Origin of the sequence: Streptomyces sp. NBC_01445, from assembly GCF_035918235.1 — a bacterium.
Classification (GTDB): domain Bacteria; phylum Actinomycetota; class Actinomycetes; order Streptomycetales; family Streptomycetaceae; genus Streptomyces.
Window position 1 is genome coordinate 1 of the sequence record NZ_CP109486.1, and the last position, 230,686, is coordinate 230,686.

Consider the following 230,686-nt stretch of genomic DNA (forward strand, 5'->3'; position numbering starts at 1 on the left):
GCGCCGCCGCTACGCGGCGGTTCCCGCGCTTCGCGCGGGAAGAACTCCCCGACTTCGTCGGGGAGTTGGCGTCACTCCGTGACGCCATGTCAGCACCGCTTCGCGCTGCTGACGGCTCGGATCGCTCCGCGATCCGGCCTGGCAGGCCCACGCTCCGCGTGGTCCCGCCAAAAGCGGCTGGCTACACAAGCCGATTGGCGGATGTGACGGTGCGTCTGTATGTGGCGCGCAGGCTCTTGACGACCCGTCATGCTTCTGGTCGGAATCGGACAGGGTGAGAATCTCCCAAGCGGCGTGTGTGTCATCATGGCAAGTGGGCTAGATTATGGCCTGGATGCTTACCACCGACCGCCCCTGCTGGCCCTGACTTGACCCCTGCCGAGCATATCTATCACGGGAGACCGTAATGGCAGCAATGAAACTTCTTCCACATCAGGTCGAAGCTGTCGATGGGATTCTGAGGACCCTTCAGACCCCGGCCGATGGCTGTATGCCGGCGCAGGGACTGCGGGCGCAGGTCGTCTCTGCAACTGGGTCGGGCAAGACATTGATGGCGGTGGAGGCAGCTCGCCGTCTGAAAGCGCGGCGGGTGTTGGTATTGGTGCCGACGCTGGATCTGCTGATGCAGACGGCCGCCGCGTGGCGGGCCGGCGGCCGTGGTGGGGGCATGGTGGGGGTGTGCTCGCTCAGTGCCGCGGACAGTCAGGGTGTGCCGTGCACGACCAGCGCGGAGGAGTTGCGGTTGTGGCTGCGGGGCCTGGAGCAGGTCACCGTGTTTGCTACCTACGCCTCGCTGGGGCTGCGGACGCTGCAGCGGGCGCACGGAGCCGGGGTTGGGGTCTGGGACCTGGTCGTGGTCGACGAGGCGCATCGGACGAGTGGTGATGCTGGTAAGCCGTGGGCGGCGGTGCATGACCAGCAGCAGATTCCGGCGCATCGTCGGTTGTATATGACGGCGACGCCGCGGGTGTGGGAGGCCGGTGGTGAGGTGCCGCGCATGGTTGCTTCCATGGATCGGGACAGCGAGCTCTTCGGGCCGGTGGCGTATGAGTTGAAGCTGTCCGAGGCGATCCGGCGCGGGATCGTGGCGCCCTATCAGGTCGTCTGTGTGGATATCCGCGACGAGGACGTCCATCGGGCGCTGCAGGGCGAGCCGTTGGGTTCTGATCATGTGCGGGGTGCGCGGTTGGCGGCTTTGCAGACTGGGCTGCTGACGGCGGCTGTGGAGGAGAAGTTGCGCAGGATTCTGACGTTCCACAGTCGGGTTGCGGAGGCGGAGGCGATGGCGGCCGGGGTGCCGGCCGTTGCTGGGCAGTTGCACGCTGATGACCCTGAGCGGTTCCCAGCGCCGGGGCGTGTGTGGGCGCAGTGGCTGTATGGCGAGCATCCTCCCTCCCACCGGCAGGCCGTGTTGCAGGAGTTCGCCTCGGATTTCATCCCGGGCACGGACGGTCGTGAGGTGAAGGCCGCGGTTCAGGTTCTGGGGTCCGTGAAGGTGCTGGGGGAAGGGGTCGATACGGCTCGCTGTGATGCGGTCGCTTTTATGGATGCGCGGGGTTCGATGGTGGACATCGTGCAAATGGTCGGACGTGCTCTGCGTATCCGGCCCGGTGAGGGAAAGCTCGCCACTTTGGTCGTTCCGGTATTTCTCGGTCCAGGCGAAGAAGGCGGGGAAATGCTGGTTTCGAATTCCTATGGCACCCTCAGTAAGGTTCTTGGAGCCTTGCGGGCGCACGACACAGAGACGATCGAGGCGCTCGCTGATCCCCGCGTGCGCAGCGGGAGTTGGGTCCAGGATGAGGATCAGGAGGAAGTCGTCGAAGGCGCCGTTGATGAGCAGGGCGACAGCGGCGCGGATGTTGCTGGTGGCGAGGTTGCCGAGCCGGTGGTCAGTGGGCCGGCTGCGGAGTTGCTGAAGTTCAGTACGCCGCGGGATCCGGCGTTGATCGCGCAGTTCATCCGCCTGCGGATCATCGATCCGGAGAACGCCTACTGGCGGCGCGGCGTCCAGGCCTGCATCCAGTACCTCAAGGAGAGCGGAGCGCAGGTGCTGCAGGCGCCGCAGCGGTACGTGACGCCGGATGACTGGTCGCCTGCGCGGTTTCCGCTGGGGGTGTGGTTGGCGGATCAGCGCAAGTACTACAACGCGGAGCTGCTCGAGGGTGAGCGGGTACGGCAGTTGGACAAGCTGGGCATGGTGTGGAACGCGCACGACAGCGCCTTCGATGAAGGCCTCGCCGTCGCCCGGGCTTGGGCGCAAGAGCACGGGCATCTGCTGGCGCCGGTCAGTGCCGTCGGTGAGGGCGGGTTCCCGGTTGGGGTGTGGCTGAAGAACCAGCGGGCTGCCGCGCGGCAGGCCGTGGAGGCTGCTCTCGCGCACGAACAGGGCCGGCTGGTGCCTGCGGGAGGGTGGGGACTCTCAGAGAGCCGTCCCAGGGCGCGTTGGACGCGATCGACCCGGGCTGGGGCCACGCGTCCGGCGAGTCTGGGGTGCGCACTAGCCCACGCCAGGTGAAACGCGCCGTTCGTGGGTCGGCGGCGGGCGCAGGCGGCGCGGTTCACATCGCCGGATGCCTCCTCGCTGCGACCACCCGACCGAGACTGGCGCCATTCCTCGACAGCCCGATCCAGCAAGTTGCCGATCAGATCACCGAGATACCACCCCTTCTCGTACGCCATACGCCGCAGGTCTTCGCGCTCGGCTTCGGCCAAGGTGATGAACTCCGGGTGGGCGTCCTCTTGCTGGTAGCCGCAGCACAGCACGCGCATACAGCGGCTCGTGGCCGGTTTGATCTCTCGTGACTCCCACGGCGGATAGGGGTAACGCTCCATCCCTTCCGCGCACCGTTGGACTTCTTCATGCTTCTGCCGACGCAACCGCGGACTGTGCTTTCGCCCGTAGTGGTGCTCGAACCACTGGCGCCGCGCGGGATCGCGTATCTCACGCTGTACCTGGGCTACACGGTCGTTGATCCCCTCGACAATCCGGAGTGGAAGGGTATGGCGAGCGAAGCCAGCCTTCGGGTACGCGTGGTGCAACTTCATGTCACGTGCCCACTCAACCGCAGACCTTTTCTGCTTTCAGCTGTTACACCGGTCGCAGGCAGGCACGAGGTTCCACCAGATGTCCCGTCCCGCCCTGCCCGCCAACGGCGCTTCATGCTCAAGGGTCTGTGCCTGCTGCTCGTCGCAGTACACACAGCTGCGCCCGTGCGCCATCAAGACCATGATCCATACCCAGAGGGGCTGATTCCCCCGGTCCTTGCTCAGCAATTCCTGTCCGGCCGCTGTCATCTCCACCCCTCAGCAACTCGCTTCGGCGGCATCGTACGGAGAGCTACTGACAAACAGCCTGGCCGACGGGATAGCTCGCCATGCCAAAGGGCAGAGCGAGGGCTTCCAGGCTTTGGGACCTGTCAGCGCCCAGCTCGGAACCCGACCTCACCGACGTCGTTCTGCACCTGACGCCTCTCGACCCCAGGCGTCCCGCGCGGGATCTGAGGTTCGGGGCTCGGCTGCTCTCCGCAGGGAGTTGGCCTCGTGCTGAGCCTTCGCTGATCTGAACCGCGCGCGCCGATGGCGGGACACGAGAAGCGCCCGCAGTCGCCCACCGAGAAACCGGGGCGCCTTCATCGTTCTCTGGTAAGAATCATGCGTGGATGCAGGTACAGCAGCCGTGGCCGGAGAGGCAATCGGTGGAGGGCTGACGGGACTTACAGCAGTCGCGACAGGCATGTTTGGTCTTCGGACCGCCCGCCTTCAGCTCACCTCACAAGAGTCAGAAGCAGCCCGCCAACGCCGCTTCGAGAGCCTCACCGAGTGACGCGGGCCCCGCTCGCAGGCTTACGCGGAGTTCGTCGCTGCCGGCCAAGATCTGATCGACGCGCTGTACGGGCGCGAGGAGGAGTTCCACCAGCAGTTCGATGACCTTTGGGAGAACATCCGCGAGCGCCGCTCCACAGTAGCCATCGCAGGACCAGATGCCGTGGTGACGGCGGCAGGCGACTTCGCCGACGAGGTCAGGAACTTCAGGAACGAACTCGGTCGCGCACGAATCCAAAGATCTCGTGCGTTCAACGAGAAGTACCGCTTCGAACGTCGGCTGGACGCTTTCACCCGGGCGGCACGCGCAGCGCTGGAATACGAAGGCCACCCACCGGTCGGGCCTGCCTCGGAGGCAGCTCCGCAAGCATGACCAGCGATGAATGCTAAGCGGCCTTCATCGTTTCGCATCACGGGGCCCTGCGCTCGCGCCCGCTGCCAAAGGCTGTTGAATTAGGTTCGGGTGTTCTGAACGAATGCGCTCCGGGCCACTTGATATTCATTCGTCACCCAGGCAAACGGACGTTGCTCGTCATCCGTCACCCATACCGGTTCGTCCTCTTCGAAAGCCGGGGTCCGGCCTGGAAATTGCAGCAAGTCTCCAAGGTCGGCCAGCCGGGATGCTGGGGGTATGAGCCGATCGGGGCCTTCCAGTTCCCAGGCGAGCAACCGCCTTGAGGAGGCGCTCGTACACCTCATCGGCGTGTTCGATCGATTCATCATGTCGCCGCTCGGCTTCTTCCCGCTGTCCCCTGGCTCTCTCCCTGACCGGCTCCTCGTTGCTGGCCTCGTCCTCATAGATCATGTGCAGCCAGGATGCGGCGCTCCAGCTGTGGTCGCAGGAACGCTTCAAGTCGTCGGCACGCGTCAGCACTTCGACGCATGCCTCGTGCTGGCTTGTCCTGCGTGCATGCACGAGTTGTGCCCGTCCCGCGGCCACTGCCGACTGGCGGGCTGCGCGGGCCTGCACGTAAACCGCGGGTACGCCTACGACCGCGAGGGCCGCCGAGATCATGTAGGTGATCATTTGTATGGACACACGGTGATCGTAACGACGGCTGCTCGCCGGGTGAGGGCTGCCGCAGTGCCGTTGTCGTTGAAGACGGGGACCCGCCGCGGCAGGCCTCTGCTCGAGACAGAGCAGGTCGGAGCGCAGCGGATCTCGGTAGACACGGAAATACGCATATGCCTCGTCAGCACCTGTTCTGTCGGGCGATGATGGGCGTGTGCGTGCTTCACGATTGTTGATCACAGGGTTTCGGGGCTGGGAGCGGCTGGATCTGCGCCCCAAGGATCATGTGCTGCTGGCGGGGGTGCCCCGGGCGGGGCGTTCCGACATCATGGCGGCGCTGGCCCGCGTGTTGGATCCGGATGCCGGCCGGGGGGCGGCTCTCACCGATCTGTTCGACAGCACGCGCCGTACCGACGACAGTGGCACCGAGGAGGCTGCGGACACGGAACAAGTGGGGAGCGCGGATCCGGACGTCGGGGACGGCGGATCCGAGTCCGCTTCGGCCGCGGAGCAGGCTCCGGAGGAAGAGCCGGTCGCCGAGTCTCCTGCGCTGCGTTGTGCGGAGGTTGAGGTGACGCTCACCGATTTCGACGCCGATGTGCAGCAGTTGGTCGACGGCTTCTTGGAGCCGCTAGATCCGTCGGGCTGTGCGAGCCAGGACGTGGATGTTCCCGCAGATGCTTCCTGGTGCGTGCGTCTGACGTATCGGCTCACCCATGACAGCGAGGCCGAGTCGCTGGAGTCGCTGGTGTACTTTCCGGCCCGCAGCAGTCCGGCGCGGGGGCAGTTCGCCAGGGTTCCTGCTGCCACGCGCCGGGCTCTGCCGGTGCTCGTACTGGACACCGCGGCGCCGTTGCAGCTGCGTGCCGGTGGGGCGTTCCGGCGCATTCTCGAGGAGCGGGATCCCAAGGCGGCTGCGGCCGCGTTCGACGTGCTGCGCGATGGGGTCGCCGAGGCTGTGGCCCGGTTGTCGGCCGATCCGGCGGTGGTCGAGGCTGTCGATGCGGTGCTGGCAGTCGGCGGAACCGGCGGCCGGTTCGGGGACCGGCCCGTCTCCGCTGCGGAGATGGGCTTCATGGCGGAGGATGGGTCTGTTGCCGCGTTGCTGCGCAGTCTGAGGGCTGCGGCCGACCTCGACGGCAGCGGTCTGCTCCCGTTGACCAGCCATGGCAGCACCGCGGGCGCCGTGTTGTCGGTGGCCGAGGCAATGCTGCTGGCCAATGTGCCGGGCGCGCTCGTCCTCGTCGACGACTTCGGTGACCGGCTCGATGCGGCGACGGCGGAACACCTCGCTGCCGTGCTGCGTGCGCAGTCGGGGCAGTTGTGGCTCTCGACTCGACGTCCCGAGGCGGCGCGTGCCTTCGAACCGACCGAGTTGGTCCGCCTGGTCCGCCATGGCGGCACCCGCACCCATCACCAGCTGACGCTGCCGACCGACCGCAAGATGCTGGTCGCGTTTCGTCAGCTGCACACCCAGCTGCTGGCCGCGCTTAGCTCGCCCACCGTCGCCATCACCGAGGGCCCGCATGACGTTGCGGTGCTGAGCATGGTGGACCGTCGCTTCCCGCCCCAGCAGCTGCCGCTGCCGGCGCACGGCGTGCGCCTGGTGGCGGCGGGAACAGGCATGGACGGAGGCATCGACCAGATCCCCCGGGTTGCCGAGTTGGCCCGGCAGCTGGGGTTTCGTGTCCTGGCGGTCGTGGACCGGGACAAGGAGACCGCCCAGTCCCGCGGGCAGCTCGACAAGATCAGAGCGGCGTGTGATGCGGTGGTGCGGCTGCCTGCGGGGGCGATCGAGCAGGCGATGCTTGAGGGCATCGGCCTGGACGTCATCGCCGAGGCCAGCACCACACTGACCGTCTATGGCATTCCTGACCCGGTGGCTGGACGCCTCGAGGAGCGGGCGGTCATCGACCTGTGCAAGGTGCTCCACAAGCACGGGCTGCACGAGCAGTTCCTGAGCGCCCTGTACGGCGAGACGAAGACGCATCCGCCGGTGATCGCGACGGTCCTGCTGACGCTCGCCGCGCAGGCGAACGCCGCCTACCGCGGCCCGGAACAGGTCGATCTCCTTTCGCTGCCCCGCCCCCAGGCCGTCCCCAGGGATGCACCCAAGGCAGACGAAGCATGATCTACAAGCCGAACGATGCCCAGCGCAGCGTCATCTCCAGCCAGGCCCCGGCGCTGGTGGTGCTGGGAGGGGCCGGCACCGGGAAAACGGTCACCGCCGTGGCAGCGGCCCGTGAGCATCTCCACGCCGCCGACGGGCAGTTGCTCGCCGTCCGGCAGAAGCTCGTGAAGCAGGGGGTACGCAGCAGCATGCCAGCGCGGACGCGGGCACTGTTCCTGTCGTTCTCCCGCACCGCGGTGTCACAGATCATGGATCGGGCGGCGGGCGTGATCGGACGCCTCGGCCCGCGGCTCGAGGTCGCGACGTTCCACGGATTCGCCTGGCGGATCATCACGGGCTTCGGCGCACATCACGGATTTCCTCCGCCACAGACGGTGCTGAGCAGCGCCAACAGTCGCGTTCCCGGCGCCCCGCCGGGCCTGGTCTACGACGACTTGATCCCCTCCGCGAGTGATCTGCTGCGACTGCCCGCCGTCGCGGCTCACTACGCGCAGCGCTACAGCATCGTCATCTGCGACGAGTTCCAGGACACGAGCTCCGCCGAGTGGACCTTCCTCCAGTTGATCGCGCCGTCCGCACGACGGATCTTCCTGGGAGACGTGCATCAGAGCATTTACGGCGGCTTCAAGCCCGGAGTGAGCCCGGCGGCTCGCGTCGACGCCGCCATGGCGCTGCCGGGAGCTTGCAAGATCCAGCTCCCGGCCTCCAGCTACCGCGACCCCAGTGGCGTTCTGCCGGCGGCGGCCGAAGCTGCCCGCGCCCGCTGTTTCGCTGACCCGGCAGTTGCCGAAGCCGCCGGCACGGGCCGCTTGCGTGTGACCCCTGTGCTGCGGGGAACGGGCCACGACGAGGTCCTCGAGCTGGTCCGGCAGGCCCGGCGCGAGAAGGACACCGTCAGCGTCTTCACCCATGGCATCGCAGCCACGACGACACTGTCCGATGCACTGACCGAGGCCCAACTCCCCCACGAACAAATCGGCTTCGGCGAGGCGCACGGTGAAGCACTGGCCGCCCAGCTCAGCCTGATCCAGTTCGCGCTCGGCGATGACAGCGCCCCGGTGCGCAGGACGCTGGCGGTGTTCGTCACCGCGGCCCTGCGCCGGGGCCGACAACTTCCCCCGCTGGCGGGGCAGATGCTGCACTGCACGAACCCGATTCTGGAGCGTCGGCTGATGGGGCTCTTGGACGATCTGCGTGCGGCGAGGGGCGGCCCGGAAGCGGGCCTGGGTCAGCTGGCCGATGTAGTGTCCGGAGCCTATGCCCGCATCGGCGCCTCCCGCGGGCGGGAGGCCTGGCAGCAGGCGGCAGCGCGCACCCGCAGCACGCTGCGTCTGTTCGGCGGTGAGCAGAGCATCGCCGCGGTGACGACGGAACTTCTGCGGCTTCGCGACGACTCCCTGGTGGGCTCCCTGTCTCCGCGCCAGCGCCCGGTCCAGGTGATGAACCTTCATCAGACCAAGGGCCGCGAGGCGGACACGACGATCCTCCTGTTGGGGCCGGACGAGTTCTACGGCTACGAACAGGAGCCGTTCCCCGACGGGTCGCGGCTGCTATATGTCGTGTTGACCCGGGCACGGCGTACCGCGCATCTCGTCGTGCCCGGGCGCCCGCATCCTCTCTGGTCGCCGCTGGTCGCAGCCGTGTCCGCAGCCGCTTCGCAGCCCGCAAGCTAGGGCGCGGCGGCAGGTGCCGTGGCGGCTGTGCTGGCCGCGGCCCGGGCCCCGTCTTGAGCCCTGCCCCCGGGCCCTTCCCCTGTATCCAGTGCGGGGCCGGTGTTGGCCGCTGGCGCCGAGTTCTTGTGCGGTCTGGTCAACACGCCGTCGCTCGGCTCGTCGTCCTGCCGTCTGGTGACGTGTGCGTGGTGCGCGCAGTGCGCGAAGCGTTCCGGCTTGGTGTGCTTTGACGCGTTGTGCTCGGCGTCGTTTGATCCGGTGTCCGGACTGGAGCGGGACGGGGCAACGGCCGTGAGTCTGGATGCTGGTGTGGCTCCGATGGGGGCGCATCGGTCTTCCCCTGTGGGGTGGACGTACGGCTGGGGGCGGTGTGCGCCAGTGGACAGAACGTGAAGGAGTCGTGTTCACTTCGTGACGCCGGAGTGTGCGGCCCCTTGCAGGGCGTCGCGCTGCCACGGCAGCTGCGGGGTCGGCCAGGCCCTGCGGGCTGGCAGGCGGGAAACACCGTGCACGGCAGAGCGCCCTGGTTCTTCCGGGGCGCTTCTTGACTCAAGTGACACGGCGTTTCCTCCTTTCGACGCAGCGCCAGTGCGTCACGTCAGTGAGCACCAGGGGGAAAGATCATGGTTCACGCACCACAGAAGACGGTCGAACTGCCGTGCCGCATGCAGCACTTGAAGCGCGACCGTCGGGGTTACCCGGTGATCGCGACAGTGGAGCGCAGTGCCGCGGGGGTGAACTTCGGGGCGATCAGTGAGCGGCGCAAGCTGGCGCTTGCGACCTTCGACTGGTGCGCCGTGTGCGGCCTGCCGTTCGGGGACGAGCTGCGCTGGCAGGTGATCCTGCAGGACGGGCCGTTGCCGACTGCCGAGATTAGCGGGGAGGCGCCCGTGCACGAGGTGTGCGCGCTGTATGCGGCACAGGTCTGCCCGTTCCTGTTCTCCCCCAGCTCGCGGCTGGGGGACGAGGCCAGGAAGGGAACGGTCCGCACGGAGGTCATGCGATTCGCCGGCTTCCGCGAGACCATCGGCGTGTTCGCGCACGAGTCGGGGCTGCAGCCGGGAGTCTACACACTGCACTACGAGCAGGCGCAGCGAGCGGACGACTTCTCGTATCGCGATGCGGCGGGCGTCCGGGAGCGGTTCGCCAAGGCCCTCGCAGACGAGGAAGAACTGCCGTTGAGCGACGCGGAAGCCGAGCTGGTACGGCTGTTCAACCGCGTGAACGATCACGACGACGGTGACGTGGTGACCGGTGCCGCCCTGGTCGCCGGGGCCGCCTTCGCCAAGGACGTCTTCCGTCTGCAGGGCCTGAAAGCGTTCCAGGGCAAGCAGTACCCCACGGTCGCTGGACTGTTCCTGAAAGGCACGGCACAAGAGATCCGCGGCTTCTCGGACGAGGCGAACGACGAGGCGTTCGGTGCCGTCGGCCCCTGGCTGCTGGAGCACATGGACAACCTTCCGACGCCGCTTTCCCGGTGGCGCACCCGCGGCGCCAGCATGGTGCGCCGCCCGTCCCAGCGCCCCGAAGGCCCCGGGCGCAGCATCGCGAAGAACGCCCCGTGCCCGTGCGGGTCCGGGCGCAAGGCGCGGCGGTGCCACCCGGCAGGCGTTGCGGCCCAGTAGCCGGGAAGTCCTTGCAAGGTTGTTGCGACCGGGCGTAGTTGACCACGGTGCGCGGCTCGTGGCCGGTCACCGGACCGCTCCCGGCTCGCCCGCGGTCACCCGTGCGCTGTAAAGGTCACCGCGGTGTCAACGCGCCCCGGGCCGCTCACAACCGGACGTGGTAGACGTGGGCGTCGTCGTCGGCGGAGGCTCCGAAGTCACGCGCGGCGAGGGCTGGCTCGTGCACGTATGAGGGGGAATATGGGGGCATGGTTTGAGCGCATGGCGGCTATCCCTGGCATCGCCTTTTCCGGGAGCCCGGGGGTCGTGCGTGAGGCGTTGCCGGGGGCGGGAGTTCGTCCGGATGAGTCGTACGGCTCGCCAATGTGGCCGACCTCCGAAGGCAGCACGTCCGCGACACCGGCCAGTCGCCATGTGCCGTTCGAGGCACGCGGCACTGAGCTGATCGCCCGTGTGTGGGAGGCGTTGGAAGTTCCTGGCTCGGCCATGGACTACCACTTCGTTCTGCAGGGTGCGGTGGATCGGCTGTGGAGTGCACGCGGTAGGGAACCGGCGGCACTGGCTGCGCTCGAGGTGTTCGCCTTGCTGGATTTGGAGTTGATGGAGGCTGCCCCGCAGGCGGTGTCCTTCGACGCCCCCGCTGCCCCGAACACATTTGTGCGGGTGTCGTCGGTGCCCCGGTTGATTGGTCTGCTCGAGCGCGAGGGCACCTTCGCGGAGGCGCTTGAGCTGGCGGGGCGGCTGGCCCGTTTCGGGCAGGGCCAGGACGTGGCGGCCCGGCTGAAGGAGAAGGTCCAGGCACTGGCTGCCGAGGCCGCGGCACAGGATGGATCGTCATGAGTGCGGGGCTGGAGCGACTGATCCCGGCTGCCTCCTACTTGGAGGAGGCGTTCTTGCGGTGGGTGCTGACGCCGGCCGTGGACGCATCGGTCGTCTCGCGGGTGCACAGTCAGTATCCGGTCACGGTCGAGGAGCGGAGCTACCGGCTGGACTACCTGATCGCGGGTGAGACGCTGCAGTTGGCCGTCGAGCTGGACGGGTTCGCCTTCCACAGTGACCGGGCCGCGTTCACCTACGACCGGCTGCGGCAGAACGATCTGGCTGCGACCGGCCTGACCGTGCTGCGGTTCTCCTACGATGCGGTGCGCGTGGACACCGCGCGCTGCGTGGCCCAGTTGCAGGCGCTGCTGCGACAGGATCCGCTCCTGGCGCCGCTGGTGAGTGCCGTGCCGCGCGTCGAGGTGCCGGACATGGCCGGCGATCCGATGCGGGCGGCTGATCCGCCCCGCCGATCCGAGCCAATGTCGGGTGGGTCGTATTTTGCCGATGCGCGCACGGGGGTGGACCGGGCACCGTTGCGGTCGTGCCAGGACGAGGCGTTGACTGCGCTCGCGAACTACTACGCCTCCGGCGGCCGGCATGCGGCGACGGTGATGGCGGTCGGGGCCGGCAAGACGGCCCTGGGCGTGGCGGCCGCGTTGTCGTTCAGCAGGAAGCGGGCGTTGGTGGTGACGCCGGGCTCGGTGATCCGCGGCACCTTCGCCAAGGCGCTCGATCCGGGAGTGCCGGGCAATGTGTTGTACGGGCTGGCTGGCGGACCGCTGTTGCCTGGTGTCCGCCCGCCGGCCACGCTCGTCCTGGACGCGGATGACGGGCAGATCAGCCGGGTCAGCCGAGAGCAGCTGCTGGCAGCGGACGTCCTCGTCACGAACTTTCATGCGCTGGGCACCGGCGCGAGTGGCGGGGATCTCCTGGCGAAGCTGGAGCCGGACGACGTCGACTTCATCGTCGTCGATGAGGCGCACATCGCGGCCAGCGCCTCGTATCAGCGGCTGTTCGCGCACTTTGCGGGTGCGCGCACGCTGCTGATGTCGGCGTGCTTTCAGCGCTTGGACGGCAAGCCGATCGACGCCGATGTCGTCTACCGCTATCGGCTGGTGGACTCCGTCGCGGACGGCTCGGCGAAGAACCTGCGGGTGCACCGGTTCGCCCCCGAGGTGGCATCGACGGTGTACGAGGCGGTGTGGCCGGACGGACGGCGCGAGCAGATCGTGGGCCGGGACGCGTTGTTGGCCGCGCTGGGCGATGAGCGGAAAATAGCCCGCATCACCGCTCAGTCCGAGGCCCCGATCCGGCAGGTGATGGCGGTGACGCGGGCGTGTCTTGATGCGCAAGCCAAGCTGTTGGCACCCGTCAAACCCCGGGTGTTGTTCGCGGCGATGGGCCAGGCGCATGCCGAGCAGATCGCGCGGATCGCCGAGGAGTACGGGATTGCCTGCGCCACGCTGCACCACAGCATGCCCGCGTCCACGATCGCCTCCACACGACGTCGGTTCGAGTCCGACGCCGGGGACCTGCAGGGCATCGTGCAGCTGCGGATGCTCGGCCAGGGTTACGACTTTCCGCCGATCACCGTCGTCGTGCCGATCCGCCCCTATGGCAGCTTCGGCGAGTTCTACCAGTTCCTCGGCCGCGGGGTTCGCGTCCTGCGCCACCCGTCAGTGGCCGCCGACCAGCAGTACCTGGACGTGGTCTGCCATGCCGAACTCGGCCTGGAGGAGCACCTGGAGGCCACGTGTTTGGACAACGACATGGACCCCGCTGTGCTCCTGGACGTTCCGCCGATCGACCCCGCCTCCCTGGAAGAGGACCTAGCCAGTCCAGACGGCATGGCACAGGGGGACGGCGGGGGCCCGGGTGGGATGGACGCGTTCGTGCTGTACGAACAAGGACGCGTCGAGCAGCGCGTGGTCCATGAACTGGACCGGGTGGAGGCGCGCAGGGACGAGCGGGAGATGCAGCTGATGGCCCAGCGCTACGCCGTCTATGCGCAGGGCACCGCGTCCCCGGTGCCTTTTGAACAGTTCGTCGAGTACATGCGGAGGCTGACCGGTGGCCAGTAACCCGTCGCGCTGGTGGCAGCAGATGCTGGACAGCAGCCCCGAAGCGGCGCTCGCCCTGGAGCGGGCGGCCGGGATGCAGCAGCGCTTCGCTGAGGTCGATGCGCTGGCAGCCAGGCTGCTGGCCGCAGGGCTGGCCGGAGAACCGATTGCCACCGTCGTCCGCGGCCGGGGGCGCCATGTGCCGGACACCGGCACGGTGACGGCTCTCACCCGAGCCGAAGAAGTCTGCTGCGCCCGCGTATTTGACGTCCAGGAGCAGCAGCGACACGGCGCGTGGTACCTGCCGGAAAGACTGTCGGTGAAGGCGGGGGCGGTCAACCTGCCGCATCTGCTGCGTGAACGCCCGGCCCATGCCCTGACGCTGGCCGCCGATGACACGGCCCGTCTCACCGCGGTGGAGGGCTGGGACACGGTGCTGCTGTGGGCGCTGCTGGTGCCCTTGTTCGAGACGCTGCTCCAGCCGGTGCGGATACGGGCGGCCGGGGAGATCTTCCCGCGTACTGAACAGCAGCGGTCCTGGACGGCCGTGGGGGAGCGTTTCCGGCTGCTGGGTATCGGCAAGGGCCCGCTGGACGCCTTCCGTTTCGGCGGCGGCTGGCACGAATTGGACCGTGCCGGGCAGCAGCGGGCCCGCCTGGATCTGCTGGACACTCTGGCTACCGCTGATCTCGCGCAGTTCGTCGCACATTTCCGGATCCAGCGGTTGCAGGCACTGATGGCTGGATTCGCCAAGAAGGCCAAGACGGGCACCGCCCTGGCCCGCCGGGTACTCACCAAGGAACTCCAGCCCGTCGCCTCAGCGTACTTCGGCGGCGACTGGCTGGCCGTGCTGGACTATCTCCAGGTCCCGCCACACCCGGATGAGGAGATCATCACCGCGCTGCCCGAGCCTCGTCTGTACGTCGGCATGGCCGCCCAGACGGCCGACATGGCGGCCGCGGCGGGAATCGCGGAGGACGAGGCGCATGCGATGCTCGCTGCCTTCCTCGGCGGCAGCACTTCCGTGTCCCCGGTGGAAGAGCGGGCTGCGGCCCTGCGTGACTGGTGGGTGGGGTTCGACCAGGCGCACGCCGTCCAGGCGCGGGGCATGCCGTCGTTGTGGGGGCTGGTCGATCAGGACCTGATGGCGCTGTCCCGCATCGAGAGAGGGTTCACCCCGCAGGCGTACCGGGAGCATCTGCCCGCCGATCTGCGGCAGCGGGTGGAGCGGCTGTGGGAGACAGTGACGCTCCAGCGGCACCCGGGCAGCATCGTCAGCAACCCGCGCCCGCACCAGACCATGGCCGAAGCTCTCGGTCCTGCGGTCGAGTTCTGGCACGGCGTCGGTCTGACCGCCTGGTTCGAGTGCGAAGGCCCCTACTCGCGCACCACGTTGGATCGTGTCGACCGCTACTACAGCAAACCGCTGGCTGCCCTGCGGGCGGCCGGATGCCCCGTCAACACTGAATTCTTCCGTGAGCTGCAGGCGTCCGAACAGTTCCTGGGGCCGGAAAAGGAAATCACCAACAGCGAGAACCGTACGGTCGACACGCCGTACGGTCAGGCGACGTTCACCTCCAGCATGAGTCACGGCACGCGTCGGGAAGGCTTCGAGCGGGTGCGGGACCTCATCACCCGGCACCGGCGTGCCTGGGCCGATCAGTATCTCGCTCCCTTCGTGGAACACCGCTGGCGCTCCGAGTTGGAGGAGGTCGCTCACCAGCACCACCGCGTCGTCGCCGCCAAGGGCCGTCCTCCCACGCTGCCCCAGTTCGCCCGGTTCGCCACCGCGGCAGCCAACCACTGGACGGGCGGCGACCTGGGCGCGCTGTGCACAGCCATCGGCGAGCCGGCGCGGTCCCCACAGCAGCGGCCCACCCGCCTGCTGGCTGAAGACGGCTATGACTTCGCCCGCCGCGTGTACCAGGAGCTCGGGGGCAAGCCTGCCGACCACGACACCTGGGTGAACAACCCGGAGGAAACCCAACGGCAGTGGCAGCTCAGCCGCCTGGCCACCGAGAGCCTGCGCTACCTCCAGCTGCAGGAAGCATTCGGGCGGCCGCCCACCGCCAAGGAGTTCGGCGCCCAACGTCTGACCTGGCCGTGGCCAGGTGAGGAAGCCGAAGGCTGGCCCGTCCTCCAGCACGTTCTCGCCGCGCTCACCTGCCCCGGCCCGTCCCCGGCCGCACCCCGCTCCCCCGCCGCCCCTGCGCCTCCCGCCGGGGAAGGCGGCACGCCGCGCCTGCTGGTGAAGGGAGCCAACGCAGCCCTGCACACCGAGCCGACCACGATTCGCATCGCTGCCGCCGGCGTACCCGTTGACGTGTCCGCTGTCCTCCTGAGCCGCAACGGCAAAGTGCGCAACGACGACGACCTCGTCTTCTACAACCACCCCAGCCACGACGGGGTCCGCGTCGGCGGGGACACCGTCACCGCCGATCTGGGCTCCATCCCTGACGACGTCGCGGCGATCGCCGTCATCGTCAGCATCGACCTCGAGGCACAGCCCACAGCAGTATTCGGCCAGTACACCTTCTGGCAAGCAGGCATCACGCAGCCGTCCGGAGCCCCGCTGTCCTTCGCGCCGGACCCCTTCTCCTCGGGTGAGACCGTCACCATCGTGGTGGAGCTCTATCGCCGTACGACCGGATGGAAGGTTCGCGCAGTCGGACAAGGCTACGACACAGGCCTCGCTGGCCTGGCCACCGACTACGGCATCAACGTCGAAGCCTGACGGCCGGGCAGCCCCGACGAAGTGTCCGCAGCATCCCGCGTGCGGGGAGAACGTGCAGCCGAAGGGCTTCTGCTGAACAGCACTGCTGATTCGCCGCGCCCGTCTCCCCTGTCCCCTTGCCGAGCTCGGTCTGTCTGGGCCCGTTCAGGGGGCGGGCTGGGTGAGGGGCGCAGGGGTTCGATGGCCGTGGGCGTAGCTAAGCAGGTATAGCGCTGCCTGGAGGATGAGTGCGACGCGGTGCTTGGGTGGGCTGTCGATCAATCCGTGGCAGATGTCGTTGCGCAGATTCATCCCGCGGTCGGGATCGGCGAGGAGAAGGTTCAGGGCTCGACTCCAGTCCGCGGGATACCCGGCGTCCGGCATGCTGCGGATGAGGCCGCCCAGTTGCTCGACGGTGCCGGGGGTACGCCCCTGGGACACAGACACGATCGGAACTCGGGGGCGCAGGAGCTGCCGGAGGATCTGCTCGACCTGGGGCAGGGCGACGCACGCTGCCGCGTCGAACTCCCCCAACCAGAAGTACCGGAAGGCGTGGGCCAGGGTCCGTGCCCGCGGCCCGGGCAGGACGGTGTCGTGGGCCAGGGCGCCGATCAGCTCGGCCTCGTCGGGGACGAAGCGTTCTTGAATGCGGTCGAGCTGATCCGCGGCGAGGTGCCCGAGAAAGTCCATCGCGAGGACCTGCAACGCGACGGCATGGTTGTCGTCGGCGTCGACGGGCTGGAAGGTCTGGACAGGCCCCATCGCGTTGATGCGCGTGCGCGGGATTCGCAGCAGACGTTCCAGTAGGTGCGCATCATCGGCGTGCTCGCGCATCGCCGGATGGACGTCGTGGGCGGTTCGCCACAGGGCGTCCCGCAGGTCTACAGCGCCGTCGATGTGTGCTCGCATCCCGGCGGACAGTCCCCGCGGAGGGGTGAGCACCCGACGGAACCGAGACCATTCCAGGGAGCCCGGGTCGGTCTGTTGCAGGGCCAACTCGGCACGTACCCGCAGCTCAGACAGTCCCCAATTCCGTGCTTCGGTCGCGGCCCGGGTCAGCAGCTGATGACGACGGAAACCGACGTTGACGTCGGCATCGGCGGCGTCAAGCAGGGCGCTGACGATCTGGGTTTCAATGTCCGTTCGGCGGGGCCCGGATGCGACCTCCTGCCGCAGCAGCTTGAGAAAGCCGACACGGGCGTGCACATCGCTGGCGTAGCGGCGTGCAGCGCGTTCCGCGAAGTCCGTGATGTCATCCCCCTGATCGCGTAGTTCTTCCAGGAGGCCGTTCACGATCCTCGGCTCGTCCTCGGGGCTGTCCAGGACGCGTTCGACCAGGGCAACCATGTCCTTTGTGACGCGCTGCTTCAGATCCTTCTGGTTGAAGGTCCGGGCGAGGTCTCGGGCCCAGCTCAGGCACTCGGTGGGGCATAGCAGCCCGGGAAACCGCTCGGGGGCGGCGAGCAGAAGCGCTGCCGCGTCCAGGTACCCGACGGCCGCGCTGCGGGCGCGATCATGCTTACGGCCGTGTCCTCGGTCCAACAGCAGATGATGAAGGCGGGCCCGGACCAACGGGGTACTCACGGCATCGGCGAAAACGCTCCAGATCTCCAACTGTTCGGCCGTGAACTCGGCCTGGCTCGTGGAGCGTTCCTTGGAGCCCTGTGCCTTCCCGGTCCACGGTGGCTGGAGTCTCAGGGCAGCGAGCAGTGCATCGCGCTGCTGTGTCCAGGAGTGAGTAGGAGACTTCCCCCGCCGGGGGAGTTTGGAAATACTCCCACCACTGGCATTCCCTTCCCTCAAGAAGGTCGGTCTGCGTCTTCATGCGCCACCATCCCCAGCATCTCCTAAGGCCCCCCACCACCCATCCGCGCATGCGCTGGTACGGAAAGCGGCATCTGCTCATACCCGCCGCACTCGTGCTTGGGCTGATGACGGGCTCGTGCGGAGTGGACAGCGAGCAGGACAAGGCAGCCAAGCTCGAGCCGACGGCATCCGCTGCGGCCACGGCCAGCCCCGCTCCGACCGCAACCGTGACAACCAATGCAATACCCAAGATCATCGACTGGACAGGCAAGACCCTCGATGAGGCCGTCACAGCGCAAAACGCGACAGGCTACGACGTCCATCAGACCGACAAGCATCCTGCGGAGGGCGGGCGCGCGCTACCCGACAGGGTTTCCACCTGGACCGTGTGCGCCACCTCCCCGCAGGCAGGCAAGCCGTTCAAGGACGAACAGCACAAGCTGATCGTGTGGCTGACCGCCCCACACAGCGAATGCCCGGACACGATCAGTAAGGAAGAGAGCAAGGCTCCCGCCCCCCGCCCCAAGCCCACGCCGGAGCCGACCGAGACGAGTAGCAGCGGGGGAAGCTCAAGCGGATCCTCCAGCGGCGGTACGAGTACTCAGCGCGGCGTGCACCCCGGCGCGTTCTGCTCCCCGCCCGGAGCCATGGGCTACACATCCGCCGGGACCCTCATGACCTGCGCCACCACCCCCAACAGCCCCGACCGGGCCCGCTGGCACGCCGCCTGAACGCCACCGCCGGTGAGGTCGCGGGTGTGGTGGCGCCAGTCGTCATGTGGGTCGCGGTAAGGGTGGACAGACCTGCTCGCTGAGACAGGAATCCTCATCACCGTCGCTCGCGCGCCATCCCTCCAACCCCAAGTCGACGACCACGAAAGCCCGTTACCGGCCCGTGGGTAGGCCGCCGTTCGCATCCCGAGTCGACTGGAACCTATTCGGCCGCTGGCACGGCGAACTGACGCCTCGGTTTCGCCTCAGGCTTGAGCCCGACCAGGCGCGGGGCACGCTGTACGTCCGCTCCGACGGACCGGCCGGTCTCGGCAAGCTCTCAGGGAGTCAGGTCCAAGGTCCGGACTGACTGGCCTTCCCACCGCTTCGGCGAAGTTGTCGCGATGATGGCGCCATCCGGCCTGTCCACGGTCGGCTGCGCCGCGTACTGGGCATGAGCGACGCCCCAGGTCTCATGCCGGGCCACCGCAAGGGCTGCAGGCAGATCGAGGTCGAGGACCGTGACACCGGGCAGCGCAGCAATGTGTTCGGCCGTGCCCGGCCTGCTGCGATCGGCTTCGACCAGGACGCACGCCGGCGCGTACAGGAACCAGTCGGGCTCGGCATGCGCACGGTGGATCAGGCGGGAAGCCAGGACGTTGCCCTGGCCTGCGGCGGAGACCGCGGTCTCGTCCAGGACGATGTGCATGGCCTGGCTCACCGGCCGGTCACCTGCGCCAGGCGCCGGTCCAGCTCACCGTCGAGATCCCGCTCCTCGGCGACGGTCGGCGCATAGCCGCTCCACTCCTCGAGGGCGGCCCGTGCCTGTTCGGCGCGCTCGGCCCGCTCCTGCGGCGTCAGCAGCGTCTCGGCCAGGCGCGCCAGGTAGGCCCGCAGCGACAGGCCCTCGCTGGCCGCGATCGCCGCGAGGCGGTCCTTGGCTTCCTCGGGGATACGGACATTGGCATCAGGCATCGTTCCGCTCCTTCCCACACTGCCAGCATACGGGTACGTACCCGTACCCGTATGCTGATCGCCTCCCGCAGTCGCCCTGGAGCGACCCCACCGGTGCGCGGACGGCGCGGCTCAGAAGCAGGTCAGCGTGCGAGTGTGACCTTGACTGGTGCGTTGGGGCAGCGGGTCGCGTTCTCGACGAGAACCTCTTCTTCGGACGGGTCGATGGCGAGCTGCCAGCGGACCTTCATAGCGATCGAGTCGGCGATGTACTCGCACCGGTCGCCTTCGAACGGTGGCATCCACGTGGACGGGTCCTGGTCTGCCTTCGACCGGTTCGTCTTCGCAGAGACCGCAATCAGCGAGCGGTCATCACCGAGATATTGCTGGTGTTCGCGTCGGGGCGTGGCCAGGGGGTCACGTCGACGGCGAGCACGATGCCGCCGCCGGGACCGCGCGGGAGGTCACGCAGCGCGAAGGACCAGTGCGAGGTCGAGGCTGCTCTGAAGAAGGCTGTGCGATATCCCGAGCCTGGCGCCGAAGCGGCCTGAAGACGCAGCCTTGCCTCAGTGCGTGTGGTGATCGGTCCTGATGCGCTTCTAGGAAGGGGACGACGGGTGAATGCCGGCGTGCAGCACTGGGAGGACTGGTTCGCCGCCGGCGACGGGTTCCTACGCCCAGGTGCGGGCGAGATGAGCCTCCTTACCAGGCACCTGCCACCTGCAGCCGGGGCGCGGGCTCTGGATGTGGGGTGCGGGCTGGGCGGATACGCCGCGGAACTGGCCCAAGTCGGGTACACAACCCTCGCCGTGGACTGGGCGGTCTCCTCAGTTGCCGCCGTCCGCGATCGCTACGAGGGTCTGGAGCCGAATCTCGAGGCTCGCCAGGTCGATTTCGAGGATGCCAAGGCCGTCGCTGAGCTGCCTCGGGACAGCTTCGACGTGGTGACGATGCGGTTGGTGTACGCATTCATGAACGACAGGCCGGCCGTCGCCGGGCGGGTGCGCCGTTTGCTCCGGCCCGGCGGGGTGTGGGTGGTGACGACCCCGCTCGCGAATCGCCTCCCGGCCGATCGAGCGCACATCGCCCTGGCCGGCCAGGACATCGGCGGTCTCCTGGCGGGGTGGGACAGCGGTGCCTGGTACGACCTGGAGCCCGGCGGTCTGCGCTGTTTCATCCTTCAGAAATGACCTGGACAAGAGGGTTCCTCGGCCGCCGACGGTCGAGGAACCCTCTCTACTGCAGGCTCGCGTCTTGGCGACTTGGGCCATGCCCGTTAGGTCGCCCGCTGGGGTGGCGCGCTCCGCAATCGCGGGCGTGACCTCCAGCGGGAAGAAGCCCAGGGAGCCGGTAGATCTGCTCCGCGGCGTGAGCCGAAGCCGAGCATCGCTCGCAGGTAACCCCAAACCCTGACCTAGCCCGCCCCGGCGGCGGCGAGGTGGGCGTCCACGGCGACGACGCCGTCGACGCCCTGGCAGAGGCCCACGACCACCGGGCCGAGACGCGGTTCCGGGACGTGACCGCGCAGGGTGACGACCCCGTCCCGGACCTCGACTGCGACGGTGCCCTCGTCCAGGCCGAGGATGCGCCCCAGGACGTCCTGCTCCACCTCGCCGCGGATCTCGGCGTCGGAGCGGATGAAGGCGTCGAGCAGATCGCTACGGCTGACGATGCCGATGAGGAGCCCGTCGTCGCCGACCACCGGCAGCTGCTTGACGTGCCGACTGCGGAGTTCTCGAGCGGCCAGAGGGATCGTCCAGTCGGCGTGGGCGGTGAAGACGGGGCTGCTCATGAGCGCGCCCGCGGTCCGAGCCCGGGCCTTGCCCCAGGCGCCCTCATCGCTCCCGTCCTGCCCCTGCGGATCGGGCATTCCGGTCTCGTGCCGCAGCACATCGGACGCGGACACGACGCCGACGAGAGCGCCGTCGTCGTCGACGACCGGGGCCGCGACGATGTCGTTCGCATCCAGCAGGCCGACGACGTCCTGGACCGAGGTGTCGGGGTGGAGGGTGACGACATCCCCGGTCATCACGTCACCGACGGTGCGGCGGTGCAGCATGGCGTCGGCCTCCTCTGTTTGCGACGGGGCTGCCCCGGTCGGACCACCCGGGCGGACTGCGCGCGGAGCTCCGGCCTCCGAGGCCCTGCCGGATCGTCAACGCGTCTTCTCTACCCATGACAGCACCCCGCCGCTCCAGCGGCCAGTGGCGTTTGACCTGGCGAGGAGAGCAGCGGCCCCCACGGCCAGAGTGCCTCCGAGCGCGCGGTAGGTGCTGGCACATCGACGCCATGTCCGCGTCCGTCTGGAGTTGAGCGTTGCAGTTGGCCGAGCGCGCCAACTAGGGCACTCGGCCACAGCAACGACACAGTGGGACACGCGGGACCCAGGACTCGTGTTGTTCGATTTTTGTTCGATACATTGGTGACAGAACAAGTCATGCGACTTGAATCGGTGCTCGTGTGATCGGAGGTGCAACGTGACGGCCTCCGGGTTCTCTCACCTGCACGTCGCCTCCGGGTACTCGGCCCGGTACGGTGCCTCGCTCCCCCACGACTTGGTCCGCCGGGCCGCCGAGCGCGGCCTCACCACGCTCGCGCTGACCGACCGCGACACAGTCGCCGGGACGGTGCGGTTCGCCAAGGCCGCGGCCGCCGCCGGTGTGCGCCCGATCTTCGGCGTGGACCTCGCCGTTGCTCCCGCCGCTGAGCCCGACCCTGCTGTGGGACGGCGCCGTACGCCGGTGCGTGGCGGTGCGCATGTGGTGGAGGCGCGGTGGCGGGTGACGCTGCTGGCGCAGGACGTGGGCGGGTGGGCCCGGCTGTGCCGGATCGTGTCGGCCGCGCATGCCGCGCCCGTGGACGGGGTGCCGGTGGCGGCCTGGCCGGTGCTTCAGGAGCACCTCGGTGAGGGTCTGGTGGTGTTGCTCGGTCCTGCGTCGGAGCCGGTGGCTGCGCTGATGGCGGGGCGGCAGGATCTGGCTGAGCGGCTGCTCGCGCAGTGGCGGACGATCGCCGGGCCGGGCCTGCGGTTGGAGACGGTCTACCTGGGCCGGTCGGGGACCGGGGCGGGGTCGTTGCGGTTGGCGGCGCGGACCGTGCAACTCGGTGACGACCTCAGCGTGCCGGTGGTCGTCTCGAACTCGGTGCGGTACGCCGATCCCGCCCAGCACCGCCTGGCGGATGTGCTGGATGCTGCCCGTCTGCTGCGTCCGATCGACCGGCGTCACGTCGACAGCGGTGAGGGGTGGCTCAAGAGTGGCGGTGAGATGGCGGCGGTCGCGGCGCGGATCGCCGAGGCCGCGGGCCATGGCCCCGAGCGGGCGGCCGCGCTGCTCGCCGAGACCGAGGCGACGGCGGCCTCCTGCACGTTGAGCGCACAGGATTTGGGGATGGGGCGGCCGCACTTTCCCGAGCCGCACGTGGTGGGCGCCGACCGGGTTCGGGGCGGGGCGATGCGGCTGCTGCGTCAGCGCTGCGAGGCCGGGATGGTTGCCCGCGGTCTGGACTCGGATGTGGCCGCGGTGCGGCAGCTGGACTATGAGCTCGATGTCATCGGCCGGCTCGGTTTCGAGGGCTATTTCCTTGCTGTGGCCCAGGTGGTCGCGGACGTGCGGGCGATGGGTGTCCGGGTCGCCGCGCGCGGCTCGGGCGCCGGGTCCATGGTCAACCACTCTCTGTTCGTGGCGACGGCGAATCCGCTGACTCACCGCCTGCTGTTCGAGCGGTTCCTCTCCGAGCGGCGCACGTCGCTGCCGGACATCGACCTCGATGTGGAGTCCGCGCGACGGCTCGAGGTGTACGACAAGATCATTGAGCGGTTCGGGCTCGATCGGGTTGCGGTCACCGGCATGCCCGAGACCTACCGCGCCCGCCACGCCCTCAGAGATACCGGGCTCGCCCTCGGTATCGCCCCGCAGACCGTCGACATGATCGCCAAAAGCTTTCCGCACATCCGGGCCTGTGACATCCGCTCCGCCCTCGCCGAGCTGCCCGAACTGCGCCAGCTCGCCGCCCGCGCAGATGAGTTCGGACCGTTGTGGGAGCTGGCCGAGGGTCTCGACGCGCTCGTGCGCGGCTATGCCATGCACCCGTGCGGAGTGATCATCTCGAATGTGTCCCTGCTGGACCGGCTGCCGGTGCAACCGACCCCGGGCGGCGACTATCCGATGCTGCAGGCCGACAAGGAGGACGTCGAGGACCTGGGGCTCCTCAAACTCGACGTGCTCGGCGTGCGGATGCAGTCCGCGATGGCACACGCCGTCGACGAGATCCTCCGCACCACCGGCAGACTCCTCGACCTCGACAACCCCGACCACGTCCCCCTCGACGACCAGGCCACGTTCGAGATGATCCGCCGCAGCGACACCCTGGGCTGCTTCCAGATCGAATCCCCCGGCCAGATGGACCTGGTCGGACGTCTGCAGCCGCGACACATGCAGGACGTCATCGCCGACATCAGCCTGTTCCGGCCCGGCCCGGTCAAGGGCGGCATGCCCGCGAAGTTCATCGCCGCCCGGCACGGCGCCGCACCGCACTACCCCCACCCCGACCTTCAGCCGATCCTGAACGACACCTACGGCGTCGTGATCTGGCACGAACAGATCATCGCGATCCTCGCGAAGATGACCGGCTGCGACCGTGCCGCCGGCGACGTCGCCCGCCGCGCCCTCGCCGACCCCGAGCGCCTGCCCGCCGTGGAGCAGTGGTTCAAGAAGGCAGCCACCGAGCGCGACTACTCCGACTCGGTCGTCGACGAAGTCTGGGACGTCATCAAGGAGTTCGGGGCCTACGGGTTCTGCCGGGCCCATGCCGTCGCGTTCGCGGTGCCAGCCGTGCAGTCCGCGTGGCTCAAGGCGCACCATCCAGCCGCTCTGTATGCGGGGCTGCTGGAGCACGATCCGGGCATGTGGCCGATGCGGGTGATCGTCGCCGACGCCCGCCGCCACGGCGTGCCCATCCTGCCGGTCGATGTGAGCCGCTCTCAGGTGGCGCACCGGGTCGAGGCCACGGACCGGGGATGGGGGGTGCGGCTCGCGCTATCCACGGTGAAGGGAATCAGTGACGCGGAGTCGGCCCGGATAGCCGCCCACCAGCCCTACACCTCCCTGCAGGACTTCTGGCAGCGGGCCAGACCCTCTCTGCCGATCGCCGAGCGGCTCATCCAGATCGGCGCCCTCGACGAGGTCAAGGGCGCGCTGACGCGGCGGGACCTGCTGCTCCAGGCCGGCGAGCTGCACCGGCATGCCCGCAACCGGGCCACTGCCGACGGGCAACTCGCGCTCGGTGGCGACCTGGTGAGCGCGGAGCCGAGCGGCCTGAAGGAAATGTCGAGCCGGGAGCGGATGAGCGCCGAGCTGGACGTCTTGTCGATCGACGTCTCCCAGCATCTGATGGAGCACCACTACCGGTTGCTGCGTGAGCTCGGCGCCACTGATGCCGCCCACCTCCAGCGCATGGTCCCCGGGCAGAAGGTCCTTGTCGCGGGCGTGCGCGCCTCTACCCAGACCCCGCCCATCCCTTCGGGGAAACGGATCATCTTCGTGACGCTGGAGGACGGGGCTGGGCTCGTCGACCTCGCTTTCTTCGAGGACACTCACGCCGACTGCGCGCACACGATCTTCCACTCGGGGCTGCTCCTCGTCCGCGGCACCGTGGAGGCCCGTGGCCCGCGCCGCACCGTGGTCGGCGAGATGGCGTGGGACCTCGAAACAGTCGCGGCCGCGCGCCGTGATCACGGCCCGCAGGCCGCCCTCGACCTCCTCGGCCACACCACACCGGCACCGACGCCGGCCCAGTCGGACGCCTCCCCCGCTCCCGCGTCCGCAAGGACTCTCGCCGACGGGACCGCCGGCTCGGAACTGCATCCGTGGGCCGATCTCCAGCCCGCCGGGAGCCGCTCCGCAGACCTGCGCCGCCTGGGCCACCGCTCCCCCGGATCCGCAGGATGAGCACCGTGCCGGCGCCCGAGCCCCTGCGCGAGGCAGAACCGCAACGAGTCCGTCGCGGCCGCCCCCGGCAGGTCCTGCGGGTTCATTTCCATCTCGACCAGTTCCAGGACCCGGACCTGCTGTTCGAGCAACTCCTCCTGCTCGTCGAAGACATCACGCCGGTGCATCAGCCCTACCCTCAAGATCACAGCGTCGATCTGGACATCACTGGCGCGCTGAGGCTGTTCGACCGTTCACCCCACGAACTGGCCCAGCTCTTGCAGCTACGGGCGATCGCGCTGTTCGGCGTGCGTGCCACCGTGGGCGGCGGGCCCTCCCGAATCCGACGGGTTCGCAGAATCCAGAGGGGCGCCTGCGGCGAACCCGCCGGGCTCTCCGTCCTGGGGACCGCAGCGGCCGCAAGTTCCCTGCCTGCACGGTCCCTGGGGGCGCTCGGTGATTGATGTGCACGACTCGGATACGCGCGTGCCTGTGGATCACGGGCTGCGGGACCGGCGGTTGCTTCGTTCGGGGGCAGGCGTCTTCATGACCGGGCCTCATGCACCGGCGCCCGTGGTGGCGGCGTTCGGGCCGCTGGGTTGACTGCACGTCACCACGGCCCGGCGCAGCCAGCGGTGCGCCGGATCGCCTGCCCGCCGGATGTGCCATGCCTGCTGGTAGGCGGGTCGGGGAAGCTCCAGGGGCGGAGTGAACTTCCGCAGTGTCTTGTACCGGCGCATTGGCCCCACCGCCCGGCTGGCAATGGTCAGCAGGAGGTCGGTGCCTGGAAGCAGGTCGGCTGCCGCGCTCCAGTGGGGCAGTGTCACGGCCAGATGCCGCCGTAGTCCGCGTGCCGCCAGCGCTTTCTCGATCTCATCGTTCGCATCGGGTCGCAGGGTTAGCGAGATGTGCGGACGCTCCAGCCACTCCTCGAACGACAGCCCTCCCTTTGCGGGGAGGACCGCCTTGTCCGCCAGGCATACGAATTCCTCCCGGTAGAGGTCCTGGATCTCGATGTCGTCGGGCAGGTGGGGAAAGATTCCCAGCGCGAGATCGAGTTCGCCGTCCTGGAGCTGCGCCAGCATCGCCTCCCGGCTGGCCTGACTGATCGCAAGGTCGAGGCCGGGAGCATGGCGGCGAACATGCCGCACCAGCGGGGGCAGCACGATGTGCGCCGCGTAGTCCGACATCGAGATCCTAAAGCGCCTGCGGGTGCGCGCGGGCTCGAAGTCGGAGGCACTGAGCAGGTCGTTCAAGCTGGTCAGGGCGTCTTCGAGTGGCTGTACCAGCGCCTGGGCGCGTGCCGTGAGGGCCATGCGGCCGCCGTGCCGCACCAGCAGGGGGTCGCCGAAGTATGTCCGCAGCTGCCCCAGGGTGTGGCTGACGGCCGGCTGGCTCTTGTGCAGCCGCACTGCCGCGCGGGTGACGTGCTTCTCGGTCAGCAAGGCGTGCAGCGTCACCAGCTGGTTGACGTCGATCCGCTGGAGTTCATCCATGGGGCGAATAGTAGAGATGCGCAGGAAGTATTTCCATAAACGAGTCTGATGGCGGATGGTCGGAAGTGTCGCGGCGCTAACCCCTTAGGAGAGGCGTCGATGACGGCGGATTCCGGCCGCTCCTGACCGTAAGGGGGCAGGGCGGCGGTTCCCGCGGCCGTCAACCGCTACTCACCTCAGGACTGGAAATGACCAAGGCAGATCTCACGCTCTCCTACATCGACGGACGGCCGTCCACGATCGGCATCGACGCCGTCAACGAGGTGCTGCGCACCGTGGGCGTCCACGCCAGCCAGACTCCCGTTCCCGATCAGGCTCTCCCGATCCTGGAGGTGTCCAAGACCCGGGCGCTTTCGGAGGACGAGCAGGCCGAGCTGATCTCGATGTTCAGCCTGCACCGCAGCGACCTGCTGGCGCACATCCAGCTCGCCGGCCGCACGCCCGAGGCCCCTGACGGCGGCCACCTGAACACGTCCGAGCACGGGGTCGCTCCGTACCCGAAGGTCTACGACATGCAGGCCATGGACGACGACGCCAAGCACTTTGTGCAGGCGCGCTTCGGCCGCCTCCACGTCAACACCACCGACGACGGCGTCGGCATCGACGAGATTATGACCGTGGTGTCCGGCGGCCCGATGACGTGGTTCTACCGGCTCCCCGACGGCGTTGTCGTCAAGCTCTCCGTGCCCGCCGTGGAGACCGGCGACTTGGCCTGGCGCGTCAGCTACCCCGGCAAGCGTCCTCACGGCGCGTTCCTGGACGCCGAGCACGGCCTGATCGTGGCATACGCCCACGGTCCCGAGAAGTTCGTCATGCGCTACGAGGCCCCGAGCGCCGAGGGCGCAGACGCGCTGGGCACCAACCCGTGGATCGACTTCGACGGCGACGCGCCTCGGATGCTGGACGACGTGACCGCGAGCTGACCGCCTACGAGGTGAACAGGCCGGCCATGGCCCTCGCGCCCAGCTGGCCGTTCGCCTCACGCTCCCTCTGGAACCCCAGGCCGCCACCACCGGACAAACCGGGTAGTCCCGCCCCATCCCTCCTCCCCTCCATCCCACTGTCCACCAGCACAGGAAGAGTCATGTCCACCACGACCGGACCGGCCACCACGCACACCCACGCCTCCGTGAACGAACCCACCCGCCGCGTCCCCGTCCTCTGGCTGGCGCTGCTCGCCACTCCGGTCGCCGCCGCCAACAACGCCGCCGTCCTGATCCTCGGCGACATGAGCCGCTCCCTCGGCATCACCAAGGCCACCGCGTCGTGGCTGGTCACCGTGTTCGCGCTGACGCTGGCCGTCGCGACCCCGCTGATCGCGACCTTGGTGCGTCGGCGTGGCACACGCTCTGCGCTGTGGACCAGCGCGGCCTTCGTCGTCGCCGGCACCGCGCTCGTGACCGTCTCGCCGTGGCTGCCGCTCACCCTCGTCGGCCGGGCCGGACAGGCCGCGGGCGGCGCAGGCATGATGGCCATTGCCATGAATCTCGCTGGCACCGCCCGCCGCATGGGCGTCATCAGCGCCGGCTCCGGGATCCTCGGAGGCGTCGGCCCGCTGCTCGGCGAACGCCTCACCAGTGCGGTCTCCTGGCGGGCGGCCCTGAGCATCTTGATCATCACGCTCCTGGCCGTCCCCGCCGTCAGCCGACACACCACCAAGGCGCCCCCCACGGCCGAGGGCCGCTTCGATGCCCGCGGCGCCGTGTTGCTCGCGATCCTGTCCAGCGGCATCGTCCTGCTGCCGTCGAACCCGCTGCCCGCCCTGGCCGTGGCGGCCGTCACCGCCGCCCTCCTGGCCCTGCACATACGGCGCCGCCCGCACGGCTACGTCCCCCAGGCCGCGCTGCGATCCCGGCTCTTCCGCGGCTCGGTGCTGATCGCCGTCGCCCTGTCCGTTCTCTACTTCACGTTGCTGTTCGGGATCCCTCAGCTGATCACCGACCGGGCCGACTGGTCGACCGGATCGGTCGCGGTCGGCCAGATGACCGCCATGATCGCCGGGTCCGTGCTCACCCTCGCCTTCGCCGCCGTCTCCACGCGCCTGGGCCGGAGCACGGTACGAGCACTCCTGCTCGCGGTCGGAGCGCTCGCCGCCGCGGCGGCCGTCTTCGCCCACAGCGCGATCGTCCTGTTCCTCGCGATCGGCCTGGCCGTCTTCACCGCGACCGGCGCCAACGCCACCCAGTCCATGGCCGCCGCCTCCGCCGTCCCCGAACGCCAGCGTCCCACCGCCATCGGCCTGTTCCAACTCGCCTACCTCATGGGCGGAGCCCTCGGTCCGGCCCTGGCAGCCATGCTCATCCTCAGCTGAGTGACCGGCCGCACCACGGACCGGGCGAGTCACCACGTCCATTCGGCCCAGCCCGCCCACCTGCGACAACGCCGCAGATGGGCGTGTCACTGCCCTCACCCAACCGCTGTGTCTGAAGAATCCCGTCGCGGCGTCAAACCGCCCTCACGAAAGGAACCATCGTGTCGTACCCCGACCCTCGCTACCTCAACGACAACGGCGAGATCAGCGCGAAGTACCGACCCTCGGCCGAGGAGCCCGACACCGGCTTCATCGGCGCCACCAACATCAGCTACGTGGCCACCGAGGAGACGACCGGGGGCGAGTACGGCCTGTACAAGGTCGACATGGGACCGAAGACCATGGGCGCCAAAGAGCACTTCCACCGGGCGATCTCGGAGTCGTTCTACGTGCTCTCCGGCGAGGTCCAGTTCTACAACGGCGAACGCTGGATCAAGGGCGGGGAGGGAGACTTCCTCTACGTGCCCGCCGGTGGCCTGCATGCCTTCCAGAACGACTCCGATGAGCCGCTGTCCATGATGATGATCTTCTCGCCGGGTGCGCCGCGCGAGGAGTACTTCGAGAAGGCCGCAGAGTACGCGGAACGCGGCCGCGAAGAAGCCAAGGCCTTCCAGATGCGACACGACACCTACTTCACGGACATGCTTGACGCCTAGACGCACCCCGCCGCGAGGGCCCGCCAGATCACTGGCGGGCCCTCGCGGCGGCCGGGTCCTGGTCGCACAGCAGGGCGAAGTCCACGTCCAGCTTCGTCTCGTACGCCTCGGGCTGGATGCCGAGCTCATGCGTGCTGTACTCGCCGAACTCACGGACCAGGCGGCGGAGAAGCCCGTTGAGCTGGTCGAAGACACCGTCCTTCTGCCAGTCGGCGAAGTATCCGTACACCGTCTCCCATGGTGCGAAGTCGTGCGGCAACTACCGCCAGGGGATGCCGGTGCGGTCGACGTAGAGGACGGCGTCCATCTGACCTTCCCCTCGTAGCGTAGAGGCCGTGACTGCAGGGGAAGTTGGGAGTCGTGGCTGATGTGCAGAGCGGTGAGGGGCGGGGGTGTTGATGGCCCCGGGGGGCGGTGGCGTTGCCGTGGATGTCTTCGAGTCCGGCTCCGGCCGGAGGGTTTCCCGACTGCGCCGTCACGCCATGTCCTGGGTGACGCGGTGTGAGGCGATGTATGCGGCGGCGAGTTCGCGTAGGCGTACGCCGTCGAAGGACGGGCCGTGGCCGGGGTGAACCACACGGACGGGGAGTTCCAGCAGCCGGGTCATGGTGGCTATGTATGCGCATGGGTCGGCGCCGTGGATGTCGTCGAGCAGTCGGTCGTCGTAGACGACGTCGCCGGAGAAGAGCGTCTGTGTCTCCGGCTCATACAGGGCGATGCTGCCGGGGCTGTGGCCGGGCAGGTGGAGCACGGTGAGGTCGCGGTCGCCGAGGCCGATGGTGTCGCTCTCGGCCAGAAGCCGACTTACCCGGGTCGGGCGCAGCCGGTAGCTCCCCGGGTCGTAGTCCTCGTGTGGGAGAGCCGAGATCAGCAGGTGCGGCACGTTCGGGGTGTCGGTTGCCGCCATGCCGAGTTCGTCGAAGAGGGCGGCGGAGGCCAGGGCTCCGGGTGGTGGGGTCTCGACGGCCTCGGCCTGGTGTGCGCGGCAGTCGGCGAACTCGTGGGCGCCGCCCATGTGATCGAGGTGTCCATGGGTGATCACGACGATGGGTTCGTCGGCGAACAGCTGCGGGAACGCCGGGCGCAGTGGTGCCACGCCCAGGCCGGTGTCGATGAGGAGGCTGCGGTCTCGGCCCCGGATGTACCAGGTGTTGGCCTGCAGGAAGGGGTGCACGTGTGGTTCGTGGATCAGGGTGATGGCGTCGTCGATCCGTGTGGTGGTGAACCAGGTCTCGGCGACAGGCAGTTGGGGGGAGGACGCTGGTGTGGCGGGGGTGCCGTGCGGGGGCTGGGGAGTCACGGGCGGGCCGTCTCCCGGTTCTTTCCGAGCAGGCGGTAGACGGCGGCGGCGGTGAGCGGGCCGAGCAGCGCCGACAGGTCGAGACCGCCCAGAGCACTGGTGCCCGGCCCCACGAAGAGCGTGGTGTCGACGAACAGGAGCGCTACGACGGTGCCGGTGACCAGCGCGATGATGCCGGCGGGGCGGTAGCCGCGTCGGTACCAGAACGGGGCGCCCGGCTGCTCCTGGTGCAGTGCGAGGCCGTCGTAGCGGTTGCGTCGCAGGACGATGTCGGTGGCGTAGATGGCCAGCAGCGGGCCCAGGAAGGTGACGGTCAGGGCCAGGATGTTGTTGAGGGACGTCAGGAAACTCGGGGAGAGCAGAGCGTAGGCACACAAGGCGCCGCCGAGGACCGCGTCGATGAGCACGGAGCGGGAGCGGCTCATGCGTACGCCGATGGCCTGCAGGGACAGCCCCGAGGAGTAGGTGGTCATGACGTTGTTGGCGACCGAGCTGACGACGATGACCGCGAGGAAGATGGCGTAGAACCAGCCGGGGACGATGGCGCGCATCGCGTTCTGTGGGTCGCTCATGTCGACCGCGGTCCCGGCGAGGATGCCGATGCCGCCCATCACCACGGAGGGCAGGAAGCCGCCGGCGGCCGTGCTGAGGGCCACCTTCCATTTGCTGACGTCGCGGGGCAGGTAACGGGCGTAGTCGGCGCCGTTCGACCAGGACAGCGGTGCGGAGGCGATGAGGGCGAAGCCGATCAGAGCGGCTGCGAACAGGTCGTGGCCGTGCAGTGCGGTGAAGTGGGCCGGGTGGAGGCTTGCGTGCTGCGTCACGAAGCCCCCCAGGAGCAGTCCGCAGGCGCCGAGGAGCACGCAGAACAGCACGCTGAAGCGGACGATCGTGGCGTGCCCGTACAGGCTGAGGGCGAACGCCGCGACGCCGATCATCACGGTGAGCGCGACCTTGATCCACACGGCGGGATGGAGACCGACCGAGTCGAGGAGCGAGAAGCTGGCCAGGGCGCCGAGGGCGAGGTTGATGCCCTCGTAGGTGACGGCGACCAGCCACTGGAGGGCGGCGCCGAAGATCCGGTTGCCCCGGATCCCGAACACGGCACGGGTGACGACTTGACTCGGTGCGCCCGAGGCGGGACCGCTGACGGCGAGGAACCCGACCAGTCCCCAGAACAGGCTGCCGAGGAACAGCACGGCGAACGCCTGGGCGACGCTCAGGCCCAGGACCGACAGCGAGCCGCCGAGCAGGATGTAGAGGTAGCCGACGTTGGACGACAGCCACACCGGGAACAGCTCGAAGGGGCGCCCGTGGCGCTCATCCTCGGGGACGTGGTCGATGCCGCGGGTCTCGACCTTGCCAAATGCGTCCTGGGGGGCCGATCCATCGACCTGGGCGGATGGCGTGGGTGGTACTTCTGTCCGTGTGTCTCCTGAAGCGGGCATCACGACACCTCCATGTTGAACAGATGCTCAACTGCGTATTGAGCAGGTATTCAACAGGGGGGTGTGAGGGGCGTCAAGACTCACGTCTGCCTGTGTTGGCGGTGGCCGCCGCGTGGTCACGCCTCGACCCGGGCGTTCTGCGTTGAGCGAGCGGTCAATAGACTGTCCGGCATGCCGAAGAAGGTCAGCCGCCGATCCCCCGAGGAGCGCCGCCAAGAGATCATCGAGGCAGCCCTGTCACTGGCCGACACCGTAGGTCTCGACCGGATCACGTCCCGGGACGTGGCCCAAGTACTGGGCGTGACCTCCGGGTTGATCCATCACTACTTCCCCACGGTCGACGACCTGGTCGTCGCCGCCTTCGCCCAGACCACTGCCGCGCACAACGACCGCGACCGCCAAGCCCTGCATGAACTGCCTCCCGCCGAGGCGCTCGCCGCGCTCGTGGGCAGGATGCTGGGCCTGGGGACGGAGCAGGCCCGCATCTGGATGAGCGCCTGGGTCGCCGCCCCGCGCCGACCGGAACTCGCGGCCGAAGTGGACCGGCGCATGCTCGACGGACTCGACGTCCTGACGGAGATCCTCCGGCTCGGCCGGGCAGCGGGCGCCTTCCAGATGGCCGACCCGAAGGCCAGTGCCCTGCGCATCCTCGTCCTCGTCGACGGGGTCCTGGTCCAGACATCCATGCGGGGCGACGCCCCGTACGGCGATGTCCATTCCCTTGTCTGGGACACCGTGGAACGCGAGGTCGGCATGCCCAACGGAAGCCTGCGATCCGCGCCTGCATGACCCGGCAACACCGCCTCGCCCAGCCCCCGCAAGCCGAAGTACAAGGTCACCTTGCAGGATCCGCAGTACGGCGGCGTCTACAGCATCTACGGCACCGCTGCTTACCACCGACAGCTTCACGCGCTTCGCGATCCCCATCATGCTGGGCATCGAGGATGCTCTCGGGGCCGGTCGCATCTCCGTTCTGCTTGCCGACGGGCGCGGTGACGCGATCCGCGAGAGCTACCACCTGCAGACCTTCCTCGAGCGCGGGGTGGACGCGATCATCGTGACGGGCCGTCGCGCGGAGCCTCGGCCGCCGATCGACATCGCGGCCAAGGTTCCGGTCTGTTACGTGCTTGCCCGGTCCCAGAGCCCAGAGGACCTCTCGATCGTCATCAACGACGATCACGGCGCCAGGCTGGCGACCTCGCACCTGCTTGCGCTCGGGCATCGCCGGATCGCTTACATCGCGGGGCCGCAGAAGCATCTGTCCGCGCGGCTGCGCTACGCCGGCATGCGGGACGAGCTTCACGCGGCCGGGCTCGAACCCGTCACGCACTCGGCCATGTGGGGCGAGTGGAACGAGGCCTGGGGTCGTCAGGCCGCCAGCATCCTCGCCAACTCCGGAAAGCCCTTCGACGGGGTTTTTTGCGGCAGCGACCAGGTCGCCCGCGGTGTCGTCGAGCAGCTGCAGGCGCTCGGAATCAAGGTGTCGGAGGAGGCATCCGTCGTCGGCTTCGACAATTGGGACGTCATGGCACTGGCGTCTCGGCCCCAGCTCACCACGATCGATCCGCAGCTGGGTGAGCTGGGACGGGTAGCGGCGGAGTCGATGCTCGCCATGCTGAACGGCGAGCCGCGGCGCGGCGTCATTGCCAACGACTGCGAGCTGGTGGTGCGGGAATCCACGGCAGTGCTACCAAGTTGACCCTGCCGGGGCCTGGCGGCGCATTCCCTTTTTTGTAGGCGCTGGGACGGGAGGTACCCATTTCGGCGGCGACGTGCGCGATCGGGCGGCCGGAACAGACGCGTTCGACCAGGATCCGCCTGCCGTGCAGGGTCGCGGCAACAGGTTTCACGGTGCAACGACGTCGGGCCGGAAACGCCCCGGGTGCGCGGCATATAGATAGGTCATGGCGGTGCGCGGGTGGATCCCGAACAGCCGCACCAAGTGCAGCGGATCGCTGGTATGCCGGGCCTCGTCGAGGATCCGGTCGCGGCGCAGTCGACCGATTTGGTGCCCCAGTCGCCGCAGCGGTTTGCCGATGCCCTCCGTGGACACCGGTGGTTGGGCCGGGTCGAAGGCGGTGTGGGCCGTGACGAGCAAATGCGGATTCGTGCCGACTGGCCAGCGGCGGTTCCGCTCTGCCAGCCACGACGTGACCAGGCGGCCGGTGAGTTCGTCGAGGAAGAGGGTGTGCGGGAGCACGCCTTGGCGGCGCACGAGGAGCGTGCCGGCGGCGCGGTCGAGGTCGTCGAGGAGCAGGCCGCGCTGATCGTGAACGCTCAGGGCGTGGACGGCGGCGAGCACGAAAGTGAGCTGCGTACGCACGGCGGGAATCAGGCGCAGCGCGCCGCGGAGTTTGTCCTCGTCTAGTGGTCTGGGCAGGCTGTGCACGGCTGGTGCCGGAGCGTGTTGGGCCGGGTCGTGGAAGATGAGGCCTTCGCGCTTGAGTGCACGGAACAAGGAACGCAGCGCAACGGCGCGGGACTGGGCCGGTCGGCCGGTGAGTTCCGTGATGGCGCGAGCGATGTGGGCATGGGTGACGGTGCGGAGGTCCTCGATGCCGCTTGAGTACCAGGCTTTGAGGACCGTTACGGCCCGTCGTACGTAGCCGCACACGGTGACCGGCGACAGGGGGTGACTGCGGCGTGCGGCGGTTCCGGTCAGTACGTCGATCCATCGGTGCACGGGCGTACGGAACGGGTCGGGCGCGGTGTCGGCCAGGCGGCGGGCGCGGGCGAGATGGGCATTGCCGTGCCGGTCGGGTGTGAGGTGTCCGATCAGGCGGAGGTATCCGAGAAGCCGGGCACCGGAGTAGTGGTCCTGCCGGGCGAGGAGGCGCACGTCCTCCTCGAGCAGTGGTGCCTCGGCGCCGAGATGGGCCAGCAGGACGCGCAGAGTGCGCCGGGCGGGCTCGATCGTGCTCGACGCCCATCGGCGGGCGCGGGCGTGGGCCGTGAAGTCGTCGAGCAGCTGCTCGGCGGCGAAGGTCAGGGCGGGCAGGCGCCGTTGGTCCAGGCGGGACCAGTCGCGGGCCAGGTGGAACAGCTCCAGCTGCCCGGGGACCGGACCGGGAGCGCAGGTGGAGCGGGCGCGGCGGGAGGCGCGGACCGCCTGGTTCCTCTTGCGCTGCAGGCGACGCGGCCCGTAGAGGTCTCCGACCCGCGAGGTGCGTTGCCGCGGGGCCAGGGGGCCGCCGAGCCACAGCTGGTCGCCGCCGTGAAGTCCTACGGCGTCCAGGTCGTACGCGGTCTCGGCGAGGACCAGCACGCAGCGTCGACAGTAGCCGTCGTGCAGTGCCACCCAGCGGCCGCACCGGTGACAGGTTCCACTCGGATGGCCATGAGCCCAGTTCAGGCACCCAGCGCACCGTTGGGCTCGCTCGTTCGTCCAGGCCAGGCAGTCGCGGCAACTCCCCTGCCTGGGCCCGTACCAGGTCGGGACGATGCGGGCTCGAGGGCGGGCGAGCAGACCGGCACGGTCGAAGGCCTCCTTCAAGGTCGGCGCCATCTGCGGCAGGTCCGCGAGCGCCTCGGGCCGCACCCGCTGCTCATCCGGTGGCCGGGAGGCAGGGGCAAGGCGTGCGCCGTTTCTGGTGTGGAACATCCAGGTCTCGCCGACGCGGCGCTCGCGGGCCATCTCCCGCAGCACTGCGTCCACTTCGCAGAGCCCCGCCAAGGGCCGGTCGCGGATCCGCGAGGCGTGGGCGCGGGTGAAGGTGCGCGGCCAGGGCGGGAACAGACCCAGCTGGCCGGGGACTTCCTCGACACACACGGCGGGGTCATCGGCCGGCGCGGGCGCCGCGGCCGCGCGCAGGGCCCAGGCGGGCGGCTGCTGGCGCACCAGCGGGGTGTCGGTCTGGCGCAGGGGGTCGGCCCGTGGCAGGCGCACCGGGTGAAGGCGCAGCGCGAGTTGCTGAGGACGTCCCGGTGGCAGGCTCTGGCGCGCGAGCTCGGCGGTGAGCCAGGCATCGTCGCCGCCCAGGCGAATCAGAAGGCGACAGCAACGGCATGTGCCGTCGCTGGACACGATCGCCGGCCACCCGCACCGGCGGCACGACGCCTCCCGGTACCGCTCGCCGTGCGTGCCGCCCTTGCGGTAGCGGCGGCGCGCGGTCGCGCACTCCGGGCACAGGCCGCTCAACTCCACAACGCCCCACGTACAGCACAGCTCACAGCTCCCCGCCATGGGCCGCCGAGTCGCGCTCACGGGTCAGTTCGGAGGCAGGCGACGCACGCCGGCCTCACCGGTCTGCTTGGGCACGGGACGCTGCCCGCTGCCCGCACGGGGCTGCTCTCCCACCGCCTGCGGCCTCTCGCCCAGATCGCCGCCGGCCGCCAAGGGCTCAGCTTCCATCAGGTCGGCGACCGTGCACTGCAGCGCCGCACAGATCATGTCAAGGTCGTCGAGCCGCAGGGTGAGCGGCTTGGCCGACCACAGCGCGCACACCTTGCTCAGCGACGGAGTGAAGCCCACCTCCTCGAAGGCCGTCTTCAAGTCACTGGGCCGCCAGATGTCGCGCTTGGCCGCCACCCAGCGCAGATTCCACTTCACGTCAGGTCTCCTCTGTCAGTCGGCGAACCGCGCGCCGGGACGATTCCAAGCAGGTCCGCTCCGGATCCGCCTTCGCGGAGGCCAGATAGCCGATCGTCGTGGTCGGCCACTGGTGCCCGAGCAGCACCTGAACATCCCAAAGAGGCATCCCCGCCTCATAGTTGTGCGTCGCGCACGCGTGGCGCAGCAGATGCGGGAACAGCACCGTCACCGTTCCGGTCAGATGCGCCTGCGACGCCGCGCGCAGCGCCCGCCGGAAGGTGTCGGGGTGCATCTCCGGCGCCACCGCGGGCACCGCCCCCAGCGCGGCCGGCAACCGCTCAGAGGGAAACAACGGAGCGTACGGGTCCAGTGGGTCATCGCAGAACAGGCCGCGCACCTCTTCGACGTACCACCACAGCAGTTCCCGGCCCTCGGCGAACATGAACGCCTCGCGCTCCCTCGGGCCTGACCCTCTCGCGCCCTTGCCCCGTACCAAGAACCGGCCCCACTGGCCGTTGTCCCAGTGCAGATCGCCCATCCGCACCCGGCACAGCTCGCACGCCCGCACCCCGGAGATGTAGGTGATCTTGGCCATCACGTAGTTCCGCACGGCCACCGGGTACTTGCGCGCCGCGGCGAGACTGTGCCGCCAGGCGGCGAAGAACGCCTCCATCTGCTGCCGCGACGGCGGGATGCGCAGCCCGAAGTCACCGCGGTGCCGGGGCCGGTTGAAGGCATCGACCGGCGACTCCACGATCGCCGCGAACCGGCGGCGGATCTCTCCGGCATAGCGCTGCTCGAGGAACGCGAAGTAGTGGTCGATGTTCGTGATCTTCTTGCGGACGGTCTGACGACCGCGTTTGCCCGGACCGGCGAAGTACTGGTCGAGCATGCGTGACGTCAGTTCCCAGGGGAGAACGTCGTAGAAGGTGCAGATCTCGATCACGGGCTGCACCAGCTGGTTCAGCGTGGTCGCCGCCAGTCCCGCCACGTCCCGGGCCCAGCAGTACTCCGCCAGCGAGTCCTGATACAGGTCGCGCTCGGCCTCCCGCGACGACGACGGCACGCTCGGCCGCTGCAGGGTGAGCACGTCCGCGAGCCCCTCGTCCGGGCCCTCGGGAAGGTCTGGCGTATCGCCACCGGAGAGGAGCGTGAAGCGACGGGTTTCGGAATCCCCCACGGACTCGCAATTTAGGGAACTGACTCCTGAAATCTGCGAGTTACTGGCACATCTTCACTCATTCGAGTGGGGCGCGGTCCTACCCCCTTGTGCAGCACGAACTGTCCGAACGCTCCCGATGGGACTTGCGAGGAACCCGTCGCCACTCCAGTTCGCTCATCTCCGCCATGGCGGCAGCCGCCACCCCGTTCGGTCACATCACCGTCATCGCCGATGACGACGCGTCAGTGGCCGCGTTCCTGCGGCTGCGGCCTCTCGCCGCGCTTCCCGGCATCGGACCCGCGACCGCCAAAACCCTGAACCGGTATGGGATCAGCACCATCGGGCAGCTTGCCGACACTCCCGCTGGCCCCCTCATCCGGCTGCTCGGTGCGCACGCCGCCCGCGAGCTGCACGCCCGCGCCCACGGCTTGGACGACAGGCCGGTCCGACGCACGGCCCTGGTCCGGTCCACCAGTACCAGTCACACCTTCGAGGCTGACGAGCTAGATCCGGTCGCCCACCGCCGGGAGCTGCTCGCCCTGGCTGACGAGCTCGGCGCCCGCCTGCGCACAACAGGCGAGGTCTGCCGGGGACTGACACTCACCGTGCGCTACGCCGACCGCACCCACACCACCCGCAGCCGCACCCTGCCCGAACCCACCCACCACACCCCAGCCCTCTCCACCCTCGCCTACGACCTCTACACGAGACTCGGACTCGAGCGGGCACGCGTCCGCCAACTCTCCCTGCGCGCCGACCAGCTCGGCCTTGCAGACGGTGTGCACCACCAACTCCTGTTCGACGACCACGATGACAAGGCCCGCAAGCTGGAGGCAGCCTCCGATGCAGCCCGCGCCCGGTTCGGCCCACACGTCATCCAGCCCGCCGCCACCGCACCGAACGTTCAGGGCGTCACCAGCCGACAGTCAGGCGGGTTTCGGGCCGGGTGACGTGGACACCGGCGGCGAGCCGGGCGTCGGGGGTGGTTGCGGGGTAAGCGGTGACGACGGGCTGCTCGGGCCTCTCCTGGCTCCAGCGGCGAAGGAGGTCGTTGACCTGGCCGAGGAGTTTGCTGCTGTCCGGGCCGTGCGCGATGAGGCCGAGCTCGTTGGCGTTCTCGCCAGCCGGGCGGGCGGTCACGTAGGCGAGGGTTCCGCCGTTGTACAGGCCCGCCCCGGCCCACCGCAGGGCGGGGTCGGCCAGGCCGAGGGTGCGGGCGGAGGAGCCGGTGGACAGCCGGCCGAAGCTAAGGCCGCTGTTCATGGTGGCGAGCCAGAGGTCGAGGTGGGCGGCGGGTTCGTTGTGACGGACCTGGATGCCGGTCCACTGCTCATGGGCGGGGTGAGTGAGGGCCTGGGCGAGGGCGGGCTCGTCGGGAAAGTCGTCGGCATCGAGCTTGAGGATGACGTCGTCGGCGAGGCGGACGTGGCGTTCGCCCATTTCGGCGGCGCCACGCATCGGCACGAATCCGCACACGACAGCGTTGGTGCTGACCATCAGCCCGTCGTCGGTGTGGTCGAAGGCGAGCGAGCGGGTCAGGCCGCTGCCGTGGAGGCGCAGGGGTACGACGATGCGTCCGCCGGGGGCGAGCTGGGTCCACCAGGCGGTGGAGATGTCCCAGGCGCCCGCGGTGACGATGATCCTGTCGAATGCGGTGCCGTTCGGGTCGCCGAGGGCACCGTCGCCGCAGACCACCTCGACCTGGTCGTATCCGGCGGCGGCCAGGCCGGTGCGGGCGCGCTGGGCGAGGTCCTCGTCGAGTTCGATGGTGACCACCGAACCGCTCGGCCCGGCCAGTTCGGCGATCAGGGCTGCGTTGATGCCGGTGGCCGCGCCGATCTCCAGGACGCGGTGGCCGGGGCGGACGTCGAGCTGCTCGAGCATCTTGGCCACGATGTTGGGACTTGACGCGGAGGAGACGGCGGTGCCGTCCTCGGCGCGCTTGGTGACTACCGGCTTGGGCGCGTACGCCGTCTCCAGGTCCACATCGGGCAGGAAGACGTGCCGGGGCACGGTGCGGAAGGCGTCCTTGACCCGGCTGGTGCGGAAGCTGCCGAGGCTGTCGATCTTGGCGATGAGGACCTCGCGCAGTTCCTGCGCATCGCGGGCCGGGGCGTCGGTGGAGTGCATGGTCACTGTCACGACAGTAGTGGGGTCCCGGAGTCAGTTCGGCTGCTTCGCGGGGCCTGGTCGGGTATGAGCTCCCGGTGGAAGATCACGCGGCTGCCAGAGGTCGCCAGGACGTTCTGATGGGCCGCAGAGATGCCGAGCCGGTTGAAGGCGAACAGCAGATGGTCAGTGAGGACAGCCCGCAGTCCCCAGGTGAGCTGTCCGTGGCAGGCAAGGTCAGCGAGGGTGCGTCCGGTGTCCTCGAAGACGGCCGGCCAGTGAGGGGCCAGTGGGAGGGGGCGCTGGAGGACGTCGTCCTGGCGATCTCGAGTTCGACTGGGGGCCTCGCCACCGCCTCAGCGGCTGAACTGATCACGCAGACCGGGCTCGTGGGATGCCTCCCACGAGCCCTGTCACGTCCTGCAGCGCAGGCAGCGCCGGAATGTCCCGGGTGCCCTTGACGCCTCAGTGGAGTACGGCGAGAGCGCGCCTGCGTCCTGCTGCTGCCAGCGGTGAACCCTGGCGTTGGCCGACCCGGTGGGGTGGAACAGACAGCTAAGACGGTGTCCTACGTGGTGAGGCTGGGTAGTGCTCCTCAACATGGGTCAGGGGACGTGGAGTTGGATTGTTCCGGACGGGTTGTGGGAGATCGCCAGGCCGTTGATTCCGGCGGATCGGGTGCGGCCGCAGGGTGGCGGAAGGCAGAACACGCCTGATGAGACGCTGTTCGCCGCGATCATCTACGTACTGGTCAGCGGTTGCGCCTGGCGGGCGTTGCCGCCCTGTTTTGGGGTGTCGAAGTCGACGGTGCACCGGCGGTTCATGATCTGGTCGAGAGCCGGTGTGTGGGGTCGGCTGCACGAGGCAGTTGTGCATCGGCTGGACGATGCCGGCCTCGTCGATGTCTCCCGTGTCGTGCTGGACTCCGCGCACGTGCGGGTAAAAGAGGGGGCGAACACGCAGGTCCGAGCCCCGTGGACCGGGGCAAGCCGGGTTCCAAGATGCACATCCTGTCGGACGCGAACGGACTGCCCCTCATCGTCGGTCTCTCCGCCGCCAACGTCCACGACAGCCTCGCGTTGAAACCCATGGTCGAGGGTCACCAAACGAGACATGACCCCTACCGCGGACGCTACTTCAAGCCACAACGCCTTCACGCCGACAAGGCCTACGACATCCCGCACCTGCGGCGATGGCTCTGGGGCAAGCACATCGGGGTCCGCATTGCCCGCAAGGGTGTCGAGTCCAGCGAACGATTAGGGCGCCGCAGGTGGGTGATCGAGCGGACGATGTCGTGGCTGACGGGCTACCGCAGACTCAGCCCTCGTTACGAGCGCCAACCGGCCAACCACCTGGCCTTTCTCGGCCTCGCCGCAGCCCTCTGCTGCTACAAACGGCTCCTCAAACTCACCATGTAGGACACCGTCTTACTCGCAATCGCCGCACTACTGTCGCCCTCCTGGCTTGGTGCGGATGAGGGGGAGGGGCGATCTGCTCCACTCCGGCCGGCCGTGATACCCGCGCTCACCTGCGGCGGCACATCAAGGCGACCATTGGTCAGTCTAGTGACCAGCGCGAACACCGCGGCAGACAAGCTCGGTTGGGGGGCTGGTCCCCGGCCCTCGACCAGATCCAGTGCCGCCGATCGGTGCGTGAGCAAGTGGAAGCAGTTCCGCGCGGTTGCCGGCAGGTACGACAAACGCGACTACATCTTCCACGGCACCCTGACCGTCGCAACGATCGTCATCTGGCTCCGTGACACCGTCCGGGAGCCATCAGAAACGGCCTAGGCGTCACGCCGCAGTGCCTCGAGGTTCTGCGTGAGCCGGGCGCGCGTCTGTTGCGTGCCGTGGTAGTCCTTGCCGGCCGTGCGCTCATAGATGTGGAGCAGGTCGGCGTTGAGGGTGCGGGCCGCCTCGTAGTCGCCGAGGGCGTGAAGCGTGTGGGCGACGTCGGCCGCCGCGTCGAGCGTGTCCAGGGAGGACGCGCCCGACCTCTGGAGGTGCCAGCGGTGTACGGCCCGGTACATGAAGAGTGCGCTGCTGTGCTCGCCCAGGCCGAAGAGGCTGGATGCGGTGACGTTCATGGCGCGGTTGGTTGTCCAGTTGTCCGAGCCGAGGTGGCGCTCGCACCGCTGCAAGGTCTCGGAGTTCAGCCGGAGGGCCTCTCGGTAGTCGCCGAGAGTGTTGAGGCAGACGCCCAAGTTGCAGAGCGAGTGGAGGGTGTCCGGGTGATCGGCGCCGAGGCTCTGTGACCGCAGCCGGACGATGCGCTCCAGCACGGGCCGGGACTGCTCAGCGCCCTCCCCGTCGTGCCGGCAGGCGGCGAGCCGTTCCAGCGCCACGATCGTGTCCGGGTGCGTCTCCCCGAGGTGCTCCTCCCAGTCGCGTTGCACCAGCTCTGCCAAGGGGATACCGGCTGCCGCCCGGCGGGAGTCGTAGAGATAGTGGAGCACGCCGATGAGCAAGGCACGGAAGCGTGCCGCCTCGCCGCTCGGGTCGCCAGCCTCGCGCGCGTAGCCGAGGAGGGACTGTACGGTCGGCGTGAGCACCCGGTAGGCGTCCCAGTGATGCGGATCATGCGGGTCGGGGACCGGCATCGCCGTGAGCCGGTCCCGGGCCGCCCGGCACACCGCCGCGAGCCCGGCGGCATCCGTGACGGGGGTGTCGCGGAACAGGGCCACGACGTCCGCGTGTGCCTGAGCCACTGCGGCGTCGACGGACTGTGTCATGGCTGCCGCCTTCCTTCGATGAGCCGCTCCAGCCGGACCCCGTCCACGACGTCCGGTGCGCTGCCCTCCGGTGAGGTGCAGGCGAGACCGCGGGCGGCGGCCGAGCACAGGGCGGCGGCCGCGTCGGCGCCGAGGGCGTCGGTCAGCAGCTCCGCGGCGTGTTCCAGTAGACCCGCGGCGAAGCCCCAGTTCGTTGAGGCGATCTCGTAGAACCTGTGCAGCGCGACGGCCGGCGCGCGCTCCAGCAGCACGGGAAACAGGCGGGCGGTGACGACGCCGGGGATCCAGCTCTCGCTTGGAGAGCCAAGGACGCAGCGGTCGGTGGCGTGCAGCAGCTGTACGGGATCCACCAGTTCGCCGAGGCTGGGAGAGGACGCCAGGGCGCTCAGCGCCTCCACGCCGGTCGCGGAGCCGTCGCCGGCGCACGCCGCGGTCTCGGCGGCGAGCTCCTTGATCCCATGCCGCTGGTCCGGCCGGATCTCCGCGGCGTAGGCGAGCAGTTCGGCCGCCGCCGCGAGCTGGGTCTTGTCCAGCAGTTCCCGCAGCCGTCGTACGAACGCCTGGCTGAGGGGGGCTCCGGGGGCGGGGGTGACGAGGTCGACGACCGCGCCGTAGACCGGGTCGTCGATGTGCGTGTCCGCCACGCGGGATACGTGACCGGGGACGGAGCGGGCCAGCCGGTACTCGTGGTAGGCGGCCGCGGCCGCCGCGCTCTGGGCCAGGATGTCGGTCAAGTCCGGGGCCTGCACCGGCTGGAAGGCGCGGATGAACTTCTCTCTGTCCGCCGGGTCGAGGCGTCGCCTGGCGCCGACCGGCGTGAGGTTCCGACGGTGCTTCTCCTCGCACCGGTCGATGGCGGGCTGCCCGTCGATCAGCAGGGTGGCGTGGAGGGAGGACACCCACGCCGCCAGGGTGTGCTGATGAGCGAGGGCCAGATAGGGCAGCCCCGCTATCGCCGTCATGTCCTTCTCCCGGCAGCCCAGCGCGCGCACCGCCAGCTCGAAACGGACCCGGTGGTCGGGGCGCGTGTACACCCACGCCCCCCACTCCTCGTCGCCGGCACCGTTGACGGTCCACCGGTAGCGCGGCAGCTCGCCGAGGGCCCGGTCGATGTCCTGGGAGAACGCGTCCGCCTCGGGGCCGTGGTGCGACACGCGGTCGGGGCCGTGGGCGATCCGGTGGAGGATCCCGTACCCGATCGCTCGTTCCCCGGGATCGTCGAGGGCCCCGACGAGCGTGCCCGCGCGGGCGAGGTCCTGTGGGGCGACGCACTCCGCGAAGCGCCGTACCACGCGGTCCAGGTGGCTGGTCGATTCGACGTCGACGGCGCGCACGATGTCCGCGGGCGTGCGGAAGAAGCGCTTGCGGACGCGCCCGGCCCAGTACTCGCTCAGGTTGAACCGGAGCTGGGCTCCCCCCAGGTTCAGCGCCTGCGAGGCGGCCCCGGGGGCATCGGCTGCGGTCGCGGATGCCCCGGCCGGCACCCGTGCGTACGTGGCGTAGCCGACCCTGCCCCCGCCGAGCGCGTCCGGGTTCTCCGCCTCCCTGAGCACGGCATCGAGGAGCGCGACCGCCTTGGCCATCTCCCCCGCTCGGCATGGATATGGCCGATCCCGGCGAGCACCGAGAGCCGGTCGAGCCCGAAGATCTCGCGCTTCGGGTCCTCGGTGGCGGCTATGGCCTTGTCCCGCCACGACCAGTCCGTGACGATCCACGCCGTCTCCCGCACGCTCCAGGCCATCTGCGCCGCCCGCCCGAGGTCGTGGGCCGCCATGCGGCGGACGGCCTCGGTCAGTTCGGCGTCCCAGCGGAGGCTGTGGATCGCGTCCACGGGCCTGCCCCGCTCGACGACCCGGGTGTGGATGAGACCCGCGGTGTTCATCACCTCGTCCGGATCCACTCGGCCGAGGGCCTCCTTGGCGTCGAAGTCCGCCCATTGCTGGTGGGGCATCCCCGCCAGATACCGGTCGACGCAGTCGCGGGCGCGCTCCGGCTCCCCCCAACGGGTCCAGAGGCGGGCGGCGTCGAGGAGGGGGAGGGCGTCCCCCTGCTCGAACCCGGTGTCGAGGCGCGCCAGCAGGCACCGCGCCGTGGTGCGGTCCACGTCCGCCAGCACGCGGGCCGCCGCGGGCAGTTGCCCGGGAAGCTCCTTGTGCTCACCCGCCGCGAAGACCTCCGCGCGGACCTCGGCGAGCAGCCGCCGCGCGGCCTCCGGCCGGTGTTCGCTCCATGCGGCAGCCAGCCGCGCCAGCGCCGTCAGCCGCACCGGCGGCCGGGCGTCCCGCAGCCCGCGCTCGGCGTCGCGCAGCAGCTCCGGCGCCGCTGCGCCGGCGCCAGCCCGCTCCGCGAGGTCCAGGTGGTCCGCCCAGTGCTCGCCGCTGATCCGGTCAACGAGGGCACGGGCCGCGGCCACGTCCGGTGTCGCGGCCGCGGCCGCGCGGAACACCTCATCCGGCTCCGTATCGGTGCGGAACTGCTGCCGCACGGTGTCCTGCGCGTACTGCCACAGGCGCAGCGCCCGCTCGAGGTCGTGCGGCGCCAGAAGCTTCGCGGCCCGCAGCGTCGCGCTGTGCGCGTCGTACTCGATGTCCCGGTCGGTGCCGCTTCTCGGCATGGTCAGCGCGCATTCGACCAGAAGATGCAGCAGTTCCGCGGTGGACGGCTCGCCGGGGCCGGGCCGTGCGTACCGCAGGATCTCCTCCACGGCCGTGATCCGCTGCTGCGACGGCGTGATCGCCGCGACCCGCTCCAGGGCCTCCCTGAGCCGGCCGGTACGGGCCAGCAGCCCGATCACCCGGGGCGGCAGCGCGTCACTGGACCGCGTGGCCCGCCGGCGGACGACGCCCAGGTAGGTCAGCGTGGATAACCCGGCCACGGAGCCGCGGTCCGCCAGCTGATGGGCGATGCGGTCGACCATGTCCTGGAAGCGGCCGTCGGACCCGAACTCGATCCTGGCGGCCCGTCGCAGTCCGGGGCAGACCACTTGGGCGGCGTCGTCGGACAGCGGTGGCCCGGACTTCAGGAGGTGCGCCACGAGGTGGGCCAGGCCGTAGCGGTCCATCGCCGGCCAGTCCACGTCCGCCCAGGTGGGCGCGGAATCCCGGTAGTGCTGTGTGATTCGCCGGTGCCAGGCGGCGGCGTCGACCCAGCACTCCGGGTGCTTCTCGCGGGTCTCGGGTGCGGTGAGGAATTCACCGATCGAGGTGTGGAAGAAGCCGATGCGGTGCTCGCGCCGGTCCAGCAGCCAGCGCAGGCTGCCCAGCACCTGCCGTACGAGCGCCTCGCGGAGAGGCGTCCCGGACAGGGCCGCGAGCTGCTCCTCCGTCAAGGTTTCCCTCGCCACGGTGAGCACGCCGATGAGCGGCAGCGCCACCGTGTCCCAGTCGTCCGGCGCCCCGGCCCTGCTGCCTGGCCACGAGGCGATGTCCTCGCGGACGAGTTCCAGGAAGAAGCCGTACAGGCCGACCAGGTTCCCGGGTATGTCGCTGAAGGTGAGCAGACGGTCGGCCAGCTCGTCGCTCCCTTCCGCGGCGGCCGCGTTCAGCGCGCGGGCGTACGTTGCCAGATAGAGGAAGTTCCCGGCCGCCCTGCGGACGGCGTGATGCTTGGTGTGGCCCACGAGCCGGCCCCGGGCCCGTTCCATGGCGACGACTGCGGGGTTCTCCAGGACGCGGTCCGCGTACTGGCGCAGATCGTCCCCCACCTGAGCGGATCCGGGGTCGATGACCACCTCGGTGAGGCGCTCCTCCCGGGCCGACCTGAGCAGCCGCAGTCCCGAATGCGGCCGGGACATCAAGACGATCCGGATATTCTCCGGCAGTTCGGGAGAGCGGGCCAGCCAGCGCAGCAGTCCGTCCCTGGGTGCCGCCAGGTCTTCGTCGGCGATCTCGTCCAGGGCGTCGAGCAGGATGACGATCCTGGCCTCGGGGGCCTGCTCGGCCAGCACCTGCGCGGGACCGATCAGCGCGAGGTGGGCGAGATTGTCCGGATCGAGGAGGCGGGGCTCCAACTGCGCCGTCCCGATCTCGATGCCGCTGACGGACCCGCCCACATCGCCGATCCGCTGCTGCACTTCCAGCGTCGCGGTGAGCTGGAACGGCGACACCTGCAAGTCGTCGATCTTGATGCCGACGACGCGCCCCTCGACCTTGACGGACTCGATGTGCTGCTCGATCACCACCGAGAGCCGATCCAGCGCGAAGATCTCCGGGTACACCCGGGCGAGTTGGTGCCCGATGGACAGCAGGAATGCCTGGATGTCCCCGCCGGTGAGCGCGGTGCGGCTGTCCCGCCGGAAGAAATAGCGCAGCCGGTCGGGGCGGGATCGCGCTATTCCGGCGAGCAGGCTGGTCTTGCCCGCGCCGGGCTCGCCGGTCACCAGCACGTACTGGCCGCGCTCCGACGCCAGGGCCCGCTCGATCTCCTCGGCCAGCCACGTGCGCTCGACGTAGTCCGTCCCCGTCCGGTCCCGGACCACGTCCTCGAATGCCTGGCCGGCCCGGCCGTGGTCGGTGGTCACTTCTCGCCTCCGGCGGTACGGATGTCCACCCCGATCACCGTGCCGCTGGGGGCCACCCGGCCGACCCTGGCGGTGCCCTCGAGGCTGCCCACGGCGCGGTCCGTACGCACCGAGACCGCCTCTCCCGCCACCTCGTCGACGCTGATGTCACCCCGGACCACGGCCGTCTCCCCGGCGGTGTCAGCCGTCTCTGCCCGCTTGCGTGGCCGGTCCGGTTCGAGGTCCAACTGCCGGGCATCGGCGTCCGGCAGCCAGATCCAGGCATCCCCTCGGTACTCCTTCTCCTCGACCCATACACGCCGCAACGCCTCCGGGGCGATGGTCGTATGCGCGTCCTGTACGACGTCCCGGAAGACGACCGCCGAGACCGCGACGGCCAGATCCGCGTCCGGCGCCTGGACCAGGGCGGTGCGCAGGGCGGCGCAGTCCAGGATGCGGCCCGTCTCCACCGGGGCCCGGCCGACGAACCCGTTGGCGGCAGGGGAGGCCGGGCCGAAGTGGACGGCGGCGCGGAGCCGGAGCCGGCTCTCCCGCACCCGGTCACGATTGAAGGCGCGCAGCCCCGCGTTCAGGGCGCGCATGAAGGTGTCGACCAGGGCCGGTTCGGAGGCCCCCTTGGGCAGCACGGCGAACACGGAGTCCCCGCCCTCCTGGGTCGCCCATCGTGCGCGCTCCAGCCCGGCGGTGTCGGCCGCCTCCGCTACCAGGCGCGTGATGCCCTCCTGGAGTTGACGCTGGGTCACCGCATCGGCCGCGCCGTACCCTTTCGCGTCGACCGCGAGCAGCAGGCGACGCGCGAACGCGGCCCGGTGATCTGGTGAGTGCGCACGATGTGCCGTCATAACACCTCTCAACTCTCCTGCGTAGCAATGGACTTGCCCCAGAGGGCTGCGTCGTACACGCAGCCCGTGCGGCCGCCGCTGCCACAGTCGTACGCCCTCGTCCCGGCACACACCCTGTAGAAGTAGGGGATCCCGGAAAGCCGTAGAAGGGACTGGTGCCGTCCCGGTCGCCGGCCGCTACTGGACGGGACGCACCGTCGCGGACCGAGGAGACGCCATGACACCTGTCGGGCCGGCAGCCGACCGTAGCCCCGAGCGGGACATGTTCACCGTGCTGCACGCGACCCACCAGCAGGCGGACACCAAAGCCGGCGTGCTGGCGGCGGCGCTGGCCGCGCTGGCCAGCACGGCGGGCGGGTGGAGCCGCCCCGCGGTGCTCCTGTGGGAGCGCGGTGGGGCGGCCGGGCTGCTCGCCGGAGGGCTGCTCGCCGCGTTCGTCTGCGGATTGGCTGGCGGCGCGGTGAGCCTGGCCGCGGCGTTGACCCCGCGCCTGCTGCGGGACCCGGGGGGCAACCGCTACAGCTTCCTCCAGCTGGCCGCCGCTTCCGACGAGCAGCCGGCGGATGCCGCGGATGCCCACGAAGCATCGGCAAGCGGGGAGTTGTCGCGTACGGTGCGGTTCCTCGCCCGGGTTGCCGTGCGCAAGCACCGCTGGCTGCGGGCCGGGGTGGCCTGCACCGCTGTCGTTGGCGTGGCCGCGGGCCTCGGCGCGACGTTGCTGCCGCCCTTGGTCTGACGGCCGTGCCGGCTACGGCTGCCCAGGCGCCAGGTCGGCGAGCAGCCTGAGCTGGGGCACATTCCGGATGGTGGTGGCCCGGTAACCCGTCTCCACCAAGCCCTCCTCGCGCAGGTCGCGCAGCACCTTGTGGATGGTCGTCTCGGCGGCGCCGACCAGGGTGGCCAGCTCCGGCTGCGTCAGCCGGCAGCCGATCACCACGCCGCCGTGTCCGGGCGAGCCGTACGCGGCCGCCAGCTCCACCAGCAGCCGGGCCAGCCGCACTTTCGTCGGGTAGCCATGGAAGTCGAGCCGACGCCGGTTCGCCCAGCGCAGCCGGTCGGCGACGAGGCCGGTCAGGGCAATGGAGATCTGCGGGCGGCGCAATAGCAGTCCGCGCAGTGCGCCACTCGGCAGCACCTGGGCCGTCAGGGGGCCGCAGGCGATGACGGTCGCGGAGCGGGGCGTGCCGGCCAGGGCGGCCATTTCGCCCACTGTGTCCCCGGCGGCCCGGACCGCAAGCAGGGAACTCTCGCCGTTCTCCACCGTCGCCGTGACCTTGGTGAGGCCGGACAGCAGCAGCAGCGCGTGCCGATCCCGCATCCCCTCCCGGAGCAGCACGCCCCCGGCCTCGATGCGCGTCCGGGTGCCCAAGTTCAGCAGCTCTGTCCGTTCCGGCTCCGGCAGCGTCCCCAGCAGGCTGCGCGCCGGCCACCCCTCGGACTCGATCCACTGGCCCATACCTGCCCCCACGGCTCTCAACGAGGTCATGCCCGTGCACGGGACCGATAGCCCCGCGTGGCACAACGTGTTCCTGGCTGCTGACCTTGCCGACTCCAAGGTGATCCGACAGCGGCAGGTCGCCAGCCCGGCGGAGCTTCGTCACGGAATCTACCTCCTTCCCGCCGGGCCGAGCCAAGTCTCATCCACCCGTGCCTGCTCAGGCCAGTGCCAGATTCACTTCCCCTCCTCCTGCAGCTTGAGCAAGTGGTCGAAGTTGCCAGCCCGGCGGACGAGTTCCTCATACGTGCCCGTCTCGCAAACGCGCCCCTGGCTGACGACGATGATCCGGTCGGTGAGGCGGGTGTTGGCCAGACAGTGGGCGATAGACACGGTCGCGCGTCCGACGGCGAGGGCCTTCAGCTGCTGGTAGATCCGGTGCTCGGTGAGGGCAGCGGTCGGCTCGTCCATCACGAGCACGGGAGCCTTCCGATGGAAGGTTCGCGCGACCGCGACGCGCTGCCACTGTCCGCCGGACACACCAGGAGTGGGCCAACGAGGTGTCCAGTCCGTTGGGCGGTCCCCGTTGGGTGCGCGCCAAGAAACTTTACCCAACATCAGCTGCCAGGCACGGAGTTTGACTGTCAGTGGCACGTGATACCCCTGAAGACATAACCCTCAATCTCGCGGGCGGCCTGCGTGTAGCTGCGGCCGGTGCGCTTCATTTCGGCACGGATCGCGTCTTTGCGCTGCTTGTCCTTGGTCATGACGGTCCTTCCACGGCATGCCCACGCCCATGCTGCAGCAGGGTCATCACGATCAGGCAAGGAGCTGCGCGATTCTCAGAACCTTGTCCATGTCCCGAGCGCGTGGGTGCTGTTCGGGCCGGACTGGCAGGCGCTTTCACTGCCGTGGTCGGCACGATAGCGCATCGCCGGGAGGGGGCGTGGTCAGTCTGCGTGGTCGTGCTGTATCCGCTCGCCCGCGTCGATGACTGTCCCGTGTGTCAGGGGTGCGTCTTCTGCTTCAGCCAATAGGCCGGACACGGTGCGCCCGTAGGCGGCGCACACCTTTGCCAGGCACGTCGTCGTTGGGTCGGTCACTGCCCGCTCGATCCGCGACAGCGTCGAGCGGCTCACGCCCGTGCGCCTCTCTAGGTCCTCCAGTGACCAGCCCTGAGCTGTCCGCAGGTCCACGAGTCGGCGCGCCAGGCGGGCTTGCATTCGCTCGATTCTCTCGGACTCCGCCGCGTCAACTCCCATGTCTTGCTTCCCGTTCGGGCTCAGTGCCGGCAGTCTGCTTGGGTCTCCAGGACGAAGGGCCGGTTCCCGCTGAACCTTGGCGACCGGTACGGGTCACCGCCTTCGCCGGCGCACTGACGACGATCTCTAGTGTTCCGAGTCAAGAATTCCGTGTGTATGTGTAGCCTTGTTCTATGGCGCGGATGGGGCGGCCGAAGGCCGAGTTGACTCTGTCGGATGAGGAGCGGGCTGCACTCGAGGGATGGGTGCGGCGTCGTTCCACGCCGCAGGCGTGGGCATTGCGGTGTCGGATCGTCCTGGCTTGTGCCGAAGGCACCTCCAACAAGGATGTGGCTACTCAACTCGGGTCCACACCACAGGCGGTGGGCCGCTGGCGGGCCCGGTTCGTGCAATATCGAATCGCAGGTCTGGGTGACATGCCACGTCCGGGTGGCCCCAGGACGGTGACGGACGACCAGGTCGCCGCGGTCGTCACCAAGACGCTGGAATCCACCCCGAAGAACGCGACGCACTGGTCGACGCGATCGATGGCGAAAGAGATGGGCCTGTCTCAGTCGTCGGTGTCCCGGATCTGGCGGGCGTTCGGCCTGCAGCCACATCGCTCGGAGACCTTCAAACTGTCAACCGATCCGTACTTCGTCGACAAGGTCCACGACGTCGTCGGTCTCTACCTGGACCCGCCCGAACGGGCGTTGGTGTTCTGCGTGGATGAGAAGTCGCAGATCCAGGCCCTGGACCGGTCCCAGCCGGTGCTGCCGATGATGCCCGGTGTTCCCGAGCGGACCACCCACGACTACGTCCGCGCCGGCACCACCACACTGGTCGCGGCTCTGGAGGTCGCCACCGGCAAGGTGATCGGCTCCCTGCACCGCAGGCACCGGGCCGAGGAGTTCAAGAAGTTCCTCGTCAAGCTCGACAAAGAGGTGCCTGGTGACCTGGATGTCCACCTCGTCTGTGACAACTACGCCACCCACAAGACACCCGCCATCAAGAAGTGGTTGCTGGCCCACCCCCGGTTCCACCTGCACTTCACACCAACCGGCTCGTCCTGGCTCAACCTCGTCGAGCGGTGGTTCGCCGAACTGACCAACAAACAGATACGGCGAGGTGTCCACAGATCCGTCCAGGCCCTCGAGAAGGACATCCGCAACTGGATCGCCACCTGGAACACCGACCCGAAGCCCTACGTCTGGACGAAGACCGCAGACGAAATCCTCGAACGCCTCGCCAGCTATCTGAATAGAATTCCTGACTCGGAACACTAGCGCCTGGAGATGTTGTTTCGATCTCGGCCGGCGAGGGACCCGTCCACAGTCGCGATGTGCTGCTCGGGGTCCCACGCGAGGACGACGTGAGAGTGCGTTAGATGGGCTGGGTGGTGATGCGGGCTCCGACCGCGGCCAGCTTGGCGACGGGCTGTTCGTAGCCGCGCTCCAGGTAGCGGGTTCCGGCGATGGTGCTCGTGCCGTCGGCGACGAGTGCGGCGAGGACGTAGCCGAAGCCGGCCCGCAGGTCTGGGATGACGAGGTCGGCGCCGTGCAGGCGTCGGGGGCCGCTGATCTTGGCGGTGTGCTGGAAGTCCCGCCCGTGGAAGCGGCAGGCGACCGCTCCCAGGCACCTGGTGGTGAGCTCCACCGAGGCGCCCATGGCGTTCAACTGCTCGGTGTAGCCGAAGCGGTCTTCGTAGATGGTTTCGTGGACGACGGAGGTGCCGGTGGCCTGGGTGAGCAGGACGGTGAGCGGCTGCTGCCAGTCCGTCATGAATCCGGGGTGGACGCCGGTTTCGACGTCGGTGGCGGTCAGGGGCCGGGCCCTCCAGAATTCCAGGCCGTCCTTGGTTTCGGCGAAGTCGCCGCCGATGTGCCGCAGGGTGTTGAGGTAGGTGACCAGGTGTTCCTGGCGTGCCCCGCGGACCTCGATGCGTCCGTCCGTTGCGATGGCGGCCGCGGCGAAGGAGGCGATCTCGATGCGGTCGGCGATGGTGGTGTGTTCGACGCCGCGTAGTTCGCGGACTCCCTCGACCATGATGGTGCGGTCGGTGTTGATCGTGATGAGGGCGCCCATTTTCTGGAGCATGAGGATCAGGTCCACGATCTCGGGCTCGACGGCCGCGTTGGAGATCACGGTGGTCCCGGAGGCGCGGACTGCCGCCAGGAGGAGGTTCTCGGTGGCGCCGACGGAGGGGAACGGCAGGTCGATGTGGGCGCCGGTGAGCCTGTCGACGTGGACCTTCACCGAGGTGGGGTGTTCCGCGATGTCGGCGCCCATCTGGCGCAGTCCCTCGAGGTGGAAGTCGATGGGGCGTTTGCCGATGGTGCAGCCGCCGGGCAGGGGGACGATCGTTTCGCCGCGACGGTGGAGCAAGGGGCCCATCATGAGGATCGGGATGCGGTTGACGCCGGAGTACATAGCGGACAGCGACGTTTCGCGTACTTCGGGGGTGTGCACGCGGACCGAGTGCTCGCCGAGCCAGGTCACTTGGGTGCCCAGTTCGGCGAGCATGCCGAGGACGAGGTCGACCTCCAGGATGCGGGGGACTCCGTGCAGCACGCACGGCTGGTCGGTCAGCAGGCCGGCCACGATCTGCTTCGTGACGGCGTTCTTCGCGCCCGATGCCGTGACGGAGCCCTCAAGCGGTACGCCACCCGTGATGCGGTAGGTGTGACGGTCGGCTGCCATGGGCTGCTCCAGCGCGCTGGCGATATTCATCTGACGGTATCCCTCACAGTGCTGTTCGGCGCTTATGGCGAAATGCCCGCCGCAAACATCACGCCGGAACCCGCCTCGTGCGATAGGACGATACCGGTGGGACGGTGGTTGCATCGGTCAGGGACAGCCGTTCGGCCTCGCGGTACAACCGGTTCGGGAAGATGACGCCCCCGGTCAGCGCGGCCTGCAGAACGGCGGTGCGGGCGCTCTCCTCCAGGCGCAGCATGAGGTCGGTGGTCTCCTCCAGTTGGCGGCCGACGGTGAATGCTCCGTGCCGGTAGAGGGTGAAGGCGAGCCCGTGGCGCTGCATCTCCTCGGCGCGCGGAGCGATGATTTCCTCCAGCTGGGGCCTGTAGTGCAGCAGGGTGACGGCGGCCACGTCGGGGCGTTGCACCATGCCCTGGGGCAGGTCCAGAGGTACCGGGTCGGCGAGGAAGTCCGCTTTGACGGCGCTGTCGTCGGCTTGGAGGCAGGGGATCTCACCGAAGGCGTCGGCCCGGTTGGTCACCGACGGGATCGGCAGGCCCAGGGAGGCGAAGGCGAGGGCGTAGGGCGCGTGCGTGTGCACGATCGCACCGGCGCGGGGCAGCATCCGGTACAGGTCCAGGTGCATGGGGGTGCCGGAGGCGCCCAGACCACCGGTCTGCTCGACAATCCGGCCGTCCGGGTCCAGCACGATGAAGTCGCGGATCGAGGCGTCCCAGCGGTCGAACGCGAGCCGCGTGCAGGACATGAGGATGTTGCCGTCCGGCAGGCGCACCGATACGGCCCCGCCGGCAGGGTTGAGCACCTCCCACGCCTTGAGGTCTTTCAGGGCAGCCAGGAGGTGCATGCGCTCGGTCTCGTGCTTCACGGGGCGGCTCCTTCGGTTCGAGGGGTGAGGTGGAATCCACCAGTGGGCGGGTGCAGGGTGCTGCCGGGCGGTATCCAGGCCGTGGGCACGGTGATCCCGGCGTGCAGAATCGAGTCGGCGCCCACGACGGTGCCGGGGCTGAGCACGACGTGGACGCCGGCGCGGACGCGGTCACCGACGAGGGCGCCCCACTTCGCCAAGCCGGTACTCATCCGGCCGCCGTCCGGCAGGCCGAATTCCACTGTCCGCGTTGGATGGAGCATGTCGGGGTTGGACAGCAGGCACGAGGCGGTCACCAGGCCGGTCGCGAAGTAGGCGTGCTGTCCGATGACGGAGCAGGAGATCGTCGCCCGGTGGGAGAGCACCGTGCCCGCTCCGATGACGCTGCGGGAGATCTCGCAGCCGTAGCCGATGTGGACACCTCCGGAGATCACGGTGCGGCCCCGCACCGTGGAGTACTCGTGAATCCTGGCTTCTGGACCGATCACCACGTCCGCGGCCACGTTGGCCAAGGGGGAGACGTAGGCGCTGGGGTGGATGCGCGGCTGATCGCCGAGGCTGGCGCACACCAGGTCGTACACCGCACCGGACACATCTCCGATCGCCGCGATCGGCTTGCCGTCGAGGACGTCCGCACCCCAGCCCTTCAAGTGCGGATCGTCCCCCAGGCGCAGCACCTGGCCGAGCAGGGGGCCGTCCTCGTTCATCGTGCCGCCGCCAGGGAACCCGGGAGGGGCTGCTGCCCCATGACCAGGTTCAGGAACTGGGCCGCGCAGCGCCCGGGGGTGTACCAGGCTTCGGCGAGGGCTCGGGCGGCACTTCCCATCGCGGCCAGCTCGTTGCGGTACATCACGGCGTCGGTGAGCGTGGCCACGAGGTCGTGCGGGTCGTGCGGGTCGTAGACCATGCCCGTCAGGCCGTCCACGACGAGCTCCGGGCTTGCCCCTGCGTCGGGAACGATGGACGGGATGCCCGCGCCGGCAGCGTCGATGACACACCGCCCGAATCCCTCCTGCAACGCGGCGGTCGCCAGCGCGTCGTACCCGGCTAAACGGTGTGGCAGGTTGTCGACGTACCCCATGAAGCGCACCGGCGCGCCCAAATCTCCTACCAGGTCTTGGAGTTCCTGGTGCTGGGAACCGGGCTCACCGAAGATGTCCAGCATCACGGCGGTGGACAGGCGTGGATCGGCGACGGCGCGCACCAGGACGTCCAGGCGCTTCCAGGGAACGGTTCGGGCGACCGCCGCAACCAGGAGCTTTCCGGTATTCGGCCGGCTGCGGGCCGGAATCCGAACGGGGACGGTGACGCCGTTAGGGATCGCGCTGACGAACCGCGCGCGTGGAGCGTGCTCGCGCAGGGCGGCGGCGGATGCCTGCGAGATGCCCACCCAGACCGGCACGGCGGACAGCACATCCCAGGCCATCTGTCCAATGCTGCGTTCGACCAGCTCGCCTGTGTGCGGGTCGATCACGCGGAGCGTCTGGTCCTGGCTGACGACGTGGCGCACCACGGGGATGACGCGCGCGTTCGGCGCGATCGTCACGTCGGCGGCGGCGGTGCGGTGGTTGGAGATCACCACGACGGGCTGACCGCCGGGCAGCGACGTCGCGCGGGCGAGGGCCTGCTGGTAGCCGTTCCAGTCGGTGACCTCGTGGACGTGTACGGGACCCGGGTTTTCGGCGGCTCGGCCGCCATGGCGCCACCACACGACCTCTACGTTGGGCACCAGGCGGGCAAGGTGCGTGGCGAGCTCGATGACCGAGTTCTCCGCTCCGCCGCGAGCGGTGGAGAGCCAGGTAATAACGACGTGGGGGACCACAGAGTTCCTCCTGATGGGAGTTGAGCCGCTGGTGGGTGCGGCCTGGCGGTGATCAGCTGTCGGTTCGCATGCTGGGGAAGCGGAGCTACATCAGGACCCGCGCCATCACAGCTCTGCCCTGCCGCATGGTGGCGCGGACGGTTTTGCCGTCGCCGTCGCCATCGCCGTCGCGGTTGACGAACCAGGTGAGCGCAGGGCGCCGGCCTGCCGAACGATCCAAAGGCCCCGCCCCAGTTCGCCACGGGACGCCCAGTGACGCGGAAGCAGACGCCGAGGGGCTGGGCGCTCTTCCCGTCGTCGCGGCCCCGTTGAACGCGTACCCGAATCCACCCGTCAGTTCCGTGCGAGTCTGCGGGGGGACGGTAGGCATCCCGAGGTTGGTCATGGTTCCTCCGTGATCCGTTGAGGCAGTTGTGGAACGGCCCGGCAATGGGGTTCTCGCGCGCCGGGGTTGGGCCCTGCCCGATGGCCGGGGCCGAAGTCATCCGGGCCACCGGGCAGAGATCTATGGGGTGTGCCGCGAGGACGGCACGGCAGGGCCTGCCTCATGGCGGGCTCTCTCCGTCGGGGTCGAAGGCGCCGGGCGTGGCTGCCAGGACGAACTGGACGCTGCCGTCGCAGACGACGAGCGAGTAGGTGATCCCGCGAGCGAGTTGTGCGCGCGCCCGTTGGTGCTCGGCGTGGTCTTGGATCCATGCGCGCACTGGTCGGGCCAGTTGGTCATCGAGCTGGTCGGCAACGTGTCCGGCTCGCCATCCGATCCAGGCCAGGGCCTGCTCAGTTGTCCAGCAGGCCTGTCCGCCCAGCCAGAGCATGCGGCCATCGGAGAGGTGAGCGGCGGCATCGCACCAGAAGGAACCGCGCACCGGCGCTTGGGGAGGTTGCCGGTCATGGATTTTCTGCGGCGGGGTCTGGTCCACGACCATGGTCAGGTCCGCCCGCGGCGCGAGGAGGGCAGGTGCGTGGGGAGCCTGCCGCCGCGTCACAGCGCGCCTGCCGTCTGCTCAGGGAGAGCGACCGCGGCCTCAACTTGGGTCCCGTCGGCGAGCGGTGTGGACTCCCATCGGGTGGCCAGGGCCTCGACGAGGGCCAGGCCTCGTCCGTGCTCCTCCTCGGGGCGCGCTCTTCGTGCGATGGGTGTCCCGGACAGTCCCTGGTCGGTGACGGTCACGATGGCCTCAGTGGCGGTGACGGACACAGTGATCTCGATGGTCCGACTCGCTGTGTGGACCATCGCGTTGGTGACGAGCTCACTGACGATGAGGCGCAGGGCCTCGACGATGTCGTCGTCGATCTGCCACTCCCGCAGAGCATGGACCGTGTGTGCGCGGGCGTGAGCCACGCTGAAACGGGAGCCTCCGGGTAAGGCCAGCCTGCGCTGGAAAGGAGGACAAGGGCCAGCCACAGGGCGGGCAGTGGACAGACCTGGCAGGTTGACCGGCTTGATGTCACGGCGTGGTACTCGCGCGGCGGAGTCGTAGCACGGAGAAGGAGTCGGTTTCATGCGAGGCGCGTCCCTCCCGAGCGTGCCGGGCGCGCGAGGGCGAACCAAGGCGACGCCAGCTTGACCAGTGCGCTGGTGATGGCCTCGCACAAGACGTCGCTGTCGGTGGTGGCCGGCCTCTCGGGGCCGGGGGCGCAGATCCAAGTGCGACCGCCCGTGCGGCGGCGGCAGGCGGCCGTGACGTCCGGTGCAGGGCACCGCATCACGGCGTCCTCGACGCAGTTTGTACCTGGCAGCGCGGGCCAGGTAGCTCCCGTGCCCGCTGCGACGACGATCTCAGCCGTAAAGCGGGCCCGGTTGGCCAGGACCGGCCCCAGCGGCGTTCCGCTCGCTTCAAGAACAGCCAGAGCCGCCACCGCCACGGAGCCACTGACCCGTAACACCTCCGCACCCGTGATGCGGACGGTGCCGCAGCGGCCCAACAGCCAGGCCCGCTTGAGCCACTCCCCCGGTTCGGCGCCCGGCGTCCAGCTCTCAGCCCTCCCGAAGGCGGGCATCACCGCGCGCCCCCAACAGATTGAGGACAGTTGGGGCAGACGCGCACCGCGTAGCCGAGTAATCCACGCAACTTGACGTAAGCGAATCCACCGGGCTGCAGGTTCTTCGAACTCCCGCAGCCTGCACAGGCGTTGCCTCGAATCCATTCCCAGTCCTCGGCCGGCGTGGCCAGGCCGTCGTGCTCGCGGGCGCGAACGTCGCCTGACGTACCTGACCCAGGCCTTTTGATCGGCGGCTCGGTCTTGCAATAGATGCGCACAGCGGCTAGCCGAGTGGGCGGGTCGCTCGCCTGTAGATGCGGGGCGAGTTCTTGCCTCAGGGTGAAGGAGACGTGCTCGACGAATGCGATCCGGGTCCCAAAGAGCGGCTCCGTCCTCACTGGGGCACCCCCGGCACGCCGTACAGTCCGGCGCAGTTCTCACAGGCGTGCAGCTCCGCCTCATCTCGGAGCAGCGGAATCGGGTGCCGGTCGGAGGCCCAGTCCGAGCACAAGGCGCACGAGCGTCCATCACGCTGAGCCGTGCTGAGCTGCAACGCGTGGATGTTCGGCGCATCGACGAGCACTCTCGGGGCGGGGCTCTGCTGGGTAGTGCTGTTCGGTGTGGTCATCGCGGCCTCACACTCGCGGAATCTGGATGGCCCCGGCCCACTTGTCTCAGGGGAGAAACCTGCGGGCGGGACTGCCGCCCTGGGCGGCTGACATTCAGTCAACGCGCAGACGAGACCGAAGAAGACTCCGCACGGTGACTCCAAGACGGAGTCACGCCGCGCCGCTTGGGCATAGCATCGACTCACCGCTACTCGGGGGAGTTGCCAATGCACCAACGGTCACCAGACCCGCGCGCGATCATGGCCGGGCTACTCAGTGATGAGCGGCTGCTCCGCGCCTGTGCAGAACGTGACATGGGCACCGTCTTCCGGCTCCTCAACAACCGGGGCGTCAGCACTCGCCAGATCGCCGGCGACGCCGGTATCACCCAAGGGCGGCTGTACGACTACATGAACGGCAAGAGCCGGGTGGAGAAGCTGACGGTGTTCGAGCAATTCGCCGACGCTTTCCACATCCCCGGTCACCTGCTGGGGCTGGCCCGCCGTGCCTGGGAGCCCGCGCCGACCGCACCGGAGCACCAGCGCGCCGACCATCCGCCGCCGGACGGCGACGATCTCGCCGCCATGGACCACTTCCGCAGTGCCGACCGGCAGACCGGCGGCGGCCGCCTCTACGGGGCCGTGGTGCGACACCTGTCGGACCGCGTAGCGCTTCGGCTCGTCAGCACCGACAGCGGGCCCCAAGTCTTCGCCGCCGCTGCGGCGTTAACCGAAATGGCCGGGTGGATGGCCCACGACTCCGGGCAGGACACCCGTGCCGGCCGCCACTTCGCCCGCGCCCTGCCACTGGCGCGTACCTCGGGTGATCTTCCGCTCGCCGCCCATGTGGCAGCGTCCAGCAGCCACCTTGCCCTTCAGTCCGGCGACCCGGCGGCGGCCGTGCAGTGGGCTCGCACCGGCCTCGACCTCGCCGCGCAGGGCCCCAGGATTCCGGCGCTGACCGCGCGACTTCACACCATGCAGGCCCGCGCTCTGGCCGCAGCCTCGCAGCACACTCCAGCCGCCCGCGCCCTCGAAGCGGCCCGGCGCGACCTAGAGGGAGCCCCCGACGCCGCGCACCCCTGGCTGAGCCCATTCGACGCTGCCGCTCTCGCAAGCGAGTCGGCGCTGATCTTGCGCGACCTCGAGCGACTCGACGAGGCGCTGACACAAGCCGAGCAAGCCGTCGCGCTGCGCGCCCAGGCCGGGCGGGCGCGATCGCTCGCCCTCAGCCAGATCACTGTGGTGGACATCCAGGTACGCCGCGGAGAGCTGGACGCAGCCGTGCACACCGCACATGTGCTGCTGACCACGAGCCCGACCATGGCATCGGTTCGGGTCGTCCAGCAGCTTGACGAGCTCCGTCGTCTGCTGGAGCACCACAAGAGATATCCACCGGTACGGGAATACCTAGTTCGCTTCGACGAAGCACGCAGAGCGAGAATGCTGCTCCTAGCTGATCTCATCGCTCCGCAATCGGGAGGCATCCCGGCATGAGGCCCACCACCCCTACCCCTGCCGATCCTGAAGCGTGGAACGCCTACCTCGCAGAGGGAAACGCCAAGCAGGCCCGCAAGCGCGTGGCCGCCGACGTGCTGTTGAGAGATACAGCCGGACGCGTACTCCTGGTGAACCCGACCTACAAGCCAGGGTGGGACCTGCCCGGAGGGATGGCAGAAGCGAACGAGCCACCCGAGGACGCGGTGGGCCGGGAGCTGATCGAAGAACTCGGGCTAAGAATCACCGTGCACGGGCTGCTGGTGGTCGACTGGGTCGCCCCACACGGGCCTTGGGATGATCAAATCGCGTTCATCTTTAACGGCGGCACGCTCGCCCAAGACCAGACCGACCGGCTGACCCCGCAGGACGACGAGCTCGCCGAAGCGGCGTTCTTCACACCGGACGCCGCCCGCCGCCAGCTCAGCGACCGCATCCGGCCCAGGTTCACAGCGGCCCTAGACGCCATCGCGGACAGGCACGCCCGCTACCTCCGCAACGGCGAACCCATGGCATAGCTCCCTCGCTCATCCACTCCCGAACGCGGTGGCCACAACCGTTTCCCTACACCCCGAACTTCGCCGTCATGCTCCGCCAGCTGACAGGCGCGACTGCCGGGTAACGGTTCCGCCGTCCACAAGGTGATCGTCGCAGAGCAGGCCCGGCGTTCAAGCCCCACCTCGAGACAAGGAAGAGCATCCTCTCTTGGCGCACAAGAGAGGTGTCGGCATCGACGCGAAGTACCCCGTGACGCCCCGACCTGCGAAAACGCCCCCACGGTGCATCAGGGGTGGACTGCCATTGGGCAACCTGGAAAGCAACTTGGAAGGCAACCCGGAACGCAAGCTGAAAAGCAACCTGTAGGGCAACCCGCCACCGAGCACCGCCGCCGCAGTGGTGACGCCGTTCGATGCAGACAAGACTGCGTCGTGAGGGCGTGGATGGCGATGTGGACCGGCATCGGAACGGGCAGCTCGTCCGGCCACCTCGTACACCACCGTCTTGAGCGCCATCTCCTTCAGCGCGGTCTCCAGCAGTGGCGGGGCGTCGCGGGTGGCGTCGAACTCGACGATCAGCAGCCCGCCGCTTGCACGCGGACAACTGTGCCTCTTTACACCGCTACGCGGTGCGTGGGGCCCAACTGCCCGGTGCGCTGCGCCCGGCCAGTACCCGGCGCCATGGCGTACGCCCATCGCATCGGAGCTGTCTGAACTGCCGCCCCGTTACAGGCGCCCGCTTCGGCGAAAGCCGTGCCGCTCAGCGCGTCCTGGGGAGAGCTCGGAGTTCGGCTGTAGGTGCGCAGCAGCGCGCCCCCGAAGCCCGTGCAGCGGGCGTGTGCTCGTACGCACCCGGTGGAACCGGGTCGGCAACGTGTTCCACGGCCGGCACCGTTCCACAGGGGTGGAACGCTGTGAGCTGCGATTTTCCAGCGTGGGTCACTGTTTGGGGCATAGCTGACTGTGCTGCGCAACGCGCGTGACTGCGTCCGTTGCACGGGGTGGAACTGCTCAGGCTGCAGCGGTAATGCGCACTGCGTTCCACCCTCAAGCACGGCTCCAGACAGTGCCCCGTGCGGGCGCCCGTTCCACCTGCTCGGGTGGAGGGGGAACACGCCCCGTCGACCGGCCGCGCTCCACTGCGGTCTCGCTCCCTCAGACCACAGGGCGCGGACGGATGCCTGCCTCACCTCTGAGACCGGATCCCCGGCCTCCCCCGCCCTGTCCGTCTCGCGCTCCCTGACGGCGCATCGCCTGAATCGTGGCACGTTCCCCGCACCCGACCAGGTCGGGCGGCTGCGCGAAGGGAGCGTCGGGTGCCTTGCGGTGCGCGGGTCACCGCGTTTCTGGGTGGGTCACTCTTTGGGCAAGCACCTGACCTGCACATTCGGGTAGTTGGGGTATTCGGCGGGGCATTGGGGCTGAGGAGAGTCCACGACACGCACTTGAAAAGGGGTCGTGTCGTGGGAGCTACGCAGCGGGTTTTCGTGGGACTGGACGTGGAGTGGGCGCTGGTGTGCGCCACCCCGGCGAACGGCGCCCTCGTGCGCGGCTGGATCGAGGAGGCCGGCGTCGCCGCGGCCGGCGACCTGTCGCAGGAGCTGCGCGAGCTCGTCGCCTACCTCGCCGATCGGCGCGACGCCGCGTTCAGCGACCGATGGCTCATCGCTCTGCTCGAGCGCGCCGCAGGCGAGGGACAACAAGCGCAGCTGGCCGCGCGCGTCATCGTGCAGGCGATGGTGCCTGGCATGGTGCGCCTGACGCAGTCGCTGCTCACCCCGCGGCGCGACTTCGACGACGTGGCGCAGGTGGTGGTCGGCTGCCTGTACGTCGTCGCGCGGACCTTCCCGCTGCGCCGCCGTGCGAAGGTCGCCGCGAACGTGATGCTGGAGACGCTGCACCACGCGACCCGGGAGCTTGGCTCGGACGAGGCGCGCGAGGTTCGTCTCGATGTTCTGTGGGACGTTGCGGCCTCCGACGACGATGTCGCCGACCGGGTCGCGCAGGACCTGCTGATCGAGCGGGGCCAGGCCCAACAGGTCGCCGACACGGCGGAATTGGATGGCGCCGAGGGCGAGCTGGTGGCGCTGCTGGCGTGGGGCGTCGATCACGGGTCTTTGCCACTGCAGCAGGCCCGCTCGGTCGTGAGCATGGTCCGCGAAGAAGCCGAGCGCACGGGTGCTGCGACGCCAGCCGCGCGCAAGCGCCGCTCGCGAGCGGTCAGATGGCTTGGGCCGGTGGCGGCCGAGTGGGTGCGCGCCGCGTGATGCGAAGCGTGGAAATTGGTGCGCCCCTGGCGGTCACGTTTTGCGGGGTGCGGCTCCTTGGGGTGTGTACGGCGGCGAAAGGTCTGCCGAACACTCCGACTTGAGGGAGGAGCCGTGGCGATGACGCACACGGCGAAGGCGTCAGCCGAGTGGGCAGATCTGGACCTACTCGCCGCGGCGCGGGGCCGGGTCCAGCGGCTGGTCGCTCTGCTGGAGACGCTGCCGTTCACGGAACAGACCGCTCGGATCGCGCGCGAGTACCTGACCGAGGCAGGCCCGGCGCGCGAGGCGTTCGACCGCTTCGCGCAGCTAGATACGGCCGAGCAGCAGCGGCAGCTGCTTCTGTGGCAGAGGGCGGCATCGTGACGCGCCGCCGAAGGGAGCGTGCCCGGCAGTCCGGCGCCGACGTCGCAGTGGACCAGGAACTGGACGAGCAGAGCGGTTGGTGGACCTCGCCGTCGACCGGGTCGGTCGCGGTGGCAACCAACGTCGTGCGGCGCCTGGTGTGGGCCCTGCTGATCTCCGGCCCGCTGCTGGGCGGCTGGGCAATCGTGTCGCAGCCGGCCGCGGGCGCTCACCCCGCCCCTGCCATGCAGTCCTCCAGCGGCGACACGGCGGGGCCCGGCGGGTTCGCGGAGATGTACGTCGCCGCGTTCCTCCGCGCCGGCGAAGGATCACAGGGCGAACTCGCCGCCTTCTACCCGCGGGCCGAAGACCTGGAACTGGGCGGCAAGCCCGACGCGGTACAGGTCGGCCAGATCGCCGCGGTGCGCATAACGGAGGTCGCTTCGGGACGGTACTGGTCGGTGACGGTCGCCGCCCGAGTCCTGGAGCCCGCGGCCAAGAACACGGCGAACTCCACCGCGAGACAGCAGCCGCTGATCCGCATGCGGTTCTTCCAAGTGCCCGTCGAGGCGGACCGGGACGGCGGCCCGCTGGCCGCGCTCGCGCTGCCCGCCGAGATCTCCGCCCCCACCGGCAGCGCGCCGAAGGCGAAGCTCGCGTACGGCACGCCGCTACCGGCCCAGGCCGCCGACCCGGCCGTGGACACGCTGTCCGCCTTCTTCGCCGCCTACCTGTCCGGCAGAGGGGAGTTGGGGCGCTACGTCTCGCCCGGTACCCACCTCTCACCGGTCAGACCCGCCCCGTACCGGTCGGCAACCGTCACGCAGGTCGCCATCGAGGCCGCTTTCCAGGACAGCGACGGCGACGGACGGATCGGTGCCCCGGCGGGCCGGGAGCGGCTGCGCCTGGCGGTCGACATCAAGGCCGCCCGCCCCGACGGCATCGCGCGGCCGCTGTCATACGCGCTCACCCTGGCCGGCCGCGATGGCCGATGGGAGGTCGCCGCCCTGGACCCGACCCCCAAAGTCACCCTCCCCGACCTGCCCTCAACGTCGACGGCCTCGCCGTCCACCTCCCCTGCTCAGTAAGGAGAAGCCCTCATGTACTCCACTCCGTTGGCCGCGGTCGGCATCATCGACGACTTCACCGGCATGGGAAAAGACCTCAAGACCCTGCTCACTGTGGTCGTCCTCGGCATCATCTACGTGGGCAGTATCGGTGCGACCTGGGCCGCGACCCGCTCCATGCTCAAGGCCTTCGTCGCCGCCGTGGGCGGAGCGATCGTGATGGGTGTCATCGCCTCCCAGACGGTGCTCAGCAACAAGACGGCCGAAGAGCTGAAGAAGGACCACACCGTCGGCCAGGGCGAGGCGGTCGTCCGCGTGATCGCCGCTCCCGAGCCCATCGTGTTCACCGCTTCGACTGCGGGCCGTGTGCATCTGGGTCGGGACGCATGAGCTCCGCAGCCGAGGAGGATCTCGTCGGCCGCTGCTACACCAAGGCCCGCCGCCACCCGAGCATGATCGGCCAGTGGGAGGGACGCCGGCTGTGGGGCGGCCCGTACAGCGTGCCGCAGTTCATCACCATGGGCGTCGTCTTCGCGGTCATGATCGTCGCTCTGGTCGCCGTGCCCAGTCTGTGGTCGACGTTTGGGCTCTTCAACCTCGTCGCCCTGGCCCTGGTCCCTTATCTCGCCTCGTTGCTGGTGCGCCGCCTGCACATCGACGGCCGGCACCCGTTCGCGGCGTTGGCGAGCGCGGCGGGCCTGGTGGCAGGCGGGCAGCGGCCCCGGCTCGGTGGCCGGCAGCTGCGGCGGATCACCACGCAGCCGCTGCAGGGCACCGTCACCCTCACCGCGCAGGCACCAAAGCGGCGCGCGGCCGCATCTGCTGTGCCCTCGGAGATGCACGTCCTCGTACGACGCCCGTCGCGGCGCGCGACCACCACGCCCGTAGGTACCGCCTCCACCGCGCTCGCCCAGCTCGCGACCCACCGCTCAAGCGCTTCGAGGGAGCAGCGATGAACACCCCCGAACTCACCCCTGGGCCAGACAAGGCCGTGCACGTCGTGCGCGACGAGTGCTGGGAACTGATGAACCGGCCCCCGGAATTCACCACCGCCCAGGCCGTCTTCCCCGGTCTGCTCGCGCGCGGCAGGAGCCTGCCGATGCGCCTGCACCTTGCCCTTCTGCAGTCGGGCCGCGTTCTCGGGCAGTCGGCTCCGCAGCGCGAGGAGGGGGAGTAGGCGTGAAGATGCCGATTAGGCACGTGGCCGGGAACGTCGTGTGGAGCGTGCACGGCACGGTGTGGGCGCTGTACCGGGTGCAGGGAGTGGACCAGGTCCACGCCAGCAAGACCGCGAAGCTGCGCCGTCTGAAGGCGCTCGAGGCGCTGGTGAAGAAGCTGGTGGGCGAGTCGATGTGGCTCTCTCTGTGTCCGCAGGTCGACCCGCGCGCGGTGGTGCGGGCGATGACCGAGGACATCGACATGGCGGCCAGCGACGAATACACGCAGGTCGCCCACCGGGTCCTCGACAGGTTGGAGGGCCTGGAGCTGACCGGGCGCACCGACTGGCTCGCCGTCCCGCTGCCCGCAGTCGGTCGCCGTCAGCGCCTGGCGGACATGGCGGGCGCGGCGAAAGGCGAAGTCGCCCTGCAGCTCGGTCTGTTGCCCGCGCCGATCAGCCGGCAGGAAGAAGGACGCCGGCTGGCGCAGGGGGCGCAGATGGCGGCGACGTGGCCGGGCACGGTGGCGGTGCGTCCGGCGAGCGAGGCGGAGATCCTGTGGATCTACGGGCACTCGGCGCGGCGCGGGGTGCTGGAGCCGCTGCTGCCCACCCCCGACGCGCTACGCGGGCTCGTCAACCGCGGCCGCACGGTCGCCGCGCTCGGCCAGGCCGTGCTCACCGAGGGGGCCATCGACGGCGCCCTCGCCGACGAGGGGGAGCGGCGCGGCCCGGGCGTATTCAAGCGCAGGTGGCTGGAGGTCGCCACCGAACACGGCGCCTCCTACCAGTCGTTCTTGACGCTTTCCGAGATGCCGGAGGCATTCCGCTTCCCCGGCTCGGAGTACCTGGCCGCACTGGACACCTTCGGCTTCCCCGTCGACTGGGTGGTGCGCCTGAACGTCACCCCCGGGGCGGTCGCCGAGGCCAAGACCCGTCGCAAGGCCCGCGACCTGGCGGGCCAGCCCGAGGAGTGGGCGCACGATCCGGCCGGGGTGCCAGCCTCGATCGGAAAGGCATCGGACAGCCTGGCGGAGAACCGGGAGCGGCTGACCGCGTCCAAGGGCGAAGTCGACGTGCGGGCCATGGTCGCCTTCTGCGTCTGGGGAGCGGGCCCGCAGGAGGTGGAACAGCGGGCCGGACAGCTCACTGCGGAGTTCGGCGGCGACGACTACACCCTGGACCGGCCGCTCGGCGACCAGGAACACCTCTTCTACGGGATGCTGCCCGGCGCCCGCACCCCGCAGGCCATGGCCTCCTACGCCCAGTACCTACTCGCCCGCGACTTCTGCATGGCCGGACCATGGGCGGCGACCGAACTCGGCGACGAGCGCGGCCCGCTGTACGGGTGGCAACTGACCGGCGGCGGCGCCCGCCCCGTGCTGATGGACTTCACACGCGGCCCAATGAAGCGGACCTCCGCCTCGGCGGCGTTCCTCGGCGAGCTCGGCGGCGGCAAGTCGTACGCGATGAAGTGCGCCGTCTACTGGACACTCGCCGCAGGCCGCAAGAAGGGGGCGCCGGGTAGTCGCGGTCGCACGGTGATCGTGGACCGCACCCCGAAGCAGGAGTGGCTGCGCTTCGCGCGTGCCTGCCCCGGACGCACCGAGCTGATCACCACCGACAGCAGCGCCGCCGTCTGCCTCGACCCCTTTCGGGTGTTCACGCAGCAGCGCGGACAGGCGTCGGTCGACATCTCCGAGGCCCAGCGGCGCTGCGAGTCCTTTCTGCACATGCTGCTGGGCATCCAGTCGATGGACGAGGCAGGCGATGTCCTGTCCGAGGCCGTCGCACACGTCCTGGCAAGCACGAAGCCGAGCATGCGCGCCCTGATGGCGCACCTGACCGAGCGCGGCGTACGCGACGACGACCCGACCTGCCGGTCCTTGGCCCGCAAGCTGAACATGCACGCCCGCCGCGACATCGCGCGTGCAGTCTTCGACGAGAGCCTGCCGGTCATCGACACCGACGCCGACTCCGTGGTGTTCTCCGTCGCTCAGCTGGCACTGCCCAAGAAGTGGGAGCTGGAGCCGGGCCATTTCGAACGGCTCAGCCCGGAGAAGGTGTTCGGGCGTGCGGCCCTGTATCTGATCGCGGCGATCTGCCGGCACATCGCTTTCGACCCGCGCCACGAAGCGGAGTTCTGCCAGGTCGTGTGGGACGAGTGCTGGTGGCTCACCTCCGCGCCCGAAGGCCTGGACCTCCTCCTGGAGCTGGTGCGCGACGGCCGCAAGCACAACGCCGGCGTGCTGGTGGGCAGCCACGACCCCGACGACATCGGCCCCGACACGGAAGTCGGCCGCATCGTGCGCGGCCTGTTCCCCCGCCGGCACCTGTTCCGCCAGACCAACATGGAACTGGCCCGCCGCGGCCTGGACTTCCTCGACCTCGACACAGGCGACCCCGAACTGCTGGAGATGGTCACCACCCGGCTCTCCCCGCTGGACGAGTCCGACGTGGTGCAGGCACAGCGGGCCGGTGAGTGCCTGGTGCGCGACCTGTTCGGTCGGATCGGTGCGATGCGCGTGCAGGTGCCGCTCGACCCGGCGCTGGCCGACGTCATCCACTCCGACCCCGAACAGGCCCGAGCCGAGGAAGGCCCGGGCGGCGAAGGGCTGGTCGCGGACGGAATGGAGGCGGTGACGGCATGACCATTCGGCGGGGACGTTTCCGTGGGTTCACAGGTGTGCGGCGTCATCTGGCGGGCGGGCTACTGCTCGTCATCACAGCGCTGGCCATGATGATGCTGCTCGCGCCCCGGGTCGGCGCCGCCCCCGGGGACCCCACGCCAACGCCGTCCCCGTCGGCGTCGTTCCCGAAGTACGAGCCGGGCCTGGAACCGACCGCCCCCGGGCTGCTGCCTCCCGAGTCCGTCCACCCCACCGCCCCCAAGGACAAAGACAAGACCGGCCGCACAGCGAAGGACGGCAAGAAGAAGGACACCGACAAGCAGCCGTCCGCGAAGGAGAAGAAGGCGGCTGCGCAGGAGAAGCTGCGCCGCGAGATGCGGCAGCGGGTCAAGGAGTACAAGGCCAAGCACGGCGACGGCGGCGTCCTCAACGCGTTCGAGGTCACCGACGAGAAGGGCCTGCCGGTATCGGCGTACCGGATCGTCTCTGCCACCGGTGGCGTCACTGATTTCTCGGGCGAGCTCCAACAACTTGCCACGCAGTTCCTGTTCGAGCTCACCAAGTGGGTCGTGGCGTTCGGCTGCTGGCTGATCTCCTGGGCCCTGTCCTGGGCTTTGGCCTCCCTGTTCCTCAAGCCGGCCATGAAGCTGTCGGACGCCCTGTACAACCAGACGCTCGTCCAGCTCGGCGTGCCGGGCCTGCTGATGGCCTACTCCGGCGTGGTCGCGTTCTGGAACATCACCTTCGGCAGGACCTCCCGCGGCTGGGGCGAGATCGCCGCCTCCACCGTGATCGGCGCGCTCGCCGTGTCTACGCTCGCCGCTCCCCCGCAGCTGCTTCTCGGCCAGCAGGACGGTGCCGTCGGCAAGGCCCGCGATCTCGGCATCGCCATCTACGCGATCACCACCGGCCACGAGGACGCGCTGTCGAGGGCCGGGCAGATCACCGAGCCCAAGGCCCGGGAACTCACCCGCACTGTCACCGACGGGATCGTCGAGGCGTTCGTAGTGCGCCCCGCGTTCCTGCTCTCCTACAACCAGCAGCTCAGCGACAACTGCGTTGATCTGTACAGCGACTCCCGCGTTAAGCAGGCCTTCTTCAACGAACAGGTCGACAAGACCAAGGAGCTCATTCAGAAGAACCCGTCCGGGTTCGGGTGGGTGCCCAACCCTGTCCAGGGCCTCCCGGACGCTCTCACCGACAAGGCGACCGACTACGTCGCCAACGACCTGCTCGGCCTCAACCCCAACAGCGACTTCGAGAAGGCCTGCGTCAAGGACGCGGCCACAGCGAAGAGGACCGGCTGGGACAAGGTCGGCGGGGCGCTGTTCATCCTCATCGCCGCGGTCCTGATGACGGTGCTGCTGCTCATGACCGCGTTCCTCTACCTGTCCACGCAGATGCGTCTGGTCATCGAGGCGGTGCTGGCACGGGTCGCCCTCGCAGCGGGCATCATGCCCGGCCCCGGCCGGGCATGGCTGTGGGAACGGGCCACGAACATCGTGCGCCTGCTCGGACTCCTGGTCGCCTTGGTCACCGGCCTGGCCATCGCCGTCACCCTGGTGACTGCACTGCTGAACGCGCCCTTCGGCGACAACGCCGGGGCGCTGCCCGCCCGGTTCGTCGCGGTCGACGTTTCCGTCATCGCCTGCTTCATGTTCCGCAAGCGCATCACCCAGCGGTCCAAGGCCTGGGCCATGAACGCCCGCACCCGCCTGGCGGGCAGCCCGCTTGGCGGCAGCGCCCCCGCCGCGATGAACCAGGACGCAGGCCGCAAGCGGTCGCTGGCCGCGACGCTGGCCACTACCGCCCTGATGGTCGGCGCGATATCCGCGACCGGCGGGGCAGCCGCCGGCGGCGTGGGCGCTCGCTCTTTGATGTCGTTGGGCGGGCGCGGGGCCACGTCACTGGCCGGACGGCTGGGCACCCGCCTGGCCGTGCGCGGCACTACCGCCATGGCCAAGGGCGCCACCAAGGCCGTCGCCGGAGGTGCGAAAGCCGCGTACGGGGCAGGCAAGTTCGGGCTCAAGTACACCCTCGGCGCGCCCGTCTACCTGCCACAAGCCGCCCGCGCCGCACACACGGCGATCAAGGCCGCCCCGGGCAATATGGTGCGCTCCGCCGCGCAGCTGCGCTCCCGTCTCACCCAGCCCGTGACCCGGCAGCTGCCCGCCGTCCGCGACTTCTCCCAGACGTACTGGAACAACGTCGGCGGCCGCTGGGCCGGCAACAAGATCCGCATGCACCGCGGGCTGCCGCCCCGCCCGCACCCGCGCACCCCGCCCCGCGTCATCAACCGGCCCCTTGTTCCTTCCCCCGCCGTGCGTCACTCCTCGGCCGCCACCACGACGGCGGCCCCTCGGCCGCGGCGAGTGCCCCGGCCTGTGCCGCAGCCAGCCGCGTCCACGCAGCAGCAGGCCCTGCGCCAGCGGCTGTACCGGATGACGACGGACACGGCCCGCACGCACGGCCCCGCGCCCAGTGCGGAGCCTCAGTCTTCTGTGGCCCCCGCCGGGCCCCGGCCCCGGACGCCGCGGCCCGCGCCGGCCCGCCGGAGGACGCCGTGACGAAGAAGGGATGGCTCGCGCTCGGCGCGGCCGCCGCCGTCATGCCGCTGCTGCTCGGTGTCGGCGCCTTCGTGGCCCTCACCGGGGCGGTGGCCGCCGACCAGGACGAACAGAGGCGGCAGGCCGCCTACTTGTCCGGGGGCGTACAGGATGCGCCGGCCTCGGTGAAGGGGATCGGGCCGGTGATGCTGTCCGCGTACGCGAACGCGGCCTCCCGCACCATCAAGCTCCGCCCGAAGTGCAAAGGCATGCGCTGGTCGGTACTGGCCGGATTCGGGCAGGTCGAGTCCCACCACGCCGCGGGCCATCGCGTCGCAGACGACGGGACGATCACCCCGCGCATCATCGGCGCCCGCCTCGACGGCTCCGGCGCCGGCGGCAACACCAGCAAGGTGCCCGACACCGACGGCGGCACATGGGACGACGACACCTCATACGACCGCGCCGTGGGCCCGATGCAGTTCCTGCCCTCCACCTGGAACGGGCCCACCGGCCAGGACGGCAATAGCGACGGCATCAAGGACCCCCACAACGCGTTCGACGCGGCGCTCGGCGCCGCCGTCTACCTGTGCGGCACCGAGCCCAGCGACCTGAGCGACGACGCCCAGCTACGCAAGGCCGCCCTGCGCTACAACCACGCCGGCTGGTACGCGAACGAAGTCCTGCAGTACGTGCACCAGTACGACCAGGCCGGCGACGTCCTCGGCAACACCGGCAGCAACGGCCCCGTGCCCGTCTCCGTGTCCCTGCCCGGCCCCCCGGCCGCCTACCAGGGCGGAGCAACAGCCTGCTCGTACTCTGACCCGACCGGGGGCCGCTGCCTGACCGGCGCAACAGCCCACGGATACCAGGAAATCCTTAACAAGTGGCCGCGCTGGCACGGCGGAATCGGCTGCCAGACACCGCGCGCCGAAGGCGGCGAGCACCCGCTCGGCCGCGCCTGCGACTACACACCGGGCACCCTCGGCACCCGCGCCGTCGGCACCGCGCTCGCCCAGGGCTGGGCTCTGGCCGCATGGCTGCGCAAGAACGCCGGAGCGCTGGACGTGCAGTACGTGATCTGGCAGGGACGGATCTGGAGCATCAACCACCCTGAAGATCAGGGCGGTTGGGGGCGGCCGTACGACCACGGACTGAACAACACGCACACCGTCACCGGCGGGCACTACGACCACGTCCACGTCACCTACAACGACTGAGGCCAGCCCTCCGGGGCCTCCGCGTCGTCGCCTCCCGGGAAGCTGTGTCCGTCGTTTTCGAGTTTCCTGTGTAACGTCCTGCCGTCTCGCACCAATACCTGATGACAGGAAGCACCCGGAGGGGACGGAGGTGCGGGCGGTGGCCGATGCAACTAGCCGCTTCACCGCGATGTACGACGCGTGTCGGCAGCGGGTATGGGCGTACGCGGTCAGCCGGGCAGGCCGGCAGATTGCCGACGAGGTGGTCAGTGAGACGTTCACGATCGCCTGGCGTCGTCTGTCGGATGTGCCGGACCCGGCGCTGCCCTGGCTGCTCGGGGTCGCCCGCAACGTGGTGCGCGACAGCGCTCGCGCCGAGGTGCGACGCGCCTCGCTCGCGGCTGAGCTGCGCTCCTGGACAGAACACGCCGAAGGGGATGTCGCCGACGACGTGACCGACCGGCTTGCGCTGCTACGCGCGCTCACGACGGTGTCCGAGGCCGACCGTGAAGTACTCATGCTGGCCGCCTGGGACGGGCTCAGCCCGGCCGAGGCGGCCAAGGTCGTCGGCTGCACGGCGGCAGCTATGCGGGTCCGCTTGCACCGTGCCCGCGGCCGGCTCAACCGGGCGCTCGATGACAGCCACGCTTCTCCAGCGCCTGGCCCTGCTTCTACGCCGCCTAGTGCCGTGTTCGTACGAGAGGAGGCCTGACGTCATGGCAGACGACATTCTGCAGCGCCTCGCCGCCGCACGCCCCGCACACCTGGCCCCGGACTCGCCCGTGGACGACACCGTCCGGACCATCGAACTCACGGCCGCCATGGCCGCCGCGCCCACGTCATCCGAAACACGGTCCCCGATGGCGCGGCTGCGACGGCGACTGCGACCGGTGTGGGGGCTGGGCCTCGCGGCCGTGGCCACCGTAGCGGCGCTCGTCGTGACAACGACCAACTTGGGTCCTACGCACGAGCCCGCGCAACAGGTCTTCTCCGGCCGGGAGTTGCTGCTGGCCGGCGCGAACGCCCTCGACAGGCAGCCCCAGCTGAAGGGCGACTACTGGTACCAGGTGGAGCACCGCGGATACCTCACACAGATCCCCGGCAAGAACTACGTCATCGACCAGCGGTGGGTCACCCGCACGTGGCTCGCCGCTGACGCCGACAAACGGTGGACCGAGCACACCGACCTGGGCGCACGGCCAGCCACAGAGTCGGACGAGGCCGCCTGGAAGGCAGACGGTTCCCCGCACACCTTCGACCTGACCGACCCCGCCACCAAGGCCCGCGCCGAGCGGGAGAACGCGAAGGAGAGCCACCACACGCCCAGGTCCGTACCGAAAGACATCGTTCACTACAAGGGCCAGGGCGTCATCCAGCGCGACGCGCCAGGCGGCGGGAGTGAAGAGATGCCCTCCGGCGACATCAGCGTCCGCGAACTGCGCGGGCTGTCCACGAACGCGCACACGCTGGCCGACCAGCTACTCGTAATGATCGACGAGGACTACGACGCCCCGCCCAAGGCGCTGCACGAACTCGTCGTCGACACTGCCCGGCAGATCGCGTTCAGCATGCCATCGCCGCCCCGACTGCGCGCAGCGGCCTACCGGCTACTGGCCGACGAGCCAGGCGTGCGCTCCCTGGGCACGGTCGAGGACCACGACGGCCGTACCGGATACGGCATTGCCATGCCTTCGCCGTACGGGGCAGACCCGGGTCCCCTCGAAGTCCACTACGTCTTCGACCGCAGCACCGGCATGCCCCTGGGCAGCGTCACCGTCGCCGCCGCGGCCTTCAAGCAGTGGAAGGCGGGCGACACCATCAACTACACGACCATCGCCATGCGCTGGACTGACCAGGCGCCGCCGTTCGACACAGACACCCATCCGCGCCCTCCCTCCGCAGACCGCTGACGGGCCCGGCCTTTGCGGCATCCGCCGCCGGTCCCGGCAAAACCATCGATCCAACACGAAGGCGAGCTCATGACATCCGATCAGATCACCCTCATGGAAGCCCTGCGCAGCACGGAACGTCCCACCAAGGTCATCCTGTTCGCTGACCTGGCCGGCTCCACGGAGATGAAGAGCAAGGTGGGGGAGGTTGGCTGGCTGCCGACCCTCGGCACGTTCCTCGACATCGCCACCACCGCGACCGCGGAACACGGCGGCACCGTCGTGAAGTACCTCGGCGACGGCATCCTCGCCGTCTTCGACGGCGACCACGCGGCCGAGGCCATCTGCGCGGCCATCCAGATCCAGGAAATGCTCCACAGCGAGAACGCCGACCTAATCGTCGCCGACTGCCTGGCCAGTGTCGGCATTGCCACCGGCAGGGTCGTGGAGTACGAGGCGCCGTCAGGCGGACTCGACTACGTCGGGTCCGTGGTCGACCTTGCGGCCAGACTCTGCGCCTCTGGCAACCCGCAGGCCATCTGGGTCGACAGCGCCACCGTCGCCGCTGCGATCATGACACGGGTCTCCAGCAAGATCGGCCGAGTCCACGGCTTCACCTCGGACGACTATCTCTCCGACGAATGGCGGGTGAAGGTCAAAGGGTTCGCCAAGCCCGTCCGCTATCGCGAGGTCATCTGGCACACCAGTCCGTTCGGCGCCCGCAACGAGACCGTCGACCAGATCAGCGAGCGCCCCGGTGCCACCCCGCTCGGGCAACCGGGCAAGGACGGGCCAGGCAGCATCGCCGCCCAGTCGTCAACGCCCCTCGATGAACTGCGCGAGGGCGTGGTCAGGCGCTGGGACACCACACGAGGGCAGGGTTTCATCACGACCCCCGCCGACGGGGACTACTACATCGACCGCCGGTTCGTGGCGAACGGAGACAATCTCGCGGAGGGCCGCACCGTGCGCTTCGCGCCACACTCCCCCATCACCCCGGACGGCTCCCGTCCCGTCGCCGCCTGCGCCGTCCAGGAGGGCCACCTGGTACACGGCACCGTTCATCGGGTCCTTCCCCACAAGGGATTCGGCTTCGTCGATGTCGTGGACCAACTGGGCAACCGGCAGTCCCTGTTCGTCCATATGGGCCCGCGGGCGTCCGAGTTCCGCACCGGGCACCACGTCATCGTGGAAGCCGTGCGGAACTACAAGGGGATCTCAGGACGCCTCACTGAGGAGGCCGGCCCGGCGGACGACGGAGTCGAACGTGCGGCCTGACCACCCGGCGCGGACCGCGCTCACCGACGTACGGGCGGAACTGGCCCGAACCGACCAGAAGGCAGGCATGCTCTTCGCGCTGGTCTCCGCCGTCACGGCCGCGATCCTCGCGTCCTTCGCCACCCGCCCATCTGGGCTCTTCGCACTGTGGAACGGAATCGAGTGGCTGGCCTGGAGCGGGCTCGCCTGCCTGGCCACCAGCCTCTTCCACCTTCTGCGGTGCATCCGACCAGAGGGCGTGAACAACCCGCACAGCGGCGGCTACTTCGCCTTCTTCGCCCAGTACGCGGGACAGCCGGAGGCCTTGCGCGCCCACCTCGCTACTGCGACACCCGATGCCGACTGTGCTCAGCTCGTCGCACTGTCGATTCTCGCCACCCGGAAATACCAACTCATCGCCCGGTCCATCTCCTATCTGGCAACGGCGCTCCTCCTACTCGCTGCTGCCCTTGTTCTGAACGCCGTGCACTGACCCCGTCTGTTCCTCGGTCGGGTGCGGGTTGGGAAGAACCTTGTCCGTTGCCGTGGTGAACATGGCCCAAGGTCTCGGCGGTAGGAGGCCTCGAACCCGGACGTCCTGGCCAGCCTGAATTCTTCACGACAGTACGGTCACGTTTTACCCCCCGGCACTCCTTGGGGAATCAGACGGGCGGCACACGGCCGCCCGGATCCTGACGGGAGTGCCGGTGAAGTCCACACGGAGTACCCAGTCGCCGCGGGATGCGGCCGTAGTCCTGCTGGTGGAATGGTGCGGCTGGCTGGCCGCAGTCATCTTCGCCCTGGGCTGCGTGCACGGCTGGTGGTGGGGTGGCGATCTGAAGAATCTGCCGCTCATAGGGGATTCCGCGGCACAGGCGGCGGCGGAGCATCGCGGCTGGCCGTGGGTGCCCTTCCTGGTGATGGGGCTCGGCGGCCTGGCCGTACGACGCCTGTGGCGATCGGCAGCACACCGCGTGTTCGCCCTCGCAAAGGCGGAGCGGGAGGGGCTGCGCACGCCTCGGTTTCGCCTATCGCAAAGCAGCTGATGATGGGCGACATCGTCTCCTCCGTATTCTCGTTCGTCGTTCCCGATGACGTGCCGTGGGCGCAACTGCTGTGCGATGTGGCCTGGTGGCTGGGCTGGGTCGGCGGGGTCGGCGCTCTGTTGGCGGGCGCGGGCTCGCTCTTGTGGCGGTGGAGGGCACGCCGGCTGCTTACGGAACGGGCGGTCGTCGAGCTGGTGCCGTCCCAGGGATTTGATCCGTCCGCACCGGACATGACCCCGCACGCGGCGCGTCTGGCCCGCGCCTCGCAGACCACCGAGTGGACGCCGCGACGCGCGCAGGGGATACGGCTACGGCATGGCAGCGACGGGCAGGGGCAGCTGTCGCTGCGAATGGAAGGTCCGGCGACGTCGGCCGCGCTGATGCGGCTGCCTTCCCTGCCGAACGTCCAGGTCCGCAGCCATCAAGGCCGTCGCAGCCGCGACCCGGTAGAGCGCATCGCGTTCGAGGGAGCTTCTCCCCTGCCCCGGCCCGCAGCAGCTCCCAAGCGCGTGTCCCTGGTCAAGGGCAGCGGACAGGCGGCTCCCGCCGAGCCCGCCACCTTGTATGTGGCGCGCGCCGAGCTGGTCCTGGCGCGCCCCGACCACAAGCGTCTCACCCCGGCCGCGCTGGACCCGGACCCGCTGCAGGTCCTCGCGGACGCGTGTGGGCAGATTGATGCCGAGCGCGGGGAGCATGCCGAGCTGGTCGTCGACGTGGTGCCGGTGGCGAGCTGGCGGGTAGCCGCGTGGCGGCGCCGCCTGGTCCGCCGCGCCGAGCAGCGCGGACCGTCCGCATACGGCGAATCGCTCGGCTCGAGCCGACGCGGTGGCGGATCGTCGTTGATGTCGGCGCTGGTCGAAGGGCTCAACGGCGGCAAGCCGCTGTCCTCGACCAGCTCCTCCAAACCTTTGCCGCGGCAGAAGGACCTGGCCGACGGGGTGGGCAAGTTCCTGCCGACCACGGATGCGCGAGTCTTCGCGGTGCAGGTGCTGGTGCGGGTGACCGGGACGCACCCGGCACGGGCGCAGGCCCGCCTGCACCAGGTGATGGCTGTCATGGATGCCTGGTCCGGGGAGAACTGGTGGCGGCCGGTCGGTCCTCGCCGTACGGGGTGGCGGCCGTACAGCAGTATCTGGTGGCGCCGCCGCAGCTTCGATCGCCGCTACGCCACAGGCGAGTTCGCCCCGGCGCGCCGACAGTGGGTCACATCGGAGGAGTTGGCGGCGCTGCTGCGACCGGCGACCGTCCACTGCACGGCGCAGAACGTGGTGCGCACCGGCGGCACCCTCGCCCCGGCGCCGCGCGCACTGCCCACCTGGACCGGGCAGCCCGGCGTGGTGCCGCTGGGCCGGGTCACCGAAGCCGACGGGCGTACTCGGCTCGCGTGCCTGCCGCAGGCCGAGGTGCTGTTCGGTGCGTCGTTCGGCAAGTCCGGGTTCGGCAAGAGCGAGCTGGCGCTGCTGCAGGCCATCACGCTCTCCTACGGCGGGTTCGGATCGTGGTTCCTCGACCCGCACGGCGCGGCGATCAAGCGGGCGCTGCCGTATCTGACGCACCCGGCGGTCATCGGCCGCGTGCAGCTGATCGACCTGAGCGTGAAGAAGCCGCGGGCGATGGTCGCCGCGTGGAATCCGCTGTCGATGGAGGGCCGCGCCGAAGAGGAGATCCAGGACGTCATCGGCGCCGTGGTCGCCGGGCTCGCCGCCGCACAAGGCTGGGGCGACGGCGCACCGCGCGCACGCGCGATCCTCTCGCACACCGTGGAGATCCTCGCCCACCTCGCCCACCGCATGTGCCAGCGCGGGCGCCCGGACCTGCAGCCCACCCTGTTCACCATCCCCCGCCTTTTGACGGACGAAGAGTGGCGCGAGCGCGTGCTCACCCAACTGCCTTTGCCGCTCTCGCAGTTCTGGCGCACCACGTTCCCCAAGTACGAGGGCAGCGCGGTGCCGGTGGTCACCCAGACCATCGAGCAGCTCGCCACCTCCACCTCCCTGCGCGCCTTCCTCGGCCAGCCGCGCTCCACCTACGACGTACGCAAGGCGATGGACGAGCGGCAGATCGTGCTGCTGCGATGTTCCGGGACCGGCAGCGGCGACCAGATCATCACGAGCCTGCTGCTGTTCGACCTGTTCCGTGCCGGGCATTCCCGCGAGGGCACCGACCCGGAGATGGCCACGCTGTTCGCGTTCGCCGACGAGCTCAAGGCGATCGACGGCGCCGCCCGCGGCTACATCGCCGCGATCCTCGAGCAGCTACGCAAGTACGAAGTCCGGCTCATGGCGATGACACAGATGGCGATGCGGCTCTCGGAGGAGACCCGGCTCGCGCTCATGCAGAACCAGAGCCTCCTCACGGCCGCAGCCGCCGACACCGACGAGGCTACATTCCTCGCCAAACGCCTGCCCGGCGCCGACACGATGACGCTGACCGAGCAGCCGAAGTGGCACTACGCCGTACGCGCCACCCTGGGCGGCAGGCCCACGCCCACGTTCCAGGTCGCTGGCGTCCCCGTCCACGAGGTCCTCGCCGACTACCACCACCCCGAGCGCCTGCCCGATCTGGAGAAGGCCATGGACACCACGCTGCGGCGCCGCCCGCTGCGCACCGTCCTGACCGAGCTGGACGGCAGCGACGACGGGCGCAGGCCCTCCCTGGACGACCGGATCCTCGCCGAACTCGGCCGCCGCCCCGCGCCGCGCAAACCGGAAACCCCCGACGACTGCTGGCCCGACGCCAGCTCCAGTGAGGTTGCCTAATGTCTTTGGACACCCCCATCACACCGACCGCCCCGCCGCGCCCCACGGGCCTGTCCCGCCTGGCGCAGGACCTGCTGCCAGCGCTGTATCAGCACCGCCTGATCGCGACCAGTCAGCTGCACCGGCTATTCACCCCCCACGCCCGCCGTCCCGTCTACCTGCGCCAGCAGCTCAAGGAGCTGCGCCGCATCGGGCTCGTCGACGCCACCGCCCGGCGTACTTCGCGTATGGGGAACCCGGAGCTGCTGTGGTACATCACCGCGCGCGGCGCCGAAGCAGTCGCCTACGACCCGACGATCCCGCGGCGCGGCTACCGCATCAGCCCGCAGACCGCGGCCTCCCAGCTGCAGGAGCACACCCTCACAGTGGTCGACACGGGCGTCGCGTTCGCCGGCTGGGCGCGCCGCCTCGGGGATGAGTGCTCGCCGCTGGACTGGGAGCCCGAGATCGCGCACCGTATCCGCAACGGTGAATCGCGCGGTGTTGACGACGCGTTCATGATTCCGGACGCCGTGCTGCGCTACACCCATGCCGCCGAGGACGGGCGCCGGCGGATGCTCAGCTTCTTCATCGAGGTCGACCGCGCCACCATGCAGACCACCCGGCTAGCCGCCAAGCTCTCCGCGTACGCCCGCTACCAGAGCTACGTCCCCGCGGCCGGTGGCCGCGGCCGGCGTTCCACCCGCGAGGCCTGGCGCGACCACTACCCGGCCTTCCCCCGCCTGCTCATCGTGCTGACCGGAGCCTCCGACAGGGTTCTGGCCAACCGGATCCAGGACCTGCGCGCCCTCGCAGCCGCGGACCCGCGCGTCGGCCAGCTCAGCGCCGGAGTCACCACTCTGCAGCTCCTGCAGGACAAGGGACCCTTCGCTCCGGTCATGACCCCACTGTCCGGTGACGCAGCCCCGACTGACGTCTTCCTCGCCCCGACCGGAGGTTCCCGTGCATGATGTACGGCGCGCCCTTCTCCGGCGCGTTCCCTCGCCACCCACACCGGCCCCGTCGCCTCGAGGGCACGCCTGCGCACCCGTAGTGGACACAGTCCCGCTGCCGTCCCCGCTCCTCACCGAGCTGATCGCGCTGCGTGCCCATACCCGCCATCTCGGCTGGCTCAGCGAACGCGAGCACTGCCCCGCGCAGTACCAGCGCCTGGCCCGCAGCGTCCCGCAGGACCTCCTGGACGGATGGCTCGCCCAGACCGACGGCACCGGCCGCCTCGAGGATCTGATTCAGGCGCTGGCGCACACGCACCGTCAGGCCCCGAGCACCCACTGTGGATCACCGATGGCGCAATCCCAACGCCATATGACCACAGGGGAGTTCACGTGAAGAGAAAGCGCCAGTGGGCCGTTCTGGTGACCGCGGCAGCCCTGCTGTCGGGCTGTTCCGGGCCCCAGGACAGGGCCGAGGACTCGAGCCAAGCAGCAGCCGAGAGGCCTTCCACCGACCCCAAGTCCACACCGCCCTCCGCCCCGGACCTGCCGGAGGGCATGGTGCGCCTTGGCTCGTCCTTCCCGTTCAGGGAGGAGGGACAGAGTGACTCCTGGACGGTCAGTGTCAGTGCACTCTCCTCGGCCAAGCCGAGCGTGAAAGCTTCCTCGATCCCCGACGGCTGGCGAGCGCTGACCACCAAGGTCACCTTCACCAATACCGACAGCGGAATCGCGGAGCTGCACGGCTCTCTCGACGTCACCGCCCGCTACGGCCCCCAAGGCCGCACAGCAGCCGCGTTCACCGACACCGGCATCAAGGGCCTCGCGTTCCCCGACATCGAATCTCACCCGATCCGAGTTCGCCCCGGCGGCACGTACACCACCACAGTCGGCTACGCGGTCCCAGCCGATACCGCCGGACAACCCCTGACCTTCACCATCGAGGGCGACGACCCCACCTACTTCGAGGGCGCGATCCCAGGCGCCCCGGCCCGCCCCGTCGACACCTCTCACGTTCAGCCCGACACCACCAAAGAGCTGAAGTTCGGCGACTGGGAGGAGGACTCGCCCTGGCTCCGCATCGGCCAGCCCCGCACCGCCGGCGCCACCGCCCAGGGCAAGCGCTACGCGGTCGACCTGAGCTTCTTCAACAACTTTGACGACACCCTTCTTGGCAACCGCCCGGAGGCCAACCTGAAGGTTTACGCCGGAGCGGAGCTCGCCGAGGGCGACTTCGAGGAGAACCTGTCCAATCTGCCATCGCTCGCCTGGATCGCGCCCCAGCGGATGGCCACCGTGACCGTGCACTTCACCATTCCCGGAAAACAGATTGATGGTCCGGTCAGTATCGAAGTGGTCGATCCGTACGGAGAGGACGTCACCTACACGGGCGACGTGAAGAACTGACCGCGCCACGGGACCGCCCTATACCGAAAGGACCGGTGTGTCCCGTTGGGCGGTATTGACGCGTTCGCAGCTTGTGAACTGCCTTTACTGGCTGCGCTGTTGGGGTGAATATGCGTAACGTGTGCATGTGCACGGCAACCACACCCGTCTCGCGCAGCACGACCACACCATCACCCAGCGCGATACACCACAGGTCACCGGCACAGCGGACGAGGAGAACGGGGAGGCGTGATGACGCCAACGGCAAAGGCCAAAAACAACCTACTTCGCAGTCGAAATCGACTTATCGGCACGGCACTTGTGGGCTGTTCCGTCTTCGCCCTCGCTGCCTGCAGTTCTGATTCGAAATCCGACGGGTCCAAGCCGTCCAGCAAGCCGACCAACGCCGAGAAAGTACAACCTTCAAAATCATCCAACCCGCAAGCAGCCGAGAAGAAGGCGGTGCTGTCCGCCTATCAGCACATGCAGAGTGAACGCCTGAAGGCGTATGGGAAGGCCTCCGAGGAGGGAACCGAGCTCCAGAAGTACGCCACCTTGGACGCCTTGGGGCAGTTCCGGCTGGCGATGCTCGACATGAAGAAGGCGGGCACGGTCGTGAAGGGGACGCTGGGGCACCTGGGCACGACCGCGACGATCCAGACCGGTGCCAAGCCACCCTCGGCCAGCGTCAGTGACTGCGTGGACCTGTCGCAGTGGAAGACGTGGGACACCAAGGCCGACAAAGAGATCCCGATGCCGTCGGCACAGCCGCAGCGCTACCGGGCGACAGCGAAGCTGGAGAAGTGGAAGGACGGGTGGATCGTCACCTCCTACCTCCCGCACGGGAACCAGGAATGCTGAGGCGAGCGGCGGCGGCCACAATAGGCGTGCTGGTGGTCTCCTCGAGTGCGGCGCACGCCGACGGCGGTCCGGCGGTGGGCAACGATCCCGGTTGCCGCGGGGCAGCGCCGGACGTGACTGTGTGTGCGAGTGACCCTGTCCGCGCTCCGGGCAAGTCGGACTCCCAGAGCGCGGCTGCCAAGGGCGGCGGGAAGGGGTCCGCTGCCCCAAAGTGCATCTACACCAAGATGGTTCCACAGCCGCCTGCCGAGAACCTCGCAATGCAGGATGGCAAGAAGCGCGGGGGTAAGGGTGCCGCGTACCAGGTCATGTGCCCGGGTACTGGTCGGATCGGCGTGGTGTGGATCCCGGACGGAAACGCCCCGGGTGCGCCGGCAATCGATCCGGAGGTGGTGGCCCGTCAGGCGGTCGACTCGATGAAGCTCGTCGGTCCGGATATCGACATCAACCCGAAGCCGGGAGGCAAGGGCTTGGTGGGGATGCCCGTGTGGATGGCAGTGGGCCAGTCGCCGAACACGTACGGCCCCAACTCAGCGACGGCGACGGCCGGCGGGGTAACAGTGACCGCGACGGCGAAGGTGAAGTCAATCGTCTGGAACATGGGCGACGGGACGTCGGTGACCTGTAACGGTCCGGGAACGGGGTACCGGAAGTCGTTCGGGATGAAGCAGTCGCCGGACTGCGGCCACGTCTACAAGCAGACCTCCGACTCAGCGGGCGGGAAGTTCAAGGTGTCCGCGACCGCGACCTGGGCGGTCGACTGGCAGGTGGCCGGCGGCGGTGGGGAGACCGGTCACCTGACCGAGGTCCGCAATTCGCAGGTGGGGCTGACGATCACTGAGTCTCAGGCCGTCAACTAACCATTCTTGAAGGGGATTTCGTACGCCATGGACACCACGACGCCTGCGCCGCCGCCGATCGCTCCGCCACGTCAGGCTGACCTGCCGATCTCCGCGGGCGCCAAGAAGTCGTCCAGGGCCCCGCGCAAGCTGATCCAGGCCTTGGTCTGGACGCTGGCCGCTCTGGTCGGTGCCCTGGTGGCGATCTCTCAGGTGAACCGCGCCGGTGACCGGGTCGAGGTCCTGGCCGTGGCGCACGATGTGCAGGCCGGGCAGGTCGTGAAGGCCTCGGACGTGACGACCGCGTCGGTTGCTGAGGATCCCGCGCTCTCTCCGGTGCCGGCCGCCGACCGGAGCCGGATCGTTGGACAGCGGGCCGCGGTCGACCTGCGCCAGGGCTCCCTGCTGACCGCCTCCTCCGTGCAGTCCGGCGGCGGCCTCGGCGATGACCTGCAGGTGGTCGGCGTCGAGGTGAAGAAGGGCACCGCGCCGAGGGACGAACTGCGCCCCGGCGACAAGGTGCTGGCCGTGGTGCTGCCCGAGCAGGGCGCCCAGTCCACGACCGGCACGGGAGCCGCGAAGAACGGCGCGGAGCCAGAGCCGGAGAGCATCGAAGCGACGGTGAAGTCGGTGGGCCGTACGGACGCGACCGGATCGCTGGTGGTGAATCTCGCGGTGCCGACCACGGAAGGGCCGCAGCTGGCGGAGAAGGCCGCGGCCAAGCGGATCGCCCTGGTGCGGCAGCCGCGCGACGGAAAGCAGTGACGGCATGGCTCTGATCGCATTGGTGTCGGCGGCCTCCGACGGTGTGAGTACGTCGGCGACCGCGCTGGCGCTCTCCAGCCGCCAGTCGGTGCTGCTGGCCGAGTTCGACATGGCGGGCAGCAAGCTACGGCACCGGCTGCTGCGCGGCATCCACCTGGGCGGACAGGCCCTGGACGGCAATATCGGCCTGCACAAGCTGGCCGAGGCGTACTGGAGCAGCGCGGCGGCCGGGGTGCAGGATCTGGCGCCGCAGGTGGATCAGCATCTGTGGCCGCTGGACGACACCGGGATGCGGCTCGTGCTGCCGGGCCTGACTGATCCGCGGCAGGCTTCCTCGCTGCAGGAGTTGTGGCCGAGCCTGATCGACGTGCTGCAGATGACCGACCACGAGCACCACTGGGACGTGATCGTGGACGGCGGGCGGCTGGCCTGGGAGAACGGGCGGCTGCACCGGCTGCTGACCCCGTCCCCGGTCCTGCACCAGGCCGACATCGTCCTGCTGGTCGTGAAGCTCGCCGATCCCGCGTCGGTGTTCCTGGCCTCGACGGCGATCGAGGCGCTGCAGGACGAGCTCGGCCAGCACGGCACCGGCGCACGGGCGTTGGGCCTGCTCACACTGTCGTCCGGCTCGCGGCGGGAGTTCGCGCCGCACGAGGTGGAGGCCAAGTTCGAGGCCCCGATCCTCGGCTCGCTGGCCTGGGATGAGCGCGCGGCCGCGTATCTGTCGGCCGGCGGCGCGCCGCCGCGGAATCTGGCCCGCTCAGCGCTGCTGCGCAGCGCGCGCGATGTGCTGGGTCCGCTGCGCGCGTATGCCCAGCAGCGTCGGCTGCACATGGAGATGCGGGCCCAGCAGGGCGTGAGCCCAGCGGTGCTGCACCAGGTACGGCAGCTGGGGATGCGGCGTCGTAGGGAGGCATCGTGACGAACACTCCGACGGGCCCGGACAAGGACGCGGCCCGGACACAGCTGGGTCGTCTGCTCTCCCAGCGCAGCACCCACCCCCCGGAGCACGTCGCGCCTGCAACACCGGATCCCAGGACGGCACAAGCCCACCCGGCCCCCACCGCGCGCCCGGTCGCGCCGGCGCCTGCCCCCATGGTGCCCGTCGCGCCGGTGACCACCAGCTCCTCGGCGGGCGCCGGGGCGATGGGCGTGACCGACTTCGCGCGGACCGCATCGCTGCCCGGCACGCTGCCGGTGCAGCCGGAGGAGATCCAGAAACTGCGGGTGCGGGTCGCCGAGGATCTACGAGCCGTACGGGAGCGGCAGCAGGCCCAGACGCTGGAGGCGGAGGAGGAGCGGGAGCTGGCGGAGCTGTTCGCCCGCCGCCAGATCGCCGCCTGGCATGCCGAGTTCACGCAGAAGAATCCGCCGCTCAGCCAGGAACAACGCAGCATCCTGCACGAGGAGGTCCTCAACCTGACCTTCCGCGCCGGTGCGCTCCAGCGTCTCTTGGACCAGCCCGGTGTGCAGAACATCGACATCGACGGCGACGTCATGTATGTCGACGTCGCCGGCCAGCAGCGCCAGAAGATGGCCTCTCCGTTCGCCAGCCGTGAGCAGACGATCGCCTGGATCAACACCATGGCCGCCCAGTCCGGGCACGGCGAGCGGCAGCTGTCGTATGCGTCGCCCTACGTCGAGTTCCGGCTGCCGGACGATTCACGTGTGGCAGCGAATGTCCTGACCCGGAATGTGTCGGTGTCGATCCGCAAGCATGGCGGCCGCGCGTGGACGCTGGGCAACCTGCTGCAGGAGAAGACGGTCGACCAGCTGCTCGCCTCGTTCCTGTCGGCGGCGGTGCGGGCCCACATGAACATCGTCATCTGCGGCGGGATGACCGCGGGGAAGACCACGCTGATGCGCGCGATGGGCCGTGAGATCCCGGCCTCGGAGCGGCTGATCACGCTGGAGTCCTCGCTGGAACTGTTCCTCGATGACGCCGAAACGCCCTGCCACACCTTGGCGTTCGAGACGCGACAGTCCAACGGCGAGGACGGCGCCGGCGCCATCACCCTCTCCGACCTGATCGAGATCGCACTGCGCTACAACGCCGACCGGATCATGGTCGGTGAGGTCCGCGGCAAGGAGTCCATGGCGATGCTGGAGGCGATGTCGGCCAGCCAGCCCGGCTCGATGTGCACGCTGCACGCCGACTACCCCAAAGACGTCATCACCCGCCTCGTGCTGCGCCTGTCGATGGCCGATCTCAGTGCGGAGACCTCGTACCGCCTCATCGAGGGCGCAGTGCATCTGATGGTGTTCGTGAAGAAGGGCGCAAAGCCCGGCGAGAAGATCGTCTCCCACGTGTGGGAGGTCGACGGGCTCAACGAGGACGGCACCCCGTCCATGACCCAGCTGTTCGCGCCGAGGCCCGGGGACGGGCGGGCGGTGCCGACCGCGTTCCAGATGAGCCCGGAGCGGGCCGAGCAGATCGCCGAGGCCGGGTTCAACCCGCTGCTGCTGGCCCAGTACCCGCACGGCACCTGGGATCCGGTCGAGCAGTCCGGCGAGGCCGAGAGGCGGGCATCGTGATGAACCAGTCGCAGCGGGCCTTGGTGGCCGCGCTCGGTGTCGTCGTGTTCGTGGCCTGCCTCGCCCGGGCCGTGACGGCCCTGCGCCGCCGCACCGAGCCGGAGCGCGGCCCGGTCAAACGACGTGGCGGACCGGGGCTGCTGGACGAGCTCCCGCCGGTGTGGCAGGCCAACTACCGCTTCCTGTTCAGTGCCGCGGTCGTCGCCGGGGTACTGGTATGGGCGATCGCCGGACGTCCTGTGCACGGTCTGGTCGCGTTCGCCGGTGTGGCTGGTCTGCCGTTCCTGCTGTTCCCTGGCGGTTCGGCGCGTACCGAGCTGGAGCAGCTGGAGGCGTTCTCCGACTGGCTGCAGCAGCTGTCCAGCGTGATCGCTGCCGGAAAGCCGCTGGAGGTGGCGATCCCCGGTTCCCTGTCCACGGTGCCGGATCTGCTGCGTGTGCCGGTGACCCGGCTCGCGCAGCGGCTCGCGGACGGGGTGCCGCCCGCGCAGGCCTACCGGTACTTCGCCGACGATCTGGCCTCCAATACCGGCGACGAGATCGCCATGGTGTTCCAGATGCACACCCAGGCCCGCGGCCGCGGGCTGGCGAACGTGATCAAGGAGATGGCGTTCAACAAGTCCGACAAGGCCAAGGCCCTGCGCAAGCTCGACTCTGACCGGGCGCGGACCCGGCGTAAGGCCCGCAACGTCACCGTGCTGACCCTCGCGGTCATCGCGCTCGGGCTGACCAGCGTCTCCTACACCGATTGGTACCGCACCGCGCCGGGCCAACTCGGCCTGATGGTGGTGGGGTTGATGGTCACCGGGTCGCTGGTGTGGATGCGCAAGACCGCCCGGAACAAACCCGAACCGCGGCTGCTGCGCACGGCGGCCGAGCGTGTGGGGGTGGAGCAGTCGTGATCATGTCTGTGCCCGCGATGGTGGGCGGCGCGGTGGCCGTCCTCGGCGCCGGGATGACGGTGCGGGCGCTGATGCCCGCCCGGCCCTCCGTGGACGCACTGCTGAAGACCACCCGCTCCCCCGCCCCGCCCACCCAGGTCGATGCGAGCGCGGGCCGCTTCGAGGCGCTCACCGACAAGATGGGCGACCGGCTCGTCGCCACGCCCACGGTCGCCTCCCGGCTGCCGGCCACCGACCTCAGGCTGCTGGAGATGTCCCCGGCCAAACTCCTGGGCCGGTGCGCGCGGATGGCAGTGCTGGGGATGGTGCTGCCTCAGCTGTTCATGCTGCTGCTCACGGTTGCCGGCAAGCGCCCGCCGCTGCCGGTGCCGGTGCTGCTCGCGCTCGCGGTGGGTGGGTTCTTCGCGTTCAAGTGCCTGGACGATGTGCGCGACGACGGCAAGAAGCTGCGCGAGGAGTACCGGTACACGATCGTCTCCCTGCTGGAACGGCTCATCCTGATTCGCTCGGCGAACGCGTCGGCCGGCGAATCGCTGCTGCGCGCCGCCTCGGTCGGCGACACCACCCCCGCTTTGCAGATCCGCGAGTCCCTCGAGCACGCCCGGCTGACCGGCACGCCCTACTGGAGCGCGCTGGCCCAACTCGGCCAGGCGATCGGCGTGGAGGACCTGGCCCGGCCCGCCCGCGCCATGGCACTCGCCGGCGAGGAGAAGGCCGCCGTCACCCGCACCCTGGAAAACCAGGTCGACCTACTCAACGCCGCCGTCCAAGGCGACCGCGAAACCCGCGCCAACCAGGCCACCGAGCAGATGGACCTGCCGGCGTTGACCGTCGGCTTGTCCCTGGTCGTCTTCTGCGCCCTGCCCGCCTTCATCAAGATCCTCAACCTGTGACCTGGCCCGAAGGAGATACGGATGTCGCTCGCTCTGTACGGCCTGTGGGCCCTGGCCGTCACGCTCGGCTTCGCCCGCGTGGTCGCACTGAACCAGCCCGCGGCGGCGCGCAACCCCCGGGACACCGACCGGCTGCACCTGATCGCGATCGTCGTCGCGCTGAGCGTCGTCACCCTGATCGCTCTACCCGCCCTCATCAAGATCTTGTCCGTCTAGTCGCCGTCCCTGCAGGGGAGTTCGTATGGGATCCACACGTGAGCTGCTCATCCTCTGGACGGCGATCATCACCATCGCCACCGTCCTCACGATCCTTTTCCAGACCGTCCTGCCCTCCCCGTTCTGACCCCTTTCGCCGCGGACACCGCATCCGGCGCGTCCGCTTGTCCTCACCTCCCGGAGGTTGTGATGTCTCGTCGTCTCACCCGTATCACCGCTGTGCTGCGCCGCCGCTACGGCCACGTGCGCGGCCGCCTCTCCGATGCCGGCTACTCGGTCACCGAGTGGGCCTACATCACCGCGGCCGGCGGCGGCATCGCCACGATCCTCTACCTCGCCATCGACAGCACCGCCCGCGCCAAGGCCTTGGAGATCGCAGGCCTGTGACCAGAGCCGCCGGCAAGCGACACCCGGTCCCGGAGTCGAGATGGTCCCGGCTTCGGGAGCGTCTCAACGACCACGGCGACAGCGTCGTCGAGTTCGCGGTGATCTTCCCCGTCGTGCTGATCCTCGTGTTCACCGTCATCGAGGGCGCCCTGTACTTCCATGCCCGCTCGGTGGCAGCGCGCGCAGCTCAGGTCGGCGTGGACGCAGGCCGCTCCTACGACGCGAGCCCGGACGACGGGGCCGCCGCCGCCCGCGACTTCCTGGCCCGCACCGGCAACTCGGTCGAGGGCTCCAAGGTGGCGGTCGACTCCGGCGGCAACCAGATCGCGGTGACCGTCACCGGCACCGTCTCCTCCCTGGTGCCCGGCCTGGAGTTCACCGTGCGCCAGCGTGCCCAAGCCCCCGTGGAGGAATTCCGGTGAAACACGCGTGGGTTCACGCCTCCCGCGCCCTGCCGCTCGGCCGCTGCCGGCGGACAGAACATCTTGTGGCCCGCACGGTCCTGGGCTGGCGTGCTGCCTTCTCGGGTGCGGCCGCGGACCGGGGCAGTGCCGCGCTGGGTGCGGCAATCTTCACTCCGGTGTTCATCGCCCTGCTCGCCCTGGTGATCGCTGCGGGCCGGATCCAGATCGCGCAGGGTGCCGCGGACGCAGCCGCGCGGGATGCTGCACGCACCGCCTCGCTGGCCGACAGCCCCGACACCGCGCAGGGCGAGGCCCGCCAAGCCGCCGCCGAGTCGCTGCGCCGCTCCGGGCTGACCTGCTCCGACATCGCGGTCGCCGTGGAGTCCGACGGGATCGACGCGCCCGTCGGGCAGGCCGCCACGGTCACCGCCACCGTGTCGTGCACCGTGCCGCTAGATGACGTGGCGCTGCCCGCACTGCCCGGCACCAAGACGCTGAAGAGCACCATGACCAGCGTTGTTGATCAGTGGAGGGCCCGGTGACCAAGCCCCTCCCCCGACTGCGTGCCCATGTCCGTCGTGCCGTCAGTACGCTGCGCGAGCGCCGCGATACCGGCGGCGTGGAACTGTTCATGCCGATCATGGCGATCGCCATCTTCGTGATGCTCGGCCTGGTCGTGGACGGCACCGGCGTCCTCAACGGCAACTCCCGCGCCACCTACGCCGCTCAGGAGGCCGCCCGCGCGGCCGGCCAGCAGATCGATCCCGGTCAGGCCATCACCGGCGAGGCGATCGTCGTCGATCCCGACGCCGCCGCCGGCGCGGCCCAGGACTACCTCGACGCCGAGGGCCTGGACGGTGACGTAGTGGTCTCCGGCGATGGCAAGACCATCACGGTGACCGTCAACGACTCCTACGACCCGCTGTTCGCCTCGCTGTTGGGCATCGACACCCTGCCAGTGTCCGGCGAAGCCAAGGCCACCCTGCTCCACCAGCCCGGAGGCTGACCCGCTCATGGCCCACCGCATCGTCCGCTGGCCCCTCGCCCTGCTGCGCCTGATCGCACGCCTGGCCGCACTCGCCGTACTCGCCGCCGGCGTACCCGCGCTCCTCCTCAAGGTTGGCACCCTGCCGCAGAGCGTGCCGTCCCTGAGCGAGGCGCGTGAGGCGTTGATGGCTCCGGATGACGGGAGCCTGCTGTTCACCACGCTCACCCTCGCCGCGTGGATCGCGTGGCTGTGGCTGCTCGTTCCTCTCCTGGTCGAACTGGTCGCGGCCCTCGCGCACCGGGCCACACCCCGGCTTCCGGGCATGGCCACCAGCCAGCGCCTGGCCGTCTTTCTGCTGGGCGGGCTGCTGCTCGCTTCTCCCGCGGCCGCGGCAACCGCCGCCACCCCCGTCGTCGCAGCGACCGCCACCCTCGACCACGCCTCCCCCGCCCCGGCCTCCGTGGACCACACCGAGCGCACGGCGACCGCGGCGACAACGGCCGCTGCCACCAAGGAGCATCACGTCGCAGGCGAGGGTGTGGTGGCGTACGACGTGGCTGAGCAGCGTCTCGGCGACGGGTTGCGCTGGCGTGACATCGCCCGCCTCAACCCCGAGTTGCACATCACCGGGCCCAGCTCCTCGCTGTCGGCGGGCACCACGCTCACACTGCCCGCCGACGCCAGCCCCGCGGCCGCCTCCGCATCGGGCGCGAGTTCCGGCCTGCAAGCTCAGCTGGCGAGCTCCTCGCGCACGGCGAGCGAGGACGCCTCGGAGCAGCGTTCGGAAAGCCATTACATGGTGCGGCCCGGGGACACGCTGTGGGACATCTCCGAGGAGCAGCAGGGCGATCCCACGCTCTACCCGGAGATCGTCGAGGCGAACCCGGACGTCATCAAGAACCCGAACCTGATCCATCCTGGGGATCACCTGGCTATCCCCGACCAGGCGCGGCCCTCCCAGCAGCCCGGCAAGCAGGGCTCCGACGGCCAGGAGAAGGGCCACCAGGGCGAGGACGGCGAGGCGGCGGCATCGCCCTCCGAGTCCCCCCGGGCCAGCGACGGCGAGGCGGGCACCCCAGAACAGGAAGCAACTCCCGCCCCGTCCGCGAGCAGTTCCGCGCAGGAGCAGGAGTCCAACTCCTCGGCCACGAAGGCACCGAGTGAGGACCCGGGCGTCGGTGTGCCCTCCCAGGCCGCGCCGACCGCGGAGCCCTCCGGGGCCGGCACCGAGGAGCCCTCCGCACCCGGCACCTCGGCACCTGCTGGGGCTGCGCCGTCGGCTGACGATCGCCACAGCAGCGCCCAAGACGCCTCGCCGGACGAGGAGTCCGGCCTGACCGTCACGACGATGGCGTTGGGCGCGTCCGCGTTCGTCGCCGCCGGAGTGCTCTTGATGCTGCGGCGCAGGCGGACGGTGCAGCAGCGTCGCCGGCGGGCCGGGCGCCGGATCTCGATGGCGCAGGGACGTGCCGCCGCGACCGAGCGTGCCCTGCGCTGCGTCGATGCCATCGAGGAGGTCGACTTCCTGGATGCGGCCCTGCGCACGCTCGCCCACCACTGCGCCGAGGCGGGGCGTCCGCTGCCCGCTCTCGCCGCCGTCCAGCTGGGCACCGAGGGCGTGCTGCTCCACCTCGCCGACACCGATGATGCCGACGAACTCCCCGCTCCCCTGCCACCGTTCACCGCCGTCGACGACAGCCCGCAGCTTTGGTGGTGCGCCACCGACACCGGGGACCTCGCAGACGCCGAACTCCTCGGCCGGATGGACGCCCCTTATCCGGCACTGGTCGCGCTCGGCGACGACACCCGCGAGGCGCTGCTACTGGTCGACCTGGAACGCTTCGGGGCCGTGCACCTCACCGGCGCCACACGGCTTCAGGTGCTGCGCGCCCTGGGTACATCGCTCGCGGTGTCCCCGCTCAGCTCGGACCTGGAGATCGCTGTCGCGGGCGAGGACAGCGCCCCGGGCCTGTCCCTCATCGACTCGCGCGTGACCCCGTACACGACGCTCGCCGACGCGGCCGACGTCGTCCGCACCCACCACGGCCGCCAGCACACGGCACTGTCCGGCAGCAACAGTACGGACCTGGGAGCCGCGCGGGCCGCGGACACGGTGGACGAGCTGTGGCCGATGGTCGTCCTTGCCGACCTCGACAGCTGCCCCGACCCCGAGGCCGCCGAAGAGCTCGCCGAGGTCCTGCAGCAGGAACCGCGTACCGCGACCGTCATCATCACCAGCGGGCACATGCCCGCCGAGGCCGACGCGGTGTGGGTCCTGGACACCGACGACGAAGTCCATCCCGTGCCCGGTACCGGGCTGCACTGCCGCCTGGTCGCCTTCTCGGACGAGGAATACGCCGACGTCGTCGAGAGCGCGCTGACGTCGAACTCGGAGACCGACCTCGCCCCCGACGAACCGCCTGCGACCTCCGTCCCGCTGGCGAAGGACACCGAGGCGCCCGCCGCCGCTGCAGCTCCGGCTGCCGCCGAGTCGGTACCCGCCGCGCGGGAGTCGGACAGCCTGTTCGCCCGCCTGGCCGACCTCGACGACGACTCCCCAGCCCATCACCTCGAGGGCGCGCCCGCACCGGCCACAGTGCACCACGAGGACGACGCGGCCACGGAGGCCCAACCTTCTGCAGAAGAGGCTGGCCCCGCCATCCCGCGGACGGACGCCACCTCCCCCAGCCGGATCGTGCTGCCTGCCACAACCGCGACCTCTCGGGTCAACGCCCGGCTGCCCGAGCCCGTCAGCCCGCCGGCCCCGGTGCCCCAGGAGCCGGTGCCCACCAGTGCGGCCGACAGCCCACAGCGGCCGGCAGGCGAGGACGCGGCCGACGGGCCCCTGGTCCGAGTGCTCGGCCCCATCGACGTCACCGGCGCCCGCGGGCACATCGAATCCAACCGGCGCACCGTCGCCACGGAACTGGTCTCCTGGCTCGCCCTGCGCACCGACGGTGCCACCCGCCACGAGCTCGACGAGGTCATCGCGCCCGGCGGAGGGCGCGTGGAGAACAACACCAGGAACGGACGTGTCCGCGAGGTACGGCGCTGGCTCGGTGACGAGTACTACCCAAAGCTCAACGAACAGCCCGACCGCAAGCACCGCCTGGTCGGCGTCGCCTGCGACTGGCACCAGTTCCAGGACCTGACCACCCAGGCCGCTCGCGCCGGCGGCGATGAAGGGCGCGCCATGCTGCGGCGCGCGCTCGAGCTCGTACAGGGCCGGCCCTTCACCGGCATTCCGCCGCGCCGCTACGTCTGGGCCGAGGCCCTGACCCAGGACATGATCTCGGCAGTGGTCGACGTGGCCGACGACCTCGCCGCCCGCTGCCTGGCCGCCCGCGACCCTCGGGGCGCACTGTGGGCGTCGGGCCGCGGCCTGGACACCGCACGCGAGCGCGAGGCCCTGTGGCGCCACCGCTTCGAGGCCCTGGCCCAACTCGGCGCACACGACGAACTGGAAGCAGCGATCCAGCAGCTGAACCAGTACCTCCTCGATGCCGACCTGCCCATGGAACGCCAGACCGAGGAGACCATCCGCCGCCTGGACGCAGTCCGCCGCTAACCCTCGAACCACTGTAGGGTCCGCGATCCGGTGAGCACTGTGGGCGCTCGATGCGCAGTAAATGCGCAAATCCAGTTCCTGTGCGCAATGGCTCCGGAGAGTGAAGCCAACTGTCGATCTCTTTCGAGCCTTCCCAGGGCACTCAGCGCGGTCGCTGGTCTCCCGAACGAATCGACCAGCGATCACTAACGTACGGCAGATGAGAGATTCGAAATTGGATCCGGGGACCCCGGACAGTCGCAGTGCCGCGCGGTACCTGTGGTGGCTGATCACCAGTCAGCGCCGCCGGATCGCCGCCGGTGCGCTGCTGGGCAGCACTTGGATGGTCTGTCTGGCTCTGCCGCCGTACCTGCTGTCACGTGCCATCGACGACGGGCTGGAGCGGGGGCAGTGGTCCGTGCTCGTCGGCTGGGTCGCGGCGTTGTTGGGTGTGGGGGTGCTGAACGCGTGGCTGGCCATCATGCGACACCGCACCATGACCAAGGTGCGGATGGATGCGGCCTTCCGTTCTGTGCAGGTGGTGGTCAGGCAGGCGACCAGGCTGGGCGGGGCGCTGCCGCGCCGGGTCACGGCCGGGGAAGTCGTCACGATCGGGTTCGGCGACGTCGCGGTGATCGCGAGCACGCTGACCATTACCGGCCCCGGTGTCGGCGCGGTCCTCGCCTATGTCGTCGTGGCCGCACTGCTGTTGACCGCTTCGCCGTTGCTCGCCGTGGTGGTGCTTCTCGGTGTGCCGCTGCTCGCGGTGCTGGTCGGCCCGCTGCTGGGGCGGCTGCAGGGCGTCGAGGCGACGTACCGGGAACAGCAGGGCGGGCTCGCCGCCCGTTTCACGGACATCGTCGGAGGACTGCGCGTCCTCAACGGCATCGGCGGCAAGGAGGTGTACGCCGAGCGCTACCGGCGCGGTTCGCGGACGCTGCAGGCGAAGGGGTACCGCGTCGGCGCGGTGACCAGCTGGATCCAGGCCCTGAGCGTCGGCCTGCCCACCCTGTTCCTCGGGGCCGTGACCTGGCTGGCGGCCCGGATGGCGGCGCAAGGGACCATCAGCGTCGGCGAGTTGGTCGCGGTCTACGGGTACGCAGCGGTGCTGGTGGTGCCGGTCTCGTTCTTCATCGAGGGCGGCTACGACCTCAGCCGCGGACTCGTCGCCGCCCGCAGAGTCGTACGTTTTCTGGCCATGGAGCCCGATTCCCTCGGCGGGGACGCGGCTTCGGACGGGCCCGGGCTTCCGGCCGCGCTGCGTGATCCTGCATCCGGCGTCGAGGCGACGCCCGGCAGGCTGACCGCATTGGTCAGCGCCCGGCCCGCGGAGTCGGCGACGGTGGTCGACCGTCTCGGCCGTTTCGTCGAATCGGCCGTGACCTGGGGCGAGATACGCCTCGCAGAGATTGACCTGACACAGGTCCGCCGACGCATCCTCGTCGCGGACAACGAGGCCGATCTGTTCGCCGGCCCGCTGCGCGAGGTGATCTGCGGTCCGTGGGACCGGGACGAGGAGACCATCGGCCGGGGCCTCTCCGCGGCCATGGCGCAGGACATCGTCCGCGCCCTGCCGGACGGCCTCGACTCGCCCGTCGACGCGCAGGGCCGCAACCTCTCCGGCGGTCAGCGGCAGCGCATCCGCCTGGCCCGGGCCCTGCTGGTCGATCCCGAGGTACTCCTGGCGGTCGAGCCCACCTCAGCAGTCGACGCGCACACCGAGGCGGCCATCGCGACCCGGCTGTACGCCGCACGGTCCGGCCGCACCACGGTGGTCACCAGCACATCACCGCTCCTCCTGGTTCAGGCAGACACCGTGCACTACCTGGTCGACGGCTCCGTCGCGGACTCGGGCAGCCATCATGAACTCCTGGCCCGGCAGCCCAGCTACCGGCGCCTGGTCTCCCGCGGCGCGTCCGAAGCAGACGGCGTCCACGACGAAGACCGCGACCGCGCGGACGAAGGAACCGCTCCGACGTGCCGGGAGGCCGTGCAATGACTGCCAGTTCCCCACCCACGGCACCCACGGCCCGGGCCCTGCCCGTCGCCGAACCGTCCCGGATACGCCGGGCGGCACTCCGGCTGGTCCGTCAGGACGGCCGTGCTTTCGCCGCCATGATCGGCCTCAACGCGCTGGCCGCCGGTGCCGGACTCGTCGGCCCCTGGCTGCTCGGCCGCATCATCGACGAAGTCAGGGCCGGGGCCCCGGTGGCCTCGGTGGACCGTCTCGCGCTCATCATCTTCGTGTTCGCGCTGGCGCAGCTCGTCCTGGCCCGTTATGCCGGCTACATCGGACACCGCTTCGGCGAGCGGACCCTGGCGCGTATCCGCGAACAGTTCGCCGACCGGGCGCTCGCGCTGCCCGCCGCGATGGTCGAACGCGCAGGAACGGGCGACCTGATGACCCGTGGCACGGCCGATGTCGCCGCGGTCGGCGCCACCCTCCGGGACGCCGGTCCCCAGGTCCTCATCGCCGGAGTCCAGGCGTTGTTCATCCTCGGAGCGGTCTTCGCACTCGACCCGCTGCTCGGCGCGTGCGGAGTGCTGGGCCTGCTCGGCATCTGGTTCGCCGCCCGCTGGTACCTGCGCCGGGCGCTCACCGCGTACCTTGCCGAGGGAGCCGCCAACACCGCTCTCGCGGAGCAGCTCGCGGCCACCGCCGCCGGCGCCCGCACCGTCGAAGCCTTCGGACTGCAGCAGCACCGCATGACGGCATGCCAGGAGCAAATCGAAAAGTGCCGGACCACCCGGAACCGCACGCTGTTCCTGCGCAGTGTGCTCTTCCCGGCCGTGGACATCTCGTACGTCATTCCCGTGGCCGTTGTCCTGCTGATCGGCGGCGTGCTGTACGCCCACGGCACGATGAGCCTCGGCGCGGTGGTCGCCTCGGCCCTGTACCTGCGGCAGCTCTCCCAGCCCCTGGACACCATCCTCCAGCAGATCGAGCAACTGCAAAGCAGCAGCGCCTCCTTCGCCAGGGTCGAGGGCCCCGGCCTGGCCACGCAAGTACCACCGGCCGCTCCCCTCACACCGACCAACGACCGGATCGAAGTGGCCGATGTGCGCTACGCCTACGACGACGGGAGCGACGTCCTGCACGGCGTCGACCTCACGGTCCAGCCCGGCGAGCGACTAGTGATCGTCGGCCCGTCCGGCGCGGGCAAGACCACCCTGGGCAGGCTGCTGGCAGGCATGGACAGACCCCACACCGGCTCAGTGACGGTAGGGCAGATACCGGTCGCCGACCTGGACCCCGACCAACTGCGCCAACACGTCGTCCTCGTCACCCAGGAACACCACGTGTTCCTAGGAACGGTCCGGGACAACCTGCAGATCGCCTCCGCTCGCGCCACCGACGCCCAACTGCGCACGGCACTCGCTGCCGTCGGCGCCGAATGGGCCAACGAACTACCGGACGGGCTGGACACCGATCTGAGCCACGGGGGACACCGGCCGGACGGCGCCCAGGCACAGCAACTCGCCTTGGCACGCGTGGTGCTGGCCGACCCACACACGCTGATCCTCGACGAGGCAACTGCACTCCTGGACCCAAGAACCGCCCGGCACACGGAACGGGCGCTGGCCGCCGTCCTCAAAGGCCGGACCGTCATCGCCATCGCACACCGCCTACAGACGGCCCATGACGCCGACAGAGTGGCCGTGATGGAAGACGGTCGACTCACCGAACTCGGCACCCACGACGATCTCGTAACAGCCGACGGCGCCTACGCCGCGCTCTGGCGCTCATGGCACGGCGAGCGGCCTCCCTCCTCCTGAACACGGCACCCCGCGCCGCCCCGGACAGAACTCGCGGGTTCCGGGCTGCCCCTACCGACTGTGACCGACCGTGGATCGCCAACGGCGCCGATTGCTCACGCCTGGTCGACCCGACGAGTGCTCACCGAGCGCGGATTCCAGCGTTTCTGCAGGAACCAGTGCTCATCAAGTCGCGGACCCTACAGATCCACACCGGCCCGGCCACCCTCTCAGGTTGGCTGGGCCTGCTGGACGACCACCGGCCCCTGCGAGCTCCGGGCCCTGAGCAGTCCGGAACGCCCTGCGGGCCAGCCGCGGGTGCTCTGCCGTAGCCGACACACCGTCACGCAACGCAATCGGCAGTACGGTTCACCGGCCCGAGCCGTCGCAGCGGCGCCGCGTCAGCGTGGAAAATTCCACCCCGGTCGTCCCGGCCGCGGACATGCCGTCCACGAATTCCACCCGGCCGCACCCCGCGTGGAACGACCCGGAGGACGTTCACGGCCAGGCCCACTCGCCGCACCTCCAACGGTCGCAGTGAGCGGCGTCGGAACGGGAGCGGGGTATACCCCAAACAGTGACCCACGGTGGAAAATTGCAGGTCACAGCGTTCCACCCCTCTAGGAAGCGGACGTCCACCAACGCGAAGTCGGGCAGCCGTTAGGCAACTCCAGCCGCTCCGAGCGGAGCGAGTAGGGCAGCGGATGTGTGCCACACAGCAATGCTGGAAGAGCTGTCCTTTGCGCATTCCACCCCGCCGACGCGCATGCTCTGCTGCAGCAACTGCCGGATTCCACCGGGTGGAACGTCAGCCGGTTTCCTCGCTCGAACCGCGCCGCCGCATCTCGCCGATGTACTTGCGCACCGTGCCCTCTGCGTAGCCGGACAGTGCGGCAAGCTCGGGAGCGAGCGCCTTCGCGGACTTCCCCTGGGACTCCGGCGGCAACTGCCGGTAGTGGAATTCCACCAGGTCGATCCCCGACGGCTTCGCTTCAGTCGGCGCTGCTCCGCTCGGCTCGGGCTCGGCGAGCGTCCCGGTGCCGGCGGCAGGTGCTTCGCCCGTCGGCTCGGCCGCAGGCGCTTCCTGACTCTGCGACCGCTCCAGCTCGCTGATACGCATCTGGACTGCGACCCGCCCCGCATCCTCGGCCCGGCTGGCATTCACCGGAGCCTGGTCCCCCACTGCCACTCCACGAGCGGCCTCCGCCTCCCGGTTGGCGGCCATCACGTACGGGGCGAGGTATTCGGGAGCGAGCGGGCGGCCGTACTGGTCGGCGACGTCGTACTGCTCCAGCAGGTACAAGGACAGCTCATCAGCATCCGGCTCGTATCCCTGGTCCGTTGCGAACTGCTCTGCAGCGGACCGATAGAAGGACGCCCACTCCTTGTCAGGCTCACCACCCGATGCATCAGGCACCGGGGCCTGATGCTCTTGCTCCTGCGGGTGCGGCACCGGCATTCGCTCGGGATGCTCCTCGTGCCAGCTCTGGTGCTCCTGTTCCAACGCGACCATGGGCGGCTCCACCTCGGCGTCGTGGTCGCCCGGATGCTGCGTCTGGCGAGGCGCAGCGAACCCGTGGCTCGGCGCCGTCTGCGCGAGCACCCCAGCAGCAGGCTCCACCCGCACGACCTGCTGATCCAGTTGTGGCGCCTGCGGACGGCGCGGCAGCAACTGCGGCTCGACGCCCGCGGCGACGAGCCCGGCCGGAGCCATCTCCGCGAGCGGCACCCCGTAGCGCGCCAGGCGCAGCGGCATCAGGGACTCGACGGGAGCCTTGCGGCGCCAGGCGCGGCCGAAGCGGGACCGCAGCCGCGCCTGGTAGACGAGCCGCTCCTGCTCCAGCTTGATGACGGCCTCGTAGCTGCGCAGCTCCCACAGCTTCATGCGGCGCCACAGCAGGAACGTGGGCAGTGGGGAGAGCAGCCAGCGCGTGAGGCGCACGCCCTCCATGTGCTTGTCGGCCGTGATGTCGGCGATCCGGCCCACCGCGTGCCGCGCCGCCTCGACCGAGACGACGAACAGGATCGGGATGACGGCGTGCATGCCGACGCCGAGCGGGTCCGGCCACGCGGCCGCGCCGTTGAACGCGATCGTCGCGGCGGTCAGCAGCCACGCCGTCTGGCGCAGCAGCGGGAACGGTATCCGGATCCAGGTCAGCAGCAGGTCCAGGGCGAGCAGTACGCAGATACCCGCGTCGATGCCAATCGGGAACACATAACTGAAGTTCCCGAACCCCTTCTGGAGCGCGAGTGAGCGAACGGCCGCGTACGAACCCGCGAAACCGATGCCGGCGATGACCACCGCACCGGCGACGACCACGCCGATGAGTATCCGATGCGTCCGTGTCAGCTGCGGCGCGGACGCTCCACCTTCCCGCCCTGCCGCACGCTCTCCTCGCCCCCGCACGCCCGGTACTCCCCCGCCGTCAGCTGGTCAACTCGCCCATCACACTTCACTTTTGCACACCCGGTCAGGTCACGACACATGGAATCAATAACTGTCCAACTGGACACCGGTTGATCCTGACGACAGTGGCCTCGGAATTGCACCAGACGGGGCCTTCTACGGAAATGGCGAGAGTCCCCGGACCAGGGCCGTGCCCTTGGGAGGCGATGTACTCGACGTACGTGGCGGTCGTGCAGGGCTTCGTGACGCGGGCCATGGCGGCGCACCATCGTTCGAACATGCCGCGCTGGGAACGGTAGTTGCTGTCAGCGTTCTTCGGCGCGGACTGTTCGTCCATGCGCCGTGCGGTGGCTTCGGAGACGTAGAAGTCGCGCTCGCTGTAGCTGGGCCGTGTCGTGGCGGGGAGTTCGCCGGGACGCAGGATCGTGTGCCGGTCGACGAGCGGCCGCGGCGGGGCCTGCGATCTCGGGGAGGTCTGGAAGGCGGTCTCCGTCGACGAGCTCCGCGTGACAACCTCGGTTGGCTCCCCCGGGTCGTCCGCGTCGGACCCCTCTCAGACAATCAGGTACGTATACGACAAATTATACGAGGGTGATCACGATCCGGTTCCGCGGCGTAGCCGGCTGAGGGGGAATCAAGGGGACTAGTGCGACTGCGGCTTGCACCTGGGGCAGGGGATCAGTTCCGTCAGCAGGGCTTCGTACAGGGTGATAGTCTCCGGCCCGCTCGTCGGGCGGCAACGTTTGTCCAGCCCCGTGTGATAGACGGTGCCTCTCCCTGTGGGGCCGCTGGGAGCATGCCGCCACTGCGAGGCGACCACTGTCGTCTCCAACTGATCCAAGTGCCGCTGCACTTGCTCCAGTTCAGCTTTCAGTTCCTGCTGACGTGTGCGAAGCCGTGTGCGTGCGTCGGCGGCAGATTCCATCTCGGCTTCGGTCCTCTCGCGGTGAGCAGGGGCGCCGGCGGGGCGCCCCTCGCGAACGTACACCGTGAGCCATCTCCACCGACCGTGGTTCTCGAGGGTCACTCTGTGCTGCGCCGGATGTGAGCTCATCGCGGGCCAGACATGATGATCCCCGCGGCGCTCAGGGCGGCAACACGGGGACCGTTCGATGCGTTCGATTCTTCGTCAGGAGCGATCCTAAGCCGCTGTTCTCGTCGAGGCGATCAACGACGCTGACGAGGCTCCTCGACGAACTTGGCTCCAGCGGAGCCGACGACGAGACGCGTGCGACCGCAGAGGAGACAGCCCGGCTGCTCCGCGCGGCCATGGGATTCCCCGCCGGCTGAACAGCTCCTCGGCGTATTTCGCCAACTCGCTGTCCCGGACGGCGGGCAGGCTCCATGCTCCTGACGTGGCAGTCTCACTCCGGCGCAAGCGCGAGGCCCCCCGGGGCCGGTACACACCGAACCTCTGGCCCGTCTGGTTCGTGGCACTCGTGGCGCTGATAGCCGCCGGTGCCCTCGGCTGGGTCATCTACCACTACGCCTACGACCACTTCGCGCAGGCGGCCGCCGACCAGAAGCCGCCCAAGCCGGTCAACATCAATGACGTCCTCAAAGCCACCGTGACGGCCCTGACCCTGATCGGTGCCGTCCTCGCCGGTCTCTACGCCTACCGCAAACAGCTCCTCGCCGAGGGCGACGCACACCGCGCGGACGCAAGTCAGCTCGCCGACCGCTACACCACCGCTGCCGAACAGCTCGGTCACGACCAAGCCGCGGTCCGCCTCGCCGGCGTCTACGCCCTCGCCCGCCTCGCCGACGACTGGGCAGAACAACGCCAGGTCTGCATCGACGTCCTGTGCGCCTACCTCCGCATGCCCTACGAACCCGACCCCTCGTTGCCCGGCCACAAAGAAGGGGAACGCGAGGTCCGCCACACCATCATCCAAGTCATCCGCGACCACCTACAGGAGCCGGACGCGGCTACCGCCTGGTGCCTGCATGACTTCAACTTCACTGGCGCGGTCTTCGACGGCGGCACCTTCGATGCCAGCCACTTTCGAGGAAAGATCACCTTCTTCGACGCGAAGTTCAGCAGCGGCACCGTCAGCTTCAGCGGCGCGGAGTTCAGCGGCCCCACCGTCTACTTCGTCGGCGCAGAGTTCAGCGGCGGCACCGTCTACTTCGCCTCCGCGGAGTTCAGCAGCCCCAACGTCTACTTCGACGACGCAACATTCAGCAGCGGCGACGTCTACTTCGACGACGCGACATTCAGCGGCTTTGTCAGCTTTATCGACGCGACGTTCAGCGGCAGCGCCGTCAGCTTCACCGGCGCGACGTTCAGCGCCGGCACCGTCTACTTCGGCGACGCGACGTTCAGCGCCGGCACCGTCCACTTCGGCGTCGCGACATTCAGCGGCAGCACCGTCCACTTTGTCGACTCGACATTCAGCGGCAGCCTCGTCAACTTCAGCGGCGCGACGTTCAGCGGCAGCCTCGTCAACTTCGGGGACGCGGAGTTCAGCGCCGGCACCGTCCACTTCGGCGACGCGACATTCAGCGCCGGCACCGTCAGCTTCGGCGACGCGACGTTCAGCGGCAGCACCGTCAGCTTCACAAGCACGACGTTCAGCGGCAGCACCGTCAGCTTCGGCGACGCGACGCTCAGCGCCGGCACCGTCAGCTTCGGCGACGCGACGTTCAGCGCCGGCACCGTCAGCTTCGGCGGCGCGACGCTCAGCGCCGGCACCGTCAGCTTCGGCGGCGGCACCACTGGCTTCGCCGCCGCCAGGTTCAGCGGTACCACGTTTGAGTGGGGCCCTCTGGCAGTACCGGCGGGCGCCTAGACCGCCGTCGCACTTGTCCCGTCTCAAATGATCTGGTTCGAAACCGCGGCGGTGACCTGGGGCGACCAGAACGGTTGAGACACCTTGGTGGCCGAAAATCTCAGTTGATCTGGACCCTCGCCTATGAATACTGGCTGTCGTCTCGGTTGATCTGGTCTGCTTCCGGCGTTTCGAATGGGACTGGTGGAAGGGCTCGCGAGTATGACCATGCACGATGACCAAGTGGACGTGACCACCGAAACTGTTGCGACCTTGATCCAGGAACAGTTCCCTCAGTGGAGCGGCAAGGAAATCCGACTCCTGCAGTCGACCGGGACGGTCAACGCCGTCTTCCGCATCGGGAACGACCTCTCGGCACGTTTCCCGCTTCGTCTGGCCGGTGCCGCCGAGACGCTGGCGGTTCTGAAGCAGGAAGCCCGGGCGAGCGCGGAGTTGGCGCAGGTGTCTCGGTTCCCCGCCCCGGAACCCGTCGCCCTGGGAGAGCCTGGAGCGGGCTACCCCATGCCGTGGTCAGTCCAGACGTGGCTGCCGGGAACGGTCTCCTCGGACGCCGACCCGAGTGGGTCGGACGCTTTTGCACAGGACCTTGCGGCCTTCATCTCCGCCCTGCGGGAGGCCGAGACGCGGGGGCGGCACTTCAGCGGCGAAGGTCGTGGCGGCGTTCTCACTCACCACGACGGTTGGATGGAGAAGTGCTTCGAGGAGAGCGAGGAGCTGCTCGACGTGCGCCGGCTCCGCCACATGTGGAGCCACCTGCGGGAGTTGCCACGCGCGGGTGCCGACGTGATGAGCCATGGTGACCTGATCCCCGGCAATGTACTGGTCACGGGCGACCGGCTCAGCGGCGTACTCGACACCGGCGGCTTCAGCCCGGCCGACCCCGCGCTGGATCTGGTCAGTGCCTGGCACCTGCTGCAGCAGGGGCCGCGGGAAGTGCTCCGGCGGACACTGGGCTGTGACGATCTCGAGTGGGAGCGCGGCAGGGCATGGGCGTTCCAGCAGGCGATGGGCGCTGTCTGGTACTACGTCGAGAGCAATCCGGCGATGAGCAGGATGGGACGCCGGACACTCGACCGCATCCTGGAGGCGATGGAGTGATGTCGCCCAGGCTGCAGGCCGTGCCCAAGACGATCGCTTGCCTCTCCCGCCGACAGCAGCACCAACGGGACCGGATGAACTGAGACGACGAGCGAATCGGACCAGATCATTTGAGACAAGGACCAGATCGGCTGAGACGGGACAGCACTGCTCAGCTCCGCCTTCGTGGTGGTCGTCGCCGTCCAGAAACCGATCGGTTCCTGGACAACTCCTCACATGCCCCCGACACCGGTATCGATGAGTGCAACAACACTGTCCACCAAGGTTGGCTGGCCGCGAACCGAGCGAGGTAGTCAGTCAGGGGCGTACGGGGAGAGCGTTACGAAACCTTCGGGCATGGCAGACTGCCTCTCGTTGCGGGCAGATATACCGCAACCACTCCTGCACCCGTCTGGGCGCGGGAGTTCTTCGTTTCAGGGGTAGCTCTTGTCCCCCGTGGCCCTGGTCCCAGCGACCGGGGCCTTTCTCGTTCTCGGAGGTCCCGTGTTCGTCGTGTCGGCGGAGCTGTTCGTTGGCTCCTTGGCTCTCGTGCCGTGCGTTCTAGGTCTAGCTGTGGTTGTAGGTCTGGCAGTTCTGTTGCTCCTTCTGGTCCGGCCGGTGCTGGCCAAGACCCGGGCCCAGGACGTGCCTGCCGCCCTCGTCGGGCTCAGCCAGATCATTGCCTCCCTGTCCTGCTTTCTCCCCTGGGGCAAGTGGCGTCCACCCGCTCAGGACTCACCGGTTTCAACCGAGCAACGGGAAGTGGTTCAGCCTGGCCGATCCTCTTCCTCTACCACCACAATCACTGAATACCTGATGGTGGTGCGCCCGTGTCAGTCGGAGAGGAACGGTTTCGCAGCGCAGCTCTCTGCGCTGTCCCACGAGCATGAGGGGGAAGTAGACGGTGTCTGATGTGCTGATTCACCACTGTGTCCATTGCGGTAAGGACCTGGCATCTTCACGCTCCGGCCGGCCGCGCCGCTTCTGTTCACCTGCCTGCAGGCAGGCGGCGTACCGCGCACGCGGCGTAGTCACGGCACCCCAGCAGACGCCAAAACACTCCTTCTGGCGAACCAGGCCTCGACCATGTCGCGCCACACCAGGGCTTCCATCACGTATGCACCCGTACCTGGTCTGCCCATTGGTTCGCGGGCATCAGGGACTGCATCGCGCCTTGGTGGGACCTGCAAGGGGAGCGGTACGTCTGTACTGGGCAGGATGGCGAGACGACAGCTGGAGTGGAGCAGGTGGATGGGAAGAACCAGGCCCAGTAGACCTATTCAGTGCTTGCAGCCGGTGTCTTCTCCCGCTCGGTCATACGGGCCCTTGCTTGGACACGGCATACGTCTGGACCGACGAGGTCGGCCCCACGGTGCTGGACCGCACGCTCGATCGAATGGTGCGGATGAGGCTGTCCTTTCCGTCCCCAGACATCGCAGTCCCACGGTGGCACCCCCTCTAGGCCTGGTCGCAGCTGACCGCATCGTCCATGGAGAGGGCAGTTCACCCATGCTTCGAAGAGGCGGTGCGCGCCACCGGAGGTGCGGAACTGACCACCCACGACGTGGGGTTGGCCATACTCGGCCCGTTACAGGAACTCGACCTCGTTGCCTATCTGCGGTTCGCGTCTGTGTACCGGGCGTTCGACTCGCTAGAGGACTTCGAGGCAGCCATCGCGGAACTACGCGAGCGGTGGCCTCCCGTACGACGCTGTACAGGTACGTGCCTGAGCTGGCCGCAGGTCGGGATTCCCTCGTCGCTTGCTCAGCGCCAGCGTTGCCCGCTCCTCGCCCCTGGTGGGGGGGGTGAGAACATCCCCACGCGGAAAAGTGATGCGCTTCACAAATTGCCGCTGCGTGGGGGCCGAAATTGCAGGTGGAGTGATGTCAAAGGAACTGAAAGGAAGTCAAGGCCACTGGAATCCCCGGAGAGGCTCTAGCCATGTGTGCCCATGTATAGCCACAACTGCCTGACGGGCGGCCGTTGTTTGACCTCGCCAGTACTATCGTCCGGAAGCGCAAAAGGAGCCCATCCCCGACGCGAGTTGTCTAGGCCCAGTGTCGGGAGGGCTCCCTGCGCGATGTTCCATTCACCCGAGTAGGAGGATTGATACACCGTGTGTCAGCCTAACAAGGACTCCCTATGTAGGGAATCCCGACTGCGCCGTATCCGCCGTTACCTGCGGGAATGGCCACAGCGTCAGGGGCGGACTGTCCACGATCAGATGATCCGGGGAGCGTCGTACAGCCTCGGCAGCGGGGCCGTGAGCCTCATCGTCGTCTGGTTCCAGACCCGCCACTGACCGCGCAGAAATCCATGATGGCCCTCGCTTCGGCGGGGGCCATTCTCGTGGGCGGCATCTCTGGCCGTCGCTGCGCCGGTCTCATGGGCCCCGTCGGGCACCGCCCGCGCAGCGTAGGCCAGCGCGCATCCCCGGGTCGGCCGTCGCAGGCTGGCCCTGTGGAGTACCCGGTCGCTGTCGCCCTTGCCGAGGCTGTGCCGACGCTGCCCCGCGGCAAGGGCTGGTGGTACGAGATCAAGTTCGACGGTTCTCCAGACACCTGACGTTGTCTCATCTGGATGATGGCTCGGCGTCTCGCCGCAGCGGGCGGGACGTGACGGCGGCGTGGCCCGACCTCGCGGCGGCTTCCATTCACCTGCGCCCGGGCACGGTCCTCGGTGGTGAGTGCGCAATCGGCTCCGGGATAGCAGTGGGGCTCGACCCGCCGTAAACACGCTGCGATGAAGTCGGGGTTGAAGGTTCTGTAGAAGCTCCTGCTGGCGCCCGGGATGCTTGCAAGGATCTCTCGACTCGCCCAGCAACTGTGAGGAGCGGAGACAGCAGTGACTCAGGTCCAAGGTGTAAAACCGCCTGTTCCAGCGCAGTCCGGTGGGAACGTCGGGACGCCGCCGCAGCCGCCAGACGGAACCTCAGCAACGCCGGAGCGGAAGAAGCGCGACGGGATGCTGATCGCGACGATGATCGCCACGTTCGTCGCGGCCGGAGGTCTTGTCGCCTCCGCCTGGACGGGCTATTACCAGGTCAAGACGTCCCAAGATCAGTTAGCGCAGTCGAAGGAGGACTCCGAGAAGGAACTCCAGTCTCAGGCCTCGCGCGTCTCAAGTTGGACGATGGAGGGCAAGAGCGGCAAGACCACCGGGTACTTCGCGAACCGGTCTCTCGACCCCATCTCCCAGGTCACCATCGGCGTAGCGACGGGGAGTGACAGCGAGACGAACAAAGGCCAGGAGGGCCTGTACCCCGGTGAGAAGCAGCTGCTCGACCTCAGAGATGTGCCGCCGTGCAGCATCATCACGATCTGGACGCCCGGGAACGCGAATCACTTCGCCGTCGCCGGGTTCTCGTTCGTCGACGTACGCGGCCAACGGTGGGGACGCGCCGGGTACAAGCCGCTGAAGGCCATGGACCTCCCCGCCGCCGCACCCATCATGGGGGACAACGGGCACGGTCAGGGGTCGGCCACCTGGAAGCTCCTCTTCGGAGACACTGACCAGCAGTCGTTGGCCGTGGAGAGGCCGGGCTCGACGTTCAGCAACATCCCGCCGCCCAAGCCGCTGAAGGACTGCGGAGCCGACAAGAATTGAACGCGCTGCGCCCCTGAGTGGTCAGCGGCGCCCGTCGCTCTGTCTCACGAGACACATCAAAGTCTGGAGAACGACGGGCACCGCACCGCCCTGTAGCGCGATGCCGAGACCGTCCGGCTACAGGCCCGGTCCGGGCGGACGGTCACCTCGGCGTGGATGGATCTGGCCGTGGCCGGCATGAACTCGCTACGCCCCGGCACGGTCCTCGACGGGGAGGCTGTGATCTACAGCGAAGGGAGGATCGACTTCGCGGCCGCGCAGTCCCGCGCGGCCTCCGGCCCGGCCCGCGCCCGCGAACTCGCCGCGATACTCCCCGCCTCATACGCAACTGGAGTGCGCGCGGGTTCCTGAAGTGGCCCCCAGGGCACGATCGAGGGAAGTCAGCAGGTGGGGGGAGACCCCTCTTTGAGGCATCCCTCGACGGTGTGAGGTTCCCGCAGTTACTCGCAGATTCCAGGAGAAACGCTCGTAATCTGCCGTTCCATGGGGGATTTCGAAACTCGCACCCCGACATCTGGGCCGAGAGGGCGGAGCCTCCGGAGAGTGAATCCATCATTTTCTGAATTCAGGATGTCCTGTACTGTCGTGGGGTGCTGACTGTTGCCTCCGACATCGAGGTGCTGGCCCGGTTCGGCCGCGCGCTCGCCGACCCGATCCGCTGCCGCATCCTGCTCGCCCTGCGCCAGGCGCCGGCCTACCCGGCGGACCTCGCCGACGCGCTCGCCGTCTCCCGGACCCGCCTGTCCAACCACCTGGCCTGCCTGCGCGACTGCGGCCTTGTGGTCACCGTGCCGGACGGGCGCCGTACCCGCTACGAGCTCGCCGACCCCCGCCTCGGCCACGCCCTGGACCACTTGCTCGCCGCCGTGGTCGCGGTCGAAGGCGACAAGACCTGCCCGGACGCCGCCACGAAGGACTGCTGCTGATGACCGCGATATCCCTCGGGCCGTCCCCGGCCCGCCGCGACGCGCTCGCCCGCCGCATACGCTTCCTGGTCGCCGCGACCATCACCTACAACGTCATCGAGGCCGTCGTCGCGATCACCGCGGGCACGATCGCCTCCTCCACGGCGCTGATCGGCTTCGGGCTGGACTCCGTGATCGAGGTGTCCTCCGCCGCGGCGGTCGCCTGGCAGTTCTCCGCCCGCGACCACGCCGTACGCGACGCCCGGGAGAAGACGACCCTGCGGATCATCGCGGTCTCCTTCTTTGCCCTCGCCGCGTACGTCAGCGTCGACGCCGTCCGGGCCCTGACCGGCACCGGAGAGGCCGAGCGGTCCGTCCCCGGCATCGTCATCGCCGCCCTGTCACTGGCGATCATGCCGTTCCTCTCCGCTGCCCAACGCAAGGCCGGCCGTGAACTCGGCTCCGCCTCCGCGGTCGCCGACTCCAAGCAGACACTGCTGTGCACCTACCTGTCCGCGGTGCTCCTGATCGGCCTGGTCCTCAACGCCACGCTCGGCTGGTCCTGGGCCGACCCGATCGCCGCCCTCGTCATCGCCACCATCGCGGTGAAAGAGGGCCGCGACGCCTGGCAGGGCAAGGGCTGCTGCGCACCCACCGCCCACACTCCGGTCCCCGCCGGGGCGGCCGCGGCCGAGGCGGACGCATGCGGCTGCAAGCCGGGCTGCACCTGCTGCTCGTGAACATCTCATTGCCGCCCCGCCCTCCCTCTGGGTGCTCCCTCGATACTGACCGGGCAATCACGGAGCGGCGGGGGCAGCAGTGGAGTGGACGATCTGGGCCGGGTTCGCGGCCGGCCTGCTGATCTCAACGGTGACCGCGCCGGTCGGCGTGTCCGGCGCGGTCTTCCTCCTGCCGGTCCAGCTCAGCGTCCTCGGCGTGCCGAGCCCCGCGGTCACGCCGACGAACCTGCTGTTCAATGTGGTGGCTGGGCCCGGCGCACTGTGGCGCTACCGCCGCGATGGCGCTCTGCGCGGCGGCCTGGCCCGGCGCCTCGTTGCCTGGACGCTGCCCGGCGTCATCGCCGGCGCCGCCATCCGCGTCTTCGCCCTCCCCGGCCCCGACGTCTTCCGGATCCTGGTCGCCGCCTTCCTCCTTCCACTTGGCACGTGGCTGTGCCTGCGCACCCTGCACCCCGCCCGGCGGCGGCCGGACGCGGCCGAGCCGTCGGCGCGCGCGCTCGCCGCACTTGCCCTGACGGTCGGGGTGGTCGGCGGGATCTACGGGATCGGCGGCGGTTCCCTACTCGGGCCCATCCTCGCCGCGCGCGGTATGCCCATGGCCCGCATCGCACCGGCTACCCTCGCCGCCACCTTCACCACATCCGTCGCCGGGGCCGCCGCGTACGCCGTGCTGGCCCTGGCGAGCCCCGGGCCCGTCGCACCCGATTGGTGGCTAGGTCTGGCCTGCGGCGCCGGGGGGCTGATCGGCGGCTACCTCGGCGCACGGCTCCAGCCTCACCTGCCCGAAACCGCGCTCCGGCTCCTGCTCGGAGCCCTCGCAGGCGCCCTCGGCGCGGTGTACGCCGTCCAGGCCCTGGCCTGATCCCCGAGGCGGTTGGCTCGGGCGACGAAGGCTCCGCCAGCCCGAACCCGCGCGCTCGTCCATTTCTGAGCGCCGCGCACGATCCGGTTCCGGCGTCATGCCGTCCGGGAATCCACGAACCCGTGCGCTTCCGTGTGGGACCTCCTCGCCCACCCTGAACTCGGCGATGTCCGCAGCCGCCCGTACACCGAGCGGCGCGCCCTTCTCCTCGACCTGCTTCACGACGTGCCGCCCCCGATCCAGGCCGTACCCGCCACGGATGATCCGGACGTCGCACAGGACTGGTACGACACGCTTCAGGGCCAGGGCATCGAGGGCGTCGTCTGTAAGCGCGCCACGTCCCCGTACCGGGCCGGTCGGTCTGGAAGAAGGTGCGGCACTCGGACACCGTCGACGCCGACGTCGTCGGCTACATCGGCCCGGCATCCCGGCCCCATCGCGTGGCGGTCCGGCTGCCGGACGGAAGCCGCGTGCTGTCGCAGGCGCTGACGGCTCCCGTCGCTGCGGAGATCGCCCGTCACATCCTCGACGCCGGCCCCGGGCGGAGGGCTCGGACTTCAGCCGGTGACGCCTACGTGACGACCAGCCGGGGCCTCGTGGTGGAGGTCCTCGCGGGGACCACGCGGCACGCGGTGGTCACGGTTACCCGGATGCGCTGACCCGCAACGGCGGGACGATTCGAAAGCGGGCCGCGAGACCGCCGATTTGAGGTCCGCTCACGACGTTTTGAAAGTCTCCTCAGAAATTTTTCGCGCTGCGTGACATCGAAGTGGCAACGACACATAGCAGCGGGCGTGACCGTTGAGATATCACTAGAGAACTGCAACTCGGTCGACAACACGGGGGAGGTGTTGCCTGATCACCGATATGACGTCGCCCTCGACGTCGCGCTCGCTCTACCCGGACGCCAGGGGGAGCGGATCGCACGCGATGAAGCGCTCGTCGAGGACCTACGCCGTGGGGACTTCAAGGGGCCGCGCTACGACATGTTCGAGAACCGCCTCGCCGGCGAGGCGCTGCCCCAGCTCAAGGGCATGCTGCGCACCGGAACCCTGATCACGGATTCCCTGAGGAGGTGGAAGGAAGCAGGGAAGCCTTTCGGCGTCGCGGAAGGACACCGTCACCTACTGCGCGAGGATCTCGAGCAGCGCGACATCCTGGCCGTGGACATCCTGCTGCCCACGCTGGACTCTTTCCGCCGTAAGGCCCTGGTCGAGGGCGGATGGAACCCGCGGCACAAGGGAGGCCACGGGCCGGGCTGCCTGATGACCTACTTCATCGGGCGCTGCAGCTGGGAGTTCCGGCAGCAGTACGAGAAGTGGAGCATCAAGCAGCGGCGCATCGCTGAGGTGCACGCCAAGCTCCTCGACCCGGAGGCGTTCTTGCTGTCCGTGGCCAGCAGCGAAGGCACCGACTTGCACAGCGGCGGCGTGGTGCTCGACATGCTGCGCAAGCAGCCCCGGCAGACGCAGGCCGTCCTGGCGCTGGTGCTCCAGGGCTACGAACAGTTGGAGATCGCCGACCGGCTGCAGGTCTCGCGGGGCGCGGTGGCGAACTCGATCTACCGGTTCCGGCAGAAGGTGCTGCGCGCGGAGCATGAGGGGAAGATCCACATTCCGATGGCGCGCGCGTACACGGACCATAAGAGCGGGCCTGCCGTGCGCCCTATGGTGCAGCACGGCATGGGTGGCAGGGCCCTGTGGCGAGGGGAGTCCCGGTGAACGGGCGCCAATGGGCTATGCCTGCCCGCGTTGCCGGCCTGGTCGGCGGTGGGGCCGTGTTCGGGGTGTCTGCATTCGCGGGCGCGCCGTGGTGGGTCCTGCTGGGTGCTCTGGCCTTAGGCACGCTGCCCTCGGTCCTGCCGCAGGAGTCCGAGCACCGGCGAGACATCTTCCGGGACTACCTCCGGCACCGTGAGCGCATGGCGCGGCTCCGGCGCGAGACGCGCCCCGGGCAACTGACGGCGCCGGGGAGGGATGAGTGACGTGCGGGTCCGTGGTCGGCGACAATCGCAGCGTGCCGGAGTACGCCTCGATCACCGCGCTGGACCGACTCCTCGACGACCTCAAGGTCGGCGAGGCCCGCCGGCGTCAGCTCGCCATGGTCCGAGGGGAGATGGAGCGGGCGCTGGCCCGGGACGCGCTGCCGGTGGGAGCCCGGCGCAGCCTGCAGCGCCTCCTCGAAGAACCAACGCTCAAGTCGTACATACGGATCGCTGAGTCCGGGGCGCTGCGGCACCGCCGCGTCGGCGGCGGTTTCCCGCCCACTTCTCAGCCGACCAACGAGATCCGGCGCCGGTGCGTCGACCTGCTGCGCGAAGCGCTCGGCCTGCCCGGGGTCGGTCTCGGTGGCGGCGAGGTCGCGCTGCAGCCTGCGCCGGAGGCGGCCACCCTCGCCGCGCTGCACCGCCAGCTCGACCGGTACCTGGGCGGGGCGATGTCCCCGGCGCAGACCCGGCTGACGGCTGTGCTCGCGCTGGAGCTGGACACCGCGGCACGAAGTGGGGAGCTGGCCGCGCTGCGCACCACGGACCTGAGCGAGAACAACATCGCAGTGTTCGTCGAGCGGCACCCCCAGGGCGGCGGCACCGTCGAGGGGGAGTGGGTCGAGACCTCGGCGCTGACCCGGGCCGCGCTGGAGCGCTGGTTGTCGGTGCGCGAGGACCTGGTGCAGCGGGCCCACGGCACCTCTCGGCTGTGGGTGTCTCTCTGGATGAACCACGACGGCGTCCTCGACGACGAAGGGCGCACGGTGATCCGTCCTCCCGGGATGCCGCTGGAGGAGAACGGGCTCGTGAGCTCGTTCCGGATCGGCAGGCTGCGCTTGGCGGGAGCTGCGCAAGACCGGGGCGCTCCCCCTGGGACAGGGCATCTGGGCCGTGCCGGAGGTGCCGGTCTTCGCCGACGGCGTGCAGCGGGCCCTCGAACTCACCGACGGCGCCGGCGGCCAGGGCGTGGCCCTCCAGGCTTCCGGCCGTACGGCCGAGGATGCGGCCCGCTTCCGGGAGATGTTCACGGCCGCCCGCACGGCCGAGTGGACGGAGTTCCTCGCGGACTGCGGCAAGTTCGAGGAGGAGATCGCCAAGGACCGCATCGCGAAGTTCACCCTGGCCGAGCTGGAGGAAGAGGAGCAGAGCCTGGAGCGGCTGCGCCGCTGGCACCGGGATCTGACTGCGCGGGACGTCTTCGGCGCCCCCGAAGCCGCCGAAGCGGGGATACGGCTCAAGCAGTGCACAGCCGTCTGCGAGGACTACGCCGAGCGCGTCTTCGCCGCGCTGCACACCAGCGACGAGGACCCATCGTGAGCCACCAGCCCATAACCCAGGCCGCCCCGAAGCGAGCGATGTGGCCGCTGTACGCGGCCGGGTTCACCACCGCCTTCGGCGCGCACGGCATCGCCGCCAACCTCGGAGGCTTGTCCGAGGACGCCGTCACCTCGCTCCTGGTCCTGGGCGGCCTGCTCGCCCTGTACGACGGCGCGGAAGTCATACTCAAGCCGGTCTTCGGCTCGCTCGCCGACCGGATCGGCGGCAAGCCGGTCCTCCTCGGCGGTCTGATCGCCTTCGCCGCCGCCTCCGCGCTGTACGCGATCGCCGACAGCCCCGGCTGGCTGTGGGCGGCCCGCCTGGGCCAGGGCGCCGCGGCATCCGCGTTCTCCCCCTCGGCCTCCGCCCTGGTCGCCCGCCTCAACCCGGCTGCCAAGCGCGGGCGTGCGTTCGGCAGCTACGGGTTCTACAAGTCCATCGGCTACACCCTCGGCCCGCTCCTTGGCGGCGTCCTCGTCTGGGCCGGGGGCCTGCGTCTGCTGTTCACGGTGATGGCCCTGTGCGCAGCCGTCGTTGCCGTGTGGGCCGCGCTCGCCGTGCCCGTCGTTCCGCCGCTGCCCCGCAAGCGGCAGACGGTCGCCGACCTCGCGCGGCGCCTGGCCGACCGGTCCTTCCTCGCCCCCACCGCGGCGCTCGCCGCGGCCACCGCCGCGCTCTCCGTCGGGGTGGGCTTCCTCCCCGTCTCGGGAGCCGCAGCCGGGCTCGGCACCGTGGCCACCGGCGCCGCCGTCTCCGTCCTCGCCGCCACCGCGGCCATCGTCCAGCCCAAGGCCGGCCGCGCCCTCGACGCCGGACGCCTGACCACCCGTACAGGTCTTCTCACCGGACTGCTCATCACCGCCGCCGGACTCGCGGCCGCCATGCTGCCCGGCCTGCCCGGGGTTCTGCTGGCCGCCGCCCTCATCGGCACCGGCACCGGACTGATCACCCCGCTCGGCTTCGCCGCCCTCGCCGCCTCGACCCCGGAGGAGCACATGGGCCAGACCATGGGCTCCGCCGAACTCGGCCGCGAACTCGGCGACGCCGGCGGCCCTTTGCTCGTCGCCGGCGTGGCCACCGCCGCCACCCTCACCTACGGATACGCGGCCCTCGCCATTCTCCTGGCCGCAGGTGCGCTGCTCGCCCTTGCCAGCCGCCGCCGAACGGACCCCACGCCGAGCTGACCCGTCCCGCACCCGCAGAGTCCGGCCGCAAGCGTTCACATGTTTCGACACTATGACGGCTCACCGCCCACGGCACGTACAGGATGAGTCGGCGACGACTCCGGCAGGCGACGCACTCCCCCGTCTCTACCAGTGCGAGTCGAGCGGGGGCGGTGTAAAGAGGAGTCATGGCACAGCGATCTGCAGGGCTTCGCCAGCCGGAGCGTGCGAGCCGGGCGCTGGTCGCCATCCCCGTCGCGTGGATCGTCGCGGTGTCCCTAATTGACATTCTCGCGCCGCCCGACATCCATCTGGGGCCGCTGCTCGTCGCAGCCCCGGCAATCACCCCGTCGTTCGGCGGACCCCGAACGGTGGGCCTGGTCGCTGCCCTGGCGGTGATCGCACAGACGACCATCGGGTTGGTGCGCGATCCTGACGCGATGCTCTCGTCCAACCACCAGGCACAGATCATCGCCCTGATCCTGGTGGGAATCTGCCTCGTCATCTTCTGCGTGGTGCGGGACCGCCGGGCGAAAGAGCTGATGCAGGTGCGGTACGTGTCCGAGACCGCCCAGCGTGTGGTCCTGCCTTCGCTGCCCCGACAGCTCGGACCGCTGCGGGCCGCGTCCCTCTACCTCGCCGCGGAGGCCGAGGCCCGGATTGGCGGGGATCTGTTCGCGGCGGCACGTACCACCTCCGGTACGCGGCTGATGATCGGCGACGTGCGGGGGAAGGGGCTGACCGCGGTCAATGACGCAGCCCTGCTGCTCGGAGCGTTCCGCGGCGCTGCCCACCGCCAGGCGAGCCTGGGCGAGCTGGTGGCCTACCTCGACCGAAGCGTGTGCTGGGACCTGATGGAGCCGGGCGAGACGAGCCTCTACGGAGAAACCTTCATCACCGCCACCCTCCTGGACATCCCCGACCACGGCGGCCGGGTCCAGATGATCTCCTGCGGTCACCCGCCGCCGATCGTCCTCCGTAACGGCCGGCCTACGACCATGGACGCCCGTATTCCCGCACCCCCCTTGGGCCTCGGCGAACTATCGCATCCGCGCTACCGCGTCGACAGCTTCCCGTTCGAGCCGGGAGACCTTCTGCTGCTGTACACGGACGGCGTCACCGAGGCCCGCGACTCCACCGGCACCTTCTACCCGCTCGCCGAGCGCATCACAGGCTGGACCGAGAACGACCCCGACGCCTTCCTCGACCGCCTCCGCCGCGACCTGCTGCACCACGTCGGCGGACACCTGAACGACGACGCCGCCATGATCGCCATAAAGCGCACCGCCACGCCCCGGGCCTGATCACCCGACCCCTCTTGCACCACTCAAACCTCGATGTCACGCGCGTAAATATTCGATGGCGCCAGGTTCGCTGTCACGACAAACAGAACGGAGCAGCGAGGGACGTCAGCAGCACGCTGCAGATCTCGAACGTGGACGACCACCAGCTCCCACCCGCTCCGGCCACAATCAGCGGAACGGAGGCCTTCACCTGGATCAGCCGCACCGCTCAGCCGTACGTCGCCTGCGCAGCCCGCGACCGGCACACGCATCGCCGACATGTTGAGGTGCCAGGGGCTGACAGGCCGCACCGGCCCGGCCGCTTTCGGGCATGTAACGCGGGGACCGCAGTACCCGGCGGCAGCCTAGCCCTCGAGCATGTCGGTGGTGTTGTACTGGTCGTGCCTGATCCGGAAGGCTTTCAACTCTTCGCGGCTGCGCTGTGAGTACTCCTCCACCTTCTCGAAGTACTCCTCCCTGGGAGCTCCCGGTGTGAAGAGCAGCAGAAACGACACGGGGTCGTCGCTGTCGTTCTGGAAAGCGTGGAGCCCGCCGGGCGGTACGTAGAGGAAGTCTCCCTCGCCCCCTGTGACCCAGCGTTCGCCGTTGTAGAGCCGGACCTCGCCGGACAGGACGTAGAAGGACTCGGAGATCGTACGGTGGAAGTGTTCCCTGGCACCCATGGTCTTCGGCGCCATGTCGATCTTGTACAGGCCGAACTCGCCGTTGGTGTTCTCCCGCTTGGCCACATAGCTGATGTCGGTGCCGCCCGAGCCGGTGTCGGGCTGCGGGGGCGCAGGTCGGAACAGTGCGCTGGTCTGGCCCCTGTCTCCGAGGTAGCGGGGCTCTGGGTAGGACATGGCGACTTCCTAATTCGTGAGTGCTGATTGGACCCACGCTAGTGGCCGCTGCTGCGGCCAGAAGCGGCACGACAGGTACGGCAGCCCGACAGATGAATGAGGGAGCCAGGCCGACTCCGACCTATGGCGGGCGAGCGACGAAACGCGACACATGAGGTGACGGGATGCCGGTCGCGAGCCGGCCCCGGACTCGGAAGGAGCAGGCGTGCGACAGCCGTGCACCGAGATCGCATCCCGTCCTTGGGGGTGTTCGTTGGTCGTTGGGGCTGATCAACGAGGAGCCCCGTCGGCAGGCGGAACGGATCTTTGAAGGAGACATCGTGAACCAAGCGGAAATGGTCGCGTTGTGGGAGCAGCACACGGCGTACGAGTTCGTCATCAAGGACGCCGACCTGGCAGTGACCACGATGGTGGAGGACGCCAGCGTGATGCATCTTCCGACGATGAGCGGCGGTTTCGGCAAGAACTACCTGCGGGGTTACTACCGCGACATCTTCATTCCCGGCATTCCGCAGAACACCACCGCTGAGACGGTGGACCGGTCGGTGGGCAGCGATTTCCTCGTCGAGGAGACGATCATGCGGATGCCGCACGACCAGGAGATCCCGTTCCTGCTGCCCGGACTCGCCCCGACCGGACGGACCGTCGAAGTGCCGCTGGTCGTGGTGGTGCAATTCCGCGACGGCCTGATGGAGAGCGAACGGCTCTACTGGGACCAGGCCGCGGTGTTGACCCAGGTCGGTCTGCTCGCCGCCGAAGGCCTGCCCATGGCCGACTTCACCGAGGTCGCCCGGTTCCTGCGGGACAAGGCCACGTCCTGACCACACAGGTTGATCGCTCCAGAGCACCCGAACCAGCAACAGCCGACAGGGAATCGCCACAGATCTACGTCGGGTTCCCCACACGTCTGGCGCCGCGTTCTCGCAGGTCACTGACTTCCGTCGGTGACCCATGGCTTCACGTCGAGACGCACGAGCGCGCCGATCTCCACCAACTGGTCCGGTAGCGCCAGGTCAGAGACACCCATGACCGTGCTGGTGGGCCGGTACTCCCCGAAGTACTCGGCGTGAAGGCGTGCCGTCGTGTCGAAGTTCTCCCGCAGGTTCCTCACCAGCACCGTGCTCTCCACGATTTGGCTGCGCTCGGCCCCGAAGTGCTTCAGCACCAGGTCCAGATTGGCCAGCGTGGTCTTGACCTGGAGCTCAAAGTCGCCGGCACCCACGAAGTTGCCGTCACGGTCATGGGACACCTGCCCAGACACGTACACCACGTCACCGACCTGGATTGCCTGGCTGTATCCGTAGAGCGACTCCCACGGCATACCAAAACCGAATCTCTGGGCCTGAACAGGCATGACTCACTTCCTGGTGAGACGACGCATGGCGCTGCCAGTTACGGACAGTCCTCTTTCGAGGAAGAAGTTATGCCGTGATCGCTGAGGAAGGCCTGGGACATGCCGCGCACCAGGGCCGGGGCTTTCAGGCAGGCGTCATGCAGTGTTGGGGATCTCCGAAAGCAAGGAGCGCCAACACCTGCGGACCTTGGCCCACGATTCGGCGGTCACGTCCTGGTGCAACTGCCGTGCGGCGCTCCGCCTCTGAGGCCCAGGCATCGCGGCGTCGACGGCGGCCGCAACCGTACGGCGCTGGGCACGGGCGTCGGACTGCCGGTCCTCGCAGCGCGGTAGTCCTGGCCGGAATCGAGCAACGACAACGCACCCTCACTCGGCCGTCGCTCGCTCCCCTCCGGGTTGAGAGCAAGGGGGCTGAATCTGCATGGCAGACTCGGGCTGTGATCGGCATCGACGAGTTCATGAGCGGCTGTCGGCCAGCGGTCCGGGGGCTGGTGGAGCAGTTCGGCAGCGCGGAGGCTGCGCTCGAATTCGACGCTGACCCACTGAGCGCAGTCGGCGTCCTGGACGGCTACGTGCAGAGGCTGCCACTCGACGAGTTCGAGGCGGAGGACTGGATTGCCCTGCACACAGACCTGTCCGCGTTCGTCACGGTGGTGTTGCTGGAGACGTATGGTGGCGCCTGCCGGGCACGCCTGGACGATACTCTGCCGACGGGCTGGGAGCTGGTGATTGACGTCGTCGGCTCGGACGCCCGGCACCGTGTGATCGCGCCGATGTCTTTGGTGTACGAGTATCTGGTGCCGGTCCCTCAGAGAATCCCTCGCCTGATGGAAGCCGTGGCCCACCAGGTGACTGGTTGAGCCGTTGGCCGGCTGCACGGGGCGACTCGTTCTCGCGTACATCGGCTGTCCGCATGAGCGTGCGACTCCCCAACCCGCGTCGAAACGACGTCGCGACTCACCCACACAGCCACCTGCCGAAGGCTTAGGCGTTGTTTCCTTTGGCTCCTTATGTGGTTGAAGCGATACGTGACAGGAGCGCTGGTACCCAGTGGTTGCCGTAGCGTGCCCGCAACTCCGGTAGCTTCCAGTCGTTGCCGGTGACGGTTCCTCGGCAGCTGGTCGGTGAGCCACAAGAGCATGCCAGGACGAACTGCGAATCCCAGGTACTGGTGGCGTAGTCGCTGGTCAGTTCCTCATCCGGTGCGATGCTGTGACGGGCGAGAAGGGTGTACGGACCTTCCCACCACAGGCTCGGGTCGCAGCCGTGGTTGCTGTATCCGATGGACTGCTCATTGCGGGGTGGAAGGACGAGATGCATGGTCTCGGTCACAGCGATGGTGTCGATGTAAGGGCGGCCCGGGTCAAGCCCGGCGGCGGCGAAGAGGTCTTGTAGTTCCTGGTGGGAGACCAGCCGGCCGCCCAGCCGGGCCACGACCGTTCCGGCTGCGATGGGCGCATTGGCGAACAAGCCCGAACCCGCAACGGGAGACGGACGGACTTCAGCGTGAGGGTGCAGCCAGCAAAGCGGGTCTGGTGTGGATGCCATTGGCCCATCGTGCCGTGTCACAGGTGGGGCATCAGTGCCTAGTGAGTCAGCGAAAGACGATGAGGGCCGCGGCAAGACCCACGAAGGCCAGGAAGTGTTCAGCCTTGCGTTCGTACCGTCGGTGCAGGCGGCGGCATCCGGCCAGCCAGGAGACTGTTCTCTCAACGACCCAACGGTGGCGTCCTAGGTGGGTGGACGGCTCAATTCCCTTACGGGCGATACGGTAGCGGATGCCGATCCGCTACGTCGTCGACAACGGCGTCAAATGGCGGGCGCTACCGGCCGATTACCCTCCCTGGCAGACCGTCTACTACCACTTCGCGGCCTGGCACCGCCGCGGCGTCATCGCCTTCCTGCGCGACCAGCTCCGCCGACAGATCCGCACGGGCCAGGGACGATGCCCCTGGCCCGTGACGTTGATCCTCGACTCTCAGTCCGTCAAAGCGGCCGAGACAGTATCCAAGGCCACCCGCGGCTTCGACGCCGGGAAGAAGATCAACGGACGCAAGAGACACATCGCCGTTGACACCCTCGGCCTGCCCGTGATGATCACGGTGACGCCCGCCGACACCACCGACCGCGACGCGGCCCGCGAACTCCTCTGGCGCCTGCGGGTCGTGCAACCCCAGATCACACAGGTCTGGGCCGACTCCGCCTACGCAGGCCAGCTCATCAACTGGTCCGGCGACTTCCTCAACATGACCCTGAAAACGGTCTCCCGGCCCCGCGGCGCGAAAGGCTTCGTGCTCCTGCCCCGCCGCTGGAGAGTCGAACGCACTCTCGGCTGGATCATGAAGGCCCGGCGCAACGTCCGCGACTACGAACGTCTGCCACAACATTCCGAAGCCCACCTGACCTGGGCACTCATCACCCTGATGACCCGGAGGATCACCCGCAGCGGTCCTCGCAAGGGCTGGTCGAAAAAGGACTCAACGGCATAAGAGCTCGCAGAGGATGCTTGGGCCTGAAGAGCGGCAGCACCACCTCGGGTGCTGCCGAAAAATAGATCGCCAGGGCGGACCAGGCCTCCTACCGTTCCGCCATGCAGATCGTTGTGACGCTGGACTGTGTCGACACCGAAGCGCAAGCCAACTTCTGGCTCGCCGCGCTCGCCCCGCTGGACTACCGGCGCGGCTTCCACGGACCTCCCTACCTAAGCCTGGTCGGGCCCGCTCCTGCACCAACCCTTCTCCTGCAGCACGTCCCAGAACCAAAGCAGGGCAAGAACCGCATGCACCTTGACCTCGACTTTGGCACCGCAGAACTGGTGTCCGAGGTCAATCGCCTCGAACGGCTCGGCGCTGCGAGGCTCTCTGAAGAACTCAGCGAACACGGCTTTCGCTGGATCGTCGTTGCCGACCCGGAGGGCAACGAGTTCTGCGTATTCAATCCCCCGAACAGCACCAACGTTGCGGAGTAGTTATGAGGTCGGGCTGAGGTTCCACCATGGCCTGGGAAGCCTGTTCATCCGTCGATCCCCGACCCTTGCAGATCGTCTGGGCCTCTAGCGCCGGTATCCCGCCTTTCCAGACACTCACTTAGAAGCCGTATCTCAACCGATCATGGAACGTGTGGGTCGAACGGTTTTCCCGTCGGGGTGATCTTCCCGTTGTACGTGCATGAAGACAGGGCCTCTCGGTAGCTCGGGGATGCGAATCTAACCGAGCAGTGCCGGGAGGCCCTGGTGTCGTTGTTGTACGCGTCCGAGCCCGTTCAGTTCAACTCGGCTGCTCCATCGTGTGATTGCCTCGCGCATGTGTACGGCAACGCGGCCGACCATCCGGACCGGGAACGCCGGTATCCCTCGGACATGTCGGACGCGGAGTGGGCGGCCGTCCGGCCGCTGTTGCCGGTGCCGGCCTGGCTCCAGGGCCGGGGCGGGCAGCCCGAGGGCTACTGTCATCGACAGATGCTGGACGCCGTCCGTTATCTGGTCGCGGGCGGGATCTCCTGGCGGGCGATGCCCGTGGACTTCCCTGATTGGGGCCGGGTTTACGCCTTCTTCCGCCGCTGGCGCGAGCACGGGCTGATCGCAGAGTTCCACGATCGGCTGCGCGGACGGGTGCGTGAGCGGGAGGGCCGTGAGGCGGAGCCGACGGCGGGGATCATCGATGCGCAGTCGGTGAAGGCCGCGGCCTCGGTGCCGTCCGTCTCGCGCGGCTGGGACGGCGGGAAGAAGGTGGGCGGCCGCAAGCGGCACATCGTGACCGACTGCCTCGGTCTGCTCCTGGTCGTCGCGGTGACCGCCGCGAACGTCGGGGACCGGGATGCCGCGGTGGGCCTGCTGCAGCGGCTGCGCCGCCTGCACCGTGACATCTGCCTGGTCTGGGCAGACGGCGGTTACACCGGCGGCCTGGTCGACTGGTGCCGGCAGAAACTCGCGCTCACCCTTCAGGTCGTCAAGCGCACCGACGACACCACGGGCTTCGTGGTGCTGCCGCGCAGGTGGGTGGTGGAGCGCACGTTCGCGTGGTTGATGCATTCGCGCCGGCTGGCCCGGGACTACGAGACGTTGCCGGCCAGCAGCGAGGCGATGATCCGGTGGTCGATGGTCACGCGGATGGGGCGGCGTCTGGCACGGCCATGGGCCGCCGGGCGGCGCTGAACATCCCCGACGTCTCCTGCACGAGCCACCCGCGCTCCGCCAGGCGCCTGGCCTTCGAGCGCACCCCTTCGACCTTCGCCGACGTCGTTTGAAGGCCCAGCTCCACCGTGATTTCCTTGGCCTTCAGCGGTCCTTGGCCCGCTGGCTGCCGCTCGTCGAGCACGCCCAGGATCCGCTGGTAGTCCGGCGCCAGCACCGTCACCGGCAACCCTTCGCGCCAAGGTGGCACGATCGAGCCCGGCACGGGCGAGGGCACGGTTTCCTGCTCCGCCTCGGCCTCGGTCACGGCGGTGGTCTCCGCAGCCGAGGCTGCCAGGGCCTCGACCAGCTCTTCCCGCGCGATCACCCGCCGGTCCAGATCGATCTCGGCAGCCTCCAACACCCCAGACAACCGGGCGACTTCCTCCCGCAGCCCTTCCACCCGCACCCGGGCAGCCGTCTCCCGCTCCTCCAGCATTCCCAGCACCGACGTCATCGCGCACCCCTCGCTCACGGAGCGGAAACAAGACGCCGGATGCCTCCCTCATTCCGAGCGACACCATGCCTGACCAGCAGAAATCAAGCGATCCTGTTCGGTTGAGATACGGCTTCTTAGGGGCGCAGATGGTCAGTGGTTGAGGCTGGCGACGTAGGCGGGAGCCAGGGCGCGGATACGGCTCTGTGGGACGTCTCCGGCGAGGGCTGCAACGGCGAGCTCAGTGCCTGGGGTGGCGGCCGCGCCGAACAGAGCGTGCAGGAGTTCACCCGGCCCCCTCCTGCACCACACAAACTTCGATGGCACGCACTCAAGGTTCACTGTCACAGGACAGCTGTGCCGCTGGCCCTGTGCAATGACGAGACAGCCAGCTTGGGCGCTCGCTTTTCCGCTAGCGCAAAGCCCGTCTGAATAGGTAGCTACTCGCACCGCGGACCTCTGCCGGCCGCGCTACCTGACGCGCGTCACCGTCACCACGGCGTGCCGGGTCGTCCCCGCGAGAACCTCCACCACGAGACCGCGGCTGGTCGTCACGTAGGCCTCGCCGGCCGACGTCCGCGCCCCGCGCCCCGGGCCTGCGGCGAGGACGTGTCGGGCGATTTCCGCAGCGACGGGAGCTGTCAGCGCCTGCGACAGCACGCGGCTGCCGTCCGGCAGCCGGACCGCCACACGATGGGGCCGGGATGCCGGGCCGATGTAGCCGACGACGTCGGCGTCGACGGTGTCCGAGTGCCGCACCTTCTTCCAGATCCGCCCGGCCCGGTACGGGGACGTGGCGCGCTTACAGACGACACCCTCAATGCCCTAGGCCTGAAGCGTGTCGTACCAGAGCTGCGCGACGTCCGGATCATCTGTCGCGGGTACGGCCTGGATCGGGGGCAACACGTCGTGGAGCAGGTCGAGCAGGAGAGCGCGCCGCTCGGTGTACGGGCGGCTGCAGACGTCGCCGAGTTCGGGGTGGGCGAGGAGGTCCCACACGGAAGCGCGCGGGTTCGCGGAATCCTGAAGCGCGAACGAGTCGAACTTGCACTGAACTTCGGCATCTTGCTGGCTTGGTGGGCGGGTTGTCACCTCAGAACGGTGCCGAGCGCGGGGATGTCGGAGGGGTCAGATCAGTGCGGGCGCGCACGAGCTGCGCCCACTCCCGCACGCCGATCGACGGCTCCGGCCGATCGATCAGTGCCGCTTCCCGGTCTCGCGGGAGCTGACGCCATGGCTGGCGCGGCGCATCGCCTCGTACAGGGCGGCGTCCTGCGGCGGGTCCGGGAGCGGTCCGCGGGATGGGGCCTGGAAGGACTGGATCATCCACGCCACGACGCGGCGCCAGGCGTCCGGCGCGGCGTCGCCGGTGGCGCTGAGGACGCCGGCGTTGGCCATCAGCAGCAGGACGAGATCCCGGCTGGTGAAGTCCTCGCGGAGCTGCCCGCTGTCCTTGGCGCGGCCGATGAGTTCGAGGAAGCCCTGGTACGCCTGGGCACGGAGCGCTTCCAGTTCCTGGGCGTCGGAGAAGCTCATGGTCAGGATGTCGGCGAAGCCGCGGTCGGCGGCCTGCATCGCGCAGACCTCCTGGATGTAGCCGGTGAAGCCGTCCCAGGGGTCCGGGGCCGCCAGGGCGTCGGCGGTGGCCCGCGCGTATACCTCCATGCGGTCCGCGAAGACCGCGACGACGAGCTCCTCCTTGCCGGGAAAGTGACGGAAGAGGGTGGCGATCCCCACCCCGGCCTGCCGCGCGACCGAGGCCATCGACGCGTTCAGTCCGTGGCACCCGAACACCGTGCGCGCGGCGGCGATGATCCGCCCCCGGTTGCGCTCCGCGTCGCTGCGCTTGGGCGGGGCTGCGGAGTCGGGGTCTCGGGAGGTCATGCCCGTCAGGCTAGCAAAACGGAAGGCCCTATCCGATTACCGTGTTACCGTCGATCGTGAACCGGATAGGGCTTTCCGGATCGATCCGAAACGGATAGCCCTATCCATCTCCATCATGTCCACCTTCACGAAAGGCCCCTCATGCCCACCATCGCCATCGTCGGCGCCGGCCCCCAGCTCGGTCTCGCCATTGCTCGCACGTTCGGCACGCACGGCTACGAGGTCGCGCTGATCGCCCGCAATCGCGCCAAGCTCGAGAACCTGGCCGGTGAACTGACCACCGAAGGCATCAGCGCCGCCGCCTTCCCCGCCGACGTACTCGACCGCGACGCACTCACCCAGGCGCTCAAGGACGCCGCCGCGCACTTCGGTTCCATCGACGTTCTGGAGTACTCGCCGGTGGGCGGCCTGGGCTCCACCGCGATGACCGCACCATCCGAGACCGACCCGGGACACGTTCAGCACGAGATGGAGTTCCAGCTGTACGGGGCCATCGCCGCAACCCGCGTCGTGCTGCCCGCGATGCGGGAGGCAGGCGCGGGCACCCTGCTGTTCACGACCGGGGCGGGATCGCTCGACCCCGTTCCTATGATCGGCAACGTCAACGCCGCCGCGGCGGCGCTGCGCAACTGGGCCGTCAACCTGCACAAGGAACTGGACGGCACCGGAGTCCAGGCCGCACACGTCGCCATCGACGTGTCGATCGGCGCCGCCGTCATGCCCGGCCACCCGGTCGCCCAGGCCGAGGAGATCTCCCCCGTCTACTGGGAGCTTCACACCACGCGCCGCGACCAGGCGGAACTGGTCTTCAGCAGCTGACACCCCACCCGCGCTCGCCCGTTTTTCATGCAAAGGTCTTCTCGTCGATCACGAAGCGGCAGCGCATGTCCGCGCCGGGTGCCGGCACGGACACCCCACAGACGGGAGATGAGGGACATGGCACTGATCCTGGTGACCGGAGCCTCCAGCGGGCTCGGGCGCGACACGGCGGACGCGCTGGCCGGCGACGGGCATGACGTCGTCGTCCACGTCCGCAACACGGCCCGACTCGCCGACGCCGGAGACACCGCGCGCTGGAAGGGCGTCGTCACAGGGGATCTCTCCGACCCGGACGAGATCCGCGATGTCGCCCGGCAGGCAGGCGAGTTCGGCCGCTTCGATACCGTCATCCACAACGCCGGCGTCATGCGCTCCCCCGAAGCGGTCACCGTCAACGTGGTCGCGCCGTATCTGCTGACGGCCCTGATGGACAAGCCGGACCGGCTCATCTACCTCAGCAGCTCCATGCACCGCACTGGCTCCACCGACCTGCGCCGGCTGGGCGAGGGCACCGCCTCCTACGACGACACCAAGCTCTGGGTCACCACGCTCGCGCTCGCCGTCGCACACCGCTGGCAGGGCACGTCCAGCCACGCGGTGGACCCCGGCTGGGTCCCCACCCGCATGGGCGGTCCCGGCGCACCGGACGACCTGGCCGCCGGACACCGGACCCAGACCTGGCTCGCCACCCACCCCGAGGCAACCCCGCCCACCGGTGGCTACTGGTATCACCAGCAGACACAGACCCCGCACCCCGCGGCACAGGACGAGGACTTCCAGGGCCGGCTCCTGCACGCCCTGGAGAACCACACGGACGCGGTGTTGTGAAGGCGTGATGGGGTCGCGCTGTGAGCACGCTTGAAGAACTCGCGTGTACTCCAGTTGCGTATGAGGCGGGGAGCACCGCGGCGAGTTCGCGGGCGCGGGCCGGGCCGGAGGCCGCGCGGGACTGCGCGGCTGCGAAGTCGCCCCTCCCTTCGTTGTAGACCACCGCCTCCCCGTCGAGGACCGTGCCGGGGCGTAGCGAGTTCATGCCGGTCACGGCCAGATCCATCCACGCTGAGGTGACCGCCCGCCCGGACCTGGCCTGTAGCCGGACAGTCTCGGCATCGCGCCACATCACGGTGCGGTGCCCGTCGAACTTGATCTCGTACCACCAACCCTTACCGCGGGGCAGCGTCGGCACGGCCTCGGCGAGGGCGACAGCGACGGGGTACTCCACAGGGCCAGCCTGCGGCAGCCGAGCCGGGGATGCGCGCTGGCCTCCGCTGCGCGGAGAGGCCCGGCGGTGCGCCCTATGTCCGGCCGATGCTGCTGCCGGGCCGCTCCCCTACTGCTGGCGGGCTTCGGTGTTCTCCCGGATGGCATGCGCGACGTCCAGCAGCGCGTACGCGACGGCCGCCAGGCCCTCGCCGATCGCGTCGGTGCCGCCACGGTGACCACAGGCGGATTCGCGCGTTAGAACTGCGTGACCACGACGACCCAGCCCGCTCCGGTCACCGGCCGCGAGGAAACGGTTCCGCCTCCGCCTGGTGAGCCGATCTTTGCGGCGTTGGCCGCCCGGTGGAGTGCGCAGGGGCGTGTCGTGCCGGGGCAGGTGGACCGGGAGTGGGTCAGGCTGGCAGAGAACTGCCCGTGGCCCACCCGATAGGCCAGCGTGGTGCGGGTCCCTCTCCCCCCATCCCCGCACCCGCTGTACCGGCCGGCAGCCTCGCCGACCTGCCCGGTAACCGAGGCTGCTGGACCGGCCGGGCAGGGTTGGCCCATCCCTGCCCGGGGCAACGGACTTGCTGGCTGGGGAGGCTTCTAGGCGGTGTTCGTGGCGAAGAGGCGTTGTGTCGCCGTGGTGGCTCCGGTCAGGCTGAGGGGGATGTCGAGGCTCTTGCACGTGCGATGGGCGCGGACGAGGACGCTGAGTGTGGCGGGCGTCGGTTCCCCGGCGGGGACCTGGACGGTGACGCGGCGGGGCGTGTGGGTGTGGACGAGGGCTTCGATCTCGACGGCGGCCGCGGCCCGGGTGTTGACGTCGACGTTGTGGTGCAGCGTCACGTGCAGGGCGTCGCCGTCGACGCTGTGACTGGTCAGCATGATGGCCTCCGCTCGCCGTGTCCTTGGGCCGTACTCCGTCGGGCGGGCTGGAGGGAGTACGGCCTTCCAGGATGACAGTCGGGCGGCGTTACGGCAGCTCACGGTCTGTCCTGGGCCGGTCGCGTCGCACGTCCAGGCCACGCCGGGGCCGGTGATCGGGGCGCCGAGAGGGCGGCTGTTCGGTCGCGTGTGCGGCGATGTACTGGTCCGCGCGGTGCGGGCCCGGCCCCCACCGCGCCCGCACCGCACCCCCACGAGGCCGCAGGCGCCACCCCCGTCGGCGCCGCGCTCCAGGCTGCCCGTTGGTGGCACCGAGGTTGGGGCCCCGCCGCTTGGGCAGCCCCACCAGTCCATCACCTCGGCCGGTTCGCCAGAACCCCGCCCCGGCATGAAGCCCTCCGTGCACCCAAAGGGGCGCGGCCAGGGCTGTCGGTCACGCGGTCCGGGGAAGGGGAACCGGGGCCGTTGTCGCGCACCATCTCAACGCCCGGCCTGACCCGCGAGGGGACACGCTCCGGGGCCACGCGGCGCCTGCGTCTGTCTCCTGGGAGGATGCTTGTCATGGAGCCGCTGCCGACGCCCTGCCCCGCCGACCGGATCCCGGACGCAACCGGCATGGACGCCTTCAACGCGGCGTGCAAGGCGGCCAAAGAGCAGCGCGTCGTGTTCATCGCGGTCGAGCAACAGGGCCCGCAGTGGGCGGTCAAGGCCGACGCGCTCACCGCCCCGCAGCACACCATCCCCACCACCGCCCATGACGCCGTGCGCGAGGCCGTCGCCCGTCTCATCCGCTCCCGGGAGATCCGCCCCGACTCCTCCGCCGGCCCCGTCGACTTCGTCCTGCACGACGTGGACAGCGAAGGACTGGCCCGTGAACTGGCCGCCGCCCTGCACGCCGCCCTCTACGGCGACCTCGAACCCCTGGCCCGCGCCGTGTCCCCCACATCCTGACGACGCACCCGGCCCAGGCAGCGAGATCAGTGAATCCCTGACGGGCGCCGACAGGGTGCGCGATGATCGCCCTCTGGACGGGGCAGCGAAGGAGAGGTTGTGGACAAGGGCAAGCGGATCACCGGTGCAGCACGCGACAAGCTCGCCGCCGAGCTGAAGACCGCATACGAAAGCGGCGCCTCCATCCGGAGCATCGCCGACAGCACAGGACGCTCGTACGGCTTCGTCCACCACATCCTCACCGAGGCAGGCGTCACCCTGCGCCAACGCGGCGGAGTCACCCGCAACAAGTCCAGTTCATAACGGTCTGCCGTGAACCCCACGACCGGAATGCCGTAACCGCACCGTCCGCCACGGCCGGGTAGGCCTTCACCGGCGCGGTGCTACGCACCGCGTCGGTAGCGCACCGCAGTTGGCATGACGCGCCTTCGCCAAGGCAGAGCCAGTGCGTCGATGCGCGGCATCCACGCACCGGATCGCTCTGCCGTCGTGCCCGAGTTCACACGTCGTTGGGATGCGGCTGTGAGGTGGTGTGTGAACCTTTCCGAACATGTTGCGAAGGGTTGGCGCCCAACCCGGCCGGTGTCGAGGACATGCCCGGCTGCATGGCTAGGTTCGATCTTCGAGACGTACGTGCGATGACGCACGAGTCATCGGCGTGCCGCAACGGGGAAGGGAATGGCCAGGGTGAGTCCTGACAGTGACAGACAACTCGAGGGCATCGCACGGGGGTTCGTCACCCTGCCCGGCGGCGAACGCGAACGGTGCGACATCACGCTCAGGTACTCCACCGACGACCCGCTCGTCGTCGGCCTGACCGTGTCCCGGCCCGGCCACGGCAGCGCCGGCTGGGTCATCTCGCGGGACCTGCTGTCCGCCGGCCTCACCGGTACAGCGGGCATAGGAGACATCACCGTGGAGCCCGTGGCAGAGCAGAGCTCGCCGCTCGGGGTCCTGCTGCGAGTCCGCAACGAGGTGGGCGAGGCCCGCATCCACATCGACCACCAGGCGCTGCTGCTCTACCTCGAGCGCAGCCACGCCATGATGCCCTTCGGCAGTGAGGCACAGTCGAGACAGGCCGACGCGGAACTCGACCAACTGCTCGACGAGGATCAGGACCCGCCCGTCGTGCGGTAAACGAACCGCCTTAACCCCCCGCCGCGGCGGCACAGAATCGCCGGCGCCGGAGCTGCCATCGAATCCACGCCACCGGATGGACCCCGGATAACCTCACATCTCCCTGACCCAGACGAGCCTCCCCGGGCTGGCCGCCGCTGAGGGCCCGGCGTTCGGGGGACGCCTCACGACGCGGGCGCCTCGGGCCACCCGGACCGGGACGTAGATCACGAGGATCAGTGCGTGACTGACCCCAAGGTGAACTTCGCGGGCGAACAGCAGCATGTCGTCGTCGATGACCTTCGGGCGTCCGCCGTGGGCCAGTTCGCCCACTTGCCGTGCGCCCTCCCCCCCCGACCCTGGAGCGACAGACCGGCAGGCAGGGGGACGGGCATGGCGAGGCGTAGGGGTGTTCAGCCGCGGGACCATCGGGGCCGGTGGACTCGCCGGCCCAGCTCGTCGGCGCCGCCGTGGTGGTTTCTCGTCGCGGTCGTGGCGATCGTGCTGATCGTCGCCGCCACGCAGTAGCGGGCTGCCGTCGGCGCATCGCAGGCCCGTGGCAGAGTGCGCCTGTGGATGATCAGACGCAGTACCGACTCACCCTCCTCTCGGGCGGCCGCATGGTCATGGAAGGCACCTGGTTCGACGCGGCAGTCGCGGACCGCAAGTTCCGGTCGTGGATCGGCGAGTACAGCGGGCTGAAGGACATGCGGATCGTCCTCGAGGAGCAGGCCGGCCCCGCCGGGGAGTGGCTGGTCGTGAAGACCTGGCCACAGGAGACGGGCGCTCAGTAGCGCCGGCGGGGTGTAAGCATGCCCATGCACGATCAAGACTGCGCTGACGCGCCGCCGGTTGCAGCCCGCGCCCACTTCGGGGCGGACGGAGCGGACACCACCCCTTGGACTCCGGATAAGCTCACATATCCGGGATCCAGACGCTACGAATCCTGGTACGGAAGAAGCGGCATGACGGTCACTCAGGGGCGTGCATGACAAACACGGACCTGTCGGTCAGTGTGAGCACCACGACCCGTCAGCTCGGCGTCCCGGCTCCCGGACGGTTCGCCCCGGAGACCGAGGCACGCCTCGACCGGCTCGACCGCGACGCGCCCCGGCACGTCGAGGGCAGCCGGCCGAAGAAGACCCGCGACGGCTACACCGCCGACTGGAACGCCTGGCCTGCTGTCGTGCCTGCTCGTCGTCTGCGCACAGGGCGCGCAGTTGGCCGGGAACATCGGCGGCCGTCCCGTGGGCATGGTTCAGTTTCGACCAGTGCACTTCGTCCAGGCTGGCCAGCAGGTTGTCGTCCGCAGTGATCACGGCCGCATGATGTCAGACACCCCGACAACGGTACCCGACCCCACCGGCGGTTCAACCGGCCCTCCTGTCCGTGCAGTTGAGGCACCGGCTACATCCCGATGACCACGGCCCCGGCAGATTTCCCGGCCCCGCCACAAGAGCGATGGTTCCGGAGCCGACCCCAAGCGAGACAGGGTGCGACAAGGCGGCCTCTCCTCCCGGGTTGGGAACCGGCATCCTTCAGGAATCTGCCGAACCCGTCGGTTTCGAGTGTCGGGGACAGCATGGTGAAGTTGGCCCGTGGATCGGGCTGGGTGGCCCGCGAGGTAGCGGGCGAGGCGTGTTCCGTGCGATCGGACGAGGTGCTCGTGATCTAGCGCACCTTGTCCAGACCGATGACTTTGCCGGTTCCCGTCGGTCAGATGAAGACACCACCACGCGAGGAAGGCTCGTGCATGACCCAGACGCTCAGGGCAGCGCAGCACGCCGCTTCGCGGCCCCCGCCGCCTCCGTCCTGGCCATCACCGCCGGCGCGGGTCTCGGCCTGCTGTGACCCACCGCGCTGACGACCCGCCTGACCACCACCCCGGCGAACCTTTAACCGGTGCCGACCGCCGCTCCAATGAATCATCGACAGCATCAAGATCATCCAGACAGGAAACGAGGACACCCGTGGCCACCCAAGTGAAGGGCCCTGCCAGCTACTTCCCCTCCATCGAGAAGAAGTACGGCCGCCCGATCGCCGAATGGAAAGAGCTCATCCGCGCCGCCCCCCTCAGCAAGCACATGGAGCTCGTCAACTGGCTCAAGTCCGAACACGGTGTGGGCCACGGCCACGCCAACGCCCTCGTCGCCCACACCATCGCCGAGGACGCCGGCAAATAGCCGGGCACCGGCACCGCGAGCGGGAGGTCCACTACAGGCAGGGCGTCCGGCCACGGCAGCCACCACTGCAGCCAAGCGCGTCACGCATGATGACCCTGCCGCTCAACTCCGGCTCCCCCGCACCAAGCACCTACCACCTTCGGCGCTATCCGCAGATACGCAAAGGGGCCGTCCACCACGCGTGGGTCCCAGCCGAACCTGCCGGCGAAAGCGTCCACTGCGTCCACCGGCACGTCCCGGTGCGTGAAGCACTGCGCCGCACCTTGGAGCAGCACGACATCGAAGGTGTCCGGCAGTGACAGGCGCACCCTCGGATCTATGCGCACCTTACGCACCATCGCCAACGTCACGCTCGCGCACACCCAGACCGCATCCCCGTCCCACACGAACCACAACGGGACCTGGCGCGGGCAGTGATCGAAGTGAGCTGTCGCCGGGCGCCCCGTCTGATCAGGCACCCGTGGCAGCCTGGCGCTGCGGGGCAGGTGTCTGGGCGTCAAGCCCTTGGGCTTCTCTTGCCGCGACCGGGCCCCGCGGGGGTCAGCCGGTGGTGTCCGGGAGCCGGTACTCGTACTTGCGGGGCCTCAGGTCCTCCTCGGCCGGCTCCCAGTCGGTGAAGAGCGTGATCTTGTTGCCGCTGGCGGTGTAGGGGTCGGTCTGGGTATCGACCTTGATGTCGCTGACGACGTAGAGGTCGACGGTGTTGTCCTTGTCCCTGGCGTGCAGGACCTCGTTGATCGTCAGCTCTACGCTCGTCGCGGCTCCCGTGGTGCCTTTGACCTCGACATGGAGTTCTTCCGTGCCGCGGGTGCAGCGCAGGTCGTAGGGCTTGCCCAGCCTCTCGACCGTCCAGCCGTGCTTCTCGTAGTGGGCAACTGCGTGGTTCTCTGCGTGCAGTTCGATGGCTTTGCGTTTCTTCGGGTCGGAGATGTAGCCGGCGCCGCGGCGGCGCCGCTGGGGCTTCTTCTTGCCCTCCACCTGTTCCGCCGTGAAGCCCGGTGACTTGTCCAGGGGCACGTCTTCGGGCTCGTCGGGGTCGAAGGGGATCCTGGCCAGCTCCAGGAGGCGCTGGGCCGGCATCTGAACGAGCTTGCCCATGCCCCGGTCGGTGCCTGAGCGGCGGATGGCGTCGCTGCCTGCTTCGGTGAGCGGTCCCTTGGGGCCCAGGGGGATGTTCTCGAGCCGCGCGAGGGGTTCGATGCCGAAGCGCTGGGGGTACTTCAGGCGCCGCTCGGCCTCTTCGTCGGGCCAGTGCCAGGACCGGCCCTCGTAGAAGCCGCCGCGGACCTGGAAGAGGTAGAGCGTTGCGGTGTCCTGAAGCCAGTTCTCGAGCTGGACTCGCGGCGAGGCTCCGGTGGCCAGGAGCGCGAACTGCGGGTGGGCGTCCCTGTATTCGGGTTTTTCCTCGGGGAAGCCCCAGGACAGTGTCTCGATGCCGTGGACGAGGTTGCGCTGGGCTTCAGTGCTCTGGCCGACATGGACCATGACGAACGTCGAACTCTTCATGCAGGGCATCATAAGCATGCCCTTATCGAGGTGTCGATAGAGTTAGTTTTGAAAGTGTGCATGGGTTCAGGATCCAGCAGATGACGTCAACTCGCAGTCTAGGGACGGCCACTGACAATCCGGCAGGTCCGCTGCCAGGAGCAGGTCACGGTCAGGGACCAGCCGGGCCGGCGGGCGGTACAGGTGGCTGTGGGGGCGTGGAAACCCGGGGAAAGAACGTGTCCGACCAGACGGCGACCATCCGAGCCCGACAGCCTCACCGTCCCCTCCCCCACGCCACGCGCCGGGCACATCGGCCACGGGCAGCAAGGGTGGTGGCGTGTGCGGCGGCTGGCCGGGTGGGTGAGATCGCGGCCCGTGTCAGTGACCCCTCGTTCCTCCAGGCGTGCGCGGCCCGGTACATGGCGGCCGGGTTCGGAATGCCGGAACCCCGCGGGGCAGCGAGCGGGCGCGGGCAGCAGGCGCGGGGACGTGATCTTTCGGGTGTCGGGGGTGCTACCTCTACCTCGTATCGGGCGCTCAGCCAGTCGTCCGTCTCGAACTGGTCCGGCTCGGCGACGTGCAGCTGGACCGGCAGCTCGTCCACCGAGGCGCTCTCCGCGATGCCCGAAGTGCCGTGCAGGAGCAGCAGTCCCCGGGCCTGTCGTCGCCCAGGGCGAGGGTCTGCGCGATCGACGCGCCGACGGAGAAGCCCACGTACACCAGGCCTCGCTCGGAGCAGGGCACGGCGGCGAGCACGGCGCGCTTGAGGAGCTCGTCCTTGCCGATCTCCTCGTTGAAGGCCATTCCCTCCTCCACGGTGTCGAAGGTGCGGCCCTCGAAGAGGTCGGGTGTTCACACCTCGTGCCCCCGCGGCACGCAGCCGGTCCGCCGCGGCGCGCACCGCCGGCCGCAGCCCGTAGGTGGAGTGAAGGAGCATGACGTTCATGGGCTCCATGGGGCCAGCCTGGACCGACGACGCCGCACGGGCCCGCGTGGCGGCTTCCGGCTCCAGGTTTGGACCGCGACGGGCCGGTTACGGTCGGGGGCATGGAGAACGTACTGCGCCCGGTGATCGTCGTCGGCGGCTCGGTCGTGCTCACGCTGCTCGTCGGGTGGGCCGTGGACCGGCTGCTGCGACGCGCGGACGGCCGGCACCACGAGACCCCGCTGTGGGGGCTGCTCCGTCGCGGCCGTGTCCCCTTCCAACTCGTTCTGTGCACCGCCATGCTCAGAGGGTCTTACGCGGAGGCCAAGCTGCTGGAGGAGCACTCCATCGGCATCGGCCGGATCCTGACGCTGACCCTCATCGGCTCCACGGCCTGGCTGGTGGTGCGCATCGCCGCCGCCATCGTGGAGACCTCGTACACCCGCTACGCGACCGCGCACCGCGACCCCGCCCGGGTCCGCCGGGTCCGCACCCAGGTGTCGCTGATCCAGCGGGTGGTGTCCGCGATCGTCGGTGTGGTCGCGGTCGCCGCGATGCTGCTCACCTTCCCGGCGATGCGGGCGGCCGGCGCCTCGCTGCTCGCCTCGGCCGGCGTCCTCGGCATCGTCGCCGGTGTCGCCGCACAGTCCACGCTGTCGAACCTCTTCGCCGGGCTGCAGATCGCCTTCGGCGACATGGTGCGCCTCGGCGACACGGTCGTGGTGGACGGCGAGTGGGGCACCGTCGACGAGATCACCCTGACCTTTCTGACGGTACGGACCTGGGACGAGCGGCGGATCACGATGCCCGTCTCGTACTTCACCTCGAAGCCGTTCGAGAACTGGTCGCGTGGCAGCGCCCAGATGACCGGCATCGTCTTCTTCCACGTCGACCACTCGGCGCCGGTGGAGGCCATGCGCGAGAAGCTGCGCGACATCCTGCGCGAGTGCCCGGCCTGGGACGGACGCGACTACGGGCTCGCCGTCACGGATTCCACTCCTAACACCATGCAGGTGCGCGCCCTGGTCACGGCCAAGGACGCGGACGATATCTGGACGGTGAGGGTCACGGTCCGTGAGCGGATGATGCGCTGGCTGACCGAGGACCACCCCTACGCGCTCCCCCGCGTCAACACGGCCGGCGCGGCACCGCCTCCGGGCAGGACGCTGCAGGGCCCGCGCCGCGACCAAGACGGCGCCGCGACCCACTCCTTCGAGCCACGCACAGGCACGGGCCGCGGCTAGCCCCATGCCGAGGCCGCCACTGCCCCGCCACATCGCCGACTGCGCACCCCGCGGCAGAGTCCAGCCGCCCGGCGAAGGGCCACGGCTGCTGCACACCCACCACGGCCAGAGCCCACCCGAGACCGCCGACGGCGCGCACACCAGCAGCCGCAGCCTGCTGCTTTGGCGAGTCCGGGCAGCGCGTGCGCGAGTACGTGGTCACCGACCAGCTTGAGCAGGCGTTCCGCGGCTGCGACCGTGGACGGCATGACCACCACGGTGGAGGCCAAGCGTCCCTTTGAGTGTCATTCGGCTGCTCTCTCCCCTTGCCTCTAGCTCAGGGCGGTGCCCCTCGGGACGTGCGGGGGTGTGATGTCAGCTGCGCGGGTGCGCATCGTCATCGCCATGTACAGGGCCACGAACCACAACACGCCCGTGATGCCAGCCAGGTTGACCACGACAACCAGCCACAGGCGTGCCACCTTCCTGCGGTAGGCGATCACCGTCGGCGCGATGAGGAGAAGGAACGCTGCTGTGACGAAGAGCAGCCCAAGGGGACCTATGTTCGAAAGCACCAGGTCACCCTATCCGTCGACCGGTCGGCGGCAAGGGTGTTGCCCGTGGCCCGTCACCAGGCGCCGCACGACCCGATGTACCCGGTGATCCGCCATCCCCCGAGGTGAGACAGCAGGGTGGGGCGCCTCCCGGCTGAGGCGCCCCGCCTCGTCATCGCAGTCTCATGACGGTGACAACCGAATATCTGGTGGTGCCCGCCGCGACCTCCACGACCAGGCCGTGCGGGAGCGTGGCGTGGCCGAATTGACCGCCCGCGACAGTCGGACCGCATGACGATCCGGCATGCGCATTGCTGGCGTGAACCTTTCGGCTTCCCTGGCTTGAACGCATCGCAGGCCACGTTTCCTTGTGGGCTGCGCCGCCCAAGTGGCGCGCCATGGCTCCGGTTTTATATTCCGCTTCTTCATTGAATTTAATTGACCGTTGGCCATGGATCGGGGCGATCGTTGGCCAACGATTGGAGGGTGAGCGGCACTTGACGGTGTGACAGGTGTGACGTGAGAGGCCGTTTGGCGCGGGTGCCGGAAATTGAATGTCGCAGTTGTGTCACGGGATTCGATCATGCTTGTGTGTCACTGACCTGGCATTACTCTCCGTTGCCGTACCGGATGGTGCCCCTCCGGTGGGCATAGAAAGCTCTTTCAAAGTTCAAGGACTGCACGGAACCTCCACAGTTGCTCCTATCATTTTTTCCATCCAACGGCCGTTCCCACGGGGGGGATATACGTATGCCTGGACACGCTCAGCTTGCGCAGACGGGGGCTCCGGTTCTGGTGATCGGTGGCATCAGCTATCCGATCGGCGGCTCGATGTTCGCCACCGCGGCGGGCCTGCTCTGCTCGGGTCTGCTGTGCATTCGTTTCGGGTTCCGCCGCACGCTCGCCGCCGACGAGGCCACGTCCACGTCCACGTCCACGTCCCCAGCGCGGCACGGCAAGTGAGTCGCCGTCAGCGCAGTGCGCCGGTGCTGAGCGCCCATCAGCACCGGTCCGCGACCGTCGTCATGGGCATCATCGTTGTTCTGTCGGCCGCCGCGTGGGCCACGCATCACGCAGTGGTCGCCTTCGCCACCGACGCCGAGACTCGCAGCCAGCTCACCGTGGTCTGGATCAGCCTGTTCCTGGTGTTCCTGCTGCAGGCCTTCATGTACCACCTCGAGCGGGTACCGCACCTGACCGGCCGCGCCCGTCGCCGGCTGGACGCGCTGCACGTCTCGATCCTGATACCCGCCTACAACGAAGACCCCGGCTACCTGCGGCTCGGCATGGAGAGTTTCCTGCGCCAGACCCGCATGCCTGCGAGCCGGATCAAGGGGAGGACACCACCATGCACATCTGCGTTCTAGGGCAGGGCTATGTCGGCCTGCCTCTGGCCCTGCAGGCCGCCGAGGCCGGCTACATCGTGACTGGCTACGAACCCGACCAAAACCGCTGCCAGCGACTGGCCACCGGCTCGTCCTACATCGAGGACATCGACTCGACTCGTCTGCAGGACGTGCTGCAATCGGGGGCCTACACCCCGACCTCGGATCCGAAGGATCTCAAGGGTTTCGACGTCGCCGTCATCACGGTACCGACACCGCTGACCGACCGTGCCCCCGACCTCAGTTGTGTGCGCGAGGCCGGCCGAACCCTGGCCAGATGGCTGGAGCCGGGCGCCACCGTGGTACTGGAGTCGACCACGCACCCCGGTACCACCCGCGATGTGCTCGTCCCTCTGCTGGAGGAGGGCTCGGGCCTCATCGCCGGACGCGACTTCCATGTCGGGTTCAGCCCCGAGCGCATCGACCCCGGCAACACGCTCTGGCGTCTGGAAAACACGCCCAAGATCGTTGCTGGTCTCACACAAGCCTGCCTGCGCCGCGTGAAGGCCTTCTACGACTCCGTCACCGACGTCACCGTGCCGGCCTCCGGTCTGGAAGAAGCCGAGCTGGCCAAGGTGTTCGAGAACACCTACCGGCACGTCAACATCGCCCTGGTCAACGAACTCTCCCGGATGGCACACACCCTCGGCGTGGACGTCTGGCACACCCTGGAGTTGGCCGCGACCAAGCCGTTCGGGTTCACCAAGTTCCTGCCCGGCCCCGGCGTCGGCGGACACTGCCTGCCCATCGACCCCGTCTACCTCAGCCATCACGTCAAAACGCAGCACGGGCAGACCTTCAGGCTCGTTGAGCTGGCCCAGGACATCAACGAAAGCCAGCCCGACTACGTGGTGCGCCGCCTGCAGGATGCACTCAGCCGCCGCTTCCGCCGCAGCGTGCACGGGGCCCGCATCCTCGCCCTCGGCGCCGCCTACAAGCCCGGCACGTCCGACGCCCGCCAATCACCGGCCATCCAGGTCATCGACCGGCTGCGCGCCATGGGCGCCGATGTCACCGTCGTCGACCCCTACCTGACCGAAGGCGGCCGCCGGGACATCCCCTTCGCATCCGCGGGAGACGGCACGAGCGTTGCCGACTTCGACGCCGTCCTCCTGCTCACCCAACACGGCGAATTCGACCTCACGCAACTCGCCGCCGAGGCCGCCTACGTCCTCGACACCCGCGGCGTCATGACGCGCGCCCAGCACATCGAGCGGCTCTAGAGCACAGACGGAACAACAGCGGGAGAGCTCCGCCCCGTCACGCGGTCGAGCTCTTGGCGCGGGAGCCGCTGTGAACGTCCTGGACCCCCACGGACGACGTGGGACGCGGGAGCGAGATCCCGGTCGAGGAGTACGACGCTGTGGTGCCACTCACGCCCCACAACACCCTCGACCTCACGAAAGTCGCCGACCAGGCGGCCTCCGCTCCGGCACACGCGTGGTGCCATGCCGGCCCGCGACAACGTCGAGCGTCTTTGACGCTCGGAAAGGAGGAACACATGTACGGACACAATGGTGTGGGTGCCGCGATCGGCACCGCCACTGGAGGAGCCGCTCTCGCCGCCACGGGCGGCACGGCGCTGGGGTGGATCGTATTGGGAGCCATGCTCCTCGTGATCAGCGGCGTGGCGGTCTTCCGCCTGGCGACCCGGACTAAGCGGGTGACCGCTTGAGCACTTCATCACGGGCGAGATTCACCGTGGTGACTGCTGTGGTGGTAGCGGCTCTGGCCGCTGCCACCGTGGTGGTCCACCTCCAGTCGAAGAGCCCGATCCTGACGTTCTACTGGTGGCTGGGCATGATGGTGATCGTGCTCTGCCTGGTCTCGTTCCTGAAGGGCCGGTCCTTCACACACCTGCCCGTGGCTCGCGGCCGCACGGTAGCCATCATCCCGGCCTTCGAAGAGCCCACGGACAAACTGCACCGCACCGTGTGGTCGCTGCTGGCCCAGACGCATCCCCTCGATGAGATCCATGTGATCGACGACGGCTCGCAGCAACACCCCGTGGAGCCCTTCGACCACCCCCAGGTCTTCTGGCACCGGCAGGAGAACAAGGGCAAGCGCGGGGCCCAGGTCACGGTACTGCGTCACCTCCAGGCGCAGGGCAAGCACTTCGACTTCGTCCTCACCATCGACTCAGACGGCGAGCCCTTCCCGGATGCTCTGGAGCAGCAGCTCCGGGCCATGAGCAACCCGCGGATTCAGGCCACCACTGGGATGATCTACATCCGCAACTTCGAGGAGACCTGGGTCTCCAGGGCTGCGGACATCGACATCGGCACCTCGTGCGTGATGATGCGCTCCTCGCGCTCCATGCTCGGAGCACTGGAGACCACGTCGGGCGCCTTGGCCCTGTACAGGGCAGAGCTGCTCTACGACCACCTGGACGCTTACGAGGTGGAGTGCGGAACCGGGGACGATCGCTGGCTGGCGCTGAGGGCCCTCATGCGCGGTGAGGTCGTGGCCGTCAATGAGGCCGGCGTGGTCACTGACATGCCCACCACGCTGAAGAAGACCTACCGCCAGCGTCTGCGCTGGGCCCGGTCATGGTGGTGGATGCTGCCGTTCGTGTACTCGCGGCTGTCCCTCAAGCAGCTCATCTCGCCGACCTTCGGTCTGCTCCAGCTCGTCATCACCCCTGTGATGCTGGCCTGGACTGTCGTGATGACGGTGATGACCCTGGGCGGCCGATACCACAACCCCGGCGTGGCCCTGGTGTACCTCGCGGTGTACCTCGTAGTCCGATACGGCCAGTCAGGTCTGTACGTACTCATGCGGCCGGACATGACCACACGCCAGCGGTGGCGCTCGTGGCTTGTCGGAACCCCGTCGTCCGTGTTTATGAACATCGTGCTGCTGTGCCCCACCCGCTACTGGGCTCTGTTCAAGCTTCGTGACAACGCGTGGCAGTCGCGAGGACTGACGGCCAAGACGGCTCTCCCCAAGGGGCGCCACCGCGCCGAGTCCAAGAACGTGATCAACGCCTAGCCCTTCTCGGCCTCCAAGCCCTCGCCATCAACGCGATGGTCTACAACCGCAACCGCGCGATCGAGCACCTCGAATCCGTTCCGGCCGCGTAGCGCGGCCTACTTCTGTGGCCTCGGCTGATCACCGGCGAAAGCGATGCCACCCCATCGGACGTCGCATCCGCAATCGCCGACGCGCACCCCCGAGCCGCCAGCAGCGTCGGCACTTTCCCCGACCTCAACAACCCCCCAAGGAAACATGAACCCGAAAGTCGCAAAACCCCTGATCGACACCCATGTCATCCTCCGCGACGGCGACAAGCTGCTCTTCTCCCAACGCGGCGGCCCCTACGGCTACGGCCGTTGGCACCTGCCGTCGGGCAAGCTCGATCAGGGGAGCCCCTGCGCTTGGGCGCCGCACGGGAGCTGCGCGAAGAGACCGGGGTCACCGTCGACCCGGACCATCTGCGCCTAGTGCACGTCGTCCACCACCACCAGGACAACACGTTCTTGGTCACTGCGGTCCTCGCGAATTGCTGGGGCCGCTGACCAACCCATGAACCCGTGCGCAGCAGAAGACACCGAGCACGCCACCGAGTGCAAGGCCAGTCGCGGCGGCTACTACCCGGTCAGGAGAAGCCGGTCCCGTGCGCGCCAAAGAAAAAGTAGCGGCGGTGTACAACCATCCGCCTCCTTCACAGGTCACACACATGTCGCTCACAGAAAGGGCACCCTTGCCAATGAACCGCGCCGCCAAGACCGTTGCAGCCCTGCTCCTCGCGGGCCTCCTCCCCCTCACCGCCGCATGCAACAGCGGCTCCGAGGTCACCACCACTCCGAACAAGAAGAGCGACATCAAGGCGGACGACAAGCCCGCCAAGAAGCCGGCCGAGAAGCCGGCCAAGGAAGCCGCAAAGAAGGACGCCAAGACCGGCGACACCATCACCCTCAAGGGCATGGAAGACGGTAGTCAGCTCGACGTCACCGTCGTCAAGGTCGTCGACCCCGCCAAGAGCAGCGACGACTTCATGACCCCGGAGTCCGGTAAGCGCTGGATCGGCGTCCAGTTCAAGCTCGTCAACTCCGGCACCAAGGCGTACAACGACAGCCCCTCCAACGGGGCTCAGGTCGCCGACGCCGAGGGACAGCAGTTCCAGTCCACGTTCGGGGACATCACGGCCGGCCCGTCCATGTCGTCCAGCGTCAAGCTGACCCCTGGCGGGAAGGCACTCGGCTGGATCGTGTTCGAGGCCCCGACTAGCTCGAAGGTGACGCAGGTGCAGTTCGCCATGGACTCCGGCTTCTCGGACCAGACCGGCCAGTGGGGCATCGGCTGAACCGCCGCTGATCCAGGCCCCGCTGCGCCCCCGTCGCGGCGGGGCCTCACTCCACGCACCCCGCGTGTTCCAGGCGCACCGACGGACGAGCGCTGACACACTGAAGTCCGGGCCCCGCCACGTTCCCCCGTCATTGCGGGGCCCCTCTATGCCACAACCTGAACACTCCAACTTCACACGGTCCCCACATCTGCGCATCATGCCCACCACTACACCGAACCTGGGGGACACCATGCGCCGCACCGCCACCGCCTTACTCGCCGCCGCCCTGCTCGCCAGCCTCACCGCTTGCGGCGCAAGCGAGGACGGGAAGGCGACCACGACACCAAAGGCCAAGCCGACCATCAGCAAGGAAACCCGTTACCTCAAAGCGGCCCACGAGATCACCTTCAACGGGGAGCCGTCGGACGACGAGTTGACCGCGTTCCCGCCACAGTGGTGCGACGGTCTGAACACTGGACAGCTCCTCGGCGAGGGCAACTTGTACCCGATCGGCGACGACTGGGGGACGGTGAAGCAGGACGCGTACACACTTGTGGCGACGGGGACGAAGGCGTATTGCCCTGAGAATTTTGACGCCGTGCGTGACGAGCTGAGAGATGCCGGCGCGTACTGATCTCGCATCCCACCGTGGCCCCGCCTGGAGTTCCAGGCGGGGCCTTCGTTATGCGGTGGGTTCAGCCGGTGCGCGCTCGGGCAGGCTGGCGGCTTCACACCGCGCGCAGATGAATCCGGCTGGCGGCGCGCCATGGCAGTGCTCACAGTCCGCCGGCGGCTCCAGCAGTTGCTCAGGGCTAAGTCCGAAGACCTGTGCCAGCGCCACGAGTTCGTCAACGTCGACACGGCGCGTCCCAGCATCGATCCCGCTAAGTTCGAGGACGGGGATTGGGTGGCCTGCTCGGGCGGTCCGGTCGGCGACCTCAGACGGTTGTGTGCTGCGTTACAGCGGGGGGAGTACACGCCCGACAGGCCGAATGCGCCCACTGGTTCGTCTGGTGACCAGCACGGCTGATACGAGGAATCTTGGTGGGGCGTTGCAGTTACCAGATCCCGTCGAGGATTTCATCGAGGATGGTGTTCCACTCTGATTCGTCATCTTCGAGGGGGGTGGCATCGAAGGCGGTGACGGCCTCGCGGAAGTGGTGAACGATTACTTCAGTGTTGTCTTTGTGGGCGTGAGCATCCTGGAGTTTGCGGAACTCGGTCAGGCAGTAGGCGAGTGATTCCACGTCGCGGTGCAGCGGCAGGCTGTCTTCTTCGCCCTCCGGGTAGCCGTGTACGGCACCGGAGTCCGGGTCGATGACGATGAGGGTGGTGCGCAGGTAGCCGAGGGTCTGCCAGTGTCGGCGTTCGGCCGGGCAGTCGAAGTCGTCGTCCTCAAGGTCGAAGAGGGCTCCGAGCTCGACGGGGTCGGGGTCCTCGAGTCCGATGTCGGCTCGTGTCTTGAACAGGCGCATGTTGGGGATGCCGACAGCGCTGAGGAAGGCTGCTGTGGCGGGTTCCAACGGCGTGCCTGTGTGTTGAGGGAAGTACACGATGTTGTCCAGGCCGTGAGCGCGCACGAGCTGGTCGGCGGTCAGAGTGCTCTTCAAGGGATCACGCCTCAGTTCTTCCCGTGCGCCTTCTTGAGCCGGTCCATGTAGGCCGCGTGCTCTTTGTTCTGGGTGGACTTGTCACTCTGATCGTAGTCGGCGGCATGGGTGACGGTCAGGTCGGGGTTGGCCGGCTTGAAGTAGTAGTCAAGCCATTTGTTGCATCTTGGATTCTTCTGACATGGTTCTCTTTCTGTGAAAACCTCTTGCAGGCCTGACTGTGCTCCGTTGTGCAGTAGGGGGTGGCCGATGTTGCGTTCGGAGTGGAACCGGTCGTCGCTGTAGCCGACGAGGATGGATTCCTGGTTGCTTTTCGGGTCGATGTAGCGGCCGGCGGCGTAGTTCCCGGCCCCGTAGTCGTCGCGGGCCTTGCGTGCCAGCTGGGTGGCCTGGCCGAGGTCGTTGGTGAACGGGTCGACCTTTTTGGAAGTGACGACGCCGGTGTGCCCTTTGCCGGTGCGCCACTTGCGGAGATCCTTGTCGGTCTGGGGGCGCCAGACCGTCCCGTCCGGCTCGATAATGCTGGTCAGGTTCCTGCGGTCTGTCGCTGTCAGGCCGTCCGAATCGATCTGCCCGTTGGGTAGTAGCCGGTCCACGGAGCCGTCCGAGTTGAGGATGTAGGTCCGGACGTCCTTGCAGCCGTCGAGGTCGCGTTTGGTCTTCTCGTCGCTCTTCTTGTGTTCCTTCTTGGAGTCGTCGATCTTGCCGCCGTGCTTCTCCAGGACGTGGACGGTTTCGTCGGTCTTCTTCTCGACGGCGTCCTCGGCCTTGTCCATGACGGTGGACAGTTTGTGGAAGCGGCTGTCCTTCTTGACGGAACTGCGGCGCTTGGCACCGCCGGTCTTGTGCGCGTTCTTCTTCTTATCGAAGTTGCGCTTGGTCTCGTCGTAGCCGCCCGAGGCCTTCTCGAACTCATCGAACTCGATGGCCAGGTCCTGGGCCATGTCGGCGCTACCGGTGGCGTAGCGGGAGAGGTCGTTGTCGTCGTGGGCGTCGAGCTGGTCGGTGAACAGGTCCTCGATCTTGCCGAGGATCTTTGCCTCGATCTTGTCAGTGACGACCGAGGTGATCTCGCCGATGGCGTAGTCGATGGCTTCGTGCAGGGCGAAGCGGCAGGCGGCGATGGCTGCTGCGCTGAGCAGGCCGCTGAGGCCGACGGTGAAGAACATGCCGATGACGCCTGCGGTGGCGGCCGCGGCGGCGGTGCTCAGCTCGGCGATGCAGGCGATCTTGCAACCTTCGATGAAGCCGGCGCAGTCGTCGAGGGCATCTGCCAGATCGTCGAGGGCTTTAATGAAGGTGGTCAGGTCTTTGGTGGTGAGTTTGCCCCAGCGCCGGTCGAGCGCATCGACGGTCTTGCCCTTACTGCGGCCGGCGACGATATGAGAGCAGGCCTTGTTGCCCTCGGTGATGACGTCGCGGATGCCCTCGGCCAGGTGGCGGTAGTCCTTGGCGCTGCCGCGGACCTCGTCCTCGTCTATGTTGGGCCACTTGACGCCGACGAGGTCGAGCACCTCGACGAGCTCGTCGGGCAGCTTCTTTCCCACACATTGTCCTTCCCCCGTAAAGCTTCAACCTCCCTACCCTTTACGGTAAGTAAAAGATCGTCAACCGTGGACCGTTCTGTTTGAGCCCCGGTGGGTTCAGCAGGGGCGCAGGCAGCCGACCATCTCATCGGTTCCAACAATCAGGCTGCCGACGGCGGTTAGGGCGAGGGCATGCACCGCCGAGCCCAGGCGCAGGGGGCGCACTGTGCCGGAGCTGAGCGAGTGGTGCTCGACCAGGCCGTCCGTCCAGGCGATGGCGAGCGTGGGCTCGCCTTCAACCTGTGCGGCGGCCAGGGCAGAGACCGCAACCTCCCGTGTGGCAACCGGTGTTGACAGTGGATCATGACCGGGCGACCAGACGCGGACGTGGCCGTCGGCCCCGCCGCTGTACACCAGGGGCAGGGGATCCGTGTCGTCCGACGATTTGACGTCCATGACTGCCAGGGCTGTGACGGGCGTCGGGTGAAGGGTTGCCACTTGCGGCCGGGCTGACGGCTGGTCCAGTAGATGGGCGTGCACACAGCCGGCTCGGTCCGCGGTAGCCAGCAGGGTGCCGGATGCGGCGAGGACCTGGCCTGGCTGGCGTGCCAGGTGGGCGCGGACAGTGTCGAGGAGTTGTTCCGTGGGGCTGGTTCCGTCGTCCAGGAGGGCCTGGATGCCGGTCGGTTTGGGCGCCGCGGGGCTGTGCTGGGTGTCCAGGTGGCCCTGACTGTTCAGGGTGAGGGCCATCCCGCCGGGCAGCACGGCCAGGGTGCGGGTCGCGGGGAAGGGTCTTGGCAGGCGGCCTTGAGGGGCTGCGTCGGCCGCGCTTACGGCACGCACAATCCCTCGGTGGTCGGCCATCAAGACGGTGCCGTCGAGCGCGTCGCGTCCGGTCGCCAGCGCGCGGACGGGGCCGGGCCAGGGCGGTCTGACGTCGCCGCTGGCCCGGCTCCAGACGAGACGCCAGGGGGCGTCTTCGGCGAGCTCTGCCAGATGGTCCGCCAGGCGTGGGTCGGCGTTGTCGCCGAGGGCGGTCTGGAGGATGAGGGCGCGGGTTGCGGGGTGTGGTTCGTTGGTGAGCGACTGGCCCGCGCGCAGCCAGGCAGTGCGCAGCCCTGCGTGGTCTGTGGGGCTGGTCTCGTACCGGGTGGTCACCGTCATTGGGTCGGCGCCAACGACTTGAGCCGGGTCGTCCAGATCGATGGCAAAGTCCGGCGTCTGCGGGTGCTGGGCGGGGACGGCAGGATTGGCTGCTTGCCAGGCAGCGAGGCGGGCGGCGTCAGTCCACTGGTCGTGGTCGAGGTCCATGACGGCCGGTGCGCGTGTGCTGAGCCGTGCGGCCGGTGGGCTGTCGTGGGTCACTTCGACCAGGAGTCGGACGTGCTGCAGGTTGGCCAGGGCCAGGGCCAGTTCGCTCAAGGACTCTGGGTCTGCCGAGTGGTCCAGGTCGGGCAGCACGATCGTGGTCGGCCGCTGGTCGGCTGCCAGTGCGGCTATCAGCTCGCCGGGAGTGCGGGCGGCGGCGCCGAGCTGATGGGCCAGGTCCCAGACCGCGCCGTGCAGGCCGATGCCGTGCAGGGGGGCCACGGCGTGCACACGGCGCTCGGTAGATGTGCCAGGCCGTGAGCCGTGCGCGACCAGCCAGGCCAGCAGTTCCGATTTGCCGCAGCCTGCACTGCCAGTTACCAGGCACATGCGAGGTGCGTCCGAGTCTGTCAGCCAGGCCAGCAGGGCGGCCGCGGCCGGCTCCCGTCCGGCTGCCGGCCGCCGCCAGCTCTGGATGCTCACCGCCGGGCCTGCTGCGCCGCGTAGGTGATCAGTTCCTTGAGGCCTTCCTCGCGGGACGCCGCTTCCGGCCCGTAGTCGAAGCTGTGGGTGAACTCGGCGTGAGGGAAGGTGCGTTGCAGCCAGACGGCGCAGTAGTGGCCCGGCATCATGCACGGCTGCAGTTCGCAGTAGACGCGGCGGACCTGTTCCGGCGCAATGCCCTGTTCCTCGAGCCGGCTCCAGAGAAGTTCCTCGGGGTGGGCGCGCCCCGGTCCGGTGGCGTCGGTGACGATCTGCTTGCTGCCTGCGTCGTCGAGGTACTCGAATGCGGAGGAGAACGGGAAGTTCAGGGTGTGACGGACGTCGTCCAGGACACGCGGCCACCAGCGTTCGCGCGCGTCGAACGCCGCCTCGTCGATCAGGCGCAGTTCAGCGTTGAGTTCGCGGAACGCGGCCGCGGCCACCGAGAGGTCCCTCGATGCGGCGATCACGGGCAGTCGGCGGTCCAGGCAGGCGAGTTGGGCGGTGAACGCGGCCAGGCTCGAGGAGACCAGCATGTCGTCCTCCCCCACCGCGTCCAGGAACACGGCCTGCACGGTGCCGTCGGGACGCACACACAGGTGCGCCAGGCGGTCGGTGCCGATGCGCAGCCAGTCGGTCATGTCGGCAGGCGGCGGCTCAAGGTCATGGTGACCTGCGAACACGCCGAGCGTGAGGGCGTCCGAAGGGCTCGCCGCGGTGAAGTAGGGGGCCACGATGAGCGGCACTCCCACGCTCTCCAGCTGCCGGCGGGCTCCGTCGGGCAGACGTACCCTGTAGGCGCCAGGAACAGGAATCCGGCGCATCCCGTCGGGGCCGAAATGGTCAAGCGACGAGTCCTGCACGGGCCCGGACATGAAGACTGCCTCTCTCCTGGCGACGACATCAACGACGCATCAAACGGCGCTGCAGCCATCGGGCGACTGCAGCCGGTGTAGGGAATCCCGACCTGGGCCCCATTGGCCCTTGTTACCGCTGTGCGCGCACTTCCTTCCAGCGCGCAGCGAGGTCCTCGGTCACGGTGTAGAAGAACTCGGACTTGAACCCGTCGCTCTGGCCCGGACCTTCCTCCCAGGACATGGGCCAGTTACGCCGCCGGTAGTGCTTGTGCACCACGCGGGTGAACGCGGCCAGCGAGCCACGCAACTGATTCCGCTCGACCCCGAGCCTATCGACCAGAAACGTGTAGCCCACCTTGCTCCCCGGCTGCTCAGCCAGAACGTCCAGCAGACCGATCACGGTCTGCACCGAGGCCAGTTGACTCGCGGCCAGGTCCCCCAGGTCCTCGACGCCCCACTCCCGGTACGGCCAGCCGCCATCCCCGTCCGCCCCAGACACCTCCGAAGGCGCCGCAGGCGAAGGGACCGTCGCCCCGGACAGGCTCGCCAGGAACGCGTACACCTGCGTGACGTACTCCCGCGGAACCGGCACCGAAACAAACTGCTGATCAAACTCTGCCATGACTCCCACCCCTCTCCCCAGAAGCCGCGTACACGCGGCGGCACCAAGAAGACTGACAGAGACGCAACTCTCTTGTCTACCCAGACAGAAGAGTCTACGGGTAGACCGTCTAGCAGGTGAGGACGTATGCCGCCGCGGCATCACACCGCCTGCATGCGCAGCAACACCCTTCATCAGCCTGCAATGCATAGGCCGCGCCAGGCATCGGGCGGCAGCCGCTCGCCGTCAACCATGCGAATCGGCGCCACTCACTGGCGCAACACCGGTTCCAAGCGCAATTGGGTGTCCTCTCGGTCGAATACATGAAGCGTGTCTTTAAGCAGTTGACGCCAGCCGCCGGTCAGCTCATGGAGACGCACCAGGCGGTCCTCCGTGTGGAACATGTTGACCCACTGAGCCCAGCCGCGCAGGCTGCGGGGGTCGCGGCGGCGCAGCACACTGGAAGCGGCCGAGGTGGGTTCGACTCCCGTCAGCAGGGTGCGTCACAGGGCCAGCTGGGTGGTGCCGGTGACGAGGACGACCGCGCGGGTGCCACCCGGGGGGGCGGGCAGCAAAGTTTCGGCCAGGTCGACGGCCTCCCGGCAGGTCTCAGGCCGCACCGGGTCCCGGTAGTTGACGAAGTCACTGATTACGACACGTTGTTCGCCAGGGCGTCCACCGGTGAGCACCTGCGTACCGCCAGGTCGAAGTGGCACCGACACGAGAGCATCTGCCCCCTTCCTCCAACTCCTGTCGGTGTGCAGGGTGTTCACCGTGACATCAGCCTGTCAGCATCTCTTTGTCCGGGTTCTGGCTCCTTGATGGAGGTGCTGCATGACGTCGGCCCAAAACAATGACCAGCGGCTGCTGGACCGCATCCTGGAGGACCAACACCGAAAGCTGGCGCCTGAGAAGAGCCGCGACGACTTCTTTACCTTCTTTGCTGCCGACAAAGCACTGCAGGACTGGGATCTCGACACCGACGAGATCATGGACGGCATCGTGGACGGGGCGCACGACTGCGGCATCGACGGCATCTGGACCTTCGTGGACGAGCGCTACATCACCGCCGACGCTCATCAGTTCCTGCCGTCGCGGGCGGGGAAGATCGAGCTGGTGATCCTGCAGGCGAAAAACACCTCGGGCTACCAGGAAACCGTAATCGAGAAGCTGCACTTCCATCTGCCCGCGCTGCTGGACATGAGCCGCGACGAGGACGACCTGGCCAGCCACACCAACGCCAGACTCCTGGACCGCACACGGCGCTTCCTGCACATCCTCGAAGAACTGGCGTCCTCCTTCCCCCAGGTCCGCATCAAGGTGATCTATGCCAGCAAAGCATCCGAGGCGCCGCACCCGAATGTGAAGGCCAAGGGCGACCGGTTACGCAGGGAAATCGCGAAGATCACCTCCGATTCCGAGGCCACCATCGAGTACCTCAACGCCGCAGATCTACGCGAGCGCACCGCCCGGGGTGCCAAAGCTGTCGCACAACTGGTCTTCACCGAGACCCCGATGAGCACCTCGCTCGGCGAGGGGTACGTGTGCCTGGCACGCCTGGACGAGTACTACCGCTTCATCACGTCCGGCAACGAGGCGTTGCGGCTGGAGCTGTTCGAGTCGAACGTGCGCGACTACGCAGGGTCCACCGCGGTGAACAACGCCATCGGTGAGACCCTCAAGTCCGGGACCGGCGAGGACTTCTGGTGGTTCAACAACGGTGTCACGGTGGTCGCGGACGCCGCCCAGATCGCCGGCAAGAGGATCGTCGTCAAGGAGCCCCAGATCGTCAACGGGCTGCAGACTAGTCACGAAATCTACAGCTATTTCCAAAGCGGCGGCCAGCACCGTGACCGCTCGCTCCTGGTCAAGGTCGTCGTCGCCCCCGAGTCCGGCACCGCCCGTGACCGCATCATCCGAGCCACCAACAGTCAGACACAGCTGCCTGCCGGTGCCCTGCGGGCTACCGAATCCATCCAGAAGGATATCGAGGAGAGCCTCACGCACGCCGGCGGCTACTACTACGAACGCCGCGCCAGCTACTACCGCAACCTCGGCTTCCCACTTGAACGGGTTGTCAGCATGTCCCGTCTGGCACGGGAGTTCACGGCCTTCGTCCAGCATGAGCCGCACACGGCGTTGCGGCACTCCGATGCCCTGCTGCTGGATGATCAGCACTACACCCAGATCTTCTCGTCCCGACACGACCTGGACATCTACCGCCTCTGCCTCGATGTCCACACCAGGCTGCGCATGTTCCTCACCCGGTACGCCGAAGACCGGCCGCTGCTGGGCGATTCCCTGGAGAACTGGCTCTATCCCCTGGCCTCCATGTCCGCCTACACCCTCACCCGGCTGCGCCAGCCCACCACACGAGATCTCCTCAACATCGACCTCGCCCACCTCAGCGACGACCTGATGACCCGCATGACCGGCACCCTGGAGCAAAACTTCAAAAGTGCCCTACGCCACAGCAAAGCCGGCGGCGTCGACCGCATCGCCCGAACCCCCGACTTCACCACAAAACTCCGCCAGGCCATCATCTCCCAAAGCCGCTATCACATCGAACGCTGACCGAAACCCGAGCGCTACAGGCCCCGCGAGTGCCAGTCCCGCCGACACTCAGAGGGCGGTATGTGACGTGATGCCACGTTTGTTGTCGCTGGAACGTGTGGCGCAGGCGCATCGGGGCTGATCGGGGAGTCCTGTCGTGCTGGAGTGTTCTTCGTGAGCGACCGCCAGCCCTACAAGAGCGACTTGTCCGACGAGCGGTGGGCTCTGATCGAACCCGTCATCGCCTCCTGGAAGGCTCAGCATCCCTCCGTCAGCGGCCACCAGGGCGCCTACGAGATGCGGGAGATCGTCAATGCCCTGCTCTACCAGTCCCGTACCGGCTGCCAGTGGGACTACCTCCCCCACGACCTGCCCCCGGTCGGTGCGGTGAAGTACTACTTCTACAAGTGCCGCGACGACGGCACCGACCAGACCATCCACGACCTGCTGCGCTGGCAGGTCCGCGAGAGCCGGGGGCGCAAGGCCGACCCGAGCCTGGTGGTGCTCGACACCCAGAGCCTGCACGCGGCCGTCGGGGTGCCCGCCGACACCACCGGAAGGGACGCGGCAAAATAAAGTCCCAGGCCGCAAGCGCGGCCTGGCAGTTGATGTTCTCGGTCTGGTGATCGCGGTGGTGGTGCTGGCCGCGTCCGCGCACGACAACGCCGCCGGCATCGCCCTGCTGGACAAGGTCGCCGCCGACACCGACACGGTGCACAAGGCCCTGGTGGACCAGGGGTTCAAGACCGCCGTCATCGACCACGGGCAGAAAGTGGGCATCGACGTCGAAGTCGTCGAGCGCAACCCGGCGACCAGCGGGTTCGTCCCGCAGCCCAAGAGGTGGGTGGTGGAGCAGGTGAACGGGATCATGATGCTGCACCGCAGGCTGGTACGGGACTACGAGCACCGGCCCGCCTCCGCCGAGTCGAGGGTGTACTGGGCCATAAGCGACCGGATGGCCCGGATGCTCACCGTGACCTCCACCCCCACCTGGCGCGGCGCATGAGCGGCAGCGAGCTGACCTTGGGAGCGGTGCTGGCGCACCTGGAGGAGCAAGAGCGCGAGATCGCCGTGCAGGCCGAGGCCACGCGGGGACGCATCGCGGAACTCACCGCACAACTGGAGGAGTTCGACCGGGTCGCCGAGGAGGTCCGCATCACCCGCAAGACCCTGCAGGCGCTGCCTGATCCGTCCCCGCCGACGCCGCCGGCCGCGAAGCTGCCGGACCATCCGGACTACCGGCAGATCATGGCGGTGTCCGCCGCGGCCGACGCCCCGCTGCGGGCACGGGCGGTCTGCGAGGCGATGGATCTGGAGATCGCACCCAGCAACGTCAACAACGTCCGGCTGAAGCTCAAGCGGCTGGTCGAACGCGGGATCCTGATCGAGACCGAGCAGGGGTTGTTCACCCAGCCACGGCCATAGCCACCCGGAGAGGCCACCACCAGCCCGACAACCCCAGCCGCAAGCGCGAAACAGGCAGCACGTCACTTACCGCCCTCTCAGGCTGGGCGTTCGGTGGTGAGGGTGATGCGGCCGTCTGTCCAGGCTGGTAGGCGCTGGGCGAGTTTCCTTAGGGACGGGCCTCGTACGTGGTGCAGGTGCACCACGAGTTTCGTGCCGAACAGCGCATGGAAGTGGACTCCGAGGCCCCGCCCGGTGCCGGTGAATAGTTCGTTGGCCGGGACGTCGGGCTCCGGTGGTTCGTTGAGCCGGTACACGCACAGAGCCTGACGGTCCGGGACCGGTCCGGGGAGGACGGCGACCGCGCGGACCGCCGGCCAGCCCAGTTTGATCACGGGAACGTATCCGTACGCCTGGTGGTACGCGACTCCGCCGGGATGGAAACGGACGGCCGGGTCGTCACGGCGACTCGGCGCGGGCCCGCCCGTATACGCACGGATCGTGGTCAGCAGCGTGCTTCCCGGCCGATAGAACAGCGACTCGTCGCCCACCGCGCGGCTCCTTCGCAGGCTCGTCCGTCGAGTCTCGCTAGTTTCCCAGTTTCTCCCATTGCTTGACGTGTGTGCAGCTGTCTAGTCCGAAACCCTCGGCAGAGGCTTTGGTCGCCAGTGCTGCTCTCTGAACGATGCCCACGACCCCCACCCGCCGGAACGCCACACTGCTACACATTCAGGCGACGACAAACTATCTACTCACTCACATACCGCCCTCTGAGAGCGTCGTCGTCACCCGGGCGGCCCCGGGCCGGTTCCGTTTCCGTCCACGGGCAGGCCGGCGCAGTGCGCGGCAGCCTCGAGCACTTCGCGCACCATCGTCGGAGTGAGCCGGCCGGTGAACACGTTGCGCTGGCTCACGTGGTAGCAGCCGAACAACGTGATCGCGGGGCCCGTCCCGTCCGACGCAGTGAGTGTCGTCCGCGCGCCGTGGCCAAACATCGGGCGCGGCCGGGGCACGCTCCAGCCAGCCTCCTCCAGTGCGGAGAGCGCCGCCTGCCAGCCGAAGGCGCCCAGTGCGACGACGGAGCGCATCGTCGGCCACAGCAGCCGCAGCTCCTGAGCCAGCCACGGGCGGCAGGTGTCCCGCTCGCCAGGCGTGGGTCTGTTGGCGGGCGGTGCGCAGTGGACGGGCGCGGTGACCCTGACCCCGTACAGCTCCAGTCCGTCGTCCCGGCGCGTCGATGCGGCCTGGGAGGCCAGGCCGAGGTCGTACAGCGTCGCGTACAACAGGTCGCCGGCCCGGTCGCCGGTGAAAATGCGGCCGGTCCGGTTGGCGCCGTGCGCCGCAGGTGCCAGGCCGGTGACGACGAGCGAGGCGTCCGTGGGCCCGAAGCCGGGCACGGGCCGCGCCCAGTAGTCCCAGTCCTGGAACGCTGGACGTTTGACGCGTGCGCTCTCCTCGCGCCACGCGACGAGGCGCGGGCAGGCCCGGCACAGGACGAGCCGCGCATCCAGTTCGGCCAGGGTGGGGCTGTCGGCAGCCGCCCGGCCCGGATAACCCTCGGCCGCGGACATGATCCACCCGCTTTCACGCTAGCCGTCACTGGCCGACCGTCATCTGGTGTCATCAAGAGAACAGATGTTGGCGAGTTTCCGCGAGAAGAGTGTGCCCGAGAGTCGTCGCGTCCAAGGGGAGGTGCTCGAGTTGGCGGGTGCCCGGCCAGGGGAGACCATGGGTCGGTAGCTTTCCGAAAGCCGCTCAGCCTGTCCGTCCGCAACAAGGAGCGACCATGTTGCCGAAGCTGACCGAACAGGTCGAGGGCCTGCAGGCGCTCGACGGCGTCTCGCACAAGGCTGCCGGCTGGGTGGCGCGGGCAACGCATCCCGACGCGATCAAGAACGCGCTGTCCGGCACCTGGCTGGGACACCCGCTGCACCCGATGCTCACGGACGTGCCCATCGGCGCCTGGACCATGGCCTCCGTCCTCGACCTGACCGCGGGCAAGGCCGGAGCCGCATCAGCCCGTCGACTCGTCGGCATCGGACTGATCGCCACGCTGCCAGCCGCGGCGACAGGAGCGTCCGACTGGTCCGACACCTACGGCGCCACACAACGGGTCGGCCTCGTGCACGCGGTCTGCAACATGACGGCGTCCGCAGTACAAGCGGCGTCCTGGATCGCCCGCAGGCGGGGACGGCACGAGCTCGGGATGGCGCTGAGCGGAGTCGGGCTCGGCATCACCGCGTGCGCCGCGTACTTGGGCGGGCACCTGTCGCTCGTCCAGGGCGTAGGCGTCAACCACACCGCGTTCCAGCAGACCGTGACCGACTGGACCGACGTCGCAGCGGAGTCCGACCTGGGCGACGGCGAACCCCTCCGAGTGACAGCGGACGGAGTGCCGGTCGTACTCGTCCGGCACCACGGGTCCCTTCACGCGCTCTCGGCCACCTGCACGCACGCAGGCGGGCCGCTCGACGAAGGCGAAGTCATGGCCGACGGCTGTATCCGCTGCCCCTGGCATGCCAGCGTCTTCCGGCTCAAAGACGGCAAAGTGATGCGCGGACCGGCGGCCGTCGACGAGCCCCGCTGGGAGGCGAAGACCGACGGCGGACGCGTCTACGTACGGTCCGCCAAGGACTGACCGGGCGCGCCTGAACGCCGAGCAAAAGGAGCTTGGGATGGCGGAGAAGTTCGCTGTGGGGGACCACGTCCGATGGAACTCCGAAGCCGGGTACGTCGAGGGCGTCATTATCAAGAAGCACACGCGGGACGTGGAGTACAAAGGGTACGTGCGGCACTGCACCGAAAGCGACCCGCAATATGAGATCAAAAGCGACAGGACCGATCACATCGCCATCCACAAAGGGGTAGCTCTGACGAAACTGTAGGAAATGAGCGAGACGGCAGGCTGGTGAACCGGATCTGTACGGTGGGGCATTCGACCCGCGACTTCAGCGAAGTGCTGGAGATGCTCCGGGCCCATGACGTGACCTGCCTGGTCGATGTCCGCTCGTTCCCGTCGTCAAGAAAGTTCCCGCAGTGGAACCAGCCAGCGATCATCGATGCCTTGCCTCCCGATATCGAATACCGGTGGATCCCAAAACTGGGCGGCCGACGGCACACCCCAAAAGGCGTGCCGAGCGCGAACGGCGCATGGCAGGTAAAAGCCTTCCGCGATTACGCCGACTACATGGACACCGACGCCTTCAAGGAAGGCCTGCACGAGTTGCTGGAGCTGGCCGAACACGAACGGCCCGCGATCATGTGCAGCGAAGCGGTTCCCTGGCGCTGCCATCGCAGGCTGATCACCGACGCGTTGATCGTCGCGGGCGTCGAAGTCTTGGACATCACGTCCGCCGCCACCGCGAAGCGGGCTGTCCTGAACAAGAACGCGCACGTCAAGGACGGCCACCTGACGTACCCGCCTCAGCCGGAAAGCGACGCCGACTCGGATCCGACGTGTCCCGCGCCGTGACGGTGCTGACAGGGACCCTCAGGCCAAGGAACACGGCACATCGGAGAAGCGGGCCCAGAACGCCGCCCACCCCAACAAGGGAGCGCGCCCTGGGGAGGCCGAAACCGCCAGCAAGTCCTCCACCCGCGATTCGAAATCCGCCTCCCAATGCGGCGGGAACGCTCCCCCAGCGGGCCGTGGGTGACTGGACGCAGCACGGTCAGCGAAGGACCTGAACTGTGTAGAGCGCGCCGACGCTGGTAGCGAGGGTGCCGAGCAGGAGCCGGAGCGCGGTTTCGGGCAGGTGCGGCTGGAGGTGTGCGCCGAGGTATCCGCCGAGAAGTCCTCCGGCTCCGCAAGACAGGCCCAACAGCCAGTCAGGAGCGACGTCGCCCGTGGCGGCCAGGGAGAGGAGGGCGTAGGTGGCCGCGCCGACCATGGAAGTCACGAAGGTGGAGGCCAGGGCGGCCGGCGCGATGGTGGAGACGGGGGCGCCGCGGCCGACGAGGATCGGGCCGAGCAGGGAGCCGCCCCCGATTCCGTAGATGCCGCCGGCGACACCAACGGCCAGGGCCAGCGACGTCGTCGCGCGGGGCGAAGGCTGGTCGCGGGCGCTCTGTGGAGCCGGGCGTACGCTCCGGAGCCACAGCCACAGCCCGAGCGGTAACAGCAGCACGGCGACGAGGAGACGGAAGACGCGCGGGCCGGGAACGGCGAATACGCGGATCACGGCGCCGATGACGACGCCAGGGACGGTGCCCGCGATGAGTAGGCGGGTCAGTGGCCCGCCCAGTCGCCCTGCTCGCCAGTAGCGCAGGAGGGCACCGGGGCCGGCCACGACGTTGTAGAGCAGGTTCGTGGGTGTCACGGCCGGGCTCGGCACGCCCAGCACGCTGACCTGAACGGGCAGCAGGAAGACCGCCCCGGAGACGCCTACGGGCGCAGTGGTGACCGATAGCAGGAGCCCGGCGGCGAACCCGAGCAATCCCGTTGACCACTCCACGACAATCCCCTCAACACTCACCGACCGGCACCCGGAACAGGCTCCGGATCAGGTGCCTCCCGTTCTCGTGAACATCGACCCCGCCCCGATCCAACCGACTCCCGAGACGGTGAACAACTGCTGTCCAAACTCGGGCTCTGGTCCACTTCGTGTGGTCGCGTACCCAGGGTGACTGTTGATCTTCGTGTGATGGCGATTGAGTTCGCCCGAAAATCGCCCGGCGGGAGGGCAGTGTGGTCGACAGTCCTTCGCCGTGAACGAAGTGCTGCCGCAGCCGGATGAGCTGCTGTTCTCCTCGGTCGAGGGCGTGTTGGTGGAATCGGTGAAGGTGACCGACACGGTCGTCCAGGTGGAAGCTCGGACGACCGTAGGGCGGGCGGCCTGTCCGGAGTGCGGATGCTGGTCAGGGCGGATACATGGCTCCTACCTGCGTTTTCCTCGTGACCTGCCGAGCGCGGGCAAGTTCGTCGTGGTGACCCTGCAGGTGCGGCGATTCGTCTGCGCGGAGGACTCCTGCCCACGCAAGACCTTCGCTGAGCAAGTCCCTGGTCTCACTCGCCTGTTCGGACGACGGACCGAGCGGCTGCGATCGACGTTGGTGTCGGTGGGGCTTGCGCTCGCAGGCCGGGCTGGCGCCCGCATGACGGACGCCTTCAAAGTCCCGGTCAGCAGGAACACTCTGTTGCGGCTGATCGCCTCGCTCCCGGACCCCGCCACTGCCACACCCCGTGTGGTCGGCGTGGACGAATACGCCCAGCGCAAGGGCCGTATCTATGGAACCGTGCTCGTCGACGTCGAAACACGCCGTCCGATCGACCTCTTGCCGGACCGGGAGGCAGACACGCTCGCGGCCTGGCTCGCCGAACGGCCTGGCATCGAGATCATCTGCCGTGACCGGGCTCCCTTCTTCGCCGACGGTGCCACCCGCGGCGCCCCGCAAGCCCTCCAGGTCGCCGACCGATGGCATCTCTGGCACAACCTGGGCGAAGCCGCCGAGAAGTGCGTCTACCGGCAGCGCGGCTGCCTGTGGCCCACGCCCATGCAGCCGGAGGAACCTCAGGAGGAGGCCGAGTCGGCCGCGTTGTCGCCCTGGCCGGCCGGGCACCGGTTCGCCGAACGCACCCGTGCCAAGCACGCCACCATCCACGCTCTCCTCGCCGCCGGTCACAGCAAGCGTTCGGTCGCCAGGCAACTCGGCATGACCCTGAACACGATCTTGCGTTTCTCCCGCGCCGCCACCCCGGAGGAGATGTTCACCGGGCAGTGGCAAGGTCGTGTGACCAGGCTCGACGCCTACAAGCCCTACCTCGACCAGCGTTGGCAGGAAGGCTGCACCAACGCCTGGAAACTGTGGGAGGAGATCAGGGAACAGGGCTATCCACGCGGCTACGGCGGCGTCCGTGACTACGTCAGCAGGACCCTTCGCGGCAAACCCCAACCGGTCGGCCCCCGGCCGCCATCGGCCCGCGCCGTCACTCGCTGGATCCTCACACACCCCGACGCTCTCCCCGAAGGCGACCGGCGCCAGCTCAAGTCCGTGCTGCGACTGTCATGCCCGCCCCGGGCTCAGGGCGCTCGACAGCTTGAACCCCATGGCCAGGGCGGCGGCCGCGCTGATTGTAGAAAGTGAAGTTGCCCGGAACGTTGTGCGTCCCGGTCAGCATGCGCGGGACGCAGTCGCGAAGCTCCTGGGAGAGTTGCAGGTCTCAGCTGCTCAGGCCGCGGTCGTCGGGTTCGCTGATTCGGCGGCGCGGCGGTATTCGGCGTTGATGCGCTGGGCCTCTTCGAGCTGGTCTTCGAGGATGACGATGCGGCAGGCAGCCTCGATCGGGGTGCCGTGGTCGACGAGCTCACGCGCGCGGGCCGCGATGCGCAGCTGGTAGCGGGAGTAGCGGCGGTGGCCGCCCTCGGAGCGCAGCGGGGTGATCAGGCGGGCTTCGCCGATGGCACGCAGGAAGCCCTGGGTGGTGCCGAGCATGGCGGCGGCCCGGCCCATCGTGTAGGCGGGGTAGTCGTCGTCATCGAGACGGCCGAATGAATCGTCTGCTGTCATTACACCTCTCTGTGGAACGCGTGGAGGGGCCCTGGTGCCATACCGGCACCAGAGCCCCGAAGGAACTGCTACACCATCTGCCGACCCTGGTTACTGCGCCGGCCTTCTGTATCCGCTGACCCGACCTGGAAGTTGTCGGGGACGCGGGGATCGCGGTTGCTTGACCGGAGACCACCTCACTATCGATGTCCTGCGGTACCCGGGCTCAACACTCCACCCGGGCGATCCTGATGGCGCTCAACTCCTCCGTTCTTCCCTCTTGATCAACTACTTACCAAACGGGAACTGCGGAACTGCGTACTGCTGGTACTACGAACTGCTCGTGGCCTCGAACAGCGCCACTCTTCGGCAGCCAGCCCCGTCGCCCGTCCTGCATCTGCTCTGGCTTAGAACCCCACTGCCGAACCTCCCGGTGCGCGCGCCCGCAGCTGACGCCTTCACCGAGGTACTGCTCACTGACTTCACTGCTGAGTACTGCGAACTGCACTTACGGGTACTGCCACGGCGGCCCCTGATAACTGCGAGCCGCCCGGTCCGGTCGCCAGTCCCGTCGCCGTCCTGCAACAACCCTGGCTTCGAAACTCCGCCACCGCACCGTCCTGCCAACTGCAACTGCATGTACTACTGACCGGCAGTTCGTCTCTGCCAGGCCCTGCTCGATCTCGGCTACGAGAGAAACCATAACCACACCGCCATCCAATGTCTACTCCAGCCAACATAGATTTCCGCGTGATCGACGGTGAGGTAATCGACCTCGAACAGCGACGCGGACAGGTGCGAAGCCGTCACGCCCCGCTCTGGCGCCGACTACTTCCCCGACGGCATGGACCACGAGACGTACTACCAGCCCACCCGGCCACAAGGGTGGCGGTGAGCGTGACGACTGCGGCGGCAGCGATGGAACGGCGCATGGAATCCCCCCGTACATTCCCGTTAGGACCAGGGGGGCGCCGGTTGTGGACGACAGTTTCCTCGCGGTGCTGCATGCCGGGGATCGGCCGGCCAGCTTCGTACTGCCGGGGAGGCCGTGGGCGCAGCGGTACGAGGTTGCCGTCGACACCTCGCGGGAGGAGCAGGGGCGGGCGCCCGGCGTCGTGCATCGCGCGGGGGGCGCGATTACGGTGCCGGCGCGGGCTGTGCTGCTGCTGCGGGTGGTGGGGTGAGGGTTGTTTCGTCACCGCCACCCCTACCCGTCCCATCCCGTCCTGGGGCTGCGCCCCCAGACGCCCCTAAAAGACTGCGCAGTTCCCCGCGCACCTTTCAGGTGCGTCCACTGCATGGACGTTGGCTTGACGTGTCGGGCTGCCCGCTGGCACCGTCGCTCAGCATGAGGCCCTCCGCCGATCACCCGCGCGCGCTCGTCGCGCTCGTGGAGCGGCGCCACGTCGACCTGTGCCGGCAGTCCAGCGCCATCTGTCGCTGAGCCCACAGTCTCCTCGCCCGCCCTTCTTCTCTTCCCTCTTCGTGTCCCGTCGTGGCACCCGTCCGTTCCGAGGAACCCGCATGCCCGAAATATCCCGTCGTACCTTCGGCGGTCTCGTCGGTGGTGGCGCGGTCACCGCCGTCGCCGGTACGGCCACCGCCGCCGTGGCAGCCCCCGACCAGGCCGCCCCCACCGAGCGCCCGTTCCAGGCCCGTACCGCCTCCGCCGGTTCCGGCCGGCGCCCCAACCTCCTGGTCATCCTGGGGGACGACCTGGGCTGGGCCGACCTCTCCTCGTACGGAGCGCCGCACATCAAGACCCCGAACCTGGACCGGCTCGCCCGGCAGGGGTGCGCTTCACGGACGCGTACTCGGGGTCGGCGACCTGCTCGCCGACCCGGTTCAGCCTGTACACCGGGCGCTATCCGGGCCGTACGAAGGGCGGGCTCGCCGAGCCCATCGCCAACAGGACCCAGGGTCTGGACCCGAACCATCCCACCCTGGCCTCCCTGCTGAAGAAGGCGGGCTACTCCACTGCCCTAATCGGCAAGTGGCACTGCGGCTGGCTGCCCGACTACAGCCCCACGAAGTCGGGTTGGGACGAGTTCTTCGGCAACCATGGCGGCGTCCTGGAGTACTTCTCCAAGCTCGGCCAGCTCGGCGACTACGACCTCTACGAGGGGGACGCCGAGTACAAGGACCTGCGCTACTACACGGAGGTGCTGACCGAGCGGGCGGTGGAGTACGTCGGCCGCAAGCACGACAAGCCGTGGCTGCTGAACCTCAACTTCACCACCCCGCACTGGCCCTGGCTGAGCGAGGAGGACGCCGAGACCGGTGCGGAGATCGCCGCGAAGATCCGGGCCGCCAAGAGCCAGGCCGAGATCACCGCCGCACTGCTGCACGACGACGGCGGCTCGGTCGCGAAGTACACGCAGATGGTCGAGAGCCTCGACGCGGCGGTCGGCGAGGTGCTGGCGGCGCTGCGCCGGTCCGGGCAGGAGGAGAACACGGTGGTGTACTTCGCCAGCGACAACGGTGGTGAACGCTGGTCGTACCTCTGGCCGCTGAGCGGTGAGAAGTTCGTGCTCCAGGAGGGCGGCATCCGGGTGCCGACGATCGTCCGTTGGCCGCACCGCATCGACGACAACCAGGTCAGCCGCGAACCGAACTTCTCCCCCGACTGGACCGCGACCCTGCTGGAGCTGGCCGGCGCCCGGCCCGACCCGGCGTATCCGCTGGACGGCAGAAGCCTCGCGGGCTATCTGCTGAAGGGCGAGAAGCTGCCCGAGCGGGACCTGTTCTGGCGGGTGCGGGCCAATCGGGCGCTCAGGCGCGGCGACTGGAAGTACTACCAGGACTCCGCGGGCAAGGACCACCTCTACGACCTCGGCGCCGATCTGCGCGAGCAGGCCGATCTGGCGCCCGACAAGCCGGAGTTGCTCGCCGAGCTGAAGGCGGCCTGGGAGAAGACCGCGAGCGGGCTGCTGCCGTACCCCGCCGCCTGATCAGAAGGTGAGGCGGTCGACGATGGCCGCGCAGTGGCGTGTGCTGCTCGAGGCGGGGGCCACCGGTGTGTGGACAGCAGTCGGCTCACGGGCGCAAAACGGTTCGGCCGCAGGGTAGGCGAGAGCTCAGTCGATGATGTCGACGCCGAAGCTGCGTGCCAGGTCGGCCAGTTGGTGGTCGTATCCCTGGCCGATGGCGCGTACGCGCCATCCCGGGCCACGCCGGTAGACCTCGGCGAGCAGCAGCGTTCGTTCGGTCGTCGCGGCGTCCAGGGTGGCCTGGGCCAGTGCTCGCGCGTCGGTTGCCTGGGCAACGGTGATCTCGATTGCTCCGGCATCGGCGAACGTCGCGGTTCCGTCGATGGCAGCGGCGATGACGATTTTGCGGACGGCGTCGGAAAGGGTGGTCAGCTCCGCTGTGATGGCTTGTTCGCTGGGGCCGTCGGTGATCAGGCGCACCGTCGCGTCGGGGCTTTCGGGCGCCCCGTAGAAGACGAAGTCCTCGTCGCACAGGACCTGTTCGTCCTCGTCGAGCAGGAAGGCGACCACGTCGATCTCGCAGTCGGCCTGATGGCCCCAGGAGGCACTCACCGTCCATGTTCCGGCGCCGCCGTGTGCAGTCGGAAGGTCGAAAACGCCGCCGCGGGGAAGGACCGGGTCGGCCGTTCCCACTTGTGCGGCGGTGCCCGATGGCGGCTTGAGCGTGGCGAGCCAGTCGCCATCGTGGACCGGCAGTCCGCGTGCCGTGATGTGGGGCATGCGACGGTCCTCGGCTCCACCGGTCAGGAGAATCACATCGGTGACGCCGGCGGAGAGATTGACGGCGGCGGCACCGCCCTGCTCCGTAATGCGGGTGCGCAGCGCCGAGGCTTCGTCGTGGTGGCCGCCCAGCACCAGGACCCGGCGCCCGGACAGCGGTTGGGCGGAGGCTGGGCGGCCGGTGCGCCGCTGTGCGGGTAGGGACGGCTTCGATGGTGCCGGTTTGGTGTGGGCGGTTCCAGGCTGCACGCCGGTGAGCAGGCCGAGGAAGGTTCCTTCGGTGATCACGGGCACTCCTGCACCACGTGCCGCACGATACTTGGCGCTCTCGGAGTCGCACTCGTTGGTGACCAGCACGCTGGTGTGCCGGCTGACCGAGCCCATCACGTTCAGTCCTGCCGCGACGGAGCGTGCGATGAGTTCTTCGCGTGCAGTGCGGGTGTCACCGGTAAAGGCGACCTTCATGCCCTGTACCAGCGGGGCCCGTCGCGGAGCGGAGGGTTGCGACGTTGACGCTCATCGTGTCCATCAGGTTCCCCTGGTCTCTGGATCGTCAGTGTCCGGTCCTGTGTGTCCGTGGCTTGTGCCCCGGCTGCGGCCCGTTAACCCGGCTTGCTCCCGCCCTCCACCGCTGCACGAGGTCGATTACCTCACCGTCGAACACGCGGAAATCTATGTTGGCTGGAGTAGACATTGGATGGCGGTGTGGTTATGGTTTCTCTCGTAGCCGAGATCAACAGGGCCTGGCAGAGATGAACTGCCGGGCAGCAGTACCGCAGTTTGCAGGACGGTGCGGTGGTGGAGTTCCGAAGCCAGGGTTGTTGCAGGACGGCGACGGGACTGACGACCGGACCGGGTGGCCCGCAGTGATCAGGGGCCGCCGCGAGCAGTACCGCAGTACGCGTAAGGGCAGTTCGCAGTACCAGCAGTGAAGTTAAGTGAGCAGCACCTGGGTGAAGGCGTCGGCTGCGGACGCGCGCACCGGGAAGTTCGGCAGTGGGGTTCTAAGCCAGAGCAGATGCAGGACGGGCGACGGGGCTGGCTGCCGAAGAGTGACGCTTACTCAGGTCACCGAGTAGTTCGCATCACCAGCGGTAGGTAAGTGATTGATCCCAGAGGGAAGAACGGAGGAGTTGAGCGCCATCAGGATCGCCCGGGCGGAGTGTTGAGCCCGGGTACCGCAGGACATCGATAGTGAGGTGGTCTCCGGTCAAGCAACCGCGATCCCCGCACCCCCGACAACTCCCAGGTCGGGGCGGCGGACACAGAAGGCCGACGCAGTAATAGGGTCGGCAGATGGTGTAGCAGTTCCTTCGGGGCCCTGGTGCGGTACGGCACCAGGGCCCCTCCGCGTGTTCCACAGAGAGGTGAAATGACAGCAGACGACTCGTTCGGACGTCTCGATGACGACGACTACCCCGCCTACACGATGGGCCGGGCCGCCGCGATGCTCGGCACCACCCAGGGCTTCCTCCGTGCCATCGGCGAAGCCCGCCTCATCACACCGCTGCGCTCCGAGGGCGGCCATCGCCGCTACTCCCGCTACCAGCTGCGCATCGCCGCCCGCGCCCGGGAACTCGTCGACCACGGGACCCCCATCGAGGCCGCCTGCCGCATCGTCATCCTCGAAGACCAGCTCGAAGAAGCACAGCGCATCAACGCCGAATACCGCCGGCGTGGCGAGTCCTCCGCTCCGTCGGCCTCGGCCTGAGACCCTGTGACTACCCCAGCGGTTTCGCGGCTGCCGCCCGCACATGCTGCCCGGAACGCCTCACGTCCTGGGCAACTTCGTCGGACTGTGTGACCGACAGCCCTGGTCTCCCGTCGGGGCCAGGGCTTCATTTCTGCGGGCCCTGTCCCGTGCCCTGCTGGGGTGGGGTGGTGGACTACGGCAGCGCAGCCGGTCAGGCTTGCGGCGGGAAGAGTTCGAGCAGGCGTGCCTTCTGGCGGGAGCCGAGGCCCTGGACGCGGCGGCGCTCGGAGATGTCGAGGTCGGCCAGGAGCTGGGCGGCGCGGATCTTGCCGATGTTGGGCAGTCCTTCCAGCAGGCGCTTGACGAGCATCCTGCCCACGACCGGGTCATCTCGGTCGAGTACCTCCTGCAAGGAGGTGCGTTCGTGCTTGAGCGCGTCGAGCAGTTCGCTGCGTTCGCGGCGGACGGCAGCCGCCTTCCGGAGGTTTTCCGCGCGGGCTTCGGCGGTTAGGGCAGACAGGGGCATCGCTCTGCGGTCCTCTCGTCGTACGGCTTGCGTCGGCCATCATGACGCGTCCGCAGGGGCGGTGACCAGCGGGTTCGCCGTGCCGCGGCCGGTTATGCGCTGGGCTGGCTGCGGGTGTCTCCGCCGCGGCCGCGCAGGGTGACACCGGCTTCGGTGAGGATGCGGTGGACGAAGCCGTAGCTGCGGCCGGTGTCCTCGGCCAGGGCCCGGATGCTCGCTCCGCCTTCGTACGCCTTCTTCAGCTCGTTCGCGATCTTGTCGCGTGCCTCGCCGGTGATCCGCGTTCCCTTGGCCATGGCCGTCCCCTTCGTCGTTCGACGTTCGGAGTGGTGATCATCGCGCATCGATCGGGCGTCCGGCAGCCCGATCCGCACACCCGGGCGAGAACCAACAGGGCGCGATTGCGCTATCGGTGACTCCGCTTCCCTGACCCTTTATCGGACTTGTGTTCATTGACGGCGATGGGCCGCCCGGCACGTGCGGTCACAGAACTTCTTGTCACTGCGAGCGCCCGCCGGCAGCGGCCTGGAGCAGAGGACGTACGCGCACCGGCACACCCGCCCGGCCATGACTTCACCCCGGCTGCTCGATGGTGAAGGCGCTGCCGGTGTGGGACAGCCGCAGCAGCCGGGCCAGGGCGTGCGGGACCGCGTACAGCCGCAGTTCCACCCCTTCGGCCTTCGCGGCGCGGGCGGCGGCCAGCAGCGCGGACAGGCCGGAACAATCCACGAAGGTCAGCCGACCGCAATTCACGTCGACGCGGTCGTGGGCGGACACGGCGGCCCGGAGGGCTTCCCTGATGTCCGGGGCGCTGACCAGGTCGAGGTCCCCGGCCACGGTCACCCGGCAGCTGCCGGGCCCGGTCGGGTGCACTGCGACCTGGAGCGTGTCGTGCACGGCGCCCCCTTCGGGACTGCGATGTCGCGTCACTGGGCGGGGTCGTGATTCCAGAAAACGCCCTGCCCAGACGCCGTGTCCATCCCCGTCACTCACCGCCTGGCGCCCGTCACGCGGCCAAGAAGAACCGTCGCGGCCCCGCCGCCCGCCATGACGCGAGGCGCCCAGGCTGGTGTGGGCGGGCTTGGCGGGGCAGGCTGAGAAGTGCACCGGCTCAGGCATACCGCCGCGCGAAGGGAACCCGGGATGATCAAGATCGCGGATATTCGCGAGTGGCGCACCCACGACGTCGTCGACGCGGGCGGCCACAAGATCGGCACGATGGAGGCCGTCTACGTGGACACCAGCACCGACGAGCCGGCCATGGCCACCGTCCAGGTCGGGCTGCCCACCCGCCGCCACCTGGTCTTCGTCCCGCTGAACGGCGCGCTCGTGGGCCCCGGCTACGTGAAGGTCGACTACGACCGGTCGCTGGTGAAGAAGTGCCCGGCGATCGGCACGGACGACGTTCTGCCCGCCGAGGACGAGGCGGCGGTCTTCGCGCACTACGGCCTGCCCTACCAGAGCGGCGCGAACGGTGAGCGGCAGCTCGCCCGCCGCTGACCGACCCACCGAGGAGGTGCCCGCTCCATGAGACTCTTCCTGATCCTCGTCATCGCGGCGATCGTGCTAGGCATCATCGGCGCCGTCGCCAAGGGGCTGCTTTACCTGCTGATCATCGGCATCGTGGTGTTCATCGCGGCCCTGGTGTACCTGGGCGTGCACCTGCGGCGCTCCGGCCGCCGCAGCCGCACGCTCCGCTGAGACGTCTTGAGCTGCCGGGCCGGCAGGGGGCCCAAACCAGAACCGGCCGGTCCCGGCAGCCCCGGGTGGCCGGGCAGGCTTCCGGGGCTGCCGGCCGGTGGCGTGATGCGGGCCCCGGGGGAAGGCCGTCGCACCGACGCCGGTCTATCGGATGGGCCACAGGCAGCGGCTTGCCAGCATCGTCCACTCCCGGTCAGTCTGGCCGGGCACGACACGCCCCGCCGCACTCCAGTGCACTGCCAGCGCGGCGTAGATCGGCTCGTCCGAGCGAAGCCGGACGGCTTCACTGGTGCGGCCGACTAGGTCGATGACGGGTGCCGGCCGCACGGTCATCGCGGTCATGGTCGTACTAACGCGCCGCCCCGGTCCTGGTCACCCTGCGGTACGGCGCCGCTGGGCGAGGGCGGCGCGCCTGGGCCTCGTCGAGAAGCAGGGCGAACTCCGTCAGCGCGATGCGCTGGACGTCCTCGGCGGTGACCGGCTCGGTGTTGGTGCGGCGGGCCTGGGCGAGTTCGGCCGCGCCTCCCGGGCCGTGACCAGGGCCTGGCGCGCGAGGTCGACCCCGCTCAGCTCGCCGCTCACGCCATCACCGCCCCGGCCATGTCAGCGTCCAGTGGACGCGCGACGAACCCGGCGAGCCGGTCCGACCACGGCGCGGGCACGGCCGCCTCGGTCCGGACTGCGACCTGCTCGCGCAGCTGCTCCAGCCGCGTCGCCAACAGGTACTGCGCGGTGCGCTCCCGGGCGGCGTCGGCGGACTTGGTCGCAGCGACGATGGCGTCCGCGCCGTTCGGGTTCGCCCGAGCCGCCCGAGTGCGCTGCTGCGGTACTCCGGCAGCGCCTGCTCCACGGTCTGGAGCGCGTTGAAGGCGAACGCGGACGCTCGCAACGCCGGGTCCGTGTCCAGCTCGCCCGGCTCCACCAGCTCCAGGAGGTGGCGCCGGGCGCGCTCGATGTCGGCCTCCAGCGACGCCCGGACGTCGGCGGTGACGGTGGCGCCGTCGCCGTCACCGTTCAGCGCGGCCGCCGCGACCAGACCGGCCTCCACGATCAAAGCCTCGGTCCGGCGCCGATAACCGCACGCCTCGCACAGCCCGGCCGCCGCGCCCTGCCCGCGGTCCTCGCACGGCAACGCCTGACGGACCGCGTCGGCGGCGGCCGCGGCCTGGCGCTCGCGCTCCGTCCGCTCCTGCGCAGCTGCACGTGCCGCGTCCCGGCGGGCTTGCTCCGCGCGGGCCTGCTCACGCCGGCACACGAAGCTCTCCGCCTCGATCGCGGCCTGTTCCTGGAGCCGCTCATCGAGGACCTGGCGGCGCTCGCCGATGGTCAGGCCGGGCAGCTGTCGGTCGACCTCCGCCGCGATCTTCGCCCGCCGGGCACGCCGGATGTGGACCACGTTGTGGCAGTTCTCGCAGTCGCCGCCGGTGTCCAGCCGGATCCCGTCGTCGCACCGCCGGTCCGAGCATGCCTGACGCTGCACCAGGCCCCGCCGGGTCAGCCACGGGTACGGACGATCGACCAGGGCCTCTCCGCCGGTCTCCTCCAGCCGGTCGGTGAACCGGTCGGCCAGCAGCTGCGGCGCCATCTCCGGCCGCATCAGCATGCCCGCCAGCCGGGTCAACTCCGCCTGCGCCGCCGCCTCGACCTGGTCCTGCTGCCAGCCGGACAGCCGCTCCCACAGCCCCGCGACCGGCCCCAGAGCCACCCGCACACGAAGATCAGCCGGAAGGCCCACCCTCCGCTGCCGCTGCGCCTTGTCCCACCCCACGGGCTTTTGCCGGCCACCGGCACCAGCCCCGCCAGCGCGCTGTCCATCCCGCTCATCGACCGGAGACTCCTTCGGCCTTTCCCCGCGAAGCGGGCCGACCTCCGCCACCGGCGGCGCTGATGCCGCTGCGGCGTCGGCGGACTGGCCCTCGCGTACGCACGCGCGCTCCGGCCGACGGCCCTCACCCCCACGGACTTCGCCGGAAAACCCAGACGAGAGCTGCGGAGGAACTACCGGAGTAACCACACAAGCGTGGTCTGCGTGGAGCTCTGCACCATCAGGACGCTCCCGATCCCCCGCCCTCTCGACCGCCTCAGCACCGCACAGCCCAGATGTACCAAGGGCAGCGGCACCCTGGTCCGGAGCATGATCTCCGACTGCACCATCGGGACGCTGCGAAAGGATGGTCTCGGGGCCCGAAGAGGCCTCCACAGGGGCCAGCACCCGGCCGTAAGCCTGGGCGACCGGCAGCAGCATGACCCGGCCGCGGCCGCGCATCCGCGTCTCCGTCGCTTTGCGGCCCCGCGCGACGACCTCGGCCTCCGTCAGCCGCGCCAGGACCTTCCGCGCGCCGGACGGCGTGCAGCCCAGCAGCCGCGCCAGCGTCGCCGCCCCGCGCCCCTCCTTCGACTTCACCGAGCCGGCGCACAGCTGCAGCCAGCCCGACGCCCGGGTATTCAGCATCATCATCAGCAGCCCGAGCCGGTCGGTCGCCGCCCCCTTGCCCGTACGGCCGGCCAGCAGCCCCGCCGGGATCACCGAGCCGTCCTCAAGCGTCCAGCCTGGCGAGAACAGCGTCTCGATCAGGCGCAGCAGCACCGCCAGCTCCGCCTTCGACAACGCCAGCGGGTGCGCCGCTCCCCCACCCTTGCGGGCGTTCCACAACGGCATCACCAGGCAGTCCAGCCCCCTCACCTGCCCCTCGGCGTCGGTCACCACCCGAGTGCGCAGCGCGCCCGAGCCGCGCAGCGCGGGCAGCACCTTGTGGTGGACCGTCGACTCGTTCATGCCCAGCCACCGGCCCAACTGCGGACCCTTGATCGAGGTCTGGTTGTCGTCCTTGCGGCCCTTGGGCGCCCGCGACTTCGCGTACAGCACCACCGCCGACAACCGGGCAGCATCCCCGAGCCCGACCAGCGACTCATCCGCCAGCAGCGCCCGGACCGCGGCGAGCAGCCGCAGCCGCATCTCCCGACCCAGCCGCAGCGCGTCGTCCATGCTGCCGTCGCCGGGCTGCCCGGCAGCCGGCACCCACCGCAACCGGCGCGGCGAACTCCAACTCGCAGGCCCAGCCCTGGTGTTACCCAGGAACTCGGGCGCCAGTGCGCCCCCATCCGTTGCTGTCGTCATGACGCGGTTGTGTGCGCCAGAGGGGATACCCCCCGCGAACACGCGCGATGGGAGCACCGGAGCTGCGCAGAGAGTCAGGTGATCGTTCCGCATGCCTTCCCCAAGGAGCGGAAGGGGTCGGGACGTGACTGTGAATGCAGAAGAAGTTTTGCCCGCGGCACTCTGGCAGCCGACGAACGGGGGATGAGACGGATTTAGACGGCAGAGCGCCCGGTGAGCCCGAGTTCCAGGAGCCAGTCCGGGGGAGCGGGCCGGGCGGTCTCACCGCGTTTCCACACCGGCGACTGCCACATCGAGCGGCCGCCCTGCCCCGCCGCCGTCCGCCTTCAAGCACCCGGCGACAGGGGTCTTCAATCGGCTCTACCTTTGATCTTGGCCAGTGCTCCGCCGTTTACGGCGGGGGTGAAGGCCATCTCAGGGCTGCTCTGACCCGCGCGGTTCGCACGGGTCCGCAGTGTTGTCCTCAGCCGGTGGGGCGCTGCTGGTTTTCGATGTACTGCTTGACGACGGTCAGCGGTGCGCCGCCGCAGGATCCGGCGAAGTAGGAGCCGGACCAGAAGTGTCCGCCCCACAGGTAGCGGCGCACGTGTGCGCTGTGTTCCTGGCGGAGCCTGCGGGAGGAGACGCCCTTGAGGGAGTTGACCAGTTTGGAGAGCTGGACCTTGGGCGGATAGTGCACAAGCAGGTGGACGTGATCCTGTTCGCCGTTGAACTGCTTCAGGTCGGCTTCGAAGTCCGCGCAGACCTCGCGCATGATCTCCTCAGTGCGCGTCAGCATGGCGTCGGTGAATGCCTTGCGCCGGTACTTGGTAACAAAAACCAAGTGGACATGCAGGTTGTAGACGACGTGGCGCCCGGTGCGCACGTCAGGATTCGGGTTCCATCGTGGTGACATAAGCCAACCGTAGTAGGGTGATTGTCATGGGCGAACTCGTGTGGGAGAAGCGGCAGTTCGGGCATCGCGCCCGGCTGGCGCTGACGCCTGCACAGGTCCGGCTCATGGATGACCAGGCGCACGCGGCACGCGCGATGTGGAATCAGCTCCACGACCTGTGGCGGATGACGCCGAAGTGTCAGCGCGCTCTGACGCGCATGGATCAGGCGTTGCGGCAGGCCCGCAAGGAGATCGACTGGTACGCGGTGCTGCCCGCGCAGGCCGCGCAGGCGGTACTCAAGACGTACTTCCAGGCGTGGCGGAACTGCTGGGACGGGCGTGCGGACGAGCCGAACTTCAAGGCCCGCTTCCGCACGGCATTGTCGGTGGACATCCCGCAGGGCCGGGATCTGCAGATCAAGCGAGTACACCGACGGTGGGGCCTGGTCAACATCCCCAAGGTGGGCCGCGTCCGCTTCCGCTGGACCAAGGACCTCCCCGTCGGCAAGCACGCCAACAAGGAGAACCGGATCACCGGGGCACGGCTGGTCAAAGACGGACTCGGCTGGCACATCGCCTTCCGTATCCAGACCCTTGAGCCCAAGCCGGAGCCCCACCAGGGTCCCGAGGTCGGTATCGACGCCGGGGTGAACCTGCCCCTTGCGCTGTCCGACGGCAGCCACCAGGACCACGACCGGCCGCCCCGACTCCCGGACGGCACCGCCGACCGGGACAAGTGGCTGAACCCGGATGAGAAGGCCAGACTGCTTCGCCTGGAACAGCGCGCCGCGCACCGCAAGAGCTTCCGCAAGCCGAAAGAGCGCAGCTCCAACCGGCTACACCGCACCTACGACCAGATCAAGCAGCTCCGCGCAAGAGCCACGCGCCGAGCAATCGACTGGCAGCACAAGACCACCACCGCCATCGCCAAGCAGTACGGCACGGTCGTGGTGGAACAGCTCAACATCACGAACATGGTCAAGTCCGCCAAGGGCACTACCGACCAGCCGGGGAAGAACGTCGCGCAGAAGTCCGGCCTGAACCGCTCCATCAGCCAAGAGGCATGGGGTCGCACCGTGACGATGCTGACGTACAAAACCGCCCGAAACGGCGGAACCCTCGCCAAGGTACCCGCCCCGAACACCTCCCTGCGCTGCTCCGCCTGCGGTTTCATCACGCCCGGCAGCCGGGAAGACCAGGCCACGTTCGTATGCAAGAACCCCGACTGCGGATGGTCCGGCAACGCCGACTGGAACGCAGCCCGGAACATCTTGCACCTGTACCGGATCGGCCTCGTGGCGATCCCGGCTGCCGGGAGGGCAGTCGTCAGGCGCACCCGTGGCGTCAAGCCCGCTGCCGCAAGGTAAGCAGGAATCTCCTTCCTGAGCCTGCGAAGGGAGGAGAGCACTTCAACTTCTTGGTCGGGTTGATCGAACCATTCGTAGGGTTGGGTCGCCCAGGGGCGCTGGGTGTGGCTAACAGTCGGCTGCCGTTTCTTGGCTCCGCAGGCTTCGCCGCCCAGCGCCCCACGACGACTCGACCGCCGATTAGGAAGTGCGAACAAGTCGCTGTGTAGAGCAATGCCGGCGAGGTCGTCCGTGGCACGAACAACACGAGCACGAACGTCAGGAGCGCGATGAGCCGGATATGGGCGGGGATCGACAGCTGCAAGGGCCACCACCACGGCCTCGCCCTGGACGCCGACGGCATGACCCTGCTGTCACGGCGGGTCGTCAACGACGAGCCCGAGCTGGTGAAGCTGATCGGGGACGTCCTGGACCTGGCCGACGGCTACGAGGGCCCTCGGCGACGAGGCCGTGGGGCCAGCGCGGACTGATGCCGCTCTGCCACAACGGTCCGGTCTCGGCGACGAGTTCAGCAATCACATCGGGCGTGAGGCCCGTGATCCGCTGGCTTCGGATCATTGCTGCACGTGCCCGGTTCCCCACCACACTGACCGTGATCAACGTCCCGACGCGCCACCGCCACCCCTGCACGAGCTCGTTAGACCAGAAACGCTACGGGCGGCGCACTCGCACAAGGCGCGACCTCGCTGCGTAGGCCACCGAGTGAGCCGCTGAGGTGTCCGCACGGCAAGGAAGGCGGCCGGCGGCCGGTGCCGCCGGGGTCAGCCCGACTTCGGCGGCTTCTGCGCGTCGAAGGCGAAGAGTGTGTTCTTGGCCGCGGCCACGATCACCGCACGCCCCGCAACGGTCACGCGCGGGCTTGCGCCCTGCTCGCCCGTCAAACCATCGGCCTGCGGGTCTGTTGTCCACAGGGGTTTGCCGTCGTACGGCGACAGCGCGACCACCCGGCCGGTGGCCGAGCTGAAATACAGCGCGTCGGCTCCCGCAACGGGACCCGACGCGCCCTCCACGCCCGTCTGCCGCGACCACTTCTTCCGGCCGGTCACGGGGTCGAGCGCTGTGACGAGACCGGTCTGCCCGCTCACGTAGACCGTGCCGTCCACCACGCCGGGCGTCCCCGCGTATGTCTTGGCCAGTCGGGAGTACGTGACCTTCCGCGAGGCCGGGTCGACCCGCGCCACCCCGTCGTACCCGGCCAGCGCCGTTCCCTCCATGTGCTCCTGAAGGAGTACGAGCCTGCCCTTGGCGACGCCCATCGGCACGGCGGGGCCGTTAACCGCGATGGGCCTGCCCAGTGTCCCCGAGGCGCGGTCGACCGTGTACAGGGTGGGGTGGCGCACCTCTGAGGCATCCACCTCCGCATCCGTCGCGCACATCGCCAAGAGCTGTGGGCCCACCGGGACGGGAGCGCACTGCGTACCCGCGGGGAACGACGTCGTCCAGGTAACCTCACCACTGTGCGCATCCCGGGCCTCGAAGCGGGAGTTGGAAGCGTCGACCGTCACGACGGCGGAGCCGACCACAAGGGCATCCTGAGTCCGACCCGTGACGGCCGTCGACTGGGCGCCGGACGGGACGGACCACAGCTCCCGGCCGCTGTTCGCGTCGATGGCCACCACCTCGCTGGCAGGGTCATGCGGGGCGTCCTGCGCGGCGAAGCGGTAACCGAGCACCGTGTCGTCGGTGGCGCCCACCAGGTGCATGCCCTGGACGGGGACGCCCGGACTCTTCGCCGTCCACACCCGCGAGCCGTCCAGGGCCCTGATACGGGTCGCGACAACACCGCCGCCCCCGCAGAAAAGCGCGTCGCCGCGCGCGACGCAACGCAGCTCGTCGGGGGTGTCCTCGCGACCGCCCTGCACGGTATTGCGCCACGGCTCGAAGCCGTCCGGAAGTGCGGCACCCGGCGCCGCAACGCTGTTGCCCTTGTCGGCGCCGCTGTTCCCGCCAAAACCGCCCGCCTTCAGCGCGGCGACTCCCCCGCCGATCGCCGCCACCGCGACCGCGGCCGCGAGCACAGGACGCCATCGGCGACGCAGACGGCGGCCGATGGGGGTATCGGTGCTCCCTGTATCGGGACCGGCCGGGGCGGTGGTCGGGGCAGTCGGCGCCGGGGTGGCCCGCGTCGCCAGGTGATGCTGGGTGATCATGTCGCGGGTGCGGCTCGTGCCAGCCCCGTTCGCGTCGGTTCCGCCGAGGTCGGCCGGCAGGTCCCGCAGTAGCACGAGGAGTTCGTCCGCCGAGGGGCGCCCCTTGGGCTCCTTGTCCAGGCACGACTCGACGATCGCGCGCAAAGCCGCCGGCACGGCACCCAGCGACGGCTCCTCGTGCACCACCTGATACGCCGTCATGTATGGGCTGTCCGCGTCGAAGGGCCCGTGGCCCGTCGCTGAGTACACCAGCAGCGTCCCCAGCGAGAAGACATCGGACCGCGGCCCCACACCACGCGGCGCCTGCAATTGCTCCGGCGACATGAAGGGCGGCGTACCGATGACCCGCCCTGTCATCGTCAGCGTCTGCTGGTCCACGGCGCGCGAAATGCCGAAGTCGATGACGCGCGGGCCCTCGGGCGAGAGCACGACGTTCGAGGGCTTCAGGTCACGGTGGACGACCCCCACCCGGTGGATGTCGCGCAGCGCCTCCGCCAGCCCGATGGCGAGCCTCCTCAGCTCCGCTCCGTTCAGCGGGCCCTTCGTGGCGATGCGCTGGGCGAGCGTGTGCCCCTCGATATAGGTCGTCGCCATCCACGGCTGCTCGGCCTCAGGGGCAGCGTCGACCACGGCGGCGGTGAACGCGCCGCTCACCCGCCTCGCCGCCGCCACCTCCTGCCGGAAACGGATGCGGAACTCGTCGTCCCCCGCGAACTGCTGGTGGATCAGTTTGATCGCGACAAGTCGCCCCGAACTCGTACGGGCCAGAAAGACCGTGCCCATGCCCCCCGAGCCGAGCCGCGCCTCAAGCGGATAACCGCCGATCTCGGCTGGATCACCTCCGCGCAGCGACACTCTTCCCGACCTCCCGTCCCCCGTGCACCTCTGCCGCCACGGGCCTGCGTACCTGTCCTGCACACAAACTAGCCGCAGGGCAGTACGGCAGAGCAAAGCGGGTGACGAACCGGGAGCCCAGGGCTGCTCCCGTGCCGCACACGACGAAGCCCCGCCGAGAGGACTTGAGTTCTAGCTTGACTCTGTCGGGGATCTTGGTGGCTCGCGGTCAACTGCCGAGGGTTCGCCAGGACTTCGGCCGGTAGATCTTGTGCTGGTCGAGGTAGTTCTGGAAATCGGTCGGCTGGCGGGGTGGGGGTGCTTCTGCGGCCGGTGGCAGCTCGCTGAGGCGCTCAATGTTGACGGCGATGGCGGTCAAGACGTGCTGGAGGTGGGCTTTGTCCTGTCCTCGGTAGCGGCAGCGTCGCATCCCGTGTCCGTGGGCGAACGGAGCTGGGCGTGACCAGATCGCGCGGCGCGGTCGGCACGAGTGCGGACAACGCCGCCGCGGAGAGTCTGAACGCGACCATGAAGCGCGAGACGCTGCAGGGTCGCAAGCGGTGGAACGGGGCGCGTGAGGCCCGCCTCGCGGTCTTCCGCTGGGCGACCCGCTACAACACCCACCGACGGCACTCCCGCCTCGGCCAGATCAGCCCGATCACCTACGAACAGCGATCAACTACGCTGGCCACCGCCGCATGACAACCGGTGTCCACGATCACGGGGAAGGCCCCGTGCGCGTCCTGGGGCCCGGTGCCAAGGGTGCGGCGGGCTGTCACGTGATCATCGTACGGGCGGCGACTGCCGCTCCACGCCGGTCCTGGGGACCAGCGGAACAGCCAGTAACGCTAAGCCGGTTCCGCAGGTAGTGGCGCCGCAACCGCGTCTCTCAGAACGGCCTTGCAGAACCCGGCGGTTGCGAGAGGGGTTCTGCGAGAACCGGCCTGGGCAAACGTGCCTGGCGCTGGCCAGCAAGAACGGTCCTCACAACCGGTCATTTATGCGAGGGACTGGGCGTGCCTGCCCGCCGCCGAGGTGGAACCGGTGTGAGATCGCATGTGAACAGTGCCCGCGGTCAGGCTGGGACATTCGCATGAGCGGAGGCAAGGATGCCGGGTGACCCGTTCGGGCTGGCCGAGGTGCTCGCCGCTGCGGAGGACGCGGCACCGGCGGCGTCTCTCGCCGTGGTGGCGCGCAATCTACGCGACCGGTTCGACGCGCGGGCGGTGTCGTTCCTGTTCGTCGGCGTCGCTGGCCGGCAGATGGTGCGGGTCGACGAGGGGATCGCCCCGCGGGCCGGCCTCGACGCCGATCAGATCCAGCTGGCCGGCAGCGTCTACGAACAGGTGCTGCGCACCCAGGAGTTGGTGCAGGCCCCCGACGCAGGGCACGGAAAGCGGGTGTTCGCCCCGGTGACCAACCGCGGTGACACCATCGGCGTCCTGGAGATGTCCCTGCCGCACGTCAGCCAGGAGATCCTGAACGAGGTTGGCGAGGCCGCGCACGCGCTGGCGTACATCATCGTCACCGACCGCCGCTTCACCGACCTCTACCGGTGGGGCCAGCGCGCTACCCCTCTCAGCCTGGCCGCCGAGATCCAGCGCCAGCTCCTGCCCGACGCGCCCTCCTGCGAAGCCGCACAGTTCGTGCTCGCCGCGTGCCTGGTCCCGGCCGACGACGCCGCCGGGGACACCTACGACTACGCCCTCGGCCACGACACCCTGCATCTTTCCGTCACCGATGCCATGGGCCACGACGTCGACGCCGCACTCATGGCCACCCTCCTGGTCAATGCCTCGCGCGGCGCTCGTCGCGACGGCGACAGCCTGACCGAGCAGGCCCGCCGGATCCACCAGGCTCTCCTCGACCACGGCCACGACACCATGGCCACCGGCCAGCTCCTGCGCATCGCCCTGGACGGGACCGGCGCACAGGTCGTCAACGCCGGACACCCCTGGCCGCTGCTCCTGCGCGACGGCACGGTGAACGAGGTGCGCCTGGACGTCGACCTGCTCTTCGGCGCCCCCGGACCCACCCCGTACCACGTACAGTTCCTCGATCTGCGCCCCGGCGACCGGCTCCTGCTCCACAGCGACGGCATGCAGGAACGACAAGCCGAGTCCGTCGACCTGCCCGGCCTCATGCGCGAGACCGCCTCCGAACATCCTCGCGAGGTCGTGCGCATCCTGGCAGCAGCGGTTACCGACGCCTGCGGCGGCCACCTGCCCGACGACGCCACGGTGCTGTGCCTCGACTGGCACGGCCCCCACCACGACGGCCGCCACGCCCACGCCGGAACCGGCCGATAAGCACTTCCCCGTGCCTATCCGGAGACCGCCGCCGAGAAGAGGCCATTCCTCTCCACCGTCCGCGTCGCCATCGCCGGCCACGGCCGGGCCGCGCAGCGGGCGCAGGCCGTCTCGGATGCGCCGCCCCTCAGCCGTCTTCCCCTTCGTCCTCGATGGCATCGGGGTCGCGGAAGGGCGTCAGGGACGGCTGCGCGGGCAGCTCACCGAGCGCGCTCTGCCGCTGTCCGGCCTGCTGTAGACGGCCGGGTGTGGCCACCCGGCAGCCTCATGGTTGATGTCCGCCGGGCGCGGGGCGGGGCTTTCGCTGGAGGGTGAACTCTTTGGCCAGTTCAACGCGTGCGCGGTGCGGACCTCCGGAAGTGGTGCACCGCTTCTCGGCACCTTGGCCGCAGTCGGGGCAGGTCACCTCGTACACCCGCCACGGACGCCGCGCCTTCGCCTGGGCCCGTTGCTGTTCTCTGCGTTCGTCGATGATCGGCTTCAGCCGCTCACTGTGGGGTACCTGCCGCGCATCGCCAGGCGCGGTGTCGACGACACACTTCTCGCTGCTGCCCGCCCCACAGCGTGGGCAACTTCTCTCCAGCCACATCCTCCGGGCGACCTGCTTGTGGAGCTGCGGAAGCCTCTTCTCCTCCCCTGCCATGACGCGCTGTTGTACGGCCTGGCCAGGACCTGCTGTGTGACGGACGCGTTCCCTCCAGGCATTGACCCGCGCCTGACGGTGCGGTCCGATGCTGCCGGCCTGGCTCGCTGCCTGCAGGAGCTCGCGGACTTTGATACGCAGTACGTTCGGGTCCAGGTCCGGGGGAAGCCGGTCGAGGTCGTCAAGGAGAGCGTTCAGGCGCTCGTTCCTTGCCGCCGCGACGGCGGTGAGGTAGTCGGCGGCCGCGGCGATCGTCCGGTTCTCATCCTCGGAGCGGTCGTCCTTGGTGGCCTTCGTGGCGTGCCGCAAGAGCTTCTTGACCTTCCCGACCCGCTGCTCGGCCACCGCCTGCTCCAGGCTGGCGAACAATCCCCGGCGGGCTGCGACTTCCTTCTCGAGCCAGAGGCGTCCCGAGCGTACAGCGGCATCCAGTTGGTCCTGGATCCGCGGGCTGACGCCGGTGAGCTCCGTGATCTCGCGGCACGCCGAGTCCGCCAGGGTGATGGAGCCGGTCCGGCGGGCGTAGAGCAGCCTGCGCAGCAGGTCCTGTGCCCGGGTGTCCCTGTGCGGTGTCCAGTTTCTTGCCCGGCGTCCACTTCGCGGGCGAGGGCGCGCTGCGGGCCTGGATGATCCGCTGGACGGCCGGTGTCGACAGACCGTTGCTGGTGACCTCGCAGTCCTCCAGGCCGAACCACTCGGTGGTCCGTGCGAAGGCCTCGGTGCCGATGCGGACCTGACGGGTCGTGCCCTGGGACTCCAGACGGATGCGGTGCACGTACCAGCGCCGGATCAGAGTGTCCCGGTCGACCGGGACGCCCATGCCGAGCACCGGCTCCATGCCGTTGTCCCACACCGGCGCCACCGCCTGGTCCAGGTGGATCCGCAGGGCTCCGTGCTGCCAGCGGATGTCGACGACGGAGCCGATCGGCTCCCCGGCGGTGCGGGCGTACTCGAAGCTGGCCTGCTCCCCATGGCCGGCGAGCCAGGCTGCGGCTGCCGACCTTACGTACAAATGATCCGCGCTGTTCACGCCGCGGGCGCGGCGTCCGCACACGTGCGGCAGCCCGTCCGGATCCGGGTGATGCGCGAAGTGGCAGGCGCGGTCGGTGTAGAGCTTCGTGGTCAGCTGGCCGCCGCAGCCGCCGAGCAGGGTCCCGCACCAGAAGGTGTCGTTCTCGTAGCGGTGGCGGAAGACGTCCAGCTCGATCGCCTCCATCGGCAGCAGCAGCGGCTCTTCCGAGTCCGCGCTCCCCAGCACCGCTGTTTGGATCCGCCGCTTGTCAGCCTGCACAAACTCCCCCATCGTCGTCTTGCCAACTCATCGTTTCACCTGCAGAGTTCACCAACCAGAGGACCTGAGGGCGGGGTCCTGACGGCGTACGACCGTGCCGGTGCAGCACTTCGGCAGCCCCATGCTGGCGGCGCCGTTCTTCTCCACTGCCTCCCGGGCCTCGACCAAGGTCTGGTGCGCAAGGTCAACGCCGCTCAGCTCGGTCATGCGATCACCGGCCCGGTGGCGTCGCCGTCCAGCGGGCGCGCGGCGAGCTCGGGCAGGCGGTCCGTCCACGCCGCGGCCGCGGCCTGCTCGATCCGGGCGGCGGCCTGCTCGCGCAGCTGCTCCAGCCGCGCCGCCAGCAGATACTCGGCAGCGCGCTCCCTCGCTGCGTCGGCGGCCTTCGTCGCCGCCGCGACGGCGTCCGCGCCGTGCAGGTTGTGCTGGAACCAACGCCGTCCCTGCTCGGTCTTGAACGCCCGGCTGGCCTCCGCCTCGGCTTCCTCGGTCCGCCCCAACCGCCCCAGCGCGCTGCTGTGGTACTCCGGCAGCGCCGCTTCCACGGTCTGGAGGGCAGCGAAGGCGAGCACAGATACCGCACCGGCCGGTCCGCGTCCAGGTCGCCCGGCTCCACCGGGTCCAGGAACTCCCGCCGGGTGCGCTCGATGTTTCGCCTGGCGGCACGACCAGGCCCGCGCGGAGAAAACCCGGCGCGATGAGGCCCGCGCGGCCGACATCGCCGCCGTCACCGCCGATGTCCGCGCGTCACTGACCGCCGCTCCTGGTCCGGGGCGGGTGCGGTGAAGTCCCTGTTCAACAGGTCCGCCGCCCGAGTATCGGCCGGGTTGGAGACGGTAGTTCTGGGTCTCTTCCCGCACACGACGCTGGCCAGGCCGAGCGAACGCATGGCCCGTCGACGGCCCCGAACCGGCATGGGGCAGCGCAGTGCGGCGGATGAGAGCCAGCATCTTGCGCCGCCCATAGAGTCCCTCCGGAGCCAGCACACGCTGGCCGGCCGCGTTGGTGGTGAAGACCAGCGAGCGGACGGCGTCTTCGACCAGGGCGTCACTCACGGTCCGGGCCGCCAGCCCGTTTGCCAGGCCAGCCGGGGCGCACCAGGCTCGCAAAGTTCGTGCCGCGATCTTCAGTCCTGCGGTGTGCAGGGCGATGAGGATCGACTCGACGGCATGACCGACCACCTTCCTCTGGTCGACGAAAGCGACGATCAGCGGTTTCGGGGGTCGAGTTCCCCCGCGAGGAAAATCGTCGCGGACTTGAGGACCTCGTTGACCTCACGCTGTCGCTTGTTCTCCGAGCGCAGCCTGGCTACGAAGCGTCGAGTCAATCTTCTTGGGCACGGTGCCCATCCTCTCTGCTAGCTCACAACGGAGCGGCAGAAAAGCCAGAACGGTTCAAGACGGTCATCGCTGGACCGCTGCCGACAGAGACAAGGAACCTTTGCCGGCGCGCTGACCCGCCGCTCGCGTGCGCCAGGAGACCGGTGTGCAGGCTGCATCCGCAGCCCGGGTACCCTCCCCCTGACCAAGCTCGCGACTCAGACGAGTACGTGTGCCAGTGACCTGCCTGAGGGGGCTGCGTGGTGAAGGCATGGATGATCCGGGCCGGGGCCGACGGCGAACGCGAGGACGCCTCACTCAGCGAAGGTCTAACTATCGCTGGCTGGCCCGAGGTCGGTGACCTAACCCTCTGCTCATCCTGGGACGACCTCCGCACTGAGATCGACAAGGCTTACCCGCGCGAAAACCCGCGAGTCCTGAGCAACTGGCAAGGCCAATTGTGGCGATTTCGTTCCGTACTAACTCCTGGCGACATCATCGTGCTCCCGCTGAAGGCCGGCAGCGTTGCGATCGGGTACCTCACCGGCGACTACCAGTACCGGGCGGACTCGCCACCCGGGCTGCGCCACGTACGCACCGTCACCTGGAGTCGTACCGATGTGCCACGCTCCGAATTTCGTGCGGACCTGCGTGCCACACTCGGCTCCCTCCTCACTGTGAGCGAGCTGCGCCGTCTCGACGCAGCGTCCCGACTCGCTGCCCTTGCCGATGGCAGCCCTGACCCGGGAAACCCCGACGCCCCCAAGCACTTGAGGCTCCTGGAAGGCCCGGCCGCCCTGGCCGAGGAGGTGGCTGAAGCAGCAAAGGGCCGCCCCATAGAACTTGCCGTACGCGACTTCCTAAGCATCTGGGACGTCGTGAGCCGCTCGTCCAAGGCCATCGCGACCATCCGGCGTGATCTGGCTGAGTTCGGCCTTTCGACCGTCCCGCCGTTTACTGAGGTCCCGATCGACCACACCATCCGTGTCATCCCCATCGGGCAGGCCCCGGAAGCCGAGCGGCAGCTCTTGGGGCAAGAGACGGGCGCCCTCGAACTCGAAACCGTAGAACCTGACGATCCAGGACCTGAACTCCTCGACGTTCCCGACGAGGACACAGCAACCGACGCTGAGACGGCAACCGGCGCTGAGGAGGAGGGGGACGAAGACGAGCAGCAGGCTCCGCGGACAGTCCCGGTGGTGGTGACGGTGGGACGGCTTCCCTCGGCCCGCAGTCACCTGAAGTCGGTCCGTCTGTCCGACCCACTGAACCTCGCCATAGAGCTCATGTCCGAGCACTCCTTCGATCAGCTACCCGTGCTCGACGATGACGGTCACCTGCGCGGCTCCATCACCTGGCGGGAAATCGGCGCGACGAACCGCCCCGCGAACGCGCTCGTCAAGGATGCTGCCGTCCTGAAGGTCCGGTCAGTACGCACTGACGACCCTCTGGTGGACTGCCTGGTCAACGTCGCGGACCACGGCTGCGTGTTCGTCGTAAACCCGGACGGAACCCTGTCGGGCATCGTGACAGGGCACGATCTAGCCCACCGATTCGAGCAGGAACTGCGTCCCTACGCACTCCTAGAGGAACTGGAGCGCCGGCTGCGCCGCGCTCTTGTCCTCGCCCTGCGCCGGATCAAGGAGACAACCGGCGAGTACGGCCTGCCGGGCGACCCGACCAAGATCCAGAAACTCGCCACGAAGGGGATGAACTTCAGCGACTACTTGCAGTTGTTGAACCGTTCCGATGTGTGGGAGGCAACGGGCTGGCAGTTCCCTCAGACGCGCTTCACCGAGCGCTTGGACCAAGTCAGAACCATCCGCAACAAGACGATGCACTTTCACGAGATGGATGACGACCGCGCCCGCGCGGTCGAAGAAATCCGTGTCGCCCTGCAGATGCTCAAGACGGTTCAACCGCAGGCCTGACCGCCACGGAGCTTGCAATCCACCGCGACAGCGGAGCAACAGGTTGAGCGGGAAGGCGCCTCACGTTCACGAGCCGGTGCGGCTATGCCACTGACGCGGCCGTAAGGCTTTCGACGATGTGGGACGGCAGGATGGCCCGCGCTGGGGCACTGTCGACGGAAGCAAGATAGGCAAGAAGCTTCGTGGGCTGCTCCGGCCGACCAAGAGGGACCGGTTCAACTCGGCGCCATCCCCGGGCGGACGCCGCCTTGATGGCGGTCGGGTAGGTGTTCTCACTCATGCGCCCCAGGGTCCGGGCACACATGAGCAGAGCAGCCAGGGACACCTGCCAGTGACACAGCGGGGTTCGTTGTACTGCCGCGCAGGTCAGTGGTGGAAAGGACGCTGAGCTGGCTGATGCGCTCGCGTCGCCTGGTGCGCGACTACGAGACGCTGCCGGCCATGCCATGGTGCTGTGGTCGATGACCATGCTCGTGAGCGGTCGCCTAGCCGGACTCCACCCGGCCGGCTTCAGACGGCCGACACCACGAGAGCGGTGAACACTCCTGGCCGCACCTGGAGTGCCACCCACGCTCCACCAGGCGTTTCGCCTTCGATCGCAGCCCCTCGACCTTTGCCGGGATGGCCTCCAGTCCCAGCGCGACGGCCAGTTGCTGGCAGCGCATGCCCTCCCGGCCCGCATCAGACTCCAGCACCGACAAGATCCGCTGGTAGTCCGGCGCGAGGGTAGGTTGTCGCCGCCATGCCCGTCTCGCACTTGGGCACCGTCGAACCCGCCACCGCGCTTCCCGTCGGCTCGCTCCTTGACCACCGAAGGCGGCCCGGCCAGCACCTCGGTCACTGTCACCCGGGCATCCACCAGCCGCCGAAGCGCGCGTTCCGCCTCACCGAGCGCGGCCTGCACCCGCTCGGCCTCCTCCCACAACCGCGTCATCTCCTCCCGGACCCTCTTCTCCCTGGCCTCCAGCAGACCGAACACCGACGCCACCAGCGACCTCCACGAACCAGATGAGCGGACGAACCACGCCCATCTCTCCCGCCACCAACCGGAGTTCATGCCCACCCACCCGAACTAAACGATCACGTTCGGAAAGCGGATGGCGTCTCACTCTTCCACTCTCCACTGACAACTCGGCCCCGCCGCCCACCCGTTCGCGGCAACGGGCCGTCTCGGAGACAACCCGCTCCTCACCCGCCGTAGCCCTTGGGAACCTTCCGGGGTGGGCCCAGCGCCCGGCGGGGTACGCCTCTGACGGTAGAGGGCAAGCCCCGCTGGGCCGCCTCGCCCCCACCGACGCCAGTGGATTCAAACGGTGAGCTCAGTGAAACGGATCGGCGGTCTCGCCGCCGTCGTTTCGGATCTTCCCGCTCAGCAGACCCGGGCGGCGACAGACCACTGAAGTATCAGCAAGGAAGGAACGCTCATTTCATACCGCCGACGCCGCACACCTGCGAAAATCCGCACATGAGTTCCATGTCGCCTCCTAAGATGACCCAACTGTGTTCCGAGCCAGGCTGCGGGCAGCCTGCCGCGTTCTCCACACGCACGAAGAGCACCTGGTGCGACGCCCACATCACGAAGATGCTGCGCCAAGGCGGCCTGGAACCGCTGGAGCCCTTCACGAAACCTAAAGCGTGGCGCCTGACCCGGTGCCTGGCATGCGGCTGTGAGGCGCACTATCGCTTCGAGTACACCCTGGAAAAGAACGCGTATGGGGAGGCGACGTGTCGAGCCTGCTACTGGAGGCAGTGGGCGCAGGAGGCTCGGCAGGCCATGGGCGCGTACGCGGACCTGAGTCCGGTTGCGGAGGCCAAAGCGCGAGAGCACGCCGAGAGGAACGGATACGACTACCTCAGCGCGCTGACCACCCCGTCCTTCTCCGACGACCCGCACCATGTCCGGTGCCGGTACTGCGGCCACTTGAGCGCGGCACGGCTAGGGGACATCGCGTTCGGCTGCCAGTGCCAGACCAACCCCCGGCGTGAACGGCAGACGAGCAAGCCCGCCGGGTCCAAGCAGCGCGATCTCCTCAAGGACAGTGAACTGCCCGTCCTCGACTGGTGGGACCACGAGCAGAACGACGTAGCCACCTGGGAGACCGTCACTGTCAAGGCCCGCCGGGAGGCGGCCTGGCGCTGCCCCGACTGCGACCTGCGGTTCACGAAGCGCATCCTCGACATGGTCAATATGCGTGAGTGCCCTGAGTGCGAACCGAAGCGACGCGCTGAGTGGGAAGCGGAGTACGCGCGCTATCAGGTGACGCCGGTCGCGGACGTGCCCGAGCTGCTCGCTGCCTGGGACGACGACGAAGACCCCCGCACCGTGATGGTCGCGGACTACGGGCCGCAGCGCCAGTTCCGCTGCCCACGAGGGCACCACCCCCGCCTGTCGCCGCACACGTATCTGCGTAACGGCTGCCCGTCCTGCCGCGGGCAGGACACCCTGGCGGATCGCATCGAGGCGGTCGAAATCAGCCCAAAGGCCTTCGGGCTCAACGTCGAGATCGCCGCACAGTGGCACCCGACCAAGAACGGGAAGACCGAGCTGTCGAAGGTGTCGCCTGGCTCCCGCAAGCTCATGTGGTGGCGAAATCCGGACTGTGGACACGAGTGGCAGGAGACACCGGCCCGTCGGGAGCAGGGTCAGCGCCTACGCTGCCCGGAGTGCCGCACGATCCTCGACTCACTCGCCTACCATTTCCCCGAGCTGGCGGCGGAGTGGTCGCCGGCCAATCCGCTGTCCGCGTGGCAGGTGCGACCGACCGGCCAGACCTTGTTCACACCTGCCTGGATCTGCTCCGCGAACCCGGATCACGCATGGCAGGCGGCCCTGTCCTCACGGGCGAACGGCAGCGGCTGTCCCGAGTGCCGGGAGCACGGCAAGTCCCGTATAGAGCTTGACCATTGGGCCGCCGCAGAGCGCGCATTCGGCCGGGCATCGTCCGGCCAGTCGGTGCGGCACGAGGCATTCGCCCGCCGCGCGAACTGGCTCGTCGACATCACGGTCGAAACGGCCGGGGCGCAGAAGCTCGCCATCGAGTACGACGGCTGCTACTGGCACTCGGACAAGGCCGACCTCGACATCGAGAAGTCCCGTGACCTGCTGGCCGCCGGATATACGGTGGCCAGGCTGCGCGAGCATCCACTGCCACCGCTGCCCATCGACGACCCGAGCTACGCGGAGTTCGTCGTGTACTCGGCGATGCCTACGCCGGATGAGACGATCGAGCGGGTGAGGGCATGGGCGAGCAGACGGGACGAGAGGTCAGGGGCTCAGCGCTGAGGTCTGTTGTAGGCCAGGTCTTCCCCGCAGCCCTGCACCGACTCGCCGCCGCAGTCCTGGCCTAACTCCACGGAGAAACAGATCCCTACTCACTGGGGAGGACGAGCGACCGGTACGCCGGACCCAGGACGACAAGTGGATGCTCAACCTGGCGGCCGCTCGCCGCTTCCACGAGCGTGAAGGGTACCTGAACGTACCCAGGAAACATGCTGAGTTGGTGCCCGTGGAAGAGGCTGGGCGAGTCGCGATCGGTGCAGTGTCCGGCGGCGTGCCATTGGCGATGGGCATGTTCCTCGCCCAGCACCCGGCGGCGTGCCGACGAACTCACCCCACAACTCCGGGCCGACCTCGAAGCCCTCGACATGCGAGCAGGCATGCCGCACACAGCACCGAACACTCACCGAGCTGGCTGCCCGGTTCAGCATGACTCCCCGAGTAACGCAGGCCGTAGTGACGGCAATGTTCGAGGAGGGGACGCTGGTCAAGGTCCATGCGGCGTCCAGGCCCTGCGTCCGCTGCCCACGCGCCCACGGTGCTGGTCCATCGGCGCACGTTCACCTCCGGTATGCGCGGTCCACAGCTCCCGTGGGCCCGTACGGGCGTCAGGTTCCTACGGCTGTTGCAGTGCGCGGTACGCGATCTGACGGCCGATATGCGTCCAGGCTGGCTCACCGGCTTCCTGGTCCGGGGCTGGTTCGAGCAGACCGGCTAGGTGGTCGAGAGCGTCCTGCGTGACGAATCGGTCGGGCTGGGTGCCCTGCGTGTGGCGGATGAGCAGGTCTTCGTCGATGCCGTGCTGCTGCAGGTAGGCGGCGATGGTTCCCACAGCCAGGTAGTTGTAGACCAGCGCGTCGGTCAGCGCGTAAAGGACCAGGCGCTGCCATTCCTTATGCCACTCGCCGTACCGGTTGCCGGCCTGCAGTGCGCGGGTCCAGTGCGTATGTGCGTGACGGGAAAGCTCTTGGACCATGGCCAGGAGCTGGGGCGGGACTGTCTCGGGCAGGTTGGCGGCGCGCGGTGGAGTGGTGCGGGCATTGATGGTGGGCGGGAGTGCGTCGCGTAGGGCTTGCACCGCTTGCTCCGGGACCGGGATGCGGGGTTGCCCGGTGCGGCGTTGGGGTTGCTTACGCGGGTGTGTGGACATGGCAGACCTCTTCTTGTGCCGCTGCCCGCGTACGGCGCCAGGCCACGAGGCCCTACGGGACTGCGATGCCACCGTCGTGGCTAGGACCTACCTGTCCTCCGACGCGCGGGCAGCGCGGCGGCTCTCGGCCGGGCACCGTCGCAGTACGAAGAGCGGCACCGCAGGGTTCAACGCTCTATCCGAGGGAGAGTTACGTTCCACTCGATATTCTGGTCGATCGCACGCAGCGCCGGCGCCATCGGATTCTCCTGCCGCGGGGAGGTCCTTCCGTACGTCCTGCAGGACGTTCCGGCAGCCGGTCCGCCCCGGAGGTCTGGAGCGGACCCTACAGCCATGACGGGGACTGTAAAAAAGAACGGTGTAACTCCTGATCATGGAGGATGCACTGATGACCAGTAACAACACGTCTGAGAACGAGAGTTCAGAGGTGGCTTCCCCGCAGTCGGCGAAAGCAGTGGATGACCAGCTGATCGAGGAGTTGGTGGGCCGCGCTCAAGCCGAAGGGCTGCAGCTGACCGGCGAGGGAGGTCTGCTGCAGCAGCTCACGAAACGACTTCTGGAGTCGGCTCTGGAGGGCGAGGTCACCGATCACCTCGGCTATGACCGGCACGATCCGGCGGGCAAGAACGGCGGCAACTCCCGCAACGGAACCCGCTCCAAGACCGTGCTGACCGAGGTCGGGCCCGTCGAGATCGCCGTGCCCCGCGACCGGGACGGGTCGTTCGAGCCGAAGATCGTGAAGAAGCGGCAGCGGCGCCTGACCGGCGTCGACGAGATGGTCATCTCGCTCGCCGCGAAGGGCCTGACGACCGGCGAGGTCCAGGCACATCTGGCCGAGGTCTACGGCACCGACGTCTCCCGCCAGACCATCTCGACCATCACCGACAAGGTCCTCGAGGGCATGGCCGAGTGGCAGAACCGCCCACTCGACCCGCCTTCGGCAGGTTCCACCCATCCCGGCGAGACCGGTGGGTGTTCGGCGACCGCGACAGCGGCACCTTCCTCATCAAGTTCGCCTGGACCGGCATCGTCCGCCACCAGCTCGTCAAGGGCGGAGCGTCCCCGGACGATCCCGCTCTGACCGAGTACTGGCGGGACCGCCGCCGCAGGAAAGCGCCACCGCCGATGGACAAGACGAGTCTTCTCCTGGCGGTCCGGCAGCAGGGGCTCTGTCCTCTCTGCAAGTAGGCGCTGATCGTCGGAGCCGAGTACGAACCGGACAGTCCACGCGAGTGGATCAACTGGTTCGCGGCCTCGAAGAAGATGCTCCACAAGCATCACTTCACCTACCGGCGAGACGGCGGCACGGACGAGCGGAACAACCTTCGCCTCGTGCACTCCGAATGCCACCGCCAGCATCACGCTGGCGACGGCAAAAGGACCACATAACCCTGCTGACCTGCGAAGCCCATGGGGCTTGCTTGAGCCGGATGCGGGGAAAGCTCGCATGTCCGGTTCTGAGGGGGCCGGGGATCAGCAATGGTCTCCGGCTACCCGACCACAGTTCTCTTCGAGGATGTAGCGGACGTGCGGGCCGCCGAAGTAGCCGCGGATGATGTGTGGCTGGCGTTGGCGGCGGTGGAAGAACCTGCGGTTCTCGGCGGCGAGTTGGGCCTGGTCGCGGGCCCGGCTGTGCATCGGAAGGCTCCGTTTGAGGTCGGCGTTGACCAGCTCGTCAGGGTTCAGCTCCGGCGAGTACGACGGCAGGAGGTGCAGTTCGATGCGGTCCGGGTGATCGGCCAGCCAGGCGCGGACCTTGCGGGAACGGTGCGCGGAGTGGCCGTCCACGACGAGGTGCACCTTATGGTCAAAGTGGCCCGCGATCCGGTCCAGGAAGCGGCACATGACATCGGCGTCGAAGGTCTCGGGGAACCCCATGAAGTGCATCCGGTCCTTCGTGCTGATCGCGGACATCGCATTGACTGAGAACCGGTTGCCCGTGCGGCGGACGACCGGGGTGCACCCTTTGGCACCCCAGGTGCGGCCGGTGACCTGGTCAGAGCGGATGCCGACCTGGTCGGCGAAGAGCACCTCACCTCCCTCGGCCTTCGCCCTGGCCCGGATTGCCGGCCAGGTCTCCTCTTGCCAGACGCCGACCGCTTCCTCGTCCTGCTCCACGGCCCGCTTATCCGGACGCTGGAACGACAGCCCCCACCGGCGCAGGTAATTGCCCACGCCCTGCTCGGTCAGCCGCACCCGGTACAGCTTCGCGATCAGATTCCCAACCCCGGCGCGGGTCCACAGCTGCCCAGCCAGCCCCAGATCACAGGGACGATGATCCAGCACGGCCTGCCGGATCGCCTGCGGCTCGACCCCATCGAGAACCTGATGTTCGCCGACCCGGCGTCCGCGCGGCCGGGCCACCAACGCCTCGCGCCCGCCCGCCAGCCACTTCCCCCACCAGTTGTCCACCGCCTTGAGCGAGACCTGGAACACCACTGCGACGTCCTCGCGGGTTCGGCCCGCCACCAAGGCAGCCACCGCCCGCAGCCGAAGGGCCTCCTGCGCCAACGGCGACAACTGCCGTGCGTCCTTCACCAGTTCACTCACGCAGGGGTCAACGCCCCGGAACCCCTACCGTTTCGGATCAATAGGTCTCTTCGGGTGGTGGCTACGCCCGGGTTTGATGTGTTCTCGGTGGCCTCGGGTCGGCTCATTGGGGAGCGAGCGGGGGCAGGGTATCCGGCGCGGGTATTCTGCTGCGGGGGTTGCAGGTGGCAGGGTCGAGTGGACGCAGTTTCAGCCGGGGGGCAACGTGGTGCGAGTGCTTAAGGCGGTAGTCCCGGTCCTCGCCCTGGTGGCGGTGGCGGCGGGGTGTTCCTCGTCCGAGGGCAGGGACGCGGAGCGGCTGACCGCGCAGCGGGAGAACTACTGCACGCAGCTGGGGGCGTGGCAGAAGGCGCGGAACGCGGCGGGCACGGACACTCCGAAGTCAGGGTACGACGATGTCGGGGCGGTCGCTCAGGACGCCTTCCTCGCGATGCGACCGCTCCGGGATGAGCCCGTTGGCGGAGGCCGCACCTTGGCGGAGGCGACGGTGGCAGCGATGAACAACCGTGACTCCGAGGCGGAGGGGCGCGTCGTGCAGTACTGCGGCGATGTCGGCTTCGAGACGCTGACCCGCTAGTGACCTGAGTCAGATCTCTGGTGTGGTCTCCGAACGCGTTGCCCTATAGATCGTGTTGAGCATCGGTTTGAGTGAGCGGCCACGGTCGGGTGAACGTCAGCTGAGATCGGCATGCGCGATCTTCCATGGGCTGGTGGGCGAACCGCTTCGGTGCGGTGAACGGTCCGGAATATAGAAGGGGGAGCCTATGCGTGGGCTGTGGTGGGTGGCCGGGGGCGGGTGCGTCCTGGCGGCGTTGGGCGTGGGCCTTTGGCTGGGATTCATGGACGAGGGGCATCCGTTCGGTGACGCGCGGGCCTGCGAAGGGAGCGATGTTCCGTTGCAGCAGGAGCTCGATGTCATACGCCTTGCTCTCCCCGCTGGTGCCGAAAATGTCCACTACGTCACGCACTCTGCGGCGGCGGCCGGAGGTGTCCGGCTGGCTGTGGCGTTCCGCAGCACCTCGCAGGCGATGCAGGCGTATCTGCGGGAGAACAAGATCGTGACGGAGGGGCAGCGCAACCTCGACGACGGACGGTTCGAGCTTGGTGACGTCGGTGCCGCCCCGTCGAGTCTCGGGCTGTGTGGGAATGTTGCTCAAATCCAGGCGCCCGCCGTCCTCATCGACAAGCAGCGCGAGGCGCTGGACGGGCAGGAAGAGGTCGTCGACATCGCTCTCCAGCTGAACCCCGCCGATATGGCGGGCAGCATCCGACCCACGACGAGCGTCCTACTCACGGTCACGGAGAGCTCGCGGCCGTGAGGAGAGCCGACGTCAGCGGCATCGGCAAGTACGCCGACGCCCGACCAGCCCGGTTCTTGCCCTCGCGTTGATCGGGTCGAAGGGCCGCTGCGGTGGCCGCATCCTCCGGTCGGCTACGCTCCGCGTCGCAGTGCGTCTTTGTGTGCCGTCGCGAGCGCCTGCTCTGAGGTGGCGGCTAGGTCGGGCACAACGCCCACGCCCTCCCAGTTGGTCCCGGTGACGGTGCTGATCGTCCGGGCGGTCGGCACGGTGACGGTGATGTGTTCCGTCACCGTGTGCCGGGCGGTCGGGTGAGCACCACCGTGGGTCGTTTCGCCAACGAGAACAGCTCGCCCGTGCGCCTGCAGGGTGTACGCCACGTCCTCCCCGCCCGAGAAGGTGATGGCACTGGTGAGTACGTACACCGGGCGCTCGAGGTAGCGCGGCGCGGGCAGATGCGAGGCGGTCCAGTACTGGCGGGTGGAGCCGGTGGAGCGCTCGTAGACGTCGTTGAGGTGCACCTGGTCGTCAGGAAAGAAGTAGCTGCACCACATGGCGGCGCCCTCGGGTGAGCCACCGCGGCACTCACGCAGATCGAGGATGAGCGCACTGGTGTGGGCGGCCAGTTCCATGGCCGCACCGATCGCGCGGGCACCCTCGCCGGCGTCGGCGATCCGCCGGATGTCGAGATGGCCGATGTTGCCCTCGAGGTGCTCGAAGCGACGGACGCCCTGGTTCTCGGCCCTTAGCATTGCGAGGAAGGCTGCCCGGCCTTCATCCTCGTCCGCCGGATCCGTGGACTGGGGCTCATCCTGCCAGAGCAGCCTCAGATGCTTGTCCGGGCAGACCTCCTGCAGGTGGGCGGTCACGGCCGCGCAGAGTGCGGGGCCGCTCAGCGTGTTGTACGCCCCAGCGGCGAGCCGGCTCCGGATTGCGCCGTTGATCTCCACGGCTCGCTGGGGGAAGACGTATCCGGCCGTGATCCGGTCCAGGGCCAGGCCGACTATCTCTGCGTTGGTAGGCATGGCTGAGAAGCATAAGCTCCTGGCCACGACAGGCACCCGAATCAATTCACGGACTGTCAGTGCTCCTTCAGCAGTGATCATTTCCAGCTTCGGTTCGGCGAGGGCGGACGTGCGCTTTCCCGTGGAGGATGGGAGAGGACGTACTGAGTAGGAGAACTCATGTGCGTCAGGAGGCGGGCTGGCAGGCTCCGCGGCATGACAAGTGGCAGAGGGGCGCTGACGGCCCTTCATCTCTTTCTGGTCTGGGCGACGATGGCGGCCGCGGGGCCTGTGCTCGGCTTCGAGTTGGTGGTGACGGCCTGGGGCGGCGGTGCCGGGGCGGCGGTGCCGGTCCTGGCCATGGGTGTGCCGCTGATGGTGGGCCTGCTGGCCATGGCGGGCATGCCGGCGAGGACCGTGGTGCCGCTGTGTGGCTCGGTGCGCCGACGGCTCGGCTGGGCTGCCGTGGTCTTCGCCCTCGGCACGCTCGGCGTCCTGGCAGGCCTGGCCGCCTACGGCGGGGACGTAGACCTGGGCAGTGCCGGCACCCGGGTCGCGCTGACGGGGGTGCCGTACGCCGTCGCCGCGGCGTTCTTCGTGCCAAGCCGGTGGGTACGGCTCGGGGCGGTGGCAGTGCTCGCGGCCGGCGTGGTCTACGGGAGCTCCATCGGCCCGGGGCAGGCACAGCAGCGCCGACACGCGGCGGAGATCGCGCGCTACCGGGAGCATCCGGAACTGCTCTATCTGGGCGCTGTGCCGCCTGGAATGCGGATATCCCGTGCCGTGGTCGGGCCCGCCTACTTCAGCGTCGAATACCACCCTGTCCGGGAGGGATACGAGTTGGGGTACGCGGGCCTCGTGATGCGTCCATCGCTCACGCAGACACCACGATGCCCAAAGCTCGTGGACAAGAGCGTGACCTGCACGGTGGACGTGCACGGCGAAATGCGTATGATCCGCCGCCTCCCCGGCGGCACCCGCGACATCACCCTCACCCGCCGCCACCACGACGCGGAGGTTGAGGTCACCAGCCAGTCCCTCGACGAACCCGGCCTGCGCCGCCTCCTGAACACGCTGCACCCGCTGTCGAACACGGAGCTGGAAAGGCTGATGCAGGAAAAGGTGATCACCCACGGCTACTGAGCCAAGCGCCGGGGTGAGGGCCTGATAGGGGTTGTCTACCTTGAGGCCCAAGGCGAGCCTGCGGTGCTCATCTTGGCCAACTTCCGTGCCTAGTCACACACATTCGGTGGGCCGCCGTACAGCGCTCGTGTCTCCGACGGGCGACCCTCCCTCCTCGCCTGGGTCGAGCCTCATCTACTGGGGCACCTGCTAGTTCTTCAGCTCCCCGACCTGGACCGCGAGCCCCTTGTTGCGCGACGCGCTGGATGAGCATGACGGCGACACTGTCGTTGATGACGTGCGGGCGTGAAATGCCCCTGCGGCCGCAGGGCGCAGGGGTTCTTGGTGTTCACGGTGTCGGCTTCGTGTTCACGGTGTCGTGGAGAGAGCCGGTGTCTTGGCCGGGAGGGGTTGCTGGGAGACTGGCTGCCTGTGACTCACTCTGATCTTGCTCGCCGTATCCATGCTGCTTCCCATCTGACCGGGCAATTCACGCTTCGGTCCGGCCGTACTGCCACGGAGTACTTCGACAAGTACCGGTTCGAGGGCGACCCGGTCCTGCTGGACGAGATCGCCCGGGAGATGGCTCCGCTGGTGCCGCCGGGCACCGAGGTCCTGGCCGGCCTGGAGATGGGCGGCATCCCGGTGGTGACCGCACTCGGCCGACACACGGGGCTCCCCTGCGCTTTCGTGCGCAAGCAGGCCAAACCGTATGGCACCTGCCGTCTCGCCGAGGGCGCCGACGTCGAAGGCCGTCGGGTGCTGGTCGTTGAGGATGTGGTCACCAGTGGTGGACAGATCGTGCTGTCGACCGCGGACCTGCGGGGTCTGGGGGCTCAGGTGCAGGAGGCTCTGTGCGTGATCGACCGTGAGCAAGGCGGTGCCGATGCCCTCGCGGCCGAGGGCATCGGACTGTTGTCGCTGCTGACGGCCGCAGATCTGCAGGCCGCTGCCGTCTGATCGGCCGGGCGCGGTTGGCGTGGGGCGCGGGGCCGACAGGGACGTGGGGGGCGGGACGTCCTGGGCGTTGAGGCTAGGCAGGAGCGGTGTGCGAGGCGCGGCGGGGAAGCCGTTCGAGCGAGTCCTCTGCGGAGAATCAGGCGAGTTGGAGGCGCAGGTCTGGAAGTACTGGCGCTTGGCCGCGCTCCGTGCGCGACTCCCACTCCACAGCCGCGACCCCGGCGCGGGTGTGGCCGCGTAGCCCGATGTCGGACCACAGGCCCCAGGTCCGCGGCGTCAGCCACGACACCCGCGCGCTCACCGAGTCTGCCGCCCGATCCTCATGCCGGGAGATGTCCACCGGAAGCGGGTGTACCTTCCCCCACTTGAACAGCTTGGTGAACGCCGCCGCTTCGCGGTCCCATTTCGTGCCGCTGATCCGGCCCGGGTTCTCCAGAGCCTTGCACCGCCAGTGCCGTTGCCGGTGTCTCCGGTCGGGGTCGGGCTGGTCCTACCGGCGTGGGCCGGGCAGGGCCAGGCGGCTGGCGGTGCTCCAGCGCGGGACGCTGGCCGCGGGAAGCGCGGCCGGGTGGCGGGACGCGACGGCCCGCTGCACATCGAGCGGGGTGGGGGTCGGCGGTCCGGGCGGAAGGATCAGGATGAGCTGAGCCATGCCCCTGACGTAGCGCTCGTCCACCCCGGCGATCACCGGAGGGTGTGCCTCTGGGCTGCCATGACGGCCATCCACCCATCGGCCTTGCGGTCGGCCCAGCCCCTCATGCGATCTGGGCCTTGCGCGCGGGCTAGACGTTCCGTACGTCGGCGCGCTTGTCCAGTTCGCGCATCGCCTCTGCGTGGGCGCTCATCCGGATGCTCAAACTGCCGCTGGTGAAGAGCGCCACACCAGCGACCGACACCGGCAAGGACAGCCCGAGCACAGCCAGGGCTTCAGGCCAGTCGCGTTCGTTCTGACACCAATCACTGCTTTGCAGGCCGTTGTTGGCGGTACCCCGTTCGGTCAGCAACCGTGACTCGCACTCCGCGGGGTACTGGTCGTCTGGCTCGCGATCGACCGAGTATGGCGTGAGCAGCAGCAGAGCACACCATGCCCACTGCAGCGCCGCCACAACCAACAGGCCTATGCCCCAGGCGCGTATCCGCCCGGCCCTGTCGCGGAAGTCGAGGTCGTAGTCACGTGATCGCATGGTGGGTGAATCTAGCAGCGTGTTTTCTCAGTTTGTGAGGGCTTCCAATCCCATTCTGCGGACGGGTACCCAGGGTTCATACGGAGGCAGTGCCGGCTGCGCCTTCGACTTTGGCGTCTGGCCGCCGCCGTTCCTCCGCGCCTCCTCCCTCCCGGCCGGCGGCGCAACGCGGGCCAGGTCGACCCCAGACACCTCGCTGCCGCTCACGCCTGCCCCCGGGGGTGTGTCCGAGGATCAGGTGGTGCGTGCCTGAAAGGCGCTGCGCCTGGTCGACCAGTTGGTGGCTGAACAGGCGCCTCGCCGATGTTTCGCCGTAGCGGTCGATGTGGTCGAAGACGACCTGGTGGTCCTTCATCGCCTGCACTCGCCATTTGCGGACTTGATCGCGGGTCAGGTCCTCGAGGACGAGCTCCTGGTCGACGTCGACTGGGGCGGGCGCGGCGGCCGGCCGCTGCGCGGCGCTCCGCCTCTCAGGCCCCGGGCATCGCGGCGTCGACGGTGGCCGCAATCGTACGGCGCTGGGCACGGGCGTCGGCCTGCCGGTCCTCGCAGCGCGGGCAGTCCCGACCAGAGCTGAGGTGACCGTCCGATCAGACCGGGCCTGTAACCGGACGGTCTCGGCGTCGCGCCACAGGACGGAACGGTGCCCGTCGTTCTCCAGACTGCGAGGTGTCTCGTGATGCATGCGGGAGTGCGTGGCGGCGTGCGGATCACTACCCGGTCACGACGTCACGACGGCACTGCTCCGGTGCGGGTCGAGGCCCGGGTCACCGCTCGTGCCCGCGAGGGGTTGGTGAGGGCGTCGGTGCTGTCGGTGAACTGGTCGACCGTGCCGGTAGGCGGCAGTGCGCGGACGGCCGGGTCGGTGATGCGGGCGGTCAGCGCCGCGGTGAAGCGTTCGGCGTGCAGGACCTGGAACGGTCTGCCGTGTTGAAGTGCTCTCCTCCCTTCGCAGGCTCAGGAAGGAGATTCCTGCTTACCTTGCGGCAGCGGGCTTGACGCCACGGGTGCGCCTGACGACTGCCCTCCCGGCAGCCGGGATCGCCACGAGGCCGATCCGGTACAGGTGCAAGACGTTCCGGGCCGCGTTCCAGTCGGCATTCGCCGACCATCCGCAGTCCGGGTTCTTGCATACGAACGTGGCCTGGTCTTCCCGGCTGCCGGGCGTGATGAAACCGCACGCGGAGCAGCGCAGGGAGGTGTTCGGGGCGGGAACCTTGACCAGGGTGCCGCCGTTGCGGGCAGTTTTGTACGTCAGCATCGTCACGGTGCGACCCCACGCCTCCTGGCTGATGGAACGGTTCAGGCCGGACTTCTGCGCGACGTTCCTCCCCGGGTTCTCGATGGTTCCCTTGGCGGACTTGACCATGTTCGTGATCTGCAACTGCTCCACCACGACCGTGCCGTACTGCTTGGCGATGGCGGTGGCGGTCTTGTGCTGCCAGTCAGTGGCTCGGCGCGTGGCTCTTGCGCGGAGCTGCTTGATCTGGTCGTAGGTGGCGTGCAGCCGGTTCGAGCTGCGCTCTTTCGGCTTGCGGAAGGACTTGCGGTGCGCGGCGCGCTGTTCCAGGCGGAGCAGTTTGGCCTTCTCATCCGGGTTCAGCCACTTGTCCCGGTCGGCGGTGCCGTCCGGGAGTCGGGGCGGCCGGTCGTGGTCTTGGTGGTTGCCGTCGGACAGCGCGAGGGGCAGGTGCACCCCGGCGTCGATACCGACCTCGGGACCCTGGTGGGGCTCCGGCTTGGGCTCAAGGGTCTGGATACGGAAGGCGATGTGCCAGCCGAGCCCGTCTTTGACCAGCCGTGCCCCGGTGATCCGGTTCTCCTTGTTGGCGAGCTTGCCGACGGGGAGGTCCTTGGTCCAGCGGAACCGGACACGGCCCACCTTGGGGATGTTGACCATGCCCCACCGTCGGTGCACCCGCTTGATCTGCAGATCCCGGCCCTGCGGGATGTCCACCGACAATGCCGTGCGGAAGCGGGCCTTGAAGTTCGGCTCGTCCGCACGCCCGTCCCAGCAGTTCCGCCACGCCTGGAAGTACGTCTTGAGTACCGCCTGCGCGGCCTGCGCGGGCAGCACCGCGTACCAGTCGATCTCCTTGCGGGCCTGCCGCAACGCCTGATCCATGCGCGTCAGAGCGCGCTGACACTTCGGCGTCATCCGCCACAGGTCGTGGAGCTGATTCCACATCGCGCGTGCCGCGTGCGCCTGGTCATCCATGAGCCGGACCTGTGCAGGCGTCAGCGCCAGCCGGGCGCGATGCCCGAACTGCCGCTTCTCCCACACGAGTTCGCCCATGACAATCACCCTACTACGGTTGGCTTATGTCACCACGATGGAACCCGAATCCTGACGTGCGCACCGGGCGCCACGTCGTCTACAACCTGCATGTCCACTTGGTTTTTGTTACCAAGTACCGGCGCAAGGCATTCACCGACGCCATGCTGACGCGCACTGAGGAGATCATGCGCGAGGTCTGCGCGGACTTCGAAGCCGACCTGAAGCAGTTCAACGGCGAACAGGATCACGTCCACCTGCTTGTGCACTACCCGCCCAAGGTCCAGCTCTCCAAACTGGTCAACTCCCTCAAGGGCGTCAGCTCCCGCAGGCTCCGCCAGGAACACAGCGCACACGTGCGCCGCTACCTGTGGGGCGGACACTTCTGGTCCGGCTCCTACTTCGCCGGATCCTGCGGCGGCGCACCGCTGACCGTCGTCAAGCAGTACATCGAGAACCAGCAGCGCCCCACCGGCTGAGGACAACACTGCGGACCCGTGCGAACGCGCGGGTCAGAGCAGCCCTGAGATGGCCTTCACCCCCGCCGTAAACGGCGGAGCACTGGCCAAGATCAAAGGTAGAGGCGCGTGGTGGGGTCGACCGGGTCGGTGAGGCCGAGCCGGTTGTGGGCGGCGGCGACGATCTCGTAGGCGCGGGCCAGCGCAAGACGCCTGCCTGCGTCCGTGCCGGGAGGGTCGACGTCTTGGTGTCGGCGAAGGCGCCGGACCTGGTTGGTCCGGCGCCTGTCGCGTTCACTCTTCGGCTGAGCGTGGTGCCTCGACCGGACGAGCCGTGATCACCGGTTGCTGGTCATTGCAGTTCGCGCACCGGCATGGTGTAGATGCCGCGCCCGTGGGTGGCCGCGTACAGCTTGTTGTCAGGGCCGATCTTGAGCTGGAGCACGGCCACCGCCGGCAGTGAGCCGACCCGTTCCCACTTGGCGGTGTGCGGGCCGCGGTAGACGACTCCCAGGTCGGTCGCGACCGCGAGCCCGCCGCCCGGCAGGACGACCGCGGAGTCGGCCGGTACGTCCGGGAAGTTGCCGGAGACGTCCCTCCAGGTGGTGCCGCCGTCCTTGGTCTCGAAGACATGGCCGACTCCCGCGCCGGGGCCTTCGGTCCACTGCCGGGAGAAGCCGCTGACCGTGACGTAGGCGTGATCGGCGTTCTGCGGGTCGATGGCGAAGCCGCTCAGATAGCGGTTGGGTACCTTGCCCTCCACCGGCAGGCTGATCTGGTGCCAGCCGGTGCCGTCCGCGTTGCCGACCGCGATGCCGCGGGTGAAGCCCTGGTTGTTGCAGGGGCCGCACCACGCCGCGTACACCTTGCCGCCCGAGGACGCGACCGCGGTGGCGGTGTGGCCCTCGCCGAGGTCGAACGCGTTCGTCCACTCGGTGCTGCTGCGGATGGCGTATCCGTGGGTCTGCACCCACACATGCCGGCCGCCCGCGACCCAGGTCGAGCTGTCCTTCGCGTCCGCCGACATGGGAGCGACGAAGCGAGCCTCGCCGGTCGCGTTGTCTGGCGGGGCGACGGAGTACGAGGTGGCCTTGGACGGGTCGCTCTCCCAGGAGCCATCGTTGACGGCGCAGTCCTGGGTGACCTGGATCTGCAGGTAGACGTATGCCTGCGCTATGTTGCAGCCGTTGGCGGTGTCGGTGATCGTGTCGGTACCGTCACCGCCGAAGTTGGAGCCCATCACCTTGTCGTTGCTGCGCAGTTCCGACTGGCCGTTGTCCTGCAGTCCGCCGGTGACCGAGACGCCGCCGTGGTCGAGGTCCTTGCCGATGCCCACCGAGAAGTACTGCAGGGTGTCGATGGTGCCGTCGTTCAGTGAGGTCCAGTCGGTGGCGTGGCCGTCCGCGTCCTGGGAGCCGTGGACGGGGCGCTTGTACGCGCCGCCGTCGTTGCCGACGTAGACGTACGGCTTCCCGTGGTAACGGCCGATCGCGATGCCGTGCTGGTCGGAGTGCGTGGTCGGGTTGCAGTCACCGGTCTGCTTGCTCGGATCGATGTTCCAGCAGGGGAAGTTGAAGTTCCAGTACGGGCCGACGGTAGACCACTGGGTACCGCCGTTCTGGCTCTCGTAGACCTCCTCGAGACCCGCGTACACGTGGTCGGCGTTCGCCGGGTCCACGGACAGGAACTGGTTGTACCAGGCCTGCACGCCGGGCATGTAGCCCGCGGTGGTGAGCGCCGAGCCGGAGGCCGCGAGCTGATGGTAGTCGGCAGTCTTCGTCCAAGGGCCGAACGGTGAGCCGGACTTGGAGACGTAGATGCCCTCCAGCGAGCTGTCCGGATTGTTCGCGAGCTGCTTCGGCGACTGGTCGATCGCGTAGTAACGAGAGCCGTCGGCGGACGCGGCGAAGGTGACCTCGCCGACGGTGGCCGAGTCCGACGGCAGGTCGCCCAGGCCGGTCGTCACCCTCTGCCAGGTGCCGTTGTGCTGAGCGAAGAAGCCGTTGTATTCGTCACCGCTGCGCCAGCCGACCGCGAGTAGGACCTTGGAGGGGTCCTTGGGGTCGACGGCGATGTCGTTGGTGATGTTCTTGTACGGGGCGTCGGGGTCGTTGGCCTTGGAGTGGCCCGGCAGGTAGTCCGGGTTCGGGGCGTACTCCAGTTTCCAGGAACCGGACAGCCGCATCGTGGAGTGACTCCACACACCTTCGCTGGTGGCCGCCCACACCTTGCCGGCGCCGAACCGCAGCTGATGGATGGTGGTGCTCTCCAGCTCGTCGCCGCCGACCCGGCTGCGCGTCGAGAACGAACCGTGGTGCGGGCTAGACAGCACGTAGACGCCGCTGCCGAGATAGGCGTCCGCGTTGGTGGTCGCCTCGCCAGTGCCGAGCCACAGCCGGCCAGCCGTGTCCAGGGTAAGGGCGCCGGTGGCCTGCGTCGGGAGCTTGTCGCTGATGGGCGTCCAGTGGCCGCCGCCGGTACTCGAGCGCCAGACGCCGCCTCCCGCGCTGCCCGCGTACACATAGCCATCATTGTCGGCGGCCATCGCGGCCATCCGGCCGGTGACCATACCGGAGCCACCGCTTGAGTTGGAGTCATAGTCGCGGTAACGCGAATCGTCGGAGTTGTACGGCAGATCAGTGATGTTCTTCCACCTGCTACCGGCGCGGCGCAGGCCGTCCAAGCTGCTCCACGCAGCCCCGTACGCGCCTGGCGCGACCACGCCCGGGGAGGTACGCGCCTCGGCAAACTGGTCCGCGCCCTCGGCGATCTCATCGGACTCGTTACCGTCGTCGTCATCCGACAGGCTGGCGGTCAAGTGGGCATGAGCCGACTCGCGCTGATGAGCGAGCCTGTCCATCGTGCGGACGCCGAACGGGTTCGGCGTGCCACCGGACACTGCGCCTGCCGGTACGGCGACGAGTGCGGCGGATGCAGTGATGGCACAGATCGTGAACCATCGTCTCTTACGGGCAGATGATGCCACCGTGTTCCCTCCCGAACGGCCTGTCTAGCCGATCGGGATAGACCTGATCACGGTCACTGGCGCAAGTCCGGTCCCGCGTACGAGATTTAGCCAAATATTTGTCAGGCCCCTGCCACAACGCAGCCAGAGACGGTCACCGCGCCCGAAGGCCGCTTGCGCGCGCCACATCCACCCGGCTCGTACCCGCATAAGAGGCTGGCGGCCTGGAGGATGACCATGAAAGGCCACCCCTGGCGGGGGTGGCCTCGCTGGTCGGCAGTGCCGGGTCCGGTCAGCCGATTCCGGTGACCTGCAGCGCGGTTGTCCAGTTGTTCTTGATGGCGCTGCGTGCGGCGGAGAGGGTGATCGTGCCGTTGCACACCGCGTTCTTCAGCTTGGTCTCGGTGCCGTCCTTGGTGTGTGCGGTCTGCCCGCCCGAGTACGGCTCCGGCCACAGGTTCTTCGGGTCGCGCGGGGCGCCGCCGAGCTCGAGCGGCACCAGGTGGTCCTCCTCGTAAGACGTCATGGCGGTGTCGGCGTACCCGTAGTCGATGATCCCCTGGGCTTTCAAGGGGTTGGTGTAGGAGGTGGGCGGGCGGACCGTCGCGGTCCACCCCGAGACGCAGATCGTGGAGCCGATCGTCGACTGCGTGACATCCGGGTTGTAAGCACCCGGCGTGCACGACGGGTCGGACAGCGGCAGATAGGACTGCGAGCAGGTGGATGCGTGGGCTGCTGTACCAGTGGCCAGGATCAGGCCGGCGGCGGTCATCCCGACAGCAGTAAAAGTGGCGGTGAGGCGGCGCATCGGTCGCATGAGGGGGGCTCCCGCAAGTGTTGGCCCGGGGCGGAGTTCCGGGCGCCTGACGGCATGACACCACCACCCGGGTCTATGCGGGTAGACCCAAACGGTGAACAATCCGTGGCTGACTCACCGCAACTGCGACGTGTGCGGCGGCAGTTGCGTGACCGACCAGGATTGAGGAGCGCGCCGCCCGACTGTCCGTGCAGTACGTGGCGAGGGCCGCCTGCACGATCAGCTCGTCCAGGCCGGGCTCGCGGCGCCGGCCGCGCAGGACCAGTGCGAGATGTCGGCGCGCTTCGGCGAGCAGGTGGCGGCGGTGGAACCGGCCGCGGGACTGTAAAAAGAACGGCCCTGTCTCACTTTCGGTGGTGACGAAGGGTGATGTCATCCGAGGAGGATGCGGTGACGGAGGAGGGTGAAGCCCGCGCGGCCGTGCATCTGGCGCGCGATCAGCTTGGTCTTGGTGTTGACGCCCTCGGTCGGTCCGTTGCTGTACGGGAGTGTGAACGCGGCGATCACGGCGTCGAGGTCGCGCTCCAGACCCCGAGTGAAGGCGTCCAGATGCGGCAAACCGGCAGCGTGGACCTGGGTGATCCAGAGCTCGAGCGCGTCGGCATTTCCCGCGGTGTGCTTCAGGAGCGGGGCAAAGTCCCTGATGCAAGCGGCCAGTTCGGTCATCTCGGGGCAGGCAGCGGTGAGCTTGGCCAGGAGGTCGTGCTGCTCGGCCTTGAGGTTGTCGGGCCTGGTGAGGAGCATCCGGGCGAGCCTGCGGTCGGCGTCCGCGCGGCCTTGGTTGATGTACTTGTGTAGAAGGTTGAGGCAGCCCGTGAAGCCGAGGGCTTTGATCTCTTCGAAGAGGTGCCCGACGGGGACGCCGGGGTCCTCGGCCCGCTGTTTACGCAGGTGCTCGCGGTAGGGATCGACCAGGCTGGCGCGGTACTTGGGGACGCGGAGCATCCTCTCGGGCCGATCAGCGCGGGCGTAGCGTTTGACGGTGTTCAGAGCCAGTTGAAGTCGGCGGGCGCATTCGAGCAGGCCCACGCCCTGGTTAAGGAGGTCGTGGACCTGGTGCCAGCGCTCCAGGGTGGTCTGTGCACGGGGTCCGTCATACAAGGGCGCGTCCAGCACTGTGGCCCAGCAGTTGCTGTGCGCCTTGACCTCGCTCAGGGCGGCTTCGCACAGGTTGTGCCATATATGCCAGCGATCACCAACCTGCACCGCGTCGGGCAGGGCACGGCGAATCGCCTCGGCGTAGGTCGCGGAGCCGTCACGGCATACGACCTCGACGCCCGGATGAGCGCGCAACCATGTCTCCAGGGTGTCGGCCGTGCGGTCGGGCAGCACGTCGATCCGCTTGTGGGTCTCGGCGTCGATCACCACGGTGGCATAGCGGTGCCGTCGGCGCAGAGCGAAGTCGTCGACGCCGATCACACGGGGTATTCGCTCGGTGGGCAGGGGGATGCGCAGCAGGGTGCGCAAGGCGGTATGACGCGAGACGCCCACCGCGCGTATCGCCGGCAAACGAGCCCCTGCTCGGCCCGCTAACTCCTTGACTACAGACTTGACTTGGCTGGTCAGACGAGCCGTGCGGCGCTGGTATCGCTCCAGCACTCCGGGCACCTGCTCACGGAACGTGTGACGGCAACCGCGCGTGGGACACACCAGACGCCGCACCCGCACACGGACTACTGCCCGTCGCCCGTCCACCGGTACGTCGGCCACCGTCCGCAGATGAAAGCCATGCACCCGCCCGGACGGCGCCCCGCAGCCCGGGCACGGCACCGTGTTCGCCGGCGTCCGTGCTCGCACCAGGATCCGCTCGCCCTCGTCGGTCACGTCCTCGATGACCAGCGGCGACAGTCCCGAAAACACCACATCTACAAGCTCGTTGACATCTCGCACGTGATTGTCAACGACCCTGCCAACCCTCCGTCACCACCGAAAGTGAGACAGGGCCGTTGATTGGACAGTCCCGGGCGGCAGCGTGACGTCGCGCTACTGCGTCCGGGTAGGCGTGATTGTAGAAGGTGAAGTTGCCCGGAACGTTGTGCGTCCCGGTCAGCATGCGCGGGACGCAGTCGCGAAGCTCCTGGGAGAGTTGCAGGTCTCAGCTGTCTCAGGCCGCGGTCGTCGGGTTCGCTGATTCGGCGGCGCGGCGGTATTCGGCGTTGATGCGCTGGGCCTCTTCGAGCTGGTCTTCGAGGATGACGATGCGGCAGGCGGCCTCGACGGGGGTGCCCTGATCGACAAGCTCACGCGCGCGGGCCGCGATGCGCAGCTGGTAGCGGGAGTAGCGGCGGTGGCCGCCCTCGGAGCGCAGCGGGGTGATCAGGCGGGCTTCGCCGATGGCACGCAGGAAGCCCTGGGTGGTGCCGAGCATGGCGGCGGCCCGGCCCATCGTGTAGGCGGGGTAGTCGTCGTCATCGAGACGGCCGAATGAATCGTCTGCTGTCATTACACCTCTCTGTGGAACGCGTGGAGGGGCCCTGGTGCCGTATGGCACCAGGGCCCCGAAGGAACTGCTACACCATCTGCCGGCCCTGGTACTGCGCCGGCCTTCTGTGTCCGCTGACCCGACCTGGGAGTTGTCGGGAATGCGGGGATCGCGGTTGCTTGACCGGAGACCACCTCACTATCGATGTCCTGCGGTACCCGGGCTCAACACTCCACCCGGGCGATCCTGATGGCGCTCAACTCCTCCGTTCTTCCCTCTTGATCAACTACTTACCAAACGGGAACTGCGGAACTGCGTACTGCTGGTACTACGAACTGCTCGTGGCCTCGAACAGCGCCACTCTTCGGCAGCCAGCCCCGTCGCCCGTCCTGCATCTGCTCTGGCTTAGAACCCCACTGCCGAACCTCCCGGCACGCGCGCCCGCAGCTGACGCCTTCACCGAGGTACTGCTCACTGACTTCACTGCTGAGTACTGCGAACTGCACTTACGGGTACTGCCACGGCGGCCCCTGATTACTGCGAGCCGCCCGGTCCGGTCGCCAGTCCCGTCGCCGTCCTGCAACAACCCTGGCTTCGAAACTCCGCCACCGCACCGTCCTGCCAACTGCAACTGCATGTACTACTGACCGGCAGTTCGTCTCTGCCAGGCCCTGCTCGATCTCGGCTACGAGAGAAACCATAGCCACACCGCCACCCAATGTCTACTCCGGTCAACATAGATTTCTGCGTGGTCGACGGTGAGATATTCGGCATCGAACAGCAGAGGGGCGAGAGCAAGGCCCGCCACCTGCACTGACGACCAAGTCCGTCGCGCCGAGGGCTGCACTGCCGGCCCCACGGCCATGAGGGCCGGTTGGGAGGTGACCCCACCCCCAGGTGTTGGATCATGAAGCACTGCCAGGCGGGAGCCCGAGGCGGACGCGGTCGCGGTGCGCCGACCAGTGACGGCCAGGCAGGCCCTGGCCGATCCGGGAGCAATCCGCAGACACGGTGCGACTGGGCATGGGCCAGCGCGTCAGGCTGGCCGGCGCCGCCGGGCGGAGGTATCCACCCAGCTACGCCGACGTCGTCCCGCTGCTCCCCCACCGTTCAAACAGCGCTGAGCCGCCACAGCAGTCCCCGCGCATTTCCCCTGGACCTGGCATGGTCATGCGGCTTGGGTGAGTTCTGCCTGACCGAACAGCAGGGCGTATCCGGGCGGAAGCTGGGTGAGGATGCGGCCCAGGAGAACGGCGCCGGCCAGGTGGCCGACGACAGCGAGGACGGCTCCGGTGTCCCAGCGGGCGGTCGCGGGGGTGGCCGCTGTGCGGGTGGCCAGGTCCTTGACGAAGCCCCAGCCGGTGAGTGGCTGACAGTCGGGGATCTGGCTTGCGAAGACGTGTGCGGCCTCTGAGGGGAGGCAGGCGGCGAGGTCGACGCGTTCGTTGCCGGTGAGCTGGCGGCCCAGGGCCGCCAGCACGGTGCGCGTGACGTCTTCGGCCCGCTCCCGGGTGGGATACGCGCCTTCGTAGCGGATTCTTTCCACCATCTGCTGAAACGTCATGCCGGGCCGGGCAGCGGTCGATTCACGCAGCGGAAGCATCGGAGGTGGTTGCCTTTCTCGTTCAAGGGCGTTTTAGCCGGCAGGGTGGGCCAACGTTGGCTGGCCTGCCCCGCTAATTTGTGTGAGCGGCGCACGCTCACGGGCTTAGGTGGGTTCGGGATGGCCGAAGAGGAGGTCGTATCCCGGGGGCAGTTGGAGCAGGATGCGGTCGGTGAGGTCCTCGCCGGCCGCATCGGCGGTCACGCTCAGTACGGCGCTGACGTCCCAGGTCGCGGTCTGCTCGGTGGCTCCCTCGATCCACGCCGCAGTCGCTCGCACAAACCGCTCGGGCGAGAGCGGCTCGGTGGCCTGCAGCGGGTTGAGAAGGATCACGGCGAAGGTCTCCGGGAGGCGGGCAGCCAGCTCGGCCCGGACTTCACCCACCAGATGCGCGCCCAGCAGCGCCAGAACGGTGCGTGCGGAGCGTTCGGCTTCCTGGGGGGTGGCGTACTTACCGCTTTCCTGCACGTGGCCGAGGAATGCTTCCCATCGCATGGCCACCACTTCTCCTTCTGCATCGTTGCGCGAAGGACGGAGTGCGGAGGACGGGGCTGAAAGGAGAGGTCGAGGCCCGTCCTCCGCCGTAGGTGCGGTCGGGAGCTGGCTCCTCAGCCGCTGATCTGCCTGTGGTCGGACTCCCCGCCGATTGCGATCTTGCGAGGCTTGGCGCGCTCGGCGATCGGGATGCGCAGTGTCAGCACCCCTGCTTCGTAGTCGGCGGTGATGCGCTCGGTGTCCAGGGTGTCGGCCAGCACCAGCTGCCGGGAGAAGACGCCCAGAGGCCGCTCCGAGAGCTCCATCTGCACGTCGTCCGCCTTCGCGGCCGGGCGGCGCTCGGCCCTGACGGTGAGCATGTTCCGCTCGACGTCGATGTCGATCGCATCCTTGGCGACACCGGGCAGGTCGAGGGCGATCACGTACTCCTCGCCCTCGCGGTAGGCGTCCATCGGCATCGCCGAGGGCCTGGACCAGGTGCCGGTCACCCCCGTCAACTGCTGGGCGAGCCGGTCGAGTTCGCGGAACGGGTCAGTGCGCATCAACATCACGAAACACCTCCACAGGTCTGGCAGAAACTGCCAATGCGCTTCACCTGACACCGTTGTAACATGTCATCCAACCGATGACAAGCGAAACGTCATCCAAAGGGTGACGCGCCTGAGAGGATCTCCATGGCCGCTTCTCCCAAGCGCCGTGCCCCCACCTCGTTCCCCGCCGCCGCGGCAGCGCTGAGCACCATCGACGACGCCGTCCGCGCCGCCCAGACCGGCCAACACCCGCAGGACGGGCAAGCCAGTGGGGACCAGGCCCTGGCCGCGCTCCTCCTCCTGCGTGAACTGCGCGAACAGCTCGCGGAATGGGAACCTGGCCTGATCGAGGCAGCCCGCGCCGCCGGCACCAGCTGGGCCGACCTCGCCCACCCCCTGGGCGTCGCCAGCCGCCAGGCCGCGGAGCGACGCTACCTGCGCGTACGCCCCGGAGCCCCCGGCACCACCAGAGAACAACGCGTACAAGCCACCCGCAGCGACCGCGCCGCCCACCGCACTCTCACCGCCTGGGCCCGGACCAACGCCGCCGACCTGCGACAGCTCGCCGGCCAGATCACCGCCCTCACCGACCTCCCCACCCAGGCCCAGCCGCCGCTGGCCCGCCTCACCGAAGCCCTCGCCGACAACGACGCCGCCCACCTCATCAACCCACTCGCCGACACCCACATCCACCTCAAGGCCGGCCACCCCGAACTGGCAGCACGCATCGAAGCACTCACGCGCCGCACCGGCCGCAGCGACGACCGTTAGCCAAAAGCGCGCCGGCAAGGGAAATCGCAGACCGCGCCGTGAACGCGAGACCATGCCAGCAGGCGACGCTCGCGGGCGCCCGGGTCAAGGACGACAGTTGGGCTCCTGAACTTCCGGCTTGTTGCGGCAACACCCGTCGGCCTGAGTCAGAACCAGGAGGGTCCGGCGTTGACGTACGGGTTCTCCAGGGACGCCGCCTCCTCGTCGGTCAGCTCGAGCGTGAGTGCGTCCACGGCCTGCTGAAGGTGGTGGGAATTGGTAGCGCCCACGATGGGGGCGGAGATCAGCGGGTTACGCCGCACCCAGGCGAGGGCGATCTGGGCCATGGGCACGCCGCGGGTTTCGGCGAGTTGCTGTACGGCATTGATGACGGGTTCGTCGTGCGGATTGTCGAAGGACTGCACGACGTGGTCGGTGGTGGAGCGGGTGCTCTGCTCGCCGACGGGGCGCGCGAGACGCCCCTTGCCATTCGGGGAGTACGGCACAAGTCCCACGCCCATGTCGCCGCACATGGCCATCAGTTCGGGCTCGTCCTGGCGGCGCAGCAGGTTGTACTGGTTCTGCATGGACACGAAGCGGGTCCACCCGCCGAGGTCGGCGGCGTGCTGAAGTTTGGCGAACTGCCAGCCGTACATCGAGGAGACGCCGAGGTAGCGGACCTTGCCAGCCTTGACGACGTCGTGCAGGGCCTCCATCGTCTCCTCGACCGGTGTCTCGTCGTCGAAGCGGTGGACCTGGTACAGGTCGATGTAGTCCGTGCCAAGGCGGGTCAGGGAGGCGTCGACCTTTTCCAGGATCGCCTTACGGGACGGGCCCTCGCCGCCGGGGCCGTCGTGCATCTTGCCGCGGACTTTCGTGGCCAGGACGATGTCCTCGCGGCGGGAGTACTCGCGGATGGCGCGGCCGACGATCTCCTCGGAGGTGCCGGCCTGGTAGACGTTGGCGGTGTCCCAGAAGGTGAGGCCCAGCTCGACGGCCTGCCGGAAGAACGGCGCGGCCTTGTCCTCGGTCAGCGCCCAGGGATGGGCGCCGGGAACGGTCGGGTCGCCGTAGCTCATGCAGCCCAGGGCGAGCTGGCTCACCTTCAGACCGGTGGTACCGAGGCGGACGTATTGCATGGTCATGCTCCTAGGAGGAATTGCTGCCTCACCGGGGCGCCCATCTCGGGGGCGCCCCACTCCAGACCGGCGTCGGTAAGGCCAGTGTTGTTGTCAGTGGGTGGTGTATCCGCCGTCGACGGGGAGCGCGACGCCGATGACGAAGCTGGCGGCCGGGCTGCACAGCCACAGGGCTGCGGCGGCTACCTCTTCGGCTTGGCCGAGGCGTCCGATGGGCTGCTGCTTCATGATCTCGGCCATAGCCTCGGCCTGGCCTTCGAGCATGTCGGCGACCATCGGGGTCTCGATCACGCCGGGGAAGATGGCGTTGATGCGGATTCCCTTGGGGGCGTATTCGACGGCGGCGCTCTTGGTCAGGCCGATCACGCCATGCTTGGAGGCGTGGTAAGCGGCGCGCTCGGGCAGGCCGACCAGCCCGCCCAGGGAAGAGCAGTTGACGATCGCGCCGGAGCCCTGGGTGCGCATCTGGCGCAGTTCATGCTTCTGCGCGGCCCACACGCCGCGCAGATTGACGGCGTTGACGCGGTCGAAGTTCTCGGCCGACTCATCGGGTGCTTTTCAAGGCCGATGCCGAGCGGATGCGCGAGGGCGTGAGGCCGTGGACGTTTGTCGCGAGCGGAGCCCCGTTCCACGAGGACCTCTTGGTGCGGACGGACGCGGCCTCGGTGGAGGCCTGTTTGGCGGTCTGCATTCCCCGATTGCGCGCATTCGGCCTGGTCATCCCGGAGTCTGGGGCATGAGCGAGAGCCACGTGGACCGTCTGGCGAACGGCAACCCCCTCGTCGGCACCTTATGCACCATCCCGGACCCGAGCGTGGTGGAGATGGTGGCTTCCTCAGGGTTCGACTTCGTGTGCATCGACACGGAGCACTCTCCCGTCGGCCGCGCGGGCGTGGAGTCCTTGGTTCGTGCCGTCGATGTCGCGGGCCGGCCCGCGCTAGTACGGGTCGCCGACAACCGCCCCGAGCTGATCGCCGCCGCGCTGGACAGCGGGGCGGCCGGGGTCGTCGTGCCCCGGATCGACACCGCGGCCGACGCGGAGCGGGCGGTGCGTGCCACGCGCTATCCGCCGCTGGGCGAACGCGGCGGTTACCCCGGGCGCGCGTCCTGGTTTAACCAGGACCTGGCCAGCTACATGGCCCGTGCCAACGACGATCTTCTGCTCGTGGCCCAGGTGGAGAACCCGGCCGCCCTCGGCCATGCGGAGGCCATCGCGGCGGTGCACGGCATCGACGCTCTCTACGCCGCTCCCGGTGACCTCTCGGTGGCGATCGGCGCCACAGGGCAGGCGCTGGAGTCCGCGCTGCGCTCGGTGGTGCGGGCGGCTCGGACACACCACCGCACGGCCGGTCTGTTCCAGCTGGATCCCGGCCGCATCGACCAGTGGCACGCCGATGGTGTCGGACTCTTCTTCCTGGCCGCCGACTCGCTGTTCCTGTCCGAAGCGGCCCGCGCTGCCGCCCGCTCGGCACTCAGCCTGCGCGGCTGAGTTGACATCAGCCACGGTGTACTCAGCGTCAACTCAGCCCAGGGCGGCTCGTACGCGGGCATGACGAATCGCCCCCTCCCGCCCGAACGGGGGCGTTGCAGTTCGGGGCTCATGCGTACTGCTGGCGCTGCCGAAGACGGACGCGACGGCAAGGACGACACGGTCCGCTGCGGCAGTGGTCGTCAGGGGCTTGCGGGGACCATCTCCGCAGTGCCCTGGGACCGCGCGGTCTTTCCTGCTTCGAGAGTGCAGGGATCGACGGCTGCGAGCGGTGAGCCGACTCGGTAGGGGCATTCGGGGTCGTCGAGCCGGTTGGGTCGATCATGCGGCAGCAAATGGAAGGTGCGGCGGGCGAAAGGGCCGCTGTCGGCGCTGCGCAGCGCTTTGGGGGTGAGGTTGGTGTAGCCGATGAGTCGGCCGTCGCGCTCGTAGCGCGGCTTGCCCTTGTGGGTGCTGAGCTTGTCGAGGGCCTGGCGGACGTAGTCGAGGTCGGCTCCAGCGCTCCCGGCGGGCCTCCAGCAGCATGGCGACGCCCGGGAAATCCGGCCACTTCGACGGGGGCCACCACGCACGCGAGACCACGCGCTGCGGGACGGACGCGAACGCCTCGAGCTCGTCGGCGACCAGGTGCAGGGCGCGCTCCAGGACCGCATCGAGCAGCCACTCGGGCACGATGGGGAGCTCGCCGAACTCGGACATGGCACTCCCGTCCCTGAAGGGCGAAGCGGCTCTGCTTCGCCGTGCCGTGGTGTGCCACCAGCGTCGTGCCGGGGACGAGTCCCCGGCAACGGCTCTTCCGCCGGGCGGAAGCCGGAGAATGTCGGAGGTCCCTAATCATTGACCTCCACAATTATTGCGCTCTACATTCCACGCATTCGCCGGCACTCCCCGGCGACACCCCCGCCCTCCCTCGGAACCCCCGCAGAACGGAGCGCCTCATCGTGCCTGCACCCTTGCCCCGTACCCTCGCCGCGCTCGGCGCCGCGCTGCTCCTCACCCTCGCGGCCCCGGCCGCCGCCGAGGCCGACATCGCGGAGGCCGCCCGGCACGTGACCGGAACCCTGGCCGATGACGCGACCTGGATCGCGGACGTCCCCGCCCACTGGAACGGAACCCTCGTCCTCTTCTCGCACGGCTTCGGCCCGACTGTCGCCCAAGACGCGCCCACCCCCGCGGTGCGCTCCCAACTCCTTGCCGAGGGTTACGCGTTGGCGGGCTCCTCCTACGATCCGCACGGCTCCATGTGGGCTCTGGAGAGCGCCGAGCGCGACCAGTTCGCCACGCTCGACGCGTTCGCCGCCGCGGTGGCCCGCCCGGCGCGCACCCTCTCCGTGGGGCAGTCGATGGGTGGCCTGGTCAACGCCCGGATCGCCCGCGACGGCGGTGGCCGCGTCGACGGAGCGCTCGGCATGTGCGGCCTGGTCGCCGGCGGCACCGACCTCGACACCTATCAGCTCAACACGGAGTACACGCTCGCCAGGCTGCTGCTGCCCGGGCAGGAGGTCCGGCTCACCGGGTTCGCCGACGCGGCCGAGGCGTCGGCCACCGCGGACCGGCTCACCGCGGCCGTGACGTCCGCGCAGGGCACGGCGGAGGGCCGGGCCCGCATCGCGCTCGCCGCCGCATACCTCAACCTGCCCGCCTGGTCGTCCGGCGCGAAGCCCCCTGCACCGCACGATGCGGTGGCGCAGGAGGAGCAGCAATACGCGTGGTTGGCCCAGGGCCTGCTGACGTTCATCGAGGGCGGCCGGTACGCGATGGAGCAGTCGGTGGGCGGCAACAACTCGGGGAACGCCGGCACCGACTACGCCGCCCTGCTGGCCCGCTCCGAACACGCCCCACAGGTACGGGAGTTGTATCGCGCCGCGGGGATCGACCTGCGCACCGACCTCGACGTGCTCGCGGCAGGGCCCCGGACGGTGGCCGATCCGGCCGCGGTGGCCGCCGCGCGGCGCACCTCGTCGGCGGGGCAGGGCCTCGGTGTACCGCTGCTCGACGTGCACACCGTCGCCGACAACCTCGTACCCGTGGAGCAGGAGAACGCGTTCGCGGACCGGGTGAGGGCGGGCGGGGACGGGGCCCTGCTGCGGCAGGCGTACGTCGCGCGCCCCGGGCACTGCACCTTCACTACCGCGGAGACCGTCGCCGCGGTGCACGCGATCGACCGCAGGGTCGCCCTCGGACGCTGGGACGGCGCCGAGCGGCCCGCGGCCCTGCAGCATGCCGCGCTCGGACTGCACCTGGGAGACGCCGCGTATGTCCCGTACCGGCCGGGCGAGTTGAACGGCGCGGCCCGCTCCCACTGAACCGTTCCCCGAACCTTCGACCAAGGGATATCCCATGCCCGCACGAAGAATCACCGGCCGCTTCACCGCCGGAACCCTGATCGCCGGATGTCTCGCGGTCTGCCTCGCCCAGATCGGCATCGCCCTTCCCGCCACCCTCAACGGCCTGTTCCAGGAACATCTGCACCCGGTCGGCTCCCAGCTGACCTGGATATCCGACGCGTTCTTGCTCCCCGTCACCGTCCTGGAACTGACCTTCGGCGTCCTCGGCGACCTCTTCGGGCGCAAGAGGCTGCTCGTCGGCGGCGCCGTGCTGCTCGGCATCGGCGAGTCGGTGGCCGCCGCCAGTGAGGGGGTGCATCAGCTCTGGGCGGGGCAGGCGCTGGCCGGGCTCGGCGCGGCGGCGCTGTTCCCCACCTCGCTGGCGATGATCGCCGCGGGCAGCACCACCGCGGCGAGCCGGACCCGCGCCATCGCCCTGTGGGCGTCCAGCCTGTCCGCGGGCGGCTTCCTCGCCCCGCTGCTCGGGGGCATCACCGGGAACTACGGCTCCTGGCGGTGGGCCTTCGTCGTGGTGACGGGCATAGCGGCGGTGAGCGCCCTCACCAGCCTGCTGCTCGCCCACGACTCTCATGCGCCCGAGGGCCGTTCGCTGGACATCGGCGGCCAGATCACCATCGGCGTGGGGGCGTTCGCCCTGCTCTACGGGGTCATCCAGGGACCGATGGACGGCTGGGGTTCCGTGCCCGTGGTGACCGCCTTCCTGGTCGCCGTCGTCTTCCTCGGCCTGTTCGTCGTCGCGGAACGGCGGACGCGCTCACCGCTGCTGCGCCTCGACCTGTTCGCCGACCGGTCGTTCGCGGTGGCCTCCGTCGTCACCGTGGTGGGCATGTTCGCCTTCCTGGGCACCGCGTACGCCGCCAGCATCCGGCTCGGCCCGATCCAGCACCAGAGCCCGCTGCGCACCGCGTTCGCCTTTCTGCTGCTCAACGGCATCACCCCGTTCCTCACCCCGCTCACCACACGACTGCTCACCCGTGTGGCGCCGCGCCTGCTGCTCGCCGGGGGCCTGGCGCTGATGGCCGCGGGCGACTTCGCGGCCGCCGCGCTGCGGGTGACCGACCGGGCCCTGCCGTCGCTGATCCTGCCGCTCGGCCTGGTCGGGGTGGGCTTCGCCTTCACCGTCTCCTCCGTCACGGCGACCGCCGTCAACGCGGCCCCCGCCCACCTCGCGGGCATGGCCAGCGCCTCGACGAACCTGCTGCGCGACTTCGGCTTCACACTTGGTCCCGCGGTCATCGGCGCGGTGGCACTCAGCCGGGCGGCGTCCCGCCTCGACGGCGCGATCGGTACGTCGGACCTGGCGCCGGGCGCGAAGGCGGCGGCCGGGGAGGTCCTCGCCGAGGGCGGGCCGCTCGCCCTGAACTCGGTACCGGCCGGCTCCCCTCCTGGGGCGGCGGGACCCTACGCCCTCGCGGCGCTGGGCCACGGCTACTCAATCGGGTTCGTGGTCTGCGGCGGAGCCGCGGCGCTGTCGGCGCTCCTCGTGCTCGTCGCGCTGCGGCGCCGGAAGGGCACGGACACAACCGCGCGGGACGCCGACGGTTCGGCCGCCACCGCCCTGCCGGACGTCGGCGCGGTCTCTCCCTGACTCCTCAGGGCCGCCAGCCCAGCGCGCGCGAGATACCGCGCCCCGCGAGTCGTACGGCCGGGATCAGCGAGTGCGGCTGTGTCCCGGCCGAGGGGACCACGAGCGAGACCGCGGCCACGACGTCGCCCCCAGGCCCGCGCACGGGCGCGGCCACCGAGACCGCGTCGTCCGTGATCTGACGGTCGGCCACCGCGCAGCCGGTGCGCCGCACCTCGGCCAGGGCGCGGCGCAGCCGGACGGGGTCGGACAGGGTGTGCGGGGTGAAGGAGGCGAGCGGCCGGTCGCAGACCTGGTCCTGGAAGGTCCTGGCACTGTGGGCGAGGAGGACGAGTCCGACGCCCGTCGCGTGCAGCGGCCAGCGCGCCCCGACGCGGCTGCGCACGCCGACCGCGTGGCGGCCGGAGAGCCGCTCGATGTAGACGACGTCGAGGCCGTCGCGCACCGCGAGGTGCACGTTCTCGTGGGTCGCCTCGTCGGAGTGAGAATGACATGACCCTTCGTCACTCATGCCAGCAACGAGTGAGCACCACCCGTCAACGTCAACGACCAGATCGCTGCGCCTGCGCCACTGACACTCAGACGACGACGTTCAACTGACACTCCCGAGGCCGACGACGACCGGTAAGTCGATCGGCTCCGGCGCGTTGGTGCTGAGGCTCAAGAACTCTCACGGGTTTCGGTGTTCACCGGTGTGCGCGGAAGAACTCGGTGAGGTCGTGCGCGAGGAGCTCGGGTTCTTCGTGGGCGGCGAAGTGTCCGCCACGGGGCATGCGGGTGTACCTCGTGATGTTGTACGTGCGCTCGGCCCAGCTGCGGGGCGGCTGGGTGAGGTCGGCTGGGAACAGGGCGAGGGCCGTGGGCACGTTTACCCGCTCCACCCGCCTCGTCAGCCGCTGGGCGTATTCGTAGTAGGGCCGGAAGGAGGTCGAGATGGTGTGGGTGAACCAGTAGAGCGACGCCTGCGTGAGGAGGAAGTCGTCGCTGAACCGGGACGACAGGTCACCACCGCAATCGCTCCACGCACGGTACTTCTCGACGATCCAGGCAAGCAGCCCGGTCGGCGAGTCGGCCAGACCATAGCTCAGCGTGAGAGGGCGGGTGCTCTGTTCGTGCAGGTACCCGCCCTCTTCCGCGGACCACCCCGCGACGGAATCGAGGTACTCCTGCTCCTCTGGGGTGACACCGGCCGCGTCGTAGGCGACCGGACTGGCGATCGCCATCAGATGGATGCCCACCAAGGCCTCGGGGTGAGCCTCGCCGAGCCGGGAGGTGATGCCGGCACCCAGGTCGCCCCCGTGCGCGGCGTAGCGGGCGAAGCCGAGTTCGTCGTGCATGAGCCGGTGCCAGATCTCATGTGTCTGCGGCTGCTTCGCGAGCGAGGGCCGCTGAGGTGAGAAGGCGAATCCGGGCAGCGAGGGGACGATGACAGTGAACGCGTCGGCGGCGTCACCCCCGTACCGCGAAGGCGTGGCCAGCCGGCGGGCGAGGGTGGTCATTTCGATGAAGGAACTGGGCCACCCGTTGGTCAGGACGATCGGCAGGGAGCCGGGGTGTTCGCCGTCGAAGCGCAGGTAGTGGACGGGGGTTCCGTCGATGTCTGCGAGGTGAGACGGCAGGGCGTTGATGGTGGCTTCGTGGGTACGCCAGTCGTAGTCGGAGGCCCAGTATGTGACGAGGCGTCGTAGTTCGCCGGAGTCGGTGCCGGTCTCCCAGCCGGTGGCGGGCCAGGGGGTCGGCCAGCGTGTGTTGAGCAGCCGTGAGCGCAGCTCGTTCAGCTCGGCCTCGGGGACGGCGATCACGGGCGCGTGGCGGGTCATAGGAGTCTCCAAGGTTTCGTTCTCACATGACAGCGGTGCGTGCCTGGGCGCCGGAGCCGCTCTGCGTGCGCTTTTCGGGGGACCGGCGGGTGGTACCTGCTATCACAGCGGACAGGGCCATGAGGATTGCGATGACGAGCAGGGCGTGCCCGACGGTGGTCTGGTTTGCGAGGAATCCGATGAGGGGCGGTCCGCCGACGAAGCCGCAGTATCCGATAGAGGTGATGACGCTGACGCGGCCGGCGGTACGAGCGGGCTCGTCGGCCCCGGCACTCATGCTGATCGGAAAGCCGAGCGCCGCACCCATCCCCCAGAGCAGACTTCCCGCGAACGCCAGTCCAGTGGACGGCCCAAGCGCGAAAAGGGCGACGCCGGTGGCGGTGACGGCGGCGGCTGTCCGAAGGACAGTGACCCGTCCGAACCGGTGGAGGACCGCTGGCCCGAGCCAGCGGCCGGCGGTGAGCGCGGTGAGGAACGAGGCGTACGCCAGCGTGCCGATCGTGGCGGTGACGTGGTGACGGTCGATGACCGAGACGCTGACCCAGTTACTGCCCGCCCCTTCCGCGACCGCGAAGGCCAGTGCGACGAGCCCGACCGCCACGGTGCGCGGTTCTCGCCACGCGCCCAGACCCGAGCGGGACATTTTCACCGGCGGTGGCACTGCGGTGGGGTGCGCGGCGTGCTCAGGAAGGAAGTGCCGTGTCACCGCGGGTATCGTCCCGGCGATGACCGCTGCGACCACGGCCACATGGATGCTTACCGGGACCCGCAGCGCGGTCATCAGCACACCGACCGCGGCACCGGCGACCGTACCGAGGCTGAACGCGGCAAAGAAGCGTGGCATGACGGGACGGCCGAGCTGCCGTTCGACGGACGCGGCGTGCACGGTCATCGCGACATCCCAGAAGCCCGTAGCCGCGCCGAGCAGGAACAGTCCGGCCACCAGCAGGGATGTTGAGAAGGGGTATCCGAGCGCGATGACGCCGAGGCTCGCGCTGACGAGCAGTGCCACGGCGGTGATGGCCTGGCGGGGGCCGATGCGTGTGACGACAGGTCCCGACAGGGGCAGCACGATCACGCCGCCGACGGCGATGGTGAGCAGCAGGAGTCCCAGTGATGCCGGGTCGAGGTGCAGCTGCGTGCGGATCTGGGGGAGCCGGGAGGACCACGTCGATCCGGCGAGCCCCAGACCGGCGAAGACCGCGTAGGTTGCCCTCGCACCGGCCGTCACCTCTCGGCCTGTTGGCGCCGTCAGGACGGCTGCAGACGCTCTGGTCACGATCCCGGCCGGCCGGCTGGGCCGAGAGTCTGGTCGATCGCGTCCCGCGTCCTCTCGCGCGACTCCGGCGCGGTTGTGAGCAGAGCATGCATGATCATTCCCTCAAGCAGGGCGTCCAGGCGGGCGGCGCTGTCCGGGCCGGTGAAACGGGCCAGAACAGTGCGGCTGTCCGCCGTCCATTCCTGCGTCAGGGCTCGCAGTCCGGGGTTGCGGAGCGCCGCCAGGTGCAGCTCGAAGCCGAGGACCGCACTGCGGTGCCTAGCAGGACCTCCGTGGACGAGATCGACCAGGACCTCCACGAATTGCTCGTGCGTCTCGACGCTCTGGAACAAATTCTCGAACACCGCGGACTGCAGCTCGACATGCCGGGCGAACGCCTGCGTCTGGAGATCGGTCAAGCTGGCGAAGTGATAGGTGATCGACCCGAGCGGCACGCCGGCCCGGGCAGCGATGTGCCGATGCGTCGTCCCGGCCACCCCATGATCCGCAATGACGTCGAGAGTGGCGTCCAGGATGTGCGTCTTCCGGCCGGGGTCGTTGCGACGGGTCCGCCGCCCACCACCTGATCCACCGGAGGCCCGGCGCTCACCGCCGACCGCTTCCTTGGCCGTTTCACCTTCGGGAGGCTCCGCCGACGGCGGTTCGATGTGCACCATGCGTACAAACGTACAAGCCTTAAGAACAGATGTACAAATCAATGGATGCTCACAGCCGCCACGCCGCGGCATCACACCTGCACCTTCGGCATGCACACAACCGGCCGTTCGCCATGGTCTGCGGTCCGGACGGCTACCCTCACGCTCGCCTCAGCCCCGCCTGGCCGAAGGAAGCACTGCGACTTCCGGTTGGGCGCACTCGACATCCACATCGGCAGCCACCACACGATCCAAGCTCCGCCAGCGGCCGCCCCGGATCAGCGCCTGCTGTCACCCGGCGCGAGCAGGCTGGTGACTTCGGCGATCGCCTCCGGGGAGGGATGGAAGTACTTCCGTACGTTCTCGGGCTTCTTGTGCCGGGACTTCGCCATCAGCATCAGCAGGCTCGCCCCCGCCTCGCCGAGGTGCGTGAGCCCGGAATGCCGCCACTCGTGCAGATCCCAACCCGTGCCACTTTTGCCGCCGAGGGCGGTGTGCTCGTCCAGCAACATGCGGGCCTGCCCGTACGACAGCCGGACCAGCCCGGTGTCCGGGCACACGTCGCGCGGCGCGAGGACCTTGCCTGGGCCCGGCCTGCGGTGGGTGACGAACACCGACCCGCGCGTACGGCCCTTGAGCAGGCGGGGCAGCAGCCGGGCGGTGCCCGCGTCCCAGTACACGGTCTCCAGCACGAAGTCCTCGCGCATCGCGCCGCGGCGCCGGGTGCCCGGCCGGGCGCCCTTGGCCTTCACCGGGGCCCGGCGCCCGGCGAGGTCCAACTCCTCGATGTTGACTCCGAGGATCTCCTCCGACCGCGCGACCGTTTCGTAGAGCATCCGCCACAGGGTCTTCTCCCGGAGATGGACATTGCGGCGGGCGATCAGCCGGTCGATGGCCATCTTCGAGCGGGCCGGGGTCTCAGAGTCCGGCGGAGTCATCCGCTTCGCCCACGCCGGCACCTTCGGGCCGTTGTGCCCGTACTCGCCGCACCAGCCCAGCCACGACAGCACCGACGCCCGCCGGGCGTTCCAGGTGTTGACCGCCGCCTCGCCCCACAGCTCTTCGAGGGCGCCGCCGATCTCGTCGTCCGCGATCGTGGCGAGCGGGCGGGCCTCGCCGAGCCATTCGGCAGTCTTGCCGACCCCGATCCCTTAGTTGCGGACCGTGTTCGCGTTGCCGAGCGAGTCGAGGAACGCATCCGCCGCGCTCCGTACGGTCAACGCCTTCCCGGCGGGCAGTCGTACGAGCGTCGGCACTGCTTCCCCTCTTGCCGCAGAGAACAGGGCCTCTTCACGCACGGCCCCCGAGCCGTTCCCGCAGGTCGCGGTCGGCCGTCCCGCAGATAATAGGGCGTTATCTGCGGGAAGACTTCAAATCGCATTCGCTGCCGATGCTCCGTCAGCCGCCCACCAGGGGTGACGAGGGCTTAGACGGTGTCCTACATGGTGAGTTTGAGGAGCCGTTTGTAGCAGCAGAGGGCTGCGGCGAGGCCGAGAAAGGCCAGATAGTTGGCGGGTTGGCGCTCGTAACGAGGGCTGAGTCTGCGGTAGCCCGTGAGCCACGACATCGTCCGCTCGATCACCCACCTGCGGCGCCCTAATCGTTCGCTGGACTCGACACCCTTGCGGGCGATGCGGACCCCGATGTGCTTGCCCCAGAGCCATCGCCGCAGGTGAGGGATGTCGTAGGCCTTGTCGGCGTGAAGGCGTTGTGGCTTGAAGTAGCGTCCGCGGTAGGGGTCATGTCTCGTTTGGTGACCTGCGACCATGGGTTTCAGCGCGAGGCTGTCGTGGACGTTGGCGGCGGAGAGACCAACGATGAGGGGCAGCCCGTTCGCGTCCGACAGGATGTGCATCTTGGAACCCGGCTTGCCCCGGTCCACGGGGCTCGGACCTGCGTGTTCGCCCCCTTTTTTGCCCGCACGTGCGCGGAGTCCAGCACGACACGGGAGACATCGACGAGGCCGGCATCGTCCAGCCGGTGCACAACCGCCTCGTGCAGCCGACCCCACACACCGGCTCTCGACCAGATCATGAACCGCCGGTGCACCGTCGACTTCGACACCCCAAAACACGGCGGCAACGCCCGCCAGGCGCAACCGCTGACCAGTACGTAGATGATCGCGGCGAACAGCGTCTCATCAGGCGTGTTCTGCTTTCCGCCACCCTGCGGCCGCACCCGATCCGCCGGAATCAACGGCCTGGCGATCTCCCACAGCCCGTCTGGAACAATCCAACTCCACGTCCCCTGACCCATGTTGAGGAGCACTACCCAGCCTCACCATGTAGGACACCGTCTAATACTCCAGTCAGATTTGGTGTCCTGAGCTGGCTCTTTTCCGGTAGTGGCATCGTTGGGCGATGGCTTGGTGGCGTCTGCGCCAGCGGGACCATCTCAGGGCATGCTGACGCTGGTTGAGTTCGGGTCTGGGGTGGGGCAGCAGAGTGTCCAGGAGCCGTCGGATTTCCGCCACGGTGAGGGAGACGAGGCTGGTCGGTTCGTTTCTGCGGTTTCCCGGTGGGCCTCTTGGGCAGCCAGGGCGGTCAGGAAGGCATGCGCGAGCATGGCCAGGGTGATGTGCCGATACCAGCCCGGATAGCGGCGGACCTCGTACTCGTCCAGGCCGCACTCGTTCTTCGCGGCCTGGAAGCATTCCTCGACTGCCCACCGACTGCCGGCGATCCGGGCGAGTTCGTCGATCTCGATGCCGACGGGTGCGTGGGCAAGGTAGTAGGCAATCTCGGTGGGGTCGGACAGGCTGTGGCGGGCCAGCACCCAGCGATTATGGGTCGGCGGATCTGAGTCGAAAATGATGTTGGCGGGCAGTTTCGCCGCGGCCCAGTCATAGACGCGCGGGCCCTTCGCCCCGTCACCGCAGGACAGCCGCTGCCAGGCATCGGCGGGGGCTTCGTCGATGAGCTGGTCGATGCGCCAGCAGCCGGCTAGGGACTTGATCTGCTGGGACTTGGGCACCGCAACCACGTAACCGAGGCCGAGCTGCTCGAGCAGGCGGCGGAAGTTCCAGTCCTGCCCATAAGCCTCGTCCGCGGTCACCCAGGCGGCCGGGAGGCCCGCGGCCAGGCAGCGGCGCACGATCTCCCGGGCCAGCTCGCCCTTGGTGGCAAAGCCGCGTTCATCAGGGATTTTCGCTGCCCGGCACCGCTCGCGGTCGGAGGTCCAGGCTTTCGGTAGGTAGAGCTCCCGGTCCACCAGGGCCCGGCCCGAGCTGGTGGCGTAGGCGGCGAACACGCCGATCTGACAGTTGTCGATCTTGCCCGAGGTTCCGGTGTACTGCCGGCCCACCCCGGCCGAGGTGGTGCCCTTCTTGACGAACCCGGTGTCATCGATGATCAGCACCCCGCCCGGGCCGAGCCGCTCGGCGACATAGTCCCGCACGTCGTCGCGAACGGCATCGGCGTCCCAGCGGGCACCGTTCAGCAGGTGCTGCAGGCCCGCCGGATCACGGTGGCCGGCCCACTCGGCCAGCTGCCAGCCGTTCTTCCGCCCGACCGGCGCCATGAGTCCCCGCACGTAGTCACGCATCCGCCACCGCAGATCCGCCCGCCCGAACCGGCCCGCCACCCGAGCCAAAACCGACTCCAACTCGGCCTTCCAACAATCGACTTCAGGTATCACGTCCATACCCGAACAACGACAAACAGCAGCTCAGGACACGAAATCTCACTGGAGTACTAAGGGCCCAAGCCAGCCAGGAGCGGGGCAGGATGAGTGAGATCATTGAAGGCCGCCTGGAGCGCCTCCACACTCCACAGCCCTAGGCTCACATCGCTTGACTGAAGATCCGGAAGCCCCGGGCCCGCCCAGCGCGTTGAAGCATGAGCAGCAGAGTGGCCAAGTGTGGCGCACAGTCACAAAAATTCCGATCTTGTCGACCCCGGCGACTCGCCCAAAACATCGAACACGCGCTCTACTGAAATCTATGAGCACCATCGCACCGCACACTCTGACCGAACGGCAGCGCCGCATCGTCGCGTGCGCTCGTGAATGGGACGCGCCGGATTCGACCTCCTCCGCCACCGCATCCTCCTGCCCTGACAGACACTCGGTGTCACCACCGACTACGGGCCAGACCCAAGCGAGCGGTGTAACTGGGCTTGGTGTGGCTAGAGTTGGCCTGCGGTGAGGCGGCCGTCGAAGGCCAGGTCGAAGGCGTTCATGGCACCCTTCCAGCGTATGGTCCAGTGTTTGCGGCCGGCGCCGGTCGGGTCGAGGCTTCCTGGACCCGCTGGTCCAGCCCGTCCTCGCGCCAGCCGCTCTCCTTCGAGGGGCGTCGAAGTGTTGGCTGCCGGCAATGGTCCTGTGACCAGCACAGACGTGTACGCGCGGACGAGCCGGATCTCGCCGCGCTGGCGGCCCTCCTGGTCGACCGCACGCGCGCTGCATTCTGTCTCGTGCTGTTGGACGGCCGCGCGTGAACGGCGACTGAGCTGGCCCGCCTTGCCGGTGTCGCCCTGTCCACCGCGACGAGCCATCTGAACCGGTTGGTGACCGGCGGGCAGCTGGCCGAGGAGCACGAGGGCAGGCACCGCTATGTCTGGCTCGCTGACCCGGGCATCGCCGAGATGATCGAGGGGCTTGCCGCCTGGGCGCCCCATCGCCAGGTGCCGGTGCGTTCCCTCACCGCGGCGCGTCGGCTCCGCGCGCTCGCCCTTGCCCGTGTCTGCTACGACCACTTGGCGGGCTCCGTGGCCGTCGCGATCACCGACGCGATGACCACCGAAGGGTTCCTATCCTGGGACTACGGGCTGACGCTCACTGCCTCGGGAGCCCGCTGGCTCAGAGAGCTGGGCATCGTCGACGAAGCGCCCGGATCGTCGCCCCGACCGCATGTGCGTACGTGCGTCGACTGGACCGAGCAACGGCTCCATCTGGCGGGTGGTGTGGGAGCTGCCGTCTTCCGTCACGCCGTCGAGGAGTCGTGGCTCGTCCATGCGCACGACACACGTGTGGTGCGGCTGACGGACGACGGCGGAGCGCTCTTCGCCTGCACCCACGGCTGCCGGACACGACACTGCCCGCCGACTGAGGTCCACCCGTCGTACGGCCTGCCGCCGGAGCACCACCGTGTGACCCGCCGAGTGGTCGCCAGGCGAATCGTCACCGGGACAGTGCAGTTCGACAGGTGCTGTGGCCGTTGCGACATGGCTGCACTGACACTCCCGGGCGCGAGGCTCTGATCAGCCGCAGCGCACTGGCTGCGGCACACCGTGAAGGAGTCATCACATGGGCCGATACGACCTCGCCCTCATCGGATTCGGGGGCGTCAACCGCGCGCTGGCCGAGCTCATATCTCAGCGTGGGGACAGCCTCGCCGAGGAGCTGGGCTTCGCCCTGCGCGTCGTGGCGATCACCGACCTGCGGGCCGGTTCCCTGGTCGACGCCGACGGCATCGACCTGGCTCCGCTGCTGGCGGCCGAACCTGGTGAGCTGAAGTTCGCCGGTCTACCCGGCGGCAGTGCCGACCCGCGCAACGAGTGGGTGATCCGCGAGGTCCCGGCCGACATCGTCGCCGAGGCGACGTTCACCAACCCCACCGATGGCGAACCCGCCCTCTCCCATGTGCGCTGGGCTCTAAAGGCCGGCAAGCACGTGTGCACCACCAACAAGGGGCCGGTCGCGCTCGCCGCCAGTGAGCTCAAGCTGCTGGCCGCCGATCACGGTGTCGGTTTCGAGTTCGAGGGCTCGGTGCTCAGCGGGACTCCGATCCTGCGCACCGCCCAGCGGATGTTCGGCGGCCTGGAGATCACTGGTGTCCAGGGCATCATGAACGGCACGTCGAACTACATCCTCGGACGGCTCGAGGAAGGCATCGACCTGTCGGCGGCCATCGTGGAGGCCCAGGAGCTGGGATACGCCGAGGCCGATCCCACCGCCGACATCGAGGGCCACGACGTTCAGCTCAAGGTGATGATCCTTGCTAACGAGATCCTCGGCGCCGATCTGTGCCGCGAGGACGTGTTCTGCGAGGGCATTTCCAAGATCACCCCGGAGGACGCGCGGGACGCCGTGTCGAAGGGGCTGCGCTGGAAGCTGGTCGGTTCGGCCACCCGCCGGGCGGACGGCACCGTCGACGCCCGCGTGGCTCCTCTCGCGCTGCCGGGCCACCACCCGCTCGCGGGAATCTCCGGACCAGTCAACGCGGTCGCCTTCCACACCGACCTCCTCGGCACCGTCACCGTGTCGGGACCCGGCGCCGGCCGCATCGAGACGGCCTACGCCCTGCTGTCGGACATCATCGCCATCCACCAGCGCCACCACGCGGACGACGACACCGCCCCCCTGCCCCGTGTTCTTCAGGAGACCCACCGTGGCTGACACCGTTGTGTCCCCCCGTATCGAGTTCGTCACCGGCATGGAGCCCGTGCACAACCCCTACACCGGCGAGGTCATCACCGCCGTGCCCACCGACGACGCAACCGCAGTCGGCGCCATCCTGCAGCAGGCCAGGGCCGGCCGCCGCATCGCAGGCGCCCTGTCCCGCGCCACCCGGGCCTCCATCCTGGAGCGCACCGCCCGGCTGGTCGAGCGGCGGGCCGAGTCCTTCGCCGAACTGATCGTCAACGAGGCGGGCAAGACCATCACCCAGGCCCGCAAGGAGGTCGCCCGCGCCGTCAACACTCTCGCGCTGTCCGCGGCCGAGGTCCGGCGCAACGCTGGCGAGGTCATCCCCTTCGACTCCTACGAGGGCTCCGAGAAGCGGCAGGGCTGGTTCACCCGCGAACCCCTCGGCATCATCGCCGCCATCACCCCGTTCAACGACCCTCTCAACCTGGTCGCCCACAAGCTGGGCCCGGCCGTCGCCGGCGGCAACGCAGTCATCCTCAAACCGTCTGCTCTCACCCCGCTGTCCGCGATGCGCCTGGTCAACACCCTCGTCGAGGCCGGGATGCCAGAGGAGATCGTCACGGTCGTCAACGGCAGTGCCGATGTCGGGGCCGCAATCGTCAGCGCCCCCGATGTGCGCATGGTGTCGTTCACCGGAGGGTTCGCCACCGGCGAGGCCATCTCCCGCTCGGCCGGCCTGAAGAAGTTGGCCATGGATCTCGGCGGCAACGCCCCGGTCATCGTCATGGACGACGCGGACCTGGACGAGGCGGTGGCGTCGTGCGTCTCCGGTGCGTTCTGGGCCGCGGGCCAGAACTGCATCGGCACCCAGCGGATCCTGATCGCGGCCGAGGTGTACGAGTCCTTCCGCGATGCCTTCGTCGCCGGCACGAAGGCGCTGCGCGTGGGGGACCCGTTCGACGAGCGCACCGACGTCGGCCCCATGATCACCGAGGAGGCCGGGCGTGCCACCCGGATGAAGGTCGATGCCGCGGTGGCCCAGGGAGCCGTGCTGCTGTGCGGCAACGCGCTGAACGGCTCCCTGTATACGCCGACGGTCCTGGAAGACGTCCCGGCCACCTGCACCATCTGGCAGGAGGAGGCATTCGCTCCGGTCGTCGTACTCCAGCCGTTCGCTTCCTTCGAGGACGCCATCGAGCAGGCCAACGCCATCGACTACAGCCTCCACGCGGGCATCTTCACCTCGCGTCTGGACCGGGCGCTGTCCGCGGCCCGGCTGCTGGAAGCCGGCGGAGTGATGATCAATGACTCGTCCGACTACCGGTTTGACGCGATGCCGTTCGGCGGGTTCAAGTACGGGAGCATGGGCCGCGAGGGCGTGCGCTTCGCCTTCGAGGAGATGACCCAGCCTAAGGTCGTCTGCGTCAACCACCTGGACGATGTACGGTGACCGGCTTCCGCATGGAGTGCGACTCCCTGGGGACCCTCCCGGTCCCGGCTGACGCTTACTGGGGGGTGCACACCGCCCGGGCACTGGAGAACTTCCAGGCCAGCGGCATCCCGCTGGCTGCCCACCCGTCCCTGGTCCAGGCGTTGGCCATGGTCAAACGTGCTGCCGCCCGGGCCAACGGGGAGATTGGCGCGCTGGAGCCGGACACCGCCGGGGCCATCGAGGCCGCCTGTCAGGCCATCGAGGCCGGCCGCCACCATCAGGAGTTTCCGGTCGATGTCATCCAGGGCGGCGCCGGCACCAGCACCAACATGAATGCGAACGAGGTCATCGCCAACCTCGCTCTGGAGCATCTGGGTTTCGAGCGGGGCCGCTACGACGTGGTCTCCCCGCTCGACCATGTCAACCGCTGCCAGTCCACCAACGACGTCTACCCCACCGCGCTGCGGCTTGCCGTCAGTACCGCCTTGGGCGGGCTGCTGGCCGAACTGGCCTCGCTCGCGGACACGTTCGCGGCCAAGGGAGACGAGTTCGCTCATGTGGTGAAGGTGGGCCGCACCCAGCTGCAGGACGCCGTCCCGATGACCCTCGGTCAGGAGTTCGCCGCCTTCGGCGTGACCCTGGGCGAGGATGTGGCCCGTATCCGCGAGGCTCTGCCGCTGCTGCACGAGATCAGCCTCGGCGCCACTGCCATCGGAACCGGCATCACCACGGAACCCGGGTATGCCGAGGCAGCCGTACGGCACCTGGCCGCTCTCACCGGGCTGGACCTGAAACCGGCCTTCGACCTGGTCGAGGCGACCTCCGACACCGGCGCCTTCCTGCTCGTGTCCGGTGTCCTGAAGCGGTCGGCGATCAAGTTGTCGAAGATCTGCAACGACCTGCGCTTGCTGTCCAGCGGCCCGCAGAGCGGTCTTGCCGAGATCGTGCTGCCGCCCCGCCAGGCGGGCTCGTCGATCATGCCGGGCAAGGTCAACCCTGTGATCCCAGAGATGTTCAACCAGATCTGCTACGCGGTGGCCGGCGCCGATGTTTCCATCACGATGGCGGCGGAGAACGGGCAACTCCAGCTCAACGCCTTCGAGCCGCTGATGGGGCACCTACTGCTGACCTCGATCCAGTGGCTCACGCGGGGCTGCTCGGCCCTGCGCTCGCACTGCGTGGCCGGGATCACCGCCAACGAGGAGCACCTAGCCCGGCAGGTCGCCCGGTCCGTGGGCTCGGTTACAGCCCTGACCCCGTACATCGGCTACACCGCGGCTGCCCGGATCGCGAAGCAGGCTCTGGAGACCGGGGCAGACGTGGCGGACCTCGTGGCCCAAGCTGGGCTGCTCGACCGGGACCAGGCGACCAAGCTGCTCAGACCCGAGCCGCGGAACCCTTCCTTCGTCGCAGGCGGTTGACACCCTTGAGCAGGGATCAGCACCGTGACGGCGTCACGGACATCGGGCATCTGGGCCGTGACTTCCCGGATGCCCTTACGCGTTCCAGCAAGGCGGCTTCGCGCCGCAGCAGACGTCGAAGCCGCCGCTGACGACCTCGCGAGCAGACCGGCTCCTGGACACGTCCACGGAGCGCCTCACATCGCACCGGCTTGTCGAGGCCAGCAGACCGGTCACCGCCGCCTGGTACATCCCGCTCTTCGCAGTCAGCAATGCCGGAGGAGTCGGCCCTCCTTGCGCTCCGCATCCGATGCCATGCCCCCTTCCCACCCCATGAAGGATTGATTCCCATGCTCGACTCTCTGGTGGCCAAGACCGTCGGTCCTGTGCTGTCACTCGTCCGCATCGTCCTCGGTGTCCTATTCGCCTGTCACGGCGCAGCATCGCTGTTCGGTGTGTGGGGCGGGGCGGCCGGCACCCACGGCGGCACGGTGCCGTTCGACTCCTGGCCGGACGGGTGGGCGGCGGTCATCGAAATAGTCTGCGGTGGCCTGGTGGCTCTGGGCCTGTTCACCCGGCTGGCGGCGCTGGTCTGCTCTGGCTCGATGGCCTATGCATACTTCGTCGTGCACCTGGCGGCGGGCCTTCTGCCGATCGAGAATGACGGCGAGCCGGCCGCACTGTACGCCTGGGCCTTCCTGCTGGTCGCCGCGCTGGGGTCCGGGCCGTGGGCTCTCGACCGGCTGCTGGCAATCGAGCGGGCACCGCAGGCCGGGGCGCTCGAGCGTCAGGCAACCGTGGACGCCTGACACGTCATAAAGCTCGGGTCTCACCGATGCCTGACAGTGAACCCCGAGCAACCAGCAGAATCAGTGGTCTCACCGGGTGGGGGTGCTCCAAGCATGCTCACTGTCGTCGCGATGCTCGAGGCGTTCGCGGCCGCACCCCCGCCCGGCTAAACCCTGCCTCGTCGAGGCCGGTTGACGCCCCTGTACCAGGCATCAGCGCCGTAGTCGCGTCGCGTACGCGAGGCATCCGAGCCATGTCGCCCCGGCAGCCTGGTCGCGCTTCCGCGAGGGGCACTACCGGCTCACCACGCCCGCCGAGCAGAACACCGACGCTCCCCTGCCCCTCGCCCCGGGCCCCAGGCCCCAGGCCCACTCTCGACCAACTCCCCCTGGAGACTCCATGTCCACCCCACAGGCGAACCGCTCTCAGAACCCGAACATTGGCTGGACCTGGCTGCTGATCTCTTCGCTCTTCGAGATCACCTTCGCGCTCTCCGCCGAGGCCACCCACGGCTTCACCCGCCTCGGCCCCTCCCTGCTCACCGTGGCTGCCGTCTCCTGCTCCATCTTCATGCTCTCCAAGGCACTGAAGTCGATCGACGTCGGAGTCGGCTATACCGTCTGGTCCGGCATCGGAAGCGTCGGCACTGTCGTCTTCAGCACGCTCGTCTACGACGAGCCCCTGACGCTGTGGAAGGTCCTGGCTTTCGTCCTGATCATCGGAGGTGCCGCCACCCTGCAGATCAGCGACAGATTCGAAGTGAAGAAGAAGGCCACCGAGCGCAGCTCCCGCTCTCACCAGCCCGTTGCGTAACACTCCCGCCCCGCGAACCTGACGCACAAGGAGTCAGCCCCATGACCTGGGTCTACCTCAGCATCGCCGTTGTCTTCGAGATCTGCTTCGCTCTAGGCACCAACGCCACTAACGGATTCACCCGCCTATGGCCCTCAGTGCTGACCCTGCTGGCCGCCGCTGGAGGCATCTACACCCTGTCCCTGGCCCTACTCGAGCTCGACGTCTCGGTCGGCTACACCATCTGGACCGGCGTGGGCGGCGTCGGCACCGTCATCATGGGCGCCATCCTCTTCAAGGAGAAGATCACCCTCACCCGTCTACTGTCCTTCGCCGCGATCATCAGCGGCGCCGTCATCCTGCGCCTGACCTCCATCTGATCCACAAGGACACGCACACAGTCGGCCCTCGGCCTACCAGGCTGCAGGGCCGTTTCCGCCTCGCGGGCGGCTGACGACCCTGGACAGGGTGAGTGCTGTGACCGTGTCCCGTACGCCGGGCATCTGGGCGATCTCCTCCCAGATGTCTCGCACACGCTCCAGTGAGGTCGCCTCGAGGCGCACCATGATGTCGAAGTCGCCGCTGAGGATTTCGCAGATCACGACTTCGGGGATGAGTTTGAGCGCGGCCAGGACGTCTCCGCCGCGCATGCGGTCCTGGCGGTAGACGAGCACGAGAGCCGAGACGACATCTTCACCAGCGTCCTCGCCGGGCCGGACGATGGTGTAGCCGGCGATGTGGCCCTGTCGCTCCAAGCGCTCGATGCGCTGACGGACGGCGTTGCGGGACAGCAGAACCCGGCTGGCCAGCTCGGCATGAGAGATGCGGGCGTTACGCGCCAGCTCAACGATGATCTTCTCGTCGATGGCGTCCAAGGTGGGCGGTCTCCTTCACGAACAGGGCCCCCACAGCCAGGGCGCTGACGGGGGCCGGTGCACAATGTCGGACCTGTCAGGAGTGGCGATGAGTAGGCCCTCCGGAGCAGAGCAGCCGCTGTGCCAATGCCAGGGGGGACTTAGCGGTCGCGTAGGCGTGCGCGGATTCGTCTGCGGCCCCGTATCCCCACAGTACGCGGATCGCCGGGATGCCTTCGGCGGCTGCGCTCAGCACGTCGTAGCCTCGATCGCCCACCATCAGCGGCCGCGAGATATCGACCCCATGCAGCCGCAGACGCTGCAGGCACTCCCGGATCACGTCCCGCTTGCTGCTGCGGCCTGCCACATCGGATGTGCCGCACACGGTCACCATGTGCGCGGCCAGGCCGTAGTGCTCGGTGATCCTCACAGCCTGGTCTTCGACCTTCGAGGTCGCCACCGCCATGGGGAAACCGGCCCGCGCCAGGGCCTCCAGCAAGTCGGGCACACCTTCGTACACGCTGCTGTCCAGGGCACCCGTCCTGGCGTACTCAGCGCGGTAGAGCTGTAGGGCTCGCTTCGCCGTCGGCCCGTCGAGGCAGACGACCTCACGGAACGTCTGGTACATGGGTGGACCGACGAAGCTGCGCAGCCTGTCGGGGTCCGGCACAGGTGCTCCGATGGCCATGAGCGTGGCGGCGACGCTGCTGGTGATGCCCGGGGCGGAATCCACCAGAGTGCCGTCGAGGTCAAGCAGAAGACATGTGGGTCTCACGGGGTCCCCCTTTAAGCCGCCGCTGCGGCGGCGGATCGTAGGGCAGTTGGGTCAGCACACGAACGTCGTGTCGAGGACGGCGCGGATGTCGGCGACGAGTTCGTCGGCGTCCTCCAGGCCGATGAACAGCCGTAGGTGCCCGTAACCTCTGGAAGGGTTCGGGGTAGGTCTTCATGCCGCCACGTCCGCTGCCGCCGACGTGCACGATCAGAGACGTCGTGCCCAAGGTGTAGCGGTGGCGGCCTTGCGGAACAGCGGTTTGTAGCTGAAGCCCGCGAACAATCCGCCAAGGACCGGGAAGACGATGAAAACCCACAGCTGCGCCCAGGCCCAGCCGCCTGCGTATACAGCAGCCGCGATTGATCGCGCCGGGTTCAAACCGGTCCCGTCGACGGGGATCGTGATGAGGAGGATGACCGTCAAGGCCAGACCGATCGCTAGCGGCGCGAAGCCGCTCACACCGGCCTTTGCTGTCGCATGGAGCACCACGTAGATGAAAATCGCCATGAACACGAACTCGACGACGATCGCGCCGAGAACGCCGAAGCCACCGGGCGAATGGCTGCCGAATCCATTGGCGGCGAATCCGTTTCGCCGCGCCGTGGCGAAGAACCCGTTGCCGCTCGACGCGATGAGTGCGATCACCGACGTGCCCACCACACCCCCAGCGAGCTGAGCGACGATGTATCCGGCTACGTCTCGCCATGCGAAGCGGCCAGCGGCGGCGAGGCCCAGTGTGACGACCGGGTTGAGATGGGCACCCGAGACCGGACCGAACACGTACGCGCCGACGATCACCGCGAGGCCGACTGCGAGGGCCACTCCGAGGAAGCCGACACCGAGCGTGTTGTTGACAGTGGAGGGGAAGCTGGCAGCGAACACGCCGGCGGCGACCAGCAGCAGGGTGCCCAGTGCCTCCGCTAGCAGGCGATTGGCATGACTCGGACCAGGGCCCACTTCCGAATTCGTGGCTGACAGGGCCGGGGCGGTGGTCATGTCGCGCTCCCGAGGGCGCGACGCGAGTTGTCGCCGCTCTCGCGGATTGCGTAATCGATGTCCGCGATCAGATCCTCAGGTTCTTCCAGCCCTAGCGAGAGCCGTAGGTGACCGTACTTCCGGAACGGCTCGGGATAGTTCTCCGAGCCTCCTCGCCCGTCCGGTCCTACATGGACGATCAGCGACTCGTCATGACCCAGCGATACCGCGGAAGTGATGACTCTGAGCTGGTTAACAAAAGCGTTCTGACGACGCGAGTCGCCTTCGAGAGCGAACGCAAGCACGCCGCCATATCCGTTGCCGCCGAACTGTCGACTCGCGAGTTCGTGCTGCGGATGGGACTCGAGACCGGGGTAGAACACGTATGCCACGTCCGGGTGGCCGACGAGGTACTCTGCGACGCGTTGAGCCGAGCTGAACTGCTGCCGCAGT

Annotated in this window: 207 protein-coding genes and 23 pseudogenes (1 of these 230 cut by a window edge); 131 read left to right on the top strand and 99 right to left on the bottom strand. The window is 68.7% G+C overall.

The annotated features are described in order from the left end of the window. The first annotated feature begins 406 nt into the window (after positions 1-406). The gene (locus OG574_RS47995) at positions 407-2,515 is read left to right on the top strand and encodes a DEAD/DEAH box helicase (protein WP_326771227.1); all 2,109 of its coding nucleotides are present in this window, start codon (positions 407-409) and stop codon (positions 2,513-2,515) included. A gap of 566 nt (positions 2,516-3,081) precedes the next feature. On the opposite strand, the gene OG574_RS52960 is transcribed toward OG574_RS47995, so the two are convergent. Together OG574_RS52960 and OG574_RS48000 are read right to left on the bottom strand one after the other, a co-directional pair. Then, positions 3,082-3,294 carry an HNH endonuclease gene (locus OG574_RS52960; protein WP_442816779.1) on the bottom strand — a complete coding sequence of 71 codons (213 nt, stop codon included), beginning with the start codon at positions 3,292-3,294 and terminating at the stop codon, positions 3,082-3,084. A 484-nt stretch (positions 3,295-3,778) separates the two neighbouring features. After that, on the bottom strand, positions 3,779-4,153 hold the full coding sequence (locus OG574_RS48000) for a hypothetical protein (RefSeq protein ID WP_326771228.1): 375 nt from the start codon (positions 4,151-4,153) through the stop codon (positions 3,779-3,781). 895 nt (positions 4,154-5,048) lie between these two features. Here OG574_RS48000 and OG574_RS48005 point away from each other — a divergent pair. The 6 genes from OG574_RS48005 to OG574_RS48030 all read left to right on the top strand — a co-directional run bounded on the left by OG574_RS48005 (position 5,049) and on the right by OG574_RS48030 (position 15,879). Beyond that, positions 5,049-6,965 (top strand): hypothetical protein, encoded by a 1,917-nt coding sequence (locus OG574_RS48005; RefSeq protein ID WP_326771229.1) that lies wholly within the window; start codon positions 5,049-5,051, stop codon positions 6,963-6,965. Further along, positions 6,962-8,638: a UvrD-helicase domain-containing protein gene (locus OG574_RS48010; protein ID WP_326771230.1), complete on the top strand. Its 1,677-nt coding sequence runs from the start codon at positions 6,962-6,964 to the stop codon at positions 8,636-8,638. The genes OG574_RS48005 and OG574_RS48010 overlap by 4 nt, the downstream gene beginning before the upstream one ends. A gap of 623 nt (positions 8,639-9,261) precedes the next feature. After that, positions 9,262-10,263: a YecA family protein gene (locus OG574_RS48015; protein ID WP_326771231.1), complete on the top strand. Its 1,002-nt coding sequence runs from the start codon at positions 9,262-9,264 to the stop codon at positions 10,261-10,263. A gap of 363 nt (positions 10,264-10,626) precedes the next feature. Beyond that, positions 10,627-11,103, top strand: a complete 477-nt coding sequence (locus tag OG574_RS48020) for a hypothetical protein (RefSeq protein WP_326771232.1) — start codon at positions 10,627-10,629, stop codon at positions 11,101-11,103. Next, positions 11,100-13,166 carry a DEAD/DEAH box helicase family protein gene (locus tag OG574_RS48025; RefSeq protein WP_326771233.1) on the top strand — a complete coding sequence of 689 codons (2,067 nt, stop codon included), beginning with the start codon at positions 11,100-11,102 and terminating at the stop codon, positions 13,164-13,166. Before OG574_RS48020 ends, OG574_RS48025 begins: the two co-directional genes overlap by 4 nt. Beyond that, complete coding sequence (locus OG574_RS48030; protein ID WP_326771234.1) at positions 13,156-15,879, top strand: TerD family protein; 2,724 nt, start codon at positions 13,156-13,158, stop codon at positions 15,877-15,879. The genes OG574_RS48025 and OG574_RS48030 overlap by 11 nt, the downstream gene beginning before the upstream one ends. A gap of 144 nt (positions 15,880-16,023) precedes the next feature. Here the strand turns inward: OG574_RS48030 and OG574_RS48035 are convergent, their stop codons facing one another. Beyond that, positions 16,024-17,661, bottom strand: coding sequence for a DUF4209 domain-containing protein (locus OG574_RS48035; RefSeq protein ID WP_442816780.1), 1,638 nt, complete (start codon positions 17,659-17,661; stop codon positions 16,024-16,026). 71 nt (positions 17,662-17,732) lie between these two features. Here OG574_RS48035 and OG574_RS48040 point away from each other — a divergent pair, with 71 nt between their 5' ends. Further along, complete coding sequence (locus tag OG574_RS48040) at positions 17,733-18,395, top strand: hypothetical protein (RefSeq protein ID WP_326771236.1); 663 nt, start codon at positions 17,733-17,735, stop codon at positions 18,393-18,395. Between the two features lie 319 nt (positions 18,396-18,714). Here OG574_RS48040 and OG574_RS48045 read toward each other — a convergent pair whose 3' ends face one another. From OG574_RS48045 to OG574_RS48055, 3 genes are all read right to left on the bottom strand, one after another. Next, positions 18,715-19,095: a hypothetical protein gene (locus OG574_RS48045; RefSeq protein WP_326771237.1), complete on the bottom strand. Its 381-nt coding sequence runs from the start codon at positions 19,093-19,095 to the stop codon at positions 18,715-18,717. After that, a complete protein-coding gene (locus tag OG574_RS48050) occupies positions 19,092-19,349 on the bottom strand; it encodes a hypothetical protein (RefSeq protein WP_326771238.1) in 258 nt (85 codons plus the stop codon). Before OG574_RS48050 ends, OG574_RS48045 begins: the two co-directional genes overlap by 4 nt. Before the next feature lie 122 nt (positions 19,350-19,471). Continuing rightward, complete coding sequence (locus tag OG574_RS48055; RefSeq protein WP_326771239.1) at positions 19,472-19,630, bottom strand: hypothetical protein; 159 nt, start codon at positions 19,628-19,630, stop codon at positions 19,472-19,474. A 267-nt stretch (positions 19,631-19,897) separates the two neighbouring features. Between OG574_RS48055 and OG574_RS48060 the strand changes: the two genes are divergently transcribed. Next, positions 19,898-20,518 (top strand): class I SAM-dependent methyltransferase, encoded by a 621-nt coding sequence (locus tag OG574_RS48060; RefSeq protein ID WP_326771240.1) that lies wholly within the window; start codon positions 19,898-19,900, stop codon positions 20,516-20,518. A 224-nt stretch (positions 20,519-20,742) separates the two neighbouring features. Here OG574_RS48060 and OG574_RS48065 read toward each other — a convergent pair whose 3' ends face one another. Next, positions 20,743-21,387 carry a CBS domain-containing protein gene (locus OG574_RS48065; protein WP_326771241.1) on the bottom strand — a complete coding sequence of 215 codons (645 nt, stop codon included), beginning with the start codon at positions 21,385-21,387 and terminating at the stop codon, positions 20,743-20,745. Positions 21,388-21,805: 418 nt separating this feature from the next. Here OG574_RS48065 and OG574_RS48070 point away from each other — a divergent pair, with 418 nt between their 5' ends. Beyond that, positions 21,806-25,276 (top strand): DNA polymerase III subunit alpha, encoded by a 3,471-nt coding sequence (locus OG574_RS48070; RefSeq protein ID WP_326771242.1) that lies wholly within the window; start codon positions 21,806-21,808, stop codon positions 25,274-25,276. A 5-nt stretch (positions 25,277-25,281) separates the two neighbouring features. After that, entirely contained in the window at positions 25,282-25,719 is a 438-nt protein-coding gene (locus OG574_RS48075; protein WP_326771243.1) for a hypothetical protein, read from the top strand. A gap of 93 nt (positions 25,720-25,812) precedes the next feature. Here OG574_RS48075 and OG574_RS48080 read toward each other — a convergent pair whose 3' ends face one another. Continuing rightward, on the bottom strand, positions 25,813-26,751 hold the full coding sequence (locus OG574_RS48080; RefSeq protein WP_326771244.1) for a LysR family transcriptional regulator: 939 nt from the start codon (positions 26,749-26,751) through the stop codon (positions 25,813-25,815). 188 nt (positions 26,752-26,939) lie between these two features. On the opposite strand from OG574_RS48080, the gene OG574_RS48085 reads away from it, so the two are divergent. The 3 genes from OG574_RS48085 to OG574_RS48095 all read left to right on the top strand — a co-directional run bounded on the left by OG574_RS48085 (position 26,940) and on the right by OG574_RS48095 (position 29,718). After that, on the top strand, positions 26,940-27,674 hold the full coding sequence (locus tag OG574_RS48085; protein ID WP_326771245.1) for a hypothetical protein: 735 nt from the start codon (positions 26,940-26,942) through the stop codon (positions 27,672-27,674). Between the two features lie 161 nt (positions 27,675-27,835). Further along, the gene (locus OG574_RS48090; RefSeq protein WP_326771246.1) at positions 27,836-29,062 is read left to right on the top strand and encodes an MFS transporter; all 1,227 of its coding nucleotides are present in this window, start codon (positions 27,836-27,838) and stop codon (positions 29,060-29,062) included. 161 nt (positions 29,063-29,223) lie between these two features. After that, positions 29,224-29,718, top strand: coding sequence for a cupin domain-containing protein (locus tag OG574_RS48095; protein WP_326771247.1), 495 nt, complete (start codon positions 29,224-29,226; stop codon positions 29,716-29,718). A 148-nt stretch (positions 29,719-29,866) separates the two neighbouring features. Here the strand turns inward: OG574_RS48095 and OG574_RS48100 are convergent. The 3 genes and pseudogenes from OG574_RS48100 to OG574_RS48110 form a co-directional block, all read right to left on the bottom strand. After that, positions 29,867-30,025: pseudogene (locus OG574_RS48100) on the bottom strand (transposase); the annotation flags it as partial. A 168-nt stretch (positions 30,026-30,193) separates the two neighbouring features. After that, positions 30,194-31,018 (bottom strand): MBL fold metallo-hydrolase, encoded by an 825-nt coding sequence (locus OG574_RS48105; protein WP_326771248.1) that lies wholly within the window; start codon positions 31,016-31,018, stop codon positions 30,194-30,196. After that, positions 31,015-32,466 (bottom strand): purine-cytosine permease family protein, encoded by a 1,452-nt coding sequence (locus tag OG574_RS48110; protein WP_326771249.1) that lies wholly within the window; start codon positions 32,464-32,466, stop codon positions 31,015-31,017. The genes OG574_RS48105 and OG574_RS48110 overlap by 4 nt, the downstream gene beginning before the upstream one ends. A gap of 171 nt (positions 32,467-32,637) precedes the next feature. Between OG574_RS48110 and OG574_RS48115 the strand changes: the two genes are divergently transcribed. Beyond that, positions 32,638-33,255: a TetR/AcrR family transcriptional regulator gene (locus OG574_RS48115; RefSeq protein WP_326771250.1), complete on the top strand. Its 618-nt coding sequence runs from the start codon at positions 32,638-32,640 to the stop codon at positions 33,253-33,255. A 139-nt stretch (positions 33,256-33,394) separates the two neighbouring features. Then, complete coding sequence (locus OG574_RS48120; RefSeq protein ID WP_326771251.1) at positions 33,395-34,165, top strand: substrate-binding domain-containing protein; 771 nt, start codon at positions 33,395-33,397, stop codon at positions 34,163-34,165. A gap of 147 nt (positions 34,166-34,312) precedes the next feature. Here OG574_RS48120 and OG574_RS48130 read toward each other — a convergent pair whose 3' ends face one another. From OG574_RS48130 to OG574_RS48140, 3 genes are read right to left on the bottom strand one after another with little or no spacing between them, the layout of a single operon-like run. After that, positions 34,313-36,670: a hypothetical protein gene (locus OG574_RS48130; protein ID WP_326771252.1), complete on the bottom strand. Its 2,358-nt coding sequence runs from the start codon at positions 36,668-36,670 to the stop codon at positions 34,313-34,315. A gap of 3 nt (positions 36,671-36,673) precedes the next feature. Continuing rightward, positions 36,674-37,015 (bottom strand): helix-turn-helix domain-containing protein, encoded by a 342-nt coding sequence (locus tag OG574_RS48135; RefSeq protein ID WP_326771253.1) that lies wholly within the window; start codon positions 37,013-37,015, stop codon positions 36,674-36,676. A gap of 1 nt (position 37,016) precedes the next feature. Then, on the bottom strand, positions 37,017-38,177 hold the full coding sequence (locus OG574_RS48140; RefSeq protein WP_326771254.1) for a tyrosine-type recombinase/integrase: 1,161 nt from the start codon (positions 38,175-38,177) through the stop codon (positions 37,017-37,019). 167 nt (positions 38,178-38,344) lie between these two features. Here OG574_RS48140 and OG574_RS48145 point away from each other — a divergent pair, with 167 nt between their 5' ends. Further along, positions 38,345-39,109 carry a DNA polymerase Y family protein gene (locus OG574_RS48145; RefSeq protein ID WP_326771255.1) on the top strand — a complete coding sequence of 255 codons (765 nt, stop codon included), beginning with the start codon at positions 38,345-38,347 and terminating at the stop codon, positions 39,107-39,109. Here OG574_RS48145 and fxlM read toward each other — a convergent pair. Next, positions 39,072-40,289, bottom strand: coding sequence for a methyltransferase, FxLD system (gene fxlM, locus OG574_RS48150; protein ID WP_326778315.1), 1,218 nt, complete (start codon positions 40,287-40,289; stop codon positions 39,072-39,074). The genes OG574_RS48145 and fxlM overlap by 38 nt on opposite strands. 579 nt (positions 40,290-40,868) lie before the next feature. Here fxlM and OG574_RS48155 point away from each other — a divergent pair. Then, positions 40,869-41,686 (top strand): IS5 family transposase gene (locus OG574_RS48155; protein WP_326771256.1). Its coding sequence is split into 2 segments (ribosomal slippage): positions 40,869-41,208 and positions 41,208-41,686, totalling 819 coding nucleotides; the frame shifts between segments, so codons are not numbered across the junction. A gap of 234 nt (positions 41,687-41,920) precedes the next feature. Beyond that, positions 41,921-42,058: a hypothetical protein gene (locus OG574_RS48160; protein WP_326771257.1), complete on the top strand. Its 138-nt coding sequence runs from the start codon at positions 41,921-41,923 to the stop codon at positions 42,056-42,058. Here OG574_RS48160 and OG574_RS48165 read toward each other — a convergent pair. From OG574_RS48165 to OG574_RS48175, 3 genes are all read right to left on the bottom strand, one after another. Beyond that, on the bottom strand, positions 42,055-42,999 hold the full coding sequence (locus tag OG574_RS48165) for a tetratricopeptide repeat protein (RefSeq protein WP_326771258.1): 945 nt from the start codon (positions 42,997-42,999) through the stop codon (positions 42,055-42,057). The two genes, OG574_RS48160 and OG574_RS48165, sit on opposite strands and share 4 nt — an antisense overlap. A 1,423-nt stretch (positions 43,000-44,422) precedes the next feature. Beyond that, a complete protein-coding gene (locus tag OG574_RS48170) occupies positions 44,423-47,518 on the bottom strand; it encodes a hypothetical protein (protein WP_326771259.1) in 3,096 nt (1,031 codons plus the stop codon). Then, positions 47,515-48,360: a hypothetical protein gene (locus tag OG574_RS48175; protein WP_326771260.1), complete on the bottom strand. Its 846-nt coding sequence runs from the start codon at positions 48,358-48,360 to the stop codon at positions 47,515-47,517. The genes OG574_RS48170 and OG574_RS48175 overlap by 4 nt, the downstream gene beginning before the upstream one ends. 217 nt (positions 48,361-48,577) lie before the next feature. Between OG574_RS48175 and OG574_RS48180 the strand changes: the two genes are divergently transcribed. Beyond that, entirely contained in the window at positions 48,578-49,096 is a 519-nt protein-coding gene (locus tag OG574_RS48180) for a Pycsar system effector family protein (protein ID WP_326771261.1), read from the top strand. A 12-nt stretch (positions 49,097-49,108) separates the two neighbouring features. Here the strand turns inward: OG574_RS48180 and OG574_RS48185 are convergent, their stop codons facing one another. The 5 genes and pseudogenes from OG574_RS48185 to OG574_RS48205 form a co-directional block, all read right to left on the bottom strand. Next, positions 49,109-49,846, bottom strand: coding sequence for a Crp/Fnr family transcriptional regulator (locus tag OG574_RS48185; protein ID WP_326771262.1), 738 nt, complete (start codon positions 49,844-49,846; stop codon positions 49,109-49,111). 186 nt (positions 49,847-50,032) lie between these two features. Continuing rightward, the gene (locus OG574_RS48190) at positions 50,033-50,266 is read right to left on the bottom strand and encodes a hypothetical protein (protein ID WP_326778844.1); all 234 of its coding nucleotides are present in this window, start codon (positions 50,264-50,266) and stop codon (positions 50,033-50,035) included. 24 nt (positions 50,267-50,290) lie between these two features. Beyond that, a pseudogene (locus OG574_RS48195) lies at positions 50,291-50,413 on the bottom strand (hypothetical protein); the annotation flags it as partial. Positions 50,414-50,439: 26 nt separating this feature from the next. After that, a complete protein-coding gene (locus OG574_RS48200; protein ID WP_326771263.1) occupies positions 50,440-50,562 on the bottom strand; it encodes a hypothetical protein in 123 nt (40 codons plus the stop codon). A gap of 183 nt (positions 50,563-50,745) precedes the next feature. Then, positions 50,746-51,057: a helix-turn-helix domain-containing protein gene (locus OG574_RS48205; RefSeq protein ID WP_326771264.1), complete on the bottom strand. Its 312-nt coding sequence runs from the start codon at positions 51,055-51,057 to the stop codon at positions 50,746-50,748. Between the two features lie 182 nt (positions 51,058-51,239). On the opposite strand from OG574_RS48205, the gene OG574_RS48210 reads away from it, so the two are divergent. Then, complete coding sequence (locus tag OG574_RS48210) at positions 51,240-52,322, top strand: IS630 family transposase (RefSeq protein ID WP_326778316.1); 1,083 nt, start codon at positions 51,240-51,242, stop codon at positions 52,320-52,322. 97 nt (positions 52,323-52,419) lie between these two features. Here OG574_RS48210 and murA read toward each other — a convergent pair whose 3' ends face one another. The 7 genes from murA to OG574_RS48245 form a co-directional block, all read right to left on the bottom strand. After that, positions 52,420-53,766 (bottom strand): UDP-N-acetylglucosamine 1-carboxyvinyltransferase, encoded by a 1,347-nt coding sequence (gene murA / locus OG574_RS48215; RefSeq protein ID WP_326771265.1) that lies wholly within the window; start codon positions 53,764-53,766, stop codon positions 52,420-52,422. A gap of 58 nt (positions 53,767-53,824) precedes the next feature. Next, on the bottom strand, positions 53,825-54,619 hold the full coding sequence (locus tag OG574_RS48220) for a class II aldolase/adducin family protein (protein WP_326771266.1): 795 nt from the start codon (positions 54,617-54,619) through the stop codon (positions 53,825-53,827). After that, positions 54,616-55,326 (bottom strand): hypothetical protein, encoded by a 711-nt coding sequence (locus OG574_RS48225; RefSeq protein ID WP_326771267.1) that lies wholly within the window; start codon positions 55,324-55,326, stop codon positions 54,616-54,618. Before OG574_RS48225 ends, OG574_RS48220 begins: the two co-directional genes overlap by 4 nt. Continuing rightward, on the bottom strand, positions 55,323-56,441 hold the full coding sequence (locus OG574_RS48230; protein ID WP_326771268.1) for a glycosyltransferase family 4 protein: 1,119 nt from the start codon (positions 56,439-56,441) through the stop codon (positions 55,323-55,325). Before OG574_RS48230 ends, OG574_RS48225 begins: the two co-directional genes overlap by 4 nt. A 545-nt stretch (positions 56,442-56,986) precedes the next feature. Further along, complete coding sequence (locus OG574_RS48235; RefSeq protein WP_326771269.1) at positions 56,987-57,367, bottom strand: hypothetical protein; 381 nt, start codon at positions 57,365-57,367, stop codon at positions 56,987-56,989. Positions 57,368-57,423: 56 nt separating this feature from the next. Next, positions 57,424-57,783, bottom strand: coding sequence for an ATP-binding protein (locus OG574_RS48240; RefSeq protein WP_326771270.1), 360 nt, complete (start codon positions 57,781-57,783; stop codon positions 57,424-57,426). Between the two features lie 158 nt (positions 57,784-57,941). Beyond that, positions 57,942-58,442: a hypothetical protein gene (locus tag OG574_RS48245; RefSeq protein WP_326771271.1), complete on the bottom strand. Its 501-nt coding sequence runs from the start codon at positions 58,440-58,442 to the stop codon at positions 57,942-57,944. A 904-nt stretch (positions 58,443-59,346) separates the two neighbouring features. Here OG574_RS48245 and OG574_RS48250 point away from each other — a divergent pair. The 35 genes from OG574_RS48250 (at position 59,347) to OG574_RS48420 (ending at position 97,618) form a co-directional block, all read left to right on the top strand. After that, the gene (locus OG574_RS48250) at positions 59,347-60,528 is read left to right on the top strand and encodes a helix-turn-helix domain-containing protein (RefSeq protein ID WP_326771272.1); all 1,182 of its coding nucleotides are present in this window, start codon (positions 59,347-59,349) and stop codon (positions 60,526-60,528) included. Then, positions 60,525-61,046, top strand: coding sequence for an NUDIX hydrolase (locus tag OG574_RS48255; RefSeq protein WP_326771273.1), 522 nt, complete (start codon positions 60,525-60,527; stop codon positions 61,044-61,046). Before OG574_RS48250 ends, OG574_RS48255 begins: the two co-directional genes overlap by 4 nt. A gap of 1,466 nt (positions 61,047-62,512) precedes the next feature. Beyond that, positions 62,513-63,292, top strand: a complete 780-nt coding sequence (locus OG574_RS48260; RefSeq protein ID WP_326771274.1) for a hypothetical protein — start codon at positions 62,513-62,515, stop codon at positions 63,290-63,292. Between the two features lie 120 nt (positions 63,293-63,412). After that, positions 63,413-63,658 carry a hypothetical protein gene (locus OG574_RS48265; RefSeq protein WP_326771275.1) on the top strand — a complete coding sequence of 82 codons (246 nt, stop codon included), beginning with the start codon at positions 63,413-63,415 and terminating at the stop codon, positions 63,656-63,658. Beyond that, on the top strand, positions 63,655-64,725 hold the full coding sequence (locus tag OG574_RS48270; protein ID WP_326771276.1) for a conjugal transfer protein: 1,071 nt from the start codon (positions 63,655-63,657) through the stop codon (positions 64,723-64,725). The genes OG574_RS48265 and OG574_RS48270 overlap by 4 nt, the downstream gene beginning before the upstream one ends. Before the next feature lie 12 nt (positions 64,726-64,737). Next, positions 64,738-65,094, top strand: coding sequence for a hypothetical protein (locus OG574_RS48275; RefSeq protein WP_326771277.1), 357 nt, complete (start codon positions 64,738-64,740; stop codon positions 65,092-65,094). Then, positions 65,091-65,660 (top strand): phage holin family protein, encoded by a 570-nt coding sequence (locus OG574_RS48280; protein ID WP_326771278.1) that lies wholly within the window; start codon positions 65,091-65,093, stop codon positions 65,658-65,660. Before OG574_RS48275 ends, OG574_RS48280 begins: the two co-directional genes overlap by 4 nt. Continuing rightward, entirely contained in the window at positions 65,657-65,881 is a 225-nt protein-coding gene (locus OG574_RS48285) for a hypothetical protein (protein WP_326771279.1), read from the top strand. The genes OG574_RS48280 and OG574_RS48285 overlap by 4 nt, the downstream gene beginning before the upstream one ends. Before the next feature lie 2 nt (positions 65,882-65,883). Further along, entirely contained in the window at positions 65,884-68,511 is a 2,628-nt protein-coding gene (locus OG574_RS48290; RefSeq protein ID WP_326771280.1) for an ATP-binding protein, read from the top strand. Then, positions 68,508-71,057, top strand: a complete 2,550-nt coding sequence (locus OG574_RS48295; RefSeq protein WP_326771281.1) for a hypothetical protein — start codon at positions 68,508-68,510, stop codon at positions 71,055-71,057. The genes OG574_RS48290 and OG574_RS48295 overlap by 4 nt, the downstream gene beginning before the upstream one ends. Then, on the top strand, positions 71,054-72,256 hold the full coding sequence (locus OG574_RS48300) for a lytic transglycosylase domain-containing protein (protein ID WP_326771282.1): 1,203 nt from the start codon (positions 71,054-71,056) through the stop codon (positions 72,254-72,256). The genes OG574_RS48295 and OG574_RS48300 overlap by 4 nt, the downstream gene beginning before the upstream one ends. Positions 72,257-72,425: 169 nt before the next feature. After that, positions 72,426-72,947: an RNA polymerase sigma factor gene (locus OG574_RS48305; RefSeq protein ID WP_326779441.1), complete on the top strand. Its 522-nt coding sequence runs from the start codon at positions 72,426-72,428 to the stop codon at positions 72,945-72,947. 4 nt (positions 72,948-72,951) lie between these two features. Continuing rightward, complete coding sequence (locus OG574_RS48310; protein ID WP_326771284.1) at positions 72,952-74,145, top strand: CU044_5270 family protein; 1,194 nt, start codon at positions 72,952-72,954, stop codon at positions 74,143-74,145. Positions 74,146-74,214: 69 nt separating this feature from the next. Further along, positions 74,215-75,402, top strand: a complete 1,188-nt coding sequence (locus OG574_RS48315; protein ID WP_326771285.1) for an adenylate/guanylate cyclase domain-containing protein — start codon at positions 74,215-74,217, stop codon at positions 75,400-75,402. Further along, positions 75,392-75,874: a Pycsar system effector family protein gene (locus tag OG574_RS48320; RefSeq protein ID WP_326771286.1), complete on the top strand. Its 483-nt coding sequence runs from the start codon at positions 75,392-75,394 to the stop codon at positions 75,872-75,874. Before OG574_RS48315 ends, OG574_RS48320 begins: the two co-directional genes overlap by 11 nt. A 214-nt stretch (positions 75,875-76,088) precedes the next feature. Continuing rightward, the gene (locus OG574_RS48325) at positions 76,089-76,427 is read left to right on the top strand and encodes a hypothetical protein (RefSeq protein WP_326771287.1); all 339 of its coding nucleotides are present in this window, start codon (positions 76,089-76,091) and stop codon (positions 76,425-76,427) included. After that, positions 76,427-79,186: a hypothetical protein gene (locus tag OG574_RS48330; protein WP_326771288.1), complete on the top strand. Its 2,760-nt coding sequence runs from the start codon at positions 76,427-76,429 to the stop codon at positions 79,184-79,186. Before OG574_RS48325 ends, OG574_RS48330 begins: the two co-directional genes overlap by 1 nt. A gap of 5 nt (positions 79,187-79,191) precedes the next feature. Next, positions 79,192-80,136 (top strand): replication-relaxation family protein, encoded by a 945-nt coding sequence (locus tag OG574_RS48335; RefSeq protein ID WP_326771289.1) that lies wholly within the window; start codon positions 79,192-79,194, stop codon positions 80,134-80,136. An 82-nt stretch (positions 80,137-80,218) separates the two neighbouring features. Next, positions 80,219-80,515, top strand: coding sequence for a hypothetical protein (locus tag OG574_RS48340; RefSeq protein WP_326771290.1), 297 nt, complete (start codon positions 80,219-80,221; stop codon positions 80,513-80,515). Further along, entirely contained in the window at positions 80,512-81,525 is a 1,014-nt protein-coding gene (locus OG574_RS48345) for a hypothetical protein (RefSeq protein WP_326771291.1), read from the top strand. The genes OG574_RS48340 and OG574_RS48345 overlap by 4 nt, the downstream gene beginning before the upstream one ends. Before the next feature lie 228 nt (positions 81,526-81,753). Further along, complete coding sequence (locus OG574_RS48350) at positions 81,754-82,365, top strand: hypothetical protein (RefSeq protein ID WP_326771292.1); 612 nt, start codon at positions 81,754-81,756, stop codon at positions 82,363-82,365. Positions 82,366-82,391: 26 nt separating this feature from the next. Then, positions 82,392-83,225 (top strand): ATP/GTP-binding protein, encoded by an 834-nt coding sequence (locus OG574_RS48355; RefSeq protein WP_326771293.1) that lies wholly within the window; start codon positions 82,392-82,394, stop codon positions 83,223-83,225. Between the two features lie 27 nt (positions 83,226-83,252). After that, positions 83,253-83,969 carry an SAF domain-containing protein gene (locus OG574_RS48360; protein ID WP_326771294.1) on the top strand — a complete coding sequence of 239 codons (717 nt, stop codon included), beginning with the start codon at positions 83,253-83,255 and terminating at the stop codon, positions 83,967-83,969. 4 nt (positions 83,970-83,973) lie between these two features. Further along, positions 83,974-84,891: a hypothetical protein gene (locus tag OG574_RS48365; protein WP_326771295.1), complete on the top strand. Its 918-nt coding sequence runs from the start codon at positions 83,974-83,976 to the stop codon at positions 84,889-84,891. Further along, the gene (locus tag OG574_RS48370) at positions 84,888-86,504 is read left to right on the top strand and encodes a CpaF family protein (protein ID WP_326771296.1); all 1,617 of its coding nucleotides are present in this window, start codon (positions 84,888-84,890) and stop codon (positions 86,502-86,504) included. Before OG574_RS48365 ends, OG574_RS48370 begins: the two co-directional genes overlap by 4 nt. Next, positions 86,504-87,406, top strand: a complete 903-nt coding sequence (locus OG574_RS48375) for a type II secretion system F family protein (RefSeq protein ID WP_326771297.1) — start codon at positions 86,504-86,506, stop codon at positions 87,404-87,406. The genes OG574_RS48370 and OG574_RS48375 overlap by 1 nt, the downstream gene beginning before the upstream one ends. A gap of 2 nt (positions 87,407-87,408) precedes the next feature. Further along, positions 87,409-88,299, top strand: coding sequence for a hypothetical protein (locus OG574_RS48380; protein WP_326771298.1), 891 nt, complete (start codon positions 87,409-87,411; stop codon positions 88,297-88,299). Positions 88,300-88,320: 21 nt separating this feature from the next. Continuing rightward, positions 88,321-88,515 carry a hypothetical protein gene (locus OG574_RS48385; protein ID WP_326771299.1) on the top strand — a complete coding sequence of 65 codons (195 nt, stop codon included), beginning with the start codon at positions 88,321-88,323 and terminating at the stop codon, positions 88,513-88,515. A 189-nt stretch (positions 88,516-88,704) separates the two neighbouring features. Then, the gene (locus OG574_RS48390; protein ID WP_326771300.1) at positions 88,705-88,902 is read left to right on the top strand and encodes a hypothetical protein; all 198 of its coding nucleotides are present in this window, start codon (positions 88,705-88,707) and stop codon (positions 88,900-88,902) included. Beyond that, entirely contained in the window at positions 88,899-89,324 is a 426-nt protein-coding gene (locus tag OG574_RS48395) for a TadE/TadG family type IV pilus assembly protein (protein ID WP_326771301.1), read from the top strand. The genes OG574_RS48390 and OG574_RS48395 overlap by 4 nt, the downstream gene beginning before the upstream one ends. Then, the gene (locus tag OG574_RS48400; RefSeq protein WP_326771302.1) at positions 89,321-89,848 is read left to right on the top strand and encodes a TadE/TadG family type IV pilus assembly protein; all 528 of its coding nucleotides are present in this window, start codon (positions 89,321-89,323) and stop codon (positions 89,846-89,848) included. Before OG574_RS48395 ends, OG574_RS48400 begins: the two co-directional genes overlap by 4 nt. Next, on the top strand, positions 89,845-90,312 hold the full coding sequence (locus tag OG574_RS48405) for a pilus assembly protein TadG-related protein (RefSeq protein ID WP_326771303.1): 468 nt from the start codon (positions 89,845-89,847) through the stop codon (positions 90,310-90,312). The genes OG574_RS48400 and OG574_RS48405 overlap by 4 nt, the downstream gene beginning before the upstream one ends. 7 nt (positions 90,313-90,319) lie before the next feature. Next, positions 90,320-93,862, top strand: coding sequence for a LysM peptidoglycan-binding domain-containing protein (locus OG574_RS48410; protein ID WP_326771304.1), 3,543 nt, complete (start codon positions 90,320-90,322; stop codon positions 93,860-93,862). Positions 93,863-94,061: 199 nt separating this feature from the next. Beyond that, on the top strand, positions 94,062-95,840 hold the full coding sequence (locus OG574_RS48415) for an ABC transporter ATP-binding protein (RefSeq protein ID WP_326771305.1): 1,779 nt from the start codon (positions 94,062-94,064) through the stop codon (positions 95,838-95,840). Next, entirely contained in the window at positions 95,837-97,618 is a 1,782-nt protein-coding gene (locus tag OG574_RS48420; protein ID WP_326771306.1) for an ABC transporter ATP-binding protein, read from the top strand. The genes OG574_RS48415 and OG574_RS48420 overlap by 4 nt, the downstream gene beginning before the upstream one ends. Positions 97,619-98,405: 787 nt before the next feature. Here the strand turns inward: OG574_RS48420 and OG574_RS48425 are convergent. Further along, a complete protein-coding gene (locus OG574_RS48425) occupies positions 98,406-99,947 on the bottom strand; it encodes a DUF2637 domain-containing protein (protein ID WP_326778317.1) in 1,542 nt (513 codons plus the stop codon). A 1,412-nt stretch (positions 99,948-101,359) separates the two neighbouring features. Here OG574_RS48425 and OG574_RS48430 point away from each other — a divergent pair. The 11 genes and pseudogenes from OG574_RS48430 to OG574_RS48475 all read left to right on the top strand — a co-directional run bounded on the left by OG574_RS48430 (position 101,360) and on the right by OG574_RS48475 (position 111,707). Beyond that, entirely contained in the window at positions 101,360-102,796 is a 1,437-nt protein-coding gene (locus OG574_RS48430) for a pentapeptide repeat-containing protein (RefSeq protein ID WP_326771307.1), read from the top strand. Between the two features lie 201 nt (positions 102,797-102,997). Next, positions 102,998-103,894, top strand: coding sequence for an aminoglycoside phosphotransferase family protein (locus OG574_RS48435; protein ID WP_326771308.1), 897 nt, complete (start codon positions 102,998-103,000; stop codon positions 103,892-103,894). A gap of 1,495 nt (positions 103,895-105,389) precedes the next feature. Next, positions 105,390-105,812 (top strand): annotated as a pseudogene (locus OG574_RS48440) (hypothetical protein); the annotation flags it as partial. 1,025 nt (positions 105,813-106,837) lie between these two features. Further along, the gene (locus OG574_RS48445; RefSeq protein WP_326771309.1) at positions 106,838-107,479 is read left to right on the top strand and encodes a hypothetical protein; all 642 of its coding nucleotides are present in this window, start codon (positions 106,838-106,840) and stop codon (positions 107,477-107,479) included. A 156-nt stretch (positions 107,480-107,635) separates the two neighbouring features. Continuing rightward, a complete protein-coding gene (locus tag OG574_RS48450) occupies positions 107,636-107,830 on the top strand; it encodes a hypothetical protein (RefSeq protein ID WP_326771310.1) in 195 nt (64 codons plus the stop codon). Between the two features lie 239 nt (positions 107,831-108,069). Further along, on the top strand, positions 108,070-108,405 hold the full coding sequence (locus tag OG574_RS48455) for an ArsR/SmtB family transcription factor (RefSeq protein WP_326771311.1): 336 nt from the start codon (positions 108,070-108,072) through the stop codon (positions 108,403-108,405). Continuing rightward, positions 108,405-109,124 carry a cation transporter gene (locus OG574_RS48460; RefSeq protein ID WP_326771312.1) on the top strand — a complete coding sequence of 240 codons (720 nt, stop codon included), beginning with the start codon at positions 108,405-108,407 and terminating at the stop codon, positions 109,122-109,124. The genes OG574_RS48455 and OG574_RS48460 overlap by 1 nt, the downstream gene beginning before the upstream one ends. A 79-nt stretch (positions 109,125-109,203) precedes the next feature. Beyond that, complete coding sequence (locus OG574_RS48465) at positions 109,204-109,986, top strand: sulfite exporter TauE/SafE family protein (RefSeq protein WP_326771313.1); 783 nt, start codon at positions 109,204-109,206, stop codon at positions 109,984-109,986. A gap of 81 nt (positions 109,987-110,067) precedes the next feature. Further along, positions 110,068-110,475: an ATP-dependent DNA ligase gene (locus OG574_RS52965; protein WP_442816916.1), complete on the top strand. Its 408-nt coding sequence runs from the start codon at positions 110,068-110,070 to the stop codon at positions 110,473-110,475. Continuing rightward, positions 110,358-110,645 carry a hypothetical protein gene (locus tag OG574_RS48470; protein WP_326771314.1) on the top strand — a complete coding sequence of 96 codons (288 nt, stop codon included), beginning with the start codon at positions 110,358-110,360 and terminating at the stop codon, positions 110,643-110,645. Before OG574_RS52965 ends, OG574_RS48470 begins: the two co-directional genes overlap by 118 nt. A 135-nt stretch (positions 110,646-110,780) precedes the next feature. Next, positions 110,781-111,707: a sigma factor-like helix-turn-helix DNA-binding protein gene (locus OG574_RS48475; RefSeq protein ID WP_326771315.1), complete on the top strand. Its 927-nt coding sequence runs from the start codon at positions 110,781-110,783 to the stop codon at positions 111,705-111,707. A gap of 178 nt (positions 111,708-111,885) precedes the next feature. On the opposite strand, the gene OG574_RS48480 is transcribed toward OG574_RS48475, so the two are convergent. After that, complete coding sequence (locus OG574_RS48480; RefSeq protein WP_326771316.1) at positions 111,886-112,668, bottom strand: hypothetical protein; 783 nt, start codon at positions 112,666-112,668, stop codon at positions 111,886-111,888. A gap of 142 nt (positions 112,669-112,810) precedes the next feature. Between OG574_RS48480 and OG574_RS48485 the strand changes: the two are divergent. The 3 genes and pseudogenes from OG574_RS48485 to OG574_RS48495 all read left to right on the top strand — a co-directional run. Then, a pseudogene (locus OG574_RS48485) lies at positions 112,811-113,290 on the top strand (Chromate resistance protein ChrB); the annotation flags it as partial. Between the two features lie 38 nt (positions 113,291-113,328). Beyond that, the gene (locus tag OG574_RS48490; RefSeq protein WP_326778318.1) at positions 113,329-114,474 is read left to right on the top strand and encodes an MFS transporter; all 1,146 of its coding nucleotides are present in this window, start codon (positions 113,329-113,331) and stop codon (positions 114,472-114,474) included. 167 nt (positions 114,475-114,641) lie between these two features. After that, on the top strand, positions 114,642-115,757 hold the full coding sequence (locus tag OG574_RS48495; RefSeq protein ID WP_326771318.1) for a PP2C family protein-serine/threonine phosphatase: 1,116 nt from the start codon (positions 114,642-114,644) through the stop codon (positions 115,755-115,757). A gap of 344 nt (positions 115,758-116,101) precedes the next feature. On the opposite strand, the gene OG574_RS48500 is transcribed toward OG574_RS48495, so the two are convergent. Further along, complete coding sequence (locus OG574_RS48500; RefSeq protein WP_326771319.1) at positions 116,102-116,596, bottom strand: cupin domain-containing protein; 495 nt, start codon at positions 116,594-116,596, stop codon at positions 116,102-116,104. Between the two features lie 320 nt (positions 116,597-116,916). On the opposite strand from OG574_RS48500, the gene OG574_RS48505 reads away from it, so the two are divergent. Next, positions 116,917-117,417 (top strand): nuclear transport factor 2 family protein, encoded by a 501-nt coding sequence (locus OG574_RS48505; protein ID WP_326771320.1) that lies wholly within the window; start codon positions 116,917-116,919, stop codon positions 117,415-117,417. Between the two features lie 107 nt (positions 117,418-117,524). Here the strand turns inward: OG574_RS48505 and OG574_RS48510 are convergent, their stop codons facing one another. Next, on the bottom strand, positions 117,525-117,917 hold the full coding sequence (locus OG574_RS48510) for a RidA family protein (protein WP_326771321.1): 393 nt from the start codon (positions 117,915-117,917) through the stop codon (positions 117,525-117,527). A 470-nt stretch (positions 117,918-118,387) separates the two neighbouring features. Here OG574_RS48510 and OG574_RS48515 point away from each other — a divergent pair, with 470 nt between their 5' ends. Continuing rightward, positions 118,388-118,810, top strand: coding sequence for a hypothetical protein (locus tag OG574_RS48515; protein ID WP_326771322.1), 423 nt, complete (start codon positions 118,388-118,390; stop codon positions 118,808-118,810). A 148-nt stretch (positions 118,811-118,958) separates the two neighbouring features. Here the strand turns inward: OG574_RS48515 and OG574_RS48520 are convergent, their stop codons facing one another. Both OG574_RS48520 and OG574_RS48525 read right to left on the bottom strand, forming a co-directional pair. Next, the gene (locus tag OG574_RS48520) at positions 118,959-119,420 is read right to left on the bottom strand and encodes an SET domain-containing protein-lysine N-methyltransferase (protein ID WP_326771323.1); all 462 of its coding nucleotides are present in this window, start codon (positions 119,418-119,420) and stop codon (positions 118,959-118,961) included. 124 nt (positions 119,421-119,544) lie between these two features. Then, a pseudogene (locus tag OG574_RS48525) lies at positions 119,545-119,733 on the bottom strand (transposase); the annotation flags it as partial. Between the two features lies 1 nt (position 119,734). On the opposite strand from OG574_RS48525, the pseudogene OG574_RS48530 reads away from it, so the two are divergent. The 3 genes and pseudogenes from OG574_RS48530 to OG574_RS48540 all read left to right on the top strand — a co-directional run. Beyond that, positions 119,735-120,424, top strand: a pseudogene (locus OG574_RS48530) (IS5 family transposase); the annotation flags it as partial. 116 nt (positions 120,425-120,540) lie between these two features. Further along, positions 120,541-120,918 (top strand): VOC family protein, encoded by a 378-nt coding sequence (locus tag OG574_RS48535; RefSeq protein WP_326771324.1) that lies wholly within the window; start codon positions 120,541-120,543, stop codon positions 120,916-120,918. A gap of 390 nt (positions 120,919-121,308) precedes the next feature. Then, positions 121,309-122,103, top strand: a complete 795-nt coding sequence (locus OG574_RS48540; protein ID WP_326771325.1) for an IS5 family transposase — start codon at positions 121,309-121,311, stop codon at positions 122,101-122,103. Here OG574_RS48540 and OG574_RS48545 read toward each other — a convergent pair. From OG574_RS48545 to OG574_RS48565, 5 genes are all read right to left on the bottom strand, one after another. Next, on the bottom strand, positions 122,051-122,578 hold the full coding sequence (locus tag OG574_RS48545) for a hypothetical protein (RefSeq protein ID WP_326771326.1): 528 nt from the start codon (positions 122,576-122,578) through the stop codon (positions 122,051-122,053). The genes OG574_RS48540 and OG574_RS48545 overlap by 53 nt on opposite strands. Before the next feature lie 132 nt (positions 122,579-122,710). Beyond that, positions 122,711-122,884 carry a hypothetical protein gene (locus tag OG574_RS48550; RefSeq protein ID WP_326771327.1) on the bottom strand — a complete coding sequence of 58 codons (174 nt, stop codon included), beginning with the start codon at positions 122,882-122,884 and terminating at the stop codon, positions 122,711-122,713. A gap of 144 nt (positions 122,885-123,028) precedes the next feature. Next, entirely contained in the window at positions 123,029-123,316 is a 288-nt protein-coding gene (locus OG574_RS48555; RefSeq protein WP_326771328.1) for a hypothetical protein, read from the bottom strand. Positions 123,317-123,382: 66 nt separating this feature from the next. Continuing rightward, positions 123,383-123,649, bottom strand: coding sequence for a hypothetical protein (locus OG574_RS48560; protein WP_326771329.1), 267 nt, complete (start codon positions 123,647-123,649; stop codon positions 123,383-123,385). A 105-nt stretch (positions 123,650-123,754) separates the two neighbouring features. Next, positions 123,755-124,441, bottom strand: coding sequence for a TetR/AcrR family transcriptional regulator (locus OG574_RS48565; protein ID WP_326771330.1), 687 nt, complete (start codon positions 124,439-124,441; stop codon positions 123,755-123,757). Positions 124,442-124,582: 141 nt separating this feature from the next. Here OG574_RS48565 and OG574_RS48570 point away from each other — a divergent pair, with 141 nt between their 5' ends. Next, a complete protein-coding gene (locus OG574_RS48570; RefSeq protein ID WP_326771331.1) occupies positions 124,583-125,260 on the top strand; it encodes an SDR family NAD(P)-dependent oxidoreductase in 678 nt (225 codons plus the stop codon). A 108-nt stretch (positions 125,261-125,368) separates the two neighbouring features. Beyond that, entirely contained in the window at positions 125,369-126,088 is a 720-nt protein-coding gene (locus tag OG574_RS48575; protein ID WP_442816959.1) for an SDR family NAD(P)-dependent oxidoreductase, read from the top strand. Between the two features lie 124 nt (positions 126,089-126,212). Here OG574_RS48575 and OG574_RS48580 read toward each other — a convergent pair. Then, positions 126,213-126,482: pseudogene (locus tag OG574_RS48580) on the bottom strand (ATP-dependent DNA ligase); the annotation flags it as partial. A gap of 75 nt (positions 126,483-126,557) precedes the next feature. Here OG574_RS48580 and OG574_RS48585 point away from each other — a divergent pair. Then, positions 126,558-126,722: a hypothetical protein gene (locus OG574_RS48585; RefSeq protein WP_326771333.1), complete on the top strand. Its 165-nt coding sequence runs from the start codon at positions 126,558-126,560 to the stop codon at positions 126,720-126,722. Between the two features lie 344 nt (positions 126,723-127,066). Here OG574_RS48585 and OG574_RS48590 read toward each other — a convergent pair whose 3' ends face one another. Continuing rightward, positions 127,067-127,348 carry a hypothetical protein gene (locus OG574_RS48590; RefSeq protein WP_326771334.1) on the bottom strand — a complete coding sequence of 94 codons (282 nt, stop codon included), beginning with the start codon at positions 127,346-127,348 and terminating at the stop codon, positions 127,067-127,069. A 561-nt stretch (positions 127,349-127,909) separates the two neighbouring features. On the opposite strand from OG574_RS48590, the gene OG574_RS48595 reads away from it, so the two are divergent. The 3 genes from OG574_RS48595 (at position 127,910) to OG574_RS48605 (ending at position 129,436) form a co-directional block, all read left to right on the top strand. Continuing rightward, positions 127,910-128,299: a hypothetical protein gene (locus OG574_RS48595; protein WP_326771335.1), complete on the top strand. Its 390-nt coding sequence runs from the start codon at positions 127,910-127,912 to the stop codon at positions 128,297-128,299. A gap of 99 nt (positions 128,300-128,398) precedes the next feature. Beyond that, the gene (locus OG574_RS48600; RefSeq protein WP_326771336.1) at positions 128,399-128,602 is read left to right on the top strand and encodes a helix-turn-helix domain-containing protein; all 204 of its coding nucleotides are present in this window, start codon (positions 128,399-128,401) and stop codon (positions 128,600-128,602) included. Positions 128,603-128,986: 384 nt separating this feature from the next. After that, a complete protein-coding gene (locus tag OG574_RS48605; RefSeq protein ID WP_326771337.1) occupies positions 128,987-129,436 on the top strand; it encodes an SsgA family sporulation/cell division regulator in 450 nt (149 codons plus the stop codon). A 93-nt stretch (positions 129,437-129,529) separates the two neighbouring features. On the opposite strand, the gene OG574_RS48610 is transcribed toward OG574_RS48605, so the two are convergent. Next, a complete protein-coding gene (locus OG574_RS48610) occupies positions 129,530-129,748 on the bottom strand; it encodes a hypothetical protein (RefSeq protein WP_326771338.1) in 219 nt (72 codons plus the stop codon). Between the two features lie 239 nt (positions 129,749-129,987). On the opposite strand from OG574_RS48610, the gene OG574_RS48615 reads away from it, so the two are divergent. Together OG574_RS48615 and OG574_RS48620 are read left to right on the top strand one after the other, a co-directional pair. Next, entirely contained in the window at positions 129,988-130,209 is a 222-nt protein-coding gene (locus OG574_RS48615; RefSeq protein ID WP_326771339.1) for a hypothetical protein, read from the top strand. A 1,176-nt stretch (positions 130,210-131,385) separates the two neighbouring features. Next, positions 131,386-131,598: a DUF4287 domain-containing protein gene (locus OG574_RS48620; protein ID WP_326771340.1), complete on the top strand. Its 213-nt coding sequence runs from the start codon at positions 131,386-131,388 to the stop codon at positions 131,596-131,598. A 540-nt stretch (positions 131,599-132,138) separates the two neighbouring features. Here the strand turns inward: OG574_RS48620 and OG574_RS48625 are convergent. Next, entirely contained in the window at positions 132,139-133,104 is a 966-nt protein-coding gene (locus OG574_RS48625) for a protein NO VEIN domain-containing protein (protein WP_326771341.1), read from the bottom strand. Between the two features lie 508 nt (positions 133,105-133,612). After that, positions 133,613-134,032 (bottom strand): annotated as a pseudogene (locus tag OG574_RS48630) (dienelactone hydrolase family protein); the annotation flags it as partial. A 101-nt stretch (positions 134,033-134,133) separates the two neighbouring features. Between OG574_RS48630 and OG574_RS48635 the strand changes: the two are divergent. After that, positions 134,134-135,255, top strand: a complete 1,122-nt coding sequence (locus tag OG574_RS48635; protein WP_326771342.1) for a mechanosensitive ion channel family protein — start codon at positions 134,134-134,136, stop codon at positions 135,253-135,255. Between the two features lie 311 nt (positions 135,256-135,566). Here OG574_RS48635 and OG574_RS48640 read toward each other — a convergent pair whose 3' ends face one another. Next, complete coding sequence (locus OG574_RS48640) at positions 135,567-135,809, bottom strand: superinfection immunity protein (RefSeq protein WP_326771343.1); 243 nt, start codon at positions 135,807-135,809, stop codon at positions 135,567-135,569. Positions 135,810-136,538: 729 nt separating this feature from the next. Between OG574_RS48640 and OG574_RS48645 the strand changes: the two genes are divergently transcribed. The 8 genes and pseudogenes from OG574_RS48645 (at position 136,539) to OG574_RS48680 (ending at position 142,095) form a co-directional block, all read left to right on the top strand. Then, on the top strand, positions 136,539-136,751 hold the full coding sequence (locus OG574_RS48645) for a hypothetical protein (protein ID WP_326771344.1): 213 nt from the start codon (positions 136,539-136,541) through the stop codon (positions 136,749-136,751). 23 nt (positions 136,752-136,774) lie between these two features. Continuing rightward, entirely contained in the window at positions 136,775-137,155 is a 381-nt protein-coding gene (locus OG574_RS48650; protein WP_326771345.1) for a hypothetical protein, read from the top strand. Beyond that, complete coding sequence (locus tag OG574_RS48655) at positions 137,137-138,396, top strand: nucleotide sugar dehydrogenase (RefSeq protein WP_326771346.1); 1,260 nt, start codon at positions 137,137-137,139, stop codon at positions 138,394-138,396. The genes OG574_RS48650 and OG574_RS48655 overlap by 19 nt, the downstream gene beginning before the upstream one ends. 278 nt (positions 138,397-138,674) lie before the next feature. Further along, complete coding sequence (locus tag OG574_RS48660) at positions 138,675-138,848, top strand: hypothetical protein (protein ID WP_326771347.1); 174 nt, start codon at positions 138,675-138,677, stop codon at positions 138,846-138,848. A 29-nt stretch (positions 138,849-138,877) separates the two neighbouring features. Next, positions 138,878-140,164: a glycosyltransferase family 2 protein gene (locus OG574_RS48665; RefSeq protein ID WP_326771348.1), complete on the top strand. Its 1,287-nt coding sequence runs from the start codon at positions 138,878-138,880 to the stop codon at positions 140,162-140,164. Between the two features lie 237 nt (positions 140,165-140,401). After that, positions 140,402-140,640 (top strand): annotated as a pseudogene (locus OG574_RS48670) (NUDIX domain-containing protein); the annotation flags it as partial. Positions 140,641-140,882: 242 nt separating this feature from the next. Continuing rightward, entirely contained in the window at positions 140,883-141,479 is a 597-nt protein-coding gene (locus tag OG574_RS48675; protein WP_326771349.1) for a DUF4352 domain-containing protein, read from the top strand. Positions 141,480-141,678: 199 nt separating this feature from the next. Then, a complete protein-coding gene (locus OG574_RS48680) occupies positions 141,679-142,095 on the top strand; it encodes a hypothetical protein (protein WP_326771350.1) in 417 nt (138 codons plus the stop codon). A gap of 424 nt (positions 142,096-142,519) precedes the next feature. Here OG574_RS48680 and OG574_RS48685 read toward each other — a convergent pair whose 3' ends face one another. The 6 genes from OG574_RS48685 to OG574_RS48710 form a co-directional block, all read right to left on the bottom strand. Further along, a complete protein-coding gene (locus OG574_RS48685; RefSeq protein ID WP_326771351.1) occupies positions 142,520-143,071 on the bottom strand; it encodes an SUKH-4 family immunity protein in 552 nt (183 codons plus the stop codon). An 11-nt stretch (positions 143,072-143,082) separates the two neighbouring features. Continuing rightward, complete coding sequence (locus tag OG574_RS48690; RefSeq protein ID WP_326771352.1) at positions 143,083-144,618, bottom strand: nucleic acid/nucleotide deaminase domain-containing protein; 1,536 nt, start codon at positions 144,616-144,618, stop codon at positions 143,083-143,085. A gap of 96 nt (positions 144,619-144,714) precedes the next feature. Next, positions 144,715-146,196, bottom strand: a complete 1,482-nt coding sequence (locus OG574_RS48695) for a hypothetical protein (RefSeq protein ID WP_326771353.1) — start codon at positions 146,194-146,196, stop codon at positions 144,715-144,717. Positions 146,197-146,384: 188 nt separating this feature from the next. Next, positions 146,385-147,263 carry a nucleic acid/nucleotide deaminase domain-containing protein gene (locus OG574_RS48700; protein ID WP_326771354.1) on the bottom strand — a complete coding sequence of 293 codons (879 nt, stop codon included), beginning with the start codon at positions 147,261-147,263 and terminating at the stop codon, positions 146,385-146,387. Between the two features lie 112 nt (positions 147,264-147,375). Continuing rightward, complete coding sequence (locus OG574_RS48705; protein ID WP_326771355.1) at positions 147,376-147,867, bottom strand: hypothetical protein; 492 nt, start codon at positions 147,865-147,867, stop codon at positions 147,376-147,378. Positions 147,868-148,115: 248 nt separating this feature from the next. Continuing rightward, positions 148,116-148,304, bottom strand: coding sequence for a hypothetical protein (locus tag OG574_RS48710; protein WP_326771356.1), 189 nt, complete (start codon positions 148,302-148,304; stop codon positions 148,116-148,118). A gap of 376 nt (positions 148,305-148,680) precedes the next feature. Between OG574_RS48710 and OG574_RS48715 the strand changes: the two genes are divergently transcribed. From OG574_RS48715 to OG574_RS48725, 3 genes and pseudogenes are all read left to right on the top strand, one after another. Next, positions 148,681-150,420, top strand: coding sequence for an AIPR family protein (locus tag OG574_RS48715; RefSeq protein WP_326771357.1), 1,740 nt, complete (start codon positions 148,681-148,683; stop codon positions 150,418-150,420). Positions 150,421-150,573: 153 nt separating this feature from the next. After that, positions 150,574-151,405: pseudogene (locus tag OG574_RS48720) on the top strand (IS5 family transposase). Then, positions 151,402-151,824 (top strand): hypothetical protein, encoded by a 423-nt coding sequence (locus OG574_RS48725; RefSeq protein ID WP_326771358.1) that lies wholly within the window; start codon positions 151,402-151,404, stop codon positions 151,822-151,824. Before OG574_RS48720 ends, OG574_RS48725 begins: the two are co-directional and overlap by 4 nt. Before the next feature lie 77 nt (positions 151,825-151,901). Here the strand turns inward: OG574_RS48725 and OG574_RS48730 are convergent, their stop codons facing one another. Together OG574_RS48730 and OG574_RS48735 are read right to left on the bottom strand one after the other, a co-directional pair. Beyond that, positions 151,902-152,354, bottom strand: coding sequence for a hypothetical protein (locus OG574_RS48730; RefSeq protein ID WP_326771359.1), 453 nt, complete (start codon positions 152,352-152,354; stop codon positions 151,902-151,904). A 234-nt stretch (positions 152,355-152,588) separates the two neighbouring features. Further along, complete coding sequence (locus OG574_RS48735) at positions 152,589-153,374, bottom strand: uracil-DNA glycosylase (protein ID WP_326771360.1); 786 nt, start codon at positions 153,372-153,374, stop codon at positions 152,589-152,591. A gap of 215 nt (positions 153,375-153,589) precedes the next feature. On the opposite strand from OG574_RS48735, the gene OG574_RS48740 reads away from it, so the two are divergent. The 3 genes from OG574_RS48740 to OG574_RS48750 are packed head-to-tail and all read left to right on the top strand — an operon-like array spanning position 153,590 to position 155,275. After that, positions 153,590-154,441, top strand: a complete 852-nt coding sequence (locus OG574_RS48740; RefSeq protein ID WP_326771361.1) for a Rieske 2Fe-2S domain-containing protein — start codon at positions 153,590-153,592, stop codon at positions 154,439-154,441. 37 nt (positions 154,442-154,478) lie between these two features. Beyond that, positions 154,479-154,688, top strand: a complete 210-nt coding sequence (locus tag OG574_RS48745; protein WP_326771362.1) for a DUF2945 domain-containing protein — start codon at positions 154,479-154,481, stop codon at positions 154,686-154,688. Between the two features lie 23 nt (positions 154,689-154,711). Next, positions 154,712-155,275 carry a DUF488 domain-containing protein gene (locus OG574_RS48750; protein ID WP_326771363.1) on the top strand — a complete coding sequence of 188 codons (564 nt, stop codon included), beginning with the start codon at positions 154,712-154,714 and terminating at the stop codon, positions 155,273-155,275. Positions 155,276-155,474: 199 nt separating this feature from the next. Here OG574_RS48750 and OG574_RS48755 read toward each other — a convergent pair whose 3' ends face one another. Then, positions 155,475-156,257 carry a sulfite exporter TauE/SafE family protein gene (locus OG574_RS48755; protein ID WP_326771364.1) on the bottom strand — a complete coding sequence of 261 codons (783 nt, stop codon included), beginning with the start codon at positions 156,255-156,257 and terminating at the stop codon, positions 155,475-155,477. A gap of 253 nt (positions 156,258-156,510) precedes the next feature. Between OG574_RS48755 and OG574_RS48760 the strand changes: the two genes are divergently transcribed. Continuing rightward, positions 156,511-157,887, top strand: a complete 1,377-nt coding sequence (locus tag OG574_RS48760) for an ISL3 family transposase (RefSeq protein ID WP_326771365.1) — start codon at positions 156,511-156,513, stop codon at positions 157,885-157,887. 84 nt (positions 157,888-157,971) lie between these two features. Here the strand turns inward: OG574_RS48760 and OG574_RS48765 are convergent, their stop codons facing one another. Then, entirely contained in the window at positions 157,972-158,310 is a 339-nt protein-coding gene (locus tag OG574_RS48765) for a MerR family transcriptional regulator (RefSeq protein ID WP_326771366.1), read from the bottom strand. A 941-nt stretch (positions 158,311-159,251) separates the two neighbouring features. On the opposite strand from OG574_RS48765, the pseudogene OG574_RS48770 reads away from it, so the two are divergent. From OG574_RS48770 to OG574_RS48780, 3 genes and pseudogenes are all read left to right on the top strand, one after another. Then, a pseudogene (locus tag OG574_RS48770) lies at positions 159,252-159,473 on the top strand (hypothetical protein); the annotation flags it as partial. Positions 159,474-159,637: 164 nt separating this feature from the next. Beyond that, on the top strand, positions 159,638-159,733 hold the full coding sequence (locus OG574_RS48775; RefSeq protein ID WP_326771367.1) for a putative leader peptide: 96 nt from the start codon (positions 159,638-159,640) through the stop codon (positions 159,731-159,733). 80 nt (positions 159,734-159,813) lie between these two features. After that, positions 159,814-161,240 (top strand): annotated as a pseudogene (locus OG574_RS48780) (sulfatase family protein). A 126-nt stretch (positions 161,241-161,366) separates the two neighbouring features. Here the strand turns inward: OG574_RS48780 and OG574_RS48785 are convergent. After that, positions 161,367-162,479, bottom strand: a pseudogene (locus tag OG574_RS48785) (TerD family protein); the annotation flags it as partial. An 892-nt stretch (positions 162,480-163,371) separates the two neighbouring features. Here OG574_RS48785 and OG574_RS48790 point away from each other — a divergent pair. Further along, positions 163,372-163,710, top strand: coding sequence for a MerR family transcriptional regulator (locus OG574_RS48790; protein WP_326771368.1), 339 nt, complete (start codon positions 163,372-163,374; stop codon positions 163,708-163,710). A gap of 193 nt (positions 163,711-163,903) precedes the next feature. Here the strand turns inward: OG574_RS48790 and mihF are convergent, their stop codons facing one another. The 3 genes from mihF to OG574_RS48805 all read right to left on the bottom strand — a co-directional run bounded on the left by mihF (position 163,904) and on the right by OG574_RS48805 (position 165,115). Beyond that, positions 163,904-164,218 carry an integration host factor, actinobacterial type gene (mihF, locus tag OG574_RS48795; protein WP_326771369.1) on the bottom strand — a complete coding sequence of 105 codons (315 nt, stop codon included), beginning with the start codon at positions 164,216-164,218 and terminating at the stop codon, positions 163,904-163,906. Between the two features lie 92 nt (positions 164,219-164,310). Further along, entirely contained in the window at positions 164,311-164,514 is a 204-nt protein-coding gene (locus tag OG574_RS48800) for a helix-turn-helix domain-containing protein (RefSeq protein WP_442816781.1), read from the bottom strand. Positions 164,515-164,791: 277 nt separating this feature from the next. Beyond that, positions 164,792-165,115 (bottom strand): STAS domain-containing protein, encoded by a 324-nt coding sequence (locus OG574_RS48805; protein ID WP_326771371.1) that lies wholly within the window; start codon positions 165,113-165,115, stop codon positions 164,792-164,794. A 246-nt stretch (positions 165,116-165,361) separates the two neighbouring features. Here OG574_RS48805 and OG574_RS48810 point away from each other — a divergent pair, with 246 nt between their 5' ends. Together OG574_RS48810 and OG574_RS48815 are read left to right on the top strand one after the other, a co-directional pair. After that, positions 165,362-165,718 (top strand): PRC-barrel domain-containing protein, encoded by a 357-nt coding sequence (locus OG574_RS48810; protein ID WP_326771372.1) that lies wholly within the window; start codon positions 165,362-165,364, stop codon positions 165,716-165,718. 27 nt (positions 165,719-165,745) lie between these two features. After that, the gene (locus OG574_RS48815) at positions 165,746-165,919 is read left to right on the top strand and encodes a hypothetical protein (protein ID WP_326771373.1); all 174 of its coding nucleotides are present in this window, start codon (positions 165,746-165,748) and stop codon (positions 165,917-165,919) included. 144 nt (positions 165,920-166,063) lie between these two features. Here OG574_RS48815 and OG574_RS48820 read toward each other — a convergent pair whose 3' ends face one another. The 3 genes from OG574_RS48820 to tnpA (OG574_RS48830) all read right to left on the bottom strand — a co-directional run bounded on the left by OG574_RS48820 (position 166,064) and on the right by tnpA (OG574_RS48830) (position 169,932). Beyond that, entirely contained in the window at positions 166,064-166,261 is a 198-nt protein-coding gene (locus OG574_RS48820) for a hypothetical protein (RefSeq protein WP_326771374.1), read from the bottom strand. 244 nt (positions 166,262-166,505) lie between these two features. Continuing rightward, the gene (locus OG574_RS48825; protein ID WP_326771375.1) at positions 166,506-169,037 is read right to left on the bottom strand and encodes a hypothetical protein; all 2,532 of its coding nucleotides are present in this window, start codon (positions 169,035-169,037) and stop codon (positions 166,506-166,508) included. A 463-nt stretch (positions 169,038-169,500) separates the two neighbouring features. Further along, on the bottom strand, positions 169,501-169,932 hold the full coding sequence (tnpA, locus tag OG574_RS48830) for an IS200/IS605 family transposase (RefSeq protein WP_326771376.1): 432 nt from the start codon (positions 169,930-169,932) through the stop codon (positions 169,501-169,503). A gap of 26 nt (positions 169,933-169,958) precedes the next feature. On the opposite strand from tnpA (OG574_RS48830), the gene OG574_RS48835 reads away from it, so the two are divergent. Then, a complete protein-coding gene (locus tag OG574_RS48835; protein ID WP_326771377.1) occupies positions 169,959-171,278 on the top strand; it encodes an RNA-guided endonuclease InsQ/TnpB family protein in 1,320 nt (439 codons plus the stop codon). A 269-nt stretch (positions 171,279-171,547) separates the two neighbouring features. Then, positions 171,548-171,703 (top strand): annotated as a pseudogene (locus tag OG574_RS48840) (IS110 family transposase); the annotation flags it as partial. A gap of 336 nt (positions 171,704-172,039) precedes the next feature. Here the strand turns inward: OG574_RS48840 and OG574_RS48845 are convergent. Beyond that, on the bottom strand, positions 172,040-174,283 hold the full coding sequence (locus OG574_RS48845; protein WP_326771378.1) for a serine/threonine-protein kinase: 2,244 nt from the start codon (positions 174,281-174,283) through the stop codon (positions 172,040-172,042). A 208-nt stretch (positions 174,284-174,491) separates the two neighbouring features. After that, positions 174,492-174,692 (bottom strand): transposase, encoded by a 201-nt coding sequence (locus OG574_RS48850; RefSeq protein WP_326771379.1) that lies wholly within the window; start codon positions 174,690-174,692, stop codon positions 174,492-174,494. Between the two features lie 20 nt (positions 174,693-174,712). Here OG574_RS48850 and OG574_RS48855 point away from each other — a divergent pair. The 3 genes and pseudogenes from OG574_RS48855 to OG574_RS48865 all read left to right on the top strand — a co-directional run. Further along, positions 174,713-174,964, top strand: a pseudogene (locus OG574_RS48855) (integrase core domain-containing protein); the annotation flags it as partial. Positions 174,965-175,371: 407 nt separating this feature from the next. Further along, positions 175,372-176,571 carry a PP2C family protein-serine/threonine phosphatase gene (locus tag OG574_RS48860; protein ID WP_326771380.1) on the top strand — a complete coding sequence of 400 codons (1,200 nt, stop codon included), beginning with the start codon at positions 175,372-175,374 and terminating at the stop codon, positions 176,569-176,571. 115 nt (positions 176,572-176,686) lie between these two features. Next, a complete protein-coding gene (locus OG574_RS48865; protein ID WP_326778864.1) occupies positions 176,687-176,809 on the top strand; it encodes a hypothetical protein in 123 nt (40 codons plus the stop codon). A 27-nt stretch (positions 176,810-176,836) separates the two neighbouring features. Here OG574_RS48865 and OG574_RS48870 read toward each other — a convergent pair whose 3' ends face one another. Genes OG574_RS48870 through OG574_RS48885 form a run of 4 tightly spaced genes read right to left on the bottom strand, consistent with a single transcriptional unit; the run spans position 176,837 to position 179,077 of the window. Beyond that, entirely contained in the window at positions 176,837-177,559 is a 723-nt protein-coding gene (locus OG574_RS48870) for a zinc finger domain-containing protein (RefSeq protein ID WP_326778865.1), read from the bottom strand. After that, entirely contained in the window at positions 177,477-178,505 is a 1,029-nt protein-coding gene (locus tag OG574_RS48875; RefSeq protein WP_326778866.1) for a hypothetical protein, read from the bottom strand. The genes OG574_RS48870 and OG574_RS48875 overlap by 83 nt, the downstream gene beginning before the upstream one ends. A 48-nt stretch (positions 178,506-178,553) precedes the next feature. Next, the gene (locus OG574_RS48880) at positions 178,554-178,712 is read right to left on the bottom strand and encodes a hypothetical protein (RefSeq protein WP_326778867.1); all 159 of its coding nucleotides are present in this window, start codon (positions 178,710-178,712) and stop codon (positions 178,554-178,556) included. Then, positions 178,709-179,077 carry a hypothetical protein gene (locus tag OG574_RS48885; protein WP_326778868.1) on the bottom strand — a complete coding sequence of 123 codons (369 nt, stop codon included), beginning with the start codon at positions 179,075-179,077 and terminating at the stop codon, positions 178,709-178,711. The genes OG574_RS48880 and OG574_RS48885 overlap by 4 nt, the downstream gene beginning before the upstream one ends. A 1,007-nt stretch (positions 179,078-180,084) precedes the next feature. On the opposite strand from OG574_RS48885, the gene OG574_RS48890 reads away from it, so the two are divergent. The 3 genes and pseudogenes from OG574_RS48890 (at position 180,085) to OG574_RS48900 (ending at position 185,038) form a co-directional block, all read left to right on the top strand. Further along, positions 180,085-181,755 (top strand): CBS domain-containing protein, encoded by a 1,671-nt coding sequence (locus OG574_RS48890; RefSeq protein WP_326778869.1) that lies wholly within the window; start codon positions 180,085-180,087, stop codon positions 181,753-181,755. A gap of 342 nt (positions 181,756-182,097) precedes the next feature. Further along, positions 182,098-182,184: pseudogene (locus OG574_RS52970) on the top strand (IS5 family transposase); the annotation flags it as partial. A 1,345-nt stretch (positions 182,185-183,529) separates the two neighbouring features. After that, positions 183,530-185,038, top strand: coding sequence for a zinc-ribbon domain-containing protein (locus tag OG574_RS48900; protein ID WP_326778870.1), 1,509 nt, complete (start codon positions 183,530-183,532; stop codon positions 185,036-185,038). A gap of 610 nt (positions 185,039-185,648) precedes the next feature. Here the strand turns inward: OG574_RS48900 and OG574_RS48905 are convergent. Beyond that, positions 185,649-186,182 (bottom strand): hypothetical protein, encoded by a 534-nt coding sequence (locus tag OG574_RS48905; protein WP_326778871.1) that lies wholly within the window; start codon positions 186,180-186,182, stop codon positions 185,649-185,651. Between the two features lie 388 nt (positions 186,183-186,570). Here OG574_RS48905 and OG574_RS48910 point away from each other — a divergent pair. Together OG574_RS48910 and OG574_RS48915 are read left to right on the top strand one after the other, a co-directional pair. Then, a pseudogene (locus OG574_RS48910) lies at positions 186,571-187,113 on the top strand (transposase); the annotation flags it as partial. A gap of 332 nt (positions 187,114-187,445) precedes the next feature. Continuing rightward, positions 187,446-187,571 carry an HNH endonuclease gene (locus tag OG574_RS48915; RefSeq protein ID WP_326778872.1) on the top strand — a complete coding sequence of 42 codons (126 nt, stop codon included), beginning with the start codon at positions 187,446-187,448 and terminating at the stop codon, positions 187,569-187,571. Positions 187,572-187,655: 84 nt separating this feature from the next. On the opposite strand, the gene OG574_RS48920 is transcribed toward OG574_RS48915, so the two are convergent. Beyond that, complete coding sequence (locus OG574_RS48920; protein ID WP_326778873.1) at positions 187,656-188,732, bottom strand: IS630 family transposase; 1,077 nt, start codon at positions 188,730-188,732, stop codon at positions 187,656-187,658. Between the two features lie 214 nt (positions 188,733-188,946). Here OG574_RS48920 and OG574_RS48925 point away from each other — a divergent pair, with 214 nt between their 5' ends. Both OG574_RS48925 and OG574_RS48930 read left to right on the top strand, forming a co-directional pair. Beyond that, positions 188,947-189,309 carry a hypothetical protein gene (locus OG574_RS48925; protein WP_266569638.1) on the top strand — a complete coding sequence of 121 codons (363 nt, stop codon included), beginning with the start codon at positions 188,947-188,949 and terminating at the stop codon, positions 189,307-189,309. 262 nt (positions 189,310-189,571) lie between these two features. Next, positions 189,572-190,051 (top strand): hypothetical protein, encoded by a 480-nt coding sequence (locus OG574_RS48930; RefSeq protein ID WP_326778874.1) that lies wholly within the window; start codon positions 189,572-189,574, stop codon positions 190,049-190,051. Between the two features lie 113 nt (positions 190,052-190,164). On the opposite strand, the gene OG574_RS48935 is transcribed toward OG574_RS48930, so the two are convergent. After that, positions 190,165-191,055, bottom strand: a complete 891-nt coding sequence (locus OG574_RS48935; protein ID WP_326778875.1) for a S41 family peptidase — start codon at positions 191,053-191,055, stop codon at positions 190,165-190,167. 195 nt (positions 191,056-191,250) lie between these two features. Between OG574_RS48935 and OG574_RS48940 the strand changes: the two genes are divergently transcribed. Further along, positions 191,251-192,177: a hypothetical protein gene (locus OG574_RS48940; protein ID WP_326778876.1), complete on the top strand. Its 927-nt coding sequence runs from the start codon at positions 191,251-191,253 to the stop codon at positions 192,175-192,177. 411 nt (positions 192,178-192,588) lie between these two features. Then, complete coding sequence (pyrE, locus tag OG574_RS48945) at positions 192,589-193,116, top strand: orotate phosphoribosyltransferase (protein WP_326779442.1); 528 nt, start codon at positions 192,589-192,591, stop codon at positions 193,114-193,116. Between the two features lie 184 nt (positions 193,117-193,300). On the opposite strand, the pseudogene OG574_RS48950 reads toward pyrE, so the two are convergent. From OG574_RS48950 to OG574_RS48970, 5 genes and pseudogenes are all read right to left on the bottom strand, one after another. Next, a pseudogene (locus OG574_RS48950) lies at positions 193,301-193,573 on the bottom strand (integrase); the annotation flags it as partial. Positions 193,574-193,606: 33 nt separating this feature from the next. Next, positions 193,607-193,768, bottom strand: coding sequence for a hypothetical protein (locus OG574_RS48955; protein WP_326779483.1), 162 nt, complete (start codon positions 193,766-193,768; stop codon positions 193,607-193,609). Positions 193,769-193,898: 130 nt separating this feature from the next. Beyond that, positions 193,899-194,300 carry a hypothetical protein gene (locus tag OG574_RS48960; RefSeq protein WP_326778877.1) on the bottom strand — a complete coding sequence of 134 codons (402 nt, stop codon included), beginning with the start codon at positions 194,298-194,300 and terminating at the stop codon, positions 193,899-193,901. Positions 194,301-195,029: 729 nt separating this feature from the next. Beyond that, positions 195,030-195,230, bottom strand: a pseudogene (locus tag OG574_RS48965) (DUF4037 domain-containing protein); the annotation flags it as partial. Between the two features lie 46 nt (positions 195,231-195,276). Continuing rightward, positions 195,277-196,596, bottom strand: a complete 1,320-nt coding sequence (locus OG574_RS48970) for an RNA-guided endonuclease InsQ/TnpB family protein (protein ID WP_326778878.1) — start codon at positions 196,594-196,596, stop codon at positions 195,277-195,279. A 26-nt stretch (positions 196,597-196,622) separates the two neighbouring features. Between OG574_RS48970 and tnpA (OG574_RS48975) the strand changes: the two genes are divergently transcribed. Continuing rightward, on the top strand, positions 196,623-197,054 hold the full coding sequence (tnpA, locus tag OG574_RS48975) for an IS200/IS605 family transposase (protein WP_326771376.1): 432 nt from the start codon (positions 196,623-196,625) through the stop codon (positions 197,052-197,054). 331 nt (positions 197,055-197,385) lie between these two features. Here the strand turns inward: tnpA (OG574_RS48975) and OG574_RS48980 are convergent, their stop codons facing one another. The 7 genes from OG574_RS48980 to OG574_RS49010 all read right to left on the bottom strand — a co-directional run bounded on the left by OG574_RS48980 (position 197,386) and on the right by OG574_RS49010 (position 205,883). Then, positions 197,386-199,893 carry a glycosyl hydrolase gene (locus OG574_RS48980; protein ID WP_442816970.1) on the bottom strand — a complete coding sequence of 836 codons (2,508 nt, stop codon included), beginning with the start codon at positions 199,891-199,893 and terminating at the stop codon, positions 197,386-197,388. A gap of 397 nt (positions 199,894-200,290) precedes the next feature. Then, positions 200,291-200,815 carry a hypothetical protein gene (locus OG574_RS48985; protein ID WP_266569686.1) on the bottom strand — a complete coding sequence of 175 codons (525 nt, stop codon included), beginning with the start codon at positions 200,813-200,815 and terminating at the stop codon, positions 200,291-200,293. 372 nt (positions 200,816-201,187) lie between these two features. Then, positions 201,188-202,705 (bottom strand): ISL3 family transposase, encoded by a 1,518-nt coding sequence (locus OG574_RS48990; RefSeq protein WP_442816960.1) that lies wholly within the window; start codon positions 202,703-202,705, stop codon positions 201,188-201,190. Between the two features lie 214 nt (positions 202,706-202,919). Beyond that, positions 202,920-203,258 (bottom strand): MerR family transcriptional regulator, encoded by a 339-nt coding sequence (locus OG574_RS48995; RefSeq protein WP_326778880.1) that lies wholly within the window; start codon positions 203,256-203,258, stop codon positions 202,920-202,922. A gap of 1,147 nt (positions 203,259-204,405) precedes the next feature. Further along, positions 204,406-204,840 (bottom strand): DUF2267 domain-containing protein, encoded by a 435-nt coding sequence (locus tag OG574_RS49000; protein WP_326778881.1) that lies wholly within the window; start codon positions 204,838-204,840, stop codon positions 204,406-204,408. Positions 204,841-204,945: 105 nt separating this feature from the next. Next, a complete protein-coding gene (locus tag OG574_RS49005) occupies positions 204,946-205,335 on the bottom strand; it encodes a DUF2267 domain-containing protein (protein WP_326778882.1) in 390 nt (129 codons plus the stop codon). A gap of 113 nt (positions 205,336-205,448) precedes the next feature. Beyond that, entirely contained in the window at positions 205,449-205,883 is a 435-nt protein-coding gene (locus tag OG574_RS49010) for an Hsp20/alpha crystallin family protein (protein ID WP_326778883.1), read from the bottom strand. Positions 205,884-206,009: 126 nt separating this feature from the next. Here OG574_RS49010 and OG574_RS49015 point away from each other — a divergent pair, with 126 nt between their 5' ends. Continuing rightward, positions 206,010-206,636, top strand: coding sequence for a type III effector protein (locus OG574_RS49015; protein WP_326778884.1), 627 nt, complete (start codon positions 206,010-206,012; stop codon positions 206,634-206,636). A gap of 146 nt (positions 206,637-206,782) precedes the next feature. Here OG574_RS49015 and OG574_RS49020 read toward each other — a convergent pair whose 3' ends face one another. Further along, a complete protein-coding gene (locus OG574_RS49020) occupies positions 206,783-207,754 on the bottom strand; it encodes an aldo/keto reductase (RefSeq protein ID WP_326779444.1) in 972 nt (323 codons plus the stop codon). A 93-nt stretch (positions 207,755-207,847) separates the two neighbouring features. Further along, positions 207,848-208,309 (bottom strand): annotated as a pseudogene (locus tag OG574_RS49025) (SDR family oxidoreductase); the annotation flags it as partial. 181 nt (positions 208,310-208,490) lie between these two features. On the opposite strand from OG574_RS49025, the gene OG574_RS49030 reads away from it, so the two are divergent. Further along, positions 208,491-209,243 (top strand): HpcH/HpaI aldolase family protein, encoded by a 753-nt coding sequence (locus tag OG574_RS49030; RefSeq protein ID WP_326778885.1) that lies wholly within the window; start codon positions 208,491-208,493, stop codon positions 209,241-209,243. Between the two features lie 182 nt (positions 209,244-209,425). On the opposite strand, the gene OG574_RS49035 is transcribed toward OG574_RS49030, so the two are convergent. Further along, positions 209,426-209,815, bottom strand: a complete 390-nt coding sequence (locus OG574_RS49035; RefSeq protein ID WP_326778886.1) for a DUF6009 family protein — start codon at positions 209,813-209,815, stop codon at positions 209,426-209,428. A 369-nt stretch (positions 209,816-210,184) separates the two neighbouring features. On the opposite strand from OG574_RS49035, the gene OG574_RS49040 reads away from it, so the two are divergent. Together OG574_RS49040 and OG574_RS49045 are read left to right on the top strand one after the other, a co-directional pair. After that, complete coding sequence (locus OG574_RS49040; RefSeq protein WP_326778887.1) at positions 210,185-211,549, top strand: alpha/beta hydrolase; 1,365 nt, start codon at positions 210,185-210,187, stop codon at positions 211,547-211,549. A 34-nt stretch (positions 211,550-211,583) separates the two neighbouring features. Beyond that, positions 211,584-213,179 (top strand): MFS transporter, encoded by a 1,596-nt coding sequence (locus OG574_RS49045; protein ID WP_326778888.1) that lies wholly within the window; start codon positions 211,584-211,586, stop codon positions 213,177-213,179. A gap of 4 nt (positions 213,180-213,183) precedes the next feature. On the opposite strand, the pseudogene OG574_RS49050 reads toward OG574_RS49045, so the two are convergent. The 7 genes and pseudogenes from OG574_RS49050 to OG574_RS49080 form a co-directional block, all read right to left on the bottom strand. Beyond that, positions 213,184-213,651 (bottom strand): annotated as a pseudogene (locus tag OG574_RS49050) (IclR family transcriptional regulator); the annotation flags it as partial. Between the two features lie 211 nt (positions 213,652-213,862). Further along, positions 213,863-214,996: an epoxide hydrolase family protein gene (locus OG574_RS49055; RefSeq protein WP_326778889.1), complete on the bottom strand. Its 1,134-nt coding sequence runs from the start codon at positions 214,994-214,996 to the stop codon at positions 213,863-213,865. 22 nt (positions 214,997-215,018) lie between these two features. Continuing rightward, entirely contained in the window at positions 215,019-216,227 is a 1,209-nt protein-coding gene (locus tag OG574_RS49060) for an MFS transporter (RefSeq protein ID WP_326778890.1), read from the bottom strand. Between the two features lie 44 nt (positions 216,228-216,271). Further along, the gene (locus OG574_RS49065) at positions 216,272-217,003 is read right to left on the bottom strand and encodes a TetR/AcrR family transcriptional regulator (protein ID WP_326778891.1); all 732 of its coding nucleotides are present in this window, start codon (positions 217,001-217,003) and stop codon (positions 216,272-216,274) included. 185 nt (positions 217,004-217,188) lie between these two features. After that, a pseudogene (locus OG574_RS49070) lies at positions 217,189-218,166 on the bottom strand (tyrosine-type recombinase/integrase). A 182-nt stretch (positions 218,167-218,348) separates the two neighbouring features. Continuing rightward, positions 218,349-219,166 (bottom strand): IS5 family transposase gene (locus OG574_RS49075; protein ID WP_326778892.1). Its coding sequence is split into 2 segments (ribosomal slippage): positions 218,349-218,827 and positions 218,827-219,166, totalling 819 coding nucleotides; the frame shifts between segments, so codons are not numbered across the junction. A gap of 138 nt (positions 219,167-219,304) precedes the next feature. Continuing rightward, the gene (locus OG574_RS49080; protein WP_442816961.1) at positions 219,305-220,552 is read right to left on the bottom strand and encodes an IS701 family transposase; all 1,248 of its coding nucleotides are present in this window, start codon (positions 220,550-220,552) and stop codon (positions 219,305-219,307) included. 725 nt (positions 220,553-221,277) lie between these two features. Between OG574_RS49080 and OG574_RS49085 the strand changes: the two are divergent. From OG574_RS49085 to OG574_RS49115, 7 genes and pseudogenes are all read left to right on the top strand, one after another. Further along, positions 221,278-221,910: pseudogene (locus tag OG574_RS49085) on the top strand (ArsR/SmtB family transcription factor); the annotation flags it as partial. 244 nt (positions 221,911-222,154) lie between these two features. Continuing rightward, positions 222,155-223,246 carry a homoserine dehydrogenase gene (locus tag OG574_RS49090; protein WP_326778894.1) on the top strand — a complete coding sequence of 364 codons (1,092 nt, stop codon included), beginning with the start codon at positions 222,155-222,157 and terminating at the stop codon, positions 223,244-223,246. Between the two features lie 37 nt (positions 223,247-223,283). Next, entirely contained in the window at positions 223,284-224,666 is a 1,383-nt protein-coding gene (locus OG574_RS49095) for an aldehyde dehydrogenase family protein (RefSeq protein ID WP_326779445.1), read from the top strand. Between the two features lie 11 nt (positions 224,667-224,677). Next, the gene (locus tag OG574_RS49100; protein ID WP_326779446.1) at positions 224,678-226,069 is read left to right on the top strand and encodes an aspartate ammonia-lyase; all 1,392 of its coding nucleotides are present in this window, start codon (positions 224,678-224,680) and stop codon (positions 226,067-226,069) included. Positions 226,070-226,398: 329 nt separating this feature from the next. Further along, complete coding sequence (locus OG574_RS49105) at positions 226,399-226,857, top strand: DoxX family protein (RefSeq protein ID WP_326778895.1); 459 nt, start codon at positions 226,399-226,401, stop codon at positions 226,855-226,857. Between the two features lie 379 nt (positions 226,858-227,236). Further along, on the top strand, positions 227,237-227,650 hold the full coding sequence (locus OG574_RS49110) for a DMT family transporter (protein ID WP_326778896.1): 414 nt from the start codon (positions 227,237-227,239) through the stop codon (positions 227,648-227,650). Positions 227,651-227,691: 41 nt separating this feature from the next. Continuing rightward, complete coding sequence (locus tag OG574_RS49115) at positions 227,692-228,009, top strand: DMT family transporter (RefSeq protein WP_326778897.1); 318 nt, start codon at positions 227,692-227,694, stop codon at positions 228,007-228,009. Between the two features lie 33 nt (positions 228,010-228,042). Here OG574_RS49115 and OG574_RS49120 read toward each other — a convergent pair whose 3' ends face one another. From OG574_RS49120 to OG574_RS49135, 4 genes are all read right to left on the bottom strand, one after another. Beyond that, positions 228,043-228,504, bottom strand: a complete 462-nt coding sequence (locus tag OG574_RS49120) for an Lrp/AsnC family transcriptional regulator (protein ID WP_326778898.1) — start codon at positions 228,502-228,504, stop codon at positions 228,043-228,045. Positions 228,505-228,580: 76 nt separating this feature from the next. After that, positions 228,581-229,258 (bottom strand): HAD hydrolase-like protein, encoded by a 678-nt coding sequence (locus OG574_RS49125; protein ID WP_326778899.1) that lies wholly within the window; start codon positions 229,256-229,258, stop codon positions 228,581-228,583. Positions 229,259-229,465: 207 nt separating this feature from the next. Then, positions 229,466-230,254, bottom strand: coding sequence for an aquaporin (locus tag OG574_RS49130; RefSeq protein ID WP_326778900.1), 789 nt, complete (start codon positions 230,252-230,254; stop codon positions 229,466-229,468). After that, positions 230,251-230,686: the final stretch of a trans-sulfuration enzyme family protein gene (locus tag OG574_RS49135; protein ID WP_326778901.1), read on the bottom strand. Its footprint extends 800 nt past the window's final position; the window shows 436 of its 1,236 coding nt (coding positions 801-1,236); its start codon lies off the right edge, out of view — the gene reads right to left on this strand; the stop codon is at positions 230,251-230,253. Before OG574_RS49135 ends, OG574_RS49130 begins: the two co-directional genes overlap by 4 nt.

Bases quoted from the DNA above. Each gene is read 5' to 3' on its own strand.
- OG574_RS47995 (WP_326771227.1), top strand. From the start codon at position 407: ATGGCAGCAATGAAACTTCTTCCACATCAGGTCGAAGCTGTCGATGGG.
- OG574_RS52960 (WP_442816779.1), bottom strand. From the start codon at position 3,294: ATGACAGCGGCCGGACAGGAATTGCTGAGCAAGGACCGGGGGAATCAG.
- OG574_RS48010 (WP_326771230.1), top strand. From the start codon at position 6,962: ATGATCTACAAGCCGAACGATGCCCAGCGCAGCGTCATCTCCAGCCAG.
- OG574_RS48015 (WP_326771231.1), top strand. From the start codon at position 9,262: ATGGTTCACGCACCACAGAAGACGGTCGAACTGCCGTGCCGCATGCAG.
- OG574_RS48020 (WP_326771232.1), top strand. From the start codon at position 10,627: ATGTGGCCGACCTCCGAAGGCAGCACGTCCGCGACACCGGCCAGTCGC.
- OG574_RS48025 (WP_326771233.1), top strand. From the start codon at position 11,100: ATGAGTGCGGGGCTGGAGCGACTGATCCCGGCTGCCTCCTACTTGGAG.
- OG574_RS48040 (WP_326771236.1), top strand. From the start codon at position 17,733: ATGCGCTGGTACGGAAAGCGGCATCTGCTCATACCCGCCGCACTCGTG.
- OG574_RS48050 (WP_326771238.1), bottom strand. From the start codon at position 19,349: ATGCCTGATGCCAATGTCCGTATCCCCGAGGAAGCCAAGGACCGCCTC.
- OG574_RS48055 (WP_326771239.1), bottom strand. From the start codon at position 19,630: ATGCCACCGTTCGAAGGCGACCGGTGCGAGTACATCGCCGACTCGATC.
- OG574_RS48065 (WP_326771241.1), bottom strand. From the start codon at position 21,387: ATGCTGCACCGCCGCACCGTCGGTGACGTGATGACCGGGGATGTCGTC.
- OG574_RS48080 (WP_326771244.1), bottom strand. From the start codon at position 26,751: ATGGATGAACTCCAGCGGATCGACGTCAACCAGCTGGTGACGCTGCAC.
- OG574_RS48085 (WP_326771245.1), top strand. From the start codon at position 26,940: ATGACCAAGGCAGATCTCACGCTCTCCTACATCGACGGACGGCCGTCC.
- OG574_RS48090 (WP_326771246.1), top strand. From the start codon at position 27,836: ATGTCCACCACGACCGGACCGGCCACCACGCACACCCACGCCTCCGTG.
- OG574_RS48110 (WP_326771249.1), bottom strand. From the start codon at position 32,466: ATGCCCGCTTCAGGAGACACACGGACAGAAGTACCACCCACGCCATCC.
- OG574_RS48115 (WP_326771250.1), top strand. From the start codon at position 32,638: ATGCCGAAGAAGGTCAGCCGCCGATCCCCCGAGGAGCGCCGCCAAGAG.
- OG574_RS48120 (WP_326771251.1), top strand. From the start codon at position 33,395: ATGCTGGGCATCGAGGATGCTCTCGGGGCCGGTCGCATCTCCGTTCTG.
- OG574_RS48145 (WP_326771255.1), top strand. From the start codon at position 38,345: ATGGCGGCAGCCGCCACCCCGTTCGGTCACATCACCGTCATCGCCGAT.
- fxlM (WP_326778315.1), bottom strand. From the start codon at position 40,289: ATGCACTCCACCGACGCCCCGGCCCGCGATGCGCAGGAACTGCGCGAG.
- OG574_RS48165 (WP_326771258.1), bottom strand. From the start codon at position 42,999: ATGACACAGTCCGTCGACGCCGCAGTGGCTCAGGCACACGCGGACGTC.
- OG574_RS48175 (WP_326771260.1), bottom strand. From the start codon at position 48,360: ATGACGGCACATCGTGCGCACTCACCAGATCACCGGGCCGCGTTCGCG.
- OG574_RS48180 (WP_326771261.1), top strand. From the start codon at position 48,578: ATGACACCTGTCGGGCCGGCAGCCGACCGTAGCCCCGAGCGGGACATG.
- OG574_RS48185 (WP_326771262.1), bottom strand. From the start codon at position 49,846: ATGACCTCGTTGAGAGCCGTGGGGGCAGGTATGGGCCAGTGGATCGAG.
- OG574_RS48190 (WP_326778844.1), bottom strand. From the start codon at position 50,266: ATGGACGAGCCGACCGCTGCCCTCACCGAGCACCGGATCTACCAGCAG.
- OG574_RS48200 (WP_326771263.1), bottom strand. From the start codon at position 50,562: ATGACCAAGGACAAGCAGCGCAAAGACGCGATCCGTGCCGAAATGAAG.
- OG574_RS48205 (WP_326771264.1), bottom strand. From the start codon at position 51,057: ATGGGAGTTGACGCGGCGGAGTCCGAGAGAATCGAGCGAATGCAAGCC.
- OG574_RS48210 (WP_326778316.1), top strand. From the start codon at position 51,240: ATGGGGCGGCCGAAGGCCGAGTTGACTCTGTCGGATGAGGAGCGGGCT.
- murA (WP_326771265.1), bottom strand. From the start codon at position 53,766: ATGAATATCGCCAGCGCGCTGGAGCAGCCCATGGCAGCCGACCGTCAC.
- OG574_RS48225 (WP_326771267.1), bottom strand. From the start codon at position 55,326: ATGAACGAGGACGGCCCCCTGCTCGGCCAGGTGCTGCGCCTGGGGGAC.
- OG574_RS48235 (WP_326771269.1), bottom strand. From the start codon at position 57,367: ATGGTCGTGGACCAGACCCCGCCGCAGAAAATCCATGACCGGCAACCT.
- OG574_RS48245 (WP_326771271.1), bottom strand. From the start codon at position 58,442: ATGCCCGCCTTCGGGAGGGCTGAGAGCTGGACGCCGGGCGCCGAACCG.
- OG574_RS48250 (WP_326771272.1), top strand. From the start codon at position 59,347: ATGGGCACCGTCTTCCGGCTCCTCAACAACCGGGGCGTCAGCACTCGC.
- OG574_RS48255 (WP_326771273.1), top strand. From the start codon at position 60,525: ATGAGGCCCACCACCCCTACCCCTGCCGATCCTGAAGCGTGGAACGCC.
- OG574_RS48265 (WP_326771275.1), top strand. From the start codon at position 63,413: ATGACGCACACGGCGAAGGCGTCAGCCGAGTGGGCAGATCTGGACCTA.
- OG574_RS48275 (WP_326771277.1), top strand. From the start codon at position 64,738: ATGTACTCCACTCCGTTGGCCGCGGTCGGCATCATCGACGACTTCACC.
- OG574_RS48280 (WP_326771278.1), top strand. From the start codon at position 65,091: ATGAGCTCCGCAGCCGAGGAGGATCTCGTCGGCCGCTGCTACACCAAG.
- OG574_RS48285 (WP_326771279.1), top strand. From the start codon at position 65,657: ATGAACACCCCCGAACTCACCCCTGGGCCAGACAAGGCCGTGCACGTC.
- OG574_RS48295 (WP_326771281.1), top strand. From the start codon at position 68,508: ATGACCATTCGGCGGGGACGTTTCCGTGGGTTCACAGGTGTGCGGCGT.
- OG574_RS48305 (WP_326779441.1), top strand. From the start codon at position 72,426: ATGTACGACGCGTGTCGGCAGCGGGTATGGGCGTACGCGGTCAGCCGG.
- OG574_RS48310 (WP_326771284.1), top strand. From the start codon at position 72,952: ATGGCAGACGACATTCTGCAGCGCCTCGCCGCCGCACGCCCCGCACAC.
- OG574_RS48315 (WP_326771285.1), top strand. From the start codon at position 74,215: ATGACATCCGATCAGATCACCCTCATGGAAGCCCTGCGCAGCACGGAA.
- OG574_RS48330 (WP_326771288.1), top strand. From the start codon at position 76,427: ATGATGGGCGACATCGTCTCCTCCGTATTCTCGTTCGTCGTTCCCGAT.
- OG574_RS48360 (WP_326771294.1), top strand. From the start codon at position 83,253: ATGGACACCACGACGCCTGCGCCGCCGCCGATCGCTCCGCCACGTCAG.
- OG574_RS48365 (WP_326771295.1), top strand. From the start codon at position 83,974: ATGGCTCTGATCGCATTGGTGTCGGCGGCCTCCGACGGTGTGAGTACG.
- OG574_RS48375 (WP_326771297.1), top strand. From the start codon at position 86,504: ATGAACCAGTCGCAGCGGGCCTTGGTGGCCGCGCTCGGTGTCGTCGTG.
- OG574_RS48380 (WP_326771298.1), top strand. From the start codon at position 87,409: ATGTCTGTGCCCGCGATGGTGGGCGGCGCGGTGGCCGTCCTCGGCGCC.
- OG574_RS48385 (WP_326771299.1), top strand. From the start codon at position 88,321: ATGTCGCTCGCTCTGTACGGCCTGTGGGCCCTGGCCGTCACGCTCGGC.
- OG574_RS48390 (WP_326771300.1), top strand. From the start codon at position 88,705: ATGTCTCGTCGTCTCACCCGTATCACCGCTGTGCTGCGCCGCCGCTAC.
- OG574_RS48410 (WP_326771304.1), top strand. From the start codon at position 90,320: ATGGCCCACCGCATCGTCCGCTGGCCCCTCGCCCTGCTGCGCCTGATC.
- OG574_RS48415 (WP_326771305.1), top strand. From the start codon at position 94,062: ATGAGAGATTCGAAATTGGATCCGGGGACCCCGGACAGTCGCAGTGCC.
- OG574_RS48420 (WP_326771306.1), top strand. From the start codon at position 95,837: ATGACTGCCAGTTCCCCACCCACGGCACCCACGGCCCGGGCCCTGCCC.
- OG574_RS48435 (WP_326771308.1), top strand. From the start codon at position 102,998: ATGACCATGCACGATGACCAAGTGGACGTGACCACCGAAACTGTTGCG.
- OG574_RS48445 (WP_326771309.1), top strand. From the start codon at position 106,838: ATGCTGATCGCGACGATGATCGCCACGTTCGTCGCGGCCGGAGGTCTT.
- OG574_RS48450 (WP_326771310.1), top strand. From the start codon at position 107,636: ATGGATCTGGCCGTGGCCGGCATGAACTCGCTACGCCCCGGCACGGTC.
- OG574_RS48460 (WP_326771312.1), top strand. From the start codon at position 108,405: ATGACCGCGATATCCCTCGGGCCGTCCCCGGCCCGCCGCGACGCGCTC.
- OG574_RS48490 (WP_326778318.1), top strand. From the start codon at position 113,329: ATGTGGCCGCTGTACGCGGCCGGGTTCACCACCGCCTTCGGCGCGCAC.
- OG574_RS48495 (WP_326771318.1), top strand. From the start codon at position 114,642: ATGGCACAGCGATCTGCAGGGCTTCGCCAGCCGGAGCGTGCGAGCCGG.
- OG574_RS48500 (WP_326771319.1), bottom strand. From the start codon at position 116,596: ATGTCCTACCCAGAGCCCCGCTACCTCGGAGACAGGGGCCAGACCAGC.
- OG574_RS48510 (WP_326771321.1), bottom strand. From the start codon at position 117,917: ATGCCGTGGGAGTCGCTCTACGGATACAGCCAGGCAATCCAGGTCGGT.
- OG574_RS48535 (WP_326771324.1), top strand. From the start codon at position 120,541: ATGCAGATCGTTGTGACGCTGGACTGTGTCGACACCGAAGCGCAAGCC.
- OG574_RS48540 (WP_326771325.1), top strand. From the start codon at position 121,309: ATGTCGGACGCGGAGTGGGCGGCCGTCCGGCCGCTGTTGCCGGTGCCG.
- OG574_RS48545 (WP_326771326.1), bottom strand. From the start codon at position 122,578: ATGACGTCGGTGCTGGGAATGCTGGAGGAGCGGGAGACGGCTGCCCGG.
- OG574_RS48565 (WP_326771330.1), bottom strand. From the start codon at position 124,441: ATGACCTCCCGAGACCCCGACTCCGCAGCCCCGCCCAAGCGCAGCGAC.
- OG574_RS48570 (WP_326771331.1), top strand. From the start codon at position 124,583: ATGCCCACCATCGCCATCGTCGGCGCCGGCCCCCAGCTCGGTCTCGCC.
- OG574_RS48575 (WP_442816959.1), top strand. From the start codon at position 125,369: ATGAGGGACATGGCACTGATCCTGGTGACCGGAGCCTCCAGCGGGCTC.
- OG574_RS48585 (WP_326771333.1), top strand. From the start codon at position 126,558: ATGTCCGGCCGATGCTGCTGCCGGGCCGCTCCCCTACTGCTGGCGGGC.
- OG574_RS48590 (WP_326771334.1), bottom strand. From the start codon at position 127,348: ATGCTGACCAGTCACAGCGTCGACGGCGACGCCCTGCACGTGACGCTG.
- OG574_RS48595 (WP_326771335.1), top strand. From the start codon at position 127,910: ATGGAGCCGCTGCCGACGCCCTGCCCCGCCGACCGGATCCCGGACGCA.
- OG574_RS48625 (WP_326771341.1), bottom strand. From the start codon at position 133,104: ATGAAGAGTTCGACGTTCGTCATGGTCCATGTCGGCCAGAGCACTGAA.
- OG574_RS48635 (WP_326771342.1), top strand. From the start codon at position 134,134: ATGGAGAACGTACTGCGCCCGGTGATCGTCGTCGGCGGCTCGGTCGTG.
- OG574_RS48645 (WP_326771344.1), top strand. From the start codon at position 136,539: ATGCCTGGACACGCTCAGCTTGCGCAGACGGGGGCTCCGGTTCTGGTG.
- OG574_RS48655 (WP_326771346.1), top strand. From the start codon at position 137,137: ATGCACATCTGCGTTCTAGGGCAGGGCTATGTCGGCCTGCCTCTGGCC.
- OG574_RS48660 (WP_326771347.1), top strand. From the start codon at position 138,675: ATGTACGGACACAATGGTGTGGGTGCCGCGATCGGCACCGCCACTGGA.
- OG574_RS48675 (WP_326771349.1), top strand. From the start codon at position 140,883: ATGAACCGCGCCGCCAAGACCGTTGCAGCCCTGCTCCTCGCGGGCCTC.
- OG574_RS48680 (WP_326771350.1), top strand. From the start codon at position 141,679: ATGCCCACCACTACACCGAACCTGGGGGACACCATGCGCCGCACCGCC.
- OG574_RS48700 (WP_326771354.1), bottom strand. From the start codon at position 147,263: ATGTCCGGGCCCGTGCAGGACTCGTCGCTTGACCATTTCGGCCCCGAC.
- OG574_RS48705 (WP_326771355.1), bottom strand. From the start codon at position 147,867: ATGGCAGAGTTTGATCAGCAGTTTGTTTCGGTGCCGGTTCCGCGGGAG.
- OG574_RS48715 (WP_326771357.1), top strand. From the start codon at position 148,681: ATGACGTCGGCCCAAAACAATGACCAGCGGCTGCTGGACCGCATCCTG.
- OG574_RS48725 (WP_326771358.1), top strand. From the start codon at position 151,402: ATGAGCGGCAGCGAGCTGACCTTGGGAGCGGTGCTGGCGCACCTGGAG.
- OG574_RS48735 (WP_326771360.1), bottom strand. From the start codon at position 153,374: ATGTCCGCGGCCGAGGGTTATCCGGGCCGGGCGGCTGCCGACAGCCCC.
- OG574_RS48740 (WP_326771361.1), top strand. From the start codon at position 153,590: ATGTTGCCGAAGCTGACCGAACAGGTCGAGGGCCTGCAGGCGCTCGAC.
- OG574_RS48745 (WP_326771362.1), top strand. From the start codon at position 154,479: ATGGCGGAGAAGTTCGCTGTGGGGGACCACGTCCGATGGAACTCCGAA.
- OG574_RS48765 (WP_326771366.1), bottom strand. From the start codon at position 158,310: ATGACAGCAGACGATTCATTCGGCCGTCTCGATGACGACGACTACCCC.
- OG574_RS48775 (WP_326771367.1), top strand. From the start codon at position 159,638: ATGAGGCCCTCCGCCGATCACCCGCGCGCGCTCGTCGCGCTCGTGGAG.
- OG574_RS48790 (WP_326771368.1), top strand. From the start codon at position 163,372: ATGACAGCAGACGACTCGTTCGGACGTCTCGATGACGACGACTACCCC.
- mihF (WP_326771369.1), bottom strand. From the start codon at position 164,218: ATGCCCCTGTCTGCCCTAACCGCCGAAGCCCGCGCGGAAAACCTCCGG.
- OG574_RS48800 (WP_442816781.1), bottom strand. From the start codon at position 164,514: ATGGCCAAGGGAACGCGGATCACCGGCGAGGCACGCGACAAGATCGCG.
- OG574_RS48810 (WP_326771372.1), top strand. From the start codon at position 165,362: ATGATCAAGATCGCGGATATTCGCGAGTGGCGCACCCACGACGTCGTC.
- OG574_RS48815 (WP_326771373.1), top strand. From the start codon at position 165,746: ATGAGACTCTTCCTGATCCTCGTCATCGCGGCGATCGTGCTAGGCATC.
- OG574_RS48820 (WP_326771374.1), bottom strand. From the start codon at position 166,261: ATGACCGCGATGACCGTGCGGCCGGCACCCGTCATCGACCTAGTCGGC.
- OG574_RS48825 (WP_326771375.1), bottom strand. From the start codon at position 169,037: ATGACGACAGCAACGGATGGGGGCGCACTGGCGCCCGAGTTCCTGGGT.
- tnpA (WP_326771376.1), bottom strand. From the start codon at position 169,932: ATGTCACCACGATGGAACCCGAATCCTGACGTGCGCACCGGGCGCCAC.
- OG574_RS48835 (WP_326771377.1), top strand. From the start codon at position 169,959: ATGGGCGAACTCGTGTGGGAGAAGCGGCAGTTCGGGCATCGCGCCCGG.
- OG574_RS48850 (WP_326771379.1), bottom strand. From the start codon at position 174,692: ATGCGACGCTGCCGCTACCGAGGACAGGACAAAGCCCACCTCCAGCAC.
- OG574_RS48860 (WP_326771380.1), top strand. From the start codon at position 175,372: ATGCCGGGTGACCCGTTCGGGCTGGCCGAGGTGCTCGCCGCTGCGGAG.
- OG574_RS48865 (WP_326778864.1), top strand. From the start codon at position 176,687: ATGCGCCGCCCCTCAGCCGTCTTCCCCTTCGTCCTCGATGGCATCGGG.
- OG574_RS48880 (WP_326778867.1), bottom strand. From the start codon at position 178,712: ATGACCGAGCTGAGCGGCGTTGACCTTGCGCACCAGACCTTGGTCGAG.
- OG574_RS48900 (WP_326778870.1), top strand. From the start codon at position 183,530: ATGGGCGCGTACGCGGACCTGAGTCCGGTTGCGGAGGCCAAAGCGCGA.
- OG574_RS48905 (WP_326778871.1), bottom strand. From the start codon at position 186,182: ATGTCCACACACCCGCGTAAGCAACCCCAACGCCGCACCGGGCAACCC.
- OG574_RS48915 (WP_326778872.1), top strand. From the start codon at position 187,446: ATGCTCCACAAGCATCACTTCACCTACCGGCGAGACGGCGGCACGGAC.
- OG574_RS48930 (WP_326778874.1), top strand. From the start codon at position 189,572: ATGGACGAGGGGCATCCGTTCGGTGACGCGCGGGCCTGCGAAGGGAGC.
- OG574_RS48935 (WP_326778875.1), bottom strand. From the start codon at position 191,055: ATGCCTACCAACGCAGAGATAGTCGGCCTGGCCCTGGACCGGATCACG.
- OG574_RS48940 (WP_326778876.1), top strand. From the start codon at position 191,251: ATGACAAGTGGCAGAGGGGCGCTGACGGCCCTTCATCTCTTTCTGGTC.
- OG574_RS48955 (WP_326779483.1), bottom strand. From the start codon at position 193,768: ATGGCTCAGCTCATCCTGATCCTTCCGCCCGGACCGCCGACCCCCACC.
- OG574_RS48960 (WP_326778877.1), bottom strand. From the start codon at position 194,300: ATGCGATCACGTGACTACGACCTCGACTTCCGCGACAGGGCCGGGCGG.
- OG574_RS48970 (WP_326778878.1), bottom strand. From the start codon at position 196,596: ATGGGCGAACTCGTGTGGGAGAAGCGGCAGTTCGGGCATCGCGCCCGG.
- tnpA (WP_326771376.1), top strand. From the start codon at position 196,623: ATGTCACCACGATGGAACCCGAATCCTGACGTGCGCACCGGGCGCCAC.
- OG574_RS48980 (WP_442816970.1), bottom strand. From the start codon at position 199,893: ATGGACAGGCTCGCTCATCAGCGCGAGTCGGCTCATGCCCACTTGACC.
- OG574_RS48985 (WP_266569686.1), bottom strand. From the start codon at position 200,815: ATGCGACCGATGCGCCGCCTCACCGCCACTTTTACTGCTGTCGGGATG.
- OG574_RS48995 (WP_326778880.1), bottom strand. From the start codon at position 203,258: ATGACAGCAGACGATTCATTCGGCCGTCTCGATGACGACGACTACCCC.
- OG574_RS49000 (WP_326778881.1), bottom strand. From the start codon at position 204,840: ATGCTTCCGCTGCGTGAATCGACCGCTGCCCGGCCCGGCATGACGTTT.
- OG574_RS49005 (WP_326778882.1), bottom strand. From the start codon at position 205,335: ATGCGATGGGAAGCATTCCTCGGCCACGTGCAGGAAAGCGGTAAGTAC.
- OG574_RS49010 (WP_326778883.1), bottom strand. From the start codon at position 205,883: ATGTTGATGCGCACTGACCCGTTCCGCGAACTCGACCGGCTCGCCCAG.
- OG574_RS49015 (WP_326778884.1), top strand. From the start codon at position 206,010: ATGGCCGCTTCTCCCAAGCGCCGTGCCCCCACCTCGTTCCCCGCCGCC.
- OG574_RS49020 (WP_326779444.1), bottom strand. From the start codon at position 207,754: ATGCAATACGTCCGCCTCGGTACCACCGGTCTGAAGGTGAGCCAGCTC.
- OG574_RS49030 (WP_326778885.1), top strand. From the start codon at position 208,491: ATGAGCGAGAGCCACGTGGACCGTCTGGCGAACGGCAACCCCCTCGTC.
- OG574_RS49045 (WP_326778888.1), top strand. From the start codon at position 211,584: ATGCCCGCACGAAGAATCACCGGCCGCTTCACCGCCGGAACCCTGATC.
- OG574_RS49055 (WP_326778889.1), bottom strand. From the start codon at position 214,996: ATGACCCGCCACGCGCCCGTGATCGCCGTCCCCGAGGCCGAGCTGAAC.
- OG574_RS49065 (WP_326778891.1), bottom strand. From the start codon at position 217,003: ATGCCGCGGCGTGGCGGCTGTGAGCATCCATTGATTTGTACATCTGTT.
- OG574_RS49080 (WP_442816961.1), bottom strand. From the start codon at position 220,552: ATGGACGTGATACCTGAAGTCGATTGTTGGAAGGCCGAGTTGGAGTCG.
- OG574_RS49090 (WP_326778894.1), top strand. From the start codon at position 222,155: ATGGGCCGATACGACCTCGCCCTCATCGGATTCGGGGGCGTCAACCGC.
- OG574_RS49095 (WP_326779445.1), top strand. From the start codon at position 223,284: ATGGAGCCCGTGCACAACCCCTACACCGGCGAGGTCATCACCGCCGTG.
- OG574_RS49100 (WP_326779446.1), top strand. From the start codon at position 224,678: ATGGAGTGCGACTCCCTGGGGACCCTCCCGGTCCCGGCTGACGCTTAC.
- OG574_RS49105 (WP_326778895.1), top strand. From the start codon at position 226,399: ATGCTCGACTCTCTGGTGGCCAAGACCGTCGGTCCTGTGCTGTCACTC.
- OG574_RS49110 (WP_326778896.1), top strand. From the start codon at position 227,237: ATGTCCACCCCACAGGCGAACCGCTCTCAGAACCCGAACATTGGCTGG.
- OG574_RS49115 (WP_326778897.1), top strand. From the start codon at position 227,692: ATGACCTGGGTCTACCTCAGCATCGCCGTTGTCTTCGAGATCTGCTTC.
- OG574_RS49130 (WP_326778900.1), bottom strand. From the start codon at position 230,254: ATGACCACCGCCCCGGCCCTGTCAGCCACGAATTCGGAAGTGGGCCCT.